This window comes from Novosphingobium flavum (genome assembly GCF_014230315.1).
GTDB classification, from domain to species: Bacteria; Pseudomonadota; Alphaproteobacteria; order Sphingomonadales; family Sphingomonadaceae; genus Novosphingobium; species Novosphingobium flavum.
Genome location: NZ_JACLAW010000003.1, coordinates 56,067 through 279,469, shown reverse-complemented (window position 1 = coordinate 279,469; position 223,403 = coordinate 56,067). Strand labels below are relative to the sequence as shown.

At 66.4% G+C, this 223,403-nt stretch carries 214 protein-coding genes, 9 tRNA genes, 1 other RNA gene and 3 pseudogenes (2 of these 227 cut by a window edge); 119 read left to right on the top strand and 108 right to left on the bottom strand.

Annotated elements, in window-relative coordinates:
- Positions 1-432, bottom strand: the 5' portion of a protein-coding gene (locus H7F51_RS05440; RefSeq protein ID WP_185663199.1) for a response regulator transcription factor. It extends 258 nt beyond the left edge of the window; only the first 432 of its 690 coding nucleotides appear in the window; the start codon lies at positions 430-432; its stop codon lies beyond the left edge, outside the window.
- A 146-nt stretch (positions 433-578) separates the two neighbouring features.
- On the bottom strand, positions 579-1,997 hold the full coding sequence (locus H7F51_RS05435; RefSeq protein WP_185663198.1) for an alpha/beta hydrolase family protein: 1,419 nt from the start codon (positions 1,995-1,997) through the stop codon (positions 579-581).
- Positions 1,998-2,233: 236 nt separating this feature from the next.
- Here H7F51_RS05435 and H7F51_RS18535 point away from each other — a divergent pair, with 236 nt between their 5' ends.
- Positions 2,234-2,491, top strand: coding sequence for a hypothetical protein (locus H7F51_RS18535; protein ID WP_221774008.1), 258 nt, complete (start codon positions 2,234-2,236; stop codon positions 2,489-2,491).
- Positions 2,484-3,002: a peptide deformylase gene (gene def, locus H7F51_RS05425; protein WP_246447831.1), complete on the top strand. Its 519-nt coding sequence runs from the start codon at positions 2,484-2,486 to the stop codon at positions 3,000-3,002. Before H7F51_RS18535 ends, def begins: the two co-directional genes overlap by 8 nt.
- 67 nt (positions 3,003-3,069) lie before the next feature.
- Here the strand turns inward: def and H7F51_RS05420 are convergent.
- A tRNA-Pro gene (locus H7F51_RS05420) sits at positions 3,070-3,146 on the bottom strand.
- Positions 3,147-3,330: 184 nt separating this feature from the next.
- Here H7F51_RS05420 and H7F51_RS05415 point away from each other — a divergent pair.
- Positions 3,331-4,728: an aldehyde dehydrogenase gene (locus H7F51_RS05415; protein ID WP_185663196.1), complete on the top strand. Its 1,398-nt coding sequence runs from the start codon at positions 3,331-3,333 to the stop codon at positions 4,726-4,728.
- 20 nt (positions 4,729-4,748) lie between these two features.
- Positions 4,749-5,294 carry a DUF3237 domain-containing protein gene (locus H7F51_RS05410; RefSeq protein ID WP_246447829.1) on the top strand — a complete coding sequence of 182 codons (546 nt, stop codon included), beginning with the start codon at positions 4,749-4,751 and terminating at the stop codon, positions 5,292-5,294.
- 47 nt (positions 5,295-5,341) lie between these two features.
- Here the strand turns inward: H7F51_RS05410 and H7F51_RS05405 are convergent.
- The 3 genes from H7F51_RS05405 to H7F51_RS05395 form a co-directional block, all read right to left on the bottom strand.
- A tRNA-Ile gene (locus H7F51_RS05405) sits at positions 5,342-5,417 on the bottom strand.
- A 57-nt stretch (positions 5,418-5,474) separates the two neighbouring features.
- The gene (locus H7F51_RS05400) at positions 5,475-6,455 is read right to left on the bottom strand and encodes a polysaccharide deacetylase family protein (protein WP_185663195.1); all 981 of its coding nucleotides are present in this window, start codon (positions 6,453-6,455) and stop codon (positions 5,475-5,477) included.
- A gap of 67 nt (positions 6,456-6,522) precedes the next feature.
- The gene (locus H7F51_RS05395) at positions 6,523-8,310 is read right to left on the bottom strand and encodes a sensor histidine kinase (RefSeq protein WP_185663194.1); all 1,788 of its coding nucleotides are present in this window, start codon (positions 8,308-8,310) and stop codon (positions 6,523-6,525) included.
- 262 nt (positions 8,311-8,572) lie between these two features.
- On the opposite strand from H7F51_RS05395, the gene H7F51_RS05390 reads away from it, so the two are divergent.
- Entirely contained in the window at positions 8,573-9,040 is a 468-nt protein-coding gene (locus H7F51_RS05390) for an Lrp/AsnC family transcriptional regulator (RefSeq protein ID WP_185663193.1), read from the top strand.
- A gap of 242 nt (positions 9,041-9,282) precedes the next feature.
- Here H7F51_RS05390 and H7F51_RS05385 read toward each other — a convergent pair whose 3' ends face one another.
- From H7F51_RS05385 to H7F51_RS05370, 4 genes are all read right to left on the bottom strand, one after another.
- Positions 9,283-9,822 (bottom strand): hypothetical protein, encoded by a 540-nt coding sequence (locus H7F51_RS05385; RefSeq protein WP_185663192.1) that lies wholly within the window; start codon positions 9,820-9,822, stop codon positions 9,283-9,285.
- A gap of 42 nt (positions 9,823-9,864) precedes the next feature.
- Positions 9,865-11,214 (bottom strand): acetyl-CoA carboxylase biotin carboxylase subunit, encoded by a 1,350-nt coding sequence (gene accC, locus H7F51_RS05380; protein WP_185663191.1) that lies wholly within the window; start codon positions 11,212-11,214, stop codon positions 9,865-9,867.
- 4 nt (positions 11,215-11,218) lie between these two features.
- Complete coding sequence (gene accB, locus H7F51_RS05375; RefSeq protein WP_185663190.1) at positions 11,219-11,665, bottom strand: acetyl-CoA carboxylase biotin carboxyl carrier protein; 447 nt, start codon at positions 11,663-11,665, stop codon at positions 11,219-11,221.
- Positions 11,666-11,894: 229 nt separating this feature from the next.
- Entirely contained in the window at positions 11,895-12,308 is a 414-nt protein-coding gene (locus H7F51_RS05370) for a holin family protein (protein WP_185663189.1), read from the bottom strand.
- Positions 12,309-12,535: 227 nt separating this feature from the next.
- Between H7F51_RS05370 and H7F51_RS05365 the strand changes: the two genes are divergently transcribed.
- From H7F51_RS05365 to H7F51_RS05315, 11 genes are all read left to right on the top strand, one after another.
- Complete coding sequence (locus tag H7F51_RS05365; RefSeq protein ID WP_185663188.1) at positions 12,536-13,585, top strand: alcohol dehydrogenase catalytic domain-containing protein; 1,050 nt, start codon at positions 12,536-12,538, stop codon at positions 13,583-13,585.
- Positions 13,586-13,642: 57 nt separating this feature from the next.
- Positions 13,643-14,548 (top strand): SMP-30/gluconolactonase/LRE family protein, encoded by a 906-nt coding sequence (locus H7F51_RS05360; protein WP_185663187.1) that lies wholly within the window; start codon positions 13,643-13,645, stop codon positions 14,546-14,548.
- Positions 14,545-15,639: a LacI family DNA-binding transcriptional regulator gene (locus tag H7F51_RS05355; protein WP_221774007.1), complete on the top strand. Its 1,095-nt coding sequence runs from the start codon at positions 14,545-14,547 to the stop codon at positions 15,637-15,639. The genes H7F51_RS05360 and H7F51_RS05355 overlap by 4 nt, the downstream gene beginning before the upstream one ends.
- A 183-nt stretch (positions 15,640-15,822) precedes the next feature.
- Positions 15,823-16,587: a glucose 1-dehydrogenase gene (locus H7F51_RS05350; RefSeq protein WP_221774006.1), complete on the top strand. Its 765-nt coding sequence runs from the start codon at positions 15,823-15,825 to the stop codon at positions 16,585-16,587.
- Positions 16,584-17,525 carry a 2-hydroxyacid dehydrogenase gene (locus H7F51_RS05345; RefSeq protein ID WP_185663185.1) on the top strand — a complete coding sequence of 314 codons (942 nt, stop codon included), beginning with the start codon at positions 16,584-16,586 and terminating at the stop codon, positions 17,523-17,525. Before H7F51_RS05350 ends, H7F51_RS05345 begins: the two co-directional genes overlap by 4 nt.
- Before the next feature lie 10 nt (positions 17,526-17,535).
- Positions 17,536-18,276 (top strand): SDR family oxidoreductase, encoded by a 741-nt coding sequence (locus H7F51_RS05340; protein ID WP_343061216.1) that lies wholly within the window; start codon positions 17,536-17,538, stop codon positions 18,274-18,276.
- Between the two features lie 2 nt (positions 18,277-18,278).
- Complete coding sequence (locus H7F51_RS05335; RefSeq protein ID WP_221774005.1) at positions 18,279-19,022, top strand: cytochrome b561 domain-containing protein; 744 nt, start codon at positions 18,279-18,281, stop codon at positions 19,020-19,022.
- An 18-nt stretch (positions 19,023-19,040) separates the two neighbouring features.
- Complete coding sequence (locus H7F51_RS05330) at positions 19,041-20,390, top strand: GntT/GntP/DsdX family permease (protein WP_185663183.1); 1,350 nt, start codon at positions 19,041-19,043, stop codon at positions 20,388-20,390.
- A 189-nt stretch (positions 20,391-20,579) separates the two neighbouring features.
- Positions 20,580-23,480, top strand: coding sequence for a TonB-dependent receptor plug domain-containing protein (locus tag H7F51_RS05325; RefSeq protein ID WP_185663182.1), 2,901 nt, complete (start codon positions 20,580-20,582; stop codon positions 23,478-23,480).
- A gap of 25 nt (positions 23,481-23,505) precedes the next feature.
- Entirely contained in the window at positions 23,506-24,312 is an 807-nt protein-coding gene (locus H7F51_RS05320; RefSeq protein ID WP_185663181.1) for a class I SAM-dependent methyltransferase, read from the top strand.
- A gap of 208 nt (positions 24,313-24,520) precedes the next feature.
- Positions 24,521-24,949: a carboxymuconolactone decarboxylase family protein gene (locus tag H7F51_RS05315; protein ID WP_221774004.1), complete on the top strand. Its 429-nt coding sequence runs from the start codon at positions 24,521-24,523 to the stop codon at positions 24,947-24,949.
- Positions 24,950-25,024: 75 nt separating this feature from the next.
- Here H7F51_RS05315 and H7F51_RS05310 read toward each other — a convergent pair whose 3' ends face one another.
- From H7F51_RS05310 to H7F51_RS05275, 8 genes are all read right to left on the bottom strand, one after another.
- Positions 25,025-25,555, bottom strand: coding sequence for a hypothetical protein (locus tag H7F51_RS05310; RefSeq protein ID WP_185663179.1), 531 nt, complete (start codon positions 25,553-25,555; stop codon positions 25,025-25,027).
- Positions 25,552-26,151, bottom strand: coding sequence for a hypothetical protein (locus H7F51_RS05305; RefSeq protein WP_185663178.1), 600 nt, complete (start codon positions 26,149-26,151; stop codon positions 25,552-25,554). The genes H7F51_RS05310 and H7F51_RS05305 overlap by 4 nt, the downstream gene beginning before the upstream one ends.
- A 38-nt stretch (positions 26,152-26,189) precedes the next feature.
- Complete coding sequence (locus H7F51_RS05300; RefSeq protein ID WP_185663177.1) at positions 26,190-26,621, bottom strand: GlcG/HbpS family heme-binding protein; 432 nt, start codon at positions 26,619-26,621, stop codon at positions 26,190-26,192.
- Between the two features lie 30 nt (positions 26,622-26,651).
- Positions 26,652-27,866: an MFS transporter gene (locus H7F51_RS05295; protein ID WP_185663176.1), complete on the bottom strand. Its 1,215-nt coding sequence runs from the start codon at positions 27,864-27,866 to the stop codon at positions 26,652-26,654.
- A 108-nt stretch (positions 27,867-27,974) separates the two neighbouring features.
- Entirely contained in the window at positions 27,975-28,406 is a 432-nt protein-coding gene (gene gloA, locus H7F51_RS05290) for a lactoylglutathione lyase (protein WP_185663175.1), read from the bottom strand.
- 13 nt (positions 28,407-28,419) lie between these two features.
- Positions 28,420-29,670: an MFS transporter gene (locus H7F51_RS05285; protein WP_185663174.1), complete on the bottom strand. Its 1,251-nt coding sequence runs from the start codon at positions 29,668-29,670 to the stop codon at positions 28,420-28,422.
- On the bottom strand, positions 29,667-30,647 hold the full coding sequence (gene araD1 / locus H7F51_RS05280) for an AraD1 family protein (RefSeq protein WP_185663173.1): 981 nt from the start codon (positions 30,645-30,647) through the stop codon (positions 29,667-29,669). Before araD1 ends, H7F51_RS05285 begins: the two co-directional genes overlap by 4 nt.
- The gene (locus H7F51_RS05275; RefSeq protein WP_185663172.1) at positions 30,644-31,813 is read right to left on the bottom strand and encodes an L-rhamnonate dehydratase; all 1,170 of its coding nucleotides are present in this window, start codon (positions 31,811-31,813) and stop codon (positions 30,644-30,646) included. The genes araD1 and H7F51_RS05275 overlap by 4 nt, the downstream gene beginning before the upstream one ends.
- A 141-nt stretch (positions 31,814-31,954) precedes the next feature.
- Here H7F51_RS05275 and H7F51_RS05270 point away from each other — a divergent pair, with 141 nt between their 5' ends.
- Together H7F51_RS05270 and H7F51_RS05265 are read left to right on the top strand one after the other, a co-directional pair.
- Positions 31,955-32,908 (top strand): LysR family transcriptional regulator, encoded by a 954-nt coding sequence (locus H7F51_RS05270; RefSeq protein ID WP_185663171.1) that lies wholly within the window; start codon positions 31,955-31,957, stop codon positions 32,906-32,908.
- A gap of 21 nt (positions 32,909-32,929) precedes the next feature.
- Positions 32,930-33,481, top strand: a complete 552-nt coding sequence (locus tag H7F51_RS05265; protein ID WP_246447826.1) for a gluconokinase — start codon at positions 32,930-32,932, stop codon at positions 33,479-33,481.
- Between the two features lie 23 nt (positions 33,482-33,504).
- Here the strand turns inward: H7F51_RS05265 and H7F51_RS05260 are convergent, their stop codons facing one another.
- Positions 33,505-34,644: an FAD-dependent monooxygenase gene (locus H7F51_RS05260; protein ID WP_185663170.1), complete on the bottom strand. Its 1,140-nt coding sequence runs from the start codon at positions 34,642-34,644 to the stop codon at positions 33,505-33,507.
- A gap of 147 nt (positions 34,645-34,791) precedes the next feature.
- On the opposite strand from H7F51_RS05260, the gene H7F51_RS05255 reads away from it, so the two are divergent.
- From H7F51_RS05255 to H7F51_RS05245, 3 genes are read left to right on the top strand one after another with little or no spacing between them, the layout of a single operon-like run.
- Positions 34,792-37,161 (top strand): TonB-dependent receptor, encoded by a 2,370-nt coding sequence (locus tag H7F51_RS05255; RefSeq protein ID WP_185663169.1) that lies wholly within the window; start codon positions 34,792-34,794, stop codon positions 37,159-37,161.
- A gap of 23 nt (positions 37,162-37,184) precedes the next feature.
- A complete protein-coding gene (locus H7F51_RS05250) occupies positions 37,185-38,102 on the top strand; it encodes an NAD-dependent epimerase/dehydratase family protein (protein ID WP_185663168.1) in 918 nt (305 codons plus the stop codon).
- Positions 38,103-38,125: 23 nt separating this feature from the next.
- Entirely contained in the window at positions 38,126-39,130 is a 1,005-nt protein-coding gene (locus H7F51_RS05245; RefSeq protein ID WP_185663167.1) for a LysR family transcriptional regulator, read from the top strand.
- 3 nt (positions 39,131-39,133) lie between these two features.
- Here H7F51_RS05245 and H7F51_RS05240 read toward each other — a convergent pair whose 3' ends face one another.
- Complete coding sequence (locus H7F51_RS05240) at positions 39,134-39,580, bottom strand: winged helix-turn-helix transcriptional regulator (RefSeq protein ID WP_221774003.1); 447 nt, start codon at positions 39,578-39,580, stop codon at positions 39,134-39,136.
- A 91-nt stretch (positions 39,581-39,671) separates the two neighbouring features.
- Between H7F51_RS05240 and H7F51_RS05235 the strand changes: the two genes are divergently transcribed.
- From H7F51_RS05235 to H7F51_RS05220, 4 genes are all read left to right on the top strand, one after another.
- A complete protein-coding gene (locus H7F51_RS05235; protein WP_185663166.1) occupies positions 39,672-40,484 on the top strand; it encodes an SDR family NAD(P)-dependent oxidoreductase in 813 nt (270 codons plus the stop codon).
- Complete coding sequence (locus H7F51_RS05230; protein WP_185663165.1) at positions 40,481-42,067, top strand: phytoene desaturase family protein; 1,587 nt, start codon at positions 40,481-40,483, stop codon at positions 42,065-42,067. The genes H7F51_RS05235 and H7F51_RS05230 overlap by 4 nt, the downstream gene beginning before the upstream one ends.
- Positions 42,064-42,297, top strand: coding sequence for a hypothetical protein (locus H7F51_RS05225; RefSeq protein ID WP_185663164.1), 234 nt, complete (start codon positions 42,064-42,066; stop codon positions 42,295-42,297). Before H7F51_RS05230 ends, H7F51_RS05225 begins: the two co-directional genes overlap by 4 nt.
- A 372-nt stretch (positions 42,298-42,669) precedes the next feature.
- Positions 42,670-43,740: a VOC family protein gene (locus tag H7F51_RS05220; RefSeq protein WP_185663163.1), complete on the top strand. Its 1,071-nt coding sequence runs from the start codon at positions 42,670-42,672 to the stop codon at positions 43,738-43,740.
- A 215-nt stretch (positions 43,741-43,955) separates the two neighbouring features.
- Here H7F51_RS05220 and H7F51_RS05215 read toward each other — a convergent pair whose 3' ends face one another.
- Genes H7F51_RS05215 through H7F51_RS05205 form a run of 3 tightly spaced genes read right to left on the bottom strand, consistent with a single transcriptional unit; the run spans position 43,956 to position 45,806 of the window.
- Positions 43,956-44,246 (bottom strand): antibiotic biosynthesis monooxygenase family protein, encoded by a 291-nt coding sequence (locus H7F51_RS05215; RefSeq protein WP_185663162.1) that lies wholly within the window; start codon positions 44,244-44,246, stop codon positions 43,956-43,958.
- Positions 44,243-44,650, bottom strand: coding sequence for a VOC family protein (locus H7F51_RS05210; protein ID WP_185663161.1), 408 nt, complete (start codon positions 44,648-44,650; stop codon positions 44,243-44,245). The genes H7F51_RS05215 and H7F51_RS05210 overlap by 4 nt, the downstream gene beginning before the upstream one ends.
- 4 nt (positions 44,651-44,654) lie before the next feature.
- Positions 44,655-45,806 (bottom strand): alpha/beta hydrolase, encoded by a 1,152-nt coding sequence (locus H7F51_RS05205; RefSeq protein WP_185663160.1) that lies wholly within the window; start codon positions 45,804-45,806, stop codon positions 44,655-44,657.
- A 249-nt stretch (positions 45,807-46,055) separates the two neighbouring features.
- Between H7F51_RS05205 and H7F51_RS05200 the strand changes: the two genes are divergently transcribed.
- From H7F51_RS05200 to H7F51_RS05190, 3 genes are read left to right on the top strand one after another with little or no spacing between them, the layout of a single operon-like run.
- A complete protein-coding gene (locus tag H7F51_RS05200) occupies positions 46,056-47,000 on the top strand; it encodes a fumarylacetoacetate hydrolase family protein (protein ID WP_185663159.1) in 945 nt (314 codons plus the stop codon).
- A complete protein-coding gene (locus H7F51_RS05195; protein ID WP_185663158.1) occupies positions 46,997-47,542 on the top strand; it encodes a cupin domain-containing protein in 546 nt (181 codons plus the stop codon). Before H7F51_RS05200 ends, H7F51_RS05195 begins: the two co-directional genes overlap by 4 nt.
- On the top strand, positions 47,539-48,294 hold the full coding sequence (locus H7F51_RS05190) for an SDR family NAD(P)-dependent oxidoreductase (RefSeq protein WP_185663157.1): 756 nt from the start codon (positions 47,539-47,541) through the stop codon (positions 48,292-48,294). The genes H7F51_RS05195 and H7F51_RS05190 overlap by 4 nt, the downstream gene beginning before the upstream one ends.
- On the opposite strand, the gene H7F51_RS05185 is transcribed toward H7F51_RS05190, so the two are convergent.
- From H7F51_RS05185 to H7F51_RS05175, 3 genes are all read right to left on the bottom strand, one after another.
- Positions 48,295-48,996, bottom strand: a complete 702-nt coding sequence (locus H7F51_RS05185) for an SDR family NAD(P)-dependent oxidoreductase (protein ID WP_185663156.1) — start codon at positions 48,994-48,996, stop codon at positions 48,295-48,297.
- On the bottom strand, positions 48,989-50,191 hold the full coding sequence (locus H7F51_RS05180; RefSeq protein WP_185663155.1) for an MFS transporter: 1,203 nt from the start codon (positions 50,189-50,191) through the stop codon (positions 48,989-48,991). The genes H7F51_RS05185 and H7F51_RS05180 overlap by 8 nt, the downstream gene beginning before the upstream one ends.
- Before the next feature lie 251 nt (positions 50,192-50,442).
- Positions 50,443-50,519 (bottom strand) — tRNA-Pro (locus tag H7F51_RS05175).
- 235 nt (positions 50,520-50,754) lie between these two features.
- On the opposite strand from H7F51_RS05175, the gene yajC reads away from it, so the two are divergent.
- Genes yajC through secF form a run of 3 tightly spaced genes read left to right on the top strand, consistent with a single transcriptional unit; the run spans position 50,755 to position 53,724 of the window.
- Positions 50,755-51,078, top strand: coding sequence for a preprotein translocase subunit YajC (gene yajC, locus H7F51_RS05170; RefSeq protein WP_185663154.1), 324 nt, complete (start codon positions 50,755-50,757; stop codon positions 51,076-51,078).
- Between the two features lie 47 nt (positions 51,079-51,125).
- A complete protein-coding gene (gene secD, locus H7F51_RS05165; RefSeq protein WP_185663153.1) occupies positions 51,126-52,733 on the top strand; it encodes a protein translocase subunit SecD in 1,608 nt (535 codons plus the stop codon).
- 13 nt (positions 52,734-52,746) lie between these two features.
- Positions 52,747-53,724, top strand: coding sequence for a protein translocase subunit SecF (secF, locus tag H7F51_RS05160; protein WP_185663152.1), 978 nt, complete (start codon positions 52,747-52,749; stop codon positions 53,722-53,724).
- Positions 53,725-53,740: 16 nt separating this feature from the next.
- Here the strand turns inward: secF and H7F51_RS05155 are convergent, their stop codons facing one another.
- Both H7F51_RS05155 and H7F51_RS05150 read right to left on the bottom strand, forming a co-directional pair.
- Positions 53,741-54,946 carry a glycosyltransferase gene (locus H7F51_RS05155; protein WP_343061211.1) on the bottom strand — a complete coding sequence of 402 codons (1,206 nt, stop codon included), beginning with the start codon at positions 54,944-54,946 and terminating at the stop codon, positions 53,741-53,743.
- Entirely contained in the window at positions 54,943-55,518 is a 576-nt protein-coding gene (locus H7F51_RS05150) for a helix-turn-helix domain-containing protein (protein WP_185663151.1), read from the bottom strand. The genes H7F51_RS05155 and H7F51_RS05150 overlap by 4 nt, the downstream gene beginning before the upstream one ends.
- A 96-nt stretch (positions 55,519-55,614) precedes the next feature.
- On the opposite strand from H7F51_RS05150, the gene H7F51_RS05145 reads away from it, so the two are divergent.
- Positions 55,615-56,082 (top strand): DUF6456 domain-containing protein, encoded by a 468-nt coding sequence (locus tag H7F51_RS05145; RefSeq protein WP_185663150.1) that lies wholly within the window; start codon positions 55,615-55,617, stop codon positions 56,080-56,082.
- Between the two features lie 7 nt (positions 56,083-56,089).
- On the opposite strand, the gene H7F51_RS05140 is transcribed toward H7F51_RS05145, so the two are convergent.
- The gene (locus tag H7F51_RS05140) at positions 56,090-57,877 is read right to left on the bottom strand and encodes an ABC-F family ATP-binding cassette domain-containing protein (RefSeq protein ID WP_185663149.1); all 1,788 of its coding nucleotides are present in this window, start codon (positions 57,875-57,877) and stop codon (positions 56,090-56,092) included.
- 127 nt (positions 57,878-58,004) lie between these two features.
- Here H7F51_RS05140 and H7F51_RS05135 point away from each other — a divergent pair, with 127 nt between their 5' ends.
- The 4 genes from H7F51_RS05135 (at position 58,005) to H7F51_RS05120 (ending at position 61,200) form a co-directional block, all read left to right on the top strand.
- Complete coding sequence (locus tag H7F51_RS05135; RefSeq protein ID WP_185663148.1) at positions 58,005-58,316, top strand: PepSY domain-containing protein; 312 nt, start codon at positions 58,005-58,007, stop codon at positions 58,314-58,316.
- A gap of 95 nt (positions 58,317-58,411) precedes the next feature.
- Positions 58,412-59,089 (top strand): response regulator, encoded by a 678-nt coding sequence (locus H7F51_RS05130; RefSeq protein ID WP_185663147.1) that lies wholly within the window; start codon positions 58,412-58,414, stop codon positions 59,087-59,089.
- A 91-nt stretch (positions 59,090-59,180) separates the two neighbouring features.
- Positions 59,181-60,500 carry a sensor histidine kinase gene (locus tag H7F51_RS05125; protein WP_185663146.1) on the top strand — a complete coding sequence of 440 codons (1,320 nt, stop codon included), beginning with the start codon at positions 59,181-59,183 and terminating at the stop codon, positions 60,498-60,500.
- 4 nt (positions 60,501-60,504) lie between these two features.
- Positions 60,505-61,200 (top strand): hypothetical protein, encoded by a 696-nt coding sequence (locus H7F51_RS05120; protein ID WP_185663145.1) that lies wholly within the window; start codon positions 60,505-60,507, stop codon positions 61,198-61,200.
- Between the two features lie 53 nt (positions 61,201-61,253).
- On the opposite strand, the gene H7F51_RS05115 is transcribed toward H7F51_RS05120, so the two are convergent.
- Together H7F51_RS05115 and H7F51_RS05110 are read right to left on the bottom strand one after the other, a co-directional pair.
- Entirely contained in the window at positions 61,254-62,372 is a 1,119-nt protein-coding gene (locus tag H7F51_RS05115) for an NADH:flavin oxidoreductase/NADH oxidase (protein ID WP_185663144.1), read from the bottom strand.
- A 144-nt stretch (positions 62,373-62,516) separates the two neighbouring features.
- Complete coding sequence (locus H7F51_RS05110; protein WP_185663143.1) at positions 62,517-62,825, bottom strand: chorismate mutase; 309 nt, start codon at positions 62,823-62,825, stop codon at positions 62,517-62,519.
- Positions 62,826-62,901: 76 nt separating this feature from the next.
- Here H7F51_RS05110 and H7F51_RS05105 point away from each other — a divergent pair, with 76 nt between their 5' ends.
- Positions 62,902-63,918, top strand: coding sequence for a polyprenyl synthetase family protein (locus H7F51_RS05105; protein ID WP_185663142.1), 1,017 nt, complete (start codon positions 62,902-62,904; stop codon positions 63,916-63,918).
- A 4-nt stretch (positions 63,919-63,922) separates the two neighbouring features.
- On the opposite strand, the gene H7F51_RS05100 is transcribed toward H7F51_RS05105, so the two are convergent.
- Positions 63,923-64,522, bottom strand: a complete 600-nt coding sequence (locus tag H7F51_RS05100; protein WP_185663141.1) for a hypothetical protein — start codon at positions 64,520-64,522, stop codon at positions 63,923-63,925.
- Between the two features lie 71 nt (positions 64,523-64,593).
- Between H7F51_RS05100 and hrpB the strand changes: the two genes are divergently transcribed.
- The 3 genes from hrpB (at position 64,594) to ffs (ending at position 67,497) form a co-directional block, all read left to right on the top strand.
- The gene (gene hrpB / locus H7F51_RS05095; protein WP_185663140.1) at positions 64,594-67,038 is read left to right on the top strand and encodes an ATP-dependent helicase HrpB; all 2,445 of its coding nucleotides are present in this window, start codon (positions 64,594-64,596) and stop codon (positions 67,036-67,038) included.
- 39 nt (positions 67,039-67,077) lie between these two features.
- On the top strand, positions 67,078-67,356 hold the full coding sequence (locus H7F51_RS05090; protein WP_185663139.1) for an ETC complex I subunit: 279 nt from the start codon (positions 67,078-67,080) through the stop codon (positions 67,354-67,356).
- Between the two features lie 46 nt (positions 67,357-67,402).
- An RNA gene (gene ffs, locus H7F51_RS05085) (signal recognition particle sRNA small type) lies at positions 67,403-67,497 on the top strand.
- Here ffs and H7F51_RS05080 read toward each other — a convergent pair.
- Entirely contained in the window at positions 67,495-67,983 is a 489-nt protein-coding gene (locus tag H7F51_RS05080) for a DUF4188 domain-containing protein (RefSeq protein WP_185663138.1), read from the bottom strand. The genes ffs and H7F51_RS05080 overlap by 3 nt on opposite strands.
- Positions 67,984-68,069: 86 nt before the next feature.
- Here H7F51_RS05080 and H7F51_RS05075 point away from each other — a divergent pair, with 86 nt between their 5' ends.
- The 4 genes from H7F51_RS05075 (at position 68,070) to H7F51_RS05060 (ending at position 73,350) form a co-directional block, all read left to right on the top strand.
- The gene (locus H7F51_RS05075; protein WP_185663137.1) at positions 68,070-69,887 is read left to right on the top strand and encodes a DNA polymerase III subunit gamma/tau; all 1,818 of its coding nucleotides are present in this window, start codon (positions 68,070-68,072) and stop codon (positions 69,885-69,887) included.
- Positions 69,884-70,225 (top strand): YbaB/EbfC family nucleoid-associated protein, encoded by a 342-nt coding sequence (locus H7F51_RS05070; RefSeq protein ID WP_185663136.1) that lies wholly within the window; start codon positions 69,884-69,886, stop codon positions 70,223-70,225. The genes H7F51_RS05075 and H7F51_RS05070 overlap by 4 nt, the downstream gene beginning before the upstream one ends.
- 166 nt (positions 70,226-70,391) lie before the next feature.
- Entirely contained in the window at positions 70,392-72,794 is a 2,403-nt protein-coding gene (lon, locus tag H7F51_RS05065) for an endopeptidase La (protein WP_185663135.1), read from the top strand.
- Between the two features lie 217 nt (positions 72,795-73,011).
- Positions 73,012-73,350 (top strand): HU family DNA-binding protein, encoded by a 339-nt coding sequence (locus H7F51_RS05060; protein ID WP_343061227.1) that lies wholly within the window; start codon positions 73,012-73,014, stop codon positions 73,348-73,350.
- 81 nt (positions 73,351-73,431) lie between these two features.
- On the opposite strand, the gene H7F51_RS05055 is transcribed toward H7F51_RS05060, so the two are convergent.
- Positions 73,432-74,286, bottom strand: a complete 855-nt coding sequence (locus tag H7F51_RS05055; protein ID WP_185663133.1) for a hypothetical protein — start codon at positions 74,284-74,286, stop codon at positions 73,432-73,434.
- Between the two features lie 35 nt (positions 74,287-74,321).
- Complete coding sequence (locus tag H7F51_RS05050; protein WP_246447874.1) at positions 74,322-75,074, bottom strand: TrmH family RNA methyltransferase; 753 nt, start codon at positions 75,072-75,074, stop codon at positions 74,322-74,324.
- A gap of 257 nt (positions 75,075-75,331) precedes the next feature.
- Here H7F51_RS05050 and H7F51_RS05045 point away from each other — a divergent pair.
- From H7F51_RS05045 to H7F51_RS05035, 3 genes are all read left to right on the top strand, one after another.
- Positions 75,332-75,417, top strand: a tRNA-Tyr gene (locus H7F51_RS05045).
- A 299-nt stretch (positions 75,418-75,716) separates the two neighbouring features.
- Positions 75,717-76,466: a phosphatidylserine decarboxylase gene (locus H7F51_RS05040; protein WP_185663131.1), complete on the top strand. Its 750-nt coding sequence runs from the start codon at positions 75,717-75,719 to the stop codon at positions 76,464-76,466.
- A 28-nt stretch (positions 76,467-76,494) separates the two neighbouring features.
- Positions 76,495-77,361, top strand: a complete 867-nt coding sequence (locus H7F51_RS05035; protein ID WP_246447823.1) for a CDP-alcohol phosphatidyltransferase family protein — start codon at positions 76,495-76,497, stop codon at positions 77,359-77,361.
- Here the strand turns inward: H7F51_RS05035 and H7F51_RS05030 are convergent.
- Positions 77,297-77,569, bottom strand: a complete 273-nt coding sequence (locus H7F51_RS05030; RefSeq protein ID WP_185663129.1) for a hypothetical protein — start codon at positions 77,567-77,569, stop codon at positions 77,297-77,299. The two genes, H7F51_RS05035 and H7F51_RS05030, sit on opposite strands and share 65 nt — an antisense overlap.
- Positions 77,570-77,934: 365 nt before the next feature.
- On the opposite strand from H7F51_RS05030, the gene rpsB reads away from it, so the two are divergent.
- From rpsB to H7F51_RS04925, 21 genes are all read left to right on the top strand, one after another.
- Positions 77,935-78,687, top strand: coding sequence for a 30S ribosomal protein S2 (rpsB, locus tag H7F51_RS05025; RefSeq protein ID WP_185663128.1), 753 nt, complete (start codon positions 77,935-77,937; stop codon positions 78,685-78,687).
- 123 nt (positions 78,688-78,810) lie between these two features.
- Positions 78,811-79,737: a translation elongation factor Ts gene (tsf, locus tag H7F51_RS05020; RefSeq protein ID WP_185663127.1), complete on the top strand. Its 927-nt coding sequence runs from the start codon at positions 78,811-78,813 to the stop codon at positions 79,735-79,737.
- A 186-nt stretch (positions 79,738-79,923) separates the two neighbouring features.
- Positions 79,924-80,643 (top strand): UMP kinase, encoded by a 720-nt coding sequence (gene pyrH / locus H7F51_RS05015; protein ID WP_185663126.1) that lies wholly within the window; start codon positions 79,924-79,926, stop codon positions 80,641-80,643.
- A gap of 4 nt (positions 80,644-80,647) precedes the next feature.
- On the top strand, positions 80,648-81,205 hold the full coding sequence (frr, locus tag H7F51_RS05010; protein ID WP_185663125.1) for a ribosome recycling factor: 558 nt from the start codon (positions 80,648-80,650) through the stop codon (positions 81,203-81,205).
- A 59-nt stretch (positions 81,206-81,264) separates the two neighbouring features.
- Positions 81,265-81,909, top strand: a complete 645-nt coding sequence (gene uppS / locus H7F51_RS05005; RefSeq protein WP_185663293.1) for a polyprenyl diphosphate synthase — start codon at positions 81,265-81,267, stop codon at positions 81,907-81,909.
- On the top strand, positions 81,896-82,675 hold the full coding sequence (locus H7F51_RS05000) for a phosphatidate cytidylyltransferase (RefSeq protein WP_185663124.1): 780 nt from the start codon (positions 81,896-81,898) through the stop codon (positions 82,673-82,675). Before uppS ends, H7F51_RS05000 begins: the two co-directional genes overlap by 14 nt.
- On the top strand, positions 82,675-83,844 hold the full coding sequence (dxr, locus tag H7F51_RS04995) for a 1-deoxy-D-xylulose-5-phosphate reductoisomerase (protein ID WP_185663123.1): 1,170 nt from the start codon (positions 82,675-82,677) through the stop codon (positions 83,842-83,844). The genes H7F51_RS05000 and dxr overlap by 1 nt, the downstream gene beginning before the upstream one ends.
- A complete protein-coding gene (gene rseP, locus H7F51_RS04990) occupies positions 83,841-84,962 on the top strand; it encodes an RIP metalloprotease RseP (protein WP_343061209.1) in 1,122 nt (373 codons plus the stop codon). Before dxr ends, rseP begins: the two co-directional genes overlap by 4 nt.
- Positions 84,963-85,163: 201 nt before the next feature.
- Positions 85,164-87,788, top strand: a complete 2,625-nt coding sequence (bamA, locus tag H7F51_RS04985) for an outer membrane protein assembly factor BamA (protein WP_185663122.1) — start codon at positions 85,164-85,166, stop codon at positions 87,786-87,788.
- Positions 87,788-88,513 (top strand): OmpH family outer membrane protein, encoded by a 726-nt coding sequence (locus tag H7F51_RS04980; RefSeq protein ID WP_185663121.1) that lies wholly within the window; start codon positions 87,788-87,790, stop codon positions 88,511-88,513. The genes bamA and H7F51_RS04980 overlap by 1 nt, the downstream gene beginning before the upstream one ends.
- 24 nt (positions 88,514-88,537) lie before the next feature.
- Positions 88,538-89,017, top strand: coding sequence for a 3-hydroxyacyl-ACP dehydratase FabZ (fabZ, locus tag H7F51_RS04975; RefSeq protein WP_185663120.1), 480 nt, complete (start codon positions 88,538-88,540; stop codon positions 89,015-89,017).
- Positions 89,018-89,193: 176 nt separating this feature from the next.
- Entirely contained in the window at positions 89,194-89,418 is a 225-nt protein-coding gene (gene rpmE, locus H7F51_RS04970; protein ID WP_185663119.1) for a 50S ribosomal protein L31, read from the top strand.
- A gap of 322 nt (positions 89,419-89,740) precedes the next feature.
- A tRNA-His gene (locus H7F51_RS04965) sits at positions 89,741-89,817 on the top strand.
- Positions 89,818-89,938: 121 nt separating this feature from the next.
- Positions 89,939-90,661: a heme ABC transporter permease CcmC gene (gene ccmC / locus H7F51_RS04960; protein ID WP_185663118.1), complete on the top strand. Its 723-nt coding sequence runs from the start codon at positions 89,939-89,941 to the stop codon at positions 90,659-90,661.
- Between the two features lie 2 nt (positions 90,662-90,663).
- Entirely contained in the window at positions 90,664-90,819 is a 156-nt protein-coding gene (locus H7F51_RS04955; protein WP_185663309.1) for a hypothetical protein, read from the top strand.
- A gap of 5 nt (positions 90,820-90,824) precedes the next feature.
- Complete coding sequence (gene ccmE, locus H7F51_RS04950) at positions 90,825-91,271, top strand: cytochrome c maturation protein CcmE (protein ID WP_185663291.1); 447 nt, start codon at positions 90,825-90,827, stop codon at positions 91,269-91,271.
- A complete protein-coding gene (locus H7F51_RS04945; protein ID WP_185663117.1) occupies positions 91,268-93,214 on the top strand; it encodes a heme lyase CcmF/NrfE family subunit in 1,947 nt (648 codons plus the stop codon). The genes ccmE and H7F51_RS04945 overlap by 4 nt, the downstream gene beginning before the upstream one ends.
- The gene (locus H7F51_RS04940; protein ID WP_185663116.1) at positions 93,211-93,765 is read left to right on the top strand and encodes a redoxin domain-containing protein; all 555 of its coding nucleotides are present in this window, start codon (positions 93,211-93,213) and stop codon (positions 93,763-93,765) included. The genes H7F51_RS04945 and H7F51_RS04940 overlap by 4 nt, the downstream gene beginning before the upstream one ends.
- Before the next feature lie 5 nt (positions 93,766-93,770).
- The gene (locus tag H7F51_RS04935) at positions 93,771-94,214 is read left to right on the top strand and encodes a cytochrome c-type biogenesis protein (protein ID WP_425491011.1); all 444 of its coding nucleotides are present in this window, start codon (positions 93,771-93,773) and stop codon (positions 94,212-94,214) included.
- Positions 94,211-94,861, top strand: a complete 651-nt coding sequence (locus H7F51_RS04930; protein WP_185663115.1) for a tetratricopeptide repeat protein — start codon at positions 94,211-94,213, stop codon at positions 94,859-94,861. Before H7F51_RS04935 ends, H7F51_RS04930 begins: the two co-directional genes overlap by 4 nt.
- A 112-nt stretch (positions 94,862-94,973) precedes the next feature.
- Complete coding sequence (locus H7F51_RS04925) at positions 94,974-96,896, top strand: potassium transporter Kup (protein WP_185663114.1); 1,923 nt, start codon at positions 94,974-94,976, stop codon at positions 96,894-96,896.
- A 458-nt stretch (positions 96,897-97,354) separates the two neighbouring features.
- Here H7F51_RS04925 and H7F51_RS04920 read toward each other — a convergent pair whose 3' ends face one another.
- The 7 genes from H7F51_RS04920 to H7F51_RS04890 form a co-directional block, all read right to left on the bottom strand.
- On the bottom strand, positions 97,355-97,927 hold the full coding sequence (locus tag H7F51_RS04920) for a urate hydroxylase PuuD (RefSeq protein WP_185663113.1): 573 nt from the start codon (positions 97,925-97,927) through the stop codon (positions 97,355-97,357).
- A gap of 132 nt (positions 97,928-98,059) precedes the next feature.
- On the bottom strand, positions 98,060-98,713 hold the full coding sequence (locus H7F51_RS04915) for an inner membrane-spanning protein YciB (RefSeq protein WP_185663112.1): 654 nt from the start codon (positions 98,711-98,713) through the stop codon (positions 98,060-98,062).
- A complete protein-coding gene (ftsY, locus tag H7F51_RS04910) occupies positions 98,713-99,654 on the bottom strand; it encodes a signal recognition particle-docking protein FtsY (RefSeq protein ID WP_185663111.1) in 942 nt (313 codons plus the stop codon). The genes H7F51_RS04915 and ftsY overlap by 1 nt, the downstream gene beginning before the upstream one ends.
- Positions 99,651-100,826, bottom strand: a complete 1,176-nt coding sequence (locus tag H7F51_RS04905; RefSeq protein ID WP_343061208.1) for a MiaB/RimO family radical SAM methylthiotransferase — start codon at positions 100,824-100,826, stop codon at positions 99,651-99,653. The genes ftsY and H7F51_RS04905 overlap by 4 nt, the downstream gene beginning before the upstream one ends.
- Positions 100,823-101,641 carry a diaminopimelate epimerase gene (gene dapF, locus H7F51_RS04900; protein WP_185663109.1) on the bottom strand — a complete coding sequence of 273 codons (819 nt, stop codon included), beginning with the start codon at positions 101,639-101,641 and terminating at the stop codon, positions 100,823-100,825. The genes H7F51_RS04905 and dapF overlap by 4 nt, the downstream gene beginning before the upstream one ends.
- Positions 101,642-101,703: 62 nt before the next feature.
- Entirely contained in the window at positions 101,704-103,365 is a 1,662-nt protein-coding gene (locus tag H7F51_RS04895) for a putative bifunctional diguanylate cyclase/phosphodiesterase (RefSeq protein ID WP_246447821.1), read from the bottom strand.
- 99 nt (positions 103,366-103,464) lie between these two features.
- A complete protein-coding gene (locus H7F51_RS04890) occupies positions 103,465-104,403 on the bottom strand; it encodes an isopenicillin N synthase family dioxygenase (RefSeq protein ID WP_185663108.1) in 939 nt (312 codons plus the stop codon).
- Positions 104,404-104,477: 74 nt separating this feature from the next.
- Between H7F51_RS04890 and H7F51_RS04885 the strand changes: the two genes are divergently transcribed.
- On the top strand, positions 104,478-104,906 hold the full coding sequence (locus H7F51_RS04885) for an EVE domain-containing protein (protein WP_185663107.1): 429 nt from the start codon (positions 104,478-104,480) through the stop codon (positions 104,904-104,906).
- Positions 104,907-104,913: 7 nt separating this feature from the next.
- Here the strand turns inward: H7F51_RS04885 and H7F51_RS04880 are convergent, their stop codons facing one another.
- The gene (locus H7F51_RS04880) at positions 104,914-105,285 is read right to left on the bottom strand and encodes a hypothetical protein (RefSeq protein ID WP_185663106.1); all 372 of its coding nucleotides are present in this window, start codon (positions 105,283-105,285) and stop codon (positions 104,914-104,916) included.
- Between the two features lie 66 nt (positions 105,286-105,351).
- Between H7F51_RS04880 and thiE the strand changes: the two genes are divergently transcribed.
- Together thiE and H7F51_RS04870 are read left to right on the top strand one after the other, a co-directional pair.
- On the top strand, positions 105,352-105,990 hold the full coding sequence (gene thiE / locus H7F51_RS04875; protein WP_185663105.1) for a thiamine phosphate synthase: 639 nt from the start codon (positions 105,352-105,354) through the stop codon (positions 105,988-105,990).
- 48 nt (positions 105,991-106,038) lie between these two features.
- The gene (locus H7F51_RS04870) at positions 106,039-107,067 is read left to right on the top strand and encodes a L,D-transpeptidase family protein (protein WP_185663104.1); all 1,029 of its coding nucleotides are present in this window, start codon (positions 106,039-106,041) and stop codon (positions 107,065-107,067) included.
- A 14-nt stretch (positions 107,068-107,081) separates the two neighbouring features.
- On the opposite strand, the gene H7F51_RS04865 is transcribed toward H7F51_RS04870, so the two are convergent.
- Positions 107,082-107,444 carry a hypothetical protein gene (locus tag H7F51_RS04865; protein ID WP_185663103.1) on the bottom strand — a complete coding sequence of 121 codons (363 nt, stop codon included), beginning with the start codon at positions 107,442-107,444 and terminating at the stop codon, positions 107,082-107,084.
- A 134-nt stretch (positions 107,445-107,578) separates the two neighbouring features.
- Here H7F51_RS04865 and efp point away from each other — a divergent pair, with 134 nt between their 5' ends.
- The 8 genes from efp (at position 107,579) to H7F51_RS04825 (ending at position 116,343) form a co-directional block, all read left to right on the top strand.
- A complete protein-coding gene (gene efp, locus H7F51_RS04860) occupies positions 107,579-108,145 on the top strand; it encodes an elongation factor P (protein WP_185663102.1) in 567 nt (188 codons plus the stop codon).
- A 4-nt stretch (positions 108,146-108,149) separates the two neighbouring features.
- The gene (locus tag H7F51_RS04855; RefSeq protein WP_185663101.1) at positions 108,150-108,968 is read left to right on the top strand and encodes an inositol monophosphatase family protein; all 819 of its coding nucleotides are present in this window, start codon (positions 108,150-108,152) and stop codon (positions 108,966-108,968) included.
- A gap of 45 nt (positions 108,969-109,013) precedes the next feature.
- Positions 109,014-109,097 (top strand) — tRNA-Leu (locus tag H7F51_RS04850).
- Between the two features lie 70 nt (positions 109,098-109,167).
- Positions 109,168-109,443, top strand: a complete 276-nt coding sequence (locus H7F51_RS04845) for a hypothetical protein (protein ID WP_185663100.1) — start codon at positions 109,168-109,170, stop codon at positions 109,441-109,443.
- Between the two features lie 209 nt (positions 109,444-109,652).
- Positions 109,653-111,038 (top strand): TIGR03013 family XrtA/PEP-CTERM system glycosyltransferase, encoded by a 1,386-nt coding sequence (locus H7F51_RS04840; RefSeq protein WP_185663099.1) that lies wholly within the window; start codon positions 109,653-109,655, stop codon positions 111,036-111,038.
- Position 111,039: 1 nt separating this feature from the next.
- Positions 111,040-113,136: an XrtA/PEP-CTERM system histidine kinase PrsK gene (gene prsK / locus H7F51_RS04835; protein ID WP_185663098.1), complete on the top strand. Its 2,097-nt coding sequence runs from the start codon at positions 111,040-111,042 to the stop codon at positions 113,134-113,136.
- A 2-nt stretch (positions 113,137-113,138) separates the two neighbouring features.
- Positions 113,139-114,506 carry a PEP-CTERM-box response regulator transcription factor gene (prsR, locus tag H7F51_RS04830; protein WP_185663097.1) on the top strand — a complete coding sequence of 456 codons (1,368 nt, stop codon included), beginning with the start codon at positions 113,139-113,141 and terminating at the stop codon, positions 114,504-114,506.
- Positions 114,490-116,343 (top strand): tetratricopeptide repeat protein, encoded by a 1,854-nt coding sequence (locus H7F51_RS04825; RefSeq protein WP_185663096.1) that lies wholly within the window; start codon positions 114,490-114,492, stop codon positions 116,341-116,343. Before prsR ends, H7F51_RS04825 begins: the two co-directional genes overlap by 17 nt.
- A gap of 187 nt (positions 116,344-116,530) precedes the next feature.
- Here the strand turns inward: H7F51_RS04825 and H7F51_RS04820 are convergent, their stop codons facing one another.
- Positions 116,531-117,580, bottom strand: a complete 1,050-nt coding sequence (locus H7F51_RS04820) for a DUF475 domain-containing protein (protein WP_185663095.1) — start codon at positions 117,578-117,580, stop codon at positions 116,531-116,533.
- 35 nt (positions 117,581-117,615) lie between these two features.
- Positions 117,616-118,488, bottom strand: a complete 873-nt coding sequence (panB, locus tag H7F51_RS04815) for a 3-methyl-2-oxobutanoate hydroxymethyltransferase (protein WP_185663094.1) — start codon at positions 118,486-118,488, stop codon at positions 117,616-117,618.
- Between the two features lie 178 nt (positions 118,489-118,666).
- On the opposite strand from panB, the gene H7F51_RS04810 reads away from it, so the two are divergent.
- Complete coding sequence (locus H7F51_RS04810; protein WP_185663093.1) at positions 118,667-120,217, top strand: amino acid permease; 1,551 nt, start codon at positions 118,667-118,669, stop codon at positions 120,215-120,217.
- 40 nt (positions 120,218-120,257) lie between these two features.
- Here the strand turns inward: H7F51_RS04810 and H7F51_RS04805 are convergent, their stop codons facing one another.
- The 11 genes from H7F51_RS04805 to H7F51_RS04755 all read right to left on the bottom strand — a co-directional run bounded on the left by H7F51_RS04805 (position 120,258) and on the right by H7F51_RS04755 (position 132,888).
- Positions 120,258-120,743, bottom strand: coding sequence for a pyridoxamine 5'-phosphate oxidase family protein (locus H7F51_RS04805; RefSeq protein WP_221774001.1), 486 nt, complete (start codon positions 120,741-120,743; stop codon positions 120,258-120,260).
- Positions 120,744-120,835: 92 nt separating this feature from the next.
- Positions 120,836-121,528, bottom strand: coding sequence for an ABC transporter ATP-binding protein (locus tag H7F51_RS04800; protein WP_185663092.1), 693 nt, complete (start codon positions 121,526-121,528; stop codon positions 120,836-120,838).
- Positions 121,525-122,775 (bottom strand): ABC transporter permease, encoded by a 1,251-nt coding sequence (locus tag H7F51_RS04795; RefSeq protein WP_185663091.1) that lies wholly within the window; start codon positions 122,773-122,775, stop codon positions 121,525-121,527. The genes H7F51_RS04800 and H7F51_RS04795 overlap by 4 nt, the downstream gene beginning before the upstream one ends.
- A complete protein-coding gene (locus H7F51_RS04790) occupies positions 122,776-123,777 on the bottom strand; it encodes an efflux RND transporter periplasmic adaptor subunit (RefSeq protein WP_185663090.1) in 1,002 nt (333 codons plus the stop codon).
- A 106-nt stretch (positions 123,778-123,883) separates the two neighbouring features.
- Entirely contained in the window at positions 123,884-124,573 is a 690-nt protein-coding gene (gene phoB / locus H7F51_RS04785) for a phosphate regulon transcriptional regulator PhoB (protein WP_185663089.1), read from the bottom strand.
- Positions 124,573-125,256: a phosphate signaling complex protein PhoU gene (gene phoU, locus H7F51_RS04780; RefSeq protein WP_185663088.1), complete on the bottom strand. Its 684-nt coding sequence runs from the start codon at positions 125,254-125,256 to the stop codon at positions 124,573-124,575. Before phoU ends, phoB begins: the two co-directional genes overlap by 1 nt.
- A gap of 20 nt (positions 125,257-125,276) precedes the next feature.
- On the bottom strand, positions 125,277-126,062 hold the full coding sequence (gene pstB, locus H7F51_RS04775; RefSeq protein WP_343061207.1) for a phosphate ABC transporter ATP-binding protein PstB: 786 nt from the start codon (positions 126,060-126,062) through the stop codon (positions 125,277-125,279).
- The gene (pstA, locus tag H7F51_RS04770; protein ID WP_185663087.1) at positions 126,059-127,324 is read right to left on the bottom strand and encodes a phosphate ABC transporter permease PstA; all 1,266 of its coding nucleotides are present in this window, start codon (positions 127,322-127,324) and stop codon (positions 126,059-126,061) included. The genes pstB and pstA overlap by 4 nt, the downstream gene beginning before the upstream one ends.
- A complete protein-coding gene (gene pstC, locus H7F51_RS04765) occupies positions 127,317-128,702 on the bottom strand; it encodes a phosphate ABC transporter permease subunit PstC (protein ID WP_185663086.1) in 1,386 nt (461 codons plus the stop codon). The genes pstA and pstC overlap by 8 nt, the downstream gene beginning before the upstream one ends.
- A gap of 103 nt (positions 128,703-128,805) precedes the next feature.
- Positions 128,806-129,984 carry an ATP-binding protein gene (locus H7F51_RS04760; RefSeq protein ID WP_185663085.1) on the bottom strand — a complete coding sequence of 393 codons (1,179 nt, stop codon included), beginning with the start codon at positions 129,982-129,984 and terminating at the stop codon, positions 128,806-128,808.
- A gap of 120 nt (positions 129,985-130,104) precedes the next feature.
- Positions 130,105-132,888 carry a TonB-dependent receptor domain-containing protein gene (locus H7F51_RS04755; protein ID WP_343061206.1) on the bottom strand — a complete coding sequence of 928 codons (2,784 nt, stop codon included), beginning with the start codon at positions 132,886-132,888 and terminating at the stop codon, positions 130,105-130,107.
- A gap of 359 nt (positions 132,889-133,247) precedes the next feature.
- Here H7F51_RS04755 and H7F51_RS04750 point away from each other — a divergent pair, with 359 nt between their 5' ends.
- From H7F51_RS04750 to H7F51_RS04710, 9 genes are all read left to right on the top strand, one after another.
- A complete protein-coding gene (locus H7F51_RS04750) occupies positions 133,248-133,511 on the top strand; it encodes a type II toxin-antitoxin system ParD family antitoxin (protein ID WP_185663285.1) in 264 nt (87 codons plus the stop codon).
- A 31-nt stretch (positions 133,512-133,542) separates the two neighbouring features.
- Entirely contained in the window at positions 133,543-133,851 is a 309-nt protein-coding gene (locus H7F51_RS04745) for a hypothetical protein (RefSeq protein ID WP_185663084.1), read from the top strand.
- A 1-nt stretch (position 133,852) separates the two neighbouring features.
- A complete protein-coding gene (locus tag H7F51_RS04740) occupies positions 133,853-133,990 on the top strand; it encodes a hypothetical protein (protein ID WP_185663083.1) in 138 nt (45 codons plus the stop codon).
- Positions 133,991-134,011: 21 nt separating this feature from the next.
- Positions 134,012-136,300, top strand: coding sequence for a glycosyltransferase family 4 protein (locus tag H7F51_RS04735; protein ID WP_185663082.1), 2,289 nt, complete (start codon positions 134,012-134,014; stop codon positions 136,298-136,300).
- A 7-nt stretch (positions 136,301-136,307) separates the two neighbouring features.
- Positions 136,308-137,609 (top strand): glycoside hydrolase family 130 protein, encoded by a 1,302-nt coding sequence (locus H7F51_RS04730; protein WP_185663284.1) that lies wholly within the window; start codon positions 136,308-136,310, stop codon positions 137,607-137,609.
- Between the two features lie 517 nt (positions 137,610-138,126).
- Positions 138,127-139,008 (top strand): amidohydrolase family protein, encoded by an 882-nt coding sequence (locus tag H7F51_RS04725; RefSeq protein WP_185663081.1) that lies wholly within the window; start codon positions 138,127-138,129, stop codon positions 139,006-139,008.
- A 69-nt stretch (positions 139,009-139,077) separates the two neighbouring features.
- On the top strand, positions 139,078-141,912 hold the full coding sequence (locus H7F51_RS04720; RefSeq protein ID WP_185663080.1) for a TonB-dependent receptor plug domain-containing protein: 2,835 nt from the start codon (positions 139,078-139,080) through the stop codon (positions 141,910-141,912).
- Positions 141,913-142,136: 224 nt separating this feature from the next.
- Positions 142,137-143,120, top strand: a complete 984-nt coding sequence (locus H7F51_RS04715) for an ABC transporter substrate-binding protein (protein WP_185663079.1) — start codon at positions 142,137-142,139, stop codon at positions 143,118-143,120.
- A gap of 63 nt (positions 143,121-143,183) precedes the next feature.
- Positions 143,184-144,218, top strand: coding sequence for an ABC transporter substrate-binding protein (locus H7F51_RS04710; protein WP_185663078.1), 1,035 nt, complete (start codon positions 143,184-143,186; stop codon positions 144,216-144,218).
- On the opposite strand, the gene H7F51_RS04705 is transcribed toward H7F51_RS04710, so the two are convergent.
- Positions 144,179-145,519, bottom strand: coding sequence for a LysR family transcriptional regulator (locus tag H7F51_RS04705; RefSeq protein WP_185663077.1), 1,341 nt, complete (start codon positions 145,517-145,519; stop codon positions 144,179-144,181). The genes H7F51_RS04710 and H7F51_RS04705 overlap by 40 nt on opposite strands.
- A gap of 453 nt (positions 145,520-145,972) precedes the next feature.
- On the opposite strand from H7F51_RS04705, the gene H7F51_RS04700 reads away from it, so the two are divergent.
- The 3 genes from H7F51_RS04700 (at position 145,973) to H7F51_RS04690 (ending at position 149,980) form a co-directional block, all read left to right on the top strand.
- Entirely contained in the window at positions 145,973-147,229 is a 1,257-nt protein-coding gene (locus H7F51_RS04700) for an MFS transporter (RefSeq protein WP_185663076.1), read from the top strand.
- Between the two features lie 70 nt (positions 147,230-147,299).
- A complete protein-coding gene (locus H7F51_RS04695; protein ID WP_185663075.1) occupies positions 147,300-148,724 on the top strand; it encodes an MFS transporter in 1,425 nt (474 codons plus the stop codon).
- Between the two features lie 29 nt (positions 148,725-148,753).
- Positions 148,754-149,980: a chorismate-binding protein gene (locus tag H7F51_RS04690; protein ID WP_185663074.1), complete on the top strand. Its 1,227-nt coding sequence runs from the start codon at positions 148,754-148,756 to the stop codon at positions 149,978-149,980.
- Positions 149,981-150,256: 276 nt separating this feature from the next.
- Here the strand turns inward: H7F51_RS04690 and H7F51_RS04685 are convergent.
- Positions 150,257-150,331 (bottom strand) — tRNA-Glu (locus H7F51_RS04685).
- A 362-nt stretch (positions 150,332-150,693) separates the two neighbouring features.
- Positions 150,694-151,167, bottom strand: a complete 474-nt coding sequence (locus H7F51_RS04680; RefSeq protein ID WP_185663073.1) for a YaiI/YqxD family protein — start codon at positions 151,165-151,167, stop codon at positions 150,694-150,696.
- Between the two features lie 130 nt (positions 151,168-151,297).
- On the opposite strand from H7F51_RS04680, the gene H7F51_RS04675 reads away from it, so the two are divergent.
- Positions 151,298-152,137 carry a spermidine synthase family protein gene (locus H7F51_RS04675; RefSeq protein ID WP_343061205.1) on the top strand — a complete coding sequence of 280 codons (840 nt, stop codon included), beginning with the start codon at positions 151,298-151,300 and terminating at the stop codon, positions 152,135-152,137.
- Positions 152,138-152,183: 46 nt separating this feature from the next.
- Here the strand turns inward: H7F51_RS04675 and H7F51_RS04670 are convergent, their stop codons facing one another.
- Positions 152,184-153,227 carry a nucleoside hydrolase gene (locus H7F51_RS04670; RefSeq protein ID WP_246447820.1) on the bottom strand — a complete coding sequence of 348 codons (1,044 nt, stop codon included), beginning with the start codon at positions 153,225-153,227 and terminating at the stop codon, positions 152,184-152,186.
- A gap of 262 nt (positions 153,228-153,489) precedes the next feature.
- Here H7F51_RS04670 and H7F51_RS04665 point away from each other — a divergent pair, with 262 nt between their 5' ends.
- The 3 genes from H7F51_RS04665 to H7F51_RS04655 are packed head-to-tail and all read left to right on the top strand — an operon-like array spanning position 153,490 to position 156,087.
- A complete protein-coding gene (locus tag H7F51_RS04665; protein ID WP_185663072.1) occupies positions 153,490-154,869 on the top strand; it encodes an NfeD family protein in 1,380 nt (459 codons plus the stop codon).
- On the top strand, positions 154,870-155,631 hold the full coding sequence (locus H7F51_RS04660) for a slipin family protein (RefSeq protein WP_185663071.1): 762 nt from the start codon (positions 154,870-154,872) through the stop codon (positions 155,629-155,631).
- A gap of 54 nt (positions 155,632-155,685) precedes the next feature.
- Positions 155,686-156,087: a metallopeptidase family protein gene (locus tag H7F51_RS04655; RefSeq protein WP_185663070.1), complete on the top strand. Its 402-nt coding sequence runs from the start codon at positions 155,686-155,688 to the stop codon at positions 156,085-156,087.
- Positions 156,088-156,104: 17 nt separating this feature from the next.
- Here the strand turns inward: H7F51_RS04655 and H7F51_RS04650 are convergent.
- The 3 genes and pseudogenes from H7F51_RS04650 to H7F51_RS04640 form a co-directional block, all read right to left on the bottom strand.
- Positions 156,105-156,242 (bottom strand): annotated as a pseudogene (locus H7F51_RS04650) (potassium-transporting ATPase subunit KdpA); the annotation flags it as partial.
- A 43-nt stretch (positions 156,243-156,285) separates the two neighbouring features.
- Complete coding sequence (locus tag H7F51_RS04645; RefSeq protein ID WP_185663069.1) at positions 156,286-156,375, bottom strand: potassium-transporting ATPase subunit F; 90 nt, start codon at positions 156,373-156,375, stop codon at positions 156,286-156,288.
- Between the two features lie 107 nt (positions 156,376-156,482).
- Positions 156,483-156,758: a hypothetical protein gene (locus H7F51_RS04640; RefSeq protein ID WP_185663068.1), complete on the bottom strand. Its 276-nt coding sequence runs from the start codon at positions 156,756-156,758 to the stop codon at positions 156,483-156,485.
- A 305-nt stretch (positions 156,759-157,063) separates the two neighbouring features.
- On the opposite strand from H7F51_RS04640, the gene H7F51_RS04635 reads away from it, so the two are divergent.
- Positions 157,064-158,968: a TonB-dependent receptor plug domain-containing protein gene (locus tag H7F51_RS04635; RefSeq protein ID WP_246447819.1), complete on the top strand. Its 1,905-nt coding sequence runs from the start codon at positions 157,064-157,066 to the stop codon at positions 158,966-158,968.
- On the opposite strand, the gene H7F51_RS04630 is transcribed toward H7F51_RS04635, so the two are convergent.
- Complete coding sequence (locus H7F51_RS04630; protein ID WP_185663067.1) at positions 158,931-159,599, bottom strand: cation efflux transmembrane domain-containing protein; 669 nt, start codon at positions 159,597-159,599, stop codon at positions 158,931-158,933. The two genes, H7F51_RS04635 and H7F51_RS04630, sit on opposite strands and share 38 nt — an antisense overlap.
- A gap of 66 nt (positions 159,600-159,665) precedes the next feature.
- On the opposite strand from H7F51_RS04630, the gene H7F51_RS04625 reads away from it, so the two are divergent.
- The gene (locus H7F51_RS04625) at positions 159,666-160,070 is read left to right on the top strand and encodes a MerR family transcriptional regulator (protein WP_185663066.1); all 405 of its coding nucleotides are present in this window, start codon (positions 159,666-159,668) and stop codon (positions 160,068-160,070) included.
- 280 nt (positions 160,071-160,350) lie between these two features.
- Here H7F51_RS04625 and H7F51_RS04620 read toward each other — a convergent pair.
- Positions 160,351-160,425, bottom strand: a tRNA-Glu gene (locus H7F51_RS04620).
- 82 nt (positions 160,426-160,507) lie between these two features.
- Positions 160,508-162,304, bottom strand: coding sequence for a single-stranded-DNA-specific exonuclease RecJ (gene recJ / locus H7F51_RS04615; RefSeq protein ID WP_185663065.1), 1,797 nt, complete (start codon positions 162,302-162,304; stop codon positions 160,508-160,510).
- A 421-nt stretch (positions 162,305-162,725) separates the two neighbouring features.
- Between recJ and H7F51_RS04610 the strand changes: the two genes are divergently transcribed.
- Positions 162,726-163,490: a hypothetical protein gene (locus tag H7F51_RS04610; RefSeq protein ID WP_185663064.1), complete on the top strand. Its 765-nt coding sequence runs from the start codon at positions 162,726-162,728 to the stop codon at positions 163,488-163,490.
- Positions 163,427-164,056: an AHH domain-containing protein gene (locus H7F51_RS04605; protein ID WP_246447818.1), complete on the top strand. Its 630-nt coding sequence runs from the start codon at positions 163,427-163,429 to the stop codon at positions 164,054-164,056. The genes H7F51_RS04610 and H7F51_RS04605 overlap by 64 nt, the downstream gene beginning before the upstream one ends.
- Positions 164,057-164,067: 11 nt before the next feature.
- Here the strand turns inward: H7F51_RS04605 and H7F51_RS18880 are convergent, their stop codons facing one another.
- The 9 genes and pseudogenes from H7F51_RS18880 to miaA form a co-directional block, all read right to left on the bottom strand.
- Positions 164,068-164,391, bottom strand: coding sequence for an aminotransferase class I/II-fold pyridoxal phosphate-dependent enzyme (locus tag H7F51_RS18880; RefSeq protein ID WP_343061204.1), 324 nt, complete (start codon positions 164,389-164,391; stop codon positions 164,068-164,070).
- Positions 164,392-164,495: 104 nt separating this feature from the next.
- Positions 164,496-164,957, bottom strand: a pseudogene (locus H7F51_RS18875) (aminotransferase class I/II-fold pyridoxal phosphate-dependent enzyme); the annotation flags it as partial.
- 359 nt (positions 164,958-165,316) lie between these two features.
- A complete protein-coding gene (gene leuA, locus H7F51_RS04595) occupies positions 165,317-166,990 on the bottom strand; it encodes a 2-isopropylmalate synthase (RefSeq protein ID WP_185663063.1) in 1,674 nt (557 codons plus the stop codon).
- A 397-nt stretch (positions 166,991-167,387) separates the two neighbouring features.
- Entirely contained in the window at positions 167,388-168,488 is a 1,101-nt protein-coding gene (locus H7F51_RS04590) for a glycosyltransferase (protein ID WP_185663062.1), read from the bottom strand.
- Between the two features lie 26 nt (positions 168,489-168,514).
- Positions 168,515-169,141 carry a TMEM175 family protein gene (locus tag H7F51_RS04585; protein WP_185663061.1) on the bottom strand — a complete coding sequence of 209 codons (627 nt, stop codon included), beginning with the start codon at positions 169,139-169,141 and terminating at the stop codon, positions 168,515-168,517.
- 94 nt (positions 169,142-169,235) lie between these two features.
- Positions 169,236-170,255: a ketol-acid reductoisomerase gene (gene ilvC, locus H7F51_RS04580; protein WP_185663060.1), complete on the bottom strand. Its 1,020-nt coding sequence runs from the start codon at positions 170,253-170,255 to the stop codon at positions 169,236-169,238.
- Between the two features lie 82 nt (positions 170,256-170,337).
- The gene (gene ilvN / locus H7F51_RS04575) at positions 170,338-170,853 is read right to left on the bottom strand and encodes an acetolactate synthase small subunit (protein WP_185663059.1); all 516 of its coding nucleotides are present in this window, start codon (positions 170,851-170,853) and stop codon (positions 170,338-170,340) included.
- Between the two features lie 10 nt (positions 170,854-170,863).
- Positions 170,864-172,606 carry a biosynthetic-type acetolactate synthase large subunit gene (ilvB, locus tag H7F51_RS04570; protein ID WP_185663058.1) on the bottom strand — a complete coding sequence of 581 codons (1,743 nt, stop codon included), beginning with the start codon at positions 172,604-172,606 and terminating at the stop codon, positions 170,864-170,866.
- Positions 172,607-172,746: 140 nt separating this feature from the next.
- Positions 172,747-173,727: a tRNA (adenosine(37)-N6)-dimethylallyltransferase MiaA gene (miaA, locus tag H7F51_RS04565; RefSeq protein WP_185663057.1), complete on the bottom strand. Its 981-nt coding sequence runs from the start codon at positions 173,725-173,727 to the stop codon at positions 172,747-172,749.
- Between miaA and serB the strand changes: the two genes are divergently transcribed.
- Positions 173,720-174,604: a phosphoserine phosphatase SerB gene (gene serB / locus H7F51_RS04560; RefSeq protein WP_343061203.1), complete on the top strand. Its 885-nt coding sequence runs from the start codon at positions 173,720-173,722 to the stop codon at positions 174,602-174,604. The two genes, miaA and serB, sit on opposite strands and share 8 nt — an antisense overlap.
- 7 nt (positions 174,605-174,611) lie before the next feature.
- Here the strand turns inward: serB and H7F51_RS04555 are convergent, their stop codons facing one another.
- Together H7F51_RS04555 and purL are read right to left on the bottom strand one after the other, a co-directional pair.
- Positions 174,612-175,355, bottom strand: a complete 744-nt coding sequence (locus tag H7F51_RS04555; RefSeq protein ID WP_185663056.1) for a DUF72 domain-containing protein — start codon at positions 175,353-175,355, stop codon at positions 174,612-174,614.
- Positions 175,352-177,511 carry a phosphoribosylformylglycinamidine synthase subunit PurL gene (purL, locus tag H7F51_RS04550; protein WP_185663055.1) on the bottom strand — a complete coding sequence of 720 codons (2,160 nt, stop codon included), beginning with the start codon at positions 177,509-177,511 and terminating at the stop codon, positions 175,352-175,354. Before purL ends, H7F51_RS04555 begins: the two co-directional genes overlap by 4 nt.
- 137 nt (positions 177,512-177,648) lie before the next feature.
- Between purL and H7F51_RS04545 the strand changes: the two genes are divergently transcribed.
- From H7F51_RS04545 to H7F51_RS04520, 6 genes are all read left to right on the top strand, one after another.
- Positions 177,649-177,903: an exodeoxyribonuclease VII small subunit gene (locus H7F51_RS04545; protein WP_185663278.1), complete on the top strand. Its 255-nt coding sequence runs from the start codon at positions 177,649-177,651 to the stop codon at positions 177,901-177,903.
- A 16-nt stretch (positions 177,904-177,919) separates the two neighbouring features.
- On the top strand, positions 177,920-178,810 hold the full coding sequence (locus H7F51_RS04540; RefSeq protein WP_185663054.1) for a polyprenyl synthetase family protein: 891 nt from the start codon (positions 177,920-177,922) through the stop codon (positions 178,808-178,810).
- A gap of 18 nt (positions 178,811-178,828) precedes the next feature.
- Entirely contained in the window at positions 178,829-179,338 is a 510-nt protein-coding gene (gene coaD / locus H7F51_RS04535; protein WP_185663053.1) for a pantetheine-phosphate adenylyltransferase, read from the top strand.
- 98 nt (positions 179,339-179,436) lie between these two features.
- Positions 179,437-180,174 carry a peptidylprolyl isomerase gene (locus tag H7F51_RS04530; protein WP_185663052.1) on the top strand — a complete coding sequence of 246 codons (738 nt, stop codon included), beginning with the start codon at positions 179,437-179,439 and terminating at the stop codon, positions 180,172-180,174.
- A gap of 30 nt (positions 180,175-180,204) precedes the next feature.
- On the top strand, positions 180,205-181,233 hold the full coding sequence (queA, locus tag H7F51_RS04525; protein ID WP_185663051.1) for a tRNA preQ1(34) S-adenosylmethionine ribosyltransferase-isomerase QueA: 1,029 nt from the start codon (positions 180,205-180,207) through the stop codon (positions 181,231-181,233).
- 63 nt (positions 181,234-181,296) lie between these two features.
- Positions 181,297-182,073, top strand: a complete 777-nt coding sequence (locus H7F51_RS04520; RefSeq protein WP_221773997.1) for a class II aldolase/adducin family protein — start codon at positions 181,297-181,299, stop codon at positions 182,071-182,073.
- On the opposite strand, the gene H7F51_RS18870 is transcribed toward H7F51_RS04520, so the two are convergent.
- Positions 182,070-183,131 (bottom strand): FUSC family protein, encoded by a 1,062-nt coding sequence (locus tag H7F51_RS18870; RefSeq protein ID WP_185663050.1) that lies wholly within the window; start codon positions 183,129-183,131, stop codon positions 182,070-182,072. The two genes, H7F51_RS04520 and H7F51_RS18870, sit on opposite strands and share 4 nt — an antisense overlap.
- Positions 183,128-183,883, bottom strand: coding sequence for a TSUP family transporter (locus H7F51_RS04510; protein ID WP_185663049.1), 756 nt, complete (start codon positions 183,881-183,883; stop codon positions 183,128-183,130). The genes H7F51_RS18870 and H7F51_RS04510 overlap by 4 nt, the downstream gene beginning before the upstream one ends.
- 44 nt (positions 183,884-183,927) lie before the next feature.
- Between H7F51_RS04510 and tgt the strand changes: the two genes are divergently transcribed.
- Both tgt and H7F51_RS04500 read left to right on the top strand, forming a co-directional pair.
- Positions 183,928-185,061: a tRNA guanosine(34) transglycosylase Tgt gene (tgt, locus tag H7F51_RS04505; protein ID WP_185663048.1), complete on the top strand. Its 1,134-nt coding sequence runs from the start codon at positions 183,928-183,930 to the stop codon at positions 185,059-185,061.
- A 116-nt stretch (positions 185,062-185,177) separates the two neighbouring features.
- Positions 185,178-187,175: an alpha/beta hydrolase family protein gene (locus H7F51_RS04500; protein WP_221773996.1), complete on the top strand. Its 1,998-nt coding sequence runs from the start codon at positions 185,178-185,180 to the stop codon at positions 187,173-187,175.
- On the opposite strand, the gene H7F51_RS04495 is transcribed toward H7F51_RS04500, so the two are convergent.
- The 9 genes from H7F51_RS04495 to H7F51_RS04455 all read right to left on the bottom strand — a co-directional run bounded on the left by H7F51_RS04495 (position 187,172) and on the right by H7F51_RS04455 (position 196,078).
- Positions 187,172-187,357 (bottom strand): hypothetical protein, encoded by a 186-nt coding sequence (locus tag H7F51_RS04495; RefSeq protein ID WP_185663046.1) that lies wholly within the window; start codon positions 187,355-187,357, stop codon positions 187,172-187,174. The genes H7F51_RS04500 and H7F51_RS04495 overlap by 4 nt on opposite strands.
- Before the next feature lie 185 nt (positions 187,358-187,542).
- Positions 187,543-188,157: a 30S ribosomal protein S4 gene (gene rpsD, locus H7F51_RS04490; RefSeq protein WP_185663045.1), complete on the bottom strand. Its 615-nt coding sequence runs from the start codon at positions 188,155-188,157 to the stop codon at positions 187,543-187,545.
- Between the two features lie 163 nt (positions 188,158-188,320).
- Positions 188,321-189,055, bottom strand: coding sequence for an RNA methyltransferase (locus H7F51_RS04485; RefSeq protein WP_185663044.1), 735 nt, complete (start codon positions 189,053-189,055; stop codon positions 188,321-188,323).
- A 4-nt stretch (positions 189,056-189,059) separates the two neighbouring features.
- Positions 189,060-189,536 carry a transcriptional regulator NrdR gene (gene nrdR, locus H7F51_RS04480; RefSeq protein ID WP_185663043.1) on the bottom strand — a complete coding sequence of 159 codons (477 nt, stop codon included), beginning with the start codon at positions 189,534-189,536 and terminating at the stop codon, positions 189,060-189,062.
- A 38-nt stretch (positions 189,537-189,574) separates the two neighbouring features.
- Positions 189,575-190,882 (bottom strand): serine hydroxymethyltransferase, encoded by a 1,308-nt coding sequence (gene glyA, locus H7F51_RS04475; RefSeq protein ID WP_185663042.1) that lies wholly within the window; start codon positions 190,880-190,882, stop codon positions 189,575-189,577.
- 19 nt (positions 190,883-190,901) lie between these two features.
- Positions 190,902-191,339 (bottom strand): RpiB/LacA/LacB family sugar-phosphate isomerase, encoded by a 438-nt coding sequence (locus tag H7F51_RS04470; protein ID WP_185663041.1) that lies wholly within the window; start codon positions 191,337-191,339, stop codon positions 190,902-190,904.
- A gap of 237 nt (positions 191,340-191,576) precedes the next feature.
- Positions 191,577-193,592, bottom strand: coding sequence for an RNA polymerase sigma factor RpoD (gene rpoD / locus H7F51_RS04465; RefSeq protein ID WP_246447812.1), 2,016 nt, complete (start codon positions 193,590-193,592; stop codon positions 191,577-191,579).
- A 155-nt stretch (positions 193,593-193,747) separates the two neighbouring features.
- Positions 193,748-195,604, bottom strand: a complete 1,857-nt coding sequence (gene dnaG / locus H7F51_RS04460) for a DNA primase (protein WP_185663039.1) — start codon at positions 195,602-195,604, stop codon at positions 193,748-193,750.
- A gap of 21 nt (positions 195,605-195,625) precedes the next feature.
- Positions 195,626-196,078 carry a GatB/YqeY domain-containing protein gene (locus tag H7F51_RS04455; protein WP_185663038.1) on the bottom strand — a complete coding sequence of 151 codons (453 nt, stop codon included), beginning with the start codon at positions 196,076-196,078 and terminating at the stop codon, positions 195,626-195,628.
- Between the two features lie 170 nt (positions 196,079-196,248).
- On the opposite strand from H7F51_RS04455, the gene carA reads away from it, so the two are divergent.
- The 3 genes from carA (at position 196,249) to greA (ending at position 201,407) form a co-directional block, all read left to right on the top strand.
- Complete coding sequence (gene carA, locus H7F51_RS04450) at positions 196,249-197,415, top strand: glutamine-hydrolyzing carbamoyl-phosphate synthase small subunit (protein ID WP_185663037.1); 1,167 nt, start codon at positions 196,249-196,251, stop codon at positions 197,413-197,415.
- A gap of 54 nt (positions 197,416-197,469) precedes the next feature.
- On the top strand, positions 197,470-200,793 hold the full coding sequence (gene carB / locus H7F51_RS04445) for a carbamoyl-phosphate synthase large subunit (protein ID WP_185663036.1): 3,324 nt from the start codon (positions 197,470-197,472) through the stop codon (positions 200,791-200,793).
- 137 nt (positions 200,794-200,930) lie between these two features.
- A complete protein-coding gene (gene greA / locus H7F51_RS04440; protein WP_185663035.1) occupies positions 200,931-201,407 on the top strand; it encodes a transcription elongation factor GreA in 477 nt (158 codons plus the stop codon).
- 77 nt (positions 201,408-201,484) lie between these two features.
- On the opposite strand, the gene H7F51_RS04435 is transcribed toward greA, so the two are convergent.
- From H7F51_RS04435 to H7F51_RS04415, 5 genes are all read right to left on the bottom strand, one after another.
- Positions 201,485-201,709, bottom strand: coding sequence for a DUF4170 domain-containing protein (locus tag H7F51_RS04435; RefSeq protein ID WP_185663034.1), 225 nt, complete (start codon positions 201,707-201,709; stop codon positions 201,485-201,487).
- 62 nt (positions 201,710-201,771) lie between these two features.
- The gene (locus tag H7F51_RS04430) at positions 201,772-202,287 is read right to left on the bottom strand and encodes a hypothetical protein (RefSeq protein ID WP_185663033.1); all 516 of its coding nucleotides are present in this window, start codon (positions 202,285-202,287) and stop codon (positions 201,772-201,774) included.
- The gene (locus H7F51_RS04425) at positions 202,284-202,637 is read right to left on the bottom strand and encodes a hypothetical protein (protein WP_185663032.1); all 354 of its coding nucleotides are present in this window, start codon (positions 202,635-202,637) and stop codon (positions 202,284-202,286) included. Before H7F51_RS04425 ends, H7F51_RS04430 begins: the two co-directional genes overlap by 4 nt.
- The gene (locus H7F51_RS04420) at positions 202,630-203,031 is read right to left on the bottom strand and encodes a phage holin family protein (RefSeq protein ID WP_185663031.1); all 402 of its coding nucleotides are present in this window, start codon (positions 203,029-203,031) and stop codon (positions 202,630-202,632) included. The genes H7F51_RS04425 and H7F51_RS04420 overlap by 8 nt, the downstream gene beginning before the upstream one ends.
- A 54-nt stretch (positions 203,032-203,085) precedes the next feature.
- Positions 203,086-203,685 (bottom strand): hypothetical protein, encoded by a 600-nt coding sequence (locus tag H7F51_RS04415; RefSeq protein ID WP_185663030.1) that lies wholly within the window; start codon positions 203,683-203,685, stop codon positions 203,086-203,088.
- Between the two features lie 202 nt (positions 203,686-203,887).
- Between H7F51_RS04415 and eno the strand changes: the two genes are divergently transcribed.
- Entirely contained in the window at positions 203,888-205,171 is a 1,284-nt protein-coding gene (eno, locus tag H7F51_RS04410; protein ID WP_185663029.1) for a phosphopyruvate hydratase, read from the top strand.
- Between the two features lie 477 nt (positions 205,172-205,648).
- On the opposite strand, the gene H7F51_RS04405 is transcribed toward eno, so the two are convergent.
- On the bottom strand, positions 205,649-206,332 hold the full coding sequence (locus H7F51_RS04405) for a helix-turn-helix domain-containing protein (RefSeq protein WP_185663028.1): 684 nt from the start codon (positions 206,330-206,332) through the stop codon (positions 205,649-205,651).
- Between the two features lie 120 nt (positions 206,333-206,452).
- On the opposite strand from H7F51_RS04405, the gene H7F51_RS04400 reads away from it, so the two are divergent.
- The 3 genes from H7F51_RS04400 to H7F51_RS04390 all read left to right on the top strand — a co-directional run bounded on the left by H7F51_RS04400 (position 206,453) and on the right by H7F51_RS04390 (position 209,806).
- Positions 206,453-206,671: a hypothetical protein gene (locus H7F51_RS04400; protein ID WP_185663027.1), complete on the top strand. Its 219-nt coding sequence runs from the start codon at positions 206,453-206,455 to the stop codon at positions 206,669-206,671.
- Positions 206,672-206,963: 292 nt separating this feature from the next.
- The gene (locus tag H7F51_RS04395) at positions 206,964-209,072 is read left to right on the top strand and encodes a M13 family metallopeptidase (protein ID WP_185663026.1); all 2,109 of its coding nucleotides are present in this window, start codon (positions 206,964-206,966) and stop codon (positions 209,070-209,072) included.
- A gap of 101 nt (positions 209,073-209,173) precedes the next feature.
- Entirely contained in the window at positions 209,174-209,806 is a 633-nt protein-coding gene (locus H7F51_RS04390) for a LysE family translocator (RefSeq protein ID WP_185663025.1), read from the top strand.
- Positions 209,807-209,810: 4 nt separating this feature from the next.
- On the opposite strand, the pseudogene H7F51_RS04385 reads toward H7F51_RS04390, so the two are convergent.
- Positions 209,811-210,116 (bottom strand): annotated as a pseudogene (locus H7F51_RS04385) (6,7-dimethyl-8-ribityllumazine synthase); the annotation flags it as partial.
- Positions 210,117-210,360: 244 nt separating this feature from the next.
- The gene (locus tag H7F51_RS04380) at positions 210,361-211,443 is read right to left on the bottom strand and encodes an acyltransferase family protein (RefSeq protein ID WP_185663024.1); all 1,083 of its coding nucleotides are present in this window, start codon (positions 211,441-211,443) and stop codon (positions 210,361-210,363) included.
- Between the two features lie 194 nt (positions 211,444-211,637).
- Here H7F51_RS04380 and modA point away from each other — a divergent pair, with 194 nt between their 5' ends.
- Positions 211,638-212,399 (top strand): molybdate ABC transporter substrate-binding protein, encoded by a 762-nt coding sequence (gene modA / locus H7F51_RS04375; RefSeq protein ID WP_185663023.1) that lies wholly within the window; start codon positions 211,638-211,640, stop codon positions 212,397-212,399.
- 152 nt (positions 212,400-212,551) lie between these two features.
- Here the strand turns inward: modA and H7F51_RS04370 are convergent.
- The 6 genes from H7F51_RS04370 to H7F51_RS04345 form a co-directional block, all read right to left on the bottom strand.
- Positions 212,552-212,627: transfer RNA gene (locus H7F51_RS04370), tRNA-Lys, on the bottom strand.
- A gap of 119 nt (positions 212,628-212,746) precedes the next feature.
- Complete coding sequence (rodA, locus tag H7F51_RS04365) at positions 212,747-213,862, bottom strand: rod shape-determining protein RodA (protein WP_185663022.1); 1,116 nt, start codon at positions 213,860-213,862, stop codon at positions 212,747-212,749.
- The gene (gene mrdA, locus H7F51_RS04360) at positions 213,859-215,982 is read right to left on the bottom strand and encodes a penicillin-binding protein 2 (protein ID WP_185663021.1); all 2,124 of its coding nucleotides are present in this window, start codon (positions 215,980-215,982) and stop codon (positions 213,859-213,861) included. The genes rodA and mrdA overlap by 4 nt, the downstream gene beginning before the upstream one ends.
- The gene (locus H7F51_RS04355; RefSeq protein WP_185663020.1) at positions 215,979-216,521 is read right to left on the bottom strand and encodes a rod shape-determining protein MreD; all 543 of its coding nucleotides are present in this window, start codon (positions 216,519-216,521) and stop codon (positions 215,979-215,981) included. The genes mrdA and H7F51_RS04355 overlap by 4 nt, the downstream gene beginning before the upstream one ends.
- Positions 216,518-217,432, bottom strand: coding sequence for a rod shape-determining protein MreC (locus H7F51_RS04350; protein ID WP_185663019.1), 915 nt, complete (start codon positions 217,430-217,432; stop codon positions 216,518-216,520). Before H7F51_RS04350 ends, H7F51_RS04355 begins: the two co-directional genes overlap by 4 nt.
- Before the next feature lie 68 nt (positions 217,433-217,500).
- On the bottom strand, positions 217,501-218,547 hold the full coding sequence (locus H7F51_RS04345; protein ID WP_281384410.1) for a rod shape-determining protein: 1,047 nt from the start codon (positions 218,545-218,547) through the stop codon (positions 217,501-217,503).
- Between the two features lie 192 nt (positions 218,548-218,739).
- On the opposite strand from H7F51_RS04345, the gene mutL reads away from it, so the two are divergent.
- Entirely contained in the window at positions 218,740-220,569 is a 1,830-nt protein-coding gene (gene mutL, locus H7F51_RS04340) for a DNA mismatch repair endonuclease MutL (protein ID WP_185663018.1), read from the top strand.
- Positions 220,569-221,087, top strand: a complete 519-nt coding sequence (locus tag H7F51_RS04335) for a hypothetical protein (protein ID WP_185663017.1) — start codon at positions 220,569-220,571, stop codon at positions 221,085-221,087. Before mutL ends, H7F51_RS04335 begins: the two co-directional genes overlap by 1 nt.
- 15 nt (positions 221,088-221,102) lie before the next feature.
- On the opposite strand, the gene H7F51_RS04330 is transcribed toward H7F51_RS04335, so the two are convergent.
- The 4 genes in view from H7F51_RS04330 to ychF are tightly spaced (at most 58 nt apart) and all read right to left on the bottom strand, a layout consistent with a single transcriptional unit that may run on beyond the window.
- Entirely contained in the window at positions 221,103-222,449 is a 1,347-nt protein-coding gene (locus H7F51_RS04330) for a hypothetical protein (protein WP_185663016.1), read from the bottom strand.
- A gap of 58 nt (positions 222,450-222,507) precedes the next feature.
- Positions 222,508-222,849 (bottom strand): hypothetical protein, encoded by a 342-nt coding sequence (locus H7F51_RS04325; protein WP_185663015.1) that lies wholly within the window; start codon positions 222,847-222,849, stop codon positions 222,508-222,510.
- 42 nt (positions 222,850-222,891) lie between these two features.
- Complete coding sequence (locus H7F51_RS04320; protein ID WP_185663014.1) at positions 222,892-223,356, bottom strand: MaoC family dehydratase; 465 nt, start codon at positions 223,354-223,356, stop codon at positions 222,892-222,894.
- 21 nt (positions 223,357-223,377) lie between these two features.
- Positions 223,378-223,403, bottom strand: the 3' portion of a protein-coding gene (ychF, locus tag H7F51_RS04315) for a redox-regulated ATPase YchF (protein ID WP_185663013.1). It continues 1,075 nt past the right edge of the window; only the last 26 of its 1,101 coding nucleotides appear in the window; its start codon lies off the right edge, out of view; the stop codon is at positions 223,378-223,380.

Below are 223,403 nucleotides of genomic sequence, written 5' to 3'. Positions count from 1 at the left end.
CTGCCGGGCGAGCCGGTCAAGTTCGAGATCGGCGCAGCGCAGCACGGCCTGTTCCGCCGGCGCATTCGATCCGCGCCGCCGCACGGCCTGGATTCGCGCCAGCAGTTCGGCAAAGGAAAAGGGCTTGGCCAGATAGTCGTCCGCCCCCGCGGTCAGCCCCTCGATCCGCGCGTCGGTATCGCCCAGCGCCGACAGCACGATGACCGGCACGGTCAGTCCCGCAGCGCGCAGGGCGCGCAGCACGGCCAGCCCGTCCATCCCAGGCAACATCCGGTCGAGGATCACGCAATCGAAAGTCTCGTCCGTGGCGAGGAACAGCCCGTCGCGGCCATTGCTGGCCCGGTCCACCGTGAAATTGTGCTCGGCCAGCCCGCCGGAAACATAGTCGCCCAGCCGCTGGTCGTCCTCGATCAGGAGAATGCGTCCCGCCATGACCGCAAGCCTTAGGGCGGCCAAGGCGGCAAGGTCAACCGGTGGGCAGCCAAATCGCCCTTGCCCCGCAGCGCCCGTACTGAAGAGCATGGCGCCATTCGAACACCCGGTGACCGGCCAATACAGTCACCGGATGTTCAATTTGTTCAGAAGCGTCCGGACTTGCTCAGCCAACTCGTGATGTAGTCGAACGTGCGCTTCTTGGTATCGCCAAACTCGGGGCCGCAGGCCGTAAACAGATGTCCCGTGCCTTCCACGCCCACGAGCGTTTTGTCCTTCGCCGCCAGATGGTCGTAGATGACTTCGGAGGGCACGACGAACATGAAGCAGGTCATGCTCATGACCAGTGAGGGCACGGCTACCCCCTCGGCGGCACCGGGCACGCTGAGGTTCGATGACCGCCATTCTACGCCGAGGACATCGTCCTCGGTCATCGCAAAGTCTTTCGTGGTACGGATGGCATCGTTGGCCATGAAGCGGCGCAGCGTGTAGCCGCAGCACTGGCCGGTGCGGCCAACGGATTTTACCCCGCTGCTCGGCTTGCGGGTGGTCCTGATGATCTCCATCGGTTGCGACCCGTCCGCCTTCAGCAGGATATGCGGCCGCTTGGTGTGAGCGAGCAGGCTGAGATCGGTCTTGAACAGGCCTGAACCACTGCCCGTGCTGTTGGTGCCGGGAACTGACATGGGCTCGTCGCCCAGAAACGGACCCTTGCCCTCGTCGACCAGTTTCCGGCGCGCGATCGCGTCGTCAACCACCTTGTTGTTACGTGCCGATTGGGCCGCGTAGTAGCGCTTGCGGAAGTCGGCAGAGTATTTCGCTGTGCCGGTCGCGGCGTCATAGCCGTTGGCGGCCGAATATTCGTCGAGATCCTGCCGGGTGCGGCCGTTGCCCTCATAAGCCGGATCGACCGCAAACGGCTTGTCGGCGGCAGCGAGGCCCGGGTCCAGCAGCACCAGGCCGTCAGGCTTCGCCAGGCCAGATGCTTCCTCGGTCTTGCAGGGAACCAGCACCTGCGGATACTGGCAGGCTGCTGGCCCGTTTGCGGCGACTGATGCATAAAGCGTGGTTGACGCGGCGCTCAGGCCCCAGCCGACGAGCACCACGCGCTCGACGCCCGGCAAACTGCGCAGATAGCTGATGCCGCGCGACGTTTCGGCAAATCCGTCGAGGGGCATGGCCAGATCGCCGGCCTGATAGATGTGCCGGACATAGAGCACGCGGTATCCGCGGCTGGCCAATTCAACCGGCGGCGGATTGAAGCCGATGTCCGCAATGGCCGGAACCTGCGGGGCGGCATAGAGGATCGCTACCCGCGCATTGGCGCCGCGCCCCTTGGGTTCATACAGAAATCCTTCGGCACGGTTGGAGCCGAGGCGCACGTAGGTGACATGCAATTGGTCGTTGTCTACCGGCCCCGTCGGCGCGGTGACTTCGCCGGGGCCGAGACGGGCTCCACCCTCCGCGGGCGCCTGTTGCGCGCTGACCCGCAGTCCAGGGTTCAGCAGAAGCAACGCTGCCAGCGCTCCAATCCCCAACCTTGCCTTCAGGTTCTTTTCGTTCACTTTATTTACCCCCAGCAGTTGCGCAGGTCCATTCGATGGTGGCTCAAGGCCTGCTGTGAGGCAAGGGCAATTGAAGTGATGCTTCATAATGTCGCGACTGGAAATTACAATATTTATTATTTAGTGATGTGCCAGAAAATTATATAACAGTGATGGGATCGTTGATAATATACGTTAAATCAATCATAATTAATTAAATTAGAAGTGTGATTATTTGTCGTTGAATTGCTTCGGCCTTGTGGGGCGATCGTCTCAACCGGCTTGAGGACAAGGCGCTGGGCAAAGGCTTCGATCCGGCCAATCCGCTGTTCCGCGATGTCGGCGCCAACCGCCTCGAGGCGCGAATCCGCTCGCACCCGGATGTTGCCAAGGCCTACTATTCGGACGTGATCTGGTCGCAGGCTCATGCCAAACGTCTTGGCCGGTTCTTGACTCGGGGGCCGGCGATCACACTCGGAGACGGCAATGATCCGCGAGATATTGAAGATGGGTGATCCTCGCCTCCTGTCCGTGGCGAGGCCGGTCGACGATGTCCATGATCCGGAGCTCAAGGCCATTATCGCGGACATGTACGAGACCATGCACGCGACCAACGGGGTGGGCCTCGCCGCGCCCCAGATCGGGATCGATCTACGCCTGATGATCTTCGGCTTCACCGCCAATCCGCGCTATCCTGACGAACTTCCCGTCCCCGTGACAACGCTCATCAATCCATGGGTCGAGATCTTGAGCGATGAAGTCGAAGATGGCTGGGAGGGCTGCCTGTCGGTGCCCGGCATGCGCGGCCTCGTCCCGCGCGCAACGCATATCCGCTACGGCGGCACACTGGAGGATGGCCGCGTCATGGAGCGCGAGGCACAAGGCTTTCACGCCCGGGTCTTCCAGCACGAGTTCGACCATCTGAACGGCGTACTTTACCCCCAGCGCATTCGGGACATGACGAAGTTCGGCTTCATCGAAGCCCTGTTCCCGGAGAGTGGATTGTCTGCCCTGGAACCGGTCTGAGCCACCGTGCCTTTCGGCGACCGGCGATCGCCAGTGGGGGTGTTGTGAATCCGGGCTAAACTGGAAATGGTCGGGGAGACAGGATTCGAACCTGCGACATCCTGCTCCCAAAGCAGGCGCGCTACCAGACTGCGCTACTCCCCGATCCGGGCAGGGCCTTATGTTTCCTGCCGTTTCGAGGCAAGCGGAAAGCGGCATTGCGGGCGCAGCCCCTGCAAACAGGGCGCCAACGGCGCGGGAGTTGGAACGGCAAACGGGCTTGCAGCAGGCCCTTGGCTGCGATATTGCTATCAAGAATAGCTAAAGTTTGCCTTGGGAGAGTCGCGATATGAAGTTCGAACGGATCAACCCGATTACGGGCGGCGTCGCCTCTGCGGCGGAGGCGATGCAGGCCGGGGACATTCCGGGAATCGCGGCCAAGGCGCAGGCTGGCTTCGCGGCCTGGTCTCAGCAGGGCCCGAATGCGCGTCGCAGCGTTCTGATGAAGGCGGCCGATGCCCTGCTGGCGCGCAAGGATGCCTTCGTGGCGGCGATGATGGCCGAGACCGGCTCGACCGCGGGCTGGGCCATGTTCAACCTGATGCTCGCCGCCGGCATGGTGCGCGAGGCGGCCGCGCTGACCACGCAGATCGCGGGCGAGGTGATCCCGTCCGACAAGCCGGGCTGCCTGTCGATGGCACTCAAGGAGCCGGTCGGGGTGATTCTCGGCATCGCGCCGTGGAACGCGCCGATCATTCTCGGCGTGCGCGCCATCGCCGTGCCACTGGCCTGCGGCAATGCGGTGATCCTCAAGGCGAGCGAGACCTGCCCCGAGGTCCACGCCCTGATCATCGCGGCCTTTGCCGAGGCGGGTTTCCCGGAAGGCGTGGTCAATGTCGTCACCAATGCGCCCGAGGATGCGGCGGCAGTTGTTGGCGCGCTGATCGATGCGCCCGAGGTCAAGCGGATCAACTTCACCGGCTCTACGGGCGTGGGCAAGATCATCGCCAAGCGGGCGGCCGAACACCTCAAGCCCTGCCTGCTCGAACTGGGCGGCAAGGCGCCGCTCTTGGTGCTCGAGGATGCCGACCTTGACGAGGCGGTCAAGGCTGCGGCCTTCGGTGCCTTCATGAACCAGGGCCAGATCTGCATGTCGACCGAGCGGATCATTGTGGTCGAGGCCGTGGCCGATGCCTTCATCGCCAAGTTCGCGGCCAAGGCTCAGGCCATGCCGGCGGGCGACCCGCGCGAGGGCAAGACGCCCTTGGGCGCCGTGGTCGACCGCAAGACGGTCAGCCACGTCAATGCGCTGATCGAGGATGCCGTGGCCAAGGGCGCGGCAGTGGTCGCGGGCGGCAAGGGTGACAGCGTGCTGATGCCCGCTACCGTTGTGGCCGAGGTCACCGCGGCGATGGACCTCTACCGCGATGAGAGCTTCGGCCCGGTGGTCGCGGTGATCCGCGCCCGCGATACCGAGCACGCGATCGAGCTTGCCAACGACACGCAATATGGCCTCTCCGCCGCAGTCTTCACCAGGGACACTGCCAAGGGCCTGTCGGTGGCGCGCCGGATCAAGTCGGGCATTTGCCATGTCAACGGCCCGACCGTGCACGACGAGGCGCAGATGCCCTTCGGCGGGGTTGGCGCCTCGGGCTATGGCCGCTTCGGCGGACGCCAGGGCATCGACAGCTTCACCGAGACCCGCTGGATCACGATCGAGACCCAGCCCGGGCATTTCCCGATCTGACGCGGGCAGGAGCGAACGGCATGATCAAGATCGTCACGGCCGCTGCGGCCGCAATGCTGGCTGGGCTGGGCGCCGGGGCTGAAGCTCAGGCCCCGCAGGGTCAGTCCGCCCCCACGCCGAAGCTGACCTATGCCTTCTCGGTCAGGGTCGAAGTTGCGGCCCCGGTCGAGCAGGGCACGATCGACGGCGGCCGCCGTCGCTTCATCGCCATCACCGGCGGCACGGTCTATGGGCCGCGCCTCAAGGGCAAGGTCCTGCCGGGGGGAGGGGACTGGCAGACAATCATGGAAGGCGGCCTGACCAGGGTGCTGGCCCGTTATTTCCTCAAGAGCGAAAGCGGCGCGGTGATTGAGATCACCAACCCCGGCCTGCGCGTCGCCTCGCCGGAGGTGACCGAGCAACTGGCGCGGGGCGAGGCGGTCGATCCGTCGGCCTACTATTTCCGCACCACGCCGGAATTCAGGGTTTCGGACAAGGGACTCGACTGGCTGCAGCGCTCGGTTTTCGTCGCGCGGGGCATTCGCCGGCCCGATCACGTCGTGGTCGATTACTTCATCGTCGAGTAAGTCAGTCAGCCAGTGCCGATGGATGCAGGCTCCGGCGCGGCGCGTGGTGGTGGGCCCGGCAGGATTCGAACCCGCGACCTAGCCGTTATGAGCGGCCAGCTCTAACCGCTGAGCTACAGGCCCCATCCACCCGCGCAAAGCGCCCGTGGCGACGGCATGCCGGTATACGGGCGCGGCGCGTTAGGCAAGCTCGGTTGCGGCCATGACCTCGGCGATCGAGGCGGGACGGACCCCCTTGCGGGCGAGCACTTCGAAGACCTTGCGCCACCAGCCGTAGAGCGTGTCGAGCTCGTCCTCGCTGCGCACGTAGGGCGTGTGGCCCGGCTGGAGCGAGGGACTGTGAAAGGAGAATACCAGCAGGGGCAGCCGTTCCTCCAGCGCCACCTCGATCCCGCGCAGGATTTCCGCCTCGGTCACGCCTTCGGGCGTGAACGGCACGCGGTCGAGCATCCCGGCGCGGGCCAGGGCGCCGCGCAGGCGCGGCGCACGCCACAGGCGCGGATAGAGCCACGGGCCGCAGTGCCGCAGCGGCCCGGTATAGACCGTGGTCAGCGGCGCTTCCATCAGCGTGCCCGTTCCGTCGATCCACCATGGCTCAAGCGGAAGTTCGCGGAAATTGGGGCCGCCGTGCGCGCTGTAGTCGAACCGCGAGCGGACCGAGGTGTCGATCGCGATCCCGTTCTCGCGCAGGATCCGCGCGGTGTTGGGCCCGACGCCATAGCGCCCGGCGCGGTAGATCTGCGGCGGCTGGCCGAAATTGCGCTCGATCGTATCGCGCAGCTGGGTGAATTTCGCGCGTTCCAGCTCGGGTGAGAGATTTCCGGCGAAGCTGTTGAACTGGTTCACCTCTTCCTCGAACGGCGGGCTGACCCAAGGGTGCAGCTGAACCCCGATCTCGGCCCGTCCCTGTCGCACCGGCTCGCTCAGGATGTCGACCGCGAGGCGCGAGGTCGCCACCGGATAATCGACCAGATAGATCGGAACGATCCCGAAGCCCTCGCAGAATTGCTGGAACTTGGCGAGGCGCGAGACCGAATGAAGCGTGTGGCCGTTCGCCCGCAGCGGGCGCTCCCAGTCGAATTCCTCTTCCGTGTCGACCGTGAGGATGAAACGCTGCCCGAATCCCGATGAGAAGCGCACGAAATCGTGCGCGTCAGGCATCGCCGTGATCCGCGGTGATAACAAGGAAACGGCACTCCGCTATTCGGAACTGATCTCGGCAATGGGCTCAGCCTGCTTCGGCAGAACCTTGCTTATCAAAAGTTTGTAAACAGACATTTGCCATTTCGTTCGCGCCGACGGGCAGAATGAGAACAAGTTCATTGCCCTCCCGCTCCATCGAGCCGCCCGCCGCGCGCGCCTCGGCCGCGGCAAGGCGCAGGGTGAAACCATTGCCGAACATGCCCGCGCTGAGCGCCTGCCCGGCCTGCGGGGGGGCTGCCTCGAACAGGTCGGCGAGCCCGGCCAGCGCATCGGGCAGGCGCGCGGCCAGCCGCAGGGCGCCGCCCTCGGGCACGGCGGAAAGCATCAGCGGCAGGACTTCGCCGGGCCGGGCATTGCCGGCCAGCGTTGCCAGCAGGCGCCAGCCCAGGCGCGCGGCCTCGTCCGCGGCGATGCCGACCGGCGGCAGGCCGGGCGCGGCCTCAAGCGTGAAGCCGCTGCTGCGGGCCGTGGTAAAGGCCTCGAGCTGGTGAATGATCGCCGCCAGCGACATGGCAAGGTCGGTGGCGCCGGCTTCGGGGGCAAGGGCGCCCGAATCGAGCCGGGCATAGCGGTCGAGTTCCTCGAAACCGGCCAGCATCCGCGCGGCATCGGCGGCGATCCCGGCGGCCAGCGCCCGGTATTCGTGCGGCGTGGCGCCGAACAGTTGCTGCTGGATCACCTCGGCAAAACCCTGGATCGCATTGACCGGGGTGCGCAGCTCGTGAAGCACCTGCCGGATGCGGTCGGCCTCGCCATGGCGCGGCGGCGGAGGCGGCGGGGCAGGGCGGCGGAAACGTCCGACATAGCCGATGAAATGGCCCGCTGCGTCAAAGTCCGGCGAGGCGTCCATCCGCCAGGTCCCGGCGATGGCCGGGGCGCCTTCCAGCTCGATCTGCACGGCGCGCAGCGGCTGGCGGCGGCGGAAGGTCTCGGCCAGGTCGTTGCCGGCGGCGCTGTCCTCGCCCGCCAGCAAGATGCCGACGGCCATGCCGCTGACCGGAGCCTCGGCCCACCCGATCCGCCCGGCGCTGTCCGTGGCGAAGGAAAAGGCGGCGAGGCGTGACGGCGAAGGTTCCTGTTCGCCCAGCGGCAGCCGCGGCGAATCGTTGGCCGCGACCGGGCGGACACCCGCCTCGCGGTTGCGGCGGAAGGCTTCGATCCGGCGCACGATCGCGGCGATCCCCTGCACCGGCTCGGCAGGGGCCGCAGGAAAGGCCAGCGGCGAGGGCGGCGCGGCGACCGGTTCCGCCTCGGCCGGTGCCTCGGGTGCGATGGCGGCAACGGCCGGTTCGGCGCTGGTCGGTTCGGCGCTGGTCGGTTCGGCAACGGTCGGAGCGGGGTTCGCCTCCGGCGCGATGTCGGCGGCGGGATCGCCGGTCGGCAGGGCCCGGTCTGTGATCCCCAGCTGGTCCAGCCGCGTGTCGACCTTGGCACCAAGGTCGCGCCGGCTGCGTAGCAGGCCGCGCGCGGCAAGGGGCAGGGCGGGAATGAGGTCTATCCAGTCATGCTCGCCCAGCCTTGCTGCGCGGATCGCGGCAAGGGCGACGGCAGGCTCGCAGGCGGCAAGCTCGGCCACCAGCCGCGGGTTGCGCAGCCGCACCCCGGATTCGCCGATTGCGCGGGCGCGGTCCACCGCCGGGATCAGGCCCGCGAGTTCAGACAGGCGGACGAAAGCGGCGTCGATCCGGTCGCTGCGCGCTCCGGCCGGGCTGGTCCCGATCAGGTCGACCAGCTGGCGGAACTGGATGCGCCGCGACAGATCGCCATCCGTGCGCAGATCCAGCACCGTGGCAAGGCGGTCGTCGACGTGCATTACTTCTCCGCTACGGCGCCATGCTGAATCGCCTTGGTAAACCGGCGAGGGTGAATCGCCGGGCGCAGGTATGCAGCAAAAGGGATTAGCAGCTCCTTACATTTCCGAAAGATCGCTGCAATCGGCGTTGCAAAGCGGGACATTGCGCCGGCAAACAATAAAATTATAGTGCAGTGAAATCACGGCCTTGCACCGCGATGATTCTTGCAACGAAAGACGTTCCCGGGGCTACGGGAACGATGGAGAGGCGCTGTTTCCCGCGATGGCTAACCTGGATCAGATTGATCGTCACCTGCTTGCCGAATTGCAGGACGATGGCCGCATGACCAACGTCGATCTCGCAGCCAAGGTCGGCCTCACCGCGCCGCCCTGCCTGCGCCGGGTTCGCGCGCTTGAAGAAACGGGCGTAATCCGCGGCTATCACGCCGATCTCGATTCCTCGAAGCTGGGCTTCGCCATCACCGTCTTCGCCATGGTCTCGCTCAAGAGCCAGGCCGAGGAAGCCCTGCGCGGGTTCGAGGACCACATGAAAAGCCTGCCCGAAGTGCGCGAATGCCACATGCTGAATGGCGAGATCGACTTCATCCTCAAGATCGTCAGCCGCGATCTGCAGAGCTTCCAGGAATTCCTCACCAGCAAGATCACGCCCGCTGCCAACGTGGCCAGCGTGAAGACCTCGCTCACCATCCGCACCGCCAAGCAGGTGCCCGGCGTGCCGCTGGACGTCTGAGCGTGCGCGCCTGAGGCTTGTGGCCCCTGCGGGCGAACGATTGTCCTTTATCGACGAGTCATTCCGGGCGCCGGATGACCGAAATGTTGGGGAGAGCGGACCTTCTTGCCCCCACCACCTGACCCCGCTCAGCCTGAGCGGGGTTGGTCGGATTTTGACCGCAATGTCGGCGTGTCCGGAATGGCCGCTATCGGTCGCAAAAAGTCTGAAAACGGACCGAGGCTCGCCCTTGTCCGGACGGCCTAGAACTCGTCCTCGTCATCTTCGCCGCCCAGTTCGATCCAGCCGCTCTGCACCAGCAGTTCAACGCGCTCATTGGGATCGAGCTGGGTAATCTCGGGCGGCGTGTCCGACACCACCGCAATCTTGTGATTGAGCGTGTCTAGCGCCCAGTGCGTCAGCGGGCCGGGGTCCTTGTCGCTGGCGACAGTGGTGGCCCGCACATAGTCGGCAAAGGGCGAATTCGGTTCGATGCGGAACAGGTCGCGCTCGTCCTCGCCCATTTCTGCTGCCGCATAGCTCTCGTTGCGCACGGCGTAGGCCACGTAATGGTCCCATTCGAAGCGATAGACCCGGCTGCTCGGCCCGGCCTCGATCGGCTGGGCCGTGCCAAGGTCAAGCGTCTTGTCGCCGAGCGGGATTTCCAGCGGTTCCTCCGCGCCAGGCACGCCTTCGGCCACCGTCACCCGCAGGCATTTCGGGAACGGTTCGCCGATCTCGACCGCATAGAGGTTGCGGATGTCGGCGGGAAACCGGAACGGGTGGACTTCGTCGCGCGCCATGACTGGAAACTCCGGTGGCGGGGCCGGCCGGCCCGCGCGAGGTCAGGCCTCGCGCCGGGCCAGCCACTCCTCGAGCCACTTGATCGAATAGTCGCCCGAAAGGAAGTCGGGCTCCTTGAGCAGGGCCTGGTGCAGCGGGATCGAGGTCTTCGGGCCGGTGATGACCATTTCCTCGAGCGCGCGCTTGAGCCGCATGATGCAGCCCTCGCGGGTCCGCCCGTAAACGATCAGCTTGGCGATCATCGAGTCGTAATACGGCGGGATCTTGTACCCCGCGTAAAGCCCGGAATCCACGCGGACATGCATGCCGCCCGCCGCGTGATAGCCCGTAACCTCGCCCGGCGAGGGGGCGAAGGTCCACGGGTCTTCCGCATTGATGCGGCACTCGATCGCGTGGCCCTTGAACTCGATGTCTTCCTGGGCGACCGACAGCGGCAGGCCGTCGGCGATGCGGATCTGCTCGCGCACCAGGTCGACCCCGGTGATCGCTTCCGTCACCGGATGCTCAACCTGCAGGCGGGTGTTCATCTCGATGAAGTAGAACTTGCCGTCTTCCCACAGGAACTCGATCGTGCCTGCGCCGCGATAGCCCATGTCGGCCATGGCCTTGGCCACGATACCGCCCATGCGCGCGCGTTCCTCGGCGTCGATCACCGGGGAGGGGGCTTCCTCCAGCACCTTCTGGTGGCGGCGCTGCAGCGAGCAGTCACGCTCGCCAAGGTGGATCGCCTTGTCCCTGCCGTCGCCGAATACCTGGAACTCGATGTGGCGCGGGTTGCCGAGATACTTCTCGATATAGACGGTGGCGTCGCCGAAGGCGGCCTTGGCCTCGGACCCGGCCTGCTGCATCAGCGTCTCGAGCTGGTCGGAGCTGGTACAGACCTTCATCCCGCGCCCGCCGCCGCCGGAAGCCGCCTTGATGATCACCGGATAGCCGATTTCCTCGGCGATCTTGCGCGCCTCGTCGAAGTCGGAGACTGCCCCGTCCGAACCCGGCACCAGCGGCAAGCCAAGCGCGCCGGCGGTGCGCTTGGCCTCGACCTTGTCGCCCATGGTGCGGATATGCTCGGGCTTGGGCCCGATCCACGTGATCCCGTGCGCCTCGACGATCTCGGCGAACTTGGCGTTTTCCGAAAGGAAGCCGTAGCCGGGGTGAATCGCGTCGGCCTGGGTGATCTCGGCGGCCGAGATGATCGCGGCGATGTTGAGATAGCTGTCGCGCGCGGCCGGCGGCCCGATGCAGACGGCATGGTCGGCGAGCCGCACGTGCATCGCGTCCGCGTCAGCGGTCGAGTGCACGGCAATGGTCTCGATCCCCATTTCATGCGCGGCGCGGTGAATGCGCAGCGCGATCTCGCCGCGGTTGGCGATGAGCAGCCGGCGGATCGCCATGGTCTTAGCCGATCACCACGAGGGGCTGGTCGAATTCGACCGGCTGCCCGTTTTCGACCAGGATCTGCTGAATCGTACCGGCCTTGGGTGCGGTGATCGGGTTCATCACCTTCATCGCCTCGACGATCAGCAGGGTCTCACCCGCCTTGACCGTCTTGCCGATCGAGACGAATTCCGCGGCGCCCGGTTCGGCCGAGAGATAGACCGTGCCGACCATCGGCGATTTCACCGCGTCGATCGGCGCGGCCTTCGGCGCGGCTTCGGCAGCCGGGGCGGCCACGGGCGCGGCGGCCGGCGCCGGAGCGGCCACGGCGACAGGAGCGGCGGCCACGGCGCTGATCTGGCGGGCGACGCGGATCTTGCGATCGCCGTCCTCCACCTCGATCTCGGACAGGCCGGTATCGGCCAGCAGCTTGGCCAGTTCGCGCACCAGCTTGCTGTCGATGTTCATGCCGCTCTCTTTCTTGGAGTTGCCGTTGCGAGCTGCGCCCGGGGTATCACCCATGGAAACCTCTGTAACCTTGCTTCGTAGCCGGCCCCCGTATCGCCGGGGGGCGGGCACTGGCAAGGGCAAATGCACGGGTTTTCCGCCAAGATCACCTCGGATCGTCTGCTTTTGCGCTGCCGGGGCCGGTTTGCGGGGCTTGCCGAACCCCGCAACCGGCCTTTCCGGCCGCGCCTCAGCGCTCCCTGCCCTTGGCCTTGCCCCACTGGCGCGCCGCCGTATAGCCAAGGTAACCCGTGCCGAACAGCGCGTAGAGCGGCTCGGGCAGGCCGCCCAGATAGGCCGTCATGCCCGCGCCGATCGCCTGGGCGGTTTCCGGCCGGAAGGCTGCGACCACGCCCATCGGCACGGAAAGCAGGATCATCACATACATCACGTAGAGAAAGCTCGGCCGGGCCCGGCTGGTCCAGGGATCGGCCGAATTGGCCTCGGCCACGATGGCCGACAGCTGGGTGCGCAGCAGTTCCAGTTCCTGCGAGCCTTGCAGCTTGAGCAACTCGAGCTTGGCCGCATCGCGCTGTTTGGGGTCGGGGATGACCTTGTCGATGATCGAGGTGATCGGTCCGAGCAGGGTTTCAAGAATGCCCATGATAAAAGAGTGCTCCGTCAATAGAGGGAATAGGCATTGTAACCATATAGGTTCATGTAGGAAACGTGGCGCTGCTCGTCCGCTTCCGGGAAGGTATTCCAGCCCGTTATACGCGCCTAACCATCAGGCCCCCTCACAGGCCGTCAATTCATTGCGATTGGCTGGCCATGTGATATGGGATCGTTCCCAAGGTCGAGGCCGGGGTGGGTCGGGATAGGAGCAAAGTCGTGCGCGCAGCAATTCTCCACGGTCGCGGAGACCTCAGGATCGAGCCGCTGGAGGACGCCCCGCTGGCGGCGAACGAAGTGCGCGTGCGGGTCGCGTTCGGCGGCATCTGCGGATCGGACCTGCACTACTTCCACCGCGGCGCGGTCGGCAACTTCGCCGTGCGCCAGCCAATGGTGCTCGGCCACGAGATTTCGGGCTCCGTGGTCGAGGTCGGCTCGGGCGTGACCGGGATCGCCATCGGCAGCAAGGCCGCGCTCGATCCGAGCAAGCCCTGCCTGACCTGTTCCTATTGCAGGGCGGGGCGCAGCAACCTGTGCGAAAACATGCGCTTCCTCGGCAGCGCGGCGCTGTTCCCCCATGTCGACGGCGGTTTCGCCCAGCACCTCGTGCTGCGGCAGGACCAGGTGATTCCCGTGCCGGATGATACCGACCTGCTCAAGCTGTCCTGCGCCGAGCCGCTGTCGGTCGGCCTGCACGCGGTCAATCGCGCCGGCTCGCTGGTCGGCAAGCGGGTTCTCGTCTCGGGTTCGGGCCCGATCGGCCTGCTCACGGCGCGCGCGGCGGTCCTGGCCGGCGCGCTCGAGGTCACCTCGACCGACATCGAGGATGCCCCGCTCAAGGTTGCCCGCGAACGCTTCGGCGTCACACGCACCTTCAACGTCGCGGCTCAGCCCGGCGCGCTCGAGGAGTTCGCCTCGGCCCACAACCCCACCGGCTATTTCGACGTCGCGCTGGAAGCATCGGGTTCGCCCCTCGCGCTCGCGGGCCTGTTCGGCCTGATGAAGCGTGGCGGCCGCATCGTCCAGGTCGGCATGTTGCCGCAGGGCGAGACCAGCCTGCCGGTCAATGTCCTGCAATCGCGCGAGATCGAACTGGTCGGGGCTTTCCGCGCCCATGACGAGTTCCGCCTGGCGGTCGAGTGCATCGTGCGCAATTCGATTGACGTTGCTCCGATACTTTCCGGTACATATGCCCTTGACGATGCCACCGCAGCGTTCGAGCGTGCCGGGGATCGCAAGCAGGTGATCAAGCTCCACCTCGCCCTTTGAAGGAAGCCCCGCAAGCGGGGCGGCAGGGCGGCGAGGGAGCATGAGGGGGGAGCAGAATTGAGCGGCGATTTCGAGATCCTGGATCCGCGTTTTGCCACCTACGTCCATCACAACGCTCCGGTCGAGCGGCTGGCCACCGGCTTTCGCTGGGTGGAGGGGCCGGTGTGGTTCGGCGATGCCGGGGCCCTGCTGTTCAGCGACATTCCCAATAACCGGATCATGCGCTGGATCGAAGGGGTTGGGGTCTCGGTTTACCGGGCCCCGTCGAACTATGCCAATGGCAACACGCGCGACCGCGAGGGGCGGCTGATCACCTGCTCGCACGGGCGCCGCGCCATCCTGCGCACCGAGCATGACGGGGCCATCACGGTCCTGGCCGACCGGTACGCGGGCCACCGCCTCAATTCGCCCAACGACGTCATCGTCAAGTCCGACGGCTCGATCTGGTTCACCGATCCGCACTACGGCATCGCTTTTGATTACGAGGGGGAACGGGCCGCCCAGGAACTGCCCTGCAACGTCTACCGGCTCGATCCGCTGAGCGGCGAACTGACGGTCGTGGCCGACGATTTCGCCGGGCCCAATGGCCTGGCCTTCTCGCCTGACGAGAGCCGGCTCTACATTGCCGACACCGGCGCCGCCTACGATGCCGATGCCGCGCGCCACATCCGGGTTTTCGATTGTGACGAGCGGGGCAGGCTCTCGGGGGGCGCGGTGTTCCATTCGGTCTCGCCGGGCGCGGCAGACGGTTTCCGCTGCGACGAGGACGGCAACGTCTGGACCAGCGCGGCGGACGGGGTCCACTGCCTGGCGCCCGACGGCACCGTTCTGGGCAAGATCCGCATCCCGGAAACGGTCTCGAACATAACATTCGGGGGGAGACTGCGCGGCCGCCTCTTCATTTGTGCGTCCACTTCGGTCTATTCGGTTTATCTCAATCGGCGAGGGGTTCAGGTTCCATGAGTTCGCGACGCGACATTGCGGCAGGCGCCGGCGCCAAGGGTTTGCCCGCACCGCGCCATGCCACCATCCGGGATGTCTCGCGGCTGGCCAATGTTTCGCGGATGACCGTCTCGCGCGCGCTCAACGATCCCGAAACGGTGCGTCCCGATACCCGCGCCCGCGTCCTCCAGGCGGTGGCCGATCTCGGCTATGTGCCGGACCGGGCGGCGGGCAGCCTCGCCTCGCGGCGCTCGGGCTTCATCGGCCTGGTCCTGCCGACCCTCACCAACGTCAACTTCGCCAGCGTCGCGCATGGTCTGACCAGCGCGCTCAGGGCCAAGGGCTTTCAGGTCCTGATCGCTTACAGCGAATACCGGCAGAGCGAGGCGGAGGCGCAGATCCGCAACCTGCTCTCGCACCGGCCCGAGGCGATCATCGTCACCGGAGAGGTTTACAGTCCCGCCGCGCGCTCGCTGCTGCTGCGCGCCGACGTGCCGGTGATCGAGATTGCCGACGATCCGGCCCGGGCGATCCAGCACGCGATCGGCGTGTCGAACCACGCCGTCGGCCGGTTCGTCGCCCGTCACCTGATCGAGAAGGGCTTCACCCGGCTCGGCGCGATTTCGAGCATGCCGCAGGGCGATCTCGTCGATCATCGCGGCGGCGCGCGCTGCAACGGCTTCGAGGACGAGTTGCGGGCCCATGGCCTGCCCACCGACATGATCATGCGCACTGGGGCCGCGCCCTTCTCCTACGAACTGGGGGCCAGCGCGATCTCGCAACTGCTGGACAGCCATCCCGAGGTCGAGGCCGTGTTCTGCGTGTCCGACCTGCCGGCGGTCGGCGCGCTGATGGAATGCCAGCGGCGCGGCATCTCGGTGCCGCGCGACCTTTCGCTGATCGGCTTCGGTGATTTCGACATCGGCCGCGTGACCAATCCGGCCCTGACCACGGTCCAGGTCGATTTCCTCGAACTCGGCCGCCGCACCGGCCAACTCGTGCTCGAACTGCTTGGCGGGGCGGACGAGACGGCACGCATGGTCGAACTCGGCTTCAACCTCGTCGAGCGCGGCTCGGTCGGCGTTCCGCGCTCCGGGCCCCTGGGGTCCTGACCGCGCGGCAAGGTCCCGGAATGCGGCCGCGCTGCGCCGGGATCGTCGCTGCGGTTATAGGCCGATAGCCTCTTTCGATCGGGCCTTCGCCTTGACACCGGTGAAGGCCGGGGCCTAGCCACCGACCAGCAAATGTGTCCGGTCACACCGGGCCCGCCATGTTCACAGCGATGGGAGAGAACCTTGAACCCCCTGTTCGATCTGACCGGCAGGACCGCCCTGGTCACCGGTGCCAGCCAGGGGCTTGGCCTGACGATGGCCGGGGCGCTGGCAGGGGCCGGCGCGCGCGTGATCCTCAATGGCCGCGATCCGGCCCGGCTCGAGGCTGCCGCGCAAGGCCTGCGCGAAACCGGGGCCACGGTCCTGATCGCCGCATTCGACGTGACTGACGGCGCCGCCGTGCGCGCCGCGATCGATGCGCTGGAAGCCGATGGCACGGCAATCGACATCCTCGTCAACAATGCCGGGATTCAGCGCCGCGCCCCGCTGCAGGACTTCGACCATGACGATTGGCACGCGGTCATGCGCGCCAATGTCGACAGCGTGTTCTTCGTTGGCCAGGCGGTCGCCCGCCACATGATCGCGCGCGGGCGGGGCAAGATCATCAACATCGGCAGCGTCCAGTCCGAACTGGGCCGGCCGACGATCGCGCCCTACACCGCGTCCAAGGGCGCAGTGCGCAATCTCACGCGCGGCATGTGCGCCGACTGGGCGCGCTTCGGGATTCAGGTCAACGCCATCGGGCCGGGCTATTTCGCCACGCCGCTGAACCGCGCGCTGGTCGAGGATGCCGAGTTCGATGCCTGGCTGAGGAAACGCACCCCGGCCGGCCGGTGGGGCAAGCTCGAGGATCTGCACGGGGCGGTGGTATTCCTCGCCTCGGACGCGTCCGATTTCGTGAACGGCCAGACACTCTATGTCGATGGCGGAATGACGGTGGTGGTATGACGATGACAAGACCGGGCCTGCTGCAACTGGGCAAGCTTTCGCCGTGGCTGGAGAGCCAGCTCGAGCAGGATTTTGCCGTCTGCCGCCATTTCGAACTTGATGATCCCGATGGCTGGGTCGCGGCTCACGGCGCCTCGATCGGCGCCGTCGCCACCGGAGGGAACATCGGCATTCCGAGCGACCTGATGCTGCGCTTGCCCAATCTCGGTGTGGTCGCGGTCAATGGCGTGGGGGTCGACAAGGTGGACCTCAACCTCGCTCGAGATCGCGGCGTCAGCGTCACCACCACGCGCGGCATCCTCAGCGAGGACGTGGCTGACCTCGCCGTGGTCCTGACCATCGACGTGCTGCGCAATATCACTGGCGCCGATGCCTATGTCAGGGCCGGCAAATGGCCCGGCGGCGAATGGCCGCTGGCCCGCACGGTCACCGGGCGCACCTTCGGCATCGTCGGTCTCGGTGAGATCGGCCTTGCCCTCGCGGCGCGGCTCTCGCCCTTCGGCAAGGTGCTCTACACCGGCCCGCGCGAGAAGCCGGTCAGCTACGATTACGTGCCAGATCTGGTCGAACTGGCCCGCGTCTGCGACGTGCTCCTGCTCACCTGCAGCGCCACCCCGGCCAATGCCGGGATGATCGACCGTGCCGTGCTCGAAGCGCTGGGCCCCAGCGGCTATCTCGTCAACGTCGCCCGAGGCTCGCTGGTCGATGAGCCGGTGCTGATCGAAATGCTGCGCAGCGGCGGCATCGCCGGTGCCGGGCTCGACGTGTTCCGGAACGAACCCCACGCGCCCGGCGAACTGTTCGACCTGCCCAACGTGGTGCTCACGCCTCACGTCGCCAGCGCCACGGTCGAGACCCGCCAGCGCATGGCCGAATCGGTGATCGCCAGCCTGCGCGAATGGCTGGCCGATGCCCCGCTCGCGAACGCCGTCGTCTGAGGAGCAACTCGTGGCTCAACGCATCGCTCTCGTCACCGGCGCCGGCAGCGGCATCGGCCGCGCCGTCGCCCATGCCCTTGGCGCCAAGGGCTACGCCGTGGTTCTCGCCGGCCGCCGCGCCGCCGCGCTCGAGGAAACCGCTGCCAGCCTGCCCGATGCCCTTTGCGTACCGGCTGACGTCACGAAGGCCGATGACGTCGAACGCCTGTTCGCCGCCACGGTCGAGCGCTACGGCCGGCTCGACCTGCTGTTCAACAACGCCGGCACCAACGCTCCGCCCGCCCTGCTCGAGGATCTTCCCCTCGAGCACTGGCAGCAGGTGGTCGACGTCAACCTGACCGGCGCCTTCCTCTGCCTCCAGGCCGCCTTCCGGGTGATGAAGGCGCAGAGCCCGCGCGGCGGCCGGATCATCAACAACGGCTCGATCTCGGCGCATGCCCCGCGCCCCAACTCGGCCGCCTATACGGCCACCAAGCACGCGATCACCGGCCTCACCAAGGTCGCCTCGCTCGATGGCCGCAAGTACGACATCGCCTGCGGCCAGATCGACATCGGCAATGCCGCGACCGATATGGCCGCCGCCATGGTCAAGGGCGTGCCCCAGGCCGATGGCTCGATCGCGCCCGAACCGGTGATCGACGTCTCGCTGGTTGGCGACACGGTGGTCTACATGGGCAGCCTCCCGCTCGAGGCCAATGTCCAGTTCCTCACGGTGATGGCGACCAAGATGCCCTTCGTCGGGCGCGGCTGACCATGACGATGGCGGGGCTGATCGGCTGGCTGCTGACCCCGCTGAGCGGCGCGAGCGAACACCACGTTCCCGGCTGGATGGCGTGGCACGGCCGGACCATGGTGCTGGCCTGGGCGATCCTCGTCCCGCTCGGCATCATCGCCGCGCGCTACTACAAGATCACCCCGCGCCAGCCCTGGCCGCAGGTTCTGGATAACAAGGCATGGTGGCACGCGCACCGCGCCTGCCAGTTCGCCGCCATGGCGCTCGCCACGATCGGCTGGTGGCTCGCCATCCGCCACGCCCGCGGCGAAACCGCGCTGGCCGGGCTGCACGGCCTGATCGGCTGGGCCGTCATGATCCTCGGCTGGAGCCAGGTCGCCGCCGGCCTCCTGCGCGGCACCAAGGGCGGGCCGACCGATCCGCGCGCCGCCCCGCCGCACTGGCACGGCGATCATTATGACATGACCCGCCGCCGCATCCTGTTCGAGCGCGGGCACAAGGCCGCCGGCTACCTCGTCCTCGCGCTGACCCTCGTCGCCGTGCCGACCGGGCTGGTCGCGGCCGATGCGCCGCGCTGGATGGCCGTGGTCATCGCAATCTGGTGGGCCGCTCTGGCCGCACTGGCATGGCGCCTGCAACGCGCGGGGCGCTGCGTCGATACCTACCAGGCAATCTGGGGGGCAGGGGCGGACCTGCCCGGGAACAAGCGCCGGCCGATCGGCTGGGGCGTGGCACCGGGCTCGGTCTGGCCTCAAGAAAACTGAGAGAGGGCTGTAACACTCATGGTAACCCTGCTGATGATCGGCCTCGCCGGCATCGCGCTGCTGCTGGTGCTGGTGCTGGCGGTGAAGATGCAGCCCTTCGTGGCCCTGCTGCTGGCCAGTCTGTTCGTGGCGCTGGTCGCGGGCCTGCCGGTCAGCGAACTGACCAAGACGGTCGAGGAAGGGCTCGGCGGCTCGCTCGGCCACATCGCGCTGATCGTCTCGCTCGGCGCGATGATCGGCAAGATCATCGACGAATCCGGCGGGGCAGGGGCCCTGGCCCGCGCCATGCTCACCCGGTTCGGAGACAAGCGGGTGCCACTGGCCCTGACTATCGCCGGCTTCCTCGTCGGCATCCCGGTGTTCTTCGAGGTCGGCGTGATCATGCTGATGCCGCTCGCCTATGCCGTGGCGCGCCGGGGCAGCCCGCTGCTGCCCATCGCCCTGCCGATGTGCATCGCCATCCTGATCGTCCACGCCCTGCTCCCGCCCCATCCCGGCGCCGTGGCCATCGCCGGCCTGCTCGGCGCGGACCTCGGCCGGATGCTTGCCTTCGGCCTGCCGATCGCCGCCGCCACGGCCGTCGTCGCCCGCTTCGCCGCGAAGCTGCTCGCCCGCGGCGATTTTGCGATGAGCGAGGACATCCGCGAGCAGGTGATCGGCGAACACCACGTGCCCGCCCCGGCGAGCGAGGCGCAGGACCCGCCGCTTGGCACGGTCCTCGCGCTGATCCTCGCCCCGATCCTGATGATCCTCGCCAGCACGGCGGCAGGCCTCGCCTTGCCCAAGGGATCGCCCGCGCTTCCGGTCTTCCAGTTCTTCGGCATTCCCTTCGTTGCCCTGCTGACCGACGTCCTGCTCTGCGCCTGGCTGCTCGGCCTGCGTCGCGGCTGGACCCGGTCCCAGGTGGGCGAGGTGCTGGCCGCGGCCATCCCCGGCGTCTCGATCGTGATCATGATCACCGGCGGCGGCGCGATCTTCGCCAAGGTGCTCGTTGTGACCGGTATCGGCGGCGCCGTCGCCGATCTCCTGCGCTCCACCGGCCTGCCGATCTTCCTCCTCGCCTTCCTGCTGACCATGCTGATCCGCGCCGTGCAGGGCCCGACCACCGTGGCCCTGATGACCGTCGGCGGCATCCTCGCGGCCTATACCCATGATGCCGGGCTCGACGCCAATCACCTGGCCCTGCTGTGCCTCGCCATGGGCTGCGGCGGGATCGCCTTCTCCCACGTCAACGACGCGGGGTTCTGGATCGTCACCCGCCTGCTCGGGCTCAATGTGCGCGATGGCCTGCGTACCTGGACCGTCGTGTCCACCGTCGCGGGCCTTGCAGGCTTCTGTTTCACTGCCGCCCTGTGGCTGATTTTGTGATCGGTCACGCTCCGATCATTATCACCTTGGGCATATGATCCTCGGTTATAGGGTTCTGAGCAAGTCTCAATAGCAAGTGATAGTGCAAGAGCGCATCGTGCTAACAACTTGGGGGCAGGGGCGTTCGACATGCCCTGTTCTCCCGCAAGACCAAACCGCACAGCAATCAAGGCTGGCAGGGAGAGAAAAATGGGTGGGGTTTCAAGCAAGTTTGGCGTGCGCCTGTTGAACGGTGCGGCTACCAGCGCAATTCTAGCTTTCGCGATGACCGGTGCGGCGCAGGCCCAATCCGCGCCCGCCGAAGATACGGCCGACGAGGCCATCGTCGTCACCGGCACGCGCCTGATCACCAACGGCAACGACATGCCGACGCCCGTGACCATCGTCACCACCGAGAAGCTGCTGCAGACCAATCCGAGCTCGGTCACAGCGGCGCTGCAAACCCTGCCGGTGTTCCAGGGAATGCGCACACCCACTACCGCGCCCGGCAACAGCCGTCAGAACAACGCCGCGCGCGTCCTCAACCTGCGCAACCTCGGGCGCCTGCGCACGCTTTCCATGTTCGACGGGCACCGCCTCGCCCCCAGTTCGCCCGAAGCGGAAACCGACGTCACCTTCATTCCCTCGATGCTGGTCAAGCGGGTCGACGTGGTGACTGGCGGCGCTTCGGCCGTTTACGGGTCCGACGCGGTTTCGGGCGTGGTCAACTTCATCACCGACCGCGATTTCAACGGTCTCAAGCTCGATACCCACTATGGCATCTCGTCGCGCGGCGATGGCCCTGAATTCAAGGTCGGCATCGCAGGCGGCACGAAGTTCGCAGATGGCCGCGGTCATTTCGAGGCGAGCTACGAATACCTCAACTCGCCCGGCATCGCCGACAAGGCTTCGCGCGATTTCGGTGCCGCGCTCTACACGGTGCAGGGCTCGGGCACGGCTGCCGCGCCCTACATCTACGTCAGCAACACGCACCTCAACGGCACGACCTTTGGCGGCTACATCGTCAATACCAATGCCAACAACGGCAATCCGCTGAAGGACTACACGTTCACGGCCAACGGCGTGCTCGCCAAGTTCCAGCACGGCGCCTCGGTGGTCACGGGCACCTCGACCGTTACGGGCGTCGAGATCGGCGGCGACGGCGCCTATTACAACAAGACCATGCTGCAGGCGCAGGCTCGCTCGCACGTCGGCTATGCACGGCTTGACTATGACCTGACCGACAGCGTCCATTTCTACACCAACGCCAGCCTGTGGAAGACCCACAACCGCAACACCAACGTCAACAACGGCTTTTCCAACGTCGTAATGAGCTCGACCAACGCGTTCCTGCCGAAGGTCTATCAAGACCAGATGCTCGCCGCGAACATCAGCACGTTCACTTTCAGCCGCCTGTTCGACAACGTCACCCCGACCGATTCCGAAACGGATACCGACGGTCACATGGCGGTCCTCGGTTTCGAGGGGGACCTTGGCAGCTGGAAGTGGGATGCGTTCTATTCCAACAGCCGCAACAAGCAGCGCACCTGGGCCAATGCCAACGTCAACAACGCCCGGGCCTTCGCTGCGCTCGATGCGGTGGATGAAGGGCTGGCGAAGGGCGGCGCCGCCAACGGCAACATCGTCTGCAACGTGACGGTCACCAACCCCGGCCTGTTCCCGGGATGTGTGCCCCTCAACATCTTCGGACCCACGGCCAACACGGCCCAGGCGATGGCCTACATTCTCGACCGCACCGAATTTACCGCCACCACCTGGATGGACGAATTCGGCGGCTCCATCGCCGGCTCGCCGTTCGCCACCTGGGCCGGTCCGGTCCAGGTCGCGCTTTCCGGCGAATACCGCAACCTGCGCTACCAGCAGCTCAGCACGGCCGAACCGGTGGCCACCAATTGCACCGGCCTGCGTTTCGGCAACTGCAAGTCCACCACGCTGATCTATGCCGGCAACGTGCTCGCCAGTGGTCCGCAGGTCGGCCAGAAGGTGCATGAAGCCGCGCTCGAAGTGGAAGTGCCGCTGCTCAAGAATGTGCCCTTCGTACGCTCGCTCAGCATCAACGGCGCGGCGCGCTATACGAATTACAACACCTCGGGCGAGGTGGGCACGTGGAAAGTCGGGCTCAACTGGGAGATTACCGACAGCCTGAAGCTGCGCGCGACCCGTTCGCGTGAAATTCGCGCGCCCAACCTCAACGAACTGTTCGCGCCGCGGCTCGTGCAGGTGTCCGCCAGCACGCGCGATTCGCACACTACCGGGATCTCGACCGGACCGCTGATCACCGATCCCAATCCCAACCTGAAGCCCGAAGTGGCGCAGGTCTGGACCGGCGGCGTGGTGTGGAATCCGCCCTTTATTCGCGGTCTGAGCCTGACGCTGGACGCCTACAAGATCTCGATCAACAACGCGATCACCCAGATCCAGGGGCAGGACGTCAACACCCAGAAGCTGTGCGAAGACAGCGGCGGCACCTCGGAATTCTGCAGCCTGATCGTTCGTCCGGGCCCGTTCAGCGATACCAATCCGGCCACCAACCTGCCCACGGCATGGCTGTCGCAGCCGCGCAATGCCCTGAAGCTGGAAACCTGGGGCGCGGACTTCGAGGTGAACTACGCCACCCAGGTGGCCGGCGGCGATTTCTCGGTGCGGGGCCTCGTGTCCTACCAGCCGCACTACTACCTGACCCTGCCGGGCGGTTCGCGGCTCGATGCAGCGGGCGCGGGCATTGGTCCGTGCTGCCAGCTTGATGGTCTGTCGCGGTGGCGCGCCACGGCCTTCCTCGGTTACCGGAAGAACGGCATCTCGGTCGATATCCAGGAGCGCTTCCTTTCGGGCGTGCGCTGGGATCCGAACCCGCTGCTCGTTTTCAATGCGCCGAACCCGCCGGGCGTGGCCTATACCAACATCACGCTCGGTGCCGAAGCGGGCAAGCATCTGGAATTCTATCTCTCGGTGCAGAACCTGTTCGACCAGCAGCCCACGCCGTGGGGCCGCATCAGCCACAGCGCCCTGCCGGGCCTGATGGGCGGTTTCGTACCGGGGCAGGACGTTATTGGTCGCTACGTCACCGTTGGGGCGCGGATGAAGCTGTGACCGGATTGGGTGGAGTGAATACTGTATGAAGAGCATTTGCTCGAATTGGCTGCTGGGTGCGTCCGTCGTTTTGGCGATCGCCGCTCCAGCAGCCGCTCAGACCGTCGATTCCAAGGCGCAAGAGCGGAAGATCGTCGATCCAACCTTCGTCAACGACGCCTTCGTCGGTGACCAGATCCGCTATGAAAGTGTCAATCGTGGCGAGCCCGGCGGAGACAAGCTGGCCGAGGCGCGCCGCATCGCGGCCGCCGTCGTCGCGCAGGACCGGCCAAACCCGGCAAAGATCGTCGATGTAGGCTCGCACGCCGGTGAATTCCTCGAGGCCTTCCTCGAGCAGTTCCCGAGCAGCAACGCCCAGTGGACTGAACCGGTCGAGGACAACCACGCCAATGCGATCCGCCGGTTCGCGCGGTTCCGCAACAAGATCGACTATGTCATCGGCTGCCCCAACCGCGATCTCAGCCTCGGTTGCGTGCCGAAGGGGACCGATGTCCTGATCACCTCGTGGCTGACCATCCACCAGAACCTGCCGGGCATCCGCAAGTTCTACAAGGAGGCCGCCGCCATCCTGCCCTCGGGCGGATGGGTCGCCAACATCGATCACGTCGCCGTGCGCAGCGGCAACTGGACCAGCGTGCTGGGCGGTGCGCGCAAGACACTCAAGAGCGAGGCGATCGCCGCCCAGCAGGAGGGGCCCGGGGTCCACCATCTCGACTATGTCCTGCCGACGCTCGAAGACCAGCTCGCCGCCTTGCGCGCAGCCGGTTTCACTGACCCGCAGGTGGTCTGGCGGCGGCTCGACACTGTCCTGATCGTGGCGCGCAAGCCCTGAGCGGCCTGCGCGGCGCTTCCTCACCCCTTGCAATGTGGTTGTAGTATCGATGCGTTTGCCCAAACTCACATCCGACGATTATTCCCCCCGCCAGCGCGAAATCGCTGACCGGATCGGCGGCGCGCGGGGCGGGCAGGTGCGCGGGCCCTTCGTCTGTATGCTCCACAGCCCGGAAGTTTGCGATAAAGTTGAAGCACTTGCGAGCCAGATGCGGTTCAAGTCCTCGCTCCCCGAACGCCTGCGCGAATTCAGCCTGCTGATCGCCGCGCGCTTCTGGGACGCGCAGGATTCGTGGAACGCCCATCTGGGCAAGGCCCACGCCGCCGGCCTCCCCGAAGCCGTGACCCAAGCCCTCGCCGAGCGCCGCGAGCCCCCGTTCGAGGCTGAAGACGAGGCCGTTTTCTACCGCTTCTGCAAGGAGTTGCTGGAAACTCACCTCGTCAGCGACGAGACCTATGCCAAGGCCCAGGCCCTGTTCGGCGACGAAGGCATGGTCGATGCCGTCGCCTGCCTCGGTACCTTCTCGATGCTCGCCATGGTGCTCAACACCTTCCAGGTCGATCTCGATCCGGCCAAGCGCCCCTTCGCCGACATGCAGGACTATACCCGCACGGCCCCGCGCGCGCCGCTCGGCTGAACTAACTGAAAAACATGACAAAAGGCGCCGCTACGACCCATCGTAGCGGCGCCTTCCCGTTTGCCCGATCGCTGGTCAGGCCGGCGTTTCGTAAGTGAAGTCGGTCTCGGTCCCGGCCAGGGTGCGGGTCGGGGCGGTCAGGATATCGGTGATAGTGAACGGGCGGCGGAACTGGGTCACGATCATCGGGAAGTGCCGCACGCCGCGTGGGATCACGATGCAGCGCGGCTCGTCGAACACGAAGACCTGCTCGCTCTCGCCTTCGCCAAGGTGAAACTCCACCGTGGCGCCAAGGTCGCGCGGGTTCTCCGGGTCGGTCCCGGTGAAGATCATCAGGTTGTCGGCATTGTGATGATACTTCGGATAGGGCCCGCCCTTGTGTCCGTCCGGCCCGACGTGGATGATCTTCTCCGCGCCTGCCGGGGTGCCCGGCATCATCGTGTGCTCACCGGTGACCAGCCAGGATTCGATCCAGTGCTCGGCCGCCGGAAAGTGGTCCTGCCCATACATCCACACCGCGCCCTTGCCGGGCTCGGGCGGCTGCGGGTCCTTGAGGAACATGGTAACGCAGTTGGCCGAAAGGTCGGCAGCGGCGGCTTCGCTCACTTCGGATTCTCCGCGAAGAACTTCTTGTACTCGTCCATGTCGTCGCCGATCACTTCCTTGATCTTGGCATCGTTACCCACATAGTCCCACGCCTGCACGATGTCGGCGGCTTCCTTGGACGGCTGGGTGAAAACGCAGAACATGGTCAGCATCCGGCGGAACTGGGTGATGTAGATCGGGCCGTGGCGCACGCCCTTGGGCACGAAGATCGCGCGCGGCTCGTCGAAGTGGAAGATCTCCAGATCCTCACCCTCGCCAAGGTGAAACTCGATGTGCGCGCCGAGGTCTTTCATGTTGTCGGGGTCCGAGCCCGAGAAGATCATCAGCTTGTCGGCGTTCATGTTGTACTTGGGGTAAGGGCCGCCCTTGTGCCCGTCGCGCATGGTGTAGATGCGCTTCTGCACCTCCTCGGGAAATCCGCTCATCATCATGTAGTTGCCGGTGATCGGCATGATCTCGGTCAGGATCGGGGTCGGCTCGAAATAGTCCTGACCCTTGAATTCCTGCCCGAAGATGTAGGTGCCGGCGCGGCCCGGGCGGCGCGGGTTGTCTTCGCGCAGCAGCATTTCCACGCAGTTTTCTTGGTACTTGCCCATGGTTCTGGTCTCCTGAAATTCTGAAATTATGCGCCCAGTCAGGCGCCGAAAGCGGCCGTCACACCGGCCGCCGCGATCTCGCCGTCGGCATGGGCCGCGCCGCTCACGCCGACCCCGCCGATGCATTCGCCATCGACGATGATCGGCACGCCGCCCTGCACGGTCACCACGTTCTCGACGCCGCCGGCCAGCGTGATCGCCAGCAGATGGTGATCCGAGCCGACATTCCCCGCCTTGCTCTTGGGGCCCGACGGCACGCCGGTGAAGGCCGAGGTGCGCGCCTTGCGCTCGGCAATCTGGACGGTCTGGATTTCCGCCCCGTCGGAGCGCGCGATGGCAACGATATGGCCGCCGGCATCGACGACGGCCACGCTCAGCTCGCGGCCGCGCGCCTTGCCGTCAGCCAGGGCGGCGGCGATGATCGCCTGGGCGCCGTCGAGTGTGATGTGGCGCTGGGTCCTGGTGTACATTGGGGAATTCTCCGGTTGTATCTGCTGCGGTCAGGCCGCGGTGGCGGCCGTTTCGGCCGGAATGAAATCGATCCGCCGGCGATAGACGATCGTGACGATGGCGGCGATGATCAGCGGCACCAGCATGATCTGCCACATCGCGGCATAGCCGAAATGCTGGACCAGCGCGCCGCCCAGAACACCGCCGATAAGGTTGCCGATGTCCTGCCCGAGATAGGCGGTGCAACTCGCCGCGCCGCGCCGTTCGGCCGGGACCAGCCGCAGGCAGATCGCCATCAGCGTCGGCTGGCAGCCGGCATAGCCGAAGGCGGCCAGCGCGGCACCGAGCAGGAAGCCGTTCAGCTCGTGCGACCAGCTGATGGTCAGGAAGGCGGCGGCGAGGAAGAACATCGAGGCGAAGAGGACCCGGCTGGATCCGATCCGGTCGGCGAGGGTGCCGATGGTCGGCCGGCTGATGACGAGGACCAGCGCGAGCACGGTGAAGAACAGGCCGATCTGGTCCTTGAGCACCCCGCGCGACTGGGCGAAGAGAACGAGGAAAGTATTCACCTGGCTCCAGATCATCGCCTCGATCAGCAGGATGAAGGTCGGCGCCAGTACGGCGGCGGAAAAGATGCTGCCCGGCCGGAAGGTGAAGGGCCGCCGCTCGCGCGGACGCTCCAACGGAACCGCGAGGGTGAACAGGATTGTCACCGCCACTACGGCCGAGACCACGACGAAGGTCAGGTTGAAGCCGAGCCGGTTCGAAATCCACAGGCCCACGGCCGGGGCCGAGGCCTGAACCACCACGGTGCTCAGCGTGTAATAGCCCATCCCGGTGCCCATCTTGTCGGCCGGCAGGTTGTCGGACACGATCACGAAGCAGACCGTCGGCAGAAAGGCGAGCGCGGTTCCCGAAAACAGCCGCGAGGCGACGAGGAACGGTACGCTAGTGGCGAACGCATCGCACAGGCAGGCCGCGAGCAGCACCGAAAGCGCGAAGAGCAGGACCTTCTTGCGGTCGAAGGCATCGATCGCGGGCGAGGAAACCAGCTTGAAGGCCATCGCCGTCACGGCAAAAGTGCTGGAAACGAGCCCGATCACGGTCGGCGCCGCGCCGAACGAGGCGGCGAACGGCGCGGTCAGCGTGTTCATCGAATAGACTGCGTACTGGGCCAGCGTGTTGATCACGAACATCGCCGCGAAGCGCGCATTGAGAATGCGCGTTGGTGCGTGGGGATTGGTGGCGATGCCGGGACTGTGCATAGCGCAAAACTCTCCGCGACCTCTTGTTTTATGGGGTCGGGCGCCGCCGGGTGGAGGCGCCCGCCGTAAGACCCCCGGCAGCCGGTCGCGCGCTGCCGGGAGCCGGGGTCAGGCCCGGGCCTCGGCCAAAGGGGTCACGTAGAATTCGGTTTCGAGCGGGCTGTCCTCGACCAGTTCGACCTTGTAGCCATCGGGGTCCTGGATGAAGGCGATCGCGCGGGTGCCGCTGCCCATCGGGCCGGCCGGGCGGATCACGTTGCCGCCGCTTGCCGCGATGCTGGCGGCCGCGTCATAGACGTTGGCCACGCCAATCGCGATATGGCCATAGGCCGTGCCGATCTCGTAGCTCTCGACGCCCCAGTTGTAGGTCAGCTCGATCACCGTGCCTTCCTCCATCGTGTCGTAGCCGACGAAGGCGATGGTGAACTTGCCGTCCGGAAACTCGCGCTTCCACAGCAGCTTCATGCCCATGACCTGGGTGTAGAAATCGATCGACCGCTGGAGATCGCCAACCCGCAGCATGGTGTGCATCATTCTCATCGCTCTTGCTCCTTCACGCGGCGCCCGGTCGGGGCGCGGCCAATTCACTTGCGGACGGGCGCCGTCCGATCACCAGCACGATGCAGGCCGCCAGCGCGGTCAGCGCGATGCAGGGCAGCAGGCCGCTCACCACCGGGAGTCCAAGGGCCGCCGTGAAGGCCGGCAGGGCGACCGGGCCGATGGCCATCCCGCTTTCCGCCATCGTGCGGTAGATCCCCATGAGCTGCCCCATTCGCCGCGGCTCGGCCCCGGTCAGGGCCAGGGCGGCGGCGGCCGGGATCATCACCCCCGTTGCCAGCAGGATCAAGGCCGTCGCGAGCCATAGCACCGCGCGGCTCGGGACAGTCAGCAGCAGCACCATCGCCGCGACCGAAAGCACCGCCGCCACGGCATAGGTCGGACGGGCGCCGTAACCGTCGATCAGCTTGCCGAGGAACGGCGTGACGGCGAGATTGGCGAGGGTGCCGAGCCCGATGATCCAGCCCAGTTCGCCGTTCGAAAGTTGCAGCGGCCCGCGCGCCTCGACCGGAACGAGGTTCCACGCGATGCCGAAGCGTGTGGCGAAGGCGGCGAAGCCGGCCAGCCCGCCAAGGACCAGCGTGGTCTTCCACACCGATGCGGCAGGGGCCCCGCCGGGGCCTCCTTGCGGCTTGCCCTGACCGGGCTTGCCGGTCCCGCCCGGCATGGCGCGCACCGCCAGCATGGCGAGCAGGGCAATCCCCACCTGCAGCAGGAACGGCAGGTGCGGGTCGAACCGGTCCACCACCTGGCCGCCGATCACCGGTCCGGTTGCGAAGCCGAGCAGGAGCGAGGACTGGAACCAGGCCATGGCCCGGCCGCGCGCGGCGGGTCCGGCCTTGAGCACCAGCGCAGTCATGGCGGCGGTCGAGAACAACGAGGAGGCCGCGCCCTGGATCGCCATCACCGCCAGCAGCACCACGTAGTGCGCGCTGAAATAGCCGAGGGCCGAATTTGCCGCGAGCAGGAGCAGGCCGACGTTGGCCGCGCGGGCAATGCCGATCCGGTCGAGCGCAAGGCCCGAAGGCGCGTTGAACAGCAGCCGCGAGAAGCCATAGGCGCCGATCAGGCTGCCCGCGGCCAGCGCCGGATCCGGCGCGCCGCGCGCCAGCTCGGGCAGGGCCGGGACCAGCATGCCGACCCCGACCATCGAGAGGAACGTCGCCCCCGCGATCGGAATGGCCGCGGCGCGGAAGCTGTCAGGCGCTGGGCCGTCGGGGGTGCCGTCAGGGGCGGGGGCGGTCATGCCGGGATTACCTTTGCGTCGTCCGCGGCCGCCCGGACCAGCCGGTTGCGCAGTGGTAGGTTGAAGCAATCGGCTTCGATCTCGAACTCGTCGCCTTCCTGCGTGGCGATCCCGTCGGCGAACGACAGGGTGGCCGTGCCGAAGAAGTGGACGTGAATGTCGCCCGGGCGGCGGAACACCGCATATTTGAAGTGGTGCCGCTCGAGGTTGTCGATGCTGTGCGACATGTTGTCCTCGCCGGTCAGGAACGGCTTTTCCCAGATCGGCGCGCCATGGCGAAGCACACGGCTGGTGCCGGTGACGTTGGCGGGGAGGTCGCCCAGCAGCAATTCGGCGCCCAGCGCGGCCGGGCGCAGCTTGGAATGGGCCAGCCACAGATAGTTGTGGCGCTCGATCACATGGTCGGAAAACTCGTTGCCCAGCGCAAAGCCAAGCCGGCGAGGCACGCCGTGGGGGTCGATCATGTAGACCCCGGCGATTTCCGGCTCCTCGCTGCCGTCCTTGGCGAAAGCGGGCATCTCCAGCGGATCGCGCGGGCCGACGAGGCAGGCCCCGTTGCCCTTGTAGAACCACTCCGGCTGGACCCCGCGGTCGCCGCCGAGCTTGCCGCCCTCGACCCCCATCAGGAACATCCGCAGCGAATCGGTCTGCTTCTCGCCCGCGGCGGCGGCGTGCATCCTGTCGCGCCCCTCGGCCGAGCCGAGGTGAGTCAGCCCCGTGCCGGCAACGAGGAGATGGGCCGGATCGGGGTGCGAAATCGCCGGAAGCAGCCGGACCTGGCTCAGGTCGACCGCCGCGCCCGCCTCGCGCAGTGCAAGTTCACGCAGGGCGACGCCTTCGTCGAACGCGTGAAGCGCAAGGATGCGCGTCGTCGCAAATCGCTCGATCCGCCGGGCCGGTCCTTCGCCCTCGCGCGCGGCCAGGGCCGGTTTCCCGGCGCCATCGGCATACTGGATGAGGCGGACCGCGCCCGTCATGCGATGCAGAAGTCGTCGAGGTGCTCGTCCGACAGGGTCAGCCCCAGCCCCGGCACGTCCTCGTCAAGATCGAGCCAGCCGCCCTCGGCCTTCGGATCGCCGTTGAAGATGTAGTAGAACAGCTCGTTGCCCACCTCGACGTCATGCTTGGGGAAATATTCCGCCATCGGGCTGGCGAGGCTCGACATGGTGAGATGGTAATTGTGCATCTGGCCGGCATGCGGGATGACCGGCACGCCATAGACTTCGGCGAGGGCATTGATCTTGCGCGCGGCGGTGATCCCGCCGACGCGGTTGGTGTCGTACTGGATGACCGCGACGGCCTCCTTGTCGAGCAACTGGCGGAAGCCGTAGGAGGTAAACTCGTGCTCGCCGCCCGAGATCGGGATCGAGGTCATCCGGCTCAGCGCGGCATAGCCGTCGATATCGTCGGCGATCACCGGTTCTTCCAGCCAGCGCGGCTCGAACTGCTCAAGCTTGGGCAGCATGCGGCGGGCATAGTCGAGATCCCAGCCCATGTAGCATTCCAGCATGAGGTCGCGGTCATAGCCGATCACCTCGCGCACGGCTTCCACCCGCTTGAGGTTCTCGCGCATCCCGGCCGGGCCGTCGGCCGGGCCATAGCCGAAGCGCATCTTCATCGCGTCGAAGCCCTCGTCGACGTAGCGCTGGGCCTCGGCCTGCATCTCGTCGATCGGGCCGGCATAGAGCTTGCTGGCATAGCAGCGGATCTTGTCCTTGACCCGGCCGCCCAGCAGCTTGAACACCGGCTTGTTCACGGCCTTGCCCATCAGGTCCCAGATCGCGAGGTCGACCGCGCTGATCGCGGCCATGCCAACGCCCTTGCGGCCCCAGGCATGAGTGCTGCGATACATTCGCTGCCACAGGAATTCATAATCGAACGGATCGTGCCCGATCACCAGCGGGGCGAGGTAGCGCTCCACGATCTGCTTGGCGACGGAAGGGGCGAGGGCGACATTGCCCAGGCCGATCAGGCCCTCGTCCGTCTCGACCTCGACCACGGTCCACGAATGGAACCGGAACGAGTTCATCCGGTCGCCCGACGTGCGCAATACGTCGACCGCGTTGGTGCAGAAGTGCGGCTGCGGCTGAACGGTGTGTCCGCGCCATTCATACACGCGGGCGCGGACGTCGGTGATCTTCATTGTGGGCATCCATGCTTTGGCGGCGCGGCTGGTCCGCGCCGGTGTTCATCCCCCGATCCCTGCGGGACCAATCTTGTCTGAGCGAGGTGATTGCCGCAGTGTGACCCCAAGTGCTATTGAACGCTTCTCAGTTATCTATAGATGCAGGTTATCACTCCCGGCATGATCCCGACCCTCCCCGCCCTGCGCAACCGCTTGCGGATGCGCCACCTCCAGTTGCTCGAGGCATTGGCCGAACATGGCTCGCTGCGCGCCGCGGCCGACGCCATCCGGGTGACCCAGCCGGCCGCGACCAAGGCCCTGCAACAGATGGAAGGCCTGCTCGGCGGGCCGATGTTCGTGCGCCATCCGCGCGGGCTGACCCCGACCGTGCTGGGCGAGGCGCTGACCCGCTATGCCACCACCGTCCTGGCCGACATGGCCTCGCTGCAGTCGGAACTGGCGGCCATGGCCGAATGCATGGTCGGCCGGGTGCGGATCGGGGCGATCATGGCCGGCGCGCCCGGGCTGCTGACCCGCGCCCTGGTCGAGATGAACCGCGCCTATCCCGGGGTGCAGATGTCGGTGCGGGTCGATACCAGCGACATCCTCGTCCAGGCCCTGCTGGCCGGGCAGATCGACCTGATGATCGGACGCGTGCCGGAAGGCTGGTCGACCGAACACCTGACGGTTGACCTCATGGCAGACGAGCCGCTGTCGGTCCTGGTCCGGCCCGGCCACCCGGTCGTCGGCTCGAAGCACCTCGCCGGCGACCTGATCCGGCAGACCTGGGTGATCCAGCCGGAGCCGAGCCCCCTGCGCGAACAGGTCAACGAGACCTTCCGCCAGTGGGGGCAGCGGCCGCAGTCGATCATCGAGACCTCCTCGATCCTCACCAGCATCTCGCTGATCCGTGCCTCGGACATGGTGTCGATCCTGCCTGAGGTGACGGCCCGCGATTTCGAGGAAATGGGCGCGATCACGATCCTGCCGCTCAGCCTCGACGCGCGCCTGCCGCCTTACGGCCTGATTACCCGGACCAACCGGGAATGCACCCCGGCGATGAGCCGGGTGATCGAGACGCTGCACGGCGCGGCGCACGGCATGGCGGCCTGAGCAGGCACGGGGGATCAGGACATGCAGGATAATGCGATCAAGGCCGCGTCGCGGCGCGAACCGGTCATCGTCGTCATGGGGGTTTCGGGCTGCGGCAAGTCGACCATCGGCCGCGCCGTGGCCGAGCGTCTGGGGCGGCCCTTCCTTGAGGGGGATGAGTTTCACCCCGAGCGCAACGTGGCCCTTATGCGCGCAGGGACCGCCTTGACCGACGCCGACCGCTGGCCATGGCTAGACATCCTCGGCGATGCGCTGGCCGGGGCAGGGGGATGGGCGGTCTGCTCATGCTCGGCCCTGCGCCGGGCTTACCGCGATCATCTCGCGGCGCGGATCGGCAGGCCGCTGCTCTTCCTCCACGCCCATGCGGACCGCGACGTTCTCCTTGCGCGCATGCAGGCCCGGCCGGGCCATTTCATGCCGGCCTCGCTGCTCGACAGTCAGTTGGCGACCCTCGAAATGCCCGGCGAGGACGAATGGTGCCTCACGCTTCCGGCCGACAAGCCGGTCGAAGTGCTGGTGGCGCGGGCGATCGACTTCGTGACCACGGCGGGGGCGCGGCCGGAACCGCGCTGAGCTGTCGGCAAGCTCTGCCCGGATCAGAAGGGTTCGTTGAGGCGGGACAGCGCGCCTTCGAGCAGCGCCTTGTGCGCCTCGGGGTCGCCGTGCTCGAGCTGGAGCCGGCCGATCCCCACGCTGCTCTCGATCACGTCGCGGCAGCGATCGAAGCGCCGCTCCTGATAGGCATGGAGCCCTTCCGCCACGGTACCGGCCCGGCCCAGTTCCTCGGCCAGCACGATGCCGCTCTCCACCGCCATGCCCGCGCCGGAGGCAAGGTGAGGGGTGGTGGCGTGGACCGCGTCGCCAAGCAGCACGATCCGCCCGTTGTACCACGGCCTTGGCTGAAGGGCGGCGGCGAGCGGGCGGTAGTTGATCCAGTCGTCCCGGGTCATGTTGTCGCGGATCCACCCCGCGTTCCCGCCGAAATCGGCGAGCAGTTCCTTCAGGCGCTGGAACAGTTCCTCGTCCGTGAAATGGGCGTCCCGCTTTTCATGCGGGGTCAGCATCCACATGTAGACGCTGTCCGGCGCGCACTGGGTAATGCCTGCCGGGTTGGCGTGGCCGAGATAGAATTCCCCGGCTTCCAGCGTCGGCGGCTTGCGGATGGAAATGCGCCAGCACCCCTGTCCCGTGGGGACCGCCGGGGCCATGTGCGGGAAGGCGATCTCGCGCACGGTGGAATAGACGCTGTCCGCCCCGACCACCAGGTCATAGCGGCCCGAGGTCCCGTCCGAGAACGTGACGTCCACCCCCTCCGCACGGTTTTCCAGGGCTGTGACGGTAAGGCCGAGACGAACCGGAATGGCCAGCTCCCTGACCCGCGCCTGCATGATCCGGTGCAGCACGGGCCGCATTATGCCGCCGGTCGCGGGAAGGCCCGCTTCGATCACCGGCTCCTCGAGATCGGCGATGTGGGTGCCGTCATAGCGGAACAGGCGGGTGCGATTGGTGATCGCGCCCTCCGCCTTGATCTGCTCCAGCAGCCCCAGCCGCCGGTAGGCGCGCAGGGTCGGGCCGGTGATCGTGATCCCCGCGCCATAGACCCGCCACTCGGGGTCGAGGTCGATCAGCTCGACCCTGACTCCACGGGCCGCGAGGCTGATCGCCGCCGCCATGCCGCCGATGCCGCCGCCGACCACAAGCGCGGCCGCGATGCTCTCTATCCTATCCCCAGACATGGCGTCTCGATGGTCGGGCGGGCCGCAAGAGGCAAATCCGAAGCTTGGATAGAGACCTATCCATACAATCGGAGGGAGTTTTGCCCGGCGCTCCACTATTAGCCGCTCGCAGCGAGCAAATACGAAAAACGCCTTGGGAGGGGTCTTATGCGCAATCTTCTCGTTTCAACTTCGGTTCTTGCCATCTTGGCCTCGGTTCAGCCGGTATTCGCACAGGAGCAGACCGAAACGCTCGGGGCGGCCGAGATCATCGTGACCGCGCAGAAGCGCACCGAACGCCTTCAGGAGATCCCGGTGGCCGCGGCCGTCCTTGGCGGCAACACCATCGAACAGGCCCACGTCACCGACCTCTCGGATATCAACCGCGTGGTTCCCTCGGTGGAAATCAAGGGCACCTTCAACGGCCGCGTGCCCTATGGCATCCGCGGCATCTCGACCAACGCCAACGAGGGCGCCATCGGCCTGACCTCGGGCGTGTCGATCCAGGTCGATGGGGTGCCGGTCCCGGCGGACAGCTTTGCCGCCAATACGATCACCGACGTGGCCCAGCTCGAAGTGCTCAAGGGGCCGCAGGCCACCCTCGGCGGGCGCACCGCCTCGGCCGGCGTAATCAACTTCGTCACCAACGGGCCGTCGAGCACCTTCAAGGGCGGCTTCAGCGCCTCCGCGACCGATGATGGCGAGGTTCGCGGCGAGGGCTATGTCGCCGGGCCGCTGTCGGAAGGCGTCAGCTTCAGCCTTTCGGCCTATGACACCCACACCCCGTTCCCGGTCTACAACATCACCCGGGGTGAAAAGAGCGCGGCCAACAGCTGGGGCATTCGCGGCAAGCTCAAGTTCGAGCTGACCGACCGCTTCAGCGTCGGCCTGATGGGCCACTATGCCCTGTCGCGCTCGCACGGCGAGAACTTCGTGCCGGTCTATTTCACGCCCGGCGCATCGGTCTTCCCCTTCATCCCCTACACCTTCGACACGAACGGCGTGCCGACCGCCTACGGCATCCCGCAGTCGGTCGCCTTCCCGGGCTATACCATCGGCTACGGCAACGGCACCTATGCCTCCCCGGTCGAGATGCGCTCGCGCTACGAGGATCTCGATGGCTCGGTCACCCTCAACTACGAGGCGGACGGCCTGACCTTCAATTCGGTCACCTCGTTGTTCCAGGAGAAGCAGTACCAGTCGCAGGACGTGTTCGAGACCAACGTCTATTTCTTCGACGTGCTGACCGGCGGCCACGCACCGCATTTCGGAAACTTCCAGGAAGCCAGCGGAAAGGTCCGTCAGTTCACGCAGGAGCTCAAGGTCTCCTCCGATGCGGCCAGGCCGATCAACTTCATCGCGGGCCTGTTCTATTCCAACATGATCGTCGACCAGACCGGCCTGCGCGCCTGGGTCGCCAATCCAACCTCCAAGCGCAATATCTCCTCGACGCAGAACTACGCCGCCTATGCCCGCGTGACCGCGCGCCTGACCGATGCGGCGCGGGTCGTGGCGGGCCTGCGTTACAACCATGACAAGATCGGCTGGAACGTCTCGCAATACCTCAATCCGGCGGCGGGCCAGTATCAGGGCTGCGGCGCGGCGGCGTCCTGCCAGTGGATATTGTCGGACAGCAGCGACGTCCTCGTCGGCGATATCGCCCTGCAATACGACCTGTCGCGCGGGGTGATGGGCTATGCCTCCTACACCCGCGGCTACAAGCCGAAGGCGTTCAACACGGTCCACGATTTCGCCTCGGCCCAGTCGGCCCCGGTCGCGGCCGACGTTCCGTTCACCAAGGCCACGGCGCAGGAGCATATCGACAGCTTCGAGGTCGGGCTCAAGTCGAGCCTGCTCGGCGGCCACATGACCTTCAACCTCGCCGCCTTCTACACCAAGTACAACGGCTATCAGGCCCAGCTGTTCGACAATTCGGCGGTGATCGGCGTGCTGGTCCTGGCCAATGCCGGGGCGCGGACGGCTGGTGTCGAGGCCGACGTCAACTATGTCCAGGGCAACACCCGCTTCGGGCTGTCGGCGGCCTACATCGATGCGAAGTTCACCAGCTTCAAGGGCGCCACCTGCTGGCCGGACCAGACCACGGCGCAGGGCTGCGTGGGCGGCGCGCAGGATCTCAGCGGCAAGCCGCTGCCCGCTTCGCCCAAGTTCAAGTTCAACGCCAATGTCACGCAGACCGTGCCGCTTTCGGCCTTCAACGTGGTGCTCGGCGGCAACCTTGCCTATCGCACCGATACCCTGCTGCAGGCGGACCAGAACCCACGGACCCGGCAGCCGGCCTTCGCCCTGCTCGATCTCAGCCTCGGCTTCCAGACCAAGGACGAGAAGGCGACGCTGACCCTGTTCGTGAACAACGTCACTAATCACTTCTACTACACTAATATGGAAGACTTTTTCTCTGGTGCAACCGGCACGGCGGCGGTGCCGAGCGGGGTGGTCAGCCCCGGCAACTACGTGATCGGCCAGCCCGCCCGCGATGCCCGTCGCTATTTCGGCGGCCGGGTCAGCTACAAGTTCTGACGCGGGAGGAGCGGGTGTCATCGATGCGGGTAGTCGTAACCGGGGCGGGCGGGTTCGTCGGTCGGCAGATCGTCGAGCGCCTTCTCGCGCGGGGCGATCAGGTCACCGCGATGGACATGGCGGCGGGGGGCATCCCCTCCGCCGCCAGGGCCGTTGCGGGCGACCTTGCCGACAGCGCGGTGCGCGCGGCAGCGCTCGAAGGCGGCTGCGACGCGGTGATCCACCTGGCCACCGTGCCGGGCGGCGCGGCCGAGGCGGACCCGGCCGCGTCCCGGCGGATCAACGTCGATGCCGGCTATGACCTGATCCTCGAGGCGGCGATGGCCGGGAACCGGCCGCGCTTCGTCTATGCCAGTTCGATCGCGGTGTTCGGCGATCCGCTGCCGGATCACGTCGACGATGCCACGCCGCTTTCGCCCAGAATGATCTACGGCGGCCACAAGGCCATGCTGGAACATGCGGTGGCGCTGTTCTCCAATCGCGGCGCGATCGAGGGGGTCACCGTGCGCCTGCCCGGCATCCTTGCCCGGCCCAAGGGGCCGTCCGGCATGAAATCCGCTTTCATGAGCGACCTGTTCCACGCGCTGAAGGCGGGCGAGCCCTTCACCTGCCCGGTCTCGGCGGCGGGAACGATCTGGGCGCAGTCGGTCGCGCGCTGCGCCGACAATTTCATTCACGCCCTGTCGCTCGACGTCGCCCTGCTGCCGCCCACGCGCGCAGTCACCCTTCCGGCGCTGCGCCTGACGATGGGCGATCTGGCCGAAGAAATCGCCCACCAGTGCCGCGCGGCACCGGGCCTCGTCTCTTACGTCCCCGACGCCGCGCTGGAGGCGGCCTTTGCCGCCCAGCCGCCGCTGGCCACCCCGGCCGCCGAACGTGCCGGTTTTGCGCACGACGGGAATCTTGCTAACCTCGTCTCGTCAGCCCTCTCCACGATCTGAGAGAAGGCGGCAGGGAGATGGCAATGCGCTTCGGCCGACTGGACCTTAACCTGCTGGTGGCGCTCGACGCGCTGCTTACCGAAAAGAGCGTGAGCCTTGCGGCTGACCGCCTCTGCCTGTCGCAGTCCGCCACTTCCAGCGCGCTGGGCCGCCTGCGGGACTACTTCGGCGATGACCTGCTGGTGGTGAAGGGGCGCCAGATGATCCTCACCCCCCGCGCGGAAGAACTGATCGAGCCGGTGCGCGCGGTGCTGGAGCAGATCCGCACCACGGTCGCCGTCGCTCCGCCGTTCGATCCCTCCACGGCCGACCGCCAGGTGCGGATCATGGCGTCCGACTATTCCACGCAGGTCCTGCTGGCCGAGGCCATTGCCCAGATCGAGCGGGAAGCGCCGCACATGCGCTTCGAGATTCAGCCGATGAACGACCTTCCGGTCGAGGCGCTGGAGCGCGGCTACATCGACCTGCTGCTGACCATCAACTTTGCCGTGTCGACCGATCACCCCAGCCAGGTCCTGTTCGAGGACGATTACGTGGTCGTGGGCTGGGAGGGCAATCCTGCCATGCAGCAGCCGATGACGCGCGAAGCCTATTTCGAGCTCGGCCACGTCACCGCCCGGTTCGGCAAGGCGCGGGTGCCGGCCTTCGAGGACTGGTTCGTGCGCCGCCAGAAGCAGCAGCGCCGGATAGAGGTCGTGGCGCCCACCTTCCTGTCGCTGCCGGGGCTGGTGGTAAACACCCACCGGATCGCCACCATGCACCGCCGCATGGCCGAAATGGTGATCCAGAACACCCCTCTGGTCATGCGCGAAACGCCGTTCGACATTCCGCCCATTCACGAAACCATCCAGTGGCACATCACCAACAACAACGACAACGCGCTGCGTTGGGTGGTGGAAAAGCTCGCGCTGGTCGCCTCCAGTCAGGGCAAGGAGGCGGCCGACGACCGCGTGGTCCCGCTGGCGCGCGGCGCCGGCGTTCAGGACGAGACGCTGGAAATCGAATACCGGATGAATCCGCCGCGCTGAGGGTCAGTCCCCGGCGCCGGCCGCATCCCATGCGGCGCGGTGCGCCTCGATTTCTCCGCCGCGCGTTTTGATCCACTCGATCAGGTCGCGCGCCCGGTCGTGCAGCGCCAGCCCGAGCGGGGTGAGCGCATAGCTCACCTTGGGCGGCACGTCCGCTGTCACCCGGCGGCTGATGAACCCGTCGCGCTCCAGCGCCCGCAGCTTCAGCGTCAGCACCCGCTGCGAGATCGCCTGCTCGGCCGAAATCCGGGCCAGAACCCGGCGCAATTCGGCATGGCGCCATTCACTTGTGGCCAGCACCAGCAGGATCAGCGTGGTCCACCTGTCGCCAAGCAGGGCCATGACCGAGCGGATCGGCGTGTCGCGGCCCCTGCCGCTGGAGGCCATTTCCGCATCGAGCGCCTCGATCCCGGCGAGGGCCGCCGCATCCGGTTTCGCCTGCTGTGTCATCACCCCCGCCGGGCACAAAAAAGTGCCTTCTTCCGCCGTGTTCGCAGCACTCTTATGCCCTGCCGCCAAGAGATCAACACGGGAGAGCACGATGATGCCGGATGCAACCCGGATGGACGGGAAGGTCGCCATCGTTACCGGCGGCGCGGGCGGGATCGGCGCAGCAACGGCCCGGCTGCTCACGGCGCGCGGGGCGCGGGTCGTGGTAGCCGATGTCGCCGCCGGAGCGGCCGAGGCGCTGGCCGGCGAACTGCCCGGCGCGCTGCCCATCGCCATGGACCTTGAAGACGAGGCCTCGGTCGAGGCCATGGTGGCACAGACCGTGCGGCACTTCGGGCGGCTCGACGTGCTGCACAACAATGCCGCACTGCTCGGCCCCGAGATCGCGCGGGCCGATGGCGACGTCGAGCATATGGCGACAGCGCTCTGGGACCGGACCTTTGCCGTCAACGTGCGCGGCACGATGATCGCCTGCCGCGCCGCCCTGCCGCACCTGCGCGAGACGCGCGGCAACGTGGTCAACACGGTCAGCAACCTCGCCCTGCAAGGGCACCTGATCCAGGCGGCCTATTCTTCGTCCAAGGCGGCGATCATTCAGCTCACCCGCGCCATCGCCGCCAGCCACGGCAAGGCCGGGGTGCGCTGCAACGCGGTCGCTCCCGGCATGACCATGACCCCGGCCCTGCGCGAGGCGTTCCCGCCAGCGCTCCGGCAGGTGGTGGAGGACGAGACCCTGCGCGACCGCCTCGGCGCGCCGGAGGACATCGCCGAGGCAGTGGCCTTCCTCGCTTCGGATGCCGCGCGCAACATCACCGGGCAGGTGCTGGTCTGCGACGGCGGCTGCGCCGCCCACGTGCCGGGGATCGCGGGTTTCCGCGCCTTCTTTTCGGGAGAGCAGGCATGAGCCAGTACGATATCGTGGTGATGGGCGCAGGCCATAACGGCCTCGTCGCCGCCGCCTACATGGCCAAGGCGGGCAAGAAGGTGCTGGTCCTCGAACGCAAACCCCATTTCGGCGGCGGCGTCTCCACCCGCGAACTGATCCAGCCCGGCTACTGGCACGACGAGCACTCCAACGTGCACATCATGATCCAGGGCAACCCCATGCTGCGTGAGGATGAGCTGGGCCTGCTCTCGAAGTTCGGGCTCGAATACATCTACCCCGAACTGCCCCATGCCTCGATCTGGGAAGACGGCACGATCGTCCGCTCATGGAAGGACCTCGACCGGACCTGCGAGGAAATCGCCAGCTTCTCCCCCCGCGATGCCGAGGCCTACCGCAAGTTCGCGCGGGCCAGCATGGCGGCGATCCCGATGTTCATGTCCGGGCTCTATGCGCCGCCCTTCCCGATGGGCGCCTTCGTGGCGATGATGGACCAGTCGGACGAGGGCCGCTTCCTGCTCGACGTGATGCTGCGTTCGGCGCTCGACGTGGTGAACCAGTATTTCGAGAGCGACCTGCTGCGCCTCCACATCGTCCGCATGGTCACCGAAAACCTGCAGATGCCCGATGAACTCGGCACCGGCATGGGCGCCTTCCTGATGCCGGGCATCATTCATACGTATGGCTGCTCGATGCCGAAGGGGGGATCGGGGCAACTGTCGAAGGCGCTGGTCCGCGCGATCGAGCACTTCGGCGGGGAGGTGCGCTGCAATGCCGAAGTCCGGCGCGTGCTGGTCTCCTCGGGCAAGGCGGTCGGCCTCGAACTGGCGGACGGGGAGAGCTTCATGGCCAGGGACGGCGTGATCGGCGCGATCCATCCCCATGTCCTGCGCAAGTTCGTTGCCGAAACGCCCGAGCCCGTGCTGGAACGGGCCGAGCGCGTGACCCAGTCCACCTTCTCGATCAACCTCACCCATCTCACCCTCAAGGAGCGGCTGCGGCTCAAGGTCGGCAACGAGGCCAATGCCATGATGACCGAGCTGATGGATTTCTACACCATGCGCGACATGCTGCTGGAGTATGACAAGCTCCGCCGCGGCGAAGTCAGCGAGCGTCTGATCGCGGGGGGCGACAACACGATCTTCGATCCCAGCCGCGCGCCCGAAGGGGCAGGGGTGTTCTACGGCGTCAACTTCGCGCCTTACGATCTCTGGCCCGGCGGCCCGGCCTCGTGGGACGAGCGCAAGGAAGAAATCGCCGACCGCGCGCTCGCCCAATACCGCAAGTTCTACGCGAACCTGACCGACGACAACATCACCGGCCGCCTGATCCGCTCGCCGATCGACCATGAGCGCGACAGCCCTGCCTCTTTCCTCAAGGGCGACATCCACGGCTGCGCCCCGTTCTTCTACCAGTCGGTCGCGCACCGCCCCACGCCGGATCTCGGCTCGCTCCGGGTGCCGGGTGTCGAAGGCCTCTATCTCGTCGGCCCCTTCATGCATCCCGGCGGCGGCGTGTTCGGTGCCGGCCGGGCCACGGCGATCCAGATGATGGACGACATGGGGATCGACTACGACAAGGTCTGCGGGAGGGCCGTGGCATGAACGATACGAAAAAGGCCCCGGTGGCCCGGATTCTCGACGCCAACGACAAGGAACTGATGGCGATCCGCAAGCTGGAACGCGACGGCGACGCCCTGGTGATCCGCGGCAAGATTTTCGGCGCCATGCCCATGGTCGCCAAACTCACCCCCGCCGAGGCGCGCGCCGCGCTGAAACTGATCGACTTCAGGACCTTCCTGTTCCTGCTGACGCTCCTGTTCCGCAAGGGCTGAAGGGGCCCAAGCCGTCACGCCAGCGAAGGCTGGCATCGGTGAGATCGTGGTTGTCCGTTCCCGGTCCAGCCACAAATCCCCGCTCAGCCTGAGCTTGTCGAAGGCCGCGCACCAAGGTCTGCCCTTTCCTACACGGCCCGAACCTGCGACCATCCGCCGGTTCCTTGAAATCGTCAGCCCCCGCGTTCGCGTTGGATAAGTGTCACCCATGCACTTCCATACAACCCATTGAAATAACAGGATCGAATACAGGATTCAGGGTGACACTCGTGTCACCATATCCAGCGCCTCGCTGCGCGGGCAACGATTCTATCCATTTCTCCCCGCCCCGTCCAAGGCGCCATAAAGCCTCTCACCATCTGAGGAGAAGTCATGAGCATTCTGGGCGTCGAGAGCGTCGTGTTCGGCGTAGCGGACCTTGCCGAGCACACCCGTTTCTGGACCGATTTCGGCCTGCCGCCAGAGAGCGCGACCGAGGACGAGACCGTGTTCCGGTTGGCCAGCGGCAGCCGGGTGATCGTCCTGCGCCGCGGCGATCCGCGCCTGCCCGCGCCCGATCCCTTTGTCGGAGACGGCGTCAAGGAAACCGTCTGGGGCGTCGATACCGCCGAAAACCTTGAACGCATCGCCGCCAGCCTCGCCAGCGAAGTCGAAGTCACGCGTGATGGCGACGGCACGGTCCGCTGCCTCTGCCCCGACGGCCAGCCGATCGCGCTGAGGGTGTGGGACAAGCGCCCGGTGGTGTCGGAGACCAGCCCGGTCAACACCCCGGCGAATTTCCCGCGCTTCAACCAGCACCGCATCTGGCGCCGGAAGGCGATCCCCAAGACGATCAACCACGTCGTCTTCTTCAGCCCGGACTATGTCGCCAGCTTCGAATTCTACGAGCGCCACCTCGGCTTCCGCTACGTCGATCACTCGAAGGGCACCGGGATCTTCGCCCGCGCCGACGGGACCTTCGAGCATCACTCGATCTTCTGGGTGAACTGCGACCTGCCGATCGCCCCCGACCACTTCAAGTTCATGCACATCGCCTTCGGCATGGACGACATCGACGAGGTCATGCTCGGTGCCAACATCATGGAGGCGAAGGGCTGGAAGAACCAGTCGATGAACAGCTCGGGCGGCATTTCCCGCCACCGCATCTCCAGCGCGATCTACTATTACTGCGACATGCCCGGCCATGCCGGCGAGGCCGAATATCACGCCGATACCGATTACCTCGACGACAACTGGGTCCCCCGCGCCTGGGATTTCCGCTTCGGCTCGCTGCTGTGGTCGAACAATGCCCCGCCGATCTTCCGGGGCGACAATATCCCGTGGGACATGACCTTCGACGCCGACCGCAGGAGCTTCGAACCCTTCCGCAAGAGCAAGCCGGGCAAACTTCCCGTGAACGGCAAGCTCGCCGAACTGACCGACGACGACGAACACGCGCTGTAATGCGTTGACCGGTCCCGCCTGACGGCGTGACCTCGCGCGGCGCCGGCCCGCTCCCCCGGCCCAACCACCCATTGAGTGTACCCTGTGGGTGGTTGGGCCGGGGGAGCGGGCCGGCGCCGCAAGCCCTTGGCGGATGCCAAGGGCGCACCAACCAAAGGAATCTCCGGTGCCGCAAGCCCTTCGCGGAGGCGAAGGGCGCACCAGACAAAACCCTCTCAGATCACCGTATCGACGTGAATCACGGCGGGCGGCGCCGTGAAGAATGGCCCGGCCAGCGCCCGCCATTGCTGGAAGCCGTCGGACTCGCGAAAGTCCACCATGTGCGCCTCGACCGTCTCCCAGCCGACGACGAGGCGGTAGGAGCCGGGCTCCTCGATGACCCGCTGCAGCCCGAAGGAGACGAAGCCCTTGGCCGCTTCGAAATGCGGACGGGCGGCGGCAACCGCCGCCTCGAAGTCGGCCGATCGGGCAGGATCAATGGCCAGCGTGGCGATTTCGTGAATCATGGAGTGGGTTCCTCGACAAATTCGATCAGGTTGCCCGCGCAGTCGCGCAGGAAACAGCCCTTGCCGAACGCCTCGCGCACGACAAAGGCCACGTCCGCGCCCTTGGCTTCCATCTCGGCCAGGAATTCTTCCAGATCTTCCACCCGGAAGGCAACGTGCTTGTTGCCGTGTGTCTTCAGGTCCGCCGGGGGGTGGCGGCGGTCGTCGGGCAGGGGGGCGGCTCCCTTCACCTCGAAGATCTCGAAGCGCAGCTGCCCCTTGCGAACCATCGCCGCCTCGGCCCCGGCGGCCGCGATATGGAACCGCTTCTCGACCGCGAAGCCCAGCACCCGGCCATACCACTCGATCGCGGCGTCGAGACTGGGCACCGATACGCCGCAGTGGTGAAATGCGAACTCGGCCACCGCGTCAGCCCATCTCGGCAAAGGTTTCGGCGCACCAGTCGGCGATGTAGTCGCGCATCCCGGTGCCGTTGTCTGCGCCGCAGTGCTCGACCTCGAAATCCTCCTTCGTGAACATGCGCAAGGTCCGTTTGGGGCTATTGACCGCCTGATCATAGCTCATCTGCGCGTTGAATGCGGGGATCTGGCGGTCGTGTTCGCCATGGGTGATCAGGAAGGGCACCTTGATCTTCTCGACCTGCCCGTCGAGCGTGATCTGGTCGGCATAGTCGAGAAAAGCGTCACGGTCGGTCATCCCGAAGACCCACAGCACGTGATCCCAGTAATGCGGCACGGGGTTCTCGCCCTCGTTCGACACCCGCTCGCGTTGGCGCTGGCCCCAGACGTGGTTCGCACCCATCACCGCACAGAGCGCGTAACGCGGATCGTTCGCAGCGATGCGCGGGGCGTGGTAACCGCCGAAGGAAAGGCCGAAGATTCCGATCTTCGCGTGAATGACGTCACTTCGGGTCAGCAGGTAATCGAAGGCCGGACTCCCCCAGCGTTCGGCATCATAGACCGCCGGCAGGCCCCGCTTGCGGATCGCCTCCCCGGTGCCGGGCTGGTCGAGGAACAGCGTGTTCATGCCCCGTTCGAGGTTGGATAGGCCGTGCCCGGCCATGTTGACCTGTTCCTTCATGGAATCGAGGCCGTTGACCGAAACGAGAGTGGGGCGGGGCGTACCCGAACCATCGTGGACGAAAATGGCGGTGTAGCTGGAATCTCCGTAGGGAATCTCGATCTTGTCGGCGTGCAGTCCCCGCAGCGCGCTGCCCTTGTGGTAGAGTTCAAGGCCCTTGTCGTAGGCCGCCCAGCGCGGGGCATAGTCGCGGCTCTGCAGGCGCTCGGCGGCAAGGTAATAGCCCGAGGCGCGCAGGTACTTGGTCCCGGCGGAGAGCAAGTAGCCCGCCGCCTCGTCGGCTTCGGCATTGGCGGTGACCTGGTCGGCCACGGCGATCCAGCTGTCGAACAGCACGGCCGAGCCGGCGTCCGCCCCCTGCTTTGCCGCCTCGCGTACCGGACGGCAGGCCTCGTCGATTTCACCATGGTTGCCGCCGCAGACCAGCGCGAGGTTCACGCCGAGGTTCCAGACATAGTTCCCGGGGAAGGGCTCGAACATAAAGTGGTCCTTTTATGACAATGTCGCGGACCTTGCGATCCGCGTCCGCCTCGGCGGTCGCCCCGCGGTTGAGCCACTCGGCATCTGGACGATCGCCCGCGGAAATCCTGATTGTCGTTGCCATTGCAATCAGCCTCCCGGCGAGACCATCGCATTGAATCGATGGGTCGGTATTGATCATATGCTTTTGAGAAGATCTTCCTGCCCGGTTACCCGGTTTCAAGCACTGAAAGGGAGAGATCGGAGACAATGCGCCTGGCAACCCTCCGCGACGGTTCCCCTGACGGGTGCCTGATCGTGATCGCGCCCGATGGCTCGAGCTACAGCGCCGCGCCGGTGAAAACCTTGCAGCAGGCGCTGGAGCAATGGAGCGAACTGTCCCCGCAAATGGCGCAGATCGCGGACTTTCCGGAGCGGCTGGACCCTGCGGAGGTGATGGCGCCGCTTCCTCGTGCGTGGCAGTGGCTCGACGGCTCGGTCTATCCCAGCCACGGCGAACTGATGGACAAGGTGCTCGGCATCGAACCGTTCAAGCCTGACTGGCCCCTCATGTATCAGGGCGTGTCGGACACGTTCCATGCGCCCCGCGGCGACGTGCCGATGGCGAGCGAGGATCTGGGCATCGACTTCGAGGGTGAATTCGGGATCATCACCGACGCAGTGCCGATGGGCACCAGCGCCGAGGACGCGGAGCGGCACATCGCGCTTGTTGTGCAGATCAACGACTGGTCTCTGCGCAAGCTGGCCGGGCCGGAGATGAAAACCGGCTTCGGTTGGGTCCAGGCCAAGCCGCCGTGCGGCATGGCGCCCTTCGCGGTCACGCCGGATGAACTGGGGCCGGCATGGCGCAATAGCCGCCCGGCAATGCATCTGCTTGTCCACTGGAACGGCCGTCAGTTCGGCAATGCCGATGGCGAGCAGATGGCCTATGGTTTCAACGAACTGATCGCCCATGCGGCGCGGACCCGGAACCTTGTCGCGGGGACGGTGATTGGCTCCGGCACTGTATCCAACCCCGATTTCCGCGAGGTCGGCTCCTCGTGCATCGCCGAACGGCGCGGGATCGAGGTGGTCGACACCGGTGCGCCTTCGACCGAATTCATGAAATACGGCGATACCGTTCGCATGGAGGCAAGGACGGCCGATGGCCGCTCACCCTTCGGTGTTCTCGAGCAGAAAGTGGTGACACCATGACCGACCTTTCCGATTCCGGCCTGCCGCTGGTGCAGCGGGTGGTGACGGGGCACGACGAAAATGGCCGCGCCGTGTTCCGGTCGGAGGATTTCAGTCCGACGAAACTGATCCCGACCGGCGATGCCTCGTTCCTGCAGTTGTGGACGACGCAAACCGTTCCGGCCGACAACAACGACGAAACGGACGGACGCGACCGGAATGTCGGCACGACGCTCATGGGTGGGTCCGCATTCCGCATCGTTGACATGTTGCCGGGGCAGCAGAGCCCGATGCACCGGACCAATTCGATTGACTACGGCATCGTCCTCAAGGGCGAGATCGAACTGGAACTGGAAGACGGGCGCAAGAAGACCGTCGGTGAAAACGGCGTCATCATCCAGCGCGGCACGAACCATCTTTGGCGCAACGCCACCGATCAGCCTTGCCGTATCGCCTTCATCCTGATCGAGGCGCCGGCATATCTCCACAACGGCGTGCCGCTGGACGAGGCCAAGCCTGAGCAGGTCGACCGGCGCTATAACGCGGCGGAGGCGGGGCATTGAGCCTCTTCTCGCTTGCGGGCAAGGCGGCCATCGTCACCGGGTCCACGCGCGGCATCGGACTGGCCATCGCCAAGGGGCTGATCGAGGCCGGGGCCCGGGTGACGATATCGAGCGAGGATGCTGCCGATACGGCGCGGGTGGCGGCTGAACTCGGGATGCCGGGGATTCCGGCCGATGTGAGCGATCCGGCAGCGCTCGGCAGGCTCGTGGACGGGACGATGGACGCCTTCGGCCGGCTCGACGTGCTGGTCTGCAATGCGGGAATTACCGGAAGTGCAAGTCCCTTCGCGGAGATTGACATGGCCGATTACGATCGGGTGATGGCGATCAACCTGCGCAGTCAGGTCGTGCTGGCCAATCTTGCCATCCCCCGGATTGCCTCGGGCGGCGGCGGCGCGGTCGTGTTGATCTCCAGCCTGTCGGGGCTGCGGGGCAACGCCAGGATCAATGCCTATGCCCTTTCCAAGGCGGCGGCGGCGCAACTGGCGCGCAATCTGGCGGTGGAATGGGGCCCCTGCGGCGTGCGGGTCAACGCGATCTCGCCCGGTTTCATCGCGACCGAACTTTCGGCTCCGCTGCTCGCCGATGAGGCCTTCATGGCTCGCCGCATGGCGATGACCCCGCTGCGGCGGCCGGGAACTCCCGAAGAGATCGCCGGGGCGGCTGTCTTTCTGGCATCGCCTGCAGGGGCCTTCGTTACGGGGCACAACCTTGTCGTGGACGGCGGCACCCTCATCACCGACGGCAGCTGATCACCAGGCGGTAGCGCCCGCGTCGATGGGAATTTCCGCGGCCGTCACATAGCGGGCCTCGTCGCTGGCGAGCCAGACTGCGCCCCAGGCAATGTCTTCGGGTTCACCCAGAAATTTCAGCATGTTCTTGTCCAGAACTTGCCGTTCAAGGGCTGGGTCTGCCTGAAGATGAGCCCGCGTTGCCGCCGTGCGGATGAAGCCGGGCGAGATCGCGTTCACCCTGATCCCGTGCGGTGCGCCTTCCATCGCCAGTTGGCGCGTCATGGCCAGCACGCCGCCCTTGCCGGCGCAATGGGCGAGGGCGGGCGAGCCGGGGAGGGCATGGTGTGCATTGGCGGAGGCAAAGTTGATCACGCTCGCCGTGCCGCTGGCCTTCAGCCACGGCCAGGCTGCCCGCGCGGCCAGAAAGACGATGTCCAGCTCACCGGCCAGCGTGGCTCGCCAGTTCTGATAGGACATGTCTTCCAGCCATGCGAACGCGGCGAAAGCCGCCGCATTGACGAGCACGTCAATCCGGCCGTGATCTTCGCCGATGCGGGCGAAGCAGGCGGCCGCCTGCGCTTCGTCCAGCAGATCGCAGTCGTCTCGGTCTATGCCGATGACGGTCGCGCCTTCCGAGGCAAAGATGGCCGCGCAGCCTTTGCCTATGCCGTTCGCCGCGCCCGTGATTACGGCGACCTTGCCGGCGAGCCGTTCAGCCATGTGACGCGGCCATGCGCAGCCTGGGGCGCGACAGCAGGGCAACGAAGGAGGCAATCAGCGCCGCTGCCGCCAGCACTCCGAAGGCGCCGAGAAGACCGCCCACCACCGATGCCGCGGCGGTGACGGCGATGGGCGAGATGAACTGTCCGACGGAAAACGCACCGGTCCAGAGTCCCGCGCCCCTGCTTCGGATCTCGAACGCCAGGCCGCTTATGGCCCAGACCAGCAGCGTCGGGAGCAGCATGCCCGCCCCGAGCTGGTTGATGAAGCAGCCCACCAGGAAGCCGGGCGGAGAACCAGACCGGCTCATCAGCAGGAAGCCGGTGGCGAGCAGCATGAACTCGATCGAGAGCAGGCTCCGCACGCCGAGTCTCGAGCCGGCGCGTGAGTAGATCAGGGTTCCGATGGGAACGCCGATGCTGGCCAGCGAAGTCAGAAACCCGGTCCGGGCCGGATCGGTGATGCCCAGTTCCGTCAGGCCGACCGGCGACTGGATCTGCACGGTATAGAACAGCACCGAGCCGAAAACGGTTACCAGCATGATCCCGGCCATGCGAAGCCACGGAAAGCCTGCCCAGCTCGCGTGGTGCGGTGCTGCATCCGCCTCGTCGCTCGCGTCCCGTTCGGACGGTTCCCAGGTGAACCGGGCGACAAGGGCAAACATCAACAAGGCCGAAGCATAGACCCAGAAGGGCGCGCGCCAGCCGAAAGTGCCGAGGAAACCCCCGACGTTGAAAAAGACGAGCGCCGAGATCGACGCCATCGCGGTTTGCGCCGCGAGCCACCGATCGCGCGCCGGGCCATCGAAATAATCGCCGATCATCGTCGTGCTGAGCACCATGATCATGGCTTCGGCGATTCCGACGGCAACCCGGCTGGCGATGATCGGGCCGAGCCCGTCGAGATAGACCGGCGCCACCCCGACCACGGCATAGATCAGGAACGAGACCAGCAGCAGCCGCCGCCGCCCGAAATAGTCCCCCATGATCCCGGCGATCGGCGAGAACAGCGCCACGCAGAGCGCGGGCACGGTCAACACCATCGGCACGAGGTATTCGTGACGCGGAATGTCTGAAAATTGATCGAGCAGAGCCGGCAGGATCGGCGCGAGCAGCACGATGGCCATCGTCGACAACGTGATGGGAAAAAGCAGGGCAAGGCCGGTCATCGCGCCTGCGTGGTGGTGCCTTGCCATCTGTTCTCCTCTCGGTCCGATCTCTTGCCGTCGGAGCCAAGCTGGCTGACTAGCAATGAGCCGGGGGAGCGGCAAAACGATAGGATGGGACAGTGGCAATTCAGGGAATCGGTTGCTGCCGTTCCAGCCGGGCGGCGAGGCGCGGACGCGTCCCGTGCGTGATCGGGCGGCTTTCGTGGATATAGTAGAAGTTTCCGTGCCTCACCGGCCCGCGATGGCGGGGAGTGCCGTGCATTCGGAAAATTTGAAAATGGTCGGGACGAGAGGATTCGAACCTCCGACCCCCACACCCCCAGTGTGATGCGCTACCAGGCTGCGCTACGTCCCGACCGGAGCGGCGCCTATAGGCAGGCGCGGCGGACGATGCAAGGGTGGATTGGGGCGCATTTGCGCAATCTTGCCTCGGCCGTGCGGGTTGTGGGCCGAAGCCCGGGTGCACCGCGCGCGCGGTGCTTGCAGGGCGGGGCAGCGATCCCCACTTGCGTTGCCACGCCGGGGCTTTGCTGCTAGTCGCCCCGCGATCCGCGCCTGCGCGCTGAAATTCGCCGAGAAAGCCATTTCACATGTCCACCCTTTCGATCCTGTCCGCCGCTGCCGCTGGGGGCCCCCCGGCCTGGACCAGCTTCATTCCGTTCGTGGGCATGGGCCTCGTGTTCTATTTCTTCCTTCTGCGCCCGCAGATGCAGCAGCAGAAGAACCAGCGCGCGAAGATTGCCGCGATCAAGAAGGGCGATCAGGTCGTTACGGCTGGCGGCCTGCTCGGCAAGGTGATCAAGGTCGATGAAAATCACGTCGATCTCGAGCTTGGGCCCAACGTGAAGGTCCGCGCGGTGCGTTCGACCATTGCCGAAGTCGTGACGCCCGGCTCCGCTGCCGCCAACGACTGAGCGGCTGCGCGCCGAACCGCTGAACATACTGAGCAGGATCGCCCGCAATGCTTGATTTCCCGCGCTGGAAGCAGACCTTCTACTGGCTGCTCGCTGCCGTTGCGATGCTGGCCTCGCTGCCCTCGCTCGCCACTTTTGCCAATCTTGCCTGGCCTTCGTCGCTGCCGCGGCCTGAGGTCAACCTCGGTCTCGACCTCGCCGGCGGAAGTCACATCCTGCTCGAGGCCAGCCCCGACCAGGTTCGCCGCCAGCGGCTCGAGGCGATGGACGAGGACGTGCGCCAGCGCCTCAAGCAGAATGCGCCCGATGTGCGGATCGGCGATGTTTCGACCAAGGACGGCACCGTGTCGTTCATGGTCGAGGACGCCGCGCAGGTCGACAAGGCGCGCGAAGCCGTGCTGCCGCTGACCAGCGGCGCCGGCGTGACCGGCCAGCGGGACTGGGACATCCAGATGCTCGACGGCACCCGCATCGTCCTCACCCCGACCCAGGCCGGGATCGACCTCGCCGTGTCGCAGGCGATGGACACGGCCACCGAAGTGGTGCGCAAGCGCATCGACGCGCTCGGCACGCGCGAGCCGACCATCATCCGCCAGGGCGCGGACCGCATCGTGGTCCAGGTGCCGGGGCTCAAGGACCCGGCCGCGCTCAAGAGCCTGCTCGGCCAGACCGCCAAGCTCGAATTCAAGCTGGTCGACACCACCGCCAGCCAGGCCGACATCGCCCAGGGCATCGCCCCTCCGGGCAGCGAGATCGTGCCCTATGCCGATGCCCAGTCGGGCGGCGGCGCGGCGGCGATCGCGGTGAAGCGGCTCGGCGGGATCAAGGGCGATTCGCTGACCAACGCCCAGCAGACCAACGACCAGCGCAACAACCAGCCGGTCGTCTCGATCACCTTTGATCAGGCCGGCGGCGCCAAGTTCGCCAAGCTGACCACCGAGAACGTCAACAAGCCTTTCGCCATCATCCTCGACGGCAAGGTGATCTCGGCCCCCAACATCAACGAGCCGATCCTGGGCGGCAGCGCCCAGATCTCGGGCAATTTCACCACCGAAAGCGCCAACCAGCTCGCCATCGCGCTGCGCTCCGGTGCCCTGCCGGTCGACCTCAAGGTGGTCGAGGAACGTTCCGTCGGTCCCGACCTCGGCGCGGACTCGATCAAGAAGGGCGGCATCGCCATGCTGGTCGGCACGACCGCGCTGGCCGTGTTCATCCTGTTCACTTACGGCCGTTTCGGCGTCTATGCCTGCTGCGCGCTGATCGTGAACGTGCTGATGATCCTCGGCATCATGGCGATCGCCAACACCACGCTCACCTTGCCCGGCATCGCCGGTTTCGTGCTGACCATCGGCGCGGCGGTCGACGCCAACGTGCTGATCAACGAACGCATCCGCGAGGAACGTCATCGTGGCCGGCGCGTCGTCCAGTCGGTCGAGATGGGCTACAAGGAAGCCAGCCGCGCGATCTTCGACGCCAATATCACCAACGTCATCGCCGCCGCGCTGATGTTCTTCTTCGGCTCGGGGCCGGTGAAGGGATTTGCCGTCGTGCTGGTGATCGGCATCATCACCTCCGTGTTCACCGCCGTGACCATGACCCGCATGTGGGTCGCCAACTGGCTGCGCCGCGCGCGCCCCTCCGAACTCGCGCTGTAAGGGATAGAGCCCGATGAAACTCCTCAAGCTCATTCCCGATCACACCAACATCCACTTCTTGCGCTGGCGTGTGCCGTTCTACGTCGCCAGCCTCGTGCTGATGGCGCTGAGTATCACGCTGGTGGCCACGCGCGGCCTTAATATGGGCGTCGACTTCGTCGGCGGGCAGATGATCCGGGTGACCTTCACCCAGTCCGCCGCCGCACCGGTGGCGGCCCTGCGCGAGGAAGTGACCGCCCTGGGCTATGGCGAACCGATCATCCAGCAGTTCGGCAAGCCCAACGAGGTCTCGATCCGGATGAAGCTGCCGGAAGGTTCGGACAAGGATGCTGGTCTCGCCGATGCCATGGCCAAGCGGATCACCGGCGATATCAAGGTGAGGCACGCCGACGTGCGGGTCGACGGCGTCGATTCCGTCTCGGGCAAGGTGTCCAAGGAACTGGGCTGGACCGCGTTCAAGGCGCTTGGCCTCGCCGCGCTGGCGGTTGCCGCCTATATCTGGATTCGCTTCGAATGGCAGTTCGGCGTGGGCGCACTGTTCGCGCTGGTCCACGACGTGACGCTGACGCTGGGCCTGTTCGCGGTGACGCAGATGGAGTTCGACCTCAACATCGTGGCCGCGCTGCTGACCCTGATCGGCTACTCGCTGAACGATACCATCGTGGTCTACGATCGCATACGCGAGAACTTGAAGAAGTATCGCAAGATGCCTCTGCCCGAACTGCTCGATCTATCGGTCAACGAGACCCTGGCGCGCACCATCGTGACTTCGCTGTCGATGCTGATCACGCTGGTTGCGCTGCTGCTGCTCGGGCCGGACGTGATCTTCGGCTTCACCGCGGCGATCACGCTGGGCATCTTCGTCGGCACCTACAGCTCGATCTACATGGCCGCGCCGATCCTGATCTGGCTCAAGGTCACGCCGTCGAGCTTCGTGCCGACCGAGAGTGCGCTGGAAAAGCAGGAACGGCTCGCCCGCGAGCAGTCCTGACCGGCCGAGCGGCGACCTAACCGGCTGATCTGAAAGTCTCGGCCAGTCGGCGCCAGTAGGCGGTCAGCGCCGCGGCGTTGGCCTCCCAGCTGAAACCGTCCGCTCCGCGCAGCACCGCTTCGCGCGGGGGCGGGGCGGCGAGGATTTCGCGCACGGCGGCGGCAATGGCCGGGCCGCTGCGCGGGGCAAGCCGGCCATAGGCCGGATCGGTGATCAGCTCGACCGCGCCGGGAATGGGCGTCGTCACCACCGGCACGCCGCAGGCAAGCGCTTCGACCCAGGCATTGGCAAGGCCTTCGCTCGCCGTGGGCAGGACAAAGACATCGGCGGCGGAGAGCAATTGCGGCAGGTCGCCGTGGGGCACGGCGCCGAGAAAGCGCACCTGCGCGGCGATGCCGAGCCGGGCGGCGTGAGCCTTGAGCGATCCCTCGTCCGGCCCGGCACCGGCCAGAAGCAGGATCGCGCCGGGCAACTGGGCGAGGGCATCGATGGCATGGACCTGTCCCTTGCGCGCGATCAGCGAACCGATCGTGATCAGCACCGTGGCCGCTTCCGGCAGGTCGTAGCGCGACCGCGCGGCAGCCCGGTCTCTCGGGCAGAAGGCCTGGCGGTCCAGCCCCGTGCGGTGCAGCGCGATCTTTTCGCGCGGGATGCCGAGCGCCGCCATGTTGTCGGCAAGGCCAGCGGCGACGGCGAGCAGCCCGGTTGCCTCGCGCCCGGCCTTGCGGACCTGTCCTGCCGTGCCGAAGGCCTTGCCCCAGTAATGGATGTCGGCGCCGCGCGCCTTGATCGAACTCGGTAGGCCGAGGTCGCGGGCGATGCTGACCGCGGCGGGCCCGTCCGGGTAGAAGAACTGTGCGTCGATCAGGTCGAACGGCTGCTCGGCGTGAAGCTGCCTTGCCAGAGGCAGCACCGCATCGGCCAGCAGCCGGGCGTTGAGCGGGCCGCCGATCGCCGGGATGAGGCTGAAGCGCGGCCGTAGAACGGTCACCCCGCCGCGCTCTTCATGCGCCGGCAGGCGGGCAAGGCGCCGGTAGCGCGCATGCCATGACAGGGGGAAGGGCGGCAGGCCGACCGGATTGATCACCACGAGGTCGACCTCACCGGTGCGGACCACGGCCTGCATCTGCCGTTCGACGAAAACCCCGAAATTGGGGGCGGAATCATTGGGATAAAGCGTTGCGAGCGAGAGTACCCGCAGCCGCCCGTCCGGCAAGGTCACAGGCGGCGCACCAGCATTTCGGCCACGGCGATCCACGGCGGATTGTCGATCACCAGCTGGCGATGGCCAAGGCCCGGCGGCAGGACGGCGATGCGCCGCCCGTCACGGTCGAGCAGGCGGCCGAAGGCGAAGCGCCCGGCCGGGCGCGGCACGAGGACGTCACGGTTGACGAGGCGGCCCCACTCCACCTCGTCCTCGATCTGGCGCAGCCACAGCTGGTCGCCAGCGCGGTATTCTCCGGCCCCGCATTCCACCGCCACGGCGAGCATGGGGGCATCGCCGGCAAGCTGGTTGGGCAGGATCGCGTCGCGCGGCTGGGTCAGCGCCTCGGCGCCATGTTCGGCGAGCCGGGCGACCAGTTGTGGCTGGGCCGAGCCTTCGCCGCGGACCAGCAGTTCGGGTTCGACCTCGAGCGCGGCGGCGATCCGGTTCATCCAGGCGAGCGAGAGCTGGCGCATCCCGGTTTCGAGCCGGCCAATGGTTTGCGGCGTGGTCGGCGGAATGCAGGCTTCGGCCACGTCGGCCAGAGTAAGGCCCTTTTCACGGCGAATATCCCGGATGCGATTGATCATGTGCGACCCCTTTGCAGATAACCATATTGGTTTTTCCGCTTTCCTACAAGTGCGGCTTCTTGGCACTTCGTCGGGCTGAGACAGGAAAGGGATTCGATGAAGCAGCAACTGGTCGAGCGCGAACTGACCGAACAGGGACCGGGGCGCGGCCCGGCACGGCAAGGACGGCGCAGCGTGACCGTCAACCTCGCCGAGAGCCCGCTGACATGGCTCCATGCGCGCGGGCACCTGTCGGACACGGATCTTGCCGCCGGAGAGCGCCTGCGGATGGACTGGGAGGCGGCCCAGTTTGCGCCGGGAATCACGATGCGCTGGGACCCGGTGCGGACGCGGGGCGGGGCCGGCGGGCTTGATCCGACCGAGCGGCAGGTGGCGGCGCGGGCCCGCTTCAACGGCGCCATCGGTGCGGCCGGGCCGGGCCTGTCGGACATCCTGTGGCGCGTGGTCTGCGCGGGCGAGGCTGTGCCCGATGCCGAGCGGGCCTTGGCCTGGCCGGCGCGCAGCGGCAAGCTGGTCCTGCGTTTCGCCCTGGCGCGGGTGGCGGACTTCTACCGGATCGGCTGAAGGGCGCTCAGCCTTCGACCAGTTCGGCCAGTTCGAGCCAGCGTTCCTCGGCCGCTTCCTTCTCGCTGCGCGCGGCATCGAGCGCCTTGGTCAGAGCGGCGAACTTCGCGGGATCGCGGGTGTAGAGCGCGGGGTCGGACAGGGCCTGTTCGTCGCGCGTGATCGCCGCATCGAGTTCCTCGATCCGCCGGGGCAGCAGTTCGTAGTCGCGCTGGTCTTTGTAGGAGAGCTTCGACTTCTTCGGCGGCGGAGGCGGGGGCGGGGCGGAAGCCTCGGTCTTGGGCGCCGCCTTGGGGCCGGCGGAGCTGCGGGCCTTGCGCTGCTTTTCCCAGTCGGCATAGCCGCCGGCCACGACGTCGACTTTGCCCGAGCCGTCGAGTCCGAGGGTGACGGTGACCGTGCGATCGAGGAAGTCGCGGTCGTGGCTGACGATCAGGACCGTGCCGTCATAGTCCGCGATCACTTCCTGCAGCAGGTCGAGCGTTTCGAGGTCGAGGTCGTTGGTCGGCTCGTCAAGCACCAGCAGGTTCGACTTGCGCGCAAATTCGCGCGCCAGCAGGAGCCGCGAGCGCTCGCCGCCCGACAGGGTGCCGACCTTGGCCTCGACCAGCCCGGGATCGAACAGGAAGTCCTTGAGGTAGCCTTGAATGTGCTTGCGCACACCGCGCACGTCGATCCAGTCGCCCCCCTCGGCCAGCACGTCGCGCACGCGCTTTTCGGGAGACATCAGGCTGCGCTGCTGGTCGATCATCACGCCCTGCAGGGTCTTGGCGAGGGTGACCGTGCCCTGATCGGGCTCCAGTTCGCCGGTCAGCAGTTTGAGCAAGGTGGTCTTGCCCGCACCGTTGGAGCCGACCACGCCGATCCGGTCCTTGCGGGTGATGCGCAGCGAGAAGTCTTTGATGATCGGCCGTTCGCCGAACTTCTTGTTGACCTGATCGGCCACGATCACGGCCTTGCTCTTGGCATCGTCGCTGGCCAGCGCGAGCTTGGCCGTGCCTTGCGGGCTGAGCATGGCGGCGCGCTGGGCGCGCATTTCCCAGAGCTTTTCGAGCCGGCCCTGGTTGCGCTTGCGCCGGGCAGTGACCCCGCGTTCGAGCCAGTGCGCCTCGATCTTCAGCTTGGCGTCGAGCTTTTCCGCGGCGCGCGCTTCTTCGGCATAGGCCTGTTCCATCCAGGCTTCGTAGCCGCCGAAGCCGATCTCCTTGCGGCGCAGCGAGCCGCGATCGAGCCAGACGGTGGCGCGGGTCAGGCGTTCGAGGAAGGTCCGGTCGTGGCTGATGACGACGAAAGCGCCCTTGTAGCGCTGGAGCCAGTCTTCCAGCCAGTCGATCGCGGCGAGGTCGAGGTGGTTGGTCGGCTCGTCGAGCAGGAGCAGGTCCGGCTCCATCGCTAGGGCGCGGGCAAGCGCGGCGCGGCGGCGCTCACCGCCGCTGGCGCTTTCGGCCTTCCGGCTCATGTCGATGCCGAGTTGGCCGGCGATCGCCTCGACCTCATGCTTCTCGGGCGCGTCCTTGCCGGCGAGGGCAAAGTCCATCAGCGTGTCGAAGCCGGTGAAGAAGGGGTCCTGTTCCAGCGTGACGATGCGCGTTCCGGGCTGGATCGAGCGCTTGCCGCGATCGGCATCGATCTGCCCGCCGATCAGCTTGAGCAGGGTGGTCTTGCCCGCGCCGTTGCGGCCGATCAGGGCCAGCCGGTCGCGCGGGGCGATGTGAATGTCGAGCTCGCGGAAGAGCCAGCCCGAGCCCTGTTGCAGGCTCAGGCCTTCCCACGATAGGATCGGTGCGGCGGCCATAGGGGCGCGCGTTAGGCCCAAGCGCAGGGCCTTGGCAAGCACCGCCGAACGCGCTTCAATCAATTAATGGCGGATTTCAGGGCATTCACTCCTTGTTCAAGGCGCGAAGTCTAGGCACCAAGGGGTGATGAAACGCAGAAAATCCTCTCGCGTGCTGGGCGCCGCGCTGCTGGCTGGCTCGATCCTGGCCATATCGCCGCTGGCGAGTGCCGCTCCCGGCGACGAGCAGGGGCAGGCGCGGCGCGACATGCGCGCCGGAAACGTCCGTCCGCTGCGGGAAATCGAACAGCGCGTGCTGCCCTCGATGCCCGGCATGCAGTACCTCGGGCCGGAGTACGATCCCACCGCCATGGCCTATCGGCTCAAGTTCATCCAGAACGGGCGGGTGGTCTTCGTCGACGTCGATGCGCGCTCGGGGCAGATCCTTTCGCGGCATTGATCGCGGGAATTGCCCCTTGCCCGCCGGCTTGACGCTCCCCAGCTTTGTCCGCATCTGCAAGCACACTGCAACGCCGCTGCAACAGGGATAGAACGATGCGCATCCTTATCGTCGAGGACGAACCGACCCTCGGCCGCCAGCTCAAGTCTACCCTCGAGCAGACCGGCTATGCCGTTGACCTTTCCACCGATGGCGAGGACGGGCACTTCCTCGGTTCGACCGAGGACTATGATGCCGTTGTGCTCGACCTTGGCCTGCCGGAGATTGACGGGCTGACCGTGCTGGGCATGTGGCGCAGGGAAGGGCGGAGCTTCCCGGTGCTGGTGCTGACCGCGCGCGACAGCTGGTCGGACAAGGTGGCCGGGCTTGATGCGGGCGCCGACGATTACCTTGCCAAGCCGTTCCAGACCGAGGAACTGATCGCCCGCCTGCGGGCCCTGATCCGCCGCGCCTCGGGCAATTCGTCGAGCGAGCTGATCGCGGGGGACGTACGGCTCGATACCCGCTCGGGCCGGGTCACGCTCAACGGCGAGCCGGTCAAGCTGACGGCGCAGGAATACAAGCTCTTGTCCTACCTGCTCCACCACAAGGGCAAGGTGGTGAGCCGGACCGAGCTGATCGAACATATCTATGACCAGGACTTTGACCGCGATTCCAACACGATCGAGGTCTTCGTCACCCGCATCCGCAAGAAGCTGGGCTCGGACGTGATCACCACGATCCGCGGGCTGGGCTACAGCCTCGACGATCCGGCCGAACCGGGGCGTGGCTGAACCATATTCGCCTGATCCGGCTGGCTCTCCGACGACAGAGTCCAATCCGTCTGACCCGCCGCGCGCGCATACCGGTTCGCTGTCGCGGCGGATGATGGTGATCGCGGCGGGGTGGATCGCCATCCTGCTGTTCGTCGGCGGCTTCGCGCTGGACCGCACGCTGACCGGCCTCGTTACCCGCAATTTCGACGACAACCTCGGCTATATGCTGACCGCCATGGTCGGCTCGGCCGAGATCGGGCCGGACGGGGAGGTGTTCTTCAACCGTCCGCTTGGCGACCAGCGGTTTCTCGAGCCGAATTCCGGCCTTTACTGGCAGATCAGCGGCAAGGGGCACGACGACTTCCCCTCACGCTCGCTGTGGGACCGATCGCTCAAGATCACGACCAGCCATTTCGATGACGCGCCGCACGTCTATGACAGCGACCAGTTCGACAACGAGCCGCTGCGGATCATGGAGCGCTCGATCATCCTGCCGGGCAGCGATGTCCGCTGGTGGTTTGTTGTCGCGGCCAGCCGCACCGACCTCAATGCCCAGATCAAGCGCATCCGGCTGATCCTCGTCTGGTCGTTCATCGTGCTGGGCCTTGGCCTGTTCCTGATGGCGGGGGCTCAGACATGGTACGGCCTTGGTCCGCTGCGCCGGGTGCGGCGCGCGATCCAGAAGATGCGCACGACCGGGGCCAACCGGGTGACAGATCCGCTGCCGCTGGAGGTTCAGCCGCTGGTGAACGAACTCAACGGCCTGCTCGCCCATACCGAGCGGCAGGCCGAGGAGGCGCGCACCCATGCCGGCAACCTGGCCCATGCGCTCAAGACGCCGTTGACCGTGGTGATGAACGCGGCCACGGCCAAGGCCCCGGACCTTGCCGACACGGTGATCCGCGAGGCGGCGGTGATGCGGCGGCAGGTCGATCACCACTTGGCGCGGGCGCGGGCCGTTGGGCGCCGCGCGGTTGGCCTGTCACGCGCGGCGGTGTGGGAGAGCGTTGAGGCCGTGCTGCGCGCCGTGACCCGGCTATACGAACAGAGCCGCTTCGACCTTGACGGCAACCGCGAGGCGGCGGTGCAGATCGAGCGGCAGGACCTCGATGAAATTCTCGGCAACCTGATCGAGAATGCGGCGAAGTATGGCGGGGGCTCGGTTTTCGTCACGGTCGATGCCGCGCCGACCGATCCGGCCTATTGCGAGATCTGGGTGGAAGACGACGGCACCGGCATTCCGCCGGCCGAACGAACCCGGATCTTCGATCGCGGGGCTCGGCTGGATACGGGCAAGCCGGGGACTGGGCTTGGTCTGGCCATCGTGCGCGACGTGGCCGAAATTTATGGCGGCTCGGTGGAGCTTGGCGAGAGCGAGGACCTTGGCGGGCTGATGGTGCGGCTACGGCTGCCGCGCTTCGCGGGGTGACACCATGCGCCGCGCCCTCTCGCTGACAACGGCGCTGCTGGCAGCGGTGCTGCTGGCGGGGTGCAACATTGTCGTGTCCGACCAGCCGTGGTTCGGCGCGGAGGATTCGGTTGGTCGCCTCGGGCTCAGGGAAGGGTTGTGGGCGGTCATGACGGACGGCGATTGTCGTTTCGACGAAACACTTTCGGCCGAACGTTGGCCGGAATGCGCCAGCGCCAAGATCGTGCGCGGTGACCAACTGCTGTCCTACGAATGGGTGGATGCCGAGACGGCCGGGGGACCGCGCCGCGAATTTCTGCAGTGGCAGACTGACGTCATCCTGCTGGCGGACGGCGATCCGATGATCCTGCAATTGCGCAACGTCGATGCGACCGGCGAGCGTGGCGAAGGCGGAGTCGTGGCACCTTACTATTATGTGGCGGTGCATCCGCTGGAGCGCGATGACGCGGGGCGCATCGTCAGGCTGGAGCGGTGGCTGGTCGAGTGCGGGCCGCTGCCAAAGGCGGCGGATGATGCCAAGGGTGAGGACACTTCGCATGTCACGGATCGACCGTTTCCCGGGCTGACCGTAAACGGCAATGTCTGCACGGCGGCGAGCGTCGCTGCCCTGCGCAGGGCAGCCCTTGCGAGCCAGGCCATGGGTCAGGCGGCCGGAATTCGTCCGTCACCAGCGCACTGGGTGCGCGATGGGTGGCACTAGTATGAACCGGGACGCTGTCCGGGGCGGGCAAGCCCTGCCCCGGACGCCGACGATCAGTCCACGGTCGGGCCGTGTTGCGGGCCGGGGTAGCGTTGCAGCCAGTGGGCATATTGCGGGGGCAGGACCCACGACGATTTCGGCACGCCCAGCGCGCGGGCGGCGCGGAAGGGGAAGTGCGGGTCGGCGAGGTGGGCGCGGGCGACCATGACGAGGTCGAGCTGGCCGCTGGCGACGGCCTTTTCGGCGTCGGCCGGCTGGTCCATGCCCCAGGCAGTGGCGACGGGGAGGCCGGTTTCGCTGCGGACGCGCTGGGCGATCGGGGCCATGAAGGCCGGGCCCCACGGCACGTGCGAATCCAGGGTGGAGAAGCCGATGCTGACATTGAGGAAGTCGAGCCCGGCCTGCTTGAAGCGGGTGACGAGGGCGATCGATTCTTCGAGCGTCTGCTCATCGCGGCCGTCGAATTCGAGCACGCCGAAGCGGGCGGTCAGCGGCAGGTGATCGGGCCAGACCTCGCGCACGGCGGCGAGGGTTTCTTCGAGGAAACGGCCGCGGCCGAGGGCGTCGCCGCCGTATTGGTCAGTGCGCTGGTTGGCGTGGACCGAGAAGAAGCTCTGGGCGAGGTAGCCGTGGGCGAAGTGCAGTTCGAGCCATTCGAAGCCGGCATCGCGGGCGCGGATCGCGGCGGAGACGAAGTCGGCCTTGACCCGGGCGATGTCTTCGAGGGTCATTTCGCTCGGCACCTTGGACAGGCCGCCGCCGAAAGCGAGGGGCGAGGGCGAGATGGTGGGCCAGCCGCCAGGGGCATTGTCGGCGATGTGATCGTCGCCCTCCCACGGCTTGTTGGCGCTGGCCTTGCGCCCGGCGTGGCCGATCTGGATGCCGGGAACGGAGCCGGCGGCGCGAATGGCCGAGGCGATGGCGGCCATGCCGGGGACCTGTGCATCGTTCCACAGGCCGGTGCAGCCGGGAGTGATGCGGCCTTCGGGCGAAACGCCGGTCGCCTCGACGATGACGAGGCCCGCGCCGCCGCGTGCGAGGCCGGTGTAGTGAGGCAGGTGCCAGTCACCGGTGACGCCATCGACCGCGCTGTACTGGCACATCGGCGGGACGGCGATGCGGTTGCGCAGGGTCACCCCCTTCAGCGTGAAGGGCGAGAAGAGTTCGGACATGAAGATTCCTGCCTGGGAGAGTGGAGAGGAAAGGAAGGCAGGAGATAGGGTGCGACGAGGCGAATGAAAGGGCGCTGCCGCTGCAAAAAGCGCAAGGCCGCTGCTAACGATTGCAACCGCCGGAAGGCAGACCGGGCGGCCTGCTCAGAGGCCGTTCTTGGCCTGTTCGTGGTGGCGGATCACCTCGTCGATGATGAAGCGGATGAACTTCTCACCGAAATCGGGATCGAGCTGGGCATCTTCTGCCAGCTTGCGCAGGCGGGCGATCTGGCGTTCCTCGCGGCCCGGGTCGCTGGCGGGCAGCGCGGTCTTCGCCTTGTGTTCGCCCACCGCCTTGGTGATGCGGAAGCGTTCGGCGAGCATGTGGATCAGCGCGGCATCGATATTGTCGATGCTGGCGCGATAGCTCGCGAGGACCGGATCGGGTGCGGAAGAAGTGCTTTCCTGTGCCATCGAGGCGCCGCTAGCACGATAATGGACGCGATTCAAAACTTGCCTTCGCAGCCCAGACCTTGCAGGGCGCAGGGCCATGAGCGCTGACGTGATCCCCCTTGGGCCCCGTTCGGGCGGGCCTTCGCTGGCCCCGCTGCTGGCCCTGACCGCGCCGGGCATGAACGCAGTCAACGCGATCATCCTCGACCGGATGCAGAGCGAGATTCCGCTGATCCCCGCGCTGGCCGGGCATCTGATCTCTGGCGGGGGCAAGCGGATGCGGCCGATGCTGACCATCGCCGGCGCCGCGCTGTGCGACTATCAGGGCGCGCGCCATCACAAGCTGGCGGCCGCGGTTGAGTTCATTCACACCGCGACCCTGCTGCACGACGACGTGGTGGATGGCTCGGACATGCGCCGGGGCAAGCAGACCGCCAATATCGTCTATGGCAATCCGGCGACCGTGCTGGTGGGCGATTTCCTGTTCACCCGCAGCTTCGAGCTGATGGTGGAGGACGGCAGCCTCAAGGTGCTCAAGATCCTCTCCTCGGCCAGTTCGATCATTGCGGAGGGCGAGGTTGACCAGCTCACCGCCCAGCGCAAGGTGGAGACGAGCGAGGAACACTACCTCTCGATCATCGGCGCCAAGACCGCCGCGCTGTTCGCCGCCGCGACCCGGATTGCCGCCGTTGTGGCGGAGCGGAGCGAGGCGGAGGAGCAGGCGCTCGACGCTTATGGCCGCAACCTCGGCATCGCCTTCCAGCTGGTGGACGATGCGATCGACTACGATTCCGATACGGCGGAAATGGGCAAGGGGAAGGGCGACGATTTCCGCGACGGGAAGATGACCCTGCCGGTGATCCTCGCCTATGCGCGCGGCACGGCGGAGGAGCGCCGGTTCTGGCAGGACGCCATCGCCGGTTTCCGCACCGAGGATGAGGACCTGGCTCACGCGGTGGCGCTGATCGCCAAGTACGACACGGTTTCCGCCACGCGCGAACGCGCTCGCCACTTCGCGCAGCGGGCGATCGATGCGATTGCCGGCTTCCCGGCGGGCCCGGCGCGCAGCGCGATGGCCGAGGCGGCCGAGTTCGCGGTGGCGCGCCGGTACTGAAGCCTCAGCTCACGGGCACCATCAGGTGTTCGTAAGGCGTGCCCGCCCACATCACGTAAGGCGCGCTGGTGTCGGGGTTCGGGCCTGACGGGTAGCCGGCGAGCAGGGCCTTCGAGCCCACGACCATCACGTGCGGGCCGGTCTTGATCCAGTCCTTGTCAGGCTTGGTTGAATAGGGATCGGTGTTGCTGGCATCGGTCCCGCCTTCGAGCATGTACATGAAGCCAGGCTTTTCGGCGGGCGGGGTCTTGTGGCCCATCCAGGCCATGGCCCATTCCATCGCGTTGCCGTCCATGCACATCGGATCGTGGCCGGGCGTGGCGGGATTGTCGGGCATGCAGGTGAAGCCGTTGGTCCCTTCGCGCAGGGTCTTCATCGAACCGTCGGCATTGGCCATGACCACCGCGGCCTTGGCGCCGACCGAGGCGGGGGCGGCGGACATGGCGCTCTTGATCGGGTCGCTTGCGTCGGCAGCGGCAGCAGCGGCGTCGGCGGTGGGCGTTGGCGCAGGGGCCTCGGGGTTTCCGGCCTTTGAACACCCGGCGAGCGTGACGGCGAGGCCCGTGGCGGCGAGGAATGACAGGGCAGTGCGAGACGAACGCATGGCACTCTCCATTCTCTTTTCTGAGGCGCGGATACTAGCACTTCGCCGGGCGATTGCCTAACGCCTCTGCGATGAGCGCTGCCGACGATCTTCCCATTCACGCGGTGATGCCGGACCTGCTGGCGGCCCTGAAAACGGGCACGGGCGCGGTGCTGATTGCGCCGCCGGGGGCGGGGAAGACGACGACTGTGGCCACGGCCCTGCTGGGCGAGGCGTGGTGCACGGACAACGTCATCCTGCTCTCGCCCCGGCGGGTGGCGGCGCGGGCGGCGGCTGAGCGGATGGCCGAGCTGTTGGGCGAGAAGGCCGGGGAGACGGTGGGCTACCTCACCCGGCTCGACAGCAAGCGATCAGCCAGGACGCGGGTGCTGGTTATGACCGAGGCGATCTTCGTTTCGACAATCCTGAAGGATCCGGAACTCTCGGGTGTTTCGGCGGTGCTGTTCGACGAGGCGCATGAGCGGCATCTCGACAGCGATCTCGGGCTGGCGCTGGCGATCGAGTCGGCCTCGGTGCTGCGGGATGACCTGCGGCTGGTGGTGATGAGCGCGACGCTGGACGGAGCGCGGTTTGCTTCGCTCCTCGGGGCGGCGCCGGTGATCGAGAGCGAGGGCAAGGCCTGGCCGCTGGCGCTGCGCTGGCTGGGCGCGCGGCCGGAATTGCGGATCGAGGAGGCGATGGCTTCGGCCATAGCAACCGCGTGGCGGGAGGAGACGGGGGACATTCTCGCCTTCCTGCCGGGCGTGGGCGAGATGGAGCGGACGCGCGAGCGGTTGGCTGAGCGCTTGCCCTCCGCGCTGGTCCTGCCACTGCATGGGCAGTGCGAGCCGGCGGCGCAGCGCGCGGCGATCCGGCGCGATGCGCAGGGGCGGCGGCGGATCGTGCTGGCGACGGCGATTGCCGAGACCTCGCTGACGCTGGACGGGGTTTCGGTGGTGGTGGACGCGGGGCTTTCGCGGCGGGCGGAGTTCGACAAGGCGGCCGGGGTGACGCGGCTGGTGACTCACCGGGCGAGCCAGGCGGCGGCCGCGCAGCGCGCGGGGCGCGCGGCGCGGCAGGGGCCGGGGGTGGCTTACCGTTTGTGGGAGGAGGCCGCGCACGCCGGGCGGCCCGCCTTCGAGCCGCCGGAGATGCTGGTTTCGGATCTGGCGCCGCTGGCCCTGACTCTGGCCGAATGGGGCGCGGGCGATGTGGGGGCGATGGCCTGGATCGATCCGCCGCCCGTGCCCGCCATGGCGGCGGCGCATGGGCTGTTGCGGTCATTGGGGGCGCTCGACGACGACGGGCGGATTACCGCCCATGGGCGGGCGATGGCCGCCCTGCCGCTGGAGCCGCGGCTGGCGCATATGCTGATCCATGCGGCGCAGCATGGTGCGGCCGAGGATGCCGCGGCGCTGGCGCTCCTGCTGCAGGAGCGCGGGCTGGGCGGGCGCAGCGATGACCTGCACCACCGGTTCGAGAGCTGGCGGCGGGACCGATCTTCCCGCGCGGAAGCCTCGCGGCAATTGGCGGGGCGCTGGGCGCGGCAAGTGCGGCAGGGGCGGGGCGATGGCCTGCCTCTCGCGGCGATCCTGGCCGAGGGGTTTCCGGACATGATCGCGCGGGCCCGCGATGGATCGGGCGAGCAGTGGTTGACGGCGGGGGGCCGGGGGTTGCGGCTTGATCCGGCCTCTCCGCTGATCCGTAGCGAATGGCTGGCGGTGGGCGAGGCGCAGGGCGATGCCAAGGGCGCGCGGATCACGGGCGCCGTGGCGCTGACGGAGGCCGAGGTGCAGCGCTGGCTGGGGCACCGGATCGAGCGGCGCACGGCGCTGCGCTGGGTGGCGGAGGAGCGGCGGGTCGAGGCGCTGCTGGAGCAGCGGTTGGGGACGATCGTGCTGGCAAAAGGGCCTGATCCGGCGCCGGACAAAGACGCGATCGCGCGGTTCCTTGCCGAGCGCGTGGCGGAAGACGGCCTGGGACTTTTGCCGCTGTCAGATACCTCGCTGGGCCTGCTGGCACGGGCGCGCTTTGCCGGGATTGCGGCGCTTTCGGACGAGGCCCTGCGCGCGGAGGCCGAGAATTGGTTGCTTCCCCTGCTCGGACGGCGGCTGGACGAGGTCGGCAAGGGCAAGCTGCACGAGGCGCTGCTGGGGCGGATGGACTATGCCGAGCGGCAACAGCTCGACAAGCTGGCCCCGCCGCAGTTCCGCAGCCCGGCGGGGACGGGGCACGACATCGACTACGCCGATCCGGGCGGGCCGAGCGTGGAGGTGCGGGTCCAGGCGCTGTTCGGGCTCGACCGCCATCCGACATTTGGCCAACCGGCCCAGCCGCTGCTGCTCAAGCTGACCTCGCCGGGCGGTAAGCCGGTGCAGATGACCCGCGACCTGCCCGGCTTCTGGCGCGGATCGTGGCGCGACGTGGTGAAGGACATGAAGGGGCGCTATCCTAGGCACCGCTGGCCGGACGAGCCCTGGGCCGAGGACCCCAGCCTCAAGACGAAAAACGCCTTCGAGGCCACTCGCAGGAAGTGACCTCTTGATTCCGTCGGCGATTCGCAGGAAAGCGCGAAGATGACCGCACGTATCTTTCAGCGCCCCAAGAACGCCATGCAATCGGGCAAGGCCCGCATCGATGATTGGGTTCTCGAATTCGTGCCCGCCGAGGCCAAGCGCCCCGACCCGCTGATGGGCTGGGCTGGCTCGGGCGACATGCAGCAGCAGGTCGTGCTCCAGTTCGGCAGCGCGGACGAGGCCAAGGCCTATGCGACGCGCCATGGCATCGAGGCGCGGGTGGCCGTGACGCCGCCCAAGCGGCTGAAGCTGCAGGCCTACGCGGATAATTTTCGGTAAGTTCTTCCGGGCTGGACAAACCGGCCCGATCCCACCATATGCCGCGCCGGGAGTCGGTCGGACGCTTGCGTCCGCCAACCTGGTCAGGACCGGAAGGTAGCAGCCACAACGGGTTGCGGCGGGTCGGCCGGCTCCTTTTTACCCTTCAGCTTCGCCTTTCATCCGGGAGCGGGCCGCTTCGCGCGAGCCGGTGGCCGGGACCAGTCCCCCAACCTTGCCGAGGCCGAAGGCGGGCATGTTGACGTAGACCGTCTCGCTCCCCCTATCGGCGACCACGTAGGTCTCGTGGAAAACCCCGACGCTGCCGTCCTTGCCGACGGCCTTGTTGAAGGCGGCCCAGGCCGGCCAGTGGCGCTTGTCACGGGCGCGGGCATAGGTTTCCAGGCTGTCGAAATCGCGCCAGTATTGCAGCAGCACGACCGTGCGCAGGCCGGACAGCATTGTTTCGGCGCCCAGAAAGCCACTTTCGGGATCGGCCTTCAGTTCAGCGATCATTGGTTCCATCAGCCGGGTCAGCGGCCACCATTTGCCGATCTGGCGCCAGCGGTTGATCCGCATGCCGATGACGAAGACGACCAGCGGCCCCTGATAGGCGGCGGTCATGCGGCCGGGAACGATCTTGCCCATGGCTCGAGGGTTTCACCGCGAAAGCCGTGGGTCAAGCGGTTCGATCATTCGACAAGCGAGGCGCCAGCGCTTACCTAGGAGAGGTGATGGACGATTCCGCAGATATCTTCGGCCACCAGCCGGACGAGGACGAACAAGACCATGTTTCCGCTGCCGAGCTTGAGGCGGCGGGGCAGAGTTCGATGTTCGGCGATCCCGAGCCCGCGCCAGTCGCGGTGCCGGAACCGGCTCCTGCGCCTGCGTCTGCCGCAGCTTCGACCCCCGCTCCTGCCGCTGCGCAGCCCTACCGGGTGCTGGCGCGCAAGTATCGGCCGCAGACCTTTGCCCAGCTGATCGGGCAGGATGCCATGGTCCAGACCCTGGGCAATGCGATCCGGCGCGACCGGCTGGCCCATGCCTTCCTGATGACCGGCGTGCGCGGGGTGGGCAAGACCTCGACCGCGCGGCTGATCGCCAAGGCGCTCAACTGCGTGGGGCCGGATGGGAAGGGCGGGCCGACGATCGACCCTTGCGGGGCCTGCGAGCCGTGCCTCGCCATTGCCGAGGGGCGCCATATCGACGTGATCGAGATGGACGCGGCGAGCCATACCGGCGTCGACGACGTGCGCGAGATCATCGAGGCGGTGCGCTATGCCGCCGTTTCGGCGCGCTACAAGATCTACATCATCGACGAAGTGCACATGCTTTCGCGCAATGCCTTCAACGCCCTGCTGAAAACGTTGGAAGAGCCGCCGGCTCACGTGAAGTTCCTCTTTGCGACCACCGAAGTCGACAAGCTGCCGGTGACGGTGCTGTCGCGCTGCCAGCGCTTCGACCTGCGGCGAATTCCCGCGCCGCTGCTGGCCGAGCATTTCGGCAAGGTCTGCGCCGCCGAGGACGTGGCGGCCGAGCGCGAGGCGCTTTCCATGATTGCCGAGGCGGCCGAAGGATCGGTGCGCGACGGGCTCTCGATCCTCGACCAGGCGATCGCCCATGCCGACCTTGGCGGCGAGGGCAAGGTGACGCCGGCGCAGGTGCAGGACATGCTGGGCCTGGCCGACAAGACCGTGCAGCGCCGCCTGCTGGCCGCCCTGCTGGCGGGCGATGCGGCGGGCCTGCTCGATCTTGTGGCCGCGCAGTTCGCGCTGGGGATCGAGCCGCTCTCGCTGCTGCGTTCGCAGATGGAGCTGGTCCACCGGATCACCGTGGCGCAGGTCGGGCGCAGCGGGGCCGAGGCGATTTCCGCCGAAGAGCGCGCGGTGATCGACGAGTGGGCAGCGCGCTTGTCTGCCGGGCAGCTGCACCGGCTGTGGCAATTGCTGCTCAAGGGCCATGACGAGGTGCGGCAGGCGCCCGATCCGCTGGTGGCCGCCGAAATGGCGCTGCTTCGCGCGATGCATGCCAGCGAGCTGCCCGATCCGGGCCAGCTGGCCCGCAAGATCGAGGCGCTGGCGGCCAATCCCGGTGCTTTCGCGGCGGCGGCGAGCGGGGCTTCGGCCGGGGGCGACGCGCCCTCGGGCATGATTCAGGGCGCGGCGATCGCGCCGGACTGGGAGGCGCTGGTACGACAGGTCGAGCATGCCTCTCCGTTGATCGGCGCGACGATGCGGCTGGGCGTGCGGGTGATTGCGCTTGCGCCCGGACTTCTGAAATACCAACTGGTGCCGGGACTGCCGGGTGACCATTCGGGTGACATCCGCAAGGCGCTGCAGGCCGTCACCGGGCTTGACTGGGAGGTCGAGCGCGGCGAGGGCGCGGCTCAGCCGAGCCTGGAGGAGGCGCGCGCGGCGGCCGAGCAGGCCGAGGCCGATGCCTTGCGCCGCTCGCCCTTGGTCGAGGCGACTTTCGCCGCCTTTCCGGGCGCGCAGATCGTCGAGGATGAACAGGCCCCGCGGGGCGAACGCAATTGGAGCCGCAGCGCATGAAGTCGATGGAAGAGATGATCCAGGCCGCCCAGAAGGCCGCCGAAACCATCAGCAAGCAGATGAACGAGGCCCAGACCAAGCTCGACCAGATCGAGGTGGAAGGGGTTTCCGGCGGCGGGCTGGTCAAGGTGCGCTGCTCGGCCAAGGGCCGGGTTGTGGGCGTTTCGCTGGACGACAGCCTGCTCGCACCGACGGAAAAGGGCATTCTCGAGGACCTCGTGGCCGCCGCCTTCAACGATGCGCGGGCCAAGGCCGATCAGGTCTCGGGCGAGGAAATGGCCAAGATGCAGCAGGGCCTTGGCCTGCCGCCGGGGTTCAACTTTCCGGGCTTGGGGTGATATCCATGCGCCTGTGGATGCTTTCAGGTCTTCCACAGGCGACCGGGGCCAGGCCATTGCGCCAATCAGGGAGCCTCCCCATATTCCCGTTTGCTTCGGGGTAATCGAAACCCCGCATGGGTGCCGTCGCGGTTGATCCCGGGCGGCATCCGCAGATTGGACGGATATGGAAAAGACCAAGCTCCCCCTGCTCCCCCTGCGCGACATCGTCGTGTTTCCCGGCATGGTCGTGCCGCTGTTCGTCGGCCGCGAGAAGTCTGTCGCCGCGCTGGAAGCCGCGATGGCCGACAGCACCGACAAGGACATCTTCCTGCTGGCCCAGCTCGATCCGGCCTGCGACGATCCGCAGGAGGACGACCTCTACGATGTCGGCGTGGTTGCCAGCGTGCTCCAACTGCTCAAGCTGCCGGATGGCACGGTGCGCGTGTTGGTCGAAGGGCAGCAGCGTGCGCGCCTGACCGCGCTGCACGAAAGCGAGACCATGCTCAGCGCCGAGATCGCGCCGATCGAGGCAGTGACCTCGTCGGGCAGCGAAGTTGCCGCGATGATGCGTCAGGTGGTGGAGCAGTTCCAGGAATATGCCAAGCTCAACAAGAAGCTGTCGACCGAGGCCGGCGACCAACTGGGCGATATCGACGATGCTGCGCGGCTGGCCGATGCCATCGCCGCGCAGCTCGGCGCCAAGGTGGCCGACAAGCAGGCCCTGCTGACCGAGAACGATCCGCTGCGCCGGCTCGAGATGGTCTATTCCTTCATGGAAGGCGAACTGGGCGTGCTCCAGGTCGAGCGCCGGATCCGTGGCCGCGTGAAGCGGCAGATGGAGAAGACCCAGCGCGAATATTACCTCAACGAGCAGCTCAAGGCGATCCAGTCGGAACTGGGTGGCGGCGACGGTGAGGAGACCAACGAGGTCGCCGAGCTTCAGGAGAAGATCGACAAGCTCAAGCTCTCGGCCGAGGCGCGGACCAAGGCCGTGTCGGAGCTGAAGAAGCTCAAGACGATGCAGCCGATGAGCGCCGAGGCGACCGTCGTGCGCAATTACCTCGACGTGCTGCTTGGCTTGCCGTGGGGCAAGAAGTCGAAGCTCAAGAAGGACCTGCCGCGCGCGCAGGGCATTCTCGATGCCGATCACTACGCGCTGGAGAAGGTCAAGGACCGGATCGTCGAATACCTCGCGGTGCAGGCGCGGACCAACAAGCTGAAGGGCCCGATCCTTTGCCTCGTCGGCCCGCCGGGCGTGGGCAAGACCTCGCTGGGCAAGTCGATCGCCAAGGCGACGGGGCGCGAGTTCATCCGCCAGTCACTGGGCGGGGTGCGTGACGAGGCCGAGATCCGCGGCCACCGGCGGACCTACATCGGCTCGCTGCCGGGCAAGATCATCTCGAACCTCAAGAAGGCCGGGACCAGCAATCCGCTGTTCCTGCTCGACGAGATCGACAAGCTTGGCCAGGACTTCCGCGGCGATCCGGCCTCGGCCCTGCTCGAGGTGCTTGACCCGGAACAGAACGCCAAGTTCCAGGACCATTACCTCGAGGTCGACTACGACCTGTCGGACGTGATGTTCGTCTGCACGGCGAACAGCCTCAACCTGCCGCAGCCGCTGCTCGACCGCATGGAGATCATCCGGCTCGAAGGCTATACCGAGGACGAAAAGGTCGAGATCGCCGAGCGGCATCTGGTTGCCAAGCAGGTCGAGGCGCATGGCCTGAAGAAGGGTGAGTTCACCCTGACCAACGAGGGCCTGCGCGACCTGATCCGCTATTACACCCGCGAGGCAGGCGTGCGCACGCTGGAGCGCGAGATCGCCCGGCTGGCGCGCAAGAGCCTGCGCCGCATTCTCGAAGGCAAGGACAAGGCCGTGGTGATCACGTCCGAAAACCTCGCCGATTTCGCGGGAGTGCGGAAGTACAAGCACGGCATCTCCGACACCGAGCACCAGGTGGGCGCGGTTACGGGCCTGGCCTGGACCGAGGTTGGCGGCGAACTGCTGACGATCGAGAGCGTGACCGTTCCGGGAAGGGGGGCGGCCAAGACCACCGGCAAGCTCGGCGAGGTGATGAGCGAATCCGTGCAGATGGCCTTCAGCTTCGTCCGCGCGCGGGCGCCGGCCTATGGCATCAAGCCGAGCCTGTTCCAGCGCAAGGACCTGCACATCCACCTGCCAGAGGGTGCGGTGCCCAAGGACGGGCCAAGCGCGGGTATCGGCATGGTCACGGCCATGGTCTCGACCCTGACCGGCATTCCGGTTCGCGCGGATGTGGCGATGACCGGCGAGGTCACGCTGCGGGGCCGGGTGCTGGCGATCGGCGGGCTCAAGGAAAAGCTGCTCGCCGCCCTGCGCGGGGGCATCAAGACAGTGCTCATCCCGGAAGAGAACCGCAAGGACCTCGCCGAGATCCCGGCCAACATCCGCGAAGGGCTGGAGATCATTCCGGTGAGCCATGTCGACGAGGTGCTGGCGCGGGCCCTGACCCAGCCGGTCAGCGCGATCGAATGGACCGAAGCCGACGACCTGGCCAGTCAGCCGGGCGCCGTTCCTCCCGCCGCGAACCAGCCCACTGCACATTGAATCGGGGCGCCTTCGGGCGCTCCGGTTAACCCTCTATAATGGAGGGATGATTCTGTTGCAGTGCAGCGATTTTACGCGGTCTTGCGAATTGCTTCGGCGCCGAAATCGATTCGCGCACGAATACAAGCGTTGTGGGCTATAAAATCCGCCGCAAACCGGGGATAAACCGCGGCAAACCGCCCCATTTCGCTTTGACAGGACCACCAAAAATCGCTCAATTCCGCGCCCACCGAGGCGATTCCAAAAATCACAGCGGTTTTCACACGAGGTAGGGGGTTCCCGAATGAACAAGAACGAACTGATCAGCGCTGTGGCCGAAGCCAGCGGCCTGACCCGCGCGGATGCCACCAAGTCTGTTGAAGGTGTTTTTGACGCGATCACCGGCGCCCTGAAGAAGGGTGACGAAGTCCGTCTCGTCGGCTTTGGCACCTTCTCGGTTGCCCGTCGCAAGGCGTCGACCGGCCGCAACCCGCGCACTGGCGAACCGATGTCGATCAAGGCTTCGGCCCAGCCGAAGTTCAAGGCCGGCAAGGGCCTCAAGGATTCGGTCAACTAAGACCCCATCCAGCTCGGCCTTGCGCCTCAGGTCGAGTTTTTGAACACGCCGCGCTTCTTCGATGAAGCGCGGCGTTTTTCTTTATTGGCCAAGCCTGACCAGAGCGGTGGGGGCCGCAGCGGAACGCGCATTGAGCACCCAGGCCAGGCGCTGGCCGGCTGGATCGGGCTGTGGCCCTTCGTCGGTATTGTTGGCGAGGACCTGACCGTCGGTGGTGATGGTGAAGGTGCCGTCGAAGGTGGGCAGGGCAGGGGCCTTGCCCGCGGCGCCGCCCATTTCGCTCATCGCTCCGCTCATCATCGCCGTGAAGGGATTGCCTGCGCCCGAGGCCGGGCCGAAGCCGGGCGCATCGACCCGCACCGAGCCGTCGGCGCGCCGGGTCAACTGGATGAACGGATTGGCCATCGGAAAGCGCTCGATCGTGGGAAAGGCAAAATCATGGTCGAGACGCCCGGACAGGCTGAAATCGACCACGTAGAGCCCGTCGCCCTTGTAGATCACGCTTTTCCAACCGGCCTGACGGCGCAGCCGCGTGGCCAGTTCCTCGGCCGCTGCCGGGCTCGACGGGTCGATCCCGCCGAGCAGGGCTTTCATCTGTTCGGATTCGCGCGCGCGCCGATCGGCCGAGGCCTTGCGCTCATCGTCCCAGGTCTTGCGCTGTTCGGCGAGTTCGGTGGCCTTGCAAGGGCGCTTGGCCATGTTTTCGTCGAAACAGTCGGACGGGGTGAAAGCGTTCTTCTCGGCCTGGGCTTTTTCCGCGAGCTTCGACAGGGCGAGCATGCGGATCTCGCCCGAGTAGGTGAAGCTGAAGCGGCCGTCGCGCCTCAAGTCGAGCGCCGAGGTGAACCGGCCCGGGGTGAGCAGGCAGGCCGACAGGGCGAGGCCCAGCATGACCACTGCTGCGCCAGCCGCGACGCGCCGCCAGTTGTGCTTCATTTCGTCCCCCCGGTTCGCGCGGTCAGTCCGGCCAATCAGCCCTCGGCCGCGCGAGTCGCTACGGCATAGAGCGAAATTGCGGCAGCATTGGACACGTTGAGGCTTTCCATCGCCGCCGCGATCGGCAGGCGGGCGAGGGCGTCGCAGTGCTGGACGATGTTGTGGCGCATGCCTTCGCCCTCGGCGCCGAGGATCAGGGCAACCGGGCCGGTGGGCAGGGCGTCGGCCAAGGTGATCGGGCCTTCGCCGTCGAGGCCGATGCGCCAGTAGCCGGCCTCGGACACCTCATCGAGCGCGCGGGCCAGGTTCACGACGCGGACCCACGGCACGATTTCGAGCGCGCCCGAGGCGCTCTTGGCCAGGGTCCCCGATTCGGGTGGAGAATGGCGATCCTGGGTGATGATGGCGCAAGCATTGAACGCTGCGGCCGAGCGGAGGATCGCACCGACGTTGTGCGGATCGGTGACCTGATCGAGGATCACCAATGGGCGCGAAGGATCGCCGGACAGAACCTCGTCGAGAAAGATGTCTTCCAGCGGCTTGCAATCGAGCACCAGTCCCTGGTGCGGCGCATCGCGCGCCACGAGCCGGGCGAGATCGGCCACATCAGCCCATTCCACGGGGAAATCGGCCGGAAGTTCGCCATCGAGATTGGCAACACCTTCGCGCGTGGCCCACAGTTTGATGTGGCGCCGCTCCGGATTCTTGAGTGCCGCCTCCACCGCATGATGGCCCCAGAAGCGGACCGTGCCGGTGGAGGTGCGGCCCGAGCCGCGCCCGCCCTTCATCCGCCCGGCCTGCCCGCGCAGGGCGCGGGATGGGCGTTCGGTGGCCCCGGCGGGCCGGCTCTCGAAATCGTGGTCCAACTTGCCGCCGCGGCGCTTTGCCATCGAAATTGTCCTTGCTTGAAAGAATCTTGTGGCGCTCATGGCCGACCCCCCATTGACAGGCAAGTCTCGGTTCGCCAAAGGGGCCGCCACTCGGCCGGATGGCCCCACTTGTTGGGGCTCACTCGCGGGGCAACCCGCAACCGGCAAGCTGGTGTGGACAGGTGGCCGAGTGGTTAAAGGCAGCAGACTGTAAATCTGCCCGCGCAAGCGTACGCTAGTTCGAATCTAGCCCTGTCCACCACCAACTCCCTGCGGCGATAATCGCCGCCCGGCGGCCCGTCGGGTGACACCAGTGTAACCCTCTGAACCTGATGTATCCCCGATATTTCAGGTATTTGCGGCGCAGTGCATGGGTGACACTTTCCCAACGCGGCGCATTTTCCGACCTTTCAAAGAGTGCTGGGCGGCCCTGCGCGGGACGGATGATGGCAGTTGGCCGGGGTGTAGGAAAGCGCCGGCGCAGGCCGCGGCGCGACCAAGTTACAATCTGGTACGGCAACCCGCCTTGTCGCGGCGGGGATCAGCGCCTAAGTGGACCCAATGGCAGGCGAAATCACCGATAACCGAGGCCGGGGCGAAGCACGCTGGTCGTGGCCCTCAATTCACCCCGAAGGGCGCAAGTACGGACTGATCGTCGCGGCGATCTCGTTGGTCTTCGCGCTGCTGGCGTGGGAAACGGCGGCCTGGCCGCTCGGCTTCCTGACGCTGGGCGTGCTGGCCTTCTTCCGCGATCCGCAGCGCGTGGTGCCGCAGGGTGAGCGCTATGTCGTCTCCCCGGCCGACGGCCTGATCACCCTGATCCAGAAGGTCGAACCGCCGCGCGAGCTGGTGCTCGACGACGGCACCGGGCATCCCGGTCTGCCCGCCGGGCCGGTGACGCGGGTCTCGATCTTCATGAGCGTGTTCGACGTGCACATCAATCGCTCGCCGATCGGCGGGACGGTGAGCCGGGTGGTCTATATCCCCGGCAAGTTCATGAACGCCGATCTCGACAAGGCCTCGGAAGAGAACGAGCGCCAGCACATCCTCGTCGAGCGCAGCGACGGCACGCGGATCGGGTTCACCCAGATCGCCGGGCTCGTGGCGCGGCGGATCGTGCCCTTCGTCAAGCCGGGCGACATTCTTGCCGCGGGCCAGCGCGTCGGCCTGATCCGTTTCGGCAGCCGGGTTGACGTTTACCTTCCGGCCGGGACCGAACCGCGCGTCCTCCTCGGCCAGAAAGTGATCGCCGGCGAGACCGTCCTGGCTGACCTCGGCGATCAGCCGCACATCGAGGGCGTTTCGCAGTGACGGCCATGGGCCGATGGAGGGAGCGCCGATGAGCGAGGCGCCCCGGCCCAACCGCGATATGCGCCTGCCGGGAGGGCTGACCCTGCGCGCGCTGATTCCCAACGCGATCACGGCGTCCGCGCTTGCCTTTGGACTGACCGGGATCCGTTTTGCCATTTCTGCTGCCACGGGCGATTCTGCCGCGCCGGCGGACGGCGTCGGCCTACCCCTGAGCGAATGGGAAAAGGCGGTTCTGGCGGTGATCCTTGCCGGGGTGCTGGACGGGATCGACGGGCGCATCGCGCGCCTGCTCAAGGCCCAGTCACGCTTCGGGGCGGAACTCGACAGCCTTGCCGATTCGATTTCATTCGGGGTGGCTCCGGCGCTGATCCTATTCCTGTGGACCCTGCATGACGTGCCGCGCCTTGGCTGGCTGGCGAGTCTCGCCTTCGCGATCTGCTGCGTGCTGCGCCTCGCGCGGTTCAATGCACGTATCGACCTTGCCGAACAGCCGCACAAGTCGGCCGGGTTCCTGACCGGGGTTCCCGCCCCGGTGGGCGCGGGTCTTGCCTTCCTGCCGCTCTACCTGTGGATCGCGACCGGCAACGACCTGTTCCGCGAGCCGGTGCTGGTTGGCGGCTGGCTGGTGTTGATCGCCTTCCTGCTGATCTCGAGCCTTGCCACGCTGTCGTGGACCTCGATGCGGCCGCGCAAGTCGGTCCGGCTCGAATTGCTCGCAGTTCTTGCGCTGCTGGGAGGCGCCCTGCTGACCGAGCCGTGGTGGACGCTGGCGGCGATCTGTATCGCTTACCTGGTGACCCTGCCGTTCGGCATCGTGGCCTATGTCCGGGTCAAGCGGCAGCGTGCCGCCCGGAACGCTGCTGGCGGGGCTGGCGCTGCGGAGCCGGACGCCTGAACAGGCTGCGCCGGGCGACCGGCAGATACTCGTGCGTTTCGGTCAGCGCGAGGCGAACCCGATAGTCGTTGAATTCACGCGAGGCGGCGAGCTGGGCGCGCAGCGCCATCACTTCGCCAGCATGGGCGCGCCAGGCCATGACGATCGTGGTGAACGCGAAGAGGCCGCTGGCGATGAACAGGGCGGGCAGGACGATGGAAGCGATCATTCTCGACAGTTCCTATTCCTGACGTTCGCGCCGCTTGAGGCGGCCAGAGCGAACGAATGCAAAACCTGAGCGGATCAGATGGGTTCCTGTCTCCGTTCTGGACACTTTATGTTCCGTTCATGTTCTGGTTGTCAACAGGAATAATCTCCATTTGTTCTCCTGGTTGTTCTCATTGCGTTCAACATGGTGATTTGGGGCTGGAATTTGGCGGAAGATGGGTCTAAGGGCCGCCCGTCGCGGATCGTTCGGCAAGACGCCGGCCGGTCGTCGCGGCAAATCCACACGGGAAGCACCATAGCCCGGTGCCGCAGCGGTCTTCGCTCGGTTCCAGCTTCCCGGAGGTCCAACCGGAAAGGAATTATCCTATGGCGGCTCCTGTCGTCACCATGTCGCAGCTCATCGAAGCCGGTGCCCACTTCGGCCACCAGACCCACCGCTGGAACCCGCGGATGAAGCCGTACATCTTCGGCGCCCGCAACGGGGTTCACATCCTCGACCTGTCGCAGACCGTGCCGCTCTTCGCCCGCGCGCTCGACTTCATCTCCGCCACGGTCCAGGCCGGCGGCAAGGTGCTGTTCGTCGGCACCAAGCGCCAGGCCCAGCAGCCGATCGCCGAAGCCGCGCGCGCCTGCGGCCAGCACTTCGTCAACCATCGCTGGCTCGGCGGTATGCTGACCAACTGGAAGACCATTTCGGGCTCGATCAAGCGCCTGAAGACCCTCGAGGAGCAGCTCGGCGGTGACACCACCGGCCTGACCAAGAAGGAAGTGCTCCAGCTGACCCGCGAGCGTGACAAGCTCGAGATGTCGCTCGGTGGCATCCGCGACATGGGCGGCATCCCGGACGTGATGTTCGTGATCGACGCCAACAAGGAAGAGCTGGCGATCAAGGAAGCCAACGTGCTCGGCATTCCGGTCGTGGCGATCCTCGACTCGAACGTCTCGCCCGACGGCATCGCTTTCCCGATCCCGGCCAACGACGACGCCAGCCGCGCGATCCGTCTCTACTGCGAGACCGTTGCCGCTGCCGCGACCAAGGGTCGCCGCGAGGGCGTGATCGATTCGGGCGCCGACATCGGTGCGCTCGACAACCCGGTCGAAGAGATCGTCGAGGCCTGATCCGGCCGGGGTGGGCGCCGGCGCGTTCCGGCACCTGCCTGTCACCAGATTGTAGCGCGCCGGGCCCAATGGCCCGGCGCTGCTCCCATTCAAGAACCCCATTCCAACCCAAGGACAACCGCGATGGCTTACACCGCCGCTGACGTGAAGAACCTGCGCGAGCGCACCGGCGCCGGCATGATGGACTGCAAGAAGGCCCTCGACGAGAGCGCTGGCGACTTCGAAGCCGCGGTCGACGCGCTGCGCGCCAAGGGTCTGGCTGCCGCCGCCAAGAAGTCGAGCCGCACCGCCGCTGAAGGTCTGGTCGGCGTGGCCGTGAACGGGACCAAGGGTGTGGCCCTCGAGGTCAACTCGGAAACCGACTTCGTCGCCAAGAACGACCAGTTCCAGGACTTCGTGCGCAAGGCGACCGAAGTGGCGCTGGGCGCGGCGTCGGACGACGTCGAGGCGCTCAAGGACGCGGCTTACCCGGATGGCGGCACCGTCAGCGAGAAGCTGACCAACAACGTCGCCACGATCGGCGAGAACCAGCAGTTGCGCCGCATGAAGACCGTTTCGGTCGCCCAGGGCGTCGTCGTGCCCTACATGCACAACGCTGCCGCGCCGAACCTCGGCAAGATCGGCGTGCTCGTCGCGCTCGAATCGGAAGCCGGTGCCGACGTGCTCGAGCCGCTGGGCAAGCAGATCGCCATGCACATCGCCGCGGCCTTCCCGCTGGCGCTGAACGCCGAGGACCTTGACGCCGAGCTGATCGCCCGCGAGCGCAAGATCGCCGCCGAAAAGGCTGCCGAGAGCGGCAAGCCGGCGGAAGTCCAGGCCAAGATGGTCGATGGCGCCGTGGCCAAGTATGCCAAGGAAAACGCGCTGCTCAGCCAGGTCTTCGTGATGGACAACAAGACCCCGATCGCCCAGGTCGTCGACCAGGCGGGCAAGGCTGCCGGCGCGAAGATCGTGCTCAAGGACTACGTCCGCTTCCAGCTGGGCGAGGGCATCGAGAAGGCCGAGACCGACTTCGCCGCCGAAGTCGCTGCCGCTGCCGGCCTGAACTGAGCCACACGGCTTGACGTATCCCCGCGTCGCGGGTCCGGCTTCCGGGCTCGTGACGCGGGGATACGCGCGTGTGGGGCTCGTGAATTCCGGCCTGTTTTGCCAGACCCCCGATTTGGCGGCCGTTGCCCTTGGCAGGGGCAGCGCGGCGGCTATAAGGGCCGCCAACCCAGCAAGAGAGCTTCCTAGATGACTTCCCCCCGGTACAAGCGCGTTCTGCTCAAGCTTTCGGGCGAAGTGCTGATGGGAGCCCAGCAGTTCGGGATCGATCCCGATTTCGTGGCCGAACTGGCGGGCGAGGTTAAGGCGGCTACCGAGACCGGGCTCGAGGTCTGTCTCGTGATCGGCGGGGGCAACATTTTCCGCGGCATGGCCGGCGCCGCGCGCGGCATGGACCGGGCCCAGGCCGACTACATGGGCATGCTGGCGACGGTGATGAACGCGCTGGCGATGCAGAATGCGCTGGAGCAGCTCGGGGTTCATACCCGGGTCCAGTCCGCGCTGCAGATGGACCAGGTCTGCGAGCCGGTGATCCGGCGCCGGGCCGAGCGCCACCTCGAGAAGGGCCGGGTGGTGATCTTCGCCGCGGGGGTTGGCGCGCCCTATTTCACCACGGATTCCGGCGCGGCGCTGCGCGCGGCTGAGATGCAGTGCGACGCCCTGTTCAAGGGCACCAGCGTGGACGGGATCTACGATTCCGATCCCAAGGCCAATCCGCAGGCAAAGCGTTATAATTCAGTCGATTATGATACGGTTCTGGCAGATAACCTGAAGGTTATGGACGCTTCGGCCGTGGCACTTTGCCGTGACAACAACATTCCGATCGTCGTCTTCTCAATCCGCGAAAAGGGCAACCTTGCCCGCGTTCTGGCGGGCGAGGGGACGCAGACCATTGTGAAGAAGGGCTGATACCATGGCCAAGTACGACAAGGCAGATCTCGAACGCCGGATGCACGGCGCGGTCGAGGCGCTCAAGCACGACCTTTCCGGGCTGCGCACGGGCCGCGCCAATACGGCGCTGCTCGATTCGGTGGCGGTGGACGTCTATGGCAGCAACATGCCGCTAAACCAGCTGGCCACCGTCTCGGTGCCCGAGCCGCGGCTGCTGTCGGTCCAGGTGTGGGACAAGTCCAACATCGGGCCGGTGGAGAAGGCGATCCGTTCGGCCGGGCTGGGCCTCAACCCGATCAATGATGGCAATACCCTGCGCTTGCCGATCCCCGACCTCACCGAGGAGCGCCGCAAGGAACTGGCCAAGCTCGCGGGCAAATATGCCGAGAACGCGCGCATCGCCATCCGTAACGTCCGCCGCGACGGGATGGAGAACCTCAAGGCCGACGAGAACAAGAAGGAGATCTCGGAAGACGAGCGCAAGCGGGCCGAGACCGAGGTCCAGAAGCTGACCGACGACATGATCAAGGCGGCCGACGAGGCCGCGGCGGCCAAGGAAAAGGAAATCCTCGGCAAGTGAGTCTGGGGACGGCCCGGAAAGGCGGGGGCGAGACCGGCGCCCGCCATGTCGCCATCATCATGGACGGCAATGGGCGCTGGGCCAAGCAACGCATGTTGCCGCGGGTGGTGGGCCACCAGCGCGGGGTCGAGGCGGTGCGCCGCACGGTGCGCGCGGCCGGCGAGATCGGGTTGGAGGCGCTGACCCTCTACGCCTTCTCGACCGAGAACTGGCGCCGCCCGGAAGACGAGATCTCGGCCCTGATGGGCCTGCTCAAGCGCTTCATCCTGGCCGACCTCGAGGAAATCGCCGGCAATGGCGTTCGCCTGAGAATTATCGGTGATTACAAGGCTTTTCCGGCCGATGTTGTCGAACTGCTGGATGGCGCGCTGACGCGCACGGCGGGCAATACGGGGCTGAACCTCGTGATCGCGCTCAATTACGGGGCGCAGGACGAGATTGCCCGGGCTGCCGCCAAGGCGGCGGCGGAAGGGGCAGTGACGGTGGACACCATCGCCGCACACCTCGACACGGCGGACCTGCCGCCGCTCGACCTGATCATCCGTACATCGGGCGAGGTCAGGCTGTCGAACTTCCTGCTGTGGCAGGCGGCCTATGCCGAGATGGCCTTCCTCGACGTGTTGTGGCCGGATTTCACCGGCGAGCATCTGGCCGCCGCGCTGGCGGACTTCGGCAAGCGGGAGCGGCGCTATGGCGGACGGTGAAGGCACGCCGCAGGCGGCGGCGAAACGCAACCCGGACCTGATGGCGCGGACCATTTCCGCCGTGGTCATGGTGCTGGTGGCCGGGGCCGCGCTGTGGCTGGGCGGATGGACGTGGATCGGTTTCGTCGCGCTGATTGCAGCAGTCGTGCTTTGGGAATGGAACAAGCTTGTTCGCACATTCGCGAGCGAGGAATGGCTTCGGCTAATCTGGCTGGGGGCCGGCGTCTTTTACGTGGGCATAGCGATCAGCCTGCCCATCCAAGCAGGTGTGGTCGATCTGCCTTTGGGTTTCGAGGTCATCCACCATTTTTGGGCCAGCATGCGTGCTCAGGTCATTCTCCCAATAGTGCTTGCAGTGGCCGCTACGGACATTGGGGCGTATTTTGCGGGCAGGACATTCGGTGGACCGAAAATCGCGCCGCGCATCAGCCCGAGTAAGACATGGAGCGGATTGCTCGGCGGGGCACTTGCTTCCTCCTTGGTTGTAGGCATGACAACCACCATCGGTTTTGAATGCTATGACTGCGCACCTGGCTCGGTTTGGCGCGCTGCTCTGGTTCGCGCAGTAATTTGGGGCCCGCTGATCGCCGTGATCGCGCAGGCGGGCGACTTTTTCGAGAGCTGGATGAAGCGGCGGGCCGGGGTCAAGGATTCGGGCAGGCTGATTCCCGGCCATGGCGGGCTGTTCGACCGGGTGGACGGGCTGATCGCGGTCTGTTTTGCCATCGGGCTTTTCATGCTCGCTTCGGGTATGCTCGGGCGCTGATGCGGACCATTACCGTCCTTGGCGCGACTGGATCGATTGGCGGCTCGACGCTGGACCTTGTCCGGCGCGAGAAGGGCCGGTGGCGGGTTGTCGCGCTGACGGCGGGCTGCAACGCGCTGGAACTGGCGCGGCTGGCGCTCGAATTTTCCGCCGAGATCGCCGTTCTGGCCGACGAGGGCCAGCTTCCGGCGCTGCGCGAGGCACTGGCCGGATCGGGAATCGCGGCGGCCGCCGGGCCGCAGGCGCTGGTCGACGCGGCGAGCCGTCCGGCCGACATGACCGTGGCCGCGATCGTCGGCTGCGCGGGCCTCGCGCCGACCATGGCCGCGATCGCGCAGGGGCGCACCGTGGCGCTGGCCAACAAGGAAGCGCTGGTTTCGGCCGGCGAGGTGATGATGGCGGCCGTGCGCGCCTCGGGCGCGACGCTGCTGCCAGTCGATTCCGAGCACAATGCGATTTTCCAGTGTCTTGCCGGCAATGATCTCGATCACGTTCGCTGGATTACACTTACCGCGAGCGGCGGGCCGTTTCGTGACTGGCCGCTCGAGCGGCTCCACGGCGCCACGCCGGCCGAGGCGGTGCGCCACCCCAACTGGTCAATGGGCGCCAAGATCAGCGTCGATTCGGCGACGATGATGAACAAGGGGCTCGAGTTCATCGAGGCCTATCATCTGTTTCCGGTGGGCACCGGGCGCCTGCGCATCATCGTCCACCCGCAGTCGATCATCCATTCGATGGTGGAATATCGCGACGGATCGACGCTCGCCCAACTCGGTCCTTCGGACATGCGGGTGCCGATTGCCTCGGCGCTGGCCTGGCCGCAGCGGATGGATACGCCCTGCGCTCCGCTCGACCTTGCCGCGATTGGCGAGCTGACCTTCCGCGCGCCCGACGAGGACCGCTTTCCGGCGACCCGGCTGGCGCGCGCGGCGGCGGAGGCGGGGGGCGGCGTGCCGGCCGTGCTGAATGCGGCCAACGAGGTGGCAGTCGCGGCTTTTCTTGATGGTAAGCTGTCGTTCACTAAAATTGCCGCACAAGTGGCAGAGACGCTCGGCCGCTTCGCGCCGCCTGTGCCGACCACGCTGGCCGAGGTCATCGCGGTTGACGCCGAGGCGCGGGAGCGGACCCGTGAAACCCTTGCGCGAAATGCTGGAGCCTGCCTGACGTGAGCCATTCGCCTTCGCTGCTTGTGATGATCCTCGGCTTCGTGCTGTTGCTCGGGCCGCTCGTGGTCATTCACGAGCTGGGGCACTATCTCGTCGGCCGCTGGTGCGGGGTGAAGGCCGATGCCTTCTCGGTCGGCTTCGGGCGCGAGCTGTTCGGGGTGACCGACCGGCGCGGGACGCGCTGGAAGCTCTCGGCCATTCCGCTGGGCGGCTATGTCCAGTTCGCCGGGGACATGGACCCGACCTCGCGGCCCGACGACAGCAAGTTCGAGCATCTCTCCGCAGATGAAAAGCGCCAGATCTTCAACGCCCAGCCGCTGTGGCGGCGCGCTGCGATCGTGGCCGCCGGGCCGCTGACCAACCTGCTTTTCGCGGTGGTGATCTTCGCGGCCTTCAACATGGCCTATGGCAAGATGGTTGCCCCGCCGGTGGTGGAGGACTTCACCGTCAATTCCCCGGCGGCAGCGGCGGGGATGCTGAAGGGTGACCGGGTCCTGTCGATCGACGGCACCGCGGTGGACAGCTTCGACGATCTGCGCCAGCACGTGTGGCCTTGGCCTGACACCGCCTTCACCCTGGTGGTCGAGCGCGCAGGCAAGGCCGTGCCGCTCACGGTCAAGACCCAGGCGAAGGTGCTCAAGGACCGCTTCGGCAACGAATCCCGCGTCGGCCTGATCGGAATCATGGCCGGGCGCCCGCATTTCGCGGCGGTTGGTCCTGTCGAGGCGGTGACCCTGGCGAGCAAGCAGACCTGGGGCGTGATGCGCATGCTGGTGGTTGGCATCCGCCAGATCATTACCGGCGAACGCTCGGTGGCCGAGCTGGGCGGGCCGATCAAGACCGCCAAGTATTCGGGCGAGCAGCTCAGTCTGGGCTGGCTTGAATTCGTCTCTTTCGCGGCATTCATCTCGATAAATCTGGCATTCATCAATCTCCTGCCAATCCCGGCGCTGGACGGTGGGCACCTGGCATTCTACGTAGCCGAGGCAGTGCGCCGCCGGCCGCTGGATGCCCGCAGTCAGGACTGGGCGTACCGCACCGGGCTGGCCTTCGTGGTCGCGCTCATGCTGTTCGTCACGTTGAATGACCTGGCTTCTCTGCTTCCCATCGGGAGGTCTTAGGGCCGGGCAATCCTGAACCCGCATTATGCGGGGGATAGCGTGGGTGCCGAGGCCGATGTTTCCGACAGATTGCTTGATTGGTGATGCCGCATCGGGCACAGGGCAGCGTCTGCCACTGGGCCCGGTTCATTCCCGGCCCGGGGCAGGGCGAATTTCAGTGAATTACAGATCGGGATACCTGCCGCGATGAAGGGACGGAACATGGCAACCACCGGGGCTATTGCCGGCGCGAAAGGTCGTTCCTCGGCCCTGGGGCTTGCGCTCATGGGCACCACGTTCCTGGCGCCGGCCGCCGCGCTGGCCCAGCAGGCTGCGCCCGCCACGGCGCCCGCCGCCGAAGTGCCGGCCGCGCCTGCCCCGGCGCCTGCCGCGCCCGAGGTGATCCAGCGGGTCGAAGTGACCGGCAACCAGCGGCTCGAGCCCGATACCGTGCTGTCCTATATCCGCCTGCGCGCGGGGCAGGTCTACAGCCAGGCCAGCGCCGACCAGGCGCTGAAGGATCTGTTTGCGACCGAGCTGTTCACCGACGTCCAGATCCGCCAGGCGGGCGGCGTGGTGACCATCCAGGTCAAGGAAAACCCGGTGATCAACCGGATCATCTTCGAGGGCAACAAGCGCCTCAAGGAAGACAAGATCACCCCCGAGATCAAGCTTGCCGCGCGCCAGATCTTCACCCGGTCCAAGGTGCGCGCGGACGTGGCCCGGATCATCGAACTCTACAAGCGCCAGGGCCGCTTCGCCGCCACGGTCGAGCCCAAGATGGTCATGCTCGACCAGAACCGCGTCGACATCGTGTTCGAGATCAACGAGGGGCCCAAGTCCAAGGTCCGCCAGATCAACATCATCGGCAACGACGTGTTCGACGATGGCGAGCTGCGCAGCCAGATGGTGACCAAGCAGTCGCGCGCGTTCCGGCTGTTTTCCTCGCGCACCAGCTATGACCCGGACCGGCTGGCATATGACCAGCAGAAGCTGCGCCAGTTCTACCTGACCCAGGGCTATGCCGATTTCCGGGTGGTTTCGGCCGTGGCCGAGCTGACGCCCGACAAGCACGACTTCATCATCACTTACGTGGTGGAAGAGGGCAAGCGCTACAAGTTCGGCGACGTGAAGGTAGAAAGCCAGCTGCGCGACTTCGACGGGGAAGTGCTGGCCAAGCAGCTGCCGATGAAGAAGGGCGACTGGTACAACGCCAAGACCGTGGAAGACACGATCGACAAGCTGAACCAGACCGCCGGTGCCTTCGGCTATGCCTTCGCCGACGTGCGGCCCGACTATGGCCGCAACAAGGATGATCTCACCATGGGGATCACCTTCCAGATCGCGGAGGCACCGCGCGTCTACGTCGAGCGGATCGACGTCAACGGCAACACCCTGACCCAGGACAAGGTGATCCGCCGTGAGTTCCGCCTCGCCGAGGGCGATGCGTTCAACTCGCTGCAGGTCAAGCGTTCGACCAACCGCATCAAGTCGCTCGGCTACTTCCAGGAGAAGTTCGAGGTCGAGCAGAAGCCCGGTTCGGCGCCGGACCGCATCGTGCTCGAGGCCAACCTCGAAGAAAAGCCGACCGGCGAACTGCAGCTTTCGGCGGGCTTCTCGTCGATCGAGAGCTTCATCCTCCAGGCCTCGATCCAGCAGCGCAACTTCCGCGGGCGCGGCCAGACGGTTGGCACCAGCGTGTCCTATTCGCGCTATTCCAAGAGCGTCGAGCTGAACTTCGTCGAGCCCTACGTGTTCGACCGGAACGTGTCGTTCGGTGCCAACATCTATCGGCGCGACTACAACTCGTTCAACTACCTGAACTCCGAGCGCAACAACCTCTACCAGCAGGCGACGACCGGCTTCCAGCTGCGCCTCGGCCTGCCGGTGACTGAATATGCGAGCCTGATCGGGCGCTACACGCTCAACTTCGACAACGTCTCGCTGGACCAGGCGACCTATTACGCCACAAACCCGGTGACCGGCGCCTACGAGTGCAGCAGCGCGCTGGCCGGCCGCTACCTGTGCGATGCGATCGGCAAGCGGACCAGCTCGATCCTCGGCCTGTCGCTGGTCTATGACACGCTCGACAACCGCGTGCGGCCGACCCGGGGCAACACGGCCTCGGTCAGCGCCGACTTCGCCGGGCTGGGCGGTTCGGTGAAATATGCCCGTCTGCGTGCCAATGGCGCCAAGTACTGGCCGCTGGGCGGGGGTTTCATCTTCTCGCTCAACGGCGAGGGCGGGATCATCAAGGCGCTCAAGAAGCGGTACGATTCGGCTGGCAACGAAATCGAGGGGGTCTACCTGACCGACCGCTTCTACCTCGGTTCGCCGGAAATGCGCGGCTTCGACATTCGCGGCATCGGCCCGCGCATCGTGCGCAAGTATGTCGACAGCACCTCGGCCACCGGCTTCGGTGAGAACCGCGACAACTGGCAGGACGACGCGATCGGCGGCCGGTATTACTACCAGGGCCGCGCAGAGGTCGAGATTCCGCTGGGTTCGGGCGCGCGCGAAATGGGCATCCGTCCCTCGATCTTCGCCGATATTGGCGCGGTCTGGGGCGTCCAGGCGCCGTCGCTGAGCGATGTTTACTCCTGCACCACCGGCGAGACCTATCGCACCACGGCTGTGAAGGCGGGCAATCCTGACGCTGTGAATTGTACGCTGCAATCGCGCGAGTTCTACTACGGCGACAGCTACAAGCCGCGCGTGGCCGTGGGTGTCGGCTTTAATTGGAACTCTCCGTTCGGGCCGTTCCGGCTCGACTTTGCCAAGACCCTGCTGAGCCAGCCGGGTGACGATCCCAAGACCTTCAATTTCAACGTGGGAACCCAGTTCTGATGACCAAGTCTCTTGTTTCCGCCGCTCTCGGTGCGGCGCTCGTCCTTGGCATGGCCACTCCGGCACTGGCGCAGCAGCGCCCCGCCGCGGCGGCCGCCGCCACCGGTACTGTCGTCAACGGCATCGCCTGGGCCAACATCGAGGCTGCCGAGGCCGGTACCAACGCCTTCAAGACCGCCGAGAGCCAGCGCCCGGTGACCTACAAGGCCCAGTACGACCAGGCCGAGGCCCGCTCGCAGGCGCTCAACGCCCAGATCAAGCCGCTGGTCGACAAGTTCAACGCCGACCGCGCCGCAGCCGCGCCGAACCAGGCCTCGCTGCAGCAGCAGGCCCAGGCCATCCAGCAGATCCAGCAGGGCGGTCAGGCCGAACTGCAGCGCATCCTGCAGCCGGTGGCCTATTCGCAGGCCTATGTGGCCGAGCAGATCGAAGGCAAGCTGCAGCAGGCGGTCGACGCCGCCATGACCAAGCGCGGCGTGACCCTGCTGCTCAAGCCGGAATCGCTGCTCCAGGTTTCGGGCCAGGCCTATAACCTGACCCCGGAAGTCACCGCCCAGCTCAACACCCTGATCCCGACCGCGCAGCTCGTGCCGCCGGCCGGCTGGGAACCGCGCGAAGTGCGTGAGGCCAAGGCCCAGCAGGCGGCCCAGGCCGGCCAGGCTGCTCCGGCTGCCGCCGCCGCTCCGGCCGCGTCCGCCAAGCCCGGCCAGCCGAGCCGCAACTGATCGCGCGCGGCAGGGGGTAAGGACATGGCGGAAGACGTCACCGAAGTTGCCGAAACCAAGGTTGGCAAGTCGCTCGACATCCGGGAAGTGCTTGCGGCCCTGCCGCATCGCTACCCGATGCTGCTGGTCGACCGCGTGATCAGCCTCGTTCCCGACGAGGAAATCCACGCGGTGAAGGCGGTGAGCTTCAACGAGGACTTCTTCCAGGGTCATTTCCCCGGCCGCCCGATCATGCCGGGCGTGCTGCAGATCGAGGCGCTGGCCCAGGCGGCCGGCGTCCTCGCGGTGGAGAGCCTCGGGCTCTCGGGCACTGGCAAGCTGGTTTACTTCATGGCGATCGAGGACGCGAAGTTCCGGGCGCCGGTGGAGCCGGGCGTGCTGCTCGACCTGCGCGTGGGCTTTGTCCAGAAGCGGGCGCGGGTCTGCAAGTTCTGGGGCAAGGCCATGCTGGGCGACAAGGTGACCTGCGAGGTCAACTTCACCGCGATGATCGCTGATAGCTGATGCATGGTTCGGGGCAAGCTGAGCTTGCCCGGTGCCGCAAGCCCTTGGCGGATGCCAAGGGCGTACCAATCATGACTCCTTGATTTTCAGCAGTTGCGCGGCTATGCGGCCCGCTTCCAGTTTCCCCATTACGTTTTCAGGGCCGGTCGGAACCGGCCATAGCGAAAGTGAATGTCATGAAGGCCGATATCCATCCCGATTACCACATGATCAAGGTGCAGATGACCGACGGCACCGTGTTCGAGACCCGCTCGACTTGGGGCAAGGAAGGCGACACGATGGCGCTCGACATCGACCCGACCTCGCACCCGGCCTGGACCGGCGGTCAGCGCCAGCTGGATCAGGGCGGCCGCGTGGCCCAGTTCAACAAGCGTTTCGGCGGCCTTACTCTCAAGAAGTAAGCCCCGGCGCGAGCCGAACACCAAGGAGGGCGGTCCTGCGGGGCCGCCCTTTTTTCTTGGGGTTGGTGATTCCGGCAGATCCTGCGCCGAACGGCCTACGCCGCTGCGTCTAACGCTGACTGTGCCAGCGCAAGTCTCGCGCCCCTCCTGCAGGCGGAAGGGGTTGAGGGCGGGCATCGCAACCCGACCCATTGCATGCGAGCGAGCTTTTCGCGTTCGAGGACAGGTAAAGCAAAGAATCCTCTTCCCATTCGCGCCGGCCTGTGCAAAGGGCCTGCGCCTGCCCGGGCAGTGCCGAAGTGCATTGCTGACAGGGGCCGTGGCGATCGTAGCTCAGTTGGTTAGAGCGCCGGTTTGTGGTACCGGAGGTCGTGGGTTCGAACCCCATCGGTCGCCCCATTTTCTTCAGTTCGGGCAAGCGCCTGCGCGGTTATGCGCAGCTTGGCGGATGGCACCAAGGATCAGCTTGCGGGACCTTGCCGCAACTGCCAAAGGGCGCTGACGAGAGTTTGCCGAGGCCATGCACGGATTTGCCAATCCCGCCCGATTTCTGCGCCTTGCACAGTGGCTTGCGCCGCTGCTGCTGACGCTTGGGCTGGTCCTGGCGAGCGCTGCCATGGCCTGGGGCGTCTTCGTGGCCCCCGCCGATGCCCTGCAGGGCGAGACCGTGCGGATCGTCTATCTTCATGTGCCGACCGCCTGGCTGGGCATGGGCGGCTGGACCGCGATCGCGCTGGCGAGCCTGACCGAGCTGGTCTGGCGCCACCCGCTGGCCGGGATCGCGGGCCGGGCCATTGCCATTCCCGGCGCAATCTTTGCCGCGATCTGCCTCGCCACCGGCTCGATCTGGGGCCGTCCTGCCTGGGGCACGTGGTGGGTCTGGGACGGGCGGCTGACCTCGATGCTGGTGCTGTTCTTCCTTTACCTCGCCTATGCGGCGCTGGCCGATGCGGCGCGGCGCGACGGCGAGGGCTCCTCGCGCATTCCGGCGATCTTCGGGATCGTCGGCGCGGTGAACATCCCGGTGATCCACTATTCGGTGCTGTGGTGGAACAGCCTGCATCAGCCGCCTTCGATCACGATGGGCCAATCGGCCATGGCGGCGGAATTCCTGGTGCCGCTGCTGGTTTCCACGGTGGGCTTCTCGTGCCTGTTCGGCGCGGTGGTGCTGATGCGGATGCGTGCGATCCTTGCCGACCAGCAGGCCGAGGCCCGGCTGCGGCGCAAGGCGATGGCGGCCTGACCATGATGCACGAAGCGCTGGACCAGTGGACTTTCGTGATCGCGGCCTATGCCATCGGGCTGGGCGGGACGGCGGCGCTGATCGCGCAATCGTGGCTGGCCATGCGCAAGGCCGAGGCGCGCCGGGACCGGGCGCGCGACAAGGGACGGGAAAAGTGAGCGCAATCAAGGCTAAGCACCAGCGGCTGATCCTCGTTCTCATCGCGCTGGTCGCGCTGATCGGCGCGGCGCTGCTCGCGATCTACGCCCTGCGCAACCAGGCGAGCTATTTCTACCTCCCGGCCGACATCGCCGCCAAGCCGCCGGAGCCGGGCCGGGCGATCCGCCTGGGCGGGATGGTCGAGGGCGGTTCGCTCAGGACTGATGCCGACGGGGTGACGATCCACTTCATCGTCGGCGACGGCAAGAACCGGGTGCCGGTGACCTTCAAGGGCATCGTGCCGGACCTGTTCAAGGAAGGTTCGGGCGTGGTGGCCGAGGGCAAGATGAGCCCGGACAAGACTTTCGTGGCCGACAACCTGCTGGCCAAGCATGACGAGAAATACGTGCCGCGCGAGATGAAGGACATGACCGAGGCCCAGGCCCGCGCGGCGGTGAAGGAAACCCGGTGATCGCGGAATTTGGCCTTGCCGCCCTGTGGTTTGCCGCCGCGCTGGCCTTTCTCCAGCTGCTCGCGGGGGCCTTGGCCCTGACGGGCCGGGGCGAGGGGCTGGGCGCGGTGATCCGCCCGGTCGCCGTGGTGCAGGGCGTGCTGGCGCTGGTCGCCTTTGGTGCGTTGCTGACGCTGTTTGCCGAGACCGACCTGTCGGTGAAGCTGGTTGCCGAGAATTCGCATTCGGCCAAGCCGATGCTTTACAAGATCGCTGGGGCCTGGGGGAACCACGAGGGCTCGATGCTGCTGTGGGTCACGGTGATGGGCCTTGCCGGCGGTTTCGTGGCGCTGGTCGAGAAGCGGCTGCCCGAGCCAACCATGCAGGCGACGCTGGCCGGGCAGGCTTTCGTCAGCCTTGGTTTCTATGCCTTCCTGCTGTTCGCCTCCAATCCGTTCGACCGGCTTTCGCCGGTGCCGGCTGAGGGCAACGGGCTCAACCCGCTGTTGCAGGATCCGGGGCTCGCCTTCCATCCGCCGACTCTGTACCTCGGCTATGTCGGGCTTTCGATCGCCTTCAGCTTCGCTATCGGCGCGCTGGTGACGCGCGAGGTTGGCCCGGCCTTTGCCCGCGCGATGCGGCCCTGGGTGCTGGGGGCGTGGATTTTCCTGACGCTGGGGATCACGGCGGGGTCATACTGGGCCTATTACGAGCTGGGCTGGGGTGGCTGGTGGTTCTGGGACCCGGTCGAGAACGCCTCGCTGATGCCGTGGCTGGCGGCGACGGCGCTGCTCCATTCGGCCGGGGTTCTGGCTGCGCGCAACGCGCTGCGGGCCTGGACGGTGATGCTGGGTGTCGTGGCCTTTTCCATGTCGATGGTCGGGACCTTCCTCGTCCGCTCGGGCATCCTGACCAGCGTCCATGCCTTCGCGGTCGATCCCAAGCGTGGAACCTTCATCCTCGCCCTGCTGGCGATCTATATCGGCGGGGCGCTGACCCTGTTCGCGATCCGCGCGGCAACCGTGACCGAGGGTGAGCGCTTTGCCGTGACCAGCCGCGAATCCGCGCTGGTGTTCAACAATGTGATGCTGACGGGCTCGCTCGGTATCATCCTGATGGGCACGCTCTATCCGCTGGTGACCGAGGCCTTTGGCGAAAAGGTTTCGGTCGGCCCGCCCTATTTCAACCCGGTGACCGCGATCTTCGTCGTGCCGATGCTGATCGTGCTCGCCATCGGCCCGCTGCTGCGCTGGCGGCGCGACAATGTGAAGCGCATCGCGCCGATGCTGGCGATTCCGGCGGTGCTGGCGGTGCTGGCGCTGGGGGCGGCGATCGTGCTGGCGCCGGGCCGTGTCCTGCCGATCATCGGGCTGGCGCTCGCGCCGGCGATTGCGGCGGCGAGCGTGCTGCCGCTGCGTGGGCGCAAGCTTCGGCAGGTCAAGCTGCCGCTGTGGGGCATGGTGCTGGCCCACCTTGGCGTGGCCATGGCTCTGTTCGGCATGGCTTCGGATTCGGCCTTCACCACCGAGAAGCTGGTGGCGGTGCGCGTGGGGGACGTCACCCCGGTCGGGCCGTGGTCGATCAGGGTCGCGGCGGTCGAGCCGATCGCCGGGCCGAACTGGACCGCGCTCGAGGCCGAAATGCAGGCGAGCTATGAGGGGTCGGCGCCGGTCGTATTGCGCCCACAGGCGCGCACGTTCTGGGCGCCGCCGCAGAATACCGCGGAATCGGCGCTGCATACACGCTGGAACGGTCAGCTCTATACGGTGCTGGGCGATCAGGCGGCCGATGGGCGCTGGCAGCTGCGGCTGTGGTGGAAGCCGTTCGTGCCGATGATCTGGCTGGGCGGCGTGCTGATCGCGCTGGGCGGGCTACTGGCCTTGCTCGGCCGGGTGGCGAGCGACGTGCGGCGGCTGGTGGTGCGTGACAGGATCGCGTTCCGGCGGGAAAGGCAGGGCCGATGAGCGACGTTACTCCTCCGGCGAAGCGGCGCTGGTCGTTGTGGCTGCCGCTTTTGCTGTTCGGCCTGTTCGTGGCGCTGGTGGCCTGGGGGCTGATCGTGCCCAAGGACAACAACGTGCCGAGCCGTCTGGTCGGCCACCCGCTGCCGCAATTTGCCCTGCCCGCCGGGGCCGAGGGCAAGCCGGGCCTGGCGCGGGCCGACTTTGCCGGGGGCAAGCCGCGTCTGCTCAACATCTTCGCCTCCTGGTGCATTCCCTGTGCCGCCGAGGCGCCGCAACTGGCCCAGCTGGCCGCCGCCGGGGTGGAGATCGACGGGGTGGCGGTGCGTGACCGCAAGGACGATCTTGCCGCCTTTCTGGCCCGCAATGGCAATCCCTATGCGCGGATCGGGACGGATGATCTCTCGACCCTGCAGCTGGCGATCGGTTCATCGGGCGTGCCTGAGACCTACGTGATCGATGGCAAGGGCACGATCCGCTACCAGCATATCGGGGACATTCGCCCTGATGACGTGCCGATGATCCTCAAGAAGCTCGAGGAGGCATCGCTGTGAGGCGGCTGGGGCTCATCATCGCCCTGATCGTGGGCGCGCTGGCGCTGGGTCCGCTGGCGTTCGCGCCGGCCCGGGCCGACGACGCCATGCCGCCGGCGCCCTATGCCTATCGCCAGCTCGACGATCCCAAGCTGGAGGAAAAGGCCCAGCGGCTGATGGAAACGATCCGCTGCCTGACGTGCCAGAGCCAGTCGATCGCCGATTCCGATGCCTCGCTGGCCGGGGACATGCGCAGCCAGATCCGCCAGCGCATTGCCGCCGGGGAAGAGCCCGAGGCGATCCGCGCCTGGCTGGTCGAGCGCTATGGCGACTACATCACCTATACTCCGCGCGTGACCAGCCTGACCTGGCCGTTGTTCGCCGCGCCGCTGTTGATCCTGCTGGTCGCGGGGCTTTTGCTGCGCAAGCGCTTCGTGAGGCGGCGCCTGATGGATGGGGAAGGGCTATGACCTGGGTCGCCGTCATCGCGCTCGCGCTGGTCATCTTCGCGGTGATCGCCTTTGTCTTCCGGGTGCCGCGGGTGACCTGGGAAGTGGTCGGCGCGGCCTTGTTGCTGGGGCTGGCTGGCTATGCCCTGCAGGGCTCGCCGGGCGCCCGCTCCGCGCCCAAGGCGCCGGCCGAGCAGGTTTCGGGCGGAAGTGCCGAGGATATCGCCGCGCGCCAGAAGCTGGCCGATGGGGCCGGCATGGGCGACAAGAACCTGATCATCGCCGATGCCCTTGCCCGGCACGGCCAGTTTGCCGATGCCGCCGCCGTCCTGCGGATCGCGACGGACAAGGACCCCAAGAACGGCGAGGCATGGCTGACCATGGCCAATGCGCTGGTCGGCCATGCCGAGGGAACGATCTCCCCGGCGGCGATTTACGCTTATGGCCGCGCCAGCGAGGCCTCGCCCGACAGCGCCGGCCCACCGTTTTTCCTGGGCCTTGCCCTGATCCGTTCCGGCCGGTTCGATGAGGGGCGCAAGCTCTGGGCGGACCTGCTGGCGCGCAGCCCGAAGGAGGCACCATGGCGCGGGGACCTCGAGAAGCGACTCGGCGAACTCGATGCCTTTCTCGCCCGGCAGGGGCAGGGCGCCGCGCAAATGGCGCAATAGCGCCGTTCACCGCGCAGAAAGGCGCGTTGCAGGCAGCGCAGGGCGCTGCTAAGCGGGCGCACCTTGCCGCAGGGGCGGCGACTCGGGGGCACCTTTCAGGTCATCTTGCACGATGAGCGACGCCGTAACCCATAGCGCGCCGGCTGACGCCGTGCAGCACACCCATCACCATGGCGAGCATCACGGGGGGCTGCTGAAGCTTGCCGTGGGCGCGATCGGCGTCGTCTTCGGCGACATCGGCACCAGCCCGCTCTACGCCATGCGCGACACCTTTGCCGGGCATCACCGCCTGCCGCTGGATATTCTGCACATCTACGGCATCGTCAGCCTGATGTTCTGGTCGATGATGATCATCGTGACGCTGAAATACGTCACCGTGATCATGCGCGCGGACAACAAGGGTGAGGGCGGCAGCCTGGCGCTGCTGGCACTGATCAACCAGAACATCTCGGGCAAGCGCTGGTCGGCGGGCATCGTCCTGCTCGGGGTTTTCGCAACTTCGCTGTTCTACGGCGACTCGATGATCACCCCGGCCGTTTCGGTGATGGGCGCGATCGAGGGCGTGGCGGTCTACGAGCCGGGGCTGGCTGGCGCGGTCGTGCCGACGGTCGTGGCGATCCTCGTCTTCCTGTTTTTCATCCAGAGCCGCGGCACGGCCCGGGTGGCGGCATTCTTCGGGCCGATCATGCTGCTCTATTTCGCGGTGATCGCCGTGCTGGGCGGGATCTCGATCGCCGCCGCGCCGCAGGTCATTTACGCGCTGAGCCCGCATCATGCCGTGGTCCTCTTCGCCGAAGACCCGCTGCACGGCTTCCTCGCCATGGGTTCGGCTGTTCTGGCCGTGACCGGCGCCGAGGCGCTCTATGCCGACATGGGCCATTTCGGCCGCGCGCCGATCCGGGTCTCGTGGCTGGTTTTCGTGCTGCCGGCGCTCGTGCTCAACTACCTCGGCCAGGCCTCGTTGCTGGTCCGCGTCGGCGCGCCGGCGCTGGAGAGCCCGTTCTACCTGCTGGCGCCGGAATGGTTCCAGTGGCCGCTGCTGGGCATTGCCAGCGCGGCGGCCGTGATCGCCTCGCAGGCGGTGATTACCGGGGCCTTTTCGGTGACCCAGCAGGCGATCCAGCTCGGTTTCATCCCGCGCATGACGATCAAGTACACCAGTCTCAACGCCGGGCAGATCTACATCCCGGTGATCAACTGGGCGCTGATGATCGCGGTGATCCTGCTGGTGCTGGTGTTCCAGCATTCCTCGAACCTGACCGCAGCCTACGGCATCGCGGTGACCGGCGCGATGGCGATCGACAACGTCCTGCTCGCCGTCGTCCTGCTCAACCTGTGGAATTGGAAGTGGTGGCAGTCCGTGCCGCTGCTCACCGTGTTCTTCGCGCTCGATGCGGCCTACCTCTCGGCCAACTTCACCAAGATCCCCGATGGTGGCTGGGTGCCGCTGATGATGGGCCTCGCCATCTTTACCCTGCTCACCACCTGGTCAAAGGGCCGGGCGCTGATGCGGGCCAACATGGCCGAGGGCACGATCCCCTTCGAGGTCTTCGCCAAGAGCGCCCATTCGAGCGCGGCGCGGGTGCCGGGCACGGCAGTGTTCATGTCTTCCACCGCGCACGGCGTGCCTTCGGCCCTGCTTCACAACATCAAGCACAACAAGGTGCTGCATGAGCGCGTGATCGTGCTGACCGTGGCGATCCAGGACGTGCCCTATGTGGACCCGGCCGAGCGCTGCAAGGTCAAGCAGTATGGCGAGGGCTTTTACAAGGTGGCGCTGCGCTTCGGCTTCCTCGAGGAGACCGACGTGCCGGCCGCGCTGGCTGGGCTGGACGTCTGCGGCGAGCCGTTCGAGATGATGAAGACCAGCTTCTTCCTCTCGCGCCAGACCCTGATTCCTTCGTCGAAGCCGGGCATGGCGATCTGGCGCGAGAAGCTGTTCGCGTGGATGCTGCGCAACGCGGCGAGTGCGATGGAGTTCTTCCGCCTGCCGACGAACCGCGTGGTCGAACTGGGCAGCCAGGTCGAGATCTGAGTCTGGAGGGCTGGACGGGCCGTTCGCGCCTTGACTGAGCGTCGCCCGGCCACACCCAACTTCTGTTATCGGCGCGTTTCTGTTGGTGGCGGCCGTTCCGGACATGCTGGCAATGCGGCCGAATGCCACCAGCTCCGCTCAGCCTGAGCCTGTCGAAGGCCACGCGCCGCCCTCGGAACTGGGCGGACGGCCTTTGGACTGGCCGCAGGTCTCGGAGATGGCGCGCAAGGCCCGGTGAGTGCGGCGAGCCTTGGCGCGTGGCCTTCGACAGGCTCAGGCTGAGCGGGGTTTCGTGGTGGGGCCAAGAAGGTCCATTTCCCCCACTTATCTGCCGTTCGGCACTTCGCGACGGTCCATGGCGGACATTCATAGGCCGTCATCCGCACACGCGGACCGGCCTGAACAAAAAAGGCGCGGCGTCCAGGGACGCCGCGCCTTTTTTTGAAGCTGTTGCCGGATCAGCCGAGGTTGGCCGAGACCATGCAGTAGAGCATCGGCAGCGAGAGCAGCAGGTTGGTGCGGCTGGCGGCGAGGGCCTTGGGCGCGGCGGCCGCCTTTTCCTCGTCGGTCGCCTCGATCAGGCCGAGGATCTTCTTCTGGGCGGGCCAGATGATGAACCACACGTTGAAGGCCATGATCAGGGCCAGCCACATGCCGAGGCCGATCAGATTGACATTGCCTTCACCGGAGAAGGTCATTGCCTGATGGGCATAGCCATCGACGGTGGCGATGCCGAGGCCGGTCAGCACGGTCAGCAGGGCCCCGTAGCGGAAGAAGAAGAACACTTTCGGCGCGATGAAGCCGGTGACGCCCTTCTTCAGTTCGGCTGGGACCTTCGGCATGGTCGGCACCTGCACGAAGTTCAGGTAATAGAGCAGGCCGATCCACAGGATGCCGAAGAACACGTGGAGCCAGCGCAGGATCGAATTGGCGTCGACCGGAGCCGATGCGGCGAACTGGACCATTACAAGGATCGCCAACACCAGTCCGGTGACCAGGACCAGGTGCAGGTTTCCAAAGAATTTTGCCATTGCTTCCCCCTATGCGTTATTCATTCCGACACGGCGGCGACCCCAGCGCAGCGCCGCGAAGCGGGGGAACAATGCTTCAAGCAGAAGGGCTTGTCATGCGAATTCGCGCGGCGAAGTGTTCGCAGGGCGCGCCTATTCGTGCGGCGCTTCGCTGGCCGCCTCGCTGCGAGCCTCGGAGGCGAGGCCGTGGCGCAGCAGCATCGGCATGTGCGCGAAGGTGAACAGGAACGAGGCCGGTAGGAAAACATAGAGCTTGGCCTGGAGCCAGCCGCCGAAGCTGAGATAAAAGCGGAAACCCTCGTTCAGCGCGGCGAGGAACAGGAAGAACCAGCCCCAGTTGCGCGAAAGCTTCATCCAGCCATCGTCGTCCAGCCCTTCGAAGGCGGCTTCGAGCAGGATCTTGAGCAGGGCCTTGCCCTTCATCCAGCCGCCGAGCAGGGCGAGGCCGAACATCAGGTAGATCACAGTCGGCTTGATCTGGATGTAGAACTGGTCGTGCAGCAGGATGGTGAGGCCGCCGAAGAACACGATCAGCGCGGTCGACAGGGCCAGCATCGGCGAGACGCGCCTGAACTTGGCGAGGCTGTAGGCCAGCGCGACGACGGCGCCGGCGATGAAGGCCACGGTGCCGTAGATTACCGCGGACACTTCCTGCAGAGAGGCGGTCTTGTCGGCCGGGGCGAAGTGGCGATAGACGAGGAAGAACAGCAGGATCGGGCCATAGTCGATCAGCAGGTTGGCCCAGTTCGACTTCTTCGCGGCGGGGGTTCCGGCGGGCTCGACCATTACTGCACTCCCGCGATGACGCGCGCGACGAGATCGGGATCGAACGGGCGGAGATCGTCGATCCGTTCGCCGACGCCGATGGCGTGGATCGGCAGACCGTATTGCTCGGCCGCGGCGACGAGGATGCCGCCGCGCGCCGTGCCATCGAGCTTGGTCATGACGAGGCCGGTGACGCCGGCCACTTCCTTGAAGATCTCGATCTGCTGGAGCGCGTTCTGCCCGTTGGTGGCGTCGAGCACGAGGACCACGTCGTGCGGCGCATCGGGGTTGAGGCGGCCGAGGACGCGGCGGATCTTGGCGAGTTCGTCCATCAGCTCGCGGCGGTTGTGGAGGCGCCCGGCGGTGTCGACGATCAGGGCGTCGGTGCCCTTGTCAGTCGCCAGCTTGACCGCGTCGAACACGATCGAGGCGGGATCGCCGCCTTCCGGCCCCTTGACGATGGGTACGCCGAGCCGGTCTGCCCAGACTCCGAGCTGGCCGATCGCGGCGGCGCGGAAGGTGTCTCCGGCGGCGAACATCACGGCATAGTCCTGCTCCTGGAACAGGTGGCCGAGCTTGGCGATGGTGGTGGTCTTGCCCGAGCCGTTGACGCCGATCACGAGGATGACCTGCGGACGGGGGAAGGCAGTGACTTCCAGCGGCTTGGCGACGGGGCGCAGGATCCTGGCGATTTCGTCGGCCACGGCCTGCTTGATCGCCTGTTCATCGGCGCCGCGCTCAAAGCGTTCCTCGGCGAGGCGGGCGCGAATCCGGGCGGCGGCGCGGGGGCCGAGGTCCGAGAGGATCAGCGCGTCCTCGATATCGTCGAGCTGGGCATCATCCAGCCGGGTCTTGCTGACGATGCCGGACAGGTTTTCGCCCAGCCGTTCGGAGGTCTTGCGGAAACCGCCGAACAGGCGCTCGGACCACGACAGGGCGGCGGAGGGGGCCTCTTCGCTCATGCCAGCATGCCTTCGGCGATTGCGCTCGGGATCATTGTCACCACGGTTCCGGGTTGCACCTCTGGCCCGAGGCGGACCCGGGCGAAGTTTTCCGCATGGCCGGTGCCGTCGCGTTCTGCAAGCACGCAGAGCGGTTTTCCGACCAATGTCTCCAGCCAGTCGGTGCGGACTTCGGCCACCACTGCGCGCAATTCGGCGGCGCGGCGGCGGATCGTGGGGGGGGGCTGTTGCGGCATCCGCGCGGCGGGCGTGCCGGGGCGGGGCGAGTAGGGGAAGACGTGGCCGTGGACCACGCCGAGTTCGCGCACGATCGAGAGATTGGCCGCGTGCATGGCCTCATCCTCGGTCGGGAAGCCGGTGATGAGGTCTGCGCCCACGGCGATGTCGGGGCGTCGGGCCTTGAGCGCGGCGACGAGGGACAGGGCGTCGGCGCGTGAATGGCGGCGCTTCATCCGCTTGAGGATGAGGTCGTGGCCGTGCTGGAGGGAGAGGTGGACGTGGGGCATGACGCGAGCTTCGCCGGCGAGAAGGTCGAGCAGGTCGGTGTCGATCTCGATCCCGTCGAGCGAGGAGAGGCGCAGGCGGGGGAGGACGGGGAACGCGTCGAGGATCGCGCTGGCGAGGGCGCCGAGGCGGGGTTGGCCGGGCAGGTCGTGGCCCCAGGAGGTGAGGTCGACGCCGGTGAGGACGATCTCGGCGGTGCCACGGGCGAGGTGAGTTTCGATCTGGCGCAGGACTGCGGCCACGGGGAGCGAGCGGCTGGGGCCGCGGCCTTGCGGGATCACGCAGAAGGTGCAGGCATGGTCGCAGCCGTTCTGTACGGCGACGTAGGCGCGGGTATAGGCGGCGGAAATCGCGGGCGCTTGGGCGGTGGGCACGTTCCAGGCACGGGGGTCGAGCTTGGTCGGGTTGGCAACGAGGCCGTCGACCTCGGGCATGGCGGCGAGCGCCTCCCGCTCGACCTCGGCGGCGCAGCCGGTGACGAGGAGGCGGGCATCGGGGCGCTGGCGGCGGGCGCGGCGGATGGCCTGGCGGGTCTGGCGCACGGCCTCGGCGGTGACGGCGCAGGAATTGATGACGACGAGATCGTCGGCGCCGGAAAGCATGGTCCGCAGGGACTCGCTCTCGGAAAGGTTGAGGCGGCAGCCGAGCGAAACGACCTCAACCGTCACGCAGGAACCCCGTAGGCGGCGGGATCGAAGGCCCCGCGGAAGGCCTCGGTGGCCGGGCCGGTCATCATGACGCGGCCTTCGGCGGTCCATTCGATAACCAGCGGGCCGCCGGGGAGGGTGACGCGGACCTTGCGGTCGGTCAGGCCGCGCCGCATCGCGCCGATCGCGGTGGCGCAGGCGCCGGTGCCGCAGGCGAGGGTCAGGCCGGCGCCGCGTTCCCAGACGCGCAGGCGGATCGCATCGCGGCTCTCGATCGTGGCGACGTTGACGTTGACCCGTTCGGGGAAGAGCGGATCACGCTCGATCAATGGGCCGAGGCGGGCGAGATCGACCGCGTCGCAATCGGGGACGAAGAAGATGGCGTGGGGGTTGCCGACGTTGACCGCCGTGGGCGCGTCGAGGTCTTCCCAGCCGACCGGCATGGTCAGCGTGTCCATCGCCCAGGCGAGGGGGATCGCGTTCCAGTCGAACCGGGGGGTGCCCATGTCGACCTTGATGCCGCCATCGGCCGGGGCGGATTCGACCACGCCGGCGAGGGTCTCGATCCGGGCGGCCACGCCGTGGAGCAGGCCGACCGCGCGGGTGGCATTGCCGCAGGCCTCGACCTCGCTGCCATCGGCGTTGAAGATCCGCATGCGCAGGTCGGCGATCTCGGACGGTTCGATAAGGATCAGCTGGTCGCAGCCGATGCCGGTGTGGCGGTTGGCCAGCGCGGCGGCGAGGCGCGCGTCCATCGGCGGGACGGCAGCGGCGCGCGCGTCGAGCACGACGAAGTCGTTGCCGAGGCCATGCATCTTGACGAAAGGAACCTGCATGGCGCGCGATCTAGGCGCTGCGGGGCGAAACGTCCAGTATCAGGCCCCGATCGCGCAGCGTTTCAGGCAGCGCCGGACAGGGCCTGGTCGGGGCGGATGGCGAAGTTCACGCCATCGGCCAGCATGCCGAGCTTGGCCAGCCGTTCCCGCGTCTGTTCGGCCGGTTCGGGGCGGCCGTAGAGGTAGCCCTGGGCCATGAACTGGCCGAGTTTCTGCAGTTCGGCCACGACCTCGGCATTCTCCACCCCTTCGGCGGTGATCGGCAGGCCGAGCCCTTCGCCGAGCGAGGTGATCGCCTGGACGATGGTGGCATTGTCGCGGTTGCCGGGCATGGCGGTGACGAACGAACGGTCGATCTTGAGCCGGTCGAACGGCAGGCTGCGCAGCTGGGCGAGCGAGGAATAGCCCGAGCCGAAATCGTCGAGGCTGATCGCGACGCCCTGGTTCTTGAGGCTGGTGATCAGCGAGCGCACGAGCCCGACGTTTTCGTGCAGGCAGGATTCGGTGATCTCAATCTCCAGCCGGCTGGGCGGGAAATTGGCCTCGACCAGCAGTTTGAGCAGCTTCTGGGCGAACCACGGATCGCGTAGCTGGAGCGGCGAGATATTGACCGAGAGGGTCAGCGAGGGCGCCCATTCGCGCGCGTCGAGCAGGGCTTGGCGGATCAGCCGCTCCGACAGGTCGGCGATCACGCCGATTTCCTCGGCGACCGGGATGAACACGTCAGGCCCGACCATGCCGAAGCGCGGCGAGTTCCAGCGGGCGAGCATTTCGAAGCCGATGATGCGCCCGGTGGCGAGATCGATCTGCTGTTCGTAGAAGGGCACGAATTCACCGGCGAGGATGCCTCCCCGCAGGGCCCGTTCGAGATCGCTGCGGAAGCGCAGTTCGCTTTCCATCGGGCTTTCGAACCAGAACCAGCGGTTCTTGCCTGCCTTCTTGGCCTGGTACATGGCGATGTCGGCCATGTGGAGCAGTTCCTGGGCATCGACCGTGCGGCTGAGATCGGCAGCGAGATCGGACCGGGCGAGGCCGACCGAGACCGTCACCTCGATCGACATCTCGCCAAGCCGGACCGGACGCGCCACGGCGGAGGTGATCAGGCCCGCCAGTTCGTCGATCCGCTCGGACAGGCCGGGGTGGAACGGGACCACGCAGGCGAATTCGTCGCCGCCGAGCCGCGCGAGCAGGGCGCGGTCGGGCAACAGTTCGCTGATCCGGCGGGCGCAGGCCTTGAGCACGGCATCGCCGGTAGAATGGCCGTTGGCGTCGTTGATCCGCTTGAAATTGTCGATGTCGATCATGATGAAGGCGACCTTCTCGCCGCGCTGGGCGCAGGCCTTCATCAGCATGTCGGTGGAAGGGGCGATCGAGCGGCGGTTTAGGCAGCTCGTCAGCGGATCGGTTTCGGCCAGTTCGCGCGCGGTCTCTTCGGCATGGCGGCGCTCGCGCACCTCGGCTGAGAGGTCGCGGTAGCGGCGCAGGCCGAAGATGATCAGGGCAATGTTGAGCAGCAGGGCGGAGGACAGCAGGCGATCCGGCGGGAGGCCGATGCCCTGCAGCGAGCGTATGGCCTGCGGCAGGATGTGACCGCCGGTGCCGACGAACATGATGATCGCGGCCATGGCGATGCCGAGCACAAGAACATCGCGGTCGGCACGGTCGACCCGGCCCTTGCCGGGCGGTTCCGACGCAGCTTGCGCCCTGTCTTCAATGCCGGCCAATTGCGTCCCCTGTGTTTTCACGCTGGAAACATTTGGCCGATCAGGGTTGAGGTTCGGTTAATCCTCGTGCGGGCGGGGCGTGGAAAAGACGGTAGGCCATTACATTTTAAGGCCGATTTCGCGCAGCCGTTCCTGCAGGTAGTCGTCCGCCGTGATCGAGACCGGGTAGCGGTCGGGATTTTCGGGGGTGATGCATTCGGGCAGGGTTACGAAAGGGAAATCGCTGCGCAGGTGGAGGAAAAACGGCATCGAGTAGCGGCTGTAGCGGCTGCGCTCGCTATCGGGGTTGCGGACGCGGTGCGTGGTCGAGGGCAGGACGTGGTTGGTCAGCCGCTGCAGCATGTCGCCGATGTTGACCACCAGGGCGCCGGGCGGCGGGGAGACGGAGATCCAGTTGCCTTCGCGGGTGAGGAGTTCGAGCCCGGCTTCCTCGGCCCCGAGCAGGAGGGTGATCAGGTTGATGTCTTCATGCGCGCCGGCGCGGATGGCGCCGTGGGCATCGCCTGGAATCGGGGGATAGTGCAGCAGGCGCAGGACCGAGTTGCCGTCCTCAATCGCCGGGTCGAACCAGTTCGCCGCGAGACCGAGGTGGATCGCAATGCGCGAAAGGATCGTGGCGCCGGCCGCGTCGAATGCGGCGAAAAGCGGCTCGAAGGTTTCGCGGAAGCCTTCGGGCCGGGAGGGCCAGACGTTGGGCGGCATTGAATCCGAGGCGAGCGGGTGGCCGGCGGGCAGTTCGCGCCCGACGTGCCAGAACTCCTTGAGATCGCTGATCTTCGCGCCCTTGGCGATCTCGGTGCCGAAGGCGGTATAGCCCCGTGCGCCGCCCTTGCCGGAGAGGATGTAGGAGCGCTTTTCCGCTTCGGGCAGGGCGAAGAATTCTTCCGTGAGCCGCCACGCGCTGGCTACCAGATCGGGGTCGAGGCCGTGGTCCTTGACCATGGCGAAGCCGAACTGGCGGAACGAGGCGCCGATCTCATCGGAGAAGCGCTGCGGGTCGTCGGCCAGCGAGAGTACCGGAAGGGCGGCGAGGTCCATGCTTGTCAATCGTCCCGTGGTTGGAGATATGGCGCTCCGAACACTGCGATATAGCGCGCGAGGGCATGAGTTACATGGGAAAAACTGCGAATTCCGCCCGTCTCTGGCTGATGAAGTCGGAGCCGGATGCCTATAGCTGGGACGATCTCGTGGCCGAGGGCGAGGGGACCTGGGACGGGGTGCGCAACCACCGCGCGGCCAACAACCTGCGCGCCATGCAGCCGGGCGACCAGGCCTTCTTCTACCATTCGAACATCGGCAAGGAGATCGTGGGCATCGCCGAGATCAGCCGGGGCGGGCTGACCGATCCGACCGACCCCGAAGGCAAGTGGGCCTGCGTGAAGGTTAAAGCGGTGCGCAAGCTGAAGCAGCCGGTGACGCTGGCGGCGATCAAGGCCGAGCCGGCTCTTGCCGAGTGTGAGCTGGTGCGGCTTTCGCGGCTTTCGGTGGCCGAGATCCGGCCGGAAGAATGGGCCAAGGTGCTGGAGATGGCGGGCGAGTAAGTCAGCCTCACTGCTGGTCAGAAGCGGTGAAGCCGAAGCGGTATTCGTCGGGGTAAAGCGTCGTGTCCTTCTGGCGGGCGGGATAGACTTCGACCAGCGTCAGGCGGCCCTGGGGCAGGGGTTTGGCCTCGCCGAGGGTCAGTTCGACCGGCGATCCATCGACCAGGGCGGCAATCCGGACCCGGCCTGCCCAGACGCATTGCACGCCTGACGGGCAGCGGCTGTCCTCGAGCAGAGCCTCGGGCTTGACCGCCATCACCCCGACGCGGACGGTTTCGCCGATCCGGGCGCGGACCACGCCGTCGTTCACCGTGTGAAAGGTGATGCAACCGGACAGGGCGGCCAGAGGGGCAAGGGCGAGGAGGGCGCGGCGGTTCATGGGGGAGGAACGGCTGCCTGCGATGAAGTGTTCCCGAAAGCGGCTTGCTGGGCTAGAGGGCCACCCATGTCCAAGGAACCGCGCGAACGCCTGCCCACCCAGCTTTACCTGATCTCGCCGCTCGACGTGAGTGGCGGGTTTGCCGACCGGCTTGCCCGTGCGCTCGACGGCGGACCGGTGGCGGCTTTCCAGTACCGGGTGAAAGGGCTGGACGAGCACGAGGCGGCGCGGCTGGCCGAGCCGCTGCTGAGGCTCTGTGCCGATCGGGAAGTGGCTTTCATCGTCAACGACTCGATCAGCCTAGCCAAGCGCCTCGGGGCCGACGGTGTGCATCTGGGGCAGGAAGACGGTTCGGTGCAGGAAGCGCGCGACCGGCTGGGGCGCAATGCCCAGATCGGCGTGACCTGCCATGACAGCCGCCACATGGCGATGGACGCGGGCGAGGCAGGGGCGGACTATGTCGCCTTCGGGGCCTTTTTTCCGACCACGACCAAGGAAACCAAGCACCGCGCCGAGCCCGACATCCTGACCTGGTGGCAGACCTTCTTCGAGCTGCCTTGCGTGGCGATCGGCGGGATGACGCCGGACAATTGCGCCGGGCTGGCCGAGGCCGGGGCGGACTTCATCGCCGCGTCCGGCGCGGTCTGGAACGGGGATGAGGCGGCGGCGGTTGCCGCATTCGGCAAGGCGCTGGGGATCGCCTGACGGGAGGCGGGCCGGAAACGCAGGGCGGGGTTCGCGCGTTGCTGTTCGATGCGTATCCTGATTTCTGCCGCCCTGCTGATCGCCCTCGGGGCCTGTCAGCGCCAGCCTTCACCCAAGCCCGAAAGCACTGAAACGGCCACAAGCGCGCCTGCGCCGGTCACCAATATCGATAGCGGATTGCTGCAGGTCCAGGTCGCGCTCGACCGGATCGGGTTTACCCCCGGCGTGCTCGACGGGCGGATGGGGCTTTCGACCCGCAATGCGCTGGAGGCCTTTCAGGATGCCAATGGCTATCCCGTGACCGGCGAGGTCGACGCGGCGACCCGGGGCGGGCTGGCCCAGGCGGGCAGCGTTGCCGCGACGCGGGTGGTGACGATCCAGCCGGACTTCGCACGCGGTCCCTTCGTGCCGGTGCCCAGGGAGCCGGCCGATCAGGCGAAGATGACCGAACTGGGCTATGCCTCGCTCGAAGAGAAGCTGGCCGAGCGGTTCCACACCACACCGGATGTTCTGAAGCAGCTCAATCCCGGCAAGGCCTTTGCCGCCGGACAGCAGATCACCGTGCCCGACGTGGCCGATCCGCAAGTCGATCCGGCACCGCCCGAGGGTTCGCCGGACTGGCCGGCGACGCTGTCCAACCTCGGCGTCAGCAGCTTGCAGCCGAGGGTCGACCGGGTGGAGGTGAGCAAGTCGAAAGGCGTGCTCAGGGCCTACGACGCGCAGGGGACGCTGGTGGCGGCCTTTACCGCGACGATGGGCTCGGAGCACGATCCGCTGCCGCTGGGCAAGTGGAAAATCCTCGTGGTCGATCGCAATCCAAAGTTTCACTACAACCCGGATCTGTTCTGGGACGCAGGCCCGGGGGACAAGGCGGCAACCCTGCCGCCGGGGCCGAACGGGCCGGTGGGCGTGGTCTGGCTCGACCTGTCCAAGCCACACTACGGCATTCACGGAACCCCGGCGCCGGAAACCATCGGGCGGGCCGAGAGCCATGGCTGCGTGCGCCTGACCAACTGGGACGTGGCGCGGCTGGCGCAGATGGTCCACCCGGGGACCGAGGTGCTGTTCAAGGAATGAGCAGCACCGCCGGTTCAGCCGTGGGAACCGGGGCGGCGGACGCAGCGCATGTCGCCGTCAGACCCATCGGCCTTTGAAAAGCGGAGGAAATTCTCGCGAACCCGGCGAATCTTCAGGCCCTCGAACGGGCCGGAGGTGAAAACCAGCCGGTCTCCGGTGAACAGGTAGATACCCTTGCCTTTGGCCGTGCGGTAGGAGGAGCCGCGGGTGATGGTGAAATCCATCTCGGGATGGGCAAGGCCCGCCGCGCCGGTCGCATCGCCCCCCGTCTCGCAGGCATAGCGGCCCTGCGGCAGGAAGCCGAGCGGGCCGCCCGGAGCGGCCGGGGCGGCGGAGGGAAGGGCTATAAGGACGGCAAGGAGGACGGCGCGGTTCATCGGCTGGTTCCTAGCACCGCCGGCCAGTCTGTTCCACCGCTTGTCCCGCCGCTTGTCCTTGGCGCGCCGCTCGGCTAAGGGGCGCGGCTTGAACGCGACGCTTGTCGCTCTTTCTCAACTCGAAGGCACCTCCCATGGCGAAGATCAGCGGCGTCGACATCCGCCCCGGCAATATCCTTGAATATGAAAAGGGCATCTGGAAGGTCGCCAAGACCCAGCACACCCAGCCGGGCAAGGGCGGCGCCTTCATGCAGGTCGAGATGAAGAACCTGATCGACGGCCGCAAGACCAACGTCCGCTTCCGCAGCGCCGACACGGTCGAGCGCGTGCGCCTCGATACCAAGGACTTCCAGTTCCTTTATGCCGAGGGCGACGACCTGGTGTTCATGGACGTGGAAACCTACGACCAGATCAACCTGCCCAAGGATCTTCTCGGCGGGGCCGATGCCTTCCTGCAGGACGGCATGACCGTGCTGCTTGAAATGTACGACGAGCGTCCGATCTCGGTGCAGCTGCCGGAGCAGGTGGAAGCGACCATCGTGGAAGCCGACGCAGTGGTGAAGGGGCAGACCGCTTCCTCGTCCTACAAGCCGGCGATCCTCGACAACGGCGTGCGCGTGATGGTTCCGCCGCACATCGAGAGCGGCACCCGTATCGTGGTCGACGTTTACGATCGGACCTACGTCGGCAAGGCCAACTGATCCCATGGCAGTCATTTCCGGCCTGATCCGCGTCATGGAGAAGGCTGCCCGCAAGGCCGGGCAGCGTCTTCGCCGCGATTTCGGCGAGATCGAGCACCTCCAGGTCAGCCGCAAGGGCCCGGCCGACTTCGTCTCCAAGGCGGATCGGGCGGCCGAGCGCACGATCTGGGAAGAGCTCAAGGCGGCCCGGCCCGACTGGGGCTTCCTGCTCGAGGAATCGGGTTGGCTGCCCGGTGAGGAGGGCAAGCCGCGCTTCATCGTCGATCCGCTCGACGGGACCAGCAACTTTCTCCACGGCATCCCGCACTTCGCGATCTCGATCGCGGTGCAGGAACCGACGCTGGACGGGCGTGGCTGGGGCGACGTTACGGCCGCGCTGGTCTATCAGCCGATCACCGACGAGAGCTTCTGGGCAGAAAAGACCCGCGGGGCCTGGCTGCAGGATGCGCGTCTTCGCGTTTCCTCGCGTCGCCACCTTGACGAGGCGCTGATCGCGACGGGCATTCCGTTCGCCGGGCATGGCGATTTCGTCGAATGGTCGAAGATCTTCGCGGCCATCGGTCCCAACGTGGCCGGCATCCGCCGCTTCGGTTCGGCCGCGCTCGACCTCGCCTGGGTGGCCGCTGGCCGCTACGACGGGTTCTGGGAAACCGGGCTGAAATCGTGGGACAGCGCGGCGGGCTGCCTGCTGGTGCGCGAGGCTGGCGGTTTCGTGTCGAACTTCAAGGGCCAGTCCGAGGCGATCTGCGCCGATCAGGTTCTGGCCGCCAACGATGCCCTTCACGCCCGGCTGCACAAGCTGGTCGCCGGAGCGCTCAAGTAAGATTGCAGTGCGGGGGAAGGGCGGCTAAGCCCCCTCCCGCACAGTGCCCCTGTGGTGGAATGGTAGACGCGACCGACTCAAAATCGGTTGGAGAAATCCGTGCCCGTTCGAGTCGGGCCAGGGGCACCACACTTTTCGAGCCGGAACTATCCGTGCTGCCTGCGCATTTTCCCCCTGACACCAAATTAGGGGATATCCCATGGCAGACGAAGTCGTATCCACTCCGCATGAGACCACGATCATCCGCGAGAAGAGCGGAGGCGGCGCCGGTTGGGCGATTGCCGTGATCCTCGTTCTCGCCCTGATCGCGGGCATCTGGTTCTTCAGCCGCAGCAATGACAGCCAGATCGCCAAGGACAATGCGATCACCGCCGCGGCCAACAATGTCGGCGATGCCGCCAAGGACGTTGGCAACGCTGCCCAGAGCGCGGGCGAAGCCGCGCAGGACGCCGCCAACAACGCGAGCAAGAACTGATTTACCCCGACGCCGCCGGCGGTGATCCCCCCGGCGGCGTTTCCGCTTGTAAACCCGGCCGACAAACGACTGTATCGGTGCGCCGCAAATCGCGGATTTCCGTCACAAAATGCCTTTCAGGGCACTGTCAGATTTACCGACAATTTACCCCTTGGGCCTAGTCCTGCCGTGTGAAGCCCGGATTGTCCGGGTGCTGCGCCGGCGGGGAAATGGTTCGCCTCTTCAAACACTATATCCCGCACGCAGTGCTGTTGCTCGGTCTGTTCGACCTGGCCCTGCTGGCACTGGCGGCCGAACTGGGCTGGCGTGTGCGAGCCGGGCAGATCGGCATAGCGCTCGCGCATCGTCCGGGCCATCTGTGGGAACTGTTCGGCTTTGCCGCCGTGATGCTGACCGCGATGATCGCGGTCGGGGTCTATAACGCCGAATCGCTGCGCTCGCTGCGCTATGCGGGCGCGCGGCTGCTGGTCGCGGTCTCGCTCGGCACGATCGCGCTGTCGTTCGTCGACTGGGTGGTCAACGGCGCGCATTTCTGGCGCTCGACCCTGGCCTATGCGATGGGCCTGTCGATCGCCATGGTGGTAGGCAACCGGCTGATCGTGGGCGGCATCCTTGGCGCCTCGGCCTTTCGCCGGCGGGTGCTGGTGCTGGGGGCGGGTAACCGGGCCGAGCGTCTGCGCCAACTGGGCGAGCGGCCGGAGAGCGGCTTCGTCATCGTCGGCTTCATCGGGATGAGCGACAGCGCCCCGGTGATCGAGGAGGCGATCAACCGCAGCGCGATTCACAACCTCACGCGCTTCGTCGAGAACCTTGGGGTCAGCGAAGTGGTGCTGGCGCTGGAAGAACGGCGCAATTCGCTGCCGCTGCAGGACCTGCTCCGGATCAAGACGGCCGGGGTTCACGTCAACGATTTCTCCAGCTTCATCGAGCGCGAGACGGGCCGCGTCGACCTCGACACGGTCAATCCCTCGTGGCTGATCTTTTCCGACGGGTTCTCCTCGGGCCGGGCGGTTTCGAGCGTGGCGAAGCGGATGTTCGACGTGACCGCGAGCCTGCTGCTGCTGGCACTGACGCTGCCGCTGGTCGTGCTCTTTGCCCTGCTGGTGAAGCTGGACAGCCGGGGGCCGGCCTTCTTTCGCCAGACCCGGGTGGGGCTTTACGGCCAGCCGTTCGACGTGATCAAGCTGCGCTCCATGCGCACCGATGCCGAGGCGGCGGGCGCCCAGTGGGCCACGGCCAACGACCCGCGCGTGACGCGGATCGGGCGCTTCATCCGCAAGGTCAGGATCGACGAACTGCCGCAGACCTGGTCGGTGCTCAAGGGCGAGATGAGCTTCGTCGGCCCGCGCCCGGAGCGGCCGGAATTCGTGGCCGGGCTGGAGGACAAGCTGCCGTATTACGCCGAGCGGCACATGGTGAAGCCGGGGATCACCGGCTGGGCGCAGATCAACTATCCCTATGGCGCCTCGATCGAGGATGCGCGGCACAAGCTCGAATACGACCTCTACTATGCCAAGAACTACACGCCCTTCCTCGACCTGCTGATCCTGCTGCAAACGCTGCGCGTGGTGCTGTGGCGGGAGGGGGCGCGCTAGGATGACCCAGGGCTGGTCGATCCTTGCCGGGCTTGTCCACCTCATCGGCGCCTGCGCGGCGGCGACTCTCGCGGCATGGCTGGCGGGTAGCCGCACCGCCACGGGGCGGGCAAGGCTGGCCATGGTCATGGCGCTTGCGGCCAGCGCGACATGGGCCCTGGCAATCGCCGCAACCGGGGTCGATACGCCGGCCGCGCACCTGACCGAGAGTGTGCGCAACCTCGGCTGGCTCTTCGTGATCTACCGCCTGTTCAGCACGGACGGGCGCCATACGCTGGTCCGTCCGATCCGGCCGGTGATGCTCTCGCTCGCGGCGATCGAACTGTTCCAGATCCTGCTGATTCTGCTCACGCCGGGCTTCGAGCTTTCGGAGCAGGCGCGCACCACGTTGTTCCACATCACGGTGATGTTCCGCCTGATGCTCTCGATCGGCGGGCTGGTGCTGCTGCACAACCTGTTCCTTGGCGCTTCGGTCCAGAGCCGCGCGATCCTGCGCTGGCCGACCGCGGCGCTGGCCATCCTGTGGCTTTACGACCTCAATCTCTACACCGTGGCCTATCTTGACAGCGAGTGGCCAAGGCAGCTGGCTGCCCTGCGCGGGATCGTGCTGCTGGCCGTGGTGGCGACCCTGATCCCCGGGCTGACCCGGCGCGGAGCGCAGCTCAGGATCAGCCCTTCACGGGACGTGGCCTTTGAATTCGCCTCCCTGCTGGGGATCGGCCTTTACCTGCTGGGCATGATCCTGCTGGCGCGCTGGCTGGCCTATGTGGGCGGGGAATTCGCCCGCCTGTTCCAGTTTGGATTTCTGATCGCCGGGGTGGCCGCGGCCATGCTGATCCTGCCGTCGCGCCGGCTGCGCGGCTGGCTCAAGGTCACGATGGTCAAGCACCTGTTCCAGCATCGCTATGACTACCGCGCCGAATGGCTGCGCTTCAACCGCACGATCGGCGGCGGAGGCGGGGTGCCGCTGAGCGAGCGCGCGGTCCGTTCGGTCTGCGACATCACCGACAGCCCGGCCGGGCTGCTGCTCACCGCCGACGATCACGGCGATCTCGTGCTCGCGGCGCGCTGGCAGTGGCCGACCGCCGACGTTCCGGCAATCGCGCTTGGCGCCGAGGCGGTACGCTTCTTCGAGCGCGAAGGGCACATCGTCGACCTTGATGCGGTGCGCGAGGCGATCGACCGCAAGGGCGAATGCGCGATCGTGCCCGAATGGCTGCGCGCCGATCCTCGGGCCTGGGCCATCGTACCGCTGCTCCACTTCGAGCGCCTGCTCGGCGTGGTAGTGCTGGCCAGGCCGGAGATGACCCGCACGCTTGATTGGGAGGACTTCGACCTGCTGCGGGTGGTCGGTCAGCAACTGGCCAGCTACCTGTCGGAAAACGAGGGGCAGGATGCCCTGGCCGAGGCGGCGCGGTTTGACGAGTTCAACCGCCGCATCGCCTTCGTCATGCACGACATCAAGAACCTTGCCAGCCAGTTCACCCTGCTGGCGCGCAATGCCGAGCATCACGCCGAGAACCCCGAATTCCGCGCCGATATGCTGGTGACCCTGCGCAATTCGGCCGACAAGCTCAATGCCCTGATCGCCAGGCTCTCGCGCTATGGGAAGGCCGGAAGCGAGGGCATCTCGCAGTTCGATGCGGGCAAGCTGGTGCGGCTCGTGGCCGCGCAGTTTACCGGGCAGAACGTGTTCGTGACCGAGTGCCAGCCGGGCGAGGTGCAGGTCAACCGCGAGGCGCTCGAACAGTCGCTGCTCCACCTCGTGCAGAATGGGATCGACGCCGGGGTGGATGGTAGCCCGGTCTTCATCACTCACGTGGTCGACGGGCTGCACTCGCGAATCGAGGTGGCCGATTCCGGTTGCGGGATGAGCCCGGAATTCATCCGCACCCGCCTGTTCAAGCCGTTCGTTTCGTCCAAGCCCGGCGGCTTCGGGATCGGCGCCTGCGAGGCGCGCGAGCTGATCCGCGCCATGGGCGGGCGGCTCGACGTCGAAAGCCGCGAGGGACTGGGCTCGCGCTTCATCATCCGCCTGCCGCTTGCCGGGACTGTGTCCGGCACGGACCGGCCGCATCATCAACAGAAGGTCGCCTGAACATGCCTGCCGAAGCCAAGCCCAAGCTGTTGGTCGTCGAGGACGACGCCGGTCTGCAGGCCCAGCTCAAATGGGCATACCCGGATTTCGAGGTGATCGTGGCCGGGGACCGGGCCAGCGCGATCACCGCGCTGCGCTCGGAAGAGCCGGCCGTAGTGACGCTCGACCTCGGCCTGCCGCCCGATCCCGATGGCACGACCGAAGGCTTTGCCGTGCTCGACGAGATCATGGCGCTCAAGCCCGACACCAAGGTGATCGTGGCCACCGGCCACGGCGCGCGGGAAAGCGCGCTGCAGGCGATCGCGCGCGGGGCCTATGACTTCTACCAGAAGCCGGTCGACATCGATGCGATCGGCCTGATCGTGCGCCGGGCGTTCCAGCTGCACCGGATCGAGCTGGAGAACCGCCAGCTTGCGGCCAAGGCGGGCAATGGCAATACGGTACTCGGCCGGCTGATCACGGCGGCGCCCGAGATGGTCAAGGTGGCCCGCACGATCGAGCGGGTGGCCAATACCAATGTCTCGGTCATGCTGCTTGGCGCCAGCGGTACCGGAAAGGAACTGCTGGCGCGCGGACTGCACGATGCGAGCGTTCGCGCGAAAGGCGCCTTCATCGCCATCAATTGCGCGGCGATCCCGGAGAACCTGCTCGAGAGCGAGCTGTTCGGGCATGAGAAGGGTGCGTTTACCGGCGCGGTCAAGACCACGGAGGGCAAGATCGAGCTGGCCAATGGCGGCACGCTGTTCCTTGACGAGGTGGGCGACATTCCGCTGCACCTGCAGGTCAAGCTGCTGCGCTTCCTGCAGGAGCGGGTGATCGAACGGGTCGGTTCGCGCCGCTCGATCGACGTCGACACGCGGATCGTCTGCGCCACCCACCAGAACCTCGAGCAGATGATCGCCGATGGGCGCTTCCGCGAGGATCTTTACTATCGTCTGGCAGAGATCGTGGTGAAGATCCCGAGCCTGTCGGAGCGGCCGGGCGATGCGGCCCTGCTGGCCAAGGCGTTTCTCCAGCGCTTCGCGCGCGAGATGAACCCGCAGGTCAAGGGCTTCGCGGCCGATGCCCTGGCCGCGATCGATGCCTGGGCCTGGCCCGGCAACGTGCGTGAGCTGGAGAACCGGGTGAAGCGCGCGGTGATCATGGCCGATGGCAAGCTGGTCGGCGCGGCCGACCTCGACCTTGCCGCGCCGGTCGACGAAGGGGCGGCAATGCTCAACCTCAAGTCAGCGCGCGAGCAGGCCGATCGCAAGGCGATCCGCCACGCGCTGGCCCGCAGTGAGGGGAATATCTCGAGCACGGCCAAGCTCCTCGGGATCAGCCGCCCGACCCTGTACGACCTGCTCAAGCAGTATGATTTGCAGAACTGATCGCATCCGCCCGGCGCGGCTGGTCGGGGCGGCGGCGCTGGGACTGGTCCTGGCGGCGGGCCTTATCGCCGCCAGCCCGGGCGGCGCGGTGGAGGGCGCGGCGGCGGGCCTCGTCAGGCAGGCCGATGCAGCGCTGGGGCGCAGCGACGGGATTGCCGCCGAGATGGCCCTGCGCAAGGCCATGGCCGCCGGTCTGCCGCGAGAGGCAGCGGCGGCGCGGATGGGTGAGGCCTTCATCGACCAGCGCGATCCCGCCAAGGCGCGCAAATGGCTGGCGCCGGGACAATTTTCGCGGGACGAGGCGCTGCGGGGCTTTCGCCTCCTCGGCCAGCTCGAAATGAACGCAGGCAATCTTGCCGCGGCTGGCCGGGCGCTCGACCGGGCGCTGGCCATCGCGCCGGGCAACAGCGGGCTGTGGCTCGACATCGCGCGGCTGCGTTATGCCGGCGGCGAACAGGTCCAGTCGGTCGCGGCGGCGCAGCGCGCGGTCGAGCTGGATCCCGGCAGTCCGCGTGTGCTGCAATATCGCGGGCTGATGGTGCGCGATCGGTTCGGCCTCGCCGCCGGGTTGCCGTGGTTCGAGGCGGGGTTGAAGCAGCACCCGAACGACCTCGGCCTGCTCAGCGAATATGCCGCAACGCTGGGCGAGATCGGCCGCGCGCGCGAGATGGTGGCCGTGACCCGGCGGATGATCGAACTCGATCCCGGCAACGGTCGGGCGCTGTTCCTGCAGGCCGTGCTTGCGGCGCGGGCGGGAGACGTGGCGTTGGCGCGGCGGCTGCTCGGGCGGGTGAGCGGGGAGGTGGCCGGCCGCCCTTCGACCCAGCTGCTGCAGGGCATCGTCGAGCTGGAAGCCGGCAATGCCCGTCATGCCGCCGGCCTGTTCGACGCCCTGTCGCAGCGCCAGCCGCAGAACCGCTTGGTGCGCCTGCTATTGGCCCGGTCGCTGGCGGCGAGCGGCGAGGCGCGGCGGCTGGTCGACAGCTTTTCGGCCGAGGCGCTGCGCCCTGATGCCTCGCCCTATCTGCAGACGCTGGTGGCGCGGGCTTACGAGGATCTGGGTCAGCGCGATCAGGCGGCCCCCTTTCTCGACCGGGCGGCGCGCGGGTCGCCGGGCATGGCCGCGGCGGTGGCCGAGGCTGGGGCGCCTGGTTCTCTTGCGGCGGTTCAGGGTGAGAGGCCGGGACAGCCGGACGCGGCCGTGCCCTATGCGCGGGCCTTGCTGGGCGCGGGACAGGCGCAGGCAGCGGCGGCAGTGACTGAGCGACTGGTGCAGCTCTCACCGGGTTCGGCCGAGAGCCAGATCGCGGCGGGGGACCTGCGGCTGATGCGCGGAGATCTGGCCGGCGCGGTCGATGCCTACCGGATTTCGGCTGCGGTCCGGCTGGGCGACGACCTCCTCGTGCGGCTGGTCGAGGCCTATGGCCGGGCGGGCCTGTCCGGCGAGGCCGAGGCGTTGGTCGGGCGTTTGCGCGCCAGCAGTCCGCATGACCGGACGGCGATGCGGCTGGCGGCGGGCTTTGCCGCGCGGCGGGGCGACTGGGCGGAAGCGGCCGCGCTCCTGCGCTGGCTTTCCGCCAAAGGAGGCGGGCGCGATGCACGGATCGAGGCAGACCTGGCCTTTGCCCTGCTGCGGGCCGGCGATGGCAAGGGGGCGATGGCAGCGGCGGGCCGGGCATGGGCCATGCAGCCGGCGGGGCTTGCGGGGACCGGGGCCATGGCGCTGGTTCTGGGTAAAAGTGACCCCGGGGCGGCTCAGGCGTTTACCGTGAGGCTGCGGGGACTTTCGAATCAGGATGCGAATCGGCGCGGTAATCCGCTGAAAGATCGCCCTTAAATCAGAAAGGGCGCCTGCTCTTTGGCGGGCGCCCTTTCATCCTCTCCTTAACTCCCGATGAAGAGGTTTAACGGAGATTCTCCGGCGCGCAAGCTCATATTGCATCTGGACGACAAGCGCGAATTTAAGTTGCGCGAATGTCACATATGGCTTGATGGAAAGTTCGCAACCAGGCCATTCCGGGAACTCAGGTCAGCGCAGAATCGCCGTGGCGGCGGCGCCAGCGCACCGACCAGGCGAGCGATGCTGCGATCAGCACGGCACCGATCAGGCCGGTGAAAGTCTCGGAAATGGTGAACCGGGCCGACAGCAGCATGATCGCGGCGAGGGCGATGATGGCCCAGAAGGCGCCGTGTTCGAGGTAACGATATTCGTCAAGCGTACCGCGCTTGACGAGCATGATGGTCAGCGAGCGGACGAACATGGCGCCGATCGAGAGGCCGAGCGCGATGATGATCATGTTGTTGGACAGGGCGAAGGCGCCGATCACCCCATCGAAGCTGAACGAGGCGTCGAGCACGTTGAGATAGAGGAAACCGCCAAGGCCCGAGCGAATCGCCGCGCTGGCCACCGCCTGGGCCTCCTCGCGCAGTTCAAGCAGTGTGCCGATCGCCTCGACCGCGATGAAGGTGACCATGCCGAGCATCCCGGCGGTGACGAAGATCAGCGCCTCATGCTCATCGAGCAGCAGCGATATGCCATAGAGCGCGAGGACGAGCGTGGCGATTTCGGCGGCGCGGATGGTGGAGACCGCGCTCAGCTTCATCTCGATCCAGCGGATCCAGTGGATGTCCTTTTCCTCGTCGAAGAAGAAGCGCATCCCGACCAGCGCGAGAAAGGCCCCGCCAAAGCCGGCGATGCCGACGTGGGCGCTGCTCACTACCTGCTCATAGCGGGTCGGATCGTTGAGCGAGAGCTGCACCGCCTCGACCGGGCCGATCCCGGCGGCGATGGCGACGATCGCCAGCGGGAAGGCGATCCGCATCCCGAACACGGCGATCAACATGCCCCAGGTGAGGAAGCGCTTCTGCCATATCTCGCTCATGTCCTTGAGCACGGTGGCGTTGACCACGGCATTGTCGAACGAGAGCGAGATCTCGAGAATCGACAGGACGATGACGATCCACAGCACCTCGGCCGTGCCCGATACGGTTCCCAGCCGGGCCCAGCCATAGGCCAGGGCGAGACCCAGGCAGGCGAAGGTAAATAACAGGGATCCCTTGAAATAACCGAGCAAAATCAGCCCCCGATCTGAATGGTGTGCAAGGGCGCTCAGCCCTTGGGTTGATAGGTCTGTTCGATCCCCGGGAAGGTCCGCGCACGGACCTCTCCGGCGTAGCGCGCGGCGGCGGCGGAGATGGTCTCGGCCAGGTTTTCGTAGCGCTTGACGAAGCGGGGGACGCGCTCGAACATGCCGAGCATGTCCTCGGTGACCAGCACCTGGCCGTCGCAGCGGACCGAACCGCCGATGCCGATGACGAGACTGTCGATCGCCTCGGTCACGGCCACGGCGATCGGCTCGACCACACCTTCGACCACGACGGCAAAGGCGCCGGCATCGGCGAGGGCCTTCGCATCGGCGACGATCTTGGCCGCCTCGGCATCGGTGCGGCCACGGGCGTTGTATCCGCCCAGCACGTTGACCGCCTGCGGGGTGAGCCCGACATGGCCGATCACCGGAATGCCGCGGCTGACGAGGAATTCGACCGTGGGGGCCATGACCGCGCCGCCCTCGAGCTTGATGCCGGCGCAGCCGGTTTCCTTGAGCACGCGCGAGGCGGCGGCGAAAGCAGCCTCGGGCGAGGCTTCGTAGGCGCCGAAGGGCAGGTCGACGATCACCACAGAGTGCCACGAGCCGCGCACGACCGCGGCGCCGTGAGCGATCATCATGTCGAGGCTGACCGGTACGCTGGAGGGCAGGCCATAGATCACCTGGCCGAGCGAATCCCCGACCAGCAGCAGGTCGCAGTGCGGATCGAGCAACTGGGCCTGGCGCGCGGTGTAGGCGGTGAGCATGACCACGGGGTCGGCCGTGGCTCTGCCTTGCTTGCGCTGGCGCAGGGCGGGCACGGTGAGCCGCTTGATCGGGGCGGGCGTCGGGTTGGCGCGGCTGGTGCTGGTGTCCAGCTGAAAGGTGGTAGACATGGCAATGCCTTAGCCGCTGGGCACCGGAAGGTGAAGCACTACGCAGTTTGGCCGATGCATGGCGGTGGATTACCGGCCATCCCCCCTTGCGCGAGGGCGGGGCTGCGCTAGCCTTGCGGACAACTGCAGTTTGGCGTGGCGGGGCTTGCCATCGCGCCGTGAAAAGGGTGCTCGCCGCATGTTTGCACGCGTCAAACCGCTTGATGCCATTCTCGCCACCGCTGAAAAGAAATCGCTGCACCGTTCGCTCGGTGCCTTCCAGCTGACCATGCTGGGCGTGGGGGCGGTGATCGGCACAGGCATCTTCGTGCTGACCGCCGAGGCGGCGCAGAAGGCGGGGCCGGGCATGATGCTCAGCTTCATCATCGCCGGGGTGGTCTGCGCCGTGGCGGCGCTGTGCTATGCCGAGATGAGCTCGATGGTTCCAGTCTCGGGCTCGGCCTATACCTATTCCTACGCGGTGATGGGCGAACTGATGGCCTGGATGGTCGGCTGGGCGCTCGTGCTGGAATATGCGGTGGCGGCAGGCGCGGTCGCGGTGGGATGGTCGGGCTATTTCGTCGGCCTTTTGCGACAATTCTTCGGGCTGGAGCTGAGCCATGCGCTGACGGCGGGGCCGATCGACGGCGGGCTGTTCAACATGCCGGCCTTCATCATCTCGCTGTTCGTCACTTGGTTGCTGGTGATTGGCACGCGCGAGAGCGCCTTCGTCAACGCGATCCTCGTGACGATCAAGATCGCCGCCCTGACCCTGTTCGTCGTGCTGGCCCTGCCGGTGATGAACAGCCACAACTTCGAGCCCTTCGCGCCGCTCGGCTTCGGCGGCGTCTCGGCGGCGGCGGCCTCGATCTTCTTCGCCTACGTTGGCTTCGACGCGGTGTCGACCGCAGCGGAAGAGACGAAAAACCCACAGCGAAACATGCCGATCGGGCTGATCGGTTCACTCACGATCTGCACCATCTTCTACCTGCTCGTTGCCGCCGGCGTGATCGGCAGCGTGGGCGCCCAGCCGTTGCTCGATGCCAACGGCGTGGGCATTTCGCCGGGCACAAAGGAACTGACCGCGGCCTGCGCCGCCCAGGCCCATGAAGTGGTGGTCTGCTCCAAGGAAGCGCTCGCCTGGACCCTGCGCGAGATCGGCTGGACCCAGATCGGCAACCTCGTCGGCCTTGCCGCCGGGCTGGCGCTGCCCTCGGTCATCCTGATGATGATGTTCGGCCAGACCCGCATCTTCTTCGTGATGAGCCGCGACGGGCTGCTGCCGGAACGGCTGAGCAAGGTCCACCCCAAGTATCACACGCCGCACGTGGTCACGATCATCACCGGCGTGTTCGTGGCATTCTTCGCCGCGCTGTTCCCGGTCGGCGCGCTGGCCGACATTTCGAACTCCGGCACGCTGTTTGCCTTCGCCATGGTTGCCGTGGCGGTGATGGTCCTGCGCAAGACCGATCCCAATCGCGTCCGCCCGTTCCGGACCCCGGCCGTTGCCGTGGTCGCCCCGTTGGCGATCGTGGGCTGCGCCTACCTGTTTTTCAGCCTTTCGCTCTATACGCTGGAGCTGTTCTTCGGCTGGGCCATCGTCGGCCTGTTTGTCTATTTCCTCTACAGCCGCCATCACAGCCATGTCGGCCGGGGCATCGTCGAGGTGCACGAGGACGATCCCGAGACGCCGCCACAGCCGGTGCCGCCCCTGCCGGGCGTGCACACGCCGGGCGGAAGCGACGCCTGACAATTGCGGAAGGGCGGCCGGATCGGCCGCCCTTTTCGTTTCAGAGCAGGGTCTCGGCGTAACCGCCCTTGATGGTCTTGCTCACATCCATGCCGAGCGCCATCCTGACCGTGTTGAGCGCGCCGACCTCGCCCGCCCAGATCGAGGCGTCGCCAAGGTCCATCCGCAGCATCAGCAGGTTCGGATCGTCCTTGCCGCCGGGAAACCAGGCTTCGACGAAGTTGTTCCATTCCCTGTCGAGCCGGGCCCGGTCGTGTTCCGGGACGAGCGTGCCGGAAAAACGGGCGAAGAGATCGTGGCCCTTGGCGCAGAAAGTGGCGGTGGCGGCGCCTCCGGCGGCGAAGTGATTGTCACGCGAGGTGAAGAACCAGATCGCGTGATTGGCATTCTCGTCGAGCTGGGCGGTCATCGGCGCGGCGCTGGCGCAATTGGCGTCGAGCTGGAGCATCACGAAGGGGGAGGCTGACAGTTCCTTCCAGAACTGATGGCGCAGTTCCTGCGGATTGCCTTGGTCATAACGGATCATGATCGTCACTCCTCCTCCGTAGCTTCGGAGGAACAACGGAGAATGGCGGCGCGTCGTTCCCGGCTCATCGGCCTTGAACAGCACTCCGGGCTTCAGGCCTGGCGCAGGACTTCGGTGATCCGCCCGTCCAGCATCGAGACGCGAATGTCCGCCACCGCGGCGATCTCGGGATCGTGCGTGACGCAGACCACGGCGCGGCCCTGTTCGTGCGCCAGTTGGCGGAACAGATCGACGACGCGGGCCGAATTGGCGCTGTCGAGATTGCCGGTCGGCTCGTCTCCGAGCACCAGCAGGGGATCGTTGGCGAGGGCGCGGGCGATGGCGACGCGCTGGCGTTCGCCGCCCGACAGACGGTCGGGCGACTTGGCGGCCTTTTCGGCAAGGCCCATGAAACTGAGCAATTCGCGGGCCCGCGCCTCGATTTCGGCCGGCGTGTGGCGGCCGAGGCGGCGCATCGGCAGCATGATGTTTTCCAGTGCGCTGAATTCCGGCAGCAGAAAGTGGAACTGGAAGACGAAGCCGAACTTCTCAAGACGGATTGCGGCGCGCTCGTCGCCCGAAAGCGGCGTCATGTCGCGCCCTTCAAGCAGAAGCTGGCCCCCGGTCGGCCGGTCGATCAGGCCCAGCAGGTAAAGCAGCGAGGACTTGCCGCAGCCGGACGGGCCGACGATCGCGGTGAACTTGCCCGGTTCGATGGCGAGGTCCGCGCCGCCGACGAGCAGGACCGGTGGATCGCCCGGCAGTTCGCGGGTCAGGCCGGCGGCGATGAGGATGGGATCGCTCATGCCGCCCCGCGCAGGATTTCAACCGGGTCGACCCGGGCGGCCTTGCGCGCCGGGAGCCAGGCCGCCACGACCCCTGCCAGCAGCGAGGCGGCGGCGGCGATCAGGTATTGGCGCGTGGTGCGGTCGAGCGGGACGCGCATGGTCGTGCCCTGGACCGTGATTTTGATCGAGCCGAGGATCTCCAGCAGCGCCGAGCCGAGCAGCCAGCCGACGACCACCCCCGCCACGGCGAGCGCCAGCCCCTCGAGCACGAAGATCAGTTGCAGGTCGCCTTCCGAAAACCCGATCGAGCGCATGATTGCGATGTCGCGGCGCTTGTCGGCCACGCTGGTCGAGACGGCGGTGTAGATCCCGAAGCTGGCGACGAGCAGGATCGCGGAGACCACCGAATACATGATGATGTTGCGGGTGAGCAGCAGTCCGAGGAAGTCGGACGAGCGCTCCTGCCACGATTCGGCCTTGTAGGCGTGGCGCCGTTCGAGGGCGGCGGCAATCGCCTCGGCCGTATAGGGATCGGGCAGCTTGACCCCGATCCGGTTGATCACGAAGGGGCGGCCGAGCAGGGACTGGGCCTCGCGCAGCAGCATGTAGCCGGCGTTGCTGCCCAGCTGCTGGCCCTTCTTGAACAGGCCGACGATCCGCAGTGTGCGCGTGCCGCCGCGCGCCGGGGTGGCGGCGACGATGTCGCCCATGCCGAGGCCGAGGCGCTGGGCCTGATCCTCGCCGATGATGACCCCGCCCTGGACCTTTTCAAGGTCGATCAGGCGGCCGCTGCGCAGCTTTTCGGAAATCGTGGAGACCCGGCTTTCGATGCCCGGATCAATGCCGATCACGGCCAGCGCCTCGTCGCGCCCGCCGAGGCGCAGGGTAACCGCGCCCGACAGGCTGGGCGATCCGATGGCGCCGGGGATGGCGTCGACTTCGCGCAGGATCTGCTGCCAGTCCTTGATCCCGCGCACCTCGGTGCGGACCTTGTAGCCGTGGAGCTGCACGGCGGCCTCCTTGCCGAATTCGCGGAGGCCGGGCTGCGGCGCGGGGCTGCGCAGTTCGTCGGAAATGACGATGTGCGGGGCGGCGTCGATCAGGGTCTTCACGAAGTCCCGCTGGCTGCCGATCATCATCGCCGAAACCGCGAGGAAGAAACCGACGCCCACCGCGACGCCGCTCACCGCAACGGCGGTTTGCCGCCGCCGGACCAGCAGGTGCCGCGCCGCGACGTGGAGCAGCAGGCCGAGCCGGCCCGCCATTCAGGGCCGGGCCTTGACGCGGCGGCCGGGCGCCAGGTCGGAGGGCGTGTAGACGATCACCGTGTCTCCGGCGGCGAGGCCGCTCAGGATTTCCACGTTGTCGCTGCCGGTGATCCCGGTCTTCACCGCGCGGCGCTCGGCCTTGCCGGCGCGGATCGTCCAGACCTGTCCGTCGGCATAGGCGCTGGCGGGGATCAGCAGGGCGCGCTCGGTGCGGCGGGTGACGATGTTGACCTCAAGGGTGAGGCCGAGCGGCAGATTGTCGGCCGAGGCGGGATGGAGGCGGACGCGGAAGGCACGCTGGGTCGGATCGCCGCTGGGGGTCACTTCGGCCACCGCGGCGCGGATCGTGCGGCCGGGCCAGGCGTCGCTCGACATGAGCGCGACCTGGCCGAGGTGGACGCGGGCGATGTCGCGCTCGTCGACCGTGGCGGTGATGCGGATGCGGGCGGGATCGCCAAGCTGGGCGAGGACGCGGGTGGGGCTGGCGAGTTCGCCCGGCTCGATGTCGCGCCGGGTCACGACCCCGTCGATCTCGGCCCGGACAACCAGCTGGTCCTGCCGGGCGCCGGCCGTGGCCACGGCGGCGCGGGCGGCATCGGCATTGGCTACGGCCTGATCGCGCGCGGCCTTGGTGACCCACCCCTGCATGTAGAGGGTGACGGTGCGGTACTCGGTCTGCTCGGCGGCGCGGCGCTGGGCGGCGGCCTGATCGACGAGGGCGCGCTGCTCGTCATCGGTCAGCAGGAACAGGGGTTGGCCGCGCGTCACCCGGTCGCCTTCGTTCACCAGCACCTTTTCGACCGGGGCGGTGATGCGGGACTGGACGCTGACCGGCTGTTGCGGTTCGACATAGCCGGTGGCGTAAACCAGTTCGGCCGCCGGGCCGATCCGCGCCCTTGCGGTCGCCACCTCGAGCGGGCGGGCGCGGAAGAACCACGCCGCCAAAAGCGCGGCGATCACGATCACGGCCAGGACCAGCCAAGGCCAGCGGCGTTTCACGGCACTTCCCCCTGAAGGCTTTCAACCCGCAAAGCCTAGCGGCGGGCGGCGCGATTAGCCAGCCGGGGGATTTACCGGAGGCGGGATGTCCCCAGTTGGGGCGCGCTCAGACCGCTTCGAGCGCGTAGCCGGCCGATCGGACGGTGCGGACCGGATCGGGTGCGCCGCTCAGCTCGATCGCCTTGCGCAGGCGGCGGATGTGGACATCGACCGTGCGCAGTTCGATGTCGGAATCGGTGCCCCAGACCGCGTCGAGGAGCTGGGTGCGGGAAAAGACCCGGCCGGGATGCTCCATGAAATGACGCAGCAGGCGGAACTCGGTCGGCCCCAGTGCGATCGCCTGGGCGCGGCGGGTGACCCGGTGCGCCGTGGCATCGAGCATGAGATCGCCGACGCTCAGCGTTTCCCCCGCAAGCGCCGGGCGGATGCGGCGCATGATCGCATTGACGCGCGCCACCAATTCGCGCGGCGAGAAGGGCTTGGTGACATAGTCGTCCGCGCCGGTCTCGAGGCCGCGCACGCGGTCATCCTCGGTCTCGCGGGCGGTGAGCATGATGATCGGCACGTGGGCGGTGGCCTTGTCGCGGCGCAGGCGGCGGCAGACCTCGATTCCGCTGGTGCCTTCGACCATCCAGTCAAGGATTACCACGTCGGGCGCTTCCTCGACCGCGAGCAGCAGGGCCTCGTCCCCGTCAGGCGTGCGGACGACGTCGTAGCCTTCGGCGCGGAAGCGGAACTCGACCAGCTCGGCCAGCGCCTCGTCGTCCTCGACCAGCAGGAGCCGGGGGTTCGCCATCAGGCGTTCTTCCGATCGTCCCGGTCGGTCAGGTAAATGCCGGTGGCGGCATAGTGGACCATCTCGGCAACGTTGGTGGCATGATCGCCGATCCGCTCGATGTTGCGGGCGACGAAGAGCAGTTCGGCCGCGCTGGTGATCGAGGCCGGGTTTTCCATCATGTGGCTGACGAGGTTGCGGAAGATGCTGTCGTAGAAGGCATCGACCTTGTCGTCGCGGGCGATGATCTCGGCGGCGAGTACGGCGTCGCGCGCGGCGTAGGCGGTCATGACGTCGTGGACCATTTGGCCGGCAAGGTCGGCCATGGCCGGGATCAGGGTCAACGGTTCGAACTTCCGGCGCTGCTCGACCTTCATCGCGCTCTTGGCGATGTTCTTCGAATAGTCCCCGATCCGTTCCAGCACCCCGCAGATTTTCATAGCTGCGATGACTTCGCGCAGGTCGTCCGCCATCGGCGCGCGCAGGGCGATGATCCGCACGGCCAGCTTGTCGACCTCGGCCTCGAGCACGTCGAGCTTCTTGTCACGCGCGATGACGCCGCGGGCGAGATCCTCGCTGCCCTTGACCAGCGCCTCGATCGCGTCGGTCAAGGCCACTTCGGCCAGGCCGCCCATTTCCGCGATCAGCCCGCGCAGGCGGGTGATGTCGTCGTCGAACGCCTTGACGGTATGTTCCTGAGCCATGCCTGCTGCCTGTCCCTCGCTCAGCCGTAGCGGCCGGTGATGTAGTCCTTCGTCCGCTCTTCGCGCGGATTGGTGAAGATGTCGGAAGTCTTGCCGTATTCCACCATCTTGCCGAGGTGGAAGAAGGCCGTGCGCTGCGAGACGCGGGCGGCCTGCTGCATCGAGTGGGTGACGATGACGATGGCGTAGCGGCCCTTGAGTTCGCCGATCAGTTCCTCGATCCGCGCCGTGGCGATCGGGTCGAGGGCCGAGCAGGGTTCGTCCATCAGGATCACTTCCGGGTCTACCGCAATTGCACGGGCAATGCAGAGCCGTTGCTGCTGGCCGCCGGAGAGGGCCGTGCCGCTGTCGGCCAGGCGGTCCTTGACCTCGTCCCACAGACCGGCGCGCTTGAGCGAGCGTTCGACGATCCCGTCAAGCTCGCCCTTCCCCGCGGCGAGGCCATGGATGCGGGGGCCGTAAGCGACGTTCTCGTAGATCGACTTGGGGAAGGGGTTGGGCTTCTGGAAGACCATGCCGACCCGCGCGCGCAGCTGGACCACGTCCATGCCGGAGCGATAGATGTCCTCGCCGTCGAGCCGGATCTCGCCTTCGACGCGGGCGCCGGCGATCGTGTCGTTCATCCGGTTGAGCGTGCGCAGGAAGGTCGACTTCCCGCAGCCCGAGGGGCCGATGAAAGCCGTGACATATTCGGTCGGAATGTCGATCGACACTTCGTCCAGCGCGCGCTTCTCGCCATAGTAGACGGAGACGTCGCGGGCCGAGATCTTGGCTTCGACCGGGTCAAGTTCGTGCAGCGTGGTCACCAGCGTTTCTCGAAGCGGTTGCGCAGATAGATGGCGAGGCCATTCATCGCGAGGAGGAAGACGAGGAGGACGATGATCGCGGCGCTCGTGCGTTCGACAAAGCCGCGGTCGATCTCGTCCGACCAGAGGAATATCTGCACCGGCAGGACCGAGGCAGGCGAGGTCAGGCCATCAGGCGGGCTGGCAACGAAGGCGCGCATGCCGATCATCAGCAGCGGCGCGGTTTCGCCCAGCGCGCGGGCCATGCCGATGATCGTGCCGGTGAGGATGCCGGGCAGCGCCAGCGGCAGGACGTGGTGGAACACGACCTGGACCCGGCTCGCGCCGATGCCGAGGGCTGCGTCACGGATCGAGGGTGGAACCGCCTTGATCGCGTTGCGACTGGAAATGACGATGACCGGCATGGTCATCAGCGCCAGGGTCATGCCGCCGATCAGCGGGGCCGAACGCCAGTTGGGAAAGATCCCTAGGAAAACGGCGAGGCCGAGCAGGCCGAAGATGATCGAAGGCACGGCCGCGAGGTTGTTGATCGAGACCTCGATCAGGTCGGTCCAGCGGCCGCGCGGGGCGTATTCCTCAAGGTAGACCGCGGCGAGGACGGCGATCGGGAAGGCGAGGGCGAGGGTGACCGCCATGGTCAGGATCGAGCCCTTGAGCGCGCCCCAGATGCCGACGGCCTGGGCATGGGTGGCATCGGCGCGCGAGAGAAAGCCGAGATCCCAGGCGCGGAACAGCTTGCCCTTGGCGGCAAGATCCGTGGCCACGCCGCGCAGCTCGGGCTTGCCTTCGCCGCGCAGGGCGGCGGCCATGTCGTCGCTCACCGGGAGGTCGACCGTGATCTTCTGCGAAAGCAGGGCCGGATCGGCGATCAGCTTGCTGCCGACTTCACGCCAGGCATCGCTTGCCACTTCGTCGGCGGCGCGCTTGTCGACCTGCTGCGAAACGGCGAACTGGACCACCTCGGGCAGGCCCGCGCCTTCAAGGGCGCGCATGGCGCCATCGCCCTTGAGCTGGGACGGGTCGAGGGTGAGGCTGCCGGCGGAAAGATCGATCTCCGTCCGCAGCACTGTGCGTTTGAAGCCGCCGATTCCGTTGGCGGTCATCGTCACCAGCAGGAAGGCGAGGACGGCGACCGAGAACAGGATCGCGCCAATCCCGGCGGCGCGGAACAGCCGCTCGGCCCGGTAGCGCTTCCGCAGACGCGCGGCGGCGAGAGCCGGATCTCGCGCGGGGCGGGCGGAGGTGGGGGCGGGCTCAGTCATAGGCTTCGCGGAACCGCTTGACGACGCGCAGGGCCACGAAGTTGAGGCTCAGCGTGACGAGGAACAGGACCATGCCGAGGGCGAAGGCCGAAAGCGTGGCGGGGTGGTCGAAGGAGCCTTCGCCGGTCAGCATGGCGACGATCTGGAAGGTGACCGTGGTCATCGATTCGAACGGGTTGGCGGTGAGCCGCGCCGTGGCGCCGGCGGCCATGACCACGATCATCGTCTCACCGATGGCGCGGCTGACGGCGAGCATGACGCCCGCGACGATGCCGGGAAGAGCGGCGGGAACCAGGACCCGGCGGATCGTCTCGTACTTGGTCGCGCCCATGGCAAGGCTGCCGTCGCGCAGCGACTGGGGCACGGCGGCGATCGAATCGTCGGCCATCGAGGAGACGAAGGGGATGATCATGATCCCCATGACCACGCCTGCTGCCAGGGCGCTTTCCGAGGAGGCGCTGGCAATGCCGACGAGTTTGCCGAAATCGCGGATCGCCGGGGCGACGGTGAGGGCGGCGAAATAGCCGTAGACCACGGTCGGCACGCCGGCGAGGATCTCGAGCATGGGCTTGAGCCATTTGCGCAGCACCGGCGTGGCATATTGGGTGAGGTAGATCGCGCTCATCAGGCCGAGCGGGATGGCGACGAGCATGGCGATCACCGCGCCGATGTAGATCGTGCCCCAGAACAGCGGCAGGGCGCCGTAGCTGTCGGCCGTGCCGGCGCCGACCGAGGCCATCGGATCGGGCGACCAGTGCGTCCCCAGCAGGAACTTGAGCGGCGAAACGATCTGGAAGAAGCGCGCGGTCTCGAAGACCAGCGAGACGAGAATGCCCAGCGTGGTGAGGATCGCGACCAGCGAGGCGGCGAGCAGGATGCCCATCACGATCCGCTCGACATGGGTGCGGGCGCGGAAATCGGGCCTCAGCTTGAGGAAGGCGAATGCCCCGCAGGCGAAGCCGACCAGCAGGGTGACCACGATGCCGATCGTGCCATAAAGCGTCATCGCTTCGCGGAATGCGGGGACCAGCGCGCGCGACAGCGGATTGAAGGCGGCGGCCGAGGCATCGTAGGCCAGATCGTGCGCCTCGGCGAGCACGGCATCGCGCTTCATTCCGAAGGCGGGCAGACCGCTTGCGGCGGGCGAGGCGAGAACCTTGGAGAGAATCAGCGAGGGGCTGAGCGACGCCCAGGCGATCGCGAAGATCGCGGCGGGGATCAGCGCTGCCAGCGCCACGAACCAGCCATGATAGGTCGGCAGCGAGTGCAGGCGCACGGCGTTGCCCTCGGCAGCGAAACGGTGAGCGCGCGCGCGGGCGACCAGCCAGCCGACCAGGGCGAGGGCGACGGCCATCAGCACGGGGGTGGCGGGGCTCATGCGCAGCCGCTTTCAGCGCCGGAGCTTACGGGGAATTGCATCCGGGTAATGTCTCCAGTGAGCCGCCTCATGCAGCGGCCTCTGTCGGTTGAACGTGACACTTTTATGACACGGGCGAGAAGCGCGCGGAAACAGTTGTTCCGACCCCGAGGGTTGAGGCAATGTCGAGCTGGCCGCGATGGCGCTCGACGATGTGCTTGACGATGGCGAGGCCGAGCCCGGTGCCGCCCGCGGCGCGGCTGCGGCCGGGGTCGGTGCGGTAGAAACGGCGGGTCAGGTGGGGCAGGTGTTCCGGTGCGATCCCGGCGCCGTTGTCCGCCACGGCGAGGCGCACTGAGCCGGGGCCTTCTGCTTGCAGTGTTACCCGCACCGGGGCCTGGGCATCGCCATATTTCAGGGCATTGTCGATCAGGTTGCGGACCAGCTGCTCAAGCTGGGCGCGGTCGCCGCGCAGGTTTACCGGGGCATCGGGCACGGTCACCTCGACCCGGCCCTTTCCGGCCAGGGCCGTGGCCTCGCCTGCCACGCGCTCGATCAGCCGGGCAAGATCGACCGTCTCGTCGGGCAGGTCGTGCTTTTCCGCCTCGACCTGGGAGAGCGACATGAGGTCGGAGACCAGCACCTGCATCCGCCGCGCCTCGCGCAGGACGGTTTCGTGGAAGCGGAGCGAGGTGGCCGGATCGACCTTGCCGCCGGCATCGATCAGCGTTTCGATATAGCCGATGATCGCGGCCAGCGGTGTGCGCAGTTCATGGCTGGCATTGGCAACGAAATCGGTGTGGGCGCGGCTGACGTCGGCCTCTGTCGTGCGATCGCGCAGCTCGATCAGCCAGCGGGTCTCGTCGACCCTGCGGCGGGTGAGTTGCCACAGGCTTCGTCCACCGGTGAAGCCGGGGATCGTGACCGTGCCGTCGTCGCCCAGGTCGAGCAGGCGGATCGCCTCCGGATGGCGCAGGACGATGCGCGCATCCTGCCCGAGGATGTGCGCGCCGAGGACCGAGCGAGCGGCCTGGTTGGCCTCGACGATGCGCTGGCCCTCGATCAGCACCAGCGGGGTGCCGACCGGCCCCAGCAGGTCGCGGCGCGCGGTGGCGGCGGCCCCGGCAAAGTCGGGCTCGGCCGCGAAGGGGGCGGGATCGGGCAGCAGAAGCCATAGCGATCCGGTCCACAGCACGAGTACCGTAAGCGTCAGCCACGGCTCGGCCCCGCTGGCCAACATGCCGGCGGCCGTGGCGAGGGCGATGCCGAGCCCGGCCCAGGGGTGCTTGCGTCGATGATCCATAATCGGCGCGCGTTTAACGCCCGCCCGGTGAGGGGGCCAGCCTTTTCGCCAGAACGGGAAAGGGGCGGCGGAGAAATCCGCCGCCCCCGTCAGGTCCGATGGTTCTGATCCGCGGCGGGATCAGAAGCGCGCCTTCACGCCGGCATAGAGCATGCGGCCGAACAGATCGTAAGTGTCCGCCACCGTGTTGGTCCCGGGGAACTGGCTGTTGCCGCTGGCGATGTAGGGCGGCTGCTTGTCGAACAGGTTGTTGACGCCGAGGTAGAACTCGAACTTCCGGTCCGGCCCGATCGCGACCTTCGCCTGAAGGTTGTGATAGGTATAGGCCGGGATGTGGAACGCGCCCTCGCTGGCATCGACCGGACCATAGTACTTCATCGACCAGGCTATGGAGACCGGGCCGGTGGCGTAGTCCGCGCCCAGCGTGAACTGGTTGCGGAAACCGGTGCCGAGCTGGCTGCCGGCATAGGTGTCGGCCTGGCCCAGCTCGTTCGAGACCACCCCGCCGACGAACGGCGTCTGCTCCTGCTTGAACTTGTGGTTGTAGTAGACCGACAGGCTCAGCCGCTCGTTCGGGTTGAACAGGTGGGTCGGAAACCAGTAGTGCGCCTGCACGTCGATCCCGGCCACGCGGTACGAGGCCGCGTTGACCTGGAACGAGTCCACCGCGGTGATGAAGCCATTGGCATCGCGGGTGACGTAGTTGCAGAACTGCGGGTTGCCCGTGGCGAGGCACTGCTCGACCGAGGTCTGCTGGTCGACCGATGAAATGGCGTTCTTCACCTTGATCGAATAATAGTCCGCCGTCAGGTCGAAGCGGGGCAGGAACGTCGGCGTCAGGGTGAAGCCAGCGGTGAAAGTATCGGTCGCCTCGGCCTTGAGATTTGGATTGCCCCCGAGCAGGCCGGTCACGGTCTGTACCTGCGCCAGGGTATAGGCGAAGTAGGGGTGGGACTTGAGGTAGTTGGCGATCCCCGGAATGGCGAGGCAGGCCGCCGGAATGGTCGCCGACGATGGCAGCTGGCCGGGCGCGAGATCGCCGTTGCCTTCGTTCTGGTCGCACGGGTCGATGACCTGCGGCGCGGTCGTGCTCTGCTTGGCATCAAGCTCGTTGATGTTCGGCGCGCGCACCGCCCGGGCATAGATCGCCCGGAAGCGGATGTTGCGATCGGGCGCCCAGGCCCCGCCGTACTTGTAGGACCACACCGAGCCGATGGTCGAATAGTTGGCGTAGCGCACCGCGCCTTCGAGCGACAGGTCGTGGAAGAACGGGGTATCGCGCAGGATGGGGACGTTCACTTCGCCGTAGGCTTCGGCCGAGTGATAGCTGCCGACCGTGTCGGTCGCCTGCTGCGCCGCGCTGTAGCCCGAAATGGTGAAGGGATCGTAGTGCTGGGTCGACTTCTCGCGGTGGTACTCGGCGCCGACGGCCACGCCGACCGGGCCGGCCGGAAGTTCGAACAGCGATCCGGTCAGATTGAGTGACGCGACATCCTGGTAGTTCCAGCGCAGGTAGTCGTTCGTCACGGTCTGGCCCGGGGTCGCGCCCGGAACGACCACGCCGGTGCCGGTGTAGGTCGTGAGCCACTTGATCATCGCCGGGGTCACGGTGTTGAAGCCGAAGATGTTGATCGGCACACAGCCGGCGGCGCGGGCCGCCGGATCGGCGCAAACCAGCTGGCCGTTCAGCGTGATCGCATTGAGCGCGGCGCCATAGTTGGTCATCATGATCGATTCCGACCGGGTATCGTCGCGCACCTGGCTGTGCTCGTAGGACAAGTCGTATTTCCAGCCGGGCGAAATGCTGCCCCGGACGCCGATCACCCCGCGGAAATAGTCCCGCTCCGCCCGGGGGCTACGATCGAAGATGCCGTTGGAGCGGCGGCGGAAATTGACGACGTCCTGGTCGTTGGCGATCGCCGCATTGGCGATCGTCGCCGGCAACAGCGGATTGGTCACCGGGATGCCGGCAAAGGCCGAGCCGTCGTAGTTGTAGACCGACTGGCCCTGGACGCCTTGATCATCGACCGCGAGCGGCTCGATGCTGCCGCGCGCCTTGGTCTTGGTGTAGTTCAACTCGAAGTAGGCGTCGGCCGCATTGCTGAATTCGTAATTGCCCAGCAGCGAGGCCTGGTAGCGCTCGATCGGGGTGGCCAGCAGGCGGTCCGCCGCGCGGTTGTAGCCGTCGATCGCGGCGCCTTCGTAAGGCTTGACCGCGTTGTTGGCGCCGAAGGTGTAGGTCGTGCCATCGCCGAGCGTGTACGACGCCGTGCCGCTGGTGTCGTAAAGGCCCTGGGCAGCATAGGAGCTGCGTGAAGGCGCGTCGAACTGCGAATAGGCGCGGGCCGACGAGGCGAGGCCAGCGTCATTCGCATAGGTGAAATTGGCGATGATGTGGCCCGCGCCGCCCCCGAAGTCCTTGCCTGCGGTGATCGAGGCCAGCTGGTTGCCGGCATCACCCCTGTCCGAGATCTGGCCCTGGAGGTGGAGCTGGACGCCGGTGAACTTCTTCTTGAGGATGATGTTCACGACGCCAGCGACGGCATCCGAACCATAGACCGCCGAGGCGCCGCCGGTGGCGATCTCGACATGGTCGATCAGGTCGGTCGGAATGTTGTTGAGGTCGACCGCGGTACTGCCGGGAATGCCGACGCTGCGCCGCCCGTTGATCAGGACCAGTGTGCGCGCCGAGCCGAGGTTGCGCAGGTTTACCGTGGCAACGCCGGTGTCGTAGTTGGAGAAGTTCGACGCGGTGCGGTCGAGCGACTGCCCTGCCACCGGAAGATCGCGCAAGACGTCGAGCAGAAAGGTCTGCCCCTTGTCGTCGATCTTGTCGGCGCCGACGACGGCGATCGGAATCGATGCGGTCAGATCGGTGCGGGCAATGCGCGAGCCGGTGACCACGATCGTCTCGTTAGGGGGTTCCGTTGCAGCGTCGGGGGCGCTCTGCGCGATGGCGGGTGCGGCGCAAAGGCTCAGGGCGAGTGGGGCACATGCGGCTCCGCAGAGCAGCCGCAAGGGGCTCCTGAACAGGAGGGAATCGAAAGTCGTCATAGGTGGTTCAGCCCTCTTTAGAGGTGTTGGTTCGGCGAGAATCGCCGGCAATATCAGCAGCATGCTAGGTTGACATTGCTGTCAATAAAATCACTGACACGAAGGTCAGTAAAGGCGTCGTTGCCTCGAGATATACATTTTGAAACGAAATGTTGTTTTGCGGCAACACTGGCTGACCGCAGTTGGCGCCGCACCGAGACGCTGTTGAAGTGGGGGGCGTTGGGGCGCCACGGCGCTTCACCCTGCGCACCCATTTCGAGGGGTTCCTCAGGCAGCAGGGGAACGGCGGCCGCTATGCGTCGGCGAGCGCGGTCGTCCGTGACTGCCTTGGTCGGCGCGAAGAGGCGTTCCGAAGCAGGTCGACTTCAGCCCTGACGCGCGAGTTCCGGAGCGATGTGCCTCGTCGGTGGGACGCGGCCGCGTCAGATGTCATCATGAATAATCCGAACGAATCTGTGCCGCCATCTTGCTAAACCGTGCTATGGCTCAGCCATCACTTGAAATATGATCAAGCCACTCGTGACAGAAGGACACCCTGCGCCTTCGCTTGAAGTCGGAGTGTGCGCCATGTGCCTCAATGAGATACTCAAGGAAGAGCAGATCGCGTTGATGCGATATTCTGCAGAAGTGACTAATTTCGGAGCCATTTCCCTAAACGAACGGCTTGACCAGCTCGCGCGCGAGCTCGAACATTACCCCTACATCCATCGTCCGTACTTGATACAGGGCTTGAAGAAGAGGCGCTCGGCGCTGCGCCCGCAACCCGACTCCTCGGCCCCGTCGGCATGGGAAAACGAAGGCGAGGCCCTCTGACATGGCCAAGTCCCAGAAACGCAGCAATCGCGAAATCCGCAAACCCAAGGCAAGCAGGACGAAGTCCCCCGCCACGATCGCAGGTGTGCCTGCATTTCCGGTGAGCGCCCTGGTCCAGAAACCGAAAGGCAAGCTCTGAGGCGACTTTCACGCTCGCCCGTTGCGGGTTGCCTTCATTGGCAATGCCCTTCCGCGCCGTTGTGGCATTGCGACCTTCACGACCGATCTTGAATTGGCTGTCAGCAGTCTCGGGGACGTGTCGGAAACCGCGATCATTGCCATGTGCGATCCGGGAAGCACCTATGACTTCCCGCCTCACGTCGTCCGCTGCATCGCGCAGGCCGAGCCGGAGAGTTATGCTGCCGCGGCACGCTTCATCAATGCCGAAGGCTTCGATGTTGTCTGCCTGCAGCATGAGTTCGGCATTTTCGGCGGAGAAGCCGGAAGCCTGATCCTTGGCCTTGTCCTGGCCCTGGAAGTGCCACTCGTCACCGTGTTCCACACCGTGCTCGATCGGCCGTCCGATCCGCAGCGGCAGGTCATGAACGTCCTCATCGCGGCTTCGGCGCGCGTTGTCGTCATGGCCCGCAAGGGGCGCGGTATCCTGCGCCAGATATACGGAGCGCCTCCGGAAAAGATCGACATCATCCCGCACGGCATCCCCGATGTGCCGCTGGCGACTTCGCATGTGGCCAAGGAGAAGCTTGGATATGGCGACCGGGAGGTCATCCTTACCTTCGGCTTGATCAGCCCCAACAAGGGCATCGAAACGATGATCGAGGCCATGCCCGCAGTTATCGAAGAGGCGGAGAACGCGGTCTACGTGGTGATGGGGGCAACCCATCCAAAGCTGCTGGCCGAGACGGGCGAAGCCTATCGCGAGACGCTGATCGCGCGGGTGCAGGCGCTTGGCATCGACGACCATGTTGTATTTCTCAACCAGTTCGTCGACCGGCCAGCGCTGCTCGACCATATCGCCATGTGCGATGTCTATGTCACGCCGTACCTGGTGGAATCGCAGATGACTTCGGGCACGCTTGCCTATTCGCATGGACTCGGCCGACCGGTCGTCTCGACCCCTTACTGGCATGCGGCCGAACTGCTGAGTGATGGTTCAGGCGTTCTGGTGTCGTTCGGCGACACCGCTGCAATGGGAAATGCTGTTGGCGCGCTGCTCGCCAATGATTCCGCACGCCTCGCCATGGGACGTAAGGCTTACGCAGCGAGCCGGGCGATGACCTGGGCCAATACCGGCAAGCGTTTCGCCGACATTTTCCGCACTTCGCTGCGTGGCAATGCGGCAAGAATGCCCTTGAGTTTTCAAGGCCCGGTCGAAGTCGCATTGCCCGCCCCCGCATTCGGCCACCTTGGCGCGATGTGCGACGATACCGGAATGTTCCAGCACGCCGTTCATTCCATTCCAGACCGCGCGCACGGCTATTGCATCGACGACAATGCCCGGGCGCTGTTGCTGTGCTGCGAACTGGAGGGCGACGCCTTGGGGGAGGCGGCCACCTCCGGGCTCACCGATCGTTTCGCGGCTTTCATTCAGCATGGCTGGAACCCGGACAACCGGCGCTTTCGCAATTTCATGGGGTTCAGCCGCCAATGGCTGGAACCTGCCGGATCAGAAGACAGTCATGGTCGCACGCTCTGGGCACTGGGGGTCTGCGCCGCCTCCCGCACTGATCCCGTCCGGGCGCAATGGGCCAAGCGTCTGTTTGGCGAAGCATTGGGCACGGTTGCGCACTTCACATCGCCCCGCGCCTGGGCATTCACCTTGCTGGGGCTCGATGGCTACTGTCGCGTCGCACCGCAAGACCGGGTAGCCGGCAAGCAGCGGCTGGACCTTGCATACCGGCTCGATCACCTGTTGTCCGCCAGCGAGACATCCGAATGGACCTGGTTCGAAGACCGGCTGAGCTATGACAATGCGCGCCTCTCCCAGGCGCTGATCGTCACGGGCATGGCGACCGGCGCGGATCACCTGATCCACGCCGGCTTGCGTAGCCTCCGCTGGCTGGTGACAATGCAGACAGCACCGCAGGGGCATTTCCGGCCGGTCGGTTCGCAGGGTTTCATGCTTTCGGACCGAAGCTCCCCGAAGGCGTTCGACCAGCAGCCTCTGGAAGCCTGCGCCACGATTGCGGCTTGCGCCACCGCATTCGGGAGCGATCCGGTTGATGGATGGCTGATTTCGGCCAGGCGCGCCTTTGCCTGGTTTCTGGGCGACAACGACCTTGCGATACCGCTCGTCGATATTGTTTCGGGAAGCTGCCGAGACGGGCTCCATCCCGATCGCGCGAACGAAAACCGCGGCGCCGAATCTGTCCTGTCTTACCTGTTGGGGCTGAACGACATGCGGCGACTTGAGCCGGCTGCCCGGCGCCATCCTGAACCATCCATTGGTGGAAATCGCGCAGTGCCGCTGCACCAGCTTGACGCGTAAGGCCACCATGACAACTGCCCATTTCTTCAATCGTCAGACACTGCATCTCAGACCGGATCCCTCCCGGGTTCTCGTCCGTCCATTTCGCCCGGCAGTCGAACCCAGGGACCTCAACGCGGTCGACAAGACGCGCGCGAATCGCATTGTTGACAGGGTCCTTGCCCTCAGCGCCGATCAAGTGGCGGAATTGCTGGCGGTAACGCTTGAGAATTTCGACGACCGGCACCGCAACCTCCCTGAAATCTTTGAACGGCGCGCCAATGAGATGGACCGGATATTCGACAGCCACACGTCGCTTTCGAAAGCTCAGTTGCAACTGATCGGCGCCTATTTCCTCCACGAATACAGCTTTGAAGCCGCCGCGCTGTTCAACCCCAGCATCGTCCCTCATCCCGACCAGTCCAATCTGGAAGAAGGTTGCGGCCGGTTCATCCTGAGTTTGCGGGCGGTTGGCGAGGGGCATATCTCGTCGCTCACTTTCCGAACCGGCATTCTTGCTTGCGACGGCACCGTCACGATCGCGCCGCCTGCCCGCCTTGCCGGCGTTCCCACCGTAACGGCCCGGCTTGGCGACAGGCTGGAGATTGGTTTCGATCCGGCAAGCGACATTTCCGAACGGGTAATTTTTCCCATCACCGATATGCAGGCCAACGGCATCGAGGATGCTCGCTTCGTGGCGTTCGAGGATGGCGGCAAGACAACCTACTACGCCACCTACACCGCTTACAGCGGGCAAGGCATCCGCTCCGAACTGCTGGAAACCACGGACTTCGTGACGTTCCGCCTAGCCCCGCTTCGGGGACCGGCGGCACGTAACAAGGGCATGGCGCTGTTCCCGCGCAAGATCGGCGGCCGTTACGCGATGATCGCCCGGCACGATAACGAGAGCCTGCATCTGATCTATTCCGACGACATCCATGAATGGGGTCTGGGCACGGCTATCCTCACGCCGCAGTTCCCTTGGGAATTCATCCAGATCGGTAATTGCGGATCGCCTATCGAACTGGATGAGGGCTGGCTCCTGCTCACGCACGGCGTCGGACCGGTGCGGCACTATTCGATCGGCGCGGTGTTGCTCGACAAGGATGAACCGTCCCGCGTCATCGGGCGATCGCGGGAGCCACTGGTCAAGCCGGCGCCAGCCGAACGCGAAGGCTATGTGCCCAACGTCGTCTATTCCTGCGGCGCGATCAGGGTCGGGGAGCGGATTGCCCTGCCTTACGCGATTTCTGACACTTTCTCGACGTTCGCAACGCTGAAGGTGGCGGCCCTACTTGAGCTCCTCAAGGCTGGAATGGAAACGCCTTGAGGTAGCCGGCAACTGCGCCGCTTGCCGCTGGCTATGGCACGCAGGTCGATGCCGCTGAGCATGCGGAAACTCACCCCGCAATACGATCTTTCGCCCGGGAACGAGTGGTTTCCGGCGTGTGTCAAAATGGCTGAGGCGTTGGCCGGTCCGGAATGCCTCGCTTTAGCCCGGTCAAGCAGGATGCCGCCCGTCGTTCATCCAGGCCGCGTCTCGATTGGCCCAGGTTCGCTTTCCAGTTCCCACCAGCGCTCCATAGCAAAAACTGATGGCAGGCGACGAAATACAGCTTTGCGCATTGCTAGCCAATTCTCCACATACATGATCGACAGAACAGGAGAGGGCTCGATCAATTCGTATCGTTCATCCACCTGCTTGTTTATATCATGTCATGCATCCAAGTTATCCTGATATTATTTCGGGACAATTTTGGGTGTCCCCGGGAATGTAATAAGCTTACAATTGAACAAATACTGATGATCAATGTAGCCCTCGCTTCGATGCGAGGAGCATTTTGGTTATGAAAATTATCGACACGCATCCGCATGTCGTTTCCGAAGACAGTGTCCGCTATCCGATCTCACCGCTCGGCGAACGGCGCTCGGACTGGTCGCACGAAAGGTCGGTCACCACCGAGCAATTGATCGACGCGATGGACAGTGCAGGGATCGCAAAGGCAGCTCTGGTCCATTCGTCAACCACCTATGGCTTTGCTTGTGGCTACGTGGCCGACGCGGTCGCCGCCTATCCAGACAGGTTGACCGGCGTCTTTTCGATGAACGTGCTGGCAGACGATGCCGTTCACACGATGCGCAAGTGGTTCGCCAAGGGGCTGACGGGCATGCGAATCTACGTCAAGGGCACGACGGTCACCACGGCCTGGCTGAGCCTCGACGATCCGCGATTGTTCCCTGTCTATGCCTGTGCGGCAGATTTGGGGATCACGGTTGCCGTGAACGTCAACGCGGTGGATGGGTTCGAAGCCCTGGAAGCGGCGATGCAGCGGTTTCCCGAGGTGAACTTCTTCCTCGATCATGCAGGCCGGGCTGACTATTCCGACGGTGCGCCCTTCACGGCGGCCGGGCCTCTATTGCGGCTGGCGCGCCATCCCAACCTGTTCCTGAAGGTGACCTCGGTCAACTTCCTCAAGGGCAAGGGATGGGATCGTCCGGCTCCGATCCTGGAGCGGCTGGTCAGTGAGTTTGGTGCCGATCGCATCGCCTGGGGCTCTAACTATCCGGCCAGCGAGGGCAGCATGAAGGATCTGCTCGACATGGCGATGCGGGGTTGCGCGACGCTGTCGGACGAGGATCGCGAATGGATTTTCTCGCGCACCGCGCTGCGCCTCTACCCAAGCCTGACATCAAATCGTGAACAGGCGTCCGCCCGGTCTTGCGGCTGATCTACCCTTTTTCGCACTAAGGACCAGTCAAGGTCCAGACATCAACAACTTGATCCTTTTGGGGGATGTATGTCCATAAAGTCCATCTATCTGCTTGGAACCGCCAGCGCGCTGGTCTTCGCTGTTCAGGCCCATGCGCAGGAAACGGCAGCACCGCCCCCGGCGGACGTCGATATCGTCGTCACCGGCTCGCGCGTGGTCAAGAATGGCGATGACAGTCCGTCGCCGGTGACCGTGGTCAGTTCGAAGGATCTGATGACCACCATGCCGGGCATGTCGCTGGCGGAAGGGCTCAATACGATTCCTGCCTTCTCGGGCTCGCGCCAGAGCACCTCCAACCCGACCAACACCGGCACCCAGTCGGGCGGCAACGGCGCGGCCAACACCCTTAACCTGCGCAACCTTGGCGCCAACCGGACCCTCGTGCTGGAAGACGGCCGCCGCGTACCGCCGACCCTGTTCAACGGGCTTGTGGACGTCGACATCGTCCCGCAAATGCTGGTGGACCGTGTGGATATCGTCACCGGCGGCGTCTCGGCCGTCTACGGTTCCGATGCCGTTTCCGGCGTGGTCAACTACGTGCTCAACCGCAAGTTCAACGGTTTCAAGGGGCAGGCCAGCGCCGGCATTTCCCGGTATGGTGATGACGGCCGCCGCGACGTCGGCTTTGCCTATGGGACGCAACTGGGTGAGCGCCTGCACGTCGAGGCGAGCTACCAGTATCGCAAGGAAGACGCGGTCCGCTTTCGCTCGAGCCGTCCGACGCTTCAGCAGGTGGGCGTCACCGGCGCCGGCACGGCGACGAGCCCGTACGTGCTCCAGACCAACCTGCGTCAGTCCGGAACCCCGTTCGGTGGCCTGATTACCAGCGGCACGCTGAACGGCAAGACCTTCACCATGGACGGTGTCCTGTCGAGCTTCGTCAACGGTACGGCGACGGGCACTTCCGGCATTCAGATCGGCGGTGATGGCGGCTACTTTGACGGCAGTCTGATCAGTGGGAGCGAAGCGCATCAGCTCTTCGGGCGCGCCGATTATGAACTTTCGGATTCGGTCCATGCCTTCGTCCAGGCCTCGGGCACCTTCAAGACCAACGTCTCGGATGGCGATGCCGGCATTCTCTCCAACGTGACGCTCAGCCGCGACAACGCCTTCCTGCCCGCCGCGGTCAAGGCCCTGATCCCGGCGACGGAAACGACCTTCACCTACAGCCAGCTGCTCAACCAGGTGCCACCTGCGCATGAGGACATGAAGTCCAGCCAGTTCATCCTGACTGCTGGGCTGGACGGGAGCATCGGCGGCTGGAAGTGGACGGCCGACTATACGCACGGCTTCACCAAGCTGGATAACCGGCTGTCCAACGACATCAACCGCCAGAAGTTGGCCGCTGCGCTCGATGCCGTTTCCAGCAACGGGCAGATCGTCTGCCAGCCTGCGCTGACCAATGCTGCCTATGCCGGTTGCGTGCCGTTCAACCCGTTCGGGCCGACCGCCGCGAGCCAGGGCGCCATCAGCTACATCACCGACACGGTGAACTACATCGCCCGCACCACGACCGACAACGTTGCCGGCTCGATCAGCGGCGACGTGTTCGAGGGCTGGGCCGGTCCGCTCACCGCCGCCCTTTCGGGTGAATGGCGCCGGATCGGCTTCGTCTCGACCTCCACCTCCACCCCCGACAACGTGGCCGACTGCACCAGCCTGCGCTTCGGCAACTGCAAGGCGGCTACGGCCACCGTTGCCGCTACCTCGCTCAACGATTTCCAGTTCGGCGCGTCTCCGGGCGGCCTTTCGCAGACCGTGTGGGAAGGCGCGGGCGAATTCCAGATGCCGTTGATCAAGGATGCCGGAATCATCCAGAGCCTCAACCTCAACGCGGCTGCACGCTATACGCATTACAGCACCAGCGGGAACTACTGGACCTGGAAGATCGGCGGCGATCTGGAGCTCGCGGGGAACCTGCGCTTCCGCGTAACCCGCTCGCGCGATATCCGGGCACCCACGCTGTATGAGCTGTTTGCACCGACCAGCCAGACTATCGTCCGGGCAACCGACTACCTGACCGGCACCAACCCCACAATTCCGCAGCGCACCCTTGGCAACCCCGGGCTTACTGCCGAAATCGGCAATGCCCTGACGGCGGGCGTGGTATGGAAGCCGGCGCGGGGCCTGAGCCTCGCGGTGGATGCCTACCGGATCAACATCAGCAATGCGATTACCCAGGTGACCGGGTCCACCCAGAGCCTGCAAACAGCTTGCTACAACAGTGGCGGCACGTCCCCGTACTGCGCCCTGCAAGTGCGTCCCAACGGCCTGGCGGACCAGACACCGGCCAACGCCGCGACAATGTGGCTGATCCAGAACATCAACCTGGCCCAGGTGAAGACTTGGGGCGTGGACTTCGAGGTCAACTATCAAGGGGAACTGTTCGGCCGTCCGTTCCAGACACGCGTGCTGGCCGCCTGGCAGCCGCATATCTACTATATCCAGCCGGACGTGCCGACCATTGACCAGGGCGGTGTGGCGTTCGGTCCGCTGGGTCTCTATGCAGCTCCGTCGGTCCGCCTCAACGCCAACTTCCGCTACCAGGTCACTGACAGCCTGACGTTCGACATCAATGAACGCTGGCGCAACGCAATGAAGCTGGGCGGCGATCCGACGCAGGTGTGGGTCAACAACCACATCGACGCGTTCGGGGTGACCAACCTCAACCTGTCGTGGGACATCAAGCGCGATCACGGCGGTTTTCAGTTCTATGTCAACGTGCAGAACCTGTTCGATGCCAAGCCGCCGATCGGAGCCTATTCCGGCAATGGCAGTCGCGCGGGCCTGCGTGACGGTTTCGCGATCGGCGACGACATTCGCGGCCGCTACTACACCGCAGGCGTGAAGGTGCAGTTCTGAACGGGGGCGCGGGCGCCGGTGGGCGCCTGCGGCCGCCAACCTGTCGCAGTTCCTGCGGGGAGGGCGGCGGCGGGCGATGGTGAAAATCGCCCGACCTCATAAGATATCGGACCGGCGCGTTCCAATACCACGCGGGTTGAATTGACACTCCTTGCGCGCCGGGCGCAACCCGCCCGCACCTTCCCCAAGCCTGGTGCCAGACATCCAATTTCAGGAGAATTCCCTTGGCTAACAAGGTCCATCTCAAGCTTGCCATTGCCGAGCATCCGCACACGTCCCGCATCCGCGACGGATCGATCCCGATCGAAGGCGTGGACGCCGAATTCATTACCGTAAAGCCGCAGATCGGCGCCTTCCGCCGCATGGTCCGTGATCTTGAGTTCGACGTCTGCGAACTGGCGCCGACCACCTACATCATCGCCCGCGGCTATGACGCTCCGTTCATCGGCCTGCCGATCTTCGTGGTTCGCCGTTTCCATCATGCCGGAATGCTTGTCCGTCCGGATTCCGGGATCAAGACCCCCAAGGACCTTGAGGGCAAGAAGGTCGGCGTGCGCGCCTATTCGGTCACGACCGGCGCCTGGATCCGCCAGGTTTTCATGGACGAATACGGCCTTGACCCCAGCAAGGTCACCTGGGTGGTCGACGATGAAGAGCATGTTACCCAGCTCAAGCTGCCGCCCAACGTGATCCATGCCACCCGGCCCCTGGCCGACATGATGGCGGATGGAGAGCTTCAGGCTGGCGTCGGGGCCAATGCCGGCATCGGTCGCAAGGGCAGTCCGACGGGCGGCTGGCAGGAGGTCGCGGCCGATTATCCAGATCTCATCCCCAATGCCGAAGAAGTTGAGGCCGAATACTACCGCCGCACCGGTGTTTATCCGATGCACGGGACGATTGTCGTGAAGGATGAGGTGCTGGCCCAGCATCCGTGGGTTGCGCGTTCGCTTTACGATGCTTTCGCCCAGGCCAAGGATGAATGGCTGGAACAGCTGAATTCGGGCGAGGCCACGGGCAAGGGAGCGGACAAGTATCGCAAGCTCCAGAAGATCGTCGGTCCCGATCCGTTGCCCTATGGCATCGAGGTGAACCGTCCCACCATCGAAGCGCTGGAGGCGACCGCCTTCAAGCAGGGTCTTACGCCGAAGCGCCTGACCCTGGACGAACTGTTCGTCGATCCCGAAAAGATCGCCCCCTACCTGGGCTAAGTGCATGGCGGTGCGCTGGGCCCCTGGTCCGGCGCACCGCCCTTGCCGTGAGAAGGGTGAGCAATGTTCCTGCCCCGGCGCGACTTTCTCTTCGGCTTGGGCGCGAGTGCCGCAGCGGCACTCGTTGCAGGCCCTGCTGGCGCGCGCCGACGGCTGGCCCCGCTTTCGATCCGCCTTGCCAGCAACCAAGGGGTGGAGAACGCCACCTTGCAGCAGTTGATGGCTGACTGCGGGTTCGCCCGTGATCTGGCCCTCGACATTGCCTTGGTGGAAAGCAGGGACATTGCCGGGCCACTCGCCGCGCTGTCAGCGGGGGCGGCTGACCTGTGCATGATTTCTGCCTTCGCGGGAGTGCTGCCGGCGATTGAGGCTGGGCAGCCCGTGCGGCTGGTGGGCAGCGCGATGCAGCTTCCAGCTCTGGCGGTTTGCACTGCGCGCTCAGACGTTCGCCGTTTGCGGGATCTTGTCGGAAAGCGCATCGGCATTGGCGAGCGACAGGGGTTGCTCCATCTTCTGATGATCGCGCTGCTGCGCCAGTCGGGGATGGGCGAGGACAGCGTCACCTTCGTCTCGGTCGGCAGCAACGCCCAGGTACTCGAAGCCGTCCTGGCCGGGCGCGTTGATGCCGGTCCCTGCGGGGTGGCAGGCCTGTCCGATCCTCGCACGCGGGTGATTGCCGGGGGGCGGTTATGGCAGGCCCTGCCGCAGTTTACCTATCAGCTTGCCTATGCCTCGCGCGATGCTCTCGCTCATCGGGGGGAAGCGGTGGCGCGCTGTCTTGCCGCTTATACCCGGCTGTTTCGGTTCGTGTCGGATCGTTCATCCCGCAATGCCTATCTTGCCGCGCGCAAGGCGGTCGGCGGGGACAGTGCCGGCGGCGAGCAGGTGTGGGAATTCATCCAGAAATGCCAGCCATATGGGCGCTTGCCAGGACTGTCGCCGGCCCACATCGCCTATCTCCAGCGCCTGAATCTCAGTGTGGGCTTGCAGCATCGCGTCCTGCCCTTTGCAGACGTTGCCGATCCGGCCCCTGCGGGTTTCGCGCGGCGCCTTCTGGCTCATCCGGCGCTACGTGCCATGCCCCGCTCCGCCGCCTGAGCGCGCAGGCGACCGGTCATCTGGGTCTTGCGCAGGAAGTCCAGGAAGTTCTTCTGGATATCCGATGGCACCCAGTTCCGCCGCGTCGTCACCCCGATGAACGCATCCTCCTGCGCCAGGCGGTAAGGCACCTTGGCCAGCGTGTGGCCCAAGCTCTGGTCCAGCAGGATCTGGCTCTCCGTCAGGATCGTCATGCGGTCACTTTCAGCCAGCAGGAGGGACAGGATCGTCAGGGAATAGGTTTCGATGTTCGTGCGTGGTTCAGTCGGAAAATCCGAGAAAAGCATTTCGAAATTGGCCCGGCGCGCCGTCAATGGTCCGGGCATGACCCAGTCGTAACGGGCCAGATCCTCGACGGTGACATTCTCGCGCCCGGCGAGAGGATGATCGCGCCTCACCGCGATGACATAGGGGTCGGGTGCGAGAATTTCCTCGACCACGTCATCGGTCGGCGGCGGCAGCTTGAGCAGGCCGACGATGAAGTCGATAGACCCGGCCCGCAGCCGTTCCAGAAGCACGTCGTAGGAGGCCGTGGCGATGTCGACGTTGACGTCGGGATGGGTCGCTGAAAAGGCGCTGATCGCCGAGGCGAGGAACCCGCTTCCTGCAAGCAGCAGGCCGCCAACCAGAATCCGCCCACGCTCGCGCAGCTTCTGCGCCTCGATCCGCTCATAGGCCCATTCAAATTCCCGGACGGCGAGGTGCAGGCGGTTGGCCAAGCGATAGCCGACCTCGTTCACCGTCGAGCCGCGAGCCGTGTTGCTGAACAGTTGGGCGTTGAGATTGCCTTCGAGAGTCCGGGCCGATCGGTGGATCGTAGGCTGGGCCACGCCGATACGGCGGGCCGCCTGCATGAACGAGCCGGATTCCTTGATCGAAATGAGCGCCAGCACCTGCGATTTGGTCAGCCGCATCGACAGGGACTGAACCGAAGCGCCGCCATGCGCGCTGCTGCCGGCGGCGAACTCACGCAAGGCCTCTTCCATGTTGGCGAACAGCTTGTCGGTATGTTCCTTCAGGATCTTGCCGACTTCGGTCAGGTAGCTCCCTTTACTTCGCCTTTCGAAGAGCGGGGAGCCGAGTTCCGCCTCCAACCGAGCGATCGCCTGGGTAACTGCCGATTGCGAAAGGTTGAGGTCAATCGAAGCTTGCGAGATGCTTTCCGCTTCGGCAACCGCGGCGAAGGCGCGGATTAGCCGGAGGCTCGGAAAGAACCCGAATACGGTGTTTATCCCGCTGTATTCAGATTTCTCGCCCGCGATCCGGCGGGGGGGCTTGGGCTGAAGCGCACTGGGGGGCATGGCGGCAACTCTCCAGATTATTGTTTTGTTTCATCTGCTGGGTCGCCCTTCCCGAGCACCGCCGCAGAACTGGCATGATGGTAGTGCCTTGTCTCCTCATCAGGGAAGAAGCCTATACCAAAAACTTATGCCACGACACATCAAACGGGATTGAGATAATCGGCGGGAGAGGGGACAAGACTGCAGGCCGGCTCTATGAAATGGCCATTATAAAGAAGCACGCGAACGTGCACGAGAGGTCAGTGGAAGGGGATGCGGATCAAGCGCGCGGCGGCATGTGTCGCTGTGTTGAAGGCCGGGCATATTGAGCCAGCTTATGGCGTAAAGGTGTTGTCGCCTGCTCCTCTGTCTGGCCCTCGTAGTCTGTCGGCGCGTCTTGATTTCCCAGTTCTACATTGTCCTCGAATGCAGTTCGTTTGTGTCGAACGTCCTCCTGCAAGTTTCGAGGTCCCGATGTCCCTGATTTGGTACGGCGAGCTATCCAAGAATGAGAGGCGATCCTTCTGGGCCTGCCTCGGCGGCTACACGCTCGATTCACTCGATTCCCAGATGTATGCGCTGCTGGCGCCGCTCCTGATCACGATCGTCGGCTTCACCAAGCCCGAAATCGGCATGCTGACGACCACGGGCCTGATCGGCAACGCCCTTGGCGGCTGGGTTGCGGGCGTGGCTGCGGATCGCTTCGGCCGCAAGCGGTTGCTCCAGATCACGATCCTGTGGGTCGCCGGGTTCTCGGGCCTGGCGGCGCTCTGTTCGACGCACACCGAATTCTTCGCCGTTCGTTTCCTCCAGGGCATGGGCTTCGGCGGCGAGGCGGCGGTCGCGGGCGTTCTGCTCGGGGAAGTGGTAAGATCTCATCTGCGCGGCCGCGTGGTCACCGGCGCGCAGGCGGGCTACGGGCTCGGTTACGCTCTTGCGCTGATCGTCATGCCGATCCTTTTCAGCATGTTCGAAGAGACCATCGCCTGGCGGATCATGTTCGCGGTCGGTGCCGTGCCGGGCGTGCTCGCCCTCTACGTTCGCAAGTATGTGCCGGAGAGCGAGGCATATGAAAACCTGCGCGAGGAGCGCCGCGCCGGCGCTGCGGTCACGCCGTTCTGGAACATCTTCGATCGCGCCAACCGCAGGACATCGATTTTCGGCGTGATGCTGTCCACGGGCATCCTCGGAGGAGGATTCGCCATCCACGCGTGGCTGCCGACATACCTTCGGCTCAACCTTCACCTGCAAGTGACGAAGACCGCCGGCTACCTTGCGCTCAGCGTCACCGGTCTGATCCTCGGGCCGCTGATCGGCGGCTTCATCAGTGACCGCATCGGCCGCCGCCAGACCTTCCTCACCCTAGTCCCTTGCCATGCGGCGGTCGTGGTGGCTCTACTGTTCATGCAGCCTTCGCTGACCGCTGTCCTGTTCTTGATCCTGCTGCAAGGCACCCTGCAAGGGGCCACCGCAGGAACCATGCTGCCGACGTTCTCCGAACTCTTTGCAACCGACGTGCGCGGCACGGGAGTGGGCTTCTGCATCACCGGCGGGCGCGGCATTGGCTCGGTCTCGACCACTGCCGTCGGTCTGCTGGCCACCACCATGCCGCTGAACGAGGCGATGGGAACCTGTACCCTCAGCGCGTTTTGCCTCGCCATCCTGGCGGCAGCCTTCCTGCCCGACCGCTCAGGCGCGGCGCTGATGATGCACACCGCCCCGGCCGAATAACCGGGACCGGACCAGCAGCAATCTCCTGGCTGTTGCTGGTCCGGAACCCCGAACAAGCGAAACATAGAACATGTTGCCTGCCGACGCTCCCTCCGGCTTTCGCCGCGTCGCGCTGATCGTTGCCTGTGCGCTGTTCATGCAGAACCTTGATGCCACGGTTCTCGCTACGGTGCTTCCGACCATGGCGCGGGAATTCCATGTGTCGCCGGCACAGATCAGCCTCGCGCTTACCGGATATCTTCTTGCCCTCGCAGTGTTCATTCCTGCTTCCGGCCCGTTGGCGGATCGCTTCGGCGCGCGCCGCACGTTTCAGGCCGCCATCGCGCTGTTCGTTGCCGGGTCCATTTTTTGCGGCATGGCAACTGGGCTCACGAGTTTGGTGGTCGCTCGCGTCGTTCAGGGGGTTGGCGGGGCACTGATGGTCCCGGTTGGCCGGCTGGTCCTGTTGCGCACCGTTCGCAAACATGAACTGGTTGCCGCCATCGCCTGGTTGACCATGCCGGCCATGCTGGGGCCGATCCTGGGGCCTCCGGTGGGCGGGGCCATCGTGACCTGGCTCGACTGGCGCTGGATATTCTGGATCAACCTGCCGATGGGCCTGTTCGGGATCGCCATGGTGGGCCGGTATATTGCCGAACATGCCGTAGCCGAGGCGGCCCCGTTCGATCTCGCCGGCTTTATCCTGTGCGGGTTCACGCTGGCGCCGCTCATCTTCGGTCTCCAACTGGCGGGGCGCTCGGTTCACCCGATGATCGGTGCGGGGCTGATCGGTGCGGGGCTCCTGTCCGGGTTCGCCTACGTGAGACACGCAAGGCGGGCCGATGCTCCCGTGCTGGACCTTTCCCTGCTGCGGATCTCCACGTTTCGCCGCTCGCTGATCGGGGGGTCGCTGACCCGCATCACCCAGGGCGCCATGCCGTTTCTTATGCCGATGCTGCTGCAACTTACCTTCGGCCTGTCCGCCGCAGCCAGCGGGACCGTGACCTTTGCCTCGGCGCTCGGCGCCTTCACGATGAAAAGCGTGGCGCCAAAGATCCTGCGCAGGGTCGGCTTTCGCACGACCCTTATGGTTGTCGGCGTGGCTTCCCCCCTGTTCTACGCGATGACGGGGCTCATCCGCCATGCCTGGCCGATGCCGGCGATCTTCGTGCTCCTGCTTTGCTGTGGCTTCCTTGTCTCGCTGCAGTTCACGGCTTTCAACGCCATTGCCTATGCCGACATAGAGCCGGAGCAAATGAGTCGGGCGACCAGTTTCTACGCTACGTTTCAACAGCTCTCCCTGTCGGTTGGCATCTGCGCGGCGGCCACTTCGCTGGGAATCTCCATGCGCCTTGGTGGCCGCGCGGTGCCCACCTTCGCCGACTTCGGCGCTGCGATCTGGACAGTGACCGGACTTTCGCTGCTGGCCATCTTCAACAACCGTGGTTTCGCCTTCGGCGACGGGGCCGAGATGAGCCGCCCGGCTTTCCCGGCGACGGAACGGCGGGCAGGGTGATGGTCCACGCGGCAACCGCAGCGGATTCCATGGCAGGCGACCAGGGCTGGTCAGCCCTGTGGTCGCCGGTCCATGCTGGCCGCGCGTCCCTTCCAGGCATCTCCGAGCCGTTTGTCCTGCTGGACGACTGGAATTCGGGTGCAACGGCGCAGCTTTTCAGCGAGCCACACGCGATCATCACTGCTCATAGCGCGGATGAGGTGGCACCGGCCCTCGATCGGGTCCGCCAGTCGACGCGCGAGGGTGCCTATGCGGCAGGATACCTGACCTATGATGCAGCCCGCGGGCTGGGGCACAGTGTGCCCCGTCCACCGGGCAATACTGGCACTGCTTCCAGGTCGCCGATGCTCTGGTTCGGACTGTTCGGGGCGCCTCAACCGGTTCGGCTGCCCTCTGTTGGTCTGCCGCCGGTACCAACGGGTGGCTACCTGCACCGGCCCGGCCATAGGGCACGCGACGATCGCGGCCGGCTCACCGCGCTCATGGGCCATCTCCGCGCCGGACTTTGCGACGAGGTTCAGTTGGTGGTGGAGGCGATGCTCGACGGACTGGGGAACGACCCGAGGTTGATCTATGAAAGCCTCCGCTCCGTCCGGAAGGCAGACTGGGGAGGAATGGTATCAACAGGCGGCGTGGGCTTCGCCTCTTTTTCATCGGAACTGTTGTTCGCGCAGCAGGGCGGAGAGATTTGGACCAAGACGTTTGTCGACACGTTGGGCCGTGCTGCCCGGCTCGACGACGACATGGCCCAACGTCAAGACTTGGCCCGAAGCGGCCGATCAGCCCGGGCGCGGCCGGTTGCTGCCTCAATCCTTGCCGAACTGCAGCGAGTTTCCGGCAACGACACTTCTGCACCACGTAGTCGCCTTACGCTCGTTACGCGCCCAACGGCGCACGAACTGAGTTCTGTCGTCAGCATCCGGAGTGAAACGGGGCGCGACGGGATAGGCCTGCTCCGTGCTATGTTTCCTTCGCAATCCACAGTGGGCCTGCCCAAGCTTTCAGCGATGGAGGTAATTGCCGCGACTGAGCCAAATGCCCGAGGTGCCTTCGGCGGGTCGATGGGATTTATCGCACCCGACGGACGTGCAGCTTTCAATGTGCTCACGCAGACGCTGGAATACGATGCTGGCCGCAGCAGCCTTCTGATGAAGATAGGCGCAAATTGCGGTCCCACGTCCACGTTGAATGAGCTGTTGCGGGCCTTTCGTGCGCAGGCCCGGTTTTTGGAGGCATGTGCCCATTTGGGCCTTTGAAACGAATGGCCCATGCGCATGAACGGCAAGGGGCGTCTGCTGGTCATGCTGCTTGGCGAAGGACGGGTGAGCGCGCTTCAAGCCGGTGGAATATGGGTTTCTTGCGACAAGGACGTCAATCGGCAGCGCGTTCGGCAAGACAGCTTCGCTCAGCATTCCCATGTTCCGATGGGCGGCAGGGACGTTGTCCACGTTTAGCTAGAGCAGGCGCGTTTCCGGGTTGGCTCAATCGGCCCGAAACCAGAGCCAGTAAACGCGCTATATGGTTGATTTTGTTGGTGACCCCTACGGGAATCGAACCCGTGTTTCAGCCGTGAGAGGGCCGCGTCCTGACCGCTAGACGAAGGGGCCACTATGATCTTCCCGATACCATCAGGAATATCATCAAGTAGCTTGGCCAGTATGAACTACCCTGAACCGCAAAATGAAAATCGCGGCCCCGGGAGCAGCTGTCCGGCGGCGCTGTTAGCTGACGAAGGGGGTAATGGGAAGGGGGGAAAAGGCGAAATCGAGATAATTCGAGACACACAAAAGAAACTGGCGAGCGCGGGGCAAACGGATGGCGGAAATATCCCGGTTGCCGCTCAGCCCATCATGCTTCGCATTGGCAAGGTTCTCCCGTTTCGCGGCCGCCATCGGGGATGGCCGGATATGCGGTGCGGTCTTGGCCAGGCGCCTGCCGCCCCTTTTCGCAGGAAAACGGCCATGACGGATCAAGGCGATGGGATCTGATTCGCGGCTTGCCGCCGCAGTCTCACCAATGCTTCATCCATGGCAGAGAGAAAACGCGAGCGATCGGCATTGCTGAATGGCGGCGGCCCGCCAACGATTTCGCCACCCGCCCGCAGGTCGGACATGATCGCCCGCACGGCGATGGCGCTTCCGATGGATGAGCTGGTAAAGGGCTTGCCGGTCGGGGCAACGACCGTCGCACCCAAGTCGAGGCAACGCTTTGCCAGCAGGATGTCGGCTGTGACGACAACCGTGCTGGAGGTGGCATGCTCGACGATCCAGTCGTCGGCCGCATCAAATGCATCGCTGACGATCTTGCGTGATACCAGCGGATCGCGCGGGACCCGGATCGGGCTGTTGCTGATGACCACGACGGATATGTTGTGGCGCGCGGCGACCTTGTAGGTTTCATCTTTCACCGGGCAGGCGTCGGCATCGATCAGAATCTGTATCATGCGCCGATCATAGTGGCGCAGGAGACAAATGCCGAGCGCAACACCGCTCCTCCCACTCGGCAGCATGCCCCGGCGGCCGTTACGTGGGACTTGCAATTGCAGTGCGGGGGCTTAACCCGTAGCTTCGCTCGTGACCGCCGATGGCTTTCGCGCCTTCCCACCACAGGTCACATTCCGCTTCAAGTACACCTGCGGCTGCGATCCCGATCAAGGACAATGTACGTTGTCGTACGCAAGCCCGGGCGAACACGCCTCACAACTCGTGCCTGCAACCCTGCCGGGCTTGGACGAGGCCGATGAAGACATCCATCTCGTCAGCACCGCGCTGCTGCCCAGCGGCGAGAAGCTGCAGCTTTTCCGGTGTGGTGACGATTTCTCCATCCAGCTCGGGGACGAGGAGCTGATGGGCAGCACGGATCACGTGTCGGAAGAAGCGCTTGCGACGATGGCGGCCGAGCGTCTTGCAGATCGCGGCGGCAGCGTGCTGATCGGTGGTTTGGGAATGGGCTTCACGCTGCGGGCGGCACTAAAGGCCTGGGGCAGCGATGCGGGGATCGTGGTCGCCGAACTCGTCCCCGAGGTGCTGGCCTGGGCGCAAGGCCCGCTTGCCCACATCTTCGGCGAAAGCATTGCGGATCCCCGCGTCTCGGTGGCCATGACCGATGTCCACGACCTGATCATCGCCGCCGACGAGCTGTTTGATGCGATCCTTCTCGACGTGGATAACGGGCCTGACGCCTTCGTGCAGCTTGCCAACGACCGTCTTTACAGCCGATCTGGGCTGCGTTCCGCCTCTGCCGCGCTGCGGCCCGGCGGCCTGCTGGCCATATGGTCGGCCTATCCCGATGCATGTTTCGGCAAGGAACTGGCCGAGGTCGGCTTCGATGTCGATGAGGTTGTCGTGCCGGCCTATGCCGGCAGCGAAACGGACATGCACAGTCTCTGGTTCGCGCGAAAGCCGGACGCCTAGAACGGAACTCCCCGGATGGCCGCTTCTCCGAAGCTGGCGGTGAAATTCACGCGGGGCGGTGGCGGGCCATGCCGTGAAGCCTGAAGCGTGCCAGCATGTCCCGGAATGTCAGGTTTGCATCAAGCTCCGTGTAAACCCGCATGGGGCGGCCGCCCGGTTGCTCCAGGTAAGTACCGTCGTCCAGCAGGTGCGGCGTGGGCAGCAATTTGTAGCGACTGGAAGTGGGATCGGGCTGCATGGGCGGTACCAGCGCCGACAAGGTTACCAGCGGGCTGTCGCCCAGCACGTAAGCGTCGGTGAGTGCCACGGGCGGCACGCCCGGGATCTTGGCAAACATCTCCGGCACCGCATCCACCTTGGCTTTCAGCCAGGCGCCCAAGGGGCTGGCCGCGCCCAGCTCCTCCAGTTCGGCGGTTGTGAACAGCATCTGGGTGTAGGCGTCGGACGGAACTTGCCAGATTTCGATGTCGGACTCGTTGAAGATGACCTGTGCGGCAACAGGGTCGATCGAAAAATTGAACTCGGGCCCACCAGCCTTGGTGCCCGGATTGCCAAGGCCGGGGTGGCTGTTGCCCCCGATCCAGATCAATTTGATCCGCCGCCCGATGCGCGGATCTGTCAGCCAGGCCAGGGCCAGATCCGTCAGGCCCGCGCCGGACGCGTAGATGAGCGGTTCCTTCGCGTCATCGCGCATGGCTTCGCGCACGATCGCGGCCGAGGCTGCGCCGGGCGTCCATGAGCCACGCGAGAGCATCGGCGCTTCCGATCCCGCGATGGGATTGTAGGCACCCTCGAGCTTCATGACCGCAAGCAGTTCGCGGGCCCGCGCCGCAGAATCCAGCGCATCATGCCCGCTGCCGAAGCGGGCAGGAAGATGCGACCCGATGATCAGCGGAATTTTGACGGACCGGCACAGGACATGATGCGCGAGCTGGAACAGACCGTCCGGATCGCCTGCGAAATCATTGTCCAGAATGACGCGGGCCAGCACTGGCTGCTGGTTCCAGGCAGCTGCTGGCTTTGCGAACAGGCTTGCCGAGCATGCGGTGGCCGAACTGACGAAGACCCGGCGGCTCATTCTGACGACCATGCATTCCCTCCCTTATCGTTGCCTGGGGATGTCGATGACCGGCATGGCCGAGTCAAATATCGGAATTTGGCCGGACCATAGGACAGGGGCTATGGATCCGCTCCCGGAGTGTCTCTTGGCGAGGCTCGCCCGGCTGCGCGGCGGGATTTTGCTGATGCCGCCCCCGATTTGTGCTATGGATACGGCCCAAGCGAATTGAGGGCCACGGTGCTCTTCGATGGCGCGATCGAGCGAGTCCGGCCCGTTCATGGGTTGGCAGGCAATGCGTTTCAGGCACGGTCTCCTGCAAGCTGTCCGGCTCTACCGGCTGGTCGCAGCGCTGGTCGTTGCAGGCTTCCTGCTGGCGCCGGTGCCATCGACGCCCGCCGGGCGTGATATGGATGCCGGCCGCGTGGCCATCGTGCTGCATCTGGAAGGCGCGGTCGGCCCGGCCACGGCAGACTATGTGGTGCGGGGGCTGGAATCTGCAGCCCGGCGGCAGGCGCCGCTCGTCATCCTGCAGATGGACACGCCGGGCGGGCTCGACAGTTCGATGCGTCAGATCATCCGCGCGATACTCGCTTCGCCTGTCCCGGTCGCGGCCTGGGTTGGCCCCAGCGGCGCCCGGGCGGCCAGTGCGGGGACGTTCATTCTCTATGCCAGCCACATTGCCGCGATGGCCCCGGGCACCAATACCGGTGCGGCGACGCCGGTCGCGGTCGGCGGGTTCTCGGGCACTCCGGACAACAATGCCCCTAAGAAGCAAGCAAGCCATCTGGAACTCAAGGCGACGAACGATGCCGTCGCCTTCATCCGCTCGGTCGCCGAGCTGCGCGGTCGCAATGCAGATTGGGCCGAGAAGGCGGTGCGCGAGGCCGCTAGCCTGTCGGCGTCGGCTGCGCTCAGGGAGCACGTCATCGACGTCGAGGCACGTGACCTGCGCGACCTGCTCGTGCAGATGCAGGGGCGTGTCGTCACCGTGGCCGGCAGGAGCGTGACGCTTGAAACCGCGCACCTCGCGCTCATCCATGCCGCGCCCGATTGGCGCACGCGGATGCTCGGGGCGATCACCGATCCCAATGTCGCGATGTTGCTGATGATGCTGGGCATCTACGGCCTGATCTTCGAATTCATGAACCCCGGCGCCTTCCTGCCCGGCACGCTCGGCGCGATCTGTCTGTTCACCGGGTTGTACGCTTTCGCCATGTTGCCGGTGAACTATGCGGGGGTGGCGCTGATCCTGCTCGGCACGGGCATGCTGGTGGGCGAGGCATTCCTGTCCTCGCACGGCATACTTGGCCTCGGCGGCGTGATCTCGTTTGCACTGGGCGCCACGATCCTGATCGATGCCGACACGCCCGAATTCCGCATTTCCTGGTCGCTGATCGGCGGCATCACGTTGGCGAGCGCCGGATTCGTCATGCTGCTTGTCCGCACCGCGCTGGCGGCGCGCGGACGCAAAGTGGTGAGCGGGCGCGAGGAGATGATCGGCGCGCGCGGAACCGTCCAGGACTGGGCGGACGGCAAGGGCCACGTCTTCGTTCACGGCGAGCGCTGGGCGGCATGGGGCGGGCGTCAATTCACCCGGGGACAGCCTGTCCGCGTCGCCGGCCTAAAGGGTCTGACCGTCCACATCGAGGACCTTGCGGCCAAGGAGGATTGAATGCTCCCGAACCTCGCGTTTTACGCTCCCGTCGCGATCCTGCTGCTGGTGTTTCTGTCAGCCGCGATCCGGATCCTGCGCGAATACCAGCGCGGCGTAGTGTTCACGCTCGGGCGGTTCACCGGCGTCAAGGGGCCGGGGCTGATCCTGCTCGTGCCCTTCGTGCAGCAGATGGTCCGCACCGACCTGCGCACCACGGTGCTCGACGTTCCGCCGCAGGACGTGATCTCGCACGACAATGTCTCGGTGCGCGTCAACGCGGTGATCTATTTCCGCATCATCGATCCCGAAAAGGCCATCATCCAGGTCGAGGATTTCCTCAACGCCACTAGCCAGCTTGCCCAGACCACGCTGCGCTCGGTGCTCGGCAAGCACGAACTCGACGAGATGCTGGCAGAACGCGACCGGCTCAACAGCGACATTCAGGAGATCCTGGACGCCCACACCGCGGCCTGGGGGATCAAGGTCGGCAATGTCGAGATCAAGCAGGTCGATATCACTGAGACGATGATCCGGGCGATCGCGCGCCAGGCCGAAGCCGAGCGCGAACGGCGCGCGAAGGTGATCAATGCGGAAGGCGAGCAGCAGGCAGCGCAGAAGCTGCTCGAAGCCGCGACCATCCTCGGTCAGCGGCCGGAAGCCATGCAGCTGCGCTATCTCGGTACGCTCAACTTCATTGCGGGCGACAAGAATTCGACGATCGTCTTCCCGTTCCCGATGGAACTGGCCAAATTGCTGCAAACCATGGCGCTGCGCGAGTGATCGCCGCAAGCTCGGCCACATTTCAATTTCCCGAGACCGGCCCATATTACCCTCATGACCGACAGGATCGCCCATACATCCGACGCAGCTGCCATTGAGCGTTTGGCGCGCAAGGCCGTCGACCAGCTGCCCGCGAAGTTTCGCGCTCATCTGGAGGACGTGGTGTTCCGCGTGCAGGATTTTGCCGACAGCGAGATGTTGCGCGCCGTGGGCCTGTCCAACCCGTGGGCCCTGCTGGGGCTGTACCACGGGCTGCCGTTCGGTCAGCGGTCGATCTGGTCGACCGGCGATCTGCCCAGCGTGATCTCATTGTTCAGGCGTCCGCTGCTCGATGAATGGCGCAGGCAGGGCGTCTCGCTCGAAGATCTGGTCACGCACGTGATCGTCCACGAGGTCGGCCATCATTTCGGCCTGTCCGACGAGGACATGCACATGATCGAGAATGATGGAGAGTGACCGGCGCGCCGGATCGGCCGGGCGAAACCACGAAACAGGGCGAAAGCCGCGGCAATGCCGGTCGCGGCGGAGAGGAAGTTGTGCAGCGTCAGGGCGAGCATCTGGCTGATGCGCTCTCGCCGGCATACCCACTGCCCGGCGGTGAGGGTGACAAAGACGAGCATCAGGGCCCAACCGGAAACAGTCGTGGTATGCTCCTCAGAACCTTTCGCGCCGCAGCAACGCGGTTACGAGGTAGCCGAGCAGGCCGAACGCGGTGACCCCGGCAAGGACAAGCGAAGGGGGCATGGTCATCTCCTCAGGCCGCGTCGCACAGGCGCGCGAACGCAAGTGTCAGGAGAAACAACCCGCCAAGCATGGCGAGCCAGTCAGATCGGGAGGCATCGCGTTCTCCATCAGAACAGCCGCCGGCGGGGATAAGGGACGAGGCGGAACAGGCCCGGACCTGCGAGCAGGCAGGCCAGCGCCGCCCAGCCGAGCACGACGCCACCCGCAGAGAGGGCAAATTCGGCTGCGCTTGCCTGATGCGCCAAAGGCAGTTCGACCGAGCGTCCGAGATCGCGGAAGCACAGGAACGACAGGCGAAGGAATACCGCAGCGAGCAGGCGGAAAACCACCTCGGCGGCCCACCAACGCTTGCCTTCCTGCAGCCGGCGGATCGCGGCACGCATTTGTCGTCTCCTCGGCACCATTGCCTGAGGACGTTCTGACAGAAGTCGCGATTAGGGTTCCATGTGAGGTTTGGCGGTGCGGCATAAGCAATTAATAATAATCCGCCGTGACCGCGCTTCGCTCAAAGGTTGCGCGGCTTGATCCGAAGGCGCCCGAATTCGCCTTGACCCTGTAGTTGCTACAGGTTCTACAGGCGCCGCCCTGTGATCCGAAAATCTGCGAACAGGGGTTGGCATTGAAGTCTGCAATTCGAACGCACGGCGCGGTCCATCGTGTCATTTTCCCGTTGCTGCTGGCTTCGGCGTTGCCGGTATCCGTTCACGCGCAAGCGGACGAGCAAGCCGAAGAGGAGGGCGGGGAGGAGATCCTCGTCGAGGCCACGCGGACCGGGCGCCGTGTGCAGGACGAGCCGATCCGCGTTGACGTGGTGAACCGGGAGGAGATCGAGGAGAAGCTCCTGATGCGCCCCGGCAACATTGCCATGCTGGTGAGCGAAACTCCCGGTGTTCGGGTGCAGACCACCTCTCCAGCCTTGGGCGCGGCCAATGTTCGCATTCAGGGCCTCAAAGGCCGCTACACCCAGATTCTGGCCGATGGCCTGCCGCTCTATGGCGGGCAAACGCCGTCCATTGGCTTGCTTCAGATTCCACCGACCGATCTCGGACAGGTGGAGATCATAAAGGGCGCCGCGTCCGCGCTCTACGGTCCATCGGCGCTCGGCGGTGTCATCAATCTCGTGTCCCGTCGTCCGGCGAGTACGGCCCAGGGCGAATTGCTGTTCAATGCGACCAGCCGGAACGGGCAGGATGTCACGGCCTATGCGGCCTCGCCGATCAGCGAGGGTCTCGGTGCCTCGGTCACGGTGGGCTATGACCGGCAGACCCATCAGGACATCAACGGGGATGACTGGGCCGATATGTCGGGCGTCGAACGGTGGACCGTTCGTCCGCGGCTTTTCTGGAACGGCGCGGGCGGGACCAAGGCCCTCCTGACCTTCGGAGCAATGACCGAGGAGCGCGAAGGCGGCACCTTACCGGGGGCAGCGGCGCCAGACGGCCAGCCCTTCGTGCAGGCACAGCGCAGCCGGCGCTATGATATTGGCCTGACCGCTCAAGTGCCGCTCGAAAGTGTCGGCGCGCTCTACCTGCGGGCGTCGGGCGTTACCCAGTCACATTGCCATCGCTTTGCCGCCCTGATCGAAAACGACCGCCACCGCACCGGCTTGGCCGAGGCTTCAATCGGTGGCGAGGCGGGCGCGGCCACATGGCTGGTTGGCGCCGCCATCCAGGCGGACGACTATCGCTCCGCAGCCTTTCCCATTTTTGACTACAGCTACACCGTGCCCTCGCTCTTCGTGCAGGGCGAGCAGAAGCTGGCTGACGCATTGACCCTCGCGGGCAGCGCGCGGTGGGATGGCCACAGCTACTATGGCTCGCGCTTCAGTCCGCGCCTGTCCGCGCTCTACAAGCCTGGCCCCTGGACGATCCGTGCATCGCTCGGACGCGGCTTCTACGCGCCGACCCCTTTCGTCGAGGAGGTCGAGGCCAATGGCCTGTCCCGGCTGCTCCCCTATGCGAAGCTGAAGGCGGAAGTGGTGGACAGCGCCTCGATCGACTTCGGCTTTGCCCAAGGGCCGATCGAGGCCAGTGTCAGCCTGTTCGCGTCTGCCATCAACAACGCCGTCCAGCTTCGGGCGGTCGATGCCGGGCACGTGACGCTCATCAATGCCGCGGGGCTGACGCGCACGCGCGGCGCCGAGGTGCTGCTGCGCTATCGCTGGGACGCGGTGACGTTGACCGGCAGCTATGTCCATGTCGAGGCGAGCGAACCCGATCCGGACGGCCCCGGTCGTCGAACCGTGCCGCTCACGCCGCGCGACAGCGCGGGTCTGGTCGCCATGTGGGAAAAGCATGGTCGCGGGCGCATTGGCGTCGAGGCTTATTACACGGGCCATCAGTCGCTCGACGATAATCCCTATCGAACCCGCAGCCGCCCCTATGTCCAACTCGGCGCGATGGGTGAACTGGTGCTGGGCAAGGTCAGCCTGTTCCTGAATGCCGAGAACCTCCTGAACGTGCGCCAGACCAGCTATGATCCCCTGCTCCTGCGCAGCCGCGCGCCGACGGGTGCGTGGACGGTCGATGCCTGGGCGCCAACAGACGGATTCGTGCTCAATGGGGGGGTGCGGTTCCGGTTCGGCGGGGGGTGAGGGGATTTCTACCCGGCATCGTCAACTCCTGCCTCGCCCGGGCAATGATCCGCGATCCGCCCGACACGCCGAGCCCTGCCAGACCCGCCGCGACGGCGATGTCCGGCCATGCCGTGCCCGTTCCGAAGACGCCAAGCGCGGCCGCGACCACAGCGATGTTCCCGATCGCGTCGTTACGCGAGCAGATCCAGACGGACTGACGGTTCGCATCACCTTCGCGATACCGCCAAAGGATTGCGGCGCAGATCAGGTTGGCAGCGAGAGCCAGGACGCCGATGACGCCCATTGTCTCCGCAGTCGGCAAGGCGCCGCGGGCCGCCATCCAGGCTGTGCTCGCGATGACCCAGAGGCCGAGAAGGAGCAGCGACATCCCCTTGACCAGAGCCGCTCGGGCGCGCCATCGGAGGGCAAGTCCCGCCACGCCAAGGCTGATCGCATAGTTCGCGCCATCGCCGAGGAAGTCGAGCGAGTCGGCCTTGAGCGCGGCCGATCCGTCGGTGACGCCTGCGACCATTTCAACGCCGAACATCCCGGCGTTTATAGCGAGCGCGATCCACAGCACCTTTCGCCAGACCCGATCATCTGCCGTGTGGATGCGGTCCGGTGATCCGCCGCAGCACGTGTCTGCCATGTGCCATCTCCTCGTCGCGTCGATGACAACCTATATGGTCCCTGTAGCAACTACAGGGTCAAGGGCATGGTGTTGACGATCGGCGAAATGGGCAAAGCTACCAACACCAAGATCGAGACGATCCGCTATTATGAGCGGATCGGGCTGCTGCCCAGGCCCGCGCGAAAGACGAACAACTATCGGGACTATGGCCAGGCTGAACTGGGCAGGCTGTCCTTCATTCGCCGAGCCCGCGACCTCGGCTTTTCGCTGGATCAGGTGCGCGCGCTTCTCGGTCTTTCCGACGACCGTAGCTGCGACTGCGCGGGCATCGACCGGATTGCGAAAGAGCACTTGCAGGAAGTGGATCGGAAGATTGCGGATCTGCAGGCGCTCCGGCGAGAGCTGAAGGGGGTAATCGATTCCTGCGACGGCGGGACGGTGGCGCAATGCCGCATTATCGATGCGCTGGGGCCGGTCCGCATGGATTGATGGTTCGCGCTGCTCCGATGGCCCGCGTTCAGAGCTCGCCGCCGTTCATTCATCGACCAAATGGACGTGCGGAGCACGAGGGACCTGATAGACATGCGGAGCATGAGGCGCGACTGTTTCGCGCCGGTCGAGCCCCTACTGCCACAGCAGTCGCGCGGGCGGGACCGACGTCGGCGCGATATGCCAAACGACATGATCCGCTGCTCGCAAAGGTGGTGACAATTCAGTCGCCAGTTTCTGTCGATTCAGAGACGGTATGAAACCGTCCGGGACAGAAAGTTGGTGACCCCTACGGGAATCGAACCCGTGTTTCAGCCGTGAAAGGGCCGCGTCCTAACCGCTAGACGAAGGGGCCGTCTCGGCTTGCGCCGTGGCGAGGCCGGGCCTTTACGGGGCAGCGCGGCGGGGGTCAACCCCCTCTTGCACGTTCTTTTCGATCAATCTGCGAAAGCGGCATCTTCGACGTGCAGTTCGGCTTGGGGACGGCTGGCCCAATCGTCGATCTTCGCCCGTCCGGCCAGCCAGAGCCGGCGGTCGCGGGCGCCGTGAAGGAGGACCTGGCCGAGGTCGGTCTGGGCTGCGCGGAAGGCAATGGCCTTGAAACTGGAGCCATCGTCGCCGCGTACGATAAGGCGAACATGATCGTTGCCGACAATGTCGGCCTTGACCAGCCGCACCGGGCCGACCGCGACGCGCGGTGCGGGCCAACCCACGCCAAACGGTCCGGCGCTTTCCATCGTTTCGACAAGGTCTGGCGAAAGGCCGCGCGGGGCCACACTGATGTCGAGCAGCATGGCCTGATTCGTCATCGCCGCGGACACGTCGGCGGCGAGGCGCTGGTCTAGCCAGTCGGCCAGCAGGTCCAGCTTGTCGGACGCGATGGTCAGGCCCGCGGCCATGGCGTGACCGCCGCCCGCGACCAGTAGCCCGGCCTCGCGCGCGGCGATGATCGCGGCGCCGAGATCGACGCCGGAGATCGAGCGGCCCGACCCCTTGCCCTTACCATCCTCGTCGGCATCGAGCGCGATGACGAGCGTGGGCTTGCCGGTCTTTTCCTTGATTCGCCCGGCCACGATTCCGATCACGCCAGGGTGCCAGTCGCTGCCCGCGACGACGATTACGGAGCGGTTGTGCTGACGACCGAGCTGAGCCTCGGCCGCTTCCTGCACGGCCTGTTCAATCGTGCGGCGTTCGTCGTTAAGCAGGGATAGCTGCGCGGCGATGGCGCGGGCCTCGTCCGGGTCGTCGGTGGTCAGCAGGCGCACGCCCAAGGTAGATTCGCCGACGCGGCCTCCGGCGTTGATCCGCGGCCCAAGGGCGAAGCCGAGATCGCTGCAGGTGGGAGCGCGGTTAAGGCGGCTCGCGTCGATCAGGGCGGCCATGCCGATCCCTTCTCGCCGGGCCATGACTTTCAGCCCCTGCGCAACCAGTGCGCGGTTGAGGCCGTGCAGGGCGGCGACGTCGGCCACGGTGCCGAGGGCGACGAGGTCGAGCAGGGCGAACAGGTCCGGCTCCTTGCGCTCGGCGAAATAGCCGCGGGCGCGCAGGCAGCGAACCACCGCGATCGCGAGCAGGAAGGCGACGCCGACAGCGGCGAGATGGCCATGAGCGGCGGCGGCCTCGCTCTCGTCCAGGCGGTTGGGATTGACCAGGGCATGGGCCACGGGCAGGTCGGCCGCGCATTTGTGATGATCGACCACGATCACGTCGACGCCCGCGGTGCTGGCCGTGGCCAAGGCCTCGTGCGCCATGGCGCCGCAATCGACAGTGACGATCAGGCTCGATCCACCCTCGGCGAGGCGTACGAGTGCCTCGCCCGAGGGGCCGTAGCCTTCGAGCAGGCGATCGGGAATGTAGTAAGCCGCTTCGAGGCCAAGGCTGCGCATAAGGCGGATCAGCAGGGCCGCGCTAGTTGCCCCGTCGACGTCGTAGTCGCCATAGACAGTAACCGCCTCCAAGCCGATGACGGCTTGTGCGATCCGCTCGGCTGCCGTGTCCATGTCGCGGAAGCAGGACGGATCGGGAAGGAATGTCCGCAGGCTGGGATTGCGGTGCCGCTCTAGGTCGGCTCGCTCGACGCCGCGGGCGAGCAGGAGCTGGGTGACGAGGTCGTCGGTCAGACTTGCGCCGTCGAGACCCGGATCGGCCAAGTCCATGTTTCCGCCGCGCCAGCGCCATTGTCGGCCGCTGAGCGAGCGTGCGCTTGCGGATAAAGTCAGGGGCAGAGAAGCCATGATTCCAGCGCTATCCGATCGCGGCCCCCGCCGGAAGAGCGGGGGCGGCGAAAGCGGTGAACTGTGTGGAGCAAACGACCGTTCGGCTTGACTTTTCGCCGGTAAACCCGTCGATTGCATGGCGAAAACGGGGGGCGCGCATGGTCGCGATCGTGTGGCACAGCCGGACCGGGGACAGCAGGGAACTGGCGGTGGCCGGCATCGTTGTCCGAGCCGAGACGCAACCTTGCCGCGAAGCCCTCGCCACCGGCTTGCCCGACTGCTGCGCCAAAACGGGGCCAATTCATGCCAGCAAGGTTGGGTTCGGAACTTTTTTTGACGCGAATGCGCCAAAACGGCACGGGTTGCCGAAGGGGGGCTCGACGGAGAGGGAAATTATGCCATTGGTCGTTTCATGGATCGAATAGGCGACGGGATCGCCATGATGGTGGACGATAGCGCCGGGCGACGCCAGGCGGGCATTTCCTTACTGTTTGCGCGTGGCACCCGGCCGGATGCCGATGCCATAGCCGCGCTTGCCGCGGCGGCAGGCGAAACCGTGGGTTTTTCGATCAGCCATCGGCCGACCGAACATCCCTACTGGCTGGAACTGCTCGCGCTGGGCCTGACCTTCGACATCCAGGGGCTGGCGCCGGGCATTCCGGCCGATACCGCGCGGCCGCTCCATGCCTTTGCTCTCCCTCTGGACGAGACCCGTGGCTACGAAGCGCTGACCGTGCGGCCGGGCCCCCACCTCAGCGCCGGGGCGACATTGTTGCCGGTCGTCCGCGCGCTATCTGCACTGGGTTGCGAACTGGCCGGCTTGCCGGGCCTTGCCGCCATCGGCTGGGAGCCGGCGCGCACCGTGATGGCCCCGGACTATTACCGGCGGGTCGTTTCGGCATGGCTGAAGGGCGGGGCCTTTCCCGGTCTTGGCATGACTGCGCTGGTGCGCGGCAAGGACGGGACGGTCGGCACGGACGGGCTGACGTTCTTCATCGGGCAGGAGATGCAGATCGATCCGCTGATCGGCGAATCCCCGGCTGATACGGCGAAGTTCGCGCTGCGGGTGATTCACGATTTGGTTGAGAATGGTCCCTACTCACCCGGTTCCGTTGAAGGACCCGGGGGGGCGTCGCTGAATTGCGAGTTGATGGCGAACGGAAATGTACTCCGGATCCGGAGGGCTGGCGAAGCGGAGACCTGAGCGGGGCGGGCCGCCGCCGCGCGGCCGCTGTCGGCGGAGCGGGGCAAGCAGTCCCGATCCGCGCCGCGCTGTCGTTTCGGGCGGTCAATCAGCGCGGGGCCATCGGCTATGACGCGGGCCTGCAGCGGCATCATCTGCTGCCTTTCCAGCTGGTCGGAGCCAGCTGTTTCCGGCCATTTTTCGACGGTATTGGCCGCGTCCGGATCGGGTTCGACGACTTTCGCCGCAATGGCCTGCTGCTGCCGGCGCGCGAGGATGCTGCGCGGTTAATGGGACTGCCGATGCATCGCGGGCCGCATCGCAGCTACAATGAACTGGTGATCCAGCGGGTCGGCGCGATCGAGACGCGCTGGTCGCGAGATCGGCTGCGCGATGCCGAGCGGGCGCTGGACGATGCGCTGTTCCGGCTTGGGCTGCTGCAAGGGGCGCTGCGGCGGCGACTGCTCGATCCCGCGGGTTCGGCGATGGTGCTCAATCGGCGCGATCCGGCAGTTGCCGCGCCGGCGTTCGACGACCTCGACGCCATGGCCGAACTGCTGTGGAGCGAGACTGCCCTCGCGGCTTGATCCTTCAGCCTTCAGGCCTTGCCGAGCACCTTGGCGAAGGCGGTCTTGAAGGCCTCCATCTCGGCGACAGTGCCAATCGAGATGCGGACCCAGTCGGCCATGTGCTTGCGCGGGCCGGAAATGACCACGCTGTGGGCCTCCATCGCCTTCTGCACCTCTCCGCCGGGGCGGCCGACGTGGACCATCATGAAATTGCCCTGCGACTTGACGTGCTTGATCTGGCGGGCGTCGAACCAGCGGTAGAGCCCGTCCTTGATCCGGTCGGCCTCGGCCTTGCGGGTGGCGACGACGGTGGGATCGAGCAGGCTGGCTTCGGCTGCGACGGCGGCGGGCATCGGCACGATGTTGTTGGCAAAGCGGTCAAGCGGGGCGAGCAGGTGGGGCGGCCGCAGACGAAGCCGATGCGAAGGCCCGCGAGGCCGTAGATCTTGGAGAAGGTGCGCAGGACCAGCACGTCCGCGCCTTGCGCCACGAGATCGACGCAGGATCTGGCCGTGCTGTAGTGGATATAGGCTTCATCGACGAGGAGGATCGAACCCTTGGGCTTGTTGGCCAGCAGCCAGAGAATGTCCTCGCGGCTGGTGACGGTGCCGGTGGGGTTGTTGGGGTTGCACAGGTAATAGACCCCGGCGGTGGGCGCGGCGGCAAGCAGGGCCTTGACGTCAGGGGAATGGTCGGGGCCGACCGGCAAGGTAATCGCGGCGGTCAGCGGCTTGCCGTCGGCACCGCGAAAGCCGGAGTCGAAAGTGGGTTCGGCATAGGCGATCGGCTTTTCGGTGCTGGAAAAGGCGAGGCAGGCGGCGCGCAGGGGAACGTAGGAGCCGGGGTGGGCGACGACGTTTTCGGGCTTCAGCCCGTTCTGCGCGGCGAACAGCGCGGCGATCCTGTCTCCGAAGGACATGCCGTAGCGGCCGGACAGGGTGGGCAGGGCGGCCAGCGCCTTGGTGGCGGCAAGGCAGGGGCCGTGGGGGTTTTCGTTGGCGTTGATGTAGATCCTGTCATGCAGGGAGGCGATCATGCCCGCTGCCGTGTCGGCCGGGGCGGGCAGGGCCATGGCGCTGCCGGCGCGGGCGATGAGGGGTAGTCCGGCCGCGGCGGCGGCCGCGCCCTTAAACGCCGTGCGCCGGGAAATCGTGCGGTCTGTCATGCCTGCCTCCATGTTGCCCGGAGCGGAGGATGACGGAGCGGCGCGATGTAGGAAAGTGGCGGAATTGCGTAAGGCAGCAGGGGCCGCGCGGGGCGGCCCCTGTTTTGGTTTCACTAAAGCGAAGCGGCGTTGGCGGCGCTCAACACGGCGCGGACGCTGGCGGTCGCCACGTCCTCATCGATGCCCACGCCCCAGACCGTGCGGCCATCGGCGGTAACGCATTCGACATAGGCGGCGGCGCGCGCGTCGGAGCCCTTGCCGAGGGCGTGCTCGGAATAGTCGCGGACTTCCAGAGCGACGTCGAAGCTTTCCTTGAGCGTGGCGACGATCGAGGAGATCAGGCCATTACCCCGGCCCGAAACGCTCTGCGCCTTGCCGCCCACGCCGATCTTGCCGGCGAAGATGCGGCTGCCGTCGGGGCTGCGCATCTCGTGGTAGTCGAGCAGCTGGAAGTGCTGCGGTTCGTCGAGGCGGTAGACCTTGCGGAACACGTCCCAGATGTCGCCCGCGTGCAGTTCGCGGCCCAGCTGGTCGGCGAGTTCCTGCACGTGACGCGAGAAGTGGGCCTGCATCCGCTTGGGCAGCTTGAGGCCCTGGTCCTGCTCGATCACCCAGGCGAAACCGCCCTTGCCCGACTGCGAATTGACCCGGATCACGGCCTCGTAGCTGCGGCCCAGATCGGCCGGGTCGATCGGCAGGTAGGGGACGGCCCAGAGCGGGTCGTTGCGCTGTTCCTGCGCGGCGAAGCCCTTCTTGATCGCGTCCTGATGACTGCCGGAAAAGGCGGTGAAGACCAGATCCCCGCCGTAGGGGTGGCGCGGGTGGACCGGCAGCTGGTTGCAGTATTCGACCGTCTGGATCACCTCGTCGATGTCCGAGAAGTCCAGCTCGGGATCGACGCCCTGCGTGTAGAGGTTGAGGCCGACCGTCACCAGGCAGCAGTTGCCGGTACGCTCGCCATTGCCGAACAGGCAGCCCTCGACCCGGTCCGCGCCGGCCATCAGGCCCAGTTCCGCGGCGGCAACGCCGGTGCCGCGATCGTTATGGGTGTGCAGGCTGATCACCGCGCTGTCGCGGTTCGGCAGGTTGCGGCAGAAATACTCGATCTGGTCGGCGTAGACGTTGGGCGTTGCCGCCTCGACCGTGGCCGGCAGGTTGAGGATGATCGGATGTTCGGGCGTGGGGCGCAGCACGTCCATCACCGCCTCGCAGCATTCCAGGCTGAAATCGAGTTCGGCGGTCGAGAAGGTCTCGGGCGAATATTCGAAGTGCCACTTGGTCTGCGGGAAGCGGGCGGCATTGTCGCGCAGTTGCTTGGCGCCGTTGATCGCGATGTCCTTGATCTGCGAACGCTCCATCCCGAACACCACCTGGCGCCACAGCGGCGAGACGGCGTTGTAGACATGGACGATGGCGGCATGGACGCCGGCCAGGCTCTCGAACGAGGTCTTGATCAGGTCGTCACGCGATTGCGTGAGGACCTGGACCAGCACGTCTTCCGGGATGCGCCCGGAATCGACGAGGGCGCGGATGAAGTCGAACTCGGTCGCCCCAGCGGCTGGGAAGCCGATCTCGATTTCCTTGAGGCCGACCTTGACCAGCAGGTCGAAGAAGCGGTTCTTCTTTTCCGCGCCCATCGGGTCGATGAGCGACTGGTTCCCGTCGCGCAGGTCGGTCGACAGCCAGCGCGGGGCCTTGGTGATGGTGCGGCTCGGCCACTGCCGATCGGGCAGCGGAACCTGCGGGAAGGGGCGATACTTGACCGAGGGGTCTTTCAACATGGACATGATCGAAACTCGAATGGCTTGGTGCGACGTTTGCGGCGTTCTCGGTCCCTTGGGCGCTGTGCGCGCCGGAACCGTGCCGACGCTTCAGCTCACGCCCAAGGGCGGATAAGTCGCAGAGTAAGGACAAGCCGGCTGATCATGCCTTGCCTATGGCTATCGTGGGCCCCGATGTAAAGGGGATTGACGGCAAATTGCGCGCGGCGCGGGCCCGATTTGGGTGCGAGGGTGACACGGGTGTAACCCTGACGCGCGGCCAGAACGGCCCGTTTTTGGCAGATTTGCGCGGGGTTTGCCGTGCCGTGCATGGGTGACACTTGTCCAACTCGTTTGCGGCCGGGGGCTCCGGTCAAGCATCGCCGGAAGGATGACAGGCGGCGCGCGAGTAGGAAACGGCTTTTCAGGGCCGCGCCGCGGCGAGGCGATCGAACAGGGCGAGATAGGCCGCGGCCGAGGCGGCGGCATCGTGATGGGCAACGGCAGCGGGGCGCTCTCCGCCGCTGGCGAAGGGCAGGTCCAGCGCGCGGCCGAGCGCTTCGGCGAGGGCCTGCGGGCAGTCCCTCGCCACGACCTCGCCGCGCGACGGACGGTCGATCAGGCCGGCGAGCGAGGGCGAACAATCCGTGGTGACGACCGGCACGTCTGCGGCGAGCGCCTCTACCACCACGGCGGGATAACCTTCGTAGCGCGAGGAGAGCAACAAGGCCGAGGCGCCGGCAAGGCGTTGGGGGATGTCGGTGACATAGCCGGGCAGGTCGACATGTTCGGCGATGCCGAGGCTGCGGGCATGGGCTTCGAGCCGGGCGCGTTCGGCGCCTTCGCCGAGGATCGACAGGCGCGCCGGGCGGCGGCGCAGCAGGCCGGCAAAGGCTTCGAGCGCGAGGCCGAGGTTCTTCTGCGGTTCGAGCCGGGCGATGACGAGGATCACCGGATCGCCGCCCGGGGCATGGCGGGGGAGCGGCTCATGGCCGACCGGCAGGTTGGGCTCGGCGATGACTTCGGCCGGCGTGCCCGGAAGATCGGCGCATCCGGCCTCGGCCAGTTCGGGGGCCATGTAGACCAGCGTGGTCAGCGGGGCGCAGTAGACGGCCAGCCCGGCGCGCGCGATGGCGGCGAGCGGCCGCGGCAGCGGCGGGAGCAGCGGGTTGCTGACCTTGGCGACGAGCGGCAGGCCGGGCATGGCCTTGCGGAAGGCGCGGCCGACGACGAAGTGGAAATTGCCCGGAATGAACACGACGTCGGGCGCAAGCTCTGGCAGGCGTGCGGCCATGGCCGGGCCGAGCCTCAGGCGCGAGAGCGGGCTGCGCGGCAGTTCGGGATCGAGTTCGACCACCCGGATGCGTGGATCTGCGCGGTCGATCGTGCCGCCGCCGCGCGAGCCGCACAGGATCGTCACTTCGCGGCCCGCGTCGAGCCAGTGCTGGGCGAGGACCTGCGCCACGCGCTCGGTGCCGCCGCGCGCGAAATCGTGGAACGGGATCAGGATGCGGCGCGCGCTCATTTCAGCGATTCTCAGGCCCCCCGGTGTCAGGCGGCGCAATCCTCCGGCAGGAACAGCGCGTCAAGCCGGCTGAAGGGGAGGCACCAGAAGACCGCGACCAGGGCGGCGGCGGCGATCCCGAGCCACGGCGTGACGAAAGCGAGCGGAACCCCGAGGAAATAGACCACCGTTGCGGCCTGTCCCTTGCGCCGGGTGGCGATGAGATAGCGCTGGTCGGCCGCGCTGCACTCGGCAACCTTCATGATCTCCCCCTGCAGCCACGCATAGGCCACAGCGGGCAGGAGCATGGTGACGAGATAGACGATCGTGGGATCGCGCGCGAAGTGATGCTCGCCAAGGTAGGCCGTGGAGAAGGGCACGAGGCTGAGCGCGAAGAGTAGGGCGATGTTGGACCACAGCAGGCCGCTGGTCACCCTGCGGGCGTGACTGAACAGGCGGTGATGGTTGACCCAGTAGATCGCGACATAGGCATAGGACAGGACATAGGCGAGGAACGTGGGCCAGAGATGCCAGAGGGCGGACAGGTCCTCCTCTTCCGGGGCCTTCAGTTCCAGCACCATGATCGTGATGATGATGGCGATCACGCCGTCGGAAAAGGCCTCCACCCGGCTGACGCCGCCGCGGCCTTCGGTCTGCTCTGCCCTGTTGCTCATGGGGCGGGGTGTAGCGGGGTTTACGCGCCGCACAAATGCGAAAAGGGCGGGAGCCGGCATGCCGGTCCCGCCCCTTCGATCCGATCGCGAACAATCAGTTCTTGGTCTGGTCGACCAGCTTGTTGGCGCCGATCCACGGCATCATCGCGCGCAGCTTCGAACCGGTCTCTTCGATCGGGTGACGCTTGGCGGCGATGCGCGAGGCCTTCAGTTCGGGCTGGCCAGCGCGGTTGTCGAGCACGAAGTCCTTCACGAAGCGGCCCGACTGGATGTCGGCGAGGACGCGCTTCATTTCCTTCTTGGTCTCTTCGGTGATGATGCGCGGGCCGGTCTTGATGTCGCCGTATTCGGCGGTGTTCGAGATCGAGTAGCGCATGTTGACGATGCCGCCTTCATACATCAGGTCGACGATCAGCTTCAGTTCGTGGAGGCATTCGAAATAGGCCATCTCCGGGGCGTAGCCGGCCTCGACCAGGGTTTCGAAACCGGCCTGGACCAGCGCCGTGGCGCCGCCGCAGAGCACGGCCTGCTCACCGAACAGGTCGGTTTCGCATTCCTCGCGGAAGTTGGTCTCGATGATGCCCGAGCGGCCGCCGCCGACGCCCGAGGCATAGGCGAGAGCGACGTCGTGGGCATTGCCGGTGGCGTCGTTGTGGACCGCGATCAGGCAGGGCACGCCGCCGCCCTTGACGTATTCGCCGCGCACGGTGTGGCCCGGGCCCTTGGGCGCGATCATGATCACGTCGACGTCGGTCGGGGCTTCGATCAGGCCGAAGTGGATGTTGAGGCCGTGCGCGAAGGCGAGGGCGGCGCCGGGGCGCAGGTTGCCCTTGATCTCGTTCTCGTAGATCGCGGCCTGGTGCTCGTCGGGCGCGAGGATCATGAGGATGTCGGCCCAGCCAGCGGCATCGGCCACGGTCTTGACCTGGAAGCCGGCGGCTTCGGCCTTCTTCGCGGTGGCCGAACCCGGACGCAGGGCGATGGCGACGTCCTTGACGCCGCTGTCGCGCAGGTTCTGGGCGTGGGCGTGGCCCTGCGAGCCGTAGCCGACGATCGCGATCTTCTTGCCGGTGACCAGGTTCAGGTCGCAATCGGCGTCGTAGTAAACCTTCATGTCTCGTTCCTCGTATCGGGTCCGGCGGGCCGGATCGCTAATGTTCAGGCGCCGCCGGAGCAGCGCGCATTCGGTGTTGAATTCAGGAGCCCTGGGCGCCGCGGGTCATGCCGACCACGCCGGTGCGGCCGACTTCGACCAGCCCAAGCTCGCGCATCAGGGCGACGAAAGTGTCGATCTTGTCGCGCGCGCCGGTCAGCTCGAAAACGAAGCTGGAGGTGGTGGTGTCGACCGGCTTGGCGCGGAACACGTCGGCCAGGCGCAGCATTTCAACGCGCGCCTCGCCGGTGCCGGCGACCTTGACCAGGGCCAGCTCGCGCTCGACGTAGGGGCCCTGTTCGGTGAGGTCGATCACCTTGTGGACCGGCACCAGCCGTTCGAGCTGGGCACGGATCTGGTCGATCTGGCTCGGCGGGCCGTGAGTCACGATGGTGATGCGGCTGACCTGGTGGCTCTCGTTGATGTCGGCCACGGTCAGGCTGTCGATGTTGTAGCCGCGGGCGGTGAACAGCCCGGCGATCTTGGCAAGGACGCCCGCCTCGTTGTCGACGAGGACGGTGAGGACGTGGCGTTCCCGGGCTTCGGTCTCGATCTTCATCTCGGGTTCCTCAGACCAGTGCTTTGGCTTCATCATCCATCGTGCCGGCGACGGTATCGCCGTAGAGGATCATTTCGGTGTGAGCCGCGCCCGAGGGGATCATCGGGAAGCAGTTGTGCTCCTTGGCGACAAGGCAATCGACGAAGACCGGGCCGGGGTAGTCGATCATCGCCTGAATGCCGGCGTCGAGCTGGTCCTCGCTCTCGATGCGGATGCCCTTCCAGCCATAGGCCTCGGCCAGCTTCACGAAGTCGGGCAGGCTGTCGGAATAGGAGTTCGAGTAGCGGCCCTCGTAGGTCAGTTCCTGCCACTGGCGGACCATGCCCATGTACTCGTTGTTGAGCACGAAGACCTTGACCGGCAGGCGGAACTGGGTGGCCGTGCCCATTTCCTGGATGTTCATCTGGATCGAGGCGTCGCCCGCGATGTCGATGACCAGCGAATCCGGGTTGCCGCACTGGGCGCCGATGGCGGCGGGCAGGCCGTAGCCCATCGTGCCGAGGCCGCCCGAGGTGAGCCACTTGTTGGGGCCGTAGAAGCCGAAGTACTGCGCCGCCCACATCTGGTGCTGGCCGACCTCGGTGGTGATGATCGGGTCCTTGGCCTTGGTCAGGGCGAAGAGGCGCTCGACCGCGTATTGCGGCGCGATCGCGTCCTTGCGGCGGGGATAGGCGAGGCTGTCCTTGCCGCGCCATTCGGTGACTTGCGCCTTCCAGCCGGACAGGTCCTGCGGGCGGCGGCTGCCCCAGGCCGCGATCAGCTGCTCGAGGACGCGGGCGCAATCGCCGACGATGGGGAGATCGACCGCGACCGTCTTGTTGATCGACGAACGGTCGATATCGACGTGGATCTTGGTCGAGTTCGGGGCGAAAGCGTCGAGCCGGCCGGTGACGCGGTCGTCGAAGCGGGCGCCGAGGCAGAGGATCAGGTCCGCCTGGTTCATCGCCATGTTGGCTTCATAGGTGCCGTGCATGCCGAGCATGCCGAGCCAGTCCGGATGGTCGGCCGGGAAGGCGCCGAGGCCCATCAGGGTCGAGGTCAGCGGCGCGCCGGTCATTTCCTGGAACTGGCGCATCAGCGCGGTGGCCTTGGGGCCCGCGTTGATGATGCCGCCGCCGGTGTAGAACACCGGCTGCTTCGCATTGGCCAGCAGCTCGATCGCCTGGGCGATTTCGTCGGCCGTGCCTTCGGTGCGCGGGTGGTAGCGGTTGCGGCGCTGGGGGGCGGCATCGCTCCACGGGGCCGTGGCGATCTGGACGTTCTTGGGAATGTCGACGACGACCGGGCCGGGGCGGCCCTGCGTGGCGATCTGGAACGCCTCGTCGATCACCGCCGCGAGGTCTGCCGGGTCCTTGACCAGGTAGTTGTGCTTGCAGCAGTGGCGGGTGATGCCGATCGTGTCGGCTTCCTGGAAGGCGTCCGAGCCGATCAGCCCGGTCGGGACCTGGCCGGTGATGACGACCAGCGGGATCGAATCGAGGAAGGCGTCGGCAATGCCGGTGACGGCATTGGTCGCGCCCGGGCCCGAGGTGACGAGGACGACGCCGGGCTTGCCGGTGGAGCGGGCATAGCCTTCGGCGGCATGGGCGGCGCCCGCTTCGTGGCGGACGAGGATGTGGCGGATCTGCGGGTGTTCGAACAGGGCATCGTAGATCGGCAGGACCGCGCCGCCCGGATAGCCGAACACGTATTCGACGCCCTGACGGATCAGGCTGTCGACCAGGATGTCTGCGCCGCTGCGCTCTTCGCTCACTTCAAAATTCCTTCGTCGCGGACAGGACCGGGCCGATTGAAAGGATGGGGCCCGGCGCAATCGCGTGTGCCGGGCCCCATCGAACTCGCCCGCCGGTCTGTCAACCGTCGTTATGGCGGCGCGCTACACGTTCGAAAATGTCAGGTCAACCCGAGATCGTGAAATAAAACGTCGTTTAGGGTCATTTCATCGTAAGGAAATGCTGCGAGCCGAAGCCAGTCGGCCGGAAACTGGTGCCGGAGCCAGGTGAACTGGCGTTTCACGTAGTTGCGGGTGGCCTGGGCGCCGCGAGTCTGCGCCTCTTCGAGCGTCCAGTTTCCGGCGAGATGGCCGGCGATCTCGGGCACGCCGATCGCGCGCAGGACCGGGGCGTCGGCAGGCAGGGCGCGCGCGAGGAGGGCGGCGACCTCTTCGACGGCGCCCTGTTCGAGCATCAGGCCGAAACGGCGGTCGCACCGTTCGTAGAGCCATGCCCGGTCGGGCAGGAGGATGGCGGGGCGTAGGTCGATCGCCCCGGCAATGCCGCCTTCGCTGCGCTCCTGCCATTGGGCGAGGGTGCGGCCCGTGGCCAGCACGACTTCGAGCGCGCGGGCGACGCGGGCCGTATCGGAAGGATGCAGGGCAGAGGCGCGGGCGGGATCGAGCTGGTGCAGTTCGTGGTACGCCTCGACCACCGGCAGGGCGCGGACTTCGGCGCGGATCAGGGGGCATATCTCGGGCACCGGGGCGATGCCCTGCAGCAGCGTGCGGATATAGAGGCCAGTACCGCCGACGAGGATCGGCACGGCGCCGCGGGCATGAAGCTCAGCGATTTCGGCCTTGGCGGCCTCGGCCCAATCGGCGGCGGAGCAGGGGCGGGCACCGTCCCACGCGCCGTAGAGGCGGTGTTCGATCCCGGCCATGTCGGCGGCCGAGGGGCGGGCGCTGAGTACGGCGAGATCGGCATAGACCTGCGCGCTGTCGGCATTGACGATCACGGCTTCGCGGCCCTGTTCGGCAAGGCGCAGGGCGAGGCGCACTGCAAGATCGCTCTTGCCGCTGGCGGTTGGCCCTGCAATGAGCGCGACCGGCGGCAGCCCCCCCGAGGCGCCGCGCTGGAAAAAGGATTCACCGGTGCTCATCGCCCGCCTGATAGCAGAGACTTCGACGCTTGCAGCCAATCTTGACAAGGCGCGTGCCTTGCTGGCCGAACGCGGCATGCCGGTGGCCATGGCCGAGGAACTGGAAAGCGGCGAGAATACGGTCGAACTGCAATTGCCGCACGGCGACGCGGCGGTGCTGCGCGAAGTGCTGGACGCGTGTTTCGGCCCGGTCGACCTGCTGGTTTCCGACAAGCCGATCGACGTGCCGCACCTGTTCATCTCGGACATGGATTCGACGATGATCTCGGCCGAATGCATCGACGAACTGGCTGACTTTGCCGGGATCAAGGACCAGATCGCCGACATCACCGAGCGCGCGATGCAGGGCGAACTGGATTTCGCCCAGGCGCTGACCGAGCGCGTCGGACTGCTGGCGGGGCTGGGCGAGGAGGCGATCCAGCAGTGCCTCGACCAGCGCATTGCCGCCATGCCGGGGGCAAAGGTGTTGGTGGCGACGCTGAAGTCACGCGGGTGCTTCACCGTGCTCGTGACCGGGGGCTTTCACCAGTTCGCCGATCCGGTGGCCGAGCAGCTCGGGTTCGAGCGGGTCGTGGCGAACCGGCTCGCGGTGCACGAAGGCAAGCTGACCGGCGGACTGGTTGGCGGCATCACGGACAGTGGCGTCAAGAAGGCCGTGCTGCTCGAGGAAATGGCCCGGCTGGGCGACCATGCGATCAGCCTCGCCACCGGCGACGGCGCGAACGACATCCCGATGATCGAGGCAGCTACTTATGGCGTGGCCTATCATGCCAAGCCCAAGGCCAAGGCGGCGGGTGACGGCTGGGTGGCGCGGGGTGATCTGACCAGCGTGCTGGCGCTGCTGGGGATCCCGCGTGAGGAATGGGTCTGGGAGTAAGCGCCCTTTACAGGCGTGCGATCAGGGCCTGTGCGGCGGCCGGGTTGCGGACCTTGGCGCCTGAGATGAAGAACAGATAGACGTCGCGGCCACCCCGCGACCATTGGTGTGCCTGATCGGCCCAGTGGTCGAGGGCCGGCGCGTCGTAGCCGGTTTCGCAGGACTCGGCCGAGCCTTGCAGGCGGGCATAGGTAAAATCGGCCGTTTGCTCTGCGATGCAGGGGAAGCTTTCGTCGTCGGCGAAGACGACGGCCATGTTCCGGCTCCGCGCCAGATCGAGGAAGGCGGGGTCGCGAAAGCTTTCGTCGCGCACTTCGAGGGCGTGGCGCAGGTCGCGCCCTTCAATCCGGTCGGGAACAAGATCGAGGAAGCGGGCGAAATCCTCGCGCTCGAAGCGTTTGCCATCGCGAAATTGCCAGAGGATCGGGCCGAGCTTGTCGCCCAGTTCAGTGAAGCCTTGGCCGAGGAATTTGTCGACCGAGTCCTTGCCCTCGGCCAGCGCCTTGCGCGCCGTGGCGTAGCGCGAGGCCTTGAGGCTGAAGCGGAACCCTTCGGGCGCGGCCTCCGCCCAGGCGGCGAAGCTGCTCGGCTTCTGCCGCCCGTAATAGGTGGCGTTGATCTCGATCGCGGTCAGGAGCTCCGCCGCATAGGCAAGCTCGCGCCTGTGCGGCAGGCCCTCGGGATAGAACACCCCGCGCCATGGTTCGTAGGTCCATCCGCCGATGCCGACGCGGATGGACCCCAGGGTCACGCTTCCATCCAGTCCTTGAAGAAGGCCTCGTTGGCTTCGCGAAGGGCGCCGATAGTGACGCCAGCCACGCTGTCGCCGCCGACGGTGCCGATCTTTAAGGCGTTTTCGATCTCCACGCCGGCGGGCGCCGTCACGATATAGCGCGACTGGTTTTCGCCAAAGGCCGAACGGGTGGTCAGCTGGGCGTCGATGGTGCAGCCGATCTTGCCGGCCAAAGCCATTTCCGCCAGCGCGACGAGCAAGCCGCCATCGCTGATGTCATGCACGGCGGTTACCGTGCCCGCGGCGATGAGGGCGCGGACCTGTTCGCCGTTGGCGCGTTCGACCGCCAGATCGACCTTGGGGGCATTGCCCGCTTCGCGCCCGGCGATTTCGCGCAGCCACAGCGACTGGCCCATGTGCGAGCCTTCGCCGCCGATCACCCAGATCGCCTCGCCTTCGGCCTTGAAGGCGATGGTCGCGGTCTTTTCCCAGTCCTGGGTGAGGCCGACGCCGCCGATCGCCGGGGTCGGCAGGATCGCCGAGCCGCCGCCGGTGGCCTTGGATTCGTTGTAGAGCGAGACGTTGCCCGAGACGATCGGATAGTCGAGCGCGCGGCAGGCATCGCCCATGCCATTCAGGCAGCCGACGATCTGGGCCATGATCTCGGGCCGCTGCGGGTTGGCGAAGTTGAGGCAGTTGGTGATGGCAAGCGGCGTGGCGCCGACCGCCGAGATGTTGCGGTAGGTTTCGGCCACGGCCTGCTTGCCGCCCTCGTAGGGGTCGGCATAGCAATAGCGCGGCGAACAGTCGGTGCTGATCGCGAGGGCCTTGCGCGTATTGTGGACGCGGACGAGGGCGGCGTCACCGCCCGACTTCTGCACCGTATCGCCACCAACCTGCGAATCGTACTGCTGCCAGATCCATGCGCGGCTCGCGAGATCGGGGCAGCCGATCAGCTTGACCAGATCGGCGGCGAGGTCGGTGGTCGCGGGCACTTCGCCGATGGGCGGCACAGCGGCCCAGGCCTTGTAGTCCTCCGGCGAGGCGGCGGGGCGATCGTAGAGCGGGGCATCTTCGGCGAGCGGGCCAAGCGGAATGTCGCAGACCACTTCGCCCTCGAAGGTCAGGACCATGTGGCCGGTGTCAGTCACTTCGCCGATCACGGCAAAGTCCAGCTCCCACTTCTTGAAGATCGCCTCGGCCATGGGTTCCTTGCCCGGCTTGAGCACCATGAGCATGCGCTCCTGGCTTTCCGAGAGCATCATCTCATAGGGGGTCATGCCCTCTTCGCGGCACGGCACCTTGTCCATGTCGAGGATGATCCCGGCCTTGCCGTTGGTGGCCATTTCCACCGAGGACGAGGTGAGGCCGGCGGCGCCCATGTCCTGGATCGCGACGATCGCGTCGGTTGCCATCAGTTCGAGGCAGGCTTCGATCAGCAGCTTTTCGGTGAAGGGGTCGCCGACCTGCACGGTGGGGCGCTTTTCGTCCGACTTCTCGTCGAAATCGGCCGAGGCCATGGTGGCGCCGTGAATACCGTCGCGCCCGGTCTTGGAGCCGACGTAGACGATCGGGTTACCGAGGCCGGTGGCGGCCGAGTAGAAGATCTTGTCGGCATCGGCGACGCCCACGGTCATCGCGTTGACGAGGATGTTGCCGTCGTAGGCCTTGTGGAAATTGGTCTCGCCGCCGACCGTGGGCACGCCGACGCAGTTGCCGTAGCCGCCGATACCCGCGACCACGCCCTTGACGAGGTGCTTCATCTTCGGGTGGTCCGGCCGGCCGAAGCGCAGGGCGTTCATGTTGGCCACGGGGCGGGCGCCCATGGTGAACACGTCGCGCAGGATGCCGCCGACGCCGGTCGCCGCGCCCTGATAGGGCTCGATGTAGGAGGGGTGGTTGTGGCTTTCCATCTTGAAGATGGCGGCCTGGCCATCGCCGATGTCGATCACGCCCGCGTTCTCGCCGGGGCCGCAGATCACCCAGGGAGCCTCGGTCGGCAGCTTCTTGAGGTGGATACGGCTCGACTTGTAGGAGCAGTGTTCCGACCACATGACCGAGAAGATGCCGAGCTCGACCAGGTTCGGCTCGCGGCCCAGCGCGTGAAGCACGCGGGCATATTCTTCCTCGGACAGCCCGTGGGCGGCGACGACTTCGGGGGTGATGGCGCTCATGCGCGTGCCCTTAGCGCCAGAATCGCTTCAAGCAAACCGGCATCGCTTCAAGCAAACCGGCATCGCTTCAAGCAAACCGGCTAAGAAGCAGGACCACCCGCTTGACCGGGCGGAGCGGCGGGGCCATTGCAGCGCACATGGCCGAAAGTCCTGCCGATATCGCATCGCTGAGCTTCGAGGACGCGCTGCGCGCGCTCGAGGACGTTGTTCGCAAACTGGAGAGCGGGGAGGTTCCGCTCGACGATTCGATCACGCTCTATGAGCGCGGCGAGGCGCTGCGGCGGCATTGCCAGGCCCGGCTCGACGCGGCGAGCGCGCGAATCGAGAAGATCGTGGCCGGCGCCGACGGGCAGGCCGCGGGAACGCAGCCGTTTGACGAATCCGGTCGCTGAAAGGCCGGCGGGAATCATGGCCGGTCTATTGAAGCAGGCGTTGCAGCGCATCCAGGCCGAGGTCGATTCGGGCTTTGACGCGCTACTGCCGGTGCCGTCCGACGCCCGGGCGCGGCTGACCGAGGCCATGCGCTATGCCGTGATCGGCGGGGGCAAGCGAATCCGGCCGCTGCTGCTGACCGCGACCGCCGAACTGCACGGCGTGGACCGGGAGATGGCGGTGCGCACCAGCCTCGCGCTCGAGGCGATCCATGTCTATTCGCTGATTCACGACGACCTGCCGTGCATGGACGATGACGACCTGCGCCATGGCAAGCCGACCGTGCACAAGGTGTTCGACGATGCCACCGCCGTGCTGGCCGGCGATGCGCTGCATGCCTTTGCCTTCGAAATCCTCGGCGACCCGGCGTTGACCGGCGATCCCTTTACCCGCGCCGAACTGACCCTGTGCCTTGCCACGGCCTCGGGCCTGCAGGGCATGGCCGGGGGGCAGATGATGGACATCGTCGCCGAGACGACCGCGTTCGACCTGCCGACGGTGACCAAGCTGCAGCAGCTCAAGACCGGGGCGCTGCTTGGCGCCGCGGTGGAAATGGGGGCGATCCTTGGCCGCCTGCCGCCGGAGGGGCGCACGCATCTGCGCGCCTATGCACGCGACATTGGCCTTGCCTTCCAGATTGCCGATGACCTGCTCGACCACGAGGGTGACGAGGCTGCGGCAGGCAAGGCGCTGCGCAAGGATGCGGCGGCGGGCAAGCAGACCTTTCTTTCGCTGCTGGGGCCGGACCGGGCGCGGTCCCAGGCGCGCATGCTGGTGGATCAGGCGATCGCGCATCTCGGGCAATATGGCGCCGAGGCGGACCTGCTGCGCGAACTGGCGCGGTTTATCGTCGAGCGAGACCGGTAAAAGAATGGGGGTGGGGGTATGAAGGAGCGCGTGGGGGTCTATCCCGGAACATTCGATCCGATCACGCTGGGTCATGCCGACATCATCCGGCGCGGGGCCAAGCTGGTTGACCGGCTGATCATCGGGGTGACGACCAATCCGTCCAAGAACCCGATGTTCACGCCCGCGGAACGGATGGACATGGTCCGCCGCGAAGTGGCCGCGCTGAAGGTCGAGAACGTCGAGGTCGTGGGCTTCAATGCCCTGCTCATGAAGTTCGCCGAGGTTCAGGGGGCCAACGTGATCGTGCGGGGCCTGCGCGCCGTGGCCGACTTCGAATACGAATACCAGATGGCGGGCATGAACCAGCAGCTCAATGCCAGCATCGAGACCGTGTTCCTGATGGCCGACGTCTCGCTCCAGCCGATCGCCTCGCGGCTGGTCAAGGAAATCGCCCTGTTCGGGGGCGAAATCGGCCGCTTCGTCAGCCCGGCCGTGCGAGAGGACGTGGTCAAGCGGGTGGCCGAGCGTGGCCTGCTCGGGGATTAGGCGCCCCATATTTCGCCTGTTAATTGCCATGACAGTTGACCATCGCTATCCCGCATCGACCCGGTGCCATGGTTAGCGCCGATTACGTGAGTGACCTGATGATCCGTCGCAGCCTTCTCTCCGCCTTTCCGCTGGCGCTTGCGCTGATTGCCGCGCCCGCGCTGGCCAAGGACCCGGTCCCCGCACCGGCGCCCGCGCTGAGCGCATTGGTGGACATGGACCCGACCCACGATCCCGATAACGTGCTGTTGCTCGACCTGTCCAACGGCGGGCGGGTGACGATCCGGCTGATGCCCAAATGGGCGCCGAACCATGTCGAGCGGATCAAGACGCTGGCCAAGCGCGGCTTCTACAACGGGATCATCTTTCACCGCGTGATTGACGGCTTCATGGCCCAGACCGGCGATCCGACCGGGACCGGGCAGGGCGGTTCCGACCTGCCGGACCTCAAGGCGGAGTTCAATACCCTGCCGCACGTGCGCGGCACCGTCTCGATGGCCCGGACCGACCAGCCGGACACGGCCAACAGTCAGTTCTTCATCGTGTTCTATCCGCGCTTCGCGCTGGACCGGAAGTATACCGACTTTGGCCGGGTGATCGGCGGGATGCAATATGTCGACGCGATCACGCGGGGCGAGCCGCCGGCCAATCCGACCAAGATCCTCCAGGCCTCGATTGCCAGCGAGAACAAGCCGCAGATGCTGCCGCCGCCGCCTCCGCCCGTGACCTTGGCCCCGCCGAGCCTCGCGCCGGCACCGGCCGCGCCGGCTGCTCCGACCAAGGCGACTGCCAAGGCGCCGGTGAAGGCGCCGGTCAAGGCAAAGCCCAAGAGCTGATCCGTTTCCGGGTAAAGCCGGGCACTGCCTATGCGCGTTGACCTGTTCGACTTCGAACTGCCGCCCGAGCGGATCGCGCTGCGCCCGGCGCGCCCGCGCGATTCCGCGCGGCTGCTGAGGGTCGGGCGCGAAGGGGCGTTCGGCGATCTGATTGTTCGCAACCTGCCTGACCTGCTCGAGCCCGGCGACGTGCTGGTGTTCAACGACACCCGGGTGATCCCGGCGCAGCTGGAAGGCCGGCGGGGCGCGGCGCGGATCGGCGCGACCCTGCACAAGCGGATAGACCTGCGGCGCTGGCAGGCCTTCATCCGCAATGCGAAGCGGCTGCGCGTGGGCGATGAGGTGGAATTTCCCGCCGGGGTCTGGGCGACGGCCGAAGAGCGTCATGACGACGGCAGCTGGACCCTGGGCTTCCATGGCGACGAGCCAGTCGAGGTCCTGCTCGAACGGGCCGGGTCGATGCCGCTGCCGCCCTACATCGCGGGCAGGCGGCCGACCGACGAGGCTGACAAGTCCGATTACCAGACTATGTTCGCGCGCGAGGAAGGGGCCGTGGCCGCGCCGACCGCGGCGCTGCACTTTACGCCGGAGCTGATGGCGGCGCTGGCCGCGCGCGGCGTGGGCCACGAGACACTGACGCTACACGTGGGGGCGGGGACTTTCCTTCCGGTCAAGGCCGAGGACACGGCAGACCATGCCATGCACGCCGAGTGGGGGCGGATCGAGGCGGACGTGGCCGAGCGTCTCAATGCCGTGCGCGCGGCCGGGCGCCGGGTGATCGCCGTGGGCACGACCTCGCTGCGCCTGCTCGAAAGCGCGACCGGCGAGGACGGGGTGATCCGCGCATTTGCCGGCGACACGCGAATCTTCATCACCCCCGGCTACAGGTTCCGGGCGATCGACGGGCTGATGACCAATTTCCACCTGCCCAAGTCCACACTGTTCATGCTGGTTTCGGCCCTGATGGGGCTGGAGCGGATGCAGGCGGTCTATGCCCATGCCATTGCCGAGGGCTACCGGTTCTACAGCTATGGAGATTCGAGCCTGCTGCTTCCTTAGCGGTTTGGCCAGTTGCCCGGCCGCACCGCGCCGTTAGGTTCGGGGGACAAAGCGGAGATGGACATGGCGAGAGGCGCGGGCTGGTTGGCGGCAATGGCCCTGGTGGGGGCGGGGCGCGTGATGGCGCAGCCGGCGGATGACGATGCCGCGCGCAAGGCTGACCTTGTCATGGCCAATCACATCCTGGCCGATCTCGGCGTGGTTGACGGGTTCGGCCATGCCAGCGTGCGATCGGCGGCCAATCCCGGACATTTCTTCATTTCACGCTCGCTCGCGCCCGAACTGGTGAGCGGGGCGGACGTGGTCGAGGTGGACGCCGCGACCTGCGAGGCGGTCTCGGGCCAGCCGCGGCTCTATCTGGAGCGGTTCATCCACTGCGCGGTCTATCAGGCCCGGCCGGAGGTGCAGGCCGTGGTGCACAATCATTCGCCGGGGCTGATTCCGTTCGGGGTGAGCGGCCAGGTGCTGCGCCCGGTCTATCACATGGCAGGGTTTCTTGGCGCCGGGGTGCCGGTGTTCGAGATCCGCAGTGCTGGCGGGGCGGGGACGGACATGCTGATCCGTTCGGCCCCGCTGGGCGCGGCGCTGGCCCGGCGGCTCGGCTCGGGGCCGATGGTGTTGATGCGCGGGCATGGGGCGACCATCGTCGGCAGCTCGTTGCGGCAGGTCGTCTACCGCGCGGTCTATGCGGAGCGGAATGGCGCGCTACAGGCCGAGGCGATGAAGCTGGGCCCGGTGACTTACCTCAATCCGGCGGAAGCGTTGGGCGCGGCACGGACCAATGACGAGCAGCTCGACCGGCCGTGGCAGCTGTGGGTCTCGCACCTCAAGCAGCGCTAGACTTCATGGTTCAGCCCCAGCGCCTTGCGTACCGGACGCTTGAGACGGGTGTGGTGGATGAACAGACCGAAGGCGGCGCCGACGGCGCTGCCGATGATCGTATCGAACAGCCGGGCCTGCATCACGCTGGCGGGAGCTAGGGCGCCGAGGCGCGGGGCTTCGGCGACGAGGATCGACATGGGGGTAAAGAACATCGCGGCAAAGCCGTAGTGCCGCACTACTGCCGCCTCGACCACGAAAGTGAGGCCTGTGATCGCTAGCGCGACGCTCCATGGCCCGATCGGCAAGGTGAAGATCGCGGCGGTGATGGCGAGGCCGATGGCCGTGCCGAAGACGCGCTGGGTTTGCCGGGTCCAGATCGCGCGCAGGGACGCGCCCTGGATCACCGCGAGGCATGAGACCGGCGCCCAGTATGGCCGCTCGACGCCAAGAAGCTCGGCAATGAGCAGCGACAGCGCGACAGCGAGGCCGATGATCGCCGGATCGACCAGCAGGACCTCGCGGGTCAGGGGGGGCGGCGGCGGGGCGACCCGCGCGGCCTCGCTCTCGGGCACCAGCAGGCCGTAGATCACCCCCGCGACGAGGGCGAGGATCGTGCCAAGCGCGAGCAGGCCGACCCGAAGCGGAATGGCGGCGAGGGGAACCCCGGCATAGGCGCCGATGGCAGCGGCCATGATGAAGAACAGCCCGGCGGGCGGATTGAGCCGGGCATAACGGGCCGCCATGGTGAGCGCCATGGCGACGAGGCCGAGGAAGGGCGCGCCCCAGAGCCCGAGATGACCGGCAACCAGGCCCATGGCATAGCAGGCGCTCATCGCCACGGCGCAGCCGCACAGCACGGCGATCCTGCGGCCCAGCGCGGCGTCGGGTACGTAAAGGAAGATCAGCGTGCCGAGCATGGCGGCAACGCCGTGGGCCATGTCGCCCAGCGCGGCGCCGGCCAGCAGCGGCAGCCCCGTGACCAGCGCGGCAACCAATGGCATCTGCCAAGGACGCGCCGACGGGTTGATCCGCGTCAGTTCGCGCCATTCGGTCTTCAGGAATTCGCTCGGACTCACCCGGCGAACCAGCCCCACAACAGCTTCGTCGTCAAGGCCAGGCTGGCGGTAATCATCAGCGGGCGGATCAACCGCGCTCCGAAGCGGGTGGCGCTGTGCGCGCCGAGCCAGCCGCCGGCGATCGAGCCCAGCGCCATGCAAAGGCCGAGCAGCCAGATCACCTGCCCGCCCAGCGCGAAGATGATCACGCTGGCGACGTTGCTGGTGAGGTTGAGCAGCTTGGTCAGGCCGGTGGCGCGGGTCAGGCCGAAGCCGCGCAGGCCGACCAGCGTGGTGGCGAAGAACTGCCCGGTGCCGGGGCCGAAGAACCCGTCATAAAAGCCGATCGCCGAGCCGACGGGGTAATAGGCACCCTCGCCGATGCGGGCCTCGCGGTCGGTGTCGTCCATCCGGGGCGAGAAGATCGTGTAGAGCGCGACCGCCATCAGCAGAAGGGGCACGGCCAGCGAGAGAATGCGGGAATCGAGCCGCTGGATGACCAGCGCGCCGACGGCGGCACCGGCGAAGACCGCGCCGACCAGCGCCTTGTTCGAGCCGATGCGGAACAGGCCGGCGCGGCGATAACGGTAGGTTGCCATGGCCGTGCCGCACATCGACTGGACCTTGTTGGTGCCAAGCATGATGTGCGGCGGCAGGCCGGCGAAGACCAGCACGGGAACCATGATCAGGCCGCCGCCGCCGGCAATCGCATCGACGAAGCCGGTCACCACCGCCGTGGCGGTGAGCGCGGGATAGAGCCAGGGTTCGATCATTTGCGTGCCAATGCGATTTCCCGTAGGGGCGCGCAACACGCAATATGACGCACCGTTTCAACTTCTCCATTCATGCCACCGAAGGCAAGGCGCGCACCGGCACGATCCAGATGCTTCGGGGCGAGATCCGCACGCCTGCCTTCATGCCTGTGGGCACGGCGGCCACGGTCAAGGCGATGAAGCCCGAAACCGTGCGCGCGATCGGGGCCGACATCATCCTCGGCAATACCTATCACCTGATGCTGCGCCCCGGGGCGGAGCGGGTGGCGCGGCTGGGCGGGCTGCACAAGTTCATGAATTGGCCGCGCCCGATCCTCACCGACAGCGGCGGCTACCAGGTGATGAGCCTGTCTGACCTGCGCAAGATCACCGAGGAAGGCGTGACCTTTGCCAGCCACCTCGACGGATCCCGCCACATGCTCAGCCCGGAACGGTCGATGGAAATCCAGCGTCTGCTGGGCAGCGACATCGTGATGGCTTTCGACGAGTGTCCGCGTGCGGACCGGCCGCGCGACGAGATCGCCCGTTCGATGGAAATGTCGATGCGCTGGGCCAGGCGCAGCCGCGCCGGCTTCGATGCCGGGGGCGAACATGCCGAGCGCTCGGCGCTGTTCGGTATCCAGCAGGGCGCGCTCGACGAGGGCCTGCGCCGCCACAGCGCCGAGGCGCTGCGCGACATCGGGTTCGATGGCTATGCCATTGGCGGCCTTGCAGTGGGCGAGGGGCAGGAGGCGATGTTCGCCACGCTCGACTTCGCGCCGGGAATGCTGCCCGCGGATCGGCCGCGCTACCTGATGGGCGTGGGCAAGCCGGATGACCTGGTTGGCGCGGTCGAGCGCGGGGTCGACATGTTCGACTGCGTCCTGCCGAGCCGCTCGGGCCGTAACGGGCAGGGCTTCACCTGGGGCGGGCCGCTCAACCTGCGCAACGCCCGCCATGCAGAGGATACCGGGCCGCTCGATCCGGACTGTTCCTGTTCGGTTTGCGGGCATTACAGCCGGGCCTATCTCCATCACCTGCACAAGTCGGGCGAGATGCTGGGGGCAATGTTGCTGACCGAGCACAACCTGTCATTCTACCAGCAGTTGATGCAGGCCATGCGCGATGCGATCGCGCTTGGCCGGTTTGCCGAGTTCGCGGCGCGGTTCCGGCGGAATTACCAGCCCAAGGGGCAATAGTTCCGGCCCAGCCGGCCGATAGAAATGTTCAACAGGCAATAAATCCGGCTGCGCGCCTCTTGCGCCGGTCACGAGATTGGGCAGTCTCCCCTTCCGTTCGATAGGGGAGGGGCATGATGAACAGGGCAATCTTGCTGTCCGGCGCGGCTGGTGTGCTGAGTCTGTCGGGCCCGGCACATGCGGCTGATGACGCAGCGGCGGTGGCGGCGCGGTTCGGGGCGCTGGAGGCGGTGCGGGATGCCTCAATCTCGCCTGACGGGACCAAGGTCGCCGTGGTCAACCCGGTGCCGACCGGGACGGTCGTTGTCGTTGCCGACCTGACCGGAGCCGCCCAGCCAAAGATGGTGATGGGCATGCAGGCCAAGGACGGGCGGATCACCTCCTGCTCGTGGTCGACCGATACCCGGATCGTCTGCTTCGGCCGCTATATCGTCAAGGAACCGGTCTATGGCCCGGTCACCTATTCCCGCGTATTTGCGACCAATGCCGATGCCACGGGCATGGTCCAGCTCAGCTCGGAAACGAATGACCGGTCTCACTACGTCATGCAATATGGCGGGGGGATCATCGATCTCGATGTGGGCAACAGCCCCGGATCAGTGTTGATGACGCGCCAGTTCGTGCCCGACACCCAGACCGGCAGCCGCATGGGCAGCGACAAGGAGGGGGTCGGTGTCGAGGCGGTCGATACGATCACGCTCAAGCGGCGCACGGTGGAGGAACCCAGGCGCAACGCCAGCGAATATGTCTCGGACGGCCATGGGCTGGTCCGCGTGATGGGCGTGGTCGCGGCTGACAGCGAAGGCGTGCTCAAGGGCACGACCAGCTATTTCTACCGCAAGACGGGATCGCGGGACTGGCTGCCGCTGTCGGTCGTCGCGTCGTCGGGCGCGGGGCTGTCGGACGGGTTCGATCCCTATGCCGTCGATAGCGCGGCCAATGTCGTTTACGGTTTCGAGGGCAAGGGCGGTTTCAACGCGCTGTATAGCGTCTCGCTCGATGGGGCGGCGACGCGGGCCGAGGTTCTCTCGCGGGCCGATACCGATATTGACGAGTTGATCCGGATCGGCCGTGATCGGCGCGTGGTCGGCGCCAGCTATGCGACCGATCGGCGCGCGATCGAATATTTCGACCCGGAGCTCAAGAAACTGGGCGCGGCCCTGACCCGGGCCTTGCCGGGCCAGCCGATGACCAACATCGTCGATGCCAGCGCGGGCGAGAAGAAGCTGCTGATCATCGCCTCGGCCGACGTCGATCCGGGGATCCTCTACGTATACGACAAGGCAAGCCGCAAGCTCGACCAGGTCATGGCCGTTCGCGGCGCGCTGGAGGGCGTGCCGCTCGCGCCGATGAAGGCAATTTCCTACAAGGCGGCCGACGGGACCGAGATCCCGGCCTACCTGACCTTGCCGCTCGGCAGCAGCGGCAAAGGCCTGCCCGCGATCGTCATGCCGCACGGCGGTCCGGCCGCGCGTGACGAATGGGGGTTCGACTGGCTGGTGCAGTTCTATGCCGCGCGGGGCTTTGCCGTGATCCAGCCCAATTATCGCGGCTCGACCGGCTATGGCTCGGCCTGGTTCCAGAAGAACGGGTTCCAGTCGTGGAAGACCGCGATCAGTGACATCAACGATGCCGGGCGCTGGTTGCTGGCAGAGGGCATTGCCGCACCGGGAAAGCTGGCGGCGGTGGGCTGGTCTTATGGCGGCTACGCGGCGCTGCAGGGCGAAGTGGTTGATCCGGCGCTGTACAAGGCTGTGGTGGCGATCGCGCCGGTGACCGACCTTGCCAGCCTGAAGAGGGAATCGGCCAATTTCACCAATTCAAGACTGGTGGATCGCTACATCGGCGATGGACCGCACCTGCGCGAAGGGTCGCCCGCGGAACATGCCGCCCGGTTCGCGGCGCCGGTCATGCTGTTTCACGGTGATCTCGACCAGAATGTCGGGGTGGACGAATCCCGCCTGATGGAAAAGCGCCTGCGCGAGGCGGGCAAGCCGGTGACCTATGTCGAGTTCGCCGGGCTTGATCATTACCTGATCGATGCCGCGGCGCGGACCCGGATGCTGAGCGAAAGCGACGCCTTTCTGCGCAAGGCCCTGGGGCTGGCGCCCTAGGGCTGGCTTTCGCCGGAGTTTTTTGCGGCCACTTCCAGGCGGGTTTCGCGGTAGGCGCAGAATTCGCCGCTGCGTTCGGCGCGGAAGCCCGCGCCGATTTCACAAGCATGGCGCTGGGCGGTTTCAAGGTCGGGATACCACTTGCCGGCACGGTGCGGGGTTACGAAGCGATAGAGTTGCATGGTCCGTCAAAGCCTGGCGAACGGGGGTGTTCCCGCCCGCTGAGCCCTCTGCCGCCGGATTGTGAAAGCCGTGCGACAGGCCGTGTGGAACCTTTGCGAAGGCCGGCCCCGAAGGTCCGCCGCGCAGATGCAGAAAGGGCGGCCACATGGGCCGCCCTTCCGTAATTTCCTGCGATGTTCGCGGATTAGCGCGAGTAGAACTCGACCACGAGGTTCGGTTCCATCTTCACCGGGTAGGGCACTTCGTCGAGCGAGGGCACGCGGACGAAGGTGATCTTGTCGGCGCCGTCGGGAGCGACGTAGTCCGGCACTTCACGTTCGGCCAGGCTCTGCGCTTCGGCGATCAGGGCCATTTCCTTGGCCTTGGTGCCGAGGCTGATCACGTCACCGGGGCGCACGCGGCGCGAGGCGATGTTGCACTTCACGCCGTTGACGCGGATGTGGCCGTGCGAAACGATCTGGCGGGCCGAGAAGATGGTCGGCGCGAACTTGGCGCGATAGACGACCATGTCCAGGCGCTGCTCGAGCAGGCCGATCAGGTTCTGACCGGTGTCACCCTTCATCTGGGCGGCTTCCTGGTAGGTGCGCTTGAACTGCTTCTCGGTGACTTCGCCGTAGTAGCCCTTGAGCTTCTGCTTGGCGCGCAGCTGCAGACCGAAGTCCGAAACCTTGCTCTTGCGGCGCTGGCCGTGCTGGCCCGGACCGTAGGAGCGACGGTTCACCGAGCTCTTCGGACGGCCCCAGATGTTCTCGCCAAGACGGCGGTCAATTTTGTACTTCGATGCCTTGCGCTTCGACATGCGCTTTCTTTCCAACTTGCGTGGCGCGGGCGACGTGCCTGCACCTTCTGGTCCCGGGTGTCGCACCATCCGGCCTGTTGCCGGATGCGACCACCGCTTCACCGGGAATGCGGGGTCAATTGCGAAGGGGCGCCCTTGGCGGGCAATGGCCTGATTGTCAACCTTATTCGGGGTCGTCCTCGATCCGCCGTTCGAGCGCGGAGAGGACGCCGCGCATGGTGCGCACCTCGAGGTGGTTCCAGCCGGGCTTGGTCAGCATGTTGCGCAAGGTGCGTCTCGTGGCGGCGGCGCGGCTTGGCGGACGGAAATAGCCGCGCGGACGGAGCAGGGCCTCGAACTGCGTGATCATGCCCTCGAGCTCGTCCTGCGGGGCAGGGGGAAGCAGTTCCTCGACCGTGGGCTGGGCGAGGCTGACGCCCTTCGACCACTCATAGGCGCAGAGAATTACCGCCTGGGCGAGGTTGAGCGAGGCAAATTCGGGGTTGATCGGCACGGTGACGATGGCGCGGGCCAGCGCCACGTCGTCGGTTTCGAGGCCGGAGCGTTCGGGGCCGAAGACGAGGGCGGAGCGGCCTTGCTGGGTGTGAACCTCGCGCGCGGCCTGTTCGGGGGTGAGCACCGGCTTGGTCACGCCGCGCTTGCGCACGGTCGTGGCATAGACATGGGCGCAGTCATGTACCGCTTCGGCGAGGGTCTCGAACACTGCGGCCTGTTCGAGCACCGCGTCGGCGCCTGCCGCCGCCGGGCCGGCCGAGGGGTTGGGCCAGCCATCGCGCGGGGCGACGAGGCGCAGCTCGGTCAGGCCGAAGTTGAGCATGGCGCGGGCGGCCTTGCCGATGTTCTCGCCAAGTTGGGGGCGGACGAGGACAATCACCGGCTTTGACAGGTCGTGGGCCATCGTTTCAGTTCTGTCCCGCGTCGCGGATGGTGCTGGCGAATTCCTCGAAATCGCGTGCTTCGCTGAAATCGCGGTAGACGCTGGCGAAGCGGATGTAGGCTACGCTGTCGAGGTGGCGCAGCCCTTCCATCACCATCTCGCCGATCGCCTTGGACGGAATTTCGCTTTCGCCGAGCGTCTCGACCTGGCGCTGGATGCCGGAGACGAGCTGGTCGATCCGGTCCTGCGAGACCATGCGCTTGCGGCAGGCGAGGGTGACCGATTGCTCGATCTTGACCCGGTCGAACGGTTCGCGGCGCCCTTCACGTCCATCGGCATTGGACTTGACCACCATGATCTCGCGCAGCTGAACCCGCTCGAACGTGGTGAAGCGAGCGCCGCAGCCCTCGCACTGGCGGCGGCGGCGGATCGCGGTGTTGTCCTCGGTCGGACGCGAATCCTTCACCTGAGAATTGTCATGGGCGCAGAACGGGCAGCGCATCTATTGTTGCCTTCCGCCAGCGCCGCGCCCCGACAAGCTCACATTCCCGCGTAGATCGGGAACTTGGCGCAGAGTTCCTCGACGCGCGCGGCGACCGAAGCCTCGACCTGGGCGTCGCCCTGTTCGCCGTTCTTGCGCAGGCCATCGACCACTTCGGCGATCAGCTTGCCGATCAGCGTGAATTCCTCGGTGCCGAAGCCGCGGGTGGTGCCCGCCGGGGTGCCGAGGCGGATGCCCGAGGTGACGAAGTACTTTTCCGGATCGTTGGGGATCGCGTTCTTGTTGCAGGTGATCGAGGCGCGGTCGAGCGCATGCTCGGCGTGCTTGCCCTTGGCGTTGTAGGGCCGCAGGTCGACCAGCATCAGGTGGTTGTCGGTACCGCCCGAGACGATGTCGAGCCCTTCGGCCTGGAGGCTGGCGGCCAGAGCCTTGGCATTGTCGGCCACCGCTTGGGCATATGCCTTGAATTCCGGCTTCATCGCTTCGGCGAATGCCACGGCCTTGCCGGCGATGACGTGCATCAGCGGGCCGCCCTGCATGCCGGGGAAGATCGCCGAGTTGATCTTCTTGGCGATAGCCTCGTCATTGGTGAGGATGATGCCCGAGCGGGGACCGCGCAGCGACTTGTGAGTCGTGGTGGTGGTGACGTGGGCATGGGGCACAGGCGAGGGATGGACGCCGCCGGCGACGAGGCCGGAGAAGTGGCTCATGTCGGCCAGGAGATAGGCGCCGACTTCATCGGCGATCTCGCGGAAGCGCTTGAAATCCCAGAAGCGCGAATAGGCCGTGGCGCCGCAGATGATCAGCTTGGGCTTGTTCTCACGCGCGATGCGGGCAACCTCGTCCATGTCGATCAGGTGATCGTCGGGGCGGACGGTGTAGGGGATCGGCTTGAACCACTTGCCGCTCATGTTGACCGGCGAGCCGTGCGTGAGGTGGCCGCCGGCGGCAAGGTCCAGGCCCATGAAGCTGTCGCCTGGCTGCAGCAGGGCGAGGAACACGGCCTGGTTCATCTGGCTGCCGGAGTTCGGCTGGACGTTGGCATACTTGGCGCCGAACAGGGCGCAGGCGCGGTCGATCGCCAGCTGCTCGATGTGATCGACGTATTCGCAGCCGCCGTAATAGCGCTTGCCAGGGTAGCCTTCGGCATACTTGTTGGTCAGAATCGAGCCGGCGGCTTCGAGGACGGCCTTCGAACAGATGTTCTCGGAGGCGATCAGCTCGATCTTGTCACGCTGGCGGCCGAGTTCCTTGCCGATCCAGCCGGCGATCTCGGGGTCCTGCTGGGCGAGGCCTGCGGTGAAGAAGCCTTGCGGGGTGACGGGCGCCTTGGCGAGGGTGCTCATGATATCGGTTCCCTGTTCGTCAGAGTGCGGGATTGGACAGCTTTTCGACGCGGCCGGCATGGCGGCCTCCGCCGAAGTCCGTCGAAAGGAAGGCGTCGAGGCAGGCCTTGGCCATGTCCTCTCCGGTCAGGCGCGCGCCCATGGCGATGCAGTTAGCATCGTTGTGCTCGCGCGCCAGGGCGGCCGAAAGCGGCTCCGAGACCAGAGCGCAGCGGCAGGCCGGGTTGCGGTTGACCGCGACCGAGATGCCAATGCCCGAGCCGCACAGGGCGACGCCGAACTGGGCCGTGCCATCGGCCACGACCGCGGCGAGCTTGTAGCCATAATCGGGATAGTCGACCCGGTCGGCCGTTTCGGGGCCAAGGTCGGCAACCTCGTGGCCGAGGCCGATGAGGTATTCGCGCAGGGCCGCCTTCAGGTCGATGGCGGCGTGGTCGGATGCGATTGCGATACGCAAGGGGTGTGCCCTCGTTCTCGTGAAATGGAATCGGCGAAACGGCCCCTTAGGCGGGATGCCCGGCAAAGGCCAGCCCCCGGCATCGGAGGAAAAGCGGCGGGGGGATATTGCTGGCCAGGAAACCAGAAAGCCCCAGCGTTTCCGCCGGGGCTTCCCGAAGTGGCCCCGCGTGGGGCCTCTCATGCGCTTTCGTCGTTGCTATCAGGGTTAACGCCCCAACGCGACAACGGTTCCCGCTTATTGATCGAGGAACGAGCGCATCTTGCGGCTGCGGCTCGGGTGCTTGAGCTTGCGCAGCGCCTTGGCCTCGATCTGACGGATGCGTTCGCGGGTGACCGAGAACTGCTGGCCCACTTCCTCAAGCGTGTGATCGGTGTTCATGCCGATGCCGAACCGCATCCGCAGCACGCGTTCCTCGCGCGGGGTGAGGCTGGCGAGGACGCGGGTGACCGTTTCCTTGAGGTTGGACTGGATCGCGGCATCGACCGGGATGATCGCGTTCTTGTCCTCGATGAAATCGCCGAGGTGCGAGTCTTCCTCGTCGCCGATCGGCGTCTCGAGGGAGATCGGCTCCTTGGCGATTTTCATCACCTTGCGCACCTTCTCGAGCGGCATCGACAGGCGCTCGGCCATTTCCTCGGGCGTGGGCTCGCGGCCCTGCTCGTGAAGGAACTGGCGGGAGGTGCGGACCAGCTTGTTGATCGTCTCGATCATGTGGACCGGGATGCGGATCGTGCGGGCCTGGTCGGCGATCGAGCGGGTGATCGCCTGGCGGATCCACCACGTGGCATAGGTGCTGAACTTGTAGCCGCGGCGGTACTCGAACTTGTCGACCGCCTTCATCAGGCCGATGTTGCCTTCCTGGATCAGGTCGAGGAACTGCAGGCCGCGGTTGGTGTACTTCTTGGCGATCGAGATCACGAGGCGCAGGTTGGCCTCGACCATTTCCTTCTTGGCGATGCGCGCTTCGCGCTCACCCTTCTGGACCATGTTCACGATGCGGCGGAACTCGGGCAGGGCCATGCCGGTGGCCGAGGCGATGTCGGACACTTCGGCGCGGATGCGCTCAACCCCGTTCGCCTCGTTGGCGGCGAAGGCGGTCCACTTCTTGTCACGCTTGGCATTGGCCTCGAGCCAGCCCTCGTCGAGCTCGCGGCCGACATAGGCGTCGAGGAAGTCCTTGCGCGGGACCTTGTGACGCTCGGCCAGGCGCAGCATCTGGCCGCCCAGCGTGGTCAGGCGCCGGTTGAAGGCATAGAGGTTGTCGACCAGGTATTCGATCTTGGTGGCGTGGAACTGCACCGATTCGACCTGCGCGGTGAGATCCTCGCGCAGCTGCTGATACTGGGCCTCCTTGGCCGGCGAGAAGGTCCCCGCCGTGCCCATGGCCTCGAGCCGCTCGGCCTGGATCTTCTCGAACTGACGGAACAGGTCGGTGATCTCGGCGAAGCGCTCCAGCGCCGCGGGCTTGAGCGCGGCTTCCATCTGGGCGAGCGAAAGGGTGTTGTCCTCTTCCTCGTCCTCGGCCGGGCGGCGGGCGCGGCGCTCGACGCCGTCCTCGTCTTCCTCGTCGGCTGATTCTTCTTCCTCGACCTCGTCCTCGTCCTTGAACGAGGGGCCGGCCGTGGCTTCGCTGATCTCGCCGTCGCCTTCGGCCTCACCGTCTTCCGACAGGTTTTCGGGCTGGGGCTCCTTCGAGAGCATGGCGTCGAGATCAAGGATCTCGCGCAGCTGCATCTCGCCGGCGTTGAGCGCCTCGGACCACTGGATGATGGCGTGGAAGGTGATCGGGCTTTCGCACAGGCCCAGGATCATCGTGTCGCGGCCGGCCTCGATCCGCTTCGCGATGGCGATTTCGCCCTCGCGGCTGAGAAGTTCGACCGCGCCCATCTCGCGCAGGTACATGCGCACCGGGTCGTCGGTGCGCTCGATCGTTTCCTTCTTCTTGACGAGGTCGGGACGTTCGTCGACCGCTTCCTCGTCTTCGGCGTCTTCGGCCTTGCGTTCTTCAGGGTCGATCGCGTCCTCGTCGCTCTCGACGATGTTGACGCCCATTTCCGAGATCGCGGCCATGATGTCCTCGATCTGCTCGGAAGACATCTGGTCCTGCGGCAGCGCCTCGTTCAGCTCGTCATAGGTGATCACCCCGCGACGCTTGGCGCGGGCGATCAACTTCTTGATCGAGGCGTCGTTGAGGTCGATCAGCGGCGCATCGCCGCCGTCCTTGTCGTTGCCGGTGAGTTCTTCGTCCATCATTCCGCCGTAATGACTGGGGCCGCCGGGGGTAACCCGTCAGCGCCATCGGTGTTCCGTGTCTCGAGCCGGATTATACCGCGAACACCGGCCATTTGCCCGAGATGCGCGATAAATGCCAGTTCTCTTTCGGCCAAAAATGCTTTGGCCCAGTTTCAGCGACGCATCAGCTCTTTGCGTTCACGCTCCAGCTCGGTCTTGCGCAGGCGCAACCGGGTCTGCTCGTCATAGTCAAATCGCTCCGTCGCCGCGTTAAGTGCTGCTTCAAGCTCGGGCCCCTCGATGAGGATGGCAATCGCCGATTCCAGTGCCGCCAGCGCCAGCGCTTGGTCCGTGTCCGGCAGCGTGAAAGGAAAAGGAATGCGATCGTAATCGTCGGGCGAGGGGATGCCTAGTCCCCTGATTGCCAGATTGTTCTCCACGGCCGCTTTTTCAAGGGGTTCGCCCTCATCTATGTAATCCAGCAGGGCGTCCAGCAGCCGCCCGTGTGCCGGATCGACCAATCTTGCGCGCGAAAGGCTCTCGCCGTGGCGGGCAAGGGCCTGGGGCCAAAGCGCGAGGCCCGCGAGTACGGCGGCGGCCAGCGCCTGACCCGAGCCGCCGGTGGCCTTGCGCAGGCGGCGCACGGTTTCGGGCGAGGGCGGGGGCGGGGTGTCGCTGCGCCAGTTGCCGGTGCGGCCCTGACTGTTTCTGGGCGCTCGGGGGCCATTGGCGGCGGCGCGAGGCTGCCAATTGCCGGAATCGCGGCGGGGAAAGGCGAATTCGGAGAAGCGCTCGGTCAACTCGCGCTTGTAGAGCGCCTTGATGTCAGGGTCCGAGATCAGCTCGACATGGGCCATCAGGCGAGCCTTGAGCCCGGCCTTGCTTTCCGGCGTATCGAGCGGAAGGGCGTCGCGCTCATGCTCCCACAGGGTGTCGAGCAGACCCTTGGCCTGACCGAAGAGCTCTTCCATCGCCCCGGCGCCGCGCTGCTTGATCAGGTCGTCGGGGTCGAGCCCGCTCGGCAGGCGGACGATCCGCAGCGAATGGGCGGGCTTGAGCAGGGGCAGGGCGCGGGCGATGGCGCGCATGGCCGCGCGCTGGCCGGCGGCATCGCCATCGAAGCAGAGGATCGGGGTTTCGACCACGCGCCACAGCAGGGCAAGCTGGTGCTCGGTGAGCGCCGTGCCCAAGGGCGCGACCGCTTCGTGAAAGCCGGCGGCGGCCAGCGCGATCACGTCCATGTAGCCTTCGACCACGACCATCCTGCCGGTCTGGCGGGCGGCGGGGCCGGCGCGGTGCAGGTTATAGAGCGTGCGCCCCTTGTCGAACAGCGGCGTGTCGGGAGAGTTCAGGTACTTGGGCGCATCGGTCTTCTGCGCGTCGAGGATGCGGCCGCCGAAGGCGATGACCCGCCCGCGCGCGTCCTCGATCGGCAGCATCAGGCGGGCGCGAAAGCGGTCGTAAGGTTCCTTGCCTTCGACCGCGATCCTGAGGCCCGTCTCGAGCAGCTTGTCCTCGGGGAACTTCGCCAGCGCGGCCTTCAGCGCCTGCCGCCCTTCCGGGGCATAGCCGAAGCCGAAGCGGGCGAGGGTATGCGGATCGAAGCCGCGCGTGCCGAGATAGGCGCGGGCACGGGCACCCTCCGGAGCGGCGAGTTGGGCAACGAACCAGTCCTGCGCTGCCTTCATCACGTCGTGCAGGCTGTCCCGCTGCTCAGCCTGCTTGGCCGCGCGCGGGTCGGGGGCCGGGACTTCCATCCCGGCCTCCGCCGCCAGTTCCTTGACCGCGTCCATGAACGAGAGGCCGCGCTGGTCGGTCATCCAGCGGATCGCATCGCCGTGCGCGCCGCAGCCGAAGCAGTGGTAGAAGCCCTTCTCGTCGTTGACGGTGAAGCTGGGCGACTTCTCGTTGTGGAATGGGCAGCAGGCTTTGAACTCGTGCCCCGCCTTGGTCAGCCGCGTGGTGCGCCCGATCACGCCGGACAGCGTGATGCGCGAGCGCAGCTCGTCAAGCCATTGGGGGGAGAGCATCGGGCCTGCTACCTGCCGTGATCAGGCCAGCGCGGCCTTCACCAGCCCGCTGGCCTTGCCCATGTCGAGCTGGGTGCCATGGCGGGCCTTCAGTTCGGCGACAACCTTGCCCATGTCCTTCATGCCGCTGGCGCCAAGTTCGGCCTTGATCGCCTCAATCGCGGCCTTCACATCGTCCTCGCCCATCTGCTGGGGGAGGAATTCCTCGATCACGGCCAGCTCGGCCTTTTCGACGTCGGCCAGTTCCTGCCGGCCGCCCTGCTCATAAAGAGAGATCGATTCGCGGCGCTGCTTGGCCATCTTCTGCAGCACGTCGACCACGATCACGTCGTCATCCGGCACGCTGGACGCGGTGCGCAGCTCGATGTCCTTGTCCTTCAGTTTGGCCAGGATCAGGCGGACGGCGGCCAGCCGGGTCTTGTCGCCGGCCTTCATGGAAGAGACCTGCGCGGCCTTGATCGAATCGCGGAGCATTTTTTCCCTCGTGAGTCTGGGAGTTTTCGGGAATATTCGTGCAGGTGCACAACGGCCTGCCAACCTAGCCGGGATTTTCGCGCTTTCAAAGGTTGACGCGGCGGCAAGGGGGGCTTAGCGGGCGGGCCTTAGCACCCATTGCCGAAACTTACTAACGGAGCGCCCATTCCATGGCCGACGCCGCCACTTCGCACGCGCAGCAACCCAAGGACGCGAGCGGAGTCCTCGTTCTGGCCGACGGTACCGTCATCTGGGGCCGCGGCTTCGGCGCCATCGGCGAGGCCGTGGGCGAGGTCTGCTTCAATACGGCGATGACCGGATACCAGGAGGTGATGACCGATCCCTCCTACGCCGCGCAGATCGTGACCTTCACTTTCCCGCACATCGGCAACGTCGGCACCAACGAGGAAGACCTCGAGTCGCAGGTCGAGGGCGCGGTTGGCTGCGTGGTGCGTGAGGACGTGACCGCCCCGTCCAACTTCCGCTCGCGTCGGGAATTCTCGGACTGGCTCAAGTCCAAGGGCAAGATCGGCCTTTCGGGCGTGGATACCCGCGCGCTGACCCGCCGCATCCGCCTGTCGGGAGCGCCCAATGCGGTGATCGCCCACTCGCCCGAAGGCAACTTCGACATTCCGGCGCTGATCAAGCGCGCCCAGGCATGGCCGGGCCTTGAAGGCATGGACCTTGCCCGCGTGGTCTCCCGCGAAAAGCAGGAAGGCTGGGAAGGCGGCGTGTGGACGCTGGGCAAGGGCTATGCCCGCAGCCCGCGCGATGCCCGGCCGCATGTCGTCGCGATCGACTACGGCGCGAAGGACAACATCTTCCGCAATCTGGTGAAGGCCGGCGCGCAGGTGACCGTGGTTCCCGCGCAAACCTCGCTCGACCGGATTCTCGAACTCAAGCCTGACGGCGTGTTCCTCTCCAACGGCCCGGGCGACCCGGCGGCGACCGGCGCCTATGCCGTGCCGACGATCAAGTCGCTGCTCGAAAAGGACGTGCCGATCTTCGGCATCTGCCTCGGCCACCAGATGCTGGCGCTTGCCGCCGGGGCCCGCACCACCAAGATGCACCAGGGCCACCGCGGCGCGAACCACCCGGTCCAGCGCAGGGAAGACGGTGTGGTGGAAATCACCTCGATGAACCACGGCTTTGCGGTGGATAACAACGCCTTGCCCGACAATGTCGAGGAAACCCACGTCTCGCTGTTCGACGGTTCGAACTGCGGCATCGCGGTAAAGGGCAAGCGCGCGTTTGGCGTGCAATACCACCCGGAAGCCTCGCCCGGCCCGCAGGACAGCTTCTACCTGTTCGAGAAGTTCGTGGGGATGCTGGGGTGACCTTGGTCGCCTCGCTCACCACCGCAAACCAGACACGAATTTAAGGCAAGCCCGATGCCCAAGCGCACTGACATCTCTTCGATCCTCGTCATCGGCGCCGGTCCGATCATCATCGGCCAGGCCTGCGAGTTCGACTATTCCGGCACGCAAGCGATCAAGGCGCTGAAGGAAGAGGGCTACCGGGTGATCCTGGTGAACTCCAACCCCGCCACGATCATGACCGATCCGGAATTCGCCGACGCGACCTATATCGAGCCGATCACGCCCGAAATCGTGGCCAAGATCATCGAGAAGGAGCGGCCCGACGCCGTCCTGCCGACCATGGGCGGGCAGACCGCGCTCAACACCGCGCTGGCCCTGTTCAACGACGGCACGCTGGAGAAGTTCGGCGTCAAGATGATCGGCGCCGATGCCGATGCGATCGACAAGGCCGAGGACCGCCAGCGCTTCCGCGAGGCGATGGACAAGATCGGGCTGGAAAGCGCTCGCAGTGGCGTTGCACATACGGTGCAAGAGGCTTTCGACGTGCTGGAACGCACCGGTCTGCCCTCGATCATCCGGCCCAGCTTCACGCTCGGCGGAACCGGCGGCGGCGTGGCCTATAACAAGGCCGAGTTCGAGCACATTGTGAAGACCGGGCTCGAAGCCTCGCCCACCACCGAAGTCCTGATCGAGGAATCGCTCCTCGGCTGGAAGGAATACGAGATGGAAGTCGTCCGGGATCGGAACGACAATGCCATCATCATCTGCTCGATCGAAAACGTCGATCCGATGGGCGTCCACACCGGCGATTCGATCACGGTCGCTCCGGCGCTGACCCTGACCGACAAGGAATACCAGATCATGCGCTCGGCGAGCATTGCCGTGCTGCGCGAGATCGGGGTGGAAACCGGCGGTTCCAACGTGCAGTTCGCGGTCAATCCGGCCGATGGCCGCCTGATCGTGATCGAGATGAACCCGCGCGTGTCACGCTCCTCGGCGCTGGCGTCCAAGGCCACCGGCTTCCCGATCGCCCGCGTCGCAGCCAAGCTGGCCGTCGGCTATACGCTGGATGAGCTGACCAACGAGATCACCGGGGCGACCCCGGCCTCGTTCGAGCCCAGCATCGACTACGTCGTCACAAAGATCCCGCGCTTCGCCTTCGAGAAGTTCAAGGGCTCGCAGCCGCTGCTCTCCACCGCGATGAAGTCGGTCGGTGAGGTCATGGCGATCGGGCGGAACATCAAGGAATCGATGCAGAAGGCCCTGCGCGGCCTCGAGACCGGGCTCGACGGCTTTAACCGTGTGCCCGAACTCGAAGGCGCCAGCCGCGACGAGATCACCGCCGCGCTCGCCAAGCAGACGCCGGACCGGCTGCTTCACGTGGCCCAGGCCATGCGCGAGGGCTTCTCGGTCGAGGATATCAACGCGGTAACCCATTACGACCCGTGGTTCCTGCGCCAGATCGAAGAGATCATCGCCGAAGAGGCGAACATCGTGGCCAAGGGCCTGCCGATCGATGCCGAGGGCATGCGCCGGCTCAAGGCGATGGGCTTTTCCGACAAGCGGTTGGCGACGCTCGCCGTCCGCTCGGTCGGTGTCGCGGGTGGACTGGGCGAGACCCAGGCCAAGCGCTCGGGCCTGCTGCACGATGCGATCAAGGGCCTCGCTGGCGCCACGTCGGAGGCCGAGGTGCGCCAGCTGCGCGGCAAGCTCGGCGTGCACCCGGTGTTCAAGCGGATCGACAGCTGCGCCGCCGAGTTCGAGGCAGTGACGCCCTACATGTATTCGACTTACGAGGGCCCGACCTTCGGTGAGCCGGAATGCGAGGCGCGTCCGTCCGACCGGCGCAAGATCGTGATCCTCGGCGGCGGGCCGAACCGGATCGGGCAGGGGATCGAGTTCGACTACTGCTGCGTTCATGCCTGCTTCGCGCTGGCCGAAGCCGGTTATGAGACGATCATGGTCAACTGCAATCCCGAGACCGTCTCGACTGACTATGACACGTCGGACCGGCTCTATTTCGAGCCACTGACCGGCGAGGACGTGCTGGAAATCCTGCGGGTTGAACAGCAGTCCGGCGAACTGGTCGGCGTGATCGTGCAGTTCGGCGGCCAGACCCCGCTGAAGCTGGCCCAGGCATTGGAAGATGCCGGGATCCCGATCCTCGGCACCTCGCCCGACGCGATCGACCTTGCCGAAGACCGCGAGCGCTTTGCCGCGCTGGTCGATAAACTTGGCCTCAAGCAGCCCGCCAACGGCATTGCCCGCAGCCGCGACGAGGCCGTGGCCGTCGCCAACCGCATCGGCTTCCCGGTGCTGATGCGCCCGTCCTACGTGCTCGGCGGCCGCGCGATGGAAATCGTCGACAGCGTGGCCCAACTCGATGACTACATCGCCACGGCGGTGCAGGTTTCGGGCGACAGCCCGGTCCTGATCGACCAGTACCTGCGCGACGCGATCGAATGCGACGTCGACGCCCTTTGTGATGGCGACAAGGTCGTGGTCGCGGGCGTGATGCAGCACATCGAAGAGGCGGGAATTCACTCGGGCGACAGTGCCTGCACCTTGCCGCCCTACAGCCTGCCGGCCGAGATCATCGCCGAGATGGAGCGCCAGGCCGAGGCGCTGGCCTTTGCGCTGGGCGTCAAGGGTCTGATGAACATCCAGTTCGCGGTGAAGGACGGCGTGGTCTACCTCATTGAGGTCAACCCGCGCGCCAGCCGCACCGTGCCTTTTGTCGCCAAGGCGATTGGTCAGCCGGTCGCCAAGATCGCGGCCCGGGTCATGGCGGGTGAGAAGCTGGATACCTTCCCGCCCTTCAAGCGCGATCTCGACTATATGGCGGTCAAGGAAGCGGTCTTCCCGTTTGCTCGTTTCCCCGGGGTCGATCCCGTGCTTTCGCCGGAAATGAAGTCGACCGGCGAGGTCATGGGTCTGGACCGCGATTTTGCCACGGCTTTCGCCAAGAGCCAGCTTGGCGCGGGGACCAAGCTGCCCCAGGGCGGGCTGGTGTTCGTCTCGGTCAAGGACAGCGACAAGGCAGTGATCCTGCCGGCAGCGCGCAAGCTGGTCTCGCTCGGCTTTACCCTGATCGCTACCGGCGGAACCCAGCGCTTCCTCGCCGAAGCGGGCGTGCCGGTGGAGCGCATCAACAAGGTGGCCGAAGGCCGTCCGCACATCGTCGATCGTATCGTCGATGGTGATCTGGCGATGATCTTCAACACCACCGAGGGTTGGCAGAGCCTGAAGGATTCGCAGTCGATCCGCGTGGCGGCGCTTAACGGCAAGGTTCCCTACTTCACCACGGCCGCCGCTTCGGTCGCCGCGGTCGAGGCGATTGCGGCCTTGCGCGGGGCACAGCTTGAAGTGCGCTCCCTTCAGGCCTATTATGGCTGAACCAACCGCGTCTCCCCGCAATCGCGACAGGTAAGCGGCCCTATGGTGGACTAAGGCACCGTAGGGCTGGGAAAACTGACGCCTGACGAGGGGGGCGGCGGCGAAATGTGCCCGCCGCAAGAAGGAATTACAGGGTTATGGCAAGTATCGAAAAGCTGCCGATGCTGGCTGAGGGCTATGAAAGGCTCATCGCCGAGCTGAGGGCGCTGCGCGAGGAGCGGCCGAAGATCGTTGACGCGATCGAGGAAGCCCGTGCTCACGGGGATCTGTCGGAAAACGCCGAATATCACGCTGCCAAGGAACGCCAGGGCCAGGTCGAGGCCTCGATCGCGGATCTGGAAGACAAGGTCAGCCGCGCCAGCATCATCGATCCGACCAGCTTGTCGGGTGACCGGATCGTGTTCGGCGCGACCGTGACCCTGCTGGACGAGGACGAAAAGCCGGTGCGCTACCAGATCGTCGGCCCTTATGAGGCTGACGCCAAGGTGGGGCGGATCAGCTACAATTCGCCGCTCGGCCGCGCCCTGATCGGGCGCAGGGTCGAGGAGGAAATCGAGGTGACCGTGCCCTCGGGCGACCGTTTCTACCTCGTGAACAAGATCGAGTTCATCTGAGCTTCGCTTGCCAAGCTTCTGAAATGCAAAAGGCGCCGGTCACCCGGCGCCTTTTTCGTTGTCCCACGATCGTGGGATCAGCTTCCCGGCAGCTCGGGTTCGAGCAGGCGGTGAAGGTGGACGATGACATACTTCATTTCGGCATCGTCGACCGTGCGTTGGGCGCGGCCGCGCCAGGCCTCTTCGGCCTCGGCATAGGAACCGTAGACCCCGACGAGGTCGAGTTCGGAGAGATTTTTGAAATCGAGCGTCTGGGGGTCGGAGACCCGGCCGCCCATCACGAGATGGAGAAGTTGCGTCATCGATGGAAAACCCTGGAGAGTGGAGCGAAACGCTAGCCACGCCTTTGCCGGGTTTTCAAGTGTCAGTGACGCAAATGAGAGCGAAGTCTGATCGCCTGTCGTCCGATCTTATGGCTTGCCTCGCGTGCCGTGGCCGAAGCCGTGCTGAGGACGTCGCCGAGGACGCCGGCAGCCTTGCGCGAATAATCGGCCGCATTGGTGCCCACCGTTTCGGCCGCGCCGGGCAGCGCTTCTGCCGCCTCGCTGGCCCGGGCGATGGCCTGCTTGCCGTAGAGCAGGCCAAGTTCGCCGGCGATTCCGGCCACCGCGATAGCGCCCTTGGTCAGGCGCCGCGCGGCCGCGCGAGGCATGACAGCCCCGGCAAGGGCGCCGAGCGCGATGCCGCCGACGAGCACGGCGAAGGGATATTCCCTTGCGAAGGCGCGCACGGATTCGGCGGCGTCGGTCGTTGTCGGGGCGGTCTTGGCCGGGGCGGTAGCCCTTCTCCTTGCCGGAGCCTTCACGGCGGTGGCTGCCTTGTCCGAAGCGGCGGGAGCCTTGCGGCGGGTTGGCGAGGTGGGGGAAGCGCTCTTGGTCACGATCTTGCCTTTCGTCCGGCCCATTCCCGGAAACGCGACCACGCCGATTGCGGTTCCCCCGCCTTGATGTGTTTTACCGCGGCCTTGCCGGCGCGGAGCAGCGGGCGGCGCGCCAGCCAGCCGACCAGGCCGAGCACGGGGAGGGCGACCAGCCAGCGGTGATTGCGGGCCAGATCCGTCGCTTCGGCGCCGATCGTGCGGGCGGCGGCCAGCGCATCGTCGCCAAGCCGGGCCGTGACGGAGCGCTGGTCGACCGTGTCGCGGACCCGGTCGACCAGCGTGGCCAACGCGGATCTGGCAGCGTTGCGCCGGACGCGGGCTTCGAGCAGGTCGCTTTCCGGCTCAGACATCGCCCTTTTCATCCCTCGGCAAGATCAGGCGCATGGCCCGCGAGTAGCCGGACTTCGCGGCCAGGGCAAAGGCGAGGGCGACCACGGCCAGCCCGCCCGCGACGATCAGCGTCGCCCACCAGGGGCCGACCAGCGTGGCGAGCGCCATTAGCAGGCCGACGACCAGCGCGCCGAGCGCAAAGACCGCGACGATCAGGGCGATCAGGCCGAAGAGGGCGATCCGCGCAGCCGCTCCCGCCGCGAAGCGGGCGCGGCTGGCCTGATAATCCAGCTCGGCCCCGACATAGTCGCGGCCTTCCGCGCCGAGGCGGCGCAGATCATCGATCAGGCCGGCGAGGCCGGTCGGCGAGACCGGCTCCGCGGCCGAATCCAGCGGTTCGTATTCAGCGTCCATTGACCCCGTTCCAGGCCGGGCCGGTCACGACCCCGCCTGTCCCCCAGCGCTGCATCAGCCTTCCGACTTGTCGGAGCCCTTGAACAGGCGGGCGAAAAAGAAGCCGGCCGCTGCGGCAATGCCAATGGCCAGACCCGGGCTCTTGCGAACCATGTCGCGTGCGTCCTCGCCCAGTTCGGCAAGGTCCTTGGCCTCGAGCTTGTCGGCTGCGTCCTGCATCGACCTGGCGGCCGTGCGGGCATAGTCACCGGCCTTGGGCCCGAGCTTCTCGTCGAGCGTCACGGCGTTGTCCGCCACCAGCTTTGAGACCGCCGAAAGCCCTTCGACGGCCTTGGCCTTGCCTTCGACGGCGAGCGCGGCAGCCTTTTCCTTGGCCTGGCCGCTCATCGCCTTGGCATCGCCGAGCAGGGCCTCGCTCTTGTCGGTCAGCTTCTCACGGTAGCTTCCGGCGGTGTCCTGGACCTGCTGGCCGAGCAACTGGGTGCCGGCCTTGGCCTCTTCGATCGCCTTGGCGAACTTGGCCTTGGCCTCGGTATTGGCGGCCTTGCTCGGCTTGGCAACGGCGGTGGACCCGGCGTTTCCGGCAGCGGCCTTGGTCGCGCGCGGCTTGCGGGCCGCCTTGGGCTTGGCGGGGGTGGCAGTGCTCTCGGCCATGATCTGTCCCTTGTCCTCGTGTCCAATTGCCCCGGCGAGGGCGGCTCCCCGGTACCCTCTTGGAGGTTAACCGATCGTCGCGAATACGTAAACTGTTCGCGCTGTTGCGTGATGATGGGCCAACGCGGCTTGCCTGCCAAGGTTCCTTCGGCCAAGGGGCGATCGAAAACCCCGAAAATACCCCGACAGGGAGGAACTACCGATGACCGCGATTATCGACATCCACGGCCGCGAGATCCTTGACAGCCGCGGCAACCCCACCGTCGAGGTGGACGTCCTGCTCGACGACGGCAGCTTCGGCCGCGCCGCCGTCCCCTCGGGTGCCTCGACCGGCGCGCACGAGGCCGTCGAACTGCGTGATGGCGACAAGGCGCGCTACCTCGGCAAGGGCGTGCTCAAGGCGGTCGATGCCGTGAACAACGAGATCAGCGAAGCGCTGCTCGGCCTCGATGCCGAGGACCAGCGCGACATCGACCTTGCGATGATCGAGCTCGACGGAACCGAGAACAAGGCCCGGCTTGGCGCCAACGCCATCCTCGGCACCTCGCTCGCCATTGCCAAGGCTGCGGCCAATGCGCGCGGCCTGCCGCTCTATGCCTATGTCGGCGGGGTTTCGGCCCATGTCCTGCCGGTGCCGATGATGAACATCATCAACGGCGGCGAACATGCCGACAACCCGATCGACTTCCAGGAATTCATGATCATGCCGGTCGGCGCGTCCTCGCTGGCCGAGGCGGTGCGCTGGGGTGCGGAAATCTTCCACACCCTGAAGAAGGGCCTGCATGAGAAGGGCCTCGCAACGGCCGTGGGCGACGAGGGCGGCTTCGCCCCGAACCTTGCCTCGACCCGCGCCGCGCTCGACTTCGTCATGGCCTCGATCGAAAAGGCCGGCTTCAAGGCTGGCACCGAGGTCAAGCTCGCGCTCGACTGCGCCGCGACCGAGTTCTTCAAGAACGGGAAGTACGAGATCAGCGGCGAAGGCCTCTCGCTCAGCCCGGTGCAGATGGCCGACTACCTGGCCGATCTCGCCGCGTCCTATCCGATCATCTCGATCGAGGACGGCATGGGCGAGGACGACTTCGAGGGCTGGAAGGCGCTGACCGACAAGATTGGGAACAAGGTCCAGCTGGTCGGCGACGACCTGTTCGTGACCAACCCCAAGCGCCTGACCATGGGCATCGAGAAGGGGCTCGCGAATTCGCTGTTGGTCAAGGTCAACCAGATCGGCTCGCTGACCGAGACGCTGGAAGCGGTCTCGATCGCCCAGCGCAATGGCTATACTGCAGTCATGTCGCACCGTTCGGGCGAGACCGAGGACGCGACCATCGCCGACCTCGCGGTGGCCACCAACTGCGGTCAGATCAAGACCGGCTCGCTCGCCCGTTCGGACCGGCTTGCCAAGTACAACCAGTTGATCCGCATCGAGGAAGAGCTGGGCGCCGCGGCGGTCTATGCCGGGGCCAAGGCTTTCGGGCGGCTCGCCTGATCTCGGGATCAAAAGGCCGGACAGGGTGACACGAGTGTAACCCTGTCCGGGCCTGATTTTAGAGAAATTTCGTTCGTGTTCAGAGACTTGCCTGAATGGTGCATGGGTGACACTTGTCCAACCCGGGCGCGCTTTTCAAGACGGTTCAAAGAGCGAGACCCCCCGATCGGTTTGGGCCGGCGTGCGCGTTGATGATGGCAGGCGGGGCGGATGTAGGAAAGCCTGCGCCGCCTGCGCTTGAGATGGCCGCCTTTGCAGAATCTTGTGCGGAAGCTTTCGTTCCTGACGCGCTGAGGTTGCTGATATGGCGCAACCCAACCTCCGCAGGGGCGACGGGATGAGGGCGGTGATCGACCATCTCGTGCAGTTGCCAACGATGCCAGCCGCCGCTGGCATGACGATCAGGCTGGCGGCAAGATTCGGGGGTTGGCGTTTGGCGGTCACCAAGCGTCCGGCATGCCGGATTCGGCTGTCGGTTCAGCTCCATGCCTTGTCGATCGCGCGGCCGTTGGCGCGGGCGGCTTCGATCGTGTCTTCGGCGTCGTTCATGGCGGTGCGGACGAAGTAGCTGACCATCCGGGCGTAGGCATCGGTCGACAGGCGCACGAAGATGCGGCGGGCGTCGGACGGATCAGCCTCGCGCACCACAAGGCCGCGTTCCTCGAGCACGGCGAGCCAGCGCAGGGCCGTGGTGGTCGGCACGGCGGCACCGATGCAGGCGCTGGTTACCGGCACGCGCTTGCCTTCCTTGGCGGCGATGAACAGGTCGAGCAGCAGGTCCCAGGCCGGTTCGCCGAACAGTCCGTCATCCCCGAAAACGGCCGAGCGGCTGCGGCGGTTGCGGTAGGAGCGGCGGGCACCGCGCAGCCAGCGGGCATCATCTTCCAGCAGGGCCGGGGCATCGCCCAAGATGGAATCCGCGCTGCTGATCAGGCTGGGCCGGCCCTGACGCGAAACTTCTTCCAATTCGGCGGCAAGGGCGAGCAATTCATTGGCAGCCGCGATCAGGCGGCGGGCCTGACGGGCGGCGTCTGAGCCGCGCGGTGCCGAAGTGTCGGCGGAATTCAGTTCCGGCCGCGCGGCGGCAGGGGCAGGCGCGCCGACCGTGTCATTCTGGAAAATCTCGGCATGATGTTCCGATCTGCCTGCAATATTACCCATTTTCGAACTGCCCCCTGAGTGACAGGATCGCGCTGCTCCGCACGATCCATTCCGTCAACGGGAATCCTAACTAAAAGTAGGGGTGCTCGTCCGACAAACCTAATCCGATTCCGACGAATCTTGTTCCGGATCGAACTGGGCGCGGAACTGCTGGATCGCGGCATCGATGTGGGCGGCGGCCACGGAAGCGCCGATTGCGTCAAGCTCGGCCTGACAGTCGCACATGCGCTGAAGGATTTCGCCAAGTTCTTGCCCCGTGGGCTTGGCGGCACGCGGCTTCCCGCGATCCGTGTGCTTGAGAGACAGGAATTGCGACATTTCGACCCTTTGATCTTTTGACAGGTAGATTTTTATCAGATCTCCATCCGATGTGGAGCGTTTCGTTGACCCGCGGCGCGGGCAATCGGCGTTTGCATTCTGATGCCTTGTTTTTGATGGATAAGTTCTGCCTGACAAGAGTGTTAACTGTTGTGGTTGTCTCATTTCGTGCCACTCGGCGGCGGTGAATCCGGCAGAAATGCGACTCGGCGCGGGGATGGGGACAAAGGCGCATTTCCGGGTGGCGAGGGCGGGGGGCAGGGCCTATAGGGTTTGCGCCGCATGACCCAACCGACGGGCCGCCAGAGGATTGATGAACCAAGCACGCCGATCCCTGAAGCCCGGCCCCGGCATTTTTACCGCGCTTCTGCTGGCGCTGGCCATTCCCGTGCTGGGTCCGGCCGGCTGCACGGCGGGCGAGGACGAGGATGCCGCGCGCAATCCGGGCACGGGCCTCGGCATCGACGCGGCGGCGATGGACAAGACGGTCAAGCCGGGTGACGATTTCTACGGCTATGCCAATGGCTCGTGGCTGCGCAGCGCGAAAATCCCCGACGACAAGGCGCAGTTCGGCGCCTTTACCGAGGCGGAGCTGGAGACCAGCAAGCAGCTCGGCAAGCTGATCGACGACATTCTCAAGGGCGACGCCGCGCCGGACAGCAATCCGGGGCGGATCCGGGCGTACTATTCGGCCTATCTCGACACGGCGCGCATCGAGGCGGCGGGGATGGAGCCGGCCAGGGCCGATCTCGCCCGGTTCGCGGCGGTCAATGACGTGGCCGGGCTGTCGCGCGTGCTGGGCCAGCAGGTGCGGGCCGACGTCGATCCATTCAACGCGACCGACTTCTTTACCGAGAACCTGTTCGGCCTGTTCGTCACCCGCGCGCTCGACGGCGACCTGCAGGTGCCTTACCTGCTGCAGGGCGGGCTGGGCCTGCCGGAGCGGGAATATTACCTTTCGTCGGCGCCCAAGATGGCGGAAATCCGCCAAAAGTATCGCGCCTATATCGAGACAGTGCTGGCCGCGGCGGGTCTGCCTGACGCGGCGCAGCGGGCCGAGCGGGTCTATGGCCTCGAAATGAAGATCGCGGCGGCCCATGCCACCCGCGAGCAGAGCGAGGATTTCACCCGGCCGCTGCCGGAGTGGGCTCCGGCCGAATTTGCCAAGAAGGCGCCGGGGATCGATTGGGGCACCTTCTTCGCCGCGGCCGGGGTGGCCGGGCCGGGCAAGATCACCGCCTATCACCCGCAGGCGATCGCCCGCCTGTCCGCGCTGGTGGCCAAGGAGCCGCTCGACGCGTGGAAGGACTGGCTGGTCTTCCATCAGCTCAACGGCAATGCCGATGTTCTCCCGGCGCGGATCGACGCGGCCCATTTCGCCTTCTACGGCAAGGTCCTGCGCGGCATCGCCAAGGAGCAGCCGCGCCAGCGGCGCGCGCTCGACGCGGTCAACGACGCTCTCGGCGATGCGCTGGGCAAGCTCTACGTCGAGCAATATTTCCCCGCCTCGGCCAAGCGTGAGATCGAGGGCATGGTCGCGGGCATCAAGGGGGCCTTCGAGCGGCGCATCGGCGCGCTCGACTGGATGGCGCCCGAAACGCGCAGCCAGGCGATCGAGAAGGTGCGCACGATGGAGGTCGGGGTCGGCTATCCCGAGACGTGGAAGGACTATTCGGCCTTCGCCGTCCTGCCGAACGAGGCCTATGCCAACAAGGTTGCGGCGGGCCGGGTGCGGCTGGCGCAGCAGCTGGGCAAGGTCGGCAAGCCGCTCGATCCGCGCGAATGGTGGATGAACGCGCAGCTCGTCAACGCGGTCAACCTGCCGTTGCAGAACGCGCTCAACTTCCCGGCGGCGATCCTGCAGCGCCCGTTCTTCGATGCCAAGGCGGACCCGGCGTTCAACTATGGCGCGATCGGGGCGGTGATCGGCCACGAGATCAGCCACAGCTTCGATAACAACGGGGCCGGGTTCGATGCGCGCGGCCGGCTGCGCAACTGGTGGACCGCGGCCGATCTGGCGAAGTTCAACCGGGCCGGGGCGGCGCTGGCCGACCAGTATGACCGTTATCGCCCGTTCCCCGACCTGCACGTCAACGGCAAGCTGACCCTGGGCGAGAACATTGCCGACGTTGCCGGTCTTGCCGCCGCGTGGGATGCCTATCGCGCCTCGCTCAAGGGCAAGGAGCCGCCGGTGATCGACGGGTTTACCGGGGATCAGCGGTTCTTCATCGCCTATGCCCAGTCATGGGGCACGAAGTACCGGGAGGAAGCGCTGCGCGGTCGGATAGCGACCGACGGACATGCGCCCGGGCAATACCGCGCCCAGACCGTGCGCAACGTCGATGCGTGGTACCGGGCCTTCGATGTGCAGCCCGGCGACAAGCTGTACCTGGCGCCCGAAAAGCGCGTGCAGGTCTGGTGATCGGGTCTTCGTCCGCCCTTGCCAGAGGGCGGGCGTCCGCAGGCCTGCGTAGTGGTGCCGGAGCTGTCGGCCGGTAGAACAGGGCATCAGGAGGTCCCGGCATGGCGCTGCACACATGGTGGATATTCGTGGCGACGGTTTTTGTGCTCAGCGCCACGCCGGGCCCGAACATGCTGCACGTGCTGTCGCGCTCGGTGGAACTGGGGATGCGGCGCAGCGTGGCGGCCATGGCCGGGTGTCTGGCGGCGATCCTGACGCTGCTTTCGGCCTCTGCGGCGGGGCTTACCACGCTGCTGCTGGCCCTGCCGGGCGCCTTCGAGGTGTTGCGTTATGTTGGCGCGGCCTATCTTTGCTATCTGGGGTACAAGGCCTGGCGCAGCGATGCCGCGCCGCTCGACCTGGCGGGGGATGACCTGCCGCGCTCGGCAATCTCGGCGGCCGCTGTCTTTCGCGGCGGGTTTGCCATCGCCATCAGCAATCCCAAGGCGATCCTGTTCGCCGCGGCCTTTCTGCCGCAGTTCATCGCGCCGGGCGCGCCCAAGGCGCCGCAGTTTGCGATCCTCGTGGCGACCTTCGCCGTGATCGAGGCGCTGTGGTATGCGATCTATGCCGGGTGCGGGCGCTCGCTGGCGCGCTGGCTGACCCGCCCGGCGATCCGGCGCGGGTTCGACCGGGCGACGGGCGTGATCTTCGTTGGTTTCGGGCTGTCCTTGCTGAAGGTGAAGCCCGCCTGACGGATCAGGCGAACTTTTCCTTGAGCGCGAGCAGGGCGAGGGCGGCCTTGGCGGCCTCGCCGCCCTTGTCCTTCTGGGCCGGATCGGCGCGGACGAGGGCCTAGGCCTCGTTCTCGACGGTGAGGATGCCGTTGCCGATGGCGACGCCTTCCGTGGGCAGGGCCATGATCCCGCGCGCGCTTTCGCCCGCGACGATCTCGAAGTGATAGGTCTCGCCTGGGATGACCACGCCGATGGCGACATAGCCGTCATAATCGCCGGTCTGGTCGGCCAGGGCAATGGCACCGGGAATTTCGAGCGCGCCGGGGACGTGCCGGTGAGGACACACCCCTTCTGGAGGGCGAGGCGGTGGGCGCCCGAAACCTTGTCGCGGTAAGAGCGAATGGTCCAGTCGCCGCCGTAGTCCGACACGAACGGGCCTTCGGCGACGCATTCCACGAGGTGATCGTGCTTGCGGCGCTATTCGATCCGGTCGTGGACGCGCTCGATGATGATGGTCGACACGGCGGCGCTTCTACGCCTGCGCGATTTGATTGGAAATCCCGATTCTCACATTAGAATGTGTATGGCGCGCGGCGAATGTGATCAAACCCGCCCAAGGCCCACGTGAGGAGGGCGGCGAGTGCGACGGCGACCGGCGGCCCGGCCAGTTCCGGCAGGCCCAGCGCCTCGGCCCCGAGCAGAACCGGGTAGTGCACCGCGTAAAGCGGGAAGGACATCGCCCCGGCGGCGAGGCATGCGGTCCGCATCGCGGGTGACGGGCTGCGCAGGGCGAGCCCGCCCCAGGCGAGCAGTGGCCCGGCGAGGACGACGAAGCCAAGGCTGAGCATTGCCCCGCCGAATCCCGCTGCCCCGGTGGCCCCGGCGGCAAGGAACAGCACTGGCATGGCGCCGAGGGCAAGGGCGGGGTGAACGCGCAGTGGTGGCCGGTCGCCATGCCAGCGCCACAGTAGCAGGCCGAGGGCATAGGAGAAGCCGACCCGCGCGAAGCCCCAGCCCATGTTGCCGGGGCGGGCGCCGAGATCGAGCGTGCCGTAGGCGATGGCGCAGGTTGCCAGCGGCACGAGGAAAACCATCGTGATGGCGAGCAGTTCGCGTTGGCGCAGGCGATAAAGGAAGGCGGCGTGCGCGTAGTTGGCCGCCAGTTCGAAGAAGATCGACCAGGCCGGGGTGTTGAGCGGGAACAGGGCGGCGGCGGCAAAGCTTGGCAGGAGCAGGGCATTGGGCACGGCCGCGAGCAGGAACGGGGCCAGTCCTTCGCCGTCACGCCAGAGGAACGGCACCGAGAGGGCCGCGCCGACCGCCATGGTTGGCCACAGGCGCCGATAGCGCGCGGCGATGAACCGGGCCGGGCCGAGGCTGCCGGCGATCATCTTGCGCTCGTAGGTCCGCCCCATGACGAAACCCGAGAGCAGGAAGAAGAAATCGACCGCGAGATAGGAGGCGGGCGCGATGCGGGTCGCGTTGGGCCAGATCGCCCCGGTGTGCATGATCACCACCATCAGCGCGGCGACGGCGCGCAGCGCATCCAGCCCGGGCAGGCGCAGATCCGACGGGCGCGTGGCCGCATGTCCGGCGGCAGGACTGCCGCCGCCGGAGCTGGGGTGCGGCGACAAGGGCAGATCCTGCGTAGGCACGGCCTTTCCTATAGCCGCGTCCCGCGCGGCGACAAGGGACCGGGCGGGTCCGCCGATCCCGTGCGCGGCACTTTCGGGCGCGAACGGGGCTGATCGGGGCAGATCGCGAGCGAGGGTGCGGCCTGTCATCCGGCGGCTTGCCCGGCGAGGCAAGTGATATATACGAAGCAATATAGCCATCTGCGGACCTTCCCATGCCGATCCTGCGCCTGCTTTGTTTCCTGTTTCTGGCCCTTGCCGCCCCGCTCTCTGCCCAGCAGCGCGGTCCGCTGGTGCTGGCCGCCGCAAGCCTGCAGGAATCGATGAACGATGCCGCCGATGCCTGGGCGGCGCGGCGTCATCCCCGGCCAGTCATCTCGTTCGCCGCCAGTTCGGCGCTGGCCCGGCAGATCGAATCCGGCGCGCCGGCCGACCTGTTCATTTCGGCGGACGAGGAATGGATGGACTATCTGCAGGGCAAAGGCCTGCTGAGGCCGGGTACGCGCGCCGGGTTCGTCAGCAACCGGCTGGTGCTGGTGGCGCCTGCGGCGAGTTCGCTGCGCCTGTCGCTGGTGCGCGGGTTTCCACTGGTGAAGGCGCTGGGCAGCGGCCGTCTGGCGATGGGCGATCCGGGGGCGGTACCGGCGGGGAAGTATGGCGTCGAGGCCATGTCCAACCTTGGCGTCTGGGGGCAGGTCCAGACGCGGGTCGCCCGGGCCGAGAACGTGCGCGCCGCGCTGGCCTTCGTCGAACGCGGGGCCGCGCCTTTGGGGATCGTTTATGCGACCGACGCCATGGCCGCCAAGGGCGTGCGGGTGGTCGGCGTGTTTCCGGCCAGCAGCCACCGGCCGATCACCTATCCGCTGGCCCTGGTCAGCCGCTCCGCCCATCCCGAAGCCGAGGCCTTCCGGCGGTTCCTGCTTTCCCGGGAAGGCAAGGCGATCTTCGCGCGGCGGGGCTTCACCTTCCCGCGCTAGGGTTGGTCAATCCCAGTCGGCCGGGTTAATCTTTCGCGGAAGGCCGAATGGCAATAGGCCGGCGCGTGTTCGGAACGGGTGATGCCCGGGAACCGGTCGGCGTACAGGCCCCGCGACGGGCGGCTTTTCGTGCGATTATCGAGGGGAGGGGGTGGTGGACGCACTAGGGCTCGAACCTAGGACCCGCTGATTAAGAGTCAGCTGCTCTACCAACTGAGCTATGCGTCCACACCGGCTTGCCGGTTGTTCCCGGAGAGGTGCTCCCCCTCGGGAGCGCCCCCTATAGCGGCGATTTTTCAGGAGGAAAGGGGTTTTTTGCCTCCGCGCGAATTTTTTCGCCGGCGCGCTCAGGCGATGCTGCGCGCGCCGGTCCGGCTCCAGTTCTGGACCGCCATGATCGTGCCGATGCAGATCATGTTGGTCATCATCGAGGAGCCGCCGTGGCTCATGAAAGGCAGCGGAATCCCGACCACCGGGGCCAGGCCCATGACCATCATCAGGTTGATGCAGACATAGAAGAAGATCGTGAAGGCCATACCCGCGGCGAGGAGCTGGCTGAACCGGTCGGGCGCGGCGCGGGCGACCCTGAGCGCCCAGGCCAGCACCCAGGCGAAAGTGCCGATCACGAACAGGCCGCCGACCATGCCCCACTCCTCGGACATGGTGGCGAAGACGAAGTCGGTATGAGCCTCGGGCAGATAGTCGAGATGGCTCTGCGACCCGTTGCCGAAGCCCTTGCCGAAGAAGCCGCCAGAGCCGATCGCGATGGTCGACTGGAGGATGTGGTAGCCGGTGCCGAGCGGGTCCTTCTCGGGATCCAGGAAGACGAAGACTCGCTGGCGCTGGTATTCGTGGAGCACGGTGAAGAAGGCGAGCGGCGCGATCACCATGAGCGCGCCGCCAGCCGAGATGAACCACCACAGCGGCACGCCGGCAAGGAACACGACGACCGTGGCGCCGATGGTGATGGCCAGGCCCGTGCCGAGGTCCGGCTGGATGATGACGAGGCCGGCCGGGATCGCCAGCAGGGCGGCGGCCGGGATCAGGGCGCGCCAGCTGGCGGTCATGCTCGGCGGGAGATCGTCGTAGAAGCGGGCGAGGACCAGCACGATCACCGGCTTCATCAGCTCGGATGGCTGGAGGGTCATGAAGCCGAGGTTGAGCCAGCGCTGGCTGCCCCCGCCGATGCCGCCGATCAGCTCCACCAGCACCAGCAGGACGACGATGATCCCGTAGATCGGGTAGGACAGCTGCTTGAACGTGCTGCGCTTCACCCGCGAGATCATGATCGCCATAGCGAGGAATACGAAGAAGCGCAGGAAATGGGTGAGGGCCCAGGGGCGCAGCGATCCGCCCGCCGCCGAATAGAGCACGGTGGCGCCGAAGGTGACGAGGGCCAGCAGGGGCAGGATGACCTGCCATGGCTGGCGCGCCACCGGATCGGGGACGATGCCGCGGATCATCCGGGCGCTCCCGGCACGGGACGGGCTTCCGTCGGCGTGGGCGAGGGGCTCGGGCTGGGGCCGGGGTTCGGACTTGCCTTGGCGCCGCTGGCCGGCTCTTCAGGGAAGGTGTCAGGCGCAGTGCCGACGTTGTTGACCGGGGTGTCCGTATTGTCGGCCTTGGTGATTGCCGCCTGGACCGCCTTGTCGTCGCCCACGCTGGGTGCCGAGGTGCCATATTGGGCGGCGAAGGCGCGGTACTTGGCGTCCATCCGCTCCATCGGGGTGCCACCCCACTGCTTTTCCATGGCGAGCAGGGTATCCCAGGCCTTGCCCTGATCGAACAGGAAGGTCAGCACGTCGCGCGCGATCGGGGCGGCCGCGCGGGCGCCGAAGGTGCCGTGCTCGACCACGACCGAAATGGCGTAGCGCGGCGCTTCGGCCGGGGCATAGCCGATGAACAGCGAATGGTCGCGCGACTTCCAGTCCCCCACGTGGCCGCGGGCGGTGAGGGCGCGGACCTGCGCGGTCCCGGTCTTGCCGGCCATGCGGATGTCGGCCAGCTGGAGCTTGCTGCCGACGCCGGTACCCCCGCCGTTGACCACGGCGAACATGCCGTCGTGCGGCACGGCGAACTGTTCGGCGGTGAAGGGCAGGGGCGGACCCGGCGGCTTGGGCTGGCCGTAGATCAGCGAGGGCATGAGGTTGCGGCCCGAGGCGATCCGCGAGGTCATCACCGCCAGCTGGAGCGGCGAGACGGAGACATAGCCCTGGCCGATCGAGGCGTTGAGCGAATCCGCGGCGGTCCACTCCTGCTTGTAGCGGCGCATCTTCCACGCCGCATCGGGCACGGTGCCATAGCGCTGCTTGGTGCCGGGCAGGTCGAATTCCTGCCCGAGCCCGAGCAGCTTGGCGACCGGGGCAATGGCATCGTAGCCGACCCGGTGGGCCATCGACCAGAAATAGGTGTTGCAGCTGTGTTCGATCGCCGAGCGCATGTCGACGACGCCGTGAACCGCATCGCAGCGGAAGAAGCGGCTACCGAGGCGGTATCCGCCCGGGCAGTTGACCCGTTCCGACGGATCGACCCCGTGCTGCTGGAGGGCGAGGGTGGCCATCGGCTTCATCGTGGAACCGGGAGGATAGAGCCCGCGCAGCGCCTTGTTGAGCAGCGGGATATGGTCGTCCTCGTTGAGCATCTTCCACTGCAGCCGCCCGATCCCGCCGACGAAGGTGTTGGGATCGAAGGCCGGCATGGAACAGAGCGCGAGGATGCCGCCGGTCTCGCAGTCGATCACGGTGACGGCGGCGGATTCGAGGCCGATGCGCCGGGCCGCATAGTCCTGCAGCCCGCCGTCGATGGTCAGCCGGATCGGTTCGCCCTGCACGTCCTCGCGCATGGCAAGGTCGCGCACGACGCGGCCCGTGGCGGTCACCTCGGTGCGGCGCGCGCCCGGAACGCCGCGCAGCGTGGTCTCGAAGGCCTTTTCCAGCCCGTCCTTTCCGATCTTGTAGCCCGGCGTGATCAGGAGCGGATTGTGGTCCTTCTCATAATCTTCGGCCGAGGCCGGGCCGACATAGCCGATCAGGTGCGCCACCGCCGGTCCCGTGGGGTAATACCGCAGGAAGCCGCGCTGGGGGATCACGCCGGTCAGCTCGGGCAGGCGCACGCTCACTGCCGAGAAGGTATCGAAATCGAGCCGGGTGGCGACTTCGACCGGCTGGAACCCGCGGCTGCGCTTGATCTTGTCCGACAGGTCCTGGAGCTGGACCGGGCTCAGGCTGAGCAACTGGCCGAGTTCGGCGAGGGTCTTTTCCTTGTCGACCAGCCGGTCCGGGATGAGGTCGATCCGGAAGTCCGAACGGTTGGTGGCCAGCGGATTGCCGTGGCGGTCGAGAATCCAGCCCCGGCGGGGCGGGATCAGCGCGAGGTTGACCCGGTTGCTTTCGGACAGGGTCTTGTAGCGCTCGTTCTGGAACAGGGCGATGTAGCCCATCCGCGCGGCGAGCAGCATGCCGATCCCCCCCTGCATGGCGCCGACCACGACGGAGCGCCGCTCGAAGGAGTTGGCGAGCGTGCCCGAGGAGATGTGCCGGCCAACGGTCTGGCGCGTCTTGTCGCGCCGGAATGGCCAGATCATGTAAAGGCCCTGAAGCGCCACAGCCGCGCCCGGTCGCAGGCCGCCACGAAGCGTTCGACCAGCGGGAAGGTGAGAACCGAGAAGATCAGCTGCGGGACCAGCGCGTTGAGCACGGGGATCGAGCCGCCGACATGGGCGATGCCGCCGGCGAGCAGCAGGTAGCCGAGGATGAAGGCGGCGGCGACCAGCCATTCCATGACGTAGGAGCGCCAGGGAAAGCGGATCTCGATCGCGTCCATCCCGATCATCGCGGCCGACCACAGCAACATGCCCGAGCCCATCGGCTGGCCGGAATAGCAATCGTCGAACAGCCCCAGCGGCAGCCCGGCCCAGACCGGGAGCACGCCCGGGCGCAGCTGGCGCCAGGCGAGCAGCAGGAGAAAGCCGAAAGGCGGCATGACCGGGGCCGAAGCGATCAGCGGCATTCCCTGCGCCACCGATCCAGCCATGATTACCAGCCATGGCAGCGCCCGCGCCACCAGCGGCGAGGGCGCGCGGTTGATCACGCGATTGCTCTCGGCGGGGCCGAATGCGTTCATTTCTTCCGCTCCGGAACGGGCGGCTGATAGGGGGTCAGTGCCTCGGGCATTCCGGCGGCAACGGCGAAGACCTGCTCGATGCTGACGAATTCGCTTGCCGTCGGGTCGCTCAGGACCTTGGCGACCGCGCCGTCACGGCTGAGCTGGGTGACCACGCCGACGGCGATGCCCGGCCGGTAAAGCCCGCCCGCGCCCGAAGTGACGAAGACGTCGCCGGGCTTGAGCGGATTGACCCCGAGGTTGATCAGCTTGATCTGGAGCGATCCGTCGCCCTTGCCCTGGGCGAAGGCCGGCAGGCCGTCACGCGCGCGGCGGACTGGCACGAGGCTCTCGGGATCGGTAACCAGAAGGACCCGCGCGGTCGAGCGCGAGACTTCGAGTACGCGGCCGACCAGTCCGAGCGGCGAGCGCACCGGCATTCCCACGGCCACTCGGTCGTCGGAGCCGGCAGAGATCGTGGCGAAACGGCGCAGGCTGGTGGCGGACGACTGGATCAGGCGTGCTTCGGCCACGGGCTTCGGGTTGCCGGGGCCAAGCGCATCGCGCAGGCCCAGCATGGCCTTGAGCCGGGTGTTTTCCTCGGACACGGCGCGCGCCTCGGCAAGGCGGACCCGCGCCAGTTCCAGCTCCTGCGCCATTCGCTTGTTCGTCGTGCCCCAGGTCAGCCAGCCATAAAGCGTGGCCCCGGCATCCTGCACGCCAGACCGGCCTGCGGCCACGGCCGAACCAGCAGGCGCGGCAACGTCCGCCGCCAGCCCGCGCACGCCGGAAAAGGCGTCGTGGTCCAGCAGCGAGACCAGCAGCACCCCGCCGCCGACGAGTGCGCCGGCAAGCGCGGCGACATAGCCGAAGAACGTCCCGTATTGCGCCCGCTTGGAAAAGCCGGTGCGCCGGGTGTTCGGCGGCGCCATGCCGTATTCTCCTCAATTGCGGCGGCCCGGCCCCTCTCGGCGCCGCCTGACAAACTGGATCAGCCCGATCAGGCGGTCATCAACACGCCGCGGTAGATGGGGTCTTCCATCGCCCGGCCAGTGCCGAGAGCGACGCAGGACAGCGGATCTTCCGCGATCGAGACCGGCAGGCCGGTTTCCTCGCGGAGGAAATCGTCGAGCCCCTTGATCAGCGCGCCGCCGCCGGTGAGCACGATGCCTTGGTCGACGATATCCGCCGCCAGTTCCGGCGCCGTGTTTTCCAGCGCGATCCGCACGCCCTCGACGATCGCCCCGATCGGTTCGGACAGGGCTTCGGCGATGTTGGCCTGGGTGATCGTGATTTCCTTGGGCACGCCGTTCACGAGGTCGCGGCCCTTGATGTGGATGGTCTCGCCGATCCCGTCAGTCGGGATCATGGCGATGCCGTAATCCTTCTTGATCCGCTCGGCCGTGGCTTCGCCGATCAGCAGGTTGTGGTGACGGCGCACGTAGGAGACGATCGCCTCGTCCATCTTGTCGCCGCCCACGCGGACCGAAGTGGTATAGGCCAGGCCGCGCAGCGAGAGCACGGCGACCTCTGTGGTGCCGCCGCCGATGTCGACCACCATCGAGCCGACCGGCTCGGTCACCGGCATGTCGGCGCCGATTGCGGCCGCCATGGGTTCCAGGATCAGGAAAACCTGGCTGGCCCCGGCATTGGAGGCCGCGTCGCGGATCGCGCGGCGTTCGACCGAGGTCGACCCCGAGGGGACGCAGATCACGATTTCCGGATAGCGGAACATCGAGCGCTTGCCATTCACCTTGCGGATGAAGTGCTTGATCATTTCTTCGGCGATTTCGATGTCGGCGATCACGCCGTCACGCAGCGGGCGGATTGCCTCGATATTGTCGGGCGTCTTGCCCATCATCATCTTGGCGTCGTCGCCCACGGCCTTGACCCGCTTGATCCCGTTCAGGGTTTCGATCGCGACGACGGACGGTTCGTTGAGTACGATTCCGCGATCCTGGGCATAGACCAGCGTATTGGCGGTGCCGAGGTCGATGGCGAGGTTCTGCGAACCGAGCTTGAAGAATCGGGACAACATGGAGGACATCGGGCGTGTTTTCCGTCGCTTTTACAGGTTCTGGCGGGCCCTTTCGCGGATGCGCTGGGCAGGCGCCGGGATCGGGAACGCGGCTCCTTAGCGCAGCCTTGCGTCAAAGGCCAAAAATTTGTCGCGAAAGCGGGTGATACCGTCTCCCCTCGTCTCGCAAAGGCGGCGCTTCGTCGTTAGGTTCGCAGCCCCATGCCCACCATTCGCCGCCTGCCCGAAAACCTTGTCAACCGCATTGCCGCCGGCGAGGTGGTGGAGCGGCCCGCCGCGGCGCTCAAGGAACTGGTCGAGAACGCGATCGACGCGGGTTCGACCCAGATCGCGGTGCGCCTCGCCAATGGCGGGCTCGACCTGATCGAGGTGACCGACGACGGCTGCGGCATGGCGCCTGACGAGATGGCCCTCGCGCTCGAACGCCATGCCACCTCGAAGCTGCCCGACGAGGCGATCGAACTGGTGGCGACGCTCGGTTTCCGGGGCGAGGCGCTGCCTTCGATCGCCTCTGTCGCGCGGCTGACGCTGGAGAGCCGGGCCAAAGGCGCGGCCGAAGGCTGGCGGCGGGTGGTCGATCACGGCCAACTGGCCGGTGAAGGCCCGGCCGCCCTGCCGCCCGGCACGCGCATCCGGGTCGAGGACCTGTTCGGCCGGGTGCCGGCGCGGCGCAAGTTCCTGCGCTCGCCGCGCAGTGAATATGCGGCCTGCCTCGACGTGGTCCGCCGGCTTGCCATGGCCCGGCCCGAGATCGGCTTTACGCTGGAGCATGACGGGCGCCGCGCCTTGGCCGTGCAGGGCGGGGAGGGGCTGGCCAATCGCGTGGCCCGGCTGGTGGCGCGTGAACTGGCCGAGGATGGAGTGGTGATCGACGCCGAGCGCGGGTTCGCCCGGCTGACCGGGGTGGCGGGCCTGCCGACCTTCAACCGGGGCGTGGCCGATCACCAGTATCTCTTCGTCAATGGCCGCCCGGTGAAGGACCGTCTGCTGGTGGGGGCCGTGCGCGGCGCCTATGCCGACATGCTGGCGCGAGACCGTCACGCCGTGCTGGCCCTGTTTCTTGAGGTTCCACCTGAAGAAGTGGACGTAAACGTCCATCCCGCAAAGACCGAGGTGCGTTTCCGCGATCCGGCTTTCATCCGGGGGTTCCTCGTTTCGGGCCTGCGCCACGCGCTGGAGAGCGAGGGGAAGCGCACGGCGCAGACCCCGGCGGCCGGAGCCATGGGTAATTGGCAGGCCGAGCCTCTGGCGCCGCTCGGGCCGCAGTCTGCGTTCCCGTCCAGTGGCGGGACGAGTGCGGCGCCGTTGTGGCCGGCTGCCAGCCCTTCGCTGTTCGGCGCGCCGCGCGTGTCCGAGGCCGGGCAGGCCTGGCGGGGCTATGAGCAGGCCGTCATGGCCCCGGCGGGCCGCGCCGAAGTGGCCGAGCCGCTGGAGCCGGAGCAGGCCGAGTTTCCGCTCGGGGTCGCGCGCGGGCAAGTGGCGCACACCTATATCGTCGCCGAGGCGGCGGATGGCCTCGTCATCGTAGACCAGCACGCCGCCCATGAACGCCTTGTGCTGGAACGGCTCAAGGCGGCCGGGGCGGGGGACAAGGTGGCGGCGGCGCAGGCGCTGCTCCTGCCCGAAGTGGTCGAACTCGACGAACCGGCCTGCGACCGGCTGGAGGAGAACGCCGGCAAGCTGGCCACGTTCGGGCTGGCGATCGAACGGTTCGGGCCGAACGCCATGCTGGTGCGGTCGATCCCGGCGCCGCTGGCGAAGAGCGACGTTTCCGCGCTGGTGCAGGACATCGCCGACGATCTGGCCCAGAACGGCGACGTGCTGCTCCTGGGCGAGCGGCTCGACCACGTGCTGGCAACGATGGCCTGCCATGGATCCGTCAGGGCGGGCCGTGCGTTGTCGGTGGCAGAGATGAATGCCCTGCTGCGCGAGATGGAGCGTACCCCCCGGTCCGGCCAGTGCAATCACGGCCGGCCGACGTGGGTGAAGCTGGCTCACGGCGATATCGAGAAGCTGTTCGGGAGAAAGTGATGACCAAGCCTGCGGTAGCCACCCTGCTCGTGCTGCCGCTGCTGTCGTCCGCCTGCCACCAGGGCGAAAGCGCCGCGCAGCAGGCGGCCGAGGATGCCCGCGCGGTCGCCATGGTCGAAGCTGTCCAGACCGCAGCGCCGCCGCCTGCGCCGATCGAACTCCAGCCGATCACCGCCGCCGATATCGAGAAGAACGGCATATATGGCGCAGGCTGTTCGCTGGTCCCGGCGGCCCAGCCCGGCGGCGATCCGGTGATGATGGCCAATGACCGCCGCGCCGCGATCAAGCTCGCGGGGCGGTTCGTCACTTTCGCCGCCGATATGGGCAGCCCGGTTCTCGCTGTGGGCACGCGCGGGCACTATGTGGGCAAGGCCCAGACCCTGACGATCGCGCGCTCGCCCGGTGATGGCACCAGCCTGGGGCAGGATGCCATGCGCTGGGAAGGCAGCGTGACCGTGCGCGATGCGCACGATCAGCTGGTCTATTCGGCCTCGGGCGAGCTGACCTGCTCGTCTTGAGGCTGGTGGCCGGGCTTACCGGTCGAGCCAGAAACGCAGGAACAGGGTGCCCTGAACCGGGGTCTTGCCATAAACCGTGCCGAGCGCCGCGGGCGTGAGGAACACCGCGCCGCTGGCGCCCAGCGCCAGCCCGACCCGGCCAAGGCGGACCTTGCGGGCATAGCCGGCCTGAAGCTTGGTCACCTTGAAGGGCTGGTCATGCAGCGGGTCGGCATGGTCAGGGAACAGTTCGTCGTTGGTGACATTCTCGATCCGGCCGAACACGGCGTTGCGCAGGTCGAAGTTCCAGTTCGCTTCGGCCAGCCATGCGGGCAGGGTCGTCTCCCCGCTCCGGCGCCTGGCGCTGTAGCCGAGCATCGCGGTCAGCCCGCCGCCGCTGGCATAGTGCGCCGACGCGGTGAAGCGCCGCTCGTTGGATCCGGGGTGCGTGATCTCGGGCGCCTTGATCCAGCCGTAGCTCGCCTGCACGGCCCAGCGCGGATTCGGGGTCAGGGTGGCGCGGACCGACCACGAATCGAGCCGTGGGGTTTCGATGTCCCAGCGGTTCTCGTCCGGCTCCCGCCCCCGGAAGGCCGAGGCTTCGAGCTGCCAGAGCGGCGCTGACAGCCCCGCCGTGACCACGCCGTAAGTGATATGGGTCGAATCGAGCCAATGGTGGGAGATCGGCGGCTCGGGATTCAACGAGGCTGACAGGCGGTGCACGAAGGCGCTGGGGCCGAGCGCCGGCTCGCCCACCGGGCCGCCATAGACGAACAGGGTGGTTCCAGCGCCGAGCTTGATGTCGGCGCGGGCGGACAGTTCCATGAATAGGTCATGCGGGTGCTGCCGGTCGACCAGCGGCGCGCCGCCGGCGGTCTCGCCCGTGGCGAAGAGATTAGGATAGCCGCGCGCGTTCATGGCCGGTTCGGCGCTCATCATGGCGGAGAACTGGAACGTCATCGCCTCGGTGTCGCGGGTGGCCGAGGCCATCAGCATCGAGGTGACATAGGCCATGTCCGACCCGCGCGGACCGCTGGCGGAGGTGTAATTCAGGTTGGTGGCGGCATGGGCCATGATGTTCCAGCCGCCGGTATCCGCCATGATGCCGGGCATCATTCCTTCGGCGCCGGGCAGGCGCGAGGTGCCGGAGCCGGCGGTCCATTGCGCGCGGGCGGGCATGGGGTGATCCATCCGGGAATGGTTCATTGCGGTGTGCTCCATGGCCATGTCGTCCATGGCGTCGACGGTGGGTTCCGGGGGCGGTGCGGTCGGCGCGGCGCCGTGTTCCGCGTGGGCGGCGTGATCGGTCGGCTGGTCCTGCGCGCTGGCGGGACTGGCGATGAGGCCGGCGCAGCCAAGCGCCAGCAGCGAAATCTGCTTCATGTTGGAAAAGTCCTGTCCTGTCGTGAGCAAACGCCGCGAGAGCGGCGCGCGTAACAGGTCAGGCCCGCGGCGGCGGGGTTTCCGGATCGCGCAGGTGGCCGATGCCGGAAGCGGCGAGCGCCGGGCGCGGCGCCAAACCGCGCCATTCGACGACAGGCGGCATGGCCGCGATCCCGCCGCTGTCGGCGACGCAGCCGATGCAGTCATGCGCCGGAGCGACGGGCGGGGAGTGCCGTTCGTCGGTCGGCTGGCGTTGATCGTGCCCGTTCATCGCGTGGGCGGCGGCATGATGCTCATGAGCCGGCATCGCGGGGGCCGTGTGCTCATGCGCCACGGGCAGCGCCGCCGCCGGAAGGGCGAGGCAGAGAACCAGAAGGGCCATGAGGACTCGGCGGAGCATGGCCCCATGCCTAGCCGGTCAGGGGCCGAACGGGAAGCTCGGCTAGTCCCGCTCGGGATGGCGAACGCGGATCATTCCGGTCGAATCGTAGGACATGACCACCTCGCCATGCTGGTTCAGGGTTTCGAGGTGGAGGAACATCAGCCCCATTTCCGGGCGGCTGGAACTGCGGCGCTTGCCGTTGAGGACAAGGCGGCACGAGAGCCGGTCGCCCGGATAGACCGGGCGGTGCCAGCGCAGGTTGTCGGTCCCCGCCCCGCCCATGCCGGCCTGGTGCGAGAGGACATGATCGGCCAGCATGCGCATCGAGAAGGCCGCTGTTTGCCACCCGCTGGCCGCGAGCTTGCCGAACGGGCCCGCTGCCGCCGCCTCGTCATCGAGGTGAAACGGCTGCGGGTCGTACTTGCGGGCAAATTCCAGCACGTCCTCGCGCGTGACCGGCTCGTCTCCGAATCGCAGTTCGGTGCCGACCGCGAGATCTTCGTAGTGAGCCTTGTCCGCGCTCATGGCCCGTTCGATGCCGAACGGTCAGACGTTGAACTTGAAATGCAGGC

What these genes read in the sequence shown, in the direction of transcription:
- panB (WP_185663094.1), bottom strand. Translation starts at nt 118,488, where the DNA reads ATGTCTACCACCTTTCAGCTGGACACCAGCACCAGCCGCGCCAACCCG.
- H7F51_RS05145 (WP_185663150.1), top strand. Translation starts at nt 55,615, where the DNA reads ATGAAGCAGCAACTGGTCGAGCGCGAACTGACCGAACAGGGACCGGGG.
- rpsD (WP_185663045.1), bottom strand. Translation starts at nt 188,157, where the DNA reads ATGTCGAAGCGCAAGGCATCGAAGTACAAAATTGACCGCCGTCTTGGC.
- fabZ (WP_185663120.1), top strand. Translation starts at nt 88,538, where the DNA reads ATGGCGGAAGACGTCACCGAAGTTGCCGAAACCAAGGTTGGCAAGTCG.
- H7F51_RS05230 (WP_185663165.1), top strand. Translation starts at nt 40,481, where the DNA reads ATGAGCCAGTACGATATCGTGGTGATGGGCGCAGGCCATAACGGCCTC.
- H7F51_RS04930 (WP_185663115.1), top strand. Translation starts at nt 94,211, where the DNA reads ATGACCTGGGTCGCCGTCATCGCGCTCGCGCTGGTCATCTTCGCGGTG.
- H7F51_RS04665 (WP_185663072.1), top strand. Translation starts at nt 153,490, where the DNA reads ATGCGTTTCAGGCACGGTCTCCTGCAAGCTGTCCGGCTCTACCGGCTG.
- H7F51_RS04760 (WP_185663085.1), bottom strand. Translation starts at nt 129,984, where the DNA reads ATGGATCATCGACGCAAGCACCCCTGGGCCGGGCTCGGCATCGCCCTC.
- tgt (WP_185663048.1), top strand. Translation starts at nt 183,928, where the DNA reads ATGACGCACCGTTTCAACTTCTCCATTCATGCCACCGAAGGCAAGGCG.
- H7F51_RS05070 (WP_185663136.1), top strand. Translation starts at nt 69,884, where the DNA reads ATGAAGTCGATGGAAGAGATGATCCAGGCCGCCCAGAAGGCCGCCGAA.
- H7F51_RS04395 (WP_185663026.1), top strand. Translation starts at nt 206,964, where the DNA reads ATGAACCAAGCACGCCGATCCCTGAAGCCCGGCCCCGGCATTTTTACC.
- H7F51_RS05295 (WP_185663176.1), bottom strand. Translation starts at nt 27,866, where the DNA reads ATGCACAGTCCCGGCATCGCCACCAATCCCCACGCACCAACGCGCATT.
- H7F51_RS04925 (WP_185663114.1), top strand. Translation starts at nt 94,974, where the DNA reads ATGAGCGACGCCGTAACCCATAGCGCGCCGGCTGACGCCGTGCAGCAC.
- hrpB (WP_185663140.1), top strand. Translation starts at nt 64,594, where the DNA reads ATGAGCGCTGCCGACGATCTTCCCATTCACGCGGTGATGCCGGACCTG.
- frr (WP_185663125.1), top strand. Translation starts at nt 80,648, where the DNA reads ATGGCCAAGTACGACAAGGCAGATCTCGAACGCCGGATGCACGGCGCG.
- dapF (WP_185663109.1), bottom strand. Translation starts at nt 101,641, where the DNA reads ATGCAGGTTCCTTTCGTCAAGATGCATGGCCTCGGCAACGACTTCGTC.
- dnaG (WP_185663039.1), bottom strand. Translation starts at nt 195,604, where the DNA reads ATGCTCTCCCCCCAATGGCTTGACGAGCTGCGCTCGCGCATCACGCTG.
- H7F51_RS04330 (WP_185663016.1), bottom strand. Translation starts at nt 222,449, where the DNA reads ATGAAGCAGATTTCGCTGCTGGCGCTTGGCTGCGCCGGCCTCATCGCC.
- H7F51_RS04630 (WP_185663067.1), bottom strand. Translation starts at nt 159,599, where the DNA reads ATGGCAGACACGTGCTGCGGCGGATCACCGGACCGCATCCACACGGCA.
- H7F51_RS04800 (WP_185663092.1), bottom strand. Translation starts at nt 121,528, where the DNA reads ATGAGCGATCCCATCCTCATCGCCGCCGGCCTGACCCGCGAACTGCCG.
- greA (WP_185663035.1), top strand. Translation starts at nt 200,931, where the DNA reads ATGGCAAGTATCGAAAAGCTGCCGATGCTGGCTGAGGGCTATGAAAGG.
- thiE (WP_185663105.1), top strand. Translation starts at nt 105,352, where the DNA reads ATGTCCAAGGAACCGCGCGAACGCCTGCCCACCCAGCTTTACCTGATC.
- def (WP_246447831.1), top strand. Translation starts at nt 2,484, where the DNA reads ATGGGTGATCCTCGCCTCCTGTCCGTGGCGAGGCCGGTCGACGATGTC.
- H7F51_RS04540 (WP_185663054.1), top strand. Translation starts at nt 177,920, where the DNA reads ATGGCCGGTCTATTGAAGCAGGCGTTGCAGCGCATCCAGGCCGAGGTC.
- H7F51_RS04590 (WP_185663062.1), bottom strand. Translation starts at nt 168,488, where the DNA reads ATGAGCGCGCGCCGCATCCTGATCCCGTTCCACGATTTCGCGCGCGGC.
- bamA (WP_185663122.1), top strand. Translation starts at nt 85,164, where the DNA reads ATGGCAACCACCGGGGCTATTGCCGGCGCGAAAGGTCGTTCCTCGGCC.
- rodA (WP_185663022.1), bottom strand. Translation starts at nt 213,862, where the DNA reads ATGATCCGCGGCATCGTCCCCGATCCGGTGGCGCGCCAGCCATGGCAG.
- H7F51_RS05260 (WP_185663170.1), bottom strand. Translation starts at nt 34,644, where the DNA reads ATGTCTGGGGATAGGATAGAGAGCATCGCGGCCGCGCTTGTGGTCGGC.
- H7F51_RS05105 (WP_185663142.1), top strand. Translation starts at nt 62,902, where the DNA reads ATGAGCGCTGACGTGATCCCCCTTGGGCCCCGTTCGGGCGGGCCTTCG.
- H7F51_RS05240 (WP_221774003.1), bottom strand. Translation starts at nt 39,580, where the DNA reads ATGACACAGCAGGCGAAACCGGATGCGGCGGCCCTCGCCGGGATCGAG.
- H7F51_RS05335 (WP_221774005.1), top strand. Translation starts at nt 18,279, where the DNA reads ATGACGATGGCGGGGCTGATCGGCTGGCTGCTGACCCCGCTGAGCGGC.
- purL (WP_185663055.1), bottom strand. Translation starts at nt 177,511, where the DNA reads ATGAGCGCCATCACCCCCGAAGTCGTCGCCGCCCACGGGCTGTCCGAG.
- H7F51_RS05140 (WP_185663149.1), bottom strand. Translation starts at nt 57,877, where the DNA reads ATGGCCGCCGCACCGATCCTATCGTGGGAAGGCCTGAGCCTGCAACAG.
- H7F51_RS04415 (WP_185663030.1), bottom strand. Translation starts at nt 203,685, where the DNA reads ATGGCCGAGAGCACTGCCACCCCCGCCAAGCCCAAGGCGGCCCGCAAG.
- H7F51_RS05080 (WP_185663138.1), bottom strand. Translation starts at nt 67,983, where the DNA reads ATGGGCAAGATCGTTCCCGGCCGCATGACCGCCGCCTATCAGGGGCCG.
- recJ (WP_185663065.1), bottom strand. Translation starts at nt 162,304, where the DNA reads ATGGCTTCTCTGCCCCTGACTTTATCCGCAAGCGCACGCTCGCTCAGC.
- H7F51_RS04645 (WP_185663069.1), bottom strand. Translation starts at nt 156,375, where the DNA reads ATGCCCCCTTCGCTTGTCCTTGCCGGGGTCACCGCGTTCGGCCTGCTC.
- H7F51_RS05130 (WP_185663147.1), top strand. Translation starts at nt 58,412, where the DNA reads ATGCGCATCCTTATCGTCGAGGACGAACCGACCCTCGGCCGCCAGCTC.
- pstA (WP_185663087.1), bottom strand. Translation starts at nt 127,324, where the DNA reads ATGACTGAGCCCGCCCCCACCTCCGCCCGCCCCGCGCGAGATCCGGCT.
- mutL (WP_185663018.1), top strand. Translation starts at nt 218,740, where the DNA reads ATGCCCACCATTCGCCGCCTGCCCGAAAACCTTGTCAACCGCATTGCC.
- H7F51_RS05035 (WP_246447823.1), top strand. Translation starts at nt 76,495, where the DNA reads ATGAGCGAGGCGCCCCGGCCCAACCGCGATATGCGCCTGCCGGGAGGG.
- H7F51_RS05305 (WP_185663178.1), bottom strand. Translation starts at nt 26,151, where the DNA reads ATGGGCAAGTACCAAGAAAACTGCGTGGAAATGCTGCTGCGCGAAGAC.
- efp (WP_185663102.1), top strand. Translation starts at nt 107,579, where the DNA reads ATGGCGAAGATCAGCGGCGTCGACATCCGCCCCGGCAATATCCTTGAA.
- H7F51_RS05115 (WP_185663144.1), bottom strand. Translation starts at nt 62,372, where the DNA reads ATGTCCGAACTCTTCTCGCCCTTCACGCTGAAGGGGGTGACCCTGCGC.
- H7F51_RS05200 (WP_185663159.1), top strand. Translation starts at nt 46,056, where the DNA reads ATGCGCCTGGCAACCCTCCGCGACGGTTCCCCTGACGGGTGCCTGATC.
- H7F51_RS05330 (WP_185663183.1), top strand. Translation starts at nt 19,041, where the DNA reads ATGGTAACCCTGCTGATGATCGGCCTCGCCGGCATCGCGCTGCTGCTG.
- H7F51_RS04610 (WP_185663064.1), top strand. Translation starts at nt 162,726, where the DNA reads ATGATGGTGGACGATAGCGCCGGGCGACGCCAGGCGGGCATTTCCTTA.
- ilvC (WP_185663060.1), bottom strand. Translation starts at nt 170,255, where the DNA reads ATGAAGGTTTACTACGACGCCGATTGCGACCTGAACCTGGTCACCGGC.
- H7F51_RS04725 (WP_185663081.1), top strand. Translation starts at nt 138,127, where the DNA reads ATGAAAATTATCGACACGCATCCGCATGTCGTTTCCGAAGACAGTGTC.
- H7F51_RS05125 (WP_185663146.1), top strand. Translation starts at nt 59,181, where the DNA reads ATGATGGTGATCGCGGCGGGGTGGATCGCCATCCTGCTGTTCGTCGGC.
- H7F51_RS05320 (WP_185663181.1), top strand. Translation starts at nt 23,506, where the DNA reads ATGAAGAGCATTTGCTCGAATTGGCTGCTGGGTGCGTCCGTCGTTTTG.
- H7F51_RS05235 (WP_185663166.1), top strand. Translation starts at nt 39,672, where the DNA reads ATGATGCCGGATGCAACCCGGATGGACGGGAAGGTCGCCATCGTTACC.
- pyrH (WP_185663126.1), top strand. Translation starts at nt 79,924, where the DNA reads ATGACTTCCCCCCGGTACAAGCGCGTTCTGCTCAAGCTTTCGGGCGAA.
- H7F51_RS18880 (WP_343061204.1), bottom strand. Translation starts at nt 164,391, where the DNA reads ATGCCCGCCGCCGTCGCAGCCGAAGCCAGCCTGCTCGATCCCACCGTC.
- H7F51_RS05325 (WP_185663182.1), top strand. Translation starts at nt 20,580, where the DNA reads ATGGGTGGGGTTTCAAGCAAGTTTGGCGTGCGCCTGTTGAACGGTGCG.
- rpsB (WP_185663128.1), top strand. Translation starts at nt 77,935, where the DNA reads ATGGCGGCTCCTGTCGTCACCATGTCGCAGCTCATCGAAGCCGGTGCC.
- carA (WP_185663037.1), top strand. Translation starts at nt 196,249, where the DNA reads ATGGCCGACGCCGCCACTTCGCACGCGCAGCAACCCAAGGACGCGAGC.
- mrdA (WP_185663021.1), bottom strand. Translation starts at nt 215,982, where the DNA reads ATGATCTGGCCATTCCGGCGCGACAAGACGCGCCAGACCGTTGGCCGG.
- ftsY (WP_185663111.1), bottom strand. Translation starts at nt 99,654, where the DNA reads ATGAGCGAAGAGGCCCCCTCCGCCGCCCTGTCGTGGTCCGAGCGCCTG.
- coaD (WP_185663053.1), top strand. Translation starts at nt 178,829, where the DNA reads ATGAAGGAGCGCGTGGGGGTCTATCCCGGAACATTCGATCCGATCACG.
- H7F51_RS04435 (WP_185663034.1), bottom strand. Translation starts at nt 201,709, where the DNA reads ATGACGCAACTTCTCCATCTCGTGATGGGCGGCCGGGTCTCCGACCCC.
- H7F51_RS04805 (WP_221774001.1), bottom strand. Translation starts at nt 120,743, where the DNA reads ATGATCCGTTATGACCAAGGCAATCCGCAGGAACTGCGCCATCAGTTC.
- H7F51_RS04585 (WP_185663061.1), bottom strand. Translation starts at nt 169,141, where the DNA reads ATGAGCAACAGGGCAGAGCAGACCGAAGGCCGCGGCGGCGTCAGCCGG.
- H7F51_RS05385 (WP_185663192.1), bottom strand. Translation starts at nt 9,822, where the DNA reads ATGGCGCGCGACGAAGTCCACCCGTTCCGGTTTCCCGCCGACATCCGC.
- H7F51_RS04660 (WP_185663071.1), top strand. Translation starts at nt 154,870, where the DNA reads ATGCTCCCGAACCTCGCGTTTTACGCTCCCGTCGCGATCCTGCTGCTG.
- H7F51_RS04350 (WP_185663019.1), bottom strand. Translation starts at nt 217,432, where the DNA reads ATGGCGCCGCCGAACACCCGGCGCACCGGCTTTTCCAAGCGGGCGCAA.
- H7F51_RS04545 (WP_185663278.1), top strand. Translation starts at nt 177,649, where the DNA reads ATGGCCGAAAGTCCTGCCGATATCGCATCGCTGAGCTTCGAGGACGCG.
- H7F51_RS05245 (WP_185663167.1), top strand. Translation starts at nt 38,126, where the DNA reads ATGCGCTTCGGCCGACTGGACCTTAACCTGCTGGTGGCGCTCGACGCG.
- H7F51_RS05075 (WP_185663137.1), top strand. Translation starts at nt 68,070, where the DNA reads ATGGACGATTCCGCAGATATCTTCGGCCACCAGCCGGACGAGGACGAA.
- H7F51_RS04810 (WP_185663093.1), top strand. Translation starts at nt 118,667, where the DNA reads ATGTTTGCACGCGTCAAACCGCTTGATGCCATTCTCGCCACCGCTGAA.
- ccmC (WP_185663118.1), top strand. Translation starts at nt 89,939, where the DNA reads ATGCACGGATTTGCCAATCCCGCCCGATTTCTGCGCCTTGCACAGTGG.
- H7F51_RS05315 (WP_221774004.1), top strand. Translation starts at nt 24,521, where the DNA reads ATGCGGTTCAAGTCCTCGCTCCCCGAACGCCTGCGCGAATTCAGCCTG.
- H7F51_RS05100 (WP_185663141.1), bottom strand. Translation starts at nt 64,522, where the DNA reads ATGCGTTCGTCTCGCACTGCCCTGTCATTCCTCGCCGCCACGGGCCTC.
- H7F51_RS04890 (WP_185663108.1), bottom strand. Translation starts at nt 104,403, where the DNA reads ATGGACCTCGCCGCCCTTCCGGTACTCTCGCTGGCCGACGACCCGCAG.
- H7F51_RS04740 (WP_185663083.1), top strand. Translation starts at nt 133,853, where the DNA reads ATGGCCAAGTCCCAGAAACGCAGCAATCGCGAAATCCGCAAACCCAAG.
- H7F51_RS04520 (WP_221773997.1), top strand. Translation starts at nt 181,297, where the DNA reads ATGGCGAGAGGCGCGGGCTGGTTGGCGGCAATGGCCCTGGTGGGGGCG.
- secD (WP_185663153.1), top strand. Translation starts at nt 51,126, where the DNA reads ATGCTTGATTTCCCGCGCTGGAAGCAGACCTTCTACTGGCTGCTCGCT.
- H7F51_RS04485 (WP_185663044.1), bottom strand. Translation starts at nt 189,055, where the DNA reads ATGGCCCACGACCTGTCAAAGCCGGTGATTGTCCTCGTCCGCCCCCAA.
- phoU (WP_185663088.1), bottom strand. Translation starts at nt 125,256, where the DNA reads ATGGCTCAGGAACATACCGTCAAGGCGTTCGACGACGACATCACCCGC.
- modA (WP_185663023.1), top strand. Translation starts at nt 211,638, where the DNA reads ATGCCGATCCTGCGCCTGCTTTGTTTCCTGTTTCTGGCCCTTGCCGCC.
- H7F51_RS05255 (WP_185663169.1), top strand. Translation starts at nt 34,792, where the DNA reads ATGCGCAATCTTCTCGTTTCAACTTCGGTTCTTGCCATCTTGGCCTCG.
- araD1 (WP_185663173.1), bottom strand. Translation starts at nt 30,647, where the DNA reads ATGACGGGCGCGGTCCGCCTCATCCAGTATGCCGATGGCGCCGGGAAA.
- secF (WP_185663152.1), top strand. Translation starts at nt 52,747, where the DNA reads ATGAAACTCCTCAAGCTCATTCCCGATCACACCAACATCCACTTCTTG.
- H7F51_RS04500 (WP_221773996.1), top strand. Translation starts at nt 185,178, where the DNA reads ATGAACAGGGCAATCTTGCTGTCCGGCGCGGCTGGTGTGCTGAGTCTG.
- H7F51_RS04345 (WP_281384410.1), bottom strand. Translation starts at nt 218,547, where the DNA reads ATGTCCTCCATGTTGTCCCGATTCTTCAAGCTCGGTTCGCAGAACCTC.
- H7F51_RS05395 (WP_185663194.1), bottom strand. Translation starts at nt 8,310, where the DNA reads ATGCACGTCGACGACCGCCTTGCCACGGTGCTGGATCTGCGCACGGAT.
- H7F51_RS04920 (WP_185663113.1), bottom strand. Translation starts at nt 97,927, where the DNA reads ATGGCAAAATTCTTTGGAAACCTGCACCTGGTCCTGGTCACCGGACTG.
- H7F51_RS04680 (WP_185663073.1), bottom strand. Translation starts at nt 151,167, where the DNA reads ATGATACAGATTCTGATCGATGCCGACGCCTGCCCGGTGAAAGATGAA.
- H7F51_RS04335 (WP_185663017.1), top strand. Translation starts at nt 220,569, where the DNA reads ATGACCAAGCCTGCGGTAGCCACCCTGCTCGTGCTGCCGCTGCTGTCG.
- H7F51_RS04710 (WP_185663078.1), top strand. Translation starts at nt 143,184, where the DNA reads ATGTTCCTGCCCCGGCGCGACTTTCTCTTCGGCTTGGGCGCGAGTGCC.
- carB (WP_185663036.1), top strand. Translation starts at nt 197,470, where the DNA reads ATGCCCAAGCGCACTGACATCTCTTCGATCCTCGTCATCGGCGCCGGT.
- gloA (WP_185663175.1), bottom strand. Translation starts at nt 28,406, where the DNA reads ATGAGAATGATGCACACCATGCTGCGGGTTGGCGATCTCCAGCGGTCG.
- H7F51_RS05110 (WP_185663143.1), bottom strand. Translation starts at nt 62,825, where the DNA reads ATGGCACAGGAAAGCACTTCTTCCGCACCCGATCCGGTCCTCGCGAGC.
- H7F51_RS05050 (WP_246447874.1), bottom strand. Translation starts at nt 75,074, where the DNA reads ATGAAGGGCGGGCGCGGCTCGGGCCGCACCTCCACCGGCACGGTCCGC.
- H7F51_RS04690 (WP_185663074.1), top strand. Translation starts at nt 148,754, where the DNA reads ATGGCAGGCGACCAGGGCTGGTCAGCCCTGTGGTCGCCGGTCCATGCT.
- nrdR (WP_185663043.1), bottom strand. Translation starts at nt 189,536, where the DNA reads ATGCGCTGCCCGTTCTGCGCCCATGACAATTCTCAGGTGAAGGATTCG.
- H7F51_RS05205 (WP_185663160.1), bottom strand. Translation starts at nt 45,806, where the DNA reads ATGTTCGAGCCCTTCCCCGGGAACTATGTCTGGAACCTCGGCGTGAAC.
- H7F51_RS04495 (WP_185663046.1), bottom strand. Translation starts at nt 187,357, where the DNA reads ATGCAACTCTATCGCTTCGTAACCCCGCACCGTGCCGGCAAGTGGTAT.
- uppS (WP_185663293.1), top strand. Translation starts at nt 81,265, where the DNA reads ATGGACGGCAATGGGCGCTGGGCCAAGCAACGCATGTTGCCGCGGGTG.
- H7F51_RS04940 (WP_185663116.1), top strand. Translation starts at nt 93,211, where the DNA reads ATGAGCGACGTTACTCCTCCGGCGAAGCGGCGCTGGTCGTTGTGGCTG.
- H7F51_RS05390 (WP_185663193.1), top strand. Translation starts at nt 8,573, where the DNA reads ATGGCTAACCTGGATCAGATTGATCGTCACCTGCTTGCCGAATTGCAG.
- H7F51_RS05135 (WP_185663148.1), top strand. Translation starts at nt 58,005, where the DNA reads ATGAAACGCAGAAAATCCTCTCGCGTGCTGGGCGCCGCGCTGCTGGCT.
- H7F51_RS05150 (WP_185663151.1), bottom strand. Translation starts at nt 55,518, where the DNA reads ATGATCAATCGCATCCGGGATATTCGCCGTGAAAAGGGCCTTACTCTG.
- H7F51_RS05265 (WP_246447826.1), top strand. Translation starts at nt 32,930, where the DNA reads ATGCAGGATAATGCGATCAAGGCCGCGTCGCGGCGCGAACCGGTCATC.
- lon (WP_185663135.1), top strand. Translation starts at nt 70,392, where the DNA reads ATGGAAAAGACCAAGCTCCCCCTGCTCCCCCTGCGCGACATCGTCGTG.
- H7F51_RS04355 (WP_185663020.1), bottom strand. Translation starts at nt 216,521, where the DNA reads ATGAACGCATTCGGCCCCGCCGAGAGCAATCGCGTGATCAACCGCGCG.
- rpoD (WP_246447812.1), bottom strand. Translation starts at nt 193,592, where the DNA reads ATGGACGAAGAACTCACCGGCAACGACAAGGACGGCGGCGATGCGCCG.
- H7F51_RS05275 (WP_185663172.1), bottom strand. Translation starts at nt 31,813, where the DNA reads ATGAAGATCACCGACGTCCGCGCCCGCGTGTATGAATGGCGCGGACAC.
- accB (WP_185663190.1), bottom strand. Translation starts at nt 11,665, where the DNA reads ATGAACATCGACAGCAAGCTGGTGCGCGAACTGGCCAAGCTGCTGGCC.
- H7F51_RS05220 (WP_185663163.1), top strand. Translation starts at nt 42,670, where the DNA reads ATGAGCATTCTGGGCGTCGAGAGCGTCGTGTTCGGCGTAGCGGACCTT.
- H7F51_RS05355 (WP_221774007.1), top strand. Translation starts at nt 14,545, where the DNA reads ATGAGTTCGCGACGCGACATTGCGGCAGGCGCCGGCGCCAAGGGTTTG.
- H7F51_RS04840 (WP_185663099.1), top strand. Translation starts at nt 109,653, where the DNA reads ATGGTTCGCCTCTTCAAACACTATATCCCGCACGCAGTGCTGTTGCTC.
- H7F51_RS05040 (WP_185663131.1), top strand. Translation starts at nt 75,717, where the DNA reads ATGGCAGGCGAAATCACCGATAACCGAGGCCGGGGCGAAGCACGCTGG.
- H7F51_RS05270 (WP_185663171.1), top strand. Translation starts at nt 31,955, where the DNA reads ATGCAGGTTATCACTCCCGGCATGATCCCGACCCTCCCCGCCCTGCGC.
- H7F51_RS05415 (WP_185663196.1), top strand. Translation starts at nt 3,331, where the DNA reads ATGAAGTTCGAACGGATCAACCCGATTACGGGCGGCGTCGCCTCTGCG.
- eno (WP_185663029.1), top strand. Translation starts at nt 203,888, where the DNA reads ATGACCGCGATTATCGACATCCACGGCCGCGAGATCCTTGACAGCCGC.
- H7F51_RS04425 (WP_185663032.1), bottom strand. Translation starts at nt 202,637, where the DNA reads ATGTCTGAGCCGGAAAGCGACCTGCTCGAAGCCCGCGTCCGGCGCAAC.
- H7F51_RS04390 (WP_185663025.1), top strand. Translation starts at nt 209,174, where the DNA reads ATGGCGCTGCACACATGGTGGATATTCGTGGCGACGGTTTTTGTGCTC.
- tsf (WP_185663127.1), top strand. Translation starts at nt 78,811, where the DNA reads ATGGCTTACACCGCCGCTGACGTGAAGAACCTGCGCGAGCGCACCGGC.
- H7F51_RS04825 (WP_185663096.1), top strand. Translation starts at nt 114,490, where the DNA reads ATGATTTGCAGAACTGATCGCATCCGCCCGGCGCGGCTGGTCGGGGCG.
- H7F51_RS04695 (WP_185663075.1), top strand. Translation starts at nt 147,300, where the DNA reads ATGTTGCCTGCCGACGCTCCCTCCGGCTTTCGCCGCGTCGCGCTGATC.
- H7F51_RS04655 (WP_185663070.1), top strand. Translation starts at nt 155,686, where the DNA reads ATGACCGACAGGATCGCCCATACATCCGACGCAGCTGCCATTGAGCGT.
- prsR (WP_185663097.1), top strand. Translation starts at nt 113,139, where the DNA reads ATGCCTGCCGAAGCCAAGCCCAAGCTGTTGGTCGTCGAGGACGACGCC.
- H7F51_RS04980 (WP_185663121.1), top strand. Translation starts at nt 87,788, where the DNA reads ATGACCAAGTCTCTTGTTTCCGCCGCTCTCGGTGCGGCGCTCGTCCTT.
- H7F51_RS05400 (WP_185663195.1), bottom strand. Translation starts at nt 6,455, where the DNA reads ATGCCTGACGCGCACGATTTCGTGCGCTTCTCATCGGGATTCGGGCAG.
- queA (WP_185663051.1), top strand. Translation starts at nt 180,205, where the DNA reads ATGCGCGTTGACCTGTTCGACTTCGAACTGCCGCCCGAGCGGATCGCG.
- H7F51_RS04670 (WP_246447820.1), bottom strand. Translation starts at nt 153,227, where the DNA reads ATGGTCGTCAGAATGAGCCGCCGGGTCTTCGTCAGTTCGGCCACCGCA.
- H7F51_RS04320 (WP_185663014.1), bottom strand. Translation starts at nt 223,356, where the DNA reads ATGAGCGCGGACAAGGCTCACTACGAAGATCTCGCGGTCGGCACCGAA.
- H7F51_RS04705 (WP_185663077.1), bottom strand. Translation starts at nt 145,519, where the DNA reads ATGCCCCCCAGTGCGCTTCAGCCCAAGCCCCCCCGCCGGATCGCGGGC.
- H7F51_RS04700 (WP_185663076.1), top strand. Translation starts at nt 145,973, where the DNA reads ATGTCCCTGATTTGGTACGGCGAGCTATCCAAGAATGAGAGGCGATCC.
- H7F51_RS04730 (WP_185663284.1), top strand. Translation starts at nt 136,308, where the DNA reads ATGACAACTGCCCATTTCTTCAATCGTCAGACACTGCATCTCAGACCG.
- H7F51_RS04325 (WP_185663015.1), bottom strand. Translation starts at nt 222,849, where the DNA reads ATGCTCCGCCGAGTCCTCATGGCCCTTCTGGTTCTCTGCCTCGCCCTT.
- H7F51_RS04745 (WP_185663084.1), top strand. Translation starts at nt 133,543, where the DNA reads ATGATCAAGCCACTCGTGACAGAAGGACACCCTGCGCCTTCGCTTGAA.
- H7F51_RS05195 (WP_185663158.1), top strand. Translation starts at nt 46,997, where the DNA reads ATGACCGACCTTTCCGATTCCGGCCTGCCGCTGGTGCAGCGGGTGGTG.
- pstC (WP_185663086.1), bottom strand. Translation starts at nt 128,702, where the DNA reads ATGAGCCCCGCCACCCCCGTGCTGATGGCCGTCGCCCTCGCCCTGGTC.
- H7F51_RS04845 (WP_185663100.1), top strand. Translation starts at nt 109,168, where the DNA reads ATGGCAGACGAAGTCGTATCCACTCCGCATGAGACCACGATCATCCGC.
- H7F51_RS04720 (WP_185663080.1), top strand. Translation starts at nt 139,078, where the DNA reads ATGTCCATAAAGTCCATCTATCTGCTTGGAACCGCCAGCGCGCTGGTC.
- H7F51_RS05285 (WP_185663174.1), bottom strand. Translation starts at nt 29,670, where the DNA reads ATGACCGCCCCCGCCCCTGACGGCACCCCCGACGGCCCAGCGCCTGAC.
- H7F51_RS05345 (WP_185663185.1), top strand. Translation starts at nt 16,584, where the DNA reads ATGACGATGACAAGACCGGGCCTGCTGCAACTGGGCAAGCTTTCGCCG.
- leuA (WP_185663063.1), bottom strand. Translation starts at nt 166,990, where the DNA reads ATGTCCATGTTGAAAGACCCCTCGGTCAAGTATCGCCCCTTCCCGCAG.
- H7F51_RS05410 (WP_246447829.1), top strand. Translation starts at nt 4,749, where the DNA reads ATGATCAAGATCGTCACGGCCGCTGCGGCCGCAATGCTGGCTGGGCTG.
- H7F51_RS04530 (WP_185663052.1), top strand. Translation starts at nt 179,437, where the DNA reads ATGATCCGTCGCAGCCTTCTCTCCGCCTTTCCGCTGGCGCTTGCGCTG.
- H7F51_RS04880 (WP_185663106.1), bottom strand. Translation starts at nt 105,285, where the DNA reads ATGAACCGCCGCGCCCTCCTCGCCCTTGCCCCTCTGGCCGCCCTGTCC.
- H7F51_RS05000 (WP_185663124.1), top strand. Translation starts at nt 81,896, where the DNA reads ATGGCGGACGGTGAAGGCACGCCGCAGGCGGCGGCGAAACGCAACCCG.
- glyA (WP_185663042.1), bottom strand. Translation starts at nt 190,882, where the DNA reads ATGAGCACCCTCGCCAAGGCGCCCGTCACCCCGCAAGGCTTCTTCACC.
- H7F51_RS05185 (WP_185663156.1), bottom strand. Translation starts at nt 48,996, where the DNA reads ATGGCTGAACGGCTCGCCGGCAAGGTCGCCGTAATCACGGGCGCGGCG.
- H7F51_RS04915 (WP_185663112.1), bottom strand. Translation starts at nt 98,713, where the DNA reads ATGGTCGAGCCCGCCGGAACCCCCGCCGCGAAGAAGTCGAACTGGGCC.
- phoB (WP_185663089.1), bottom strand. Translation starts at nt 124,573, where the DNA reads ATGGCGAACCCCCGGCTCCTGCTGGTCGAGGACGACGAGGCGCTGGCC.
- H7F51_RS05090 (WP_185663139.1), top strand. Translation starts at nt 67,078, where the DNA reads ATGACCGCACGTATCTTTCAGCGCCCCAAGAACGCCATGCAATCGGGC.
- H7F51_RS04405 (WP_185663028.1), bottom strand. Translation starts at nt 206,332, where the DNA reads ATGGGTAATATTGCAGGCAGATCGGAACATCATGCCGAGATTTTCCAG.
- H7F51_RS04855 (WP_185663101.1), top strand. Translation starts at nt 108,150, where the DNA reads ATGGCAGTCATTTCCGGCCTGATCCGCGTCATGGAGAAGGCTGCCCGC.
- dxr (WP_185663123.1), top strand. Translation starts at nt 82,675, where the DNA reads ATGCGGACCATTACCGTCCTTGGCGCGACTGGATCGATTGGCGGCTCG.
- prsK (WP_185663098.1), top strand. Translation starts at nt 111,040, where the DNA reads ATGACCCAGGGCTGGTCGATCCTTGCCGGGCTTGTCCACCTCATCGGC.
- H7F51_RS05215 (WP_185663162.1), bottom strand. Translation starts at nt 44,246, where the DNA reads ATGATTCACGAAATCGCCACGCTGGCCATTGATCCTGCCCGATCGGCC.
- rpmE (WP_185663119.1), top strand. Translation starts at nt 89,194, where the DNA reads ATGAAGGCCGATATCCATCCCGATTACCACATGATCAAGGTGCAGATG.
- yajC (WP_185663154.1), top strand. Translation starts at nt 50,755, where the DNA reads ATGTCCACCCTTTCGATCCTGTCCGCCGCTGCCGCTGGGGGCCCCCCG.
- H7F51_RS04455 (WP_185663038.1), bottom strand. Translation starts at nt 196,078, where the DNA reads ATGCTCCGCGATTCGATCAAGGCCGCGCAGGTCTCTTCCATGAAGGCC.
- H7F51_RS05055 (WP_185663133.1), bottom strand. Translation starts at nt 74,286, where the DNA reads ATGAAGCACAACTGGCGGCGCGTCGCGGCTGGCGCAGCAGTGGTCATG.
- H7F51_RS04865 (WP_185663103.1), bottom strand. Translation starts at nt 107,444, where the DNA reads ATGAACCGCGCCGTCCTCCTTGCCGTCCTTATAGCCCTTCCCTCCGCC.
- H7F51_RS04870 (WP_185663104.1), top strand. Translation starts at nt 106,039, where the DNA reads ATGCGTATCCTGATTTCTGCCGCCCTGCTGATCGCCCTCGGGGCCTGT.
- H7F51_RS05300 (WP_185663177.1), bottom strand. Translation starts at nt 26,621, where the DNA reads ATGTACACCAGGACCCAGCGCCACATCACACTCGACGGCGCCCAGGCG.
- H7F51_RS05250 (WP_185663168.1), top strand. Translation starts at nt 37,185, where the DNA reads ATGCGGGTAGTCGTAACCGGGGCGGGCGGGTTCGTCGGTCGGCAGATC.
- H7F51_RS04640 (WP_185663068.1), bottom strand. Translation starts at nt 156,758, where the DNA reads ATGCGTGCCGCGATCCGCCGGCTGCAGGAAGGCAAGCGTTGGTGGGCC.
- H7F51_RS04510 (WP_185663049.1), bottom strand. Translation starts at nt 183,883, where the DNA reads ATGATCGAACCCTGGCTCTATCCCGCGCTCACCGCCACGGCGGTGGTG.
- H7F51_RS05030 (WP_185663129.1), bottom strand. Translation starts at nt 77,569, where the DNA reads ATGATCGCTTCCATCGTCCTGCCCGCCCTGTTCATCGCCAGCGGCCTC.
- H7F51_RS04795 (WP_185663091.1), bottom strand. Translation starts at nt 122,775, where the DNA reads ATGGCGGGCCGGCTCGGCCTGCTGCTCCACGTCGCGGCGCGGCACCTG.
- ilvN (WP_185663059.1), bottom strand. Translation starts at nt 170,853, where the DNA reads ATGAAGATCGAGACCGAAGCCCGGGAACGCCACGTCCTCACCGTCCTC.
- miaA (WP_185663057.1), bottom strand. Translation starts at nt 173,727, where the DNA reads ATGAGCACCGGTGAATCCTTTTTCCAGCGCGGCGCCTCGGGGGGGCTG.
- H7F51_RS05370 (WP_185663189.1), bottom strand. Translation starts at nt 12,308, where the DNA reads ATGGGCATTCTTGAAACCCTGCTCGGACCGATCACCTCGATCATCGAC.
- H7F51_RS05120 (WP_185663145.1), top strand. Translation starts at nt 60,505, where the DNA reads ATGCGCCGCGCCCTCTCGCTGACAACGGCGCTGCTGGCAGCGGTGCTG.
- H7F51_RS04955 (WP_185663309.1), top strand. Translation starts at nt 90,664, where the DNA reads ATGATGCACGAAGCGCTGGACCAGTGGACTTTCGTGATCGCGGCCTAT.
- H7F51_RS04625 (WP_185663066.1), top strand. Translation starts at nt 159,666, where the DNA reads ATGGTGTTGACGATCGGCGAAATGGGCAAAGCTACCAACACCAAGATC.
- H7F51_RS05180 (WP_185663155.1), bottom strand. Translation starts at nt 50,191, where the DNA reads ATGGCAAGGCACCACCACGCAGGCGCGATGACCGGCCTTGCCCTGCTT.
- accC (WP_185663191.1), bottom strand. Translation starts at nt 11,214, where the DNA reads ATGGCGATCCGCCGGCTGCTCATCGCCAACCGCGGCGAGATCGCGCTG.
- H7F51_RS05225 (WP_185663164.1), top strand. Translation starts at nt 42,064, where the DNA reads ATGAACGATACGAAAAAGGCCCCGGTGGCCCGGATTCTCGACGCCAAC.
- H7F51_RS04885 (WP_185663107.1), top strand. Translation starts at nt 104,478, where the DNA reads ATGGGAAAAACTGCGAATTCCGCCCGTCTCTGGCTGATGAAGTCGGAG.
- H7F51_RS04420 (WP_185663031.1), bottom strand. Translation starts at nt 203,031, where the DNA reads ATGGACGCTGAATACGAACCGCTGGATTCGGCCGCGGAGCCGGTCTCG.